The sequence below is a fragment of the Wylensekiella montiformis genome, from assembly GCF_009697385.1.
Classification (GTDB): domain Bacteria; phylum Bacillota; class Negativicutes; order Selenomonadales; family Selenomonadaceae; genus Selenomonas_A; species Selenomonas_A montiformis.
Genome location: NZ_VUNL01000005.1, coordinates 1 through 191339 on the forward strand (window position 1 = coordinate 1; position 191339 = coordinate 191339).

The window sequence follows — 191339 nt, forward strand, 5'->3', positions numbered from 1 at the left end:
ATGAAGTATCTCATAGAGTAATCTAGTAAGACGCCTTGAAGAAGACAAGGTAGATAGGGTAGATGTGGAAGTGCCGCAAGGCATGAAGCTGACTACTACTAATCCGTCGAGGGCTTAACTTAAGCAGGGAACATCGTTTGAAGGAACGTAAGTGACGCGCAAACGATAGTGAGTCGCTTACTCCGAGCGAAACGAAAGTGGAGTGAGGAGTATCCGTTAAAAAGAAAGCGGCTCGGTTATCCTTTAACCATCTAAAATGTTCGAAACAATTTCTTCTGTCTAGTTTTGAGTGTATCTGCACTCAAGAACTGAATATCCGGTGACGATGCCTGAATGGTTCCACCTGTTCCCATACCGAACACAGTAGTTAAGCATTCAGAGGCCGAAAGTACTTGTCTGGAGACGGGCTGGGAGGATAGGAAGTTGCCGGTTTCATCAAGGACATCCATGTTTGTGGATGTCCTTTTTTCTAAAAGAGAAGGAGTTTTTATGCTGAACGAATTCAAGAAATTTATCATGCGGGGAAACGTCCTCGATATGGCTGTGGGTATCATCATTGGCGCTGCCTTCGGCAAAATTGTAACCTCATTTGTCAATGATATTCTTATGCCGCCGATCGGACTTCTTCTGGGACAGGTTGATTTTTCCAATTTATTTTTCAATCTTTCCAGTCAGCCGGCCACATCACTGGCGGAGGCCAAAGCAGCCGGTCTGCCGGTTATCGCTTACGGCTCGTTTCTCAATTCTGTAATCGATTTTTTGATTGTCGCTTTTGCGATCTTCCTGCTCATCAAGCAGGTCAACCGTATCATGCCAAAGAAGGCAGAGGCGAAACCTGCCCGCCTCTGTCCCTACTGCCGCATGGAAATTGCTGAAGATGCGACGAAATGTCCGCACTGCACCTCATCGCTCTGATCCTTTTGTGTTGCACAGAAGAGCCCATGGTAAAATGCTAACCGCATTTGCCATGGGCTCTTTTTGTCAAAGCATTCTATCCGTTTATCTTCCCGCTGGAAGTTATCCACAGGTTTTTGCACGGTTTGCAGAGGGATTTATGTTTTATTCCGTGGTTTACACGGTGCGGCATGGAAGTTATCCACATTATCCACTGTTTATTCTGCAGGGAATGTGGATAAGTCGGGCCGGGGTGCATTGTATTCTGCCGGCTGTTATGATAAGATAAGGCAGGTGGCAAAAGATGACATCACAATGGTGAGTTATACTTTTCTGTCAAAATCGATATGCTGCGGTTGTTACTGCTTAGATCCATGCGGACTGAGACAGGAAGGACATCCGTGCGAATTCCCGGGTGGTTTGTACACTTTTTTCGGGCTTATTAGCGCGCCTTTCAGGTCTTATTCCGAAAGGCGCTTTTTGATTTTGCGGAAGCCTTTGCAGAATGAACTTCTTTTGCCTCGAAAACTTTATCGGTTGAAGGAGGTTTTTCTATTGGAGAAAATCTGTAGGGGCATTGTCCGTTATATGGCTTTGCTCGTCGTCGCAGCCGGTGTGCTCGGCGCGCTCTGTCCCCGGACCCTGACCTGGGTCGGCGGGTATGTGAGCTGGATGCTCGGACTGGTGATGTTCGGCATGGGCATGACGCTTTCGTTCGGTGATTTTCGGCGCGTACTGCAGGAGCCGCGACGTGTCGCAATCGGCGTTTTTGCGCAGTTTATCATCATGCCGCTCGTCGCTTATGCGCTTGTCGCGCTGTTCCGGCTGCCGCCGGAGCTGGCGATCGGTGTGATCCTGCTCGGTGCTTGTCCCGGCGGTACGGCGTCGAATGTGATTTCGTACCTTGCGCGCGGAGATGTGGCGCTCTCTGTTTCGATGACGATGACGACGACGCTGCTCGCGCCTGTTGTGACGCCGGCGCTGACGTATTTCCTTGCGGGGGCGTATATCGAGGTGTCGTTTTCTTCGATGATGCTGTCGATTGCGGAGATGGTGCTGGCGCCGGTGCTTTTGGGACTTCTGGTGCATCATTTTTGCGGACGGGCTGCGGCGCGTCTTGCGCCGGTTCTGCCTCTTTTTTCCGTCGTCTGCATTGTATTGCTTGTCGGCGGGGTGGTCGCGCTTTCGTCGGCGAAACTTTTTGCGGTCGGCCCGTTGATGGCACTGCTCGTTGTGCTGCATAACGGCTTCGGGCTGGCGCTCGGCTATGCGATGGCCCGGTTTTTCCATATGGACAGCCGGCAGGCGCGGACGGTCTCCATCGAGGTTGGCATGCAGAATTCGGGACTGGCGGCAAGTCTGGCGCTTCTTTATTTCAGTCCGGCGGCCGCTATCCCCGGTGCGATTTTTTCCGTTTGGCATAATGTATCCGGCTCGCTTTTCGCCAATTTCTGGGTGCGCCGCGATGAGAAGAATCATAGGAAAGAGGTTGTGTGGGAATGAAGCTTAAGGTGTTTACGAAGGTAAAAGAGATGCAGGAGTTTTGCCGGGCGGCAAAAGGTGCGGGCAAAACGATCGGACTCTGCCCGACGATGGGCGCGCTGCATGAGGGGCATATGACGCTGATGCGCGCGGCAAAAAAGGCGGCGGATGTCGTCGTCGCCTCGGTTTTTGTCAATCCCGTGCAGTTTGCGCCGGGCGAGGATTACGAAAAGTACCCGCGCGCTTTTGCGGCGGACTGTGCGCTGCTGGAACAGGAAGGCGTTGCGGCGGTCTTTCATCCGGCGCCGGAGGAAATGTATCCGGATGAATTCGGCAGTTATGTGAGCGTGGAAAGTCATGTTACGCAGGTTCTTGAAGGCGCCCGACGCCCGACGCATTTCCGCGGCGTAGCGACGGTGCTCACGAAGCTCTTTGCCATTACGGGCGCGGACCGGGCGTTTTTTGGTCAGAAGGATGCCCAGCAGGTCGCCGTGGTGCGTTCCTTTGTGCGTGATCTGAATCTTCCCGTTGAGATCGTTATGGTGCCGATCTGCCGCGAAGCAAGCGGTCTGGCGCGCAGCTCGCGCAATGCGTATCTGAGCGGGGAAGAGCGCACGGCAGCAGCGGTGCTGTCGAGAAGCCTCGGCCGGGCAAAGGAGGCGTTTGCTGCAGGCGAGCGCGATGCGAAGGCACTTAAGGCGGCTGTGACAGAGGAGCTGAAAAAAGAGCCGCTGGCGCGAATCGATTATGTGGCGCTCACTACGTTCCCGGCGCTGATGGAGACAAAAACCGTGACGGAAGAGAGCCTGCTGTCGCTGGCGGTCTTTATCGGCGCGACGCGGCTTATCGACAATGTGATTCTGGAGCCGTGAGGAAGGAGTGAAGCGAAAATGATTCTCAATATGTTAAAGGGAAAGATTCACTGTGCGACGGTGACGGAGGCGAATCTTTCCTATATGGGGAGCATTACGATCGATGCAGACCTCATGGATCAGGCGGGGATTCTGCCGAATGAGCGCGTTCAGGTAGTGGATAACAATAACGGGGCGCGTCTGGAAACCTATACGATACCGGGACCGCGCGGTTCGGGCGTCATATGTCTCAACGGCGCGGCGGCGCGCTGCGCTCAGGTCGGCGATGTCGTGATCATCATGGCCTATGCGCTTTTTTCCGAAGAAGAAGCCAGATCCTACCGGCCGACGGTCGTTTTGGTCGATGAATCGAATCGGGTGAAGGAAATTCGCCGGGTGGAATATCCCGGCCAGATTGCCTGAGTCCGGACAATGTAAAAGAGCTGTCTGCTCATTGGACGATGTGCGCCGATGAGCAGGCAGCTCTTTTTGCTGCACTGGGAGCCGAGATCAGGTTTCACCGCAGGCTTTGTGTAATGCGGCTTTTGCTTTTTGCCGGTGCTGACGCAGCAGCGTTTTGTTTTCCGCGGACAGGCAGAAGAGGGCGAGCAGCAGCGCGGCGGCGTCGGCGGCGGGGACAGCGAGCCATACGCCCGTAAGTCCGAGAAGGCGCGGCAGAACCAGCAGGAAGATGACGACGCCTGCGAGATTGCGTGTGAAGGAAAGCAGGGCGGAGGTCCGTCCGTTGGAAAGCGCGGTGAAGAACCCGATGGCGAAGATGTTGAAGCCGACGAACAGGAAGCTCAGCGAGAAGGGGAGAAAGCCGGCGAGTGTCAGGTGGAATACATCGCCGCCGCCGGGCAGGAAAAGGCGGATGAGCGGTTCGGCCGTCAGGCGGGACAGGGAGAAGGCCAGTACGCCGCCGGCTGCGATTGCCGCCAGACTGAGTTTCAGGAGGCGGATGAGCTCATCCTGACGGCGGGCGCCGTAATGGTAGGAGAATACAGGAGCGACTCCGTTCGTGAAGCCCATGAAAAGGGAAGTCAGCAGCATTTCCGCGTAAAGAATGACGGAGATTGCGGCGACACCGTTTTCACCGGCCCAGACGAAGGTGATGCGGTTGAAAAGCAGCGTCACGATGCCGACGGACAGCTGTGTGACGAGTTCGGATATGCCGTTGCCGCAGGCCTGACGCATGGCGGCGGGCTCGAAATGGAACGGGGAAAAACGCAGCGTGCGGCTGAAACGGGAAAAGTAGAGCAGGCCGATGAGCGCTGCGAGCAGGTCGGCCAGTCCCGTGGCCAGACCGGCGCCGCGGATGCCCATGCCGAGATGAGCAAGGAAAAGGTAGTCGAGCAGGGCATTGGCAAGCCCGCTGGCGACCGAGACGAGAAATCCTTGCATGGGGCGTCCGTCAGCGATATAGAAGGCGTTGAAGAGTGGGAGAAGGGCGGCGGCCGGGAAAAACGGGAGCAAAATGCCGAGATAGTCCAGGCATTGCGGCATCATGGCCGGACTGGCCCCGAGAAACCGCAGGGCAGGTTCCAGAAAGATTCCGAGGAAGAGGGCCAGCAGCAGGCCGCCTGCCGCACCGGCCGCCGTGATCAGTGTGAAGCGGCGTGCCGCGCCTTTTTGTTTTCCTTCTCCGAGGTTTTTGGCGACGAGTGCCGATCCGCCGGATGCCAGCATGATCGACAGGCCGAAAACCAGATTGATGGCCGGATAGACGATATTGGAAGCCGCCAAAGCCTGTGCGCCGGCATAGCGGCCGATAAATATGCCGTCAGTCACTGTGTAGAGCGCGATGACGAGCATCATGCCGATAGAGGGAGCGGCAAAGCGCAGCAGGGAAAACAAGCTGAACCGCTGCGCCAGCGGAGTCATGGTTTCAGATCGTATCATAATAAGCTTTCCTTTCGTGTCTTGTTGCTGTATCCTTATCTTAAAGGATACAGTAACTGTAATGTCAAGGGGGCTATGTCATGAAGCGCAGGCTTTTCTTTCCTATCGGTGAATTTGCAAAAATCGTCGGCGTTAATAAGCGGACGCTCCATTATTATGATGCGCAGGGGATTTTCAGGCCGGATCATGTCGCGCCGAACGGGTATCGGAGTTATTCCTTCCGGCAGTTTTATCCCTTTTACCGGCTGCGCATGATGCGCAGCATGGGTCTGGAACTGGCGGAGATCCGGGACTACATGGAGCACCGCAGTCCTGAGCGGCTGGATCAGCTGCTGGGCCGCCAGCAGGAATGGCTGAAGCGGGAATTGGACGGCATGAAGCGGAGTCTCCGGATCGTGGAAAATCAGCGTCGTCTGCTCGCGCTGTCACGCACCATCGTCTGCGGCCGCGTAGCGGAAAAGGAGCTTCCGGCCGCACGGCTCATCCTGTCGCGCAGTGCGCGGAAGCAGGCCGCCGGCGAGGATTGGCCGACGGTGGAGCAGATCGCGGCGGAGCACGAGCGGTATGCGGCCGAACAGCAGATCAGCGCGGGGCTTGGCGTTGGGGCGATGATCGCCGCGGAGGATTTTCTGCAGCCGGGGCGCGAGGGCATTATCAGTCATTTTTTCACGGTGGTCGATCCGCCATGGCGCGGCGTCCGGCGGGCGTATCGTCACATCCGTCCGGCCGGGCGGTATCTTGTCACCTGTTTCCGGGGCGATTACGACGATACGGCGGAGGCTTATGCCCTGCTGCGCGATTATATCCGCGCACATGGCTGCCGGGTCGGTGATTTTTCGTATGAAGAAAGCATTCTGGAGGATATGAGCACGGCTGACCCGGATGGATTTATCACGCGGATAGCCGTGCCTCTGCGGGAACCTGCGACGGAGCTTCGCTAAAAAGCCTTTGGCACGGCTCCGGGCCGGAAGTCGTAAAGACGGTGGTTTTGTGCTATAATCAGATAGAATCAGGCGCGTTTTACGGGCAGAGAAGCAGCGGGAGGGAAATCGGTTGCGTATCGTAGTGGTTGGTGCCGGCAAGCTGGGGTACAGCATTGCGGAGCTTTTATCAAAGGAACAATTCGATGTGATCGTCATCGATCAGGATGAGAATCAGCTGGAAGCGGCGAAAAATACGCTGGACGTGCTGACGGTAGCGGCCAATGGAGCAAGTCCGATTACCATGAACGATCCGGATATCCGGGATTCGGATATTCTCATTGCGGTGACGGCCAGCGATGAGGTCAACATGGTCTGCTGCATTCTGGCCAAAAAGCACGGCATCCGCCATACGATCGCGCGCATTCGCGATATGCAGTTCATGAGTGAGGCGAAAGATTATCTGAAGGAGAATTTCGATATCGACCTCATGCTGAATCCGGAGCTTATTACGGCGAATGAAATCAACCGGATTCTCATGACGCCGGCGGCGCTTGATGTCGAGGATTTTGCGCATGGCAGGATCCGGCTGTTCGAGACGAAAGTGCAGCGCCACTCGCCGCTGGCGCATGTGCCGCTGCGCGACGTCGAGCTGCCGAAGGGCGTTCTGGCCGGTATGATTTTCCGCGATCACCGCATGATTATCCCGCATGGCGATGACTGTCTGCTGCCGCACGACAATGCGTATTTCATCGGGATTCCTGAGGAGATTGAGAAGTTCAGCCAGAGCTTCGTGCAGAGGGATGCGCGCAAGCTGCACCGCGTGATTATCATCGGCGCGGGACGCGCGGGGCGCGCGCTGGCGTCGATGTTTGACCGGCAGGGCGTCCGGGTTAAGATCATCGACAAGAGCCGCGACCGCTGTCAGCTGGTGGCCGGCCGGCTCACGAAGGGCATGGCGATATGCGGCGACGGTACGGATATCGACCTGCTCATGGAGGAAGGCGTGGCCGAAGCGGATGTTGTCGTCTGCCTGACGGAGGACGATAAGCTGAATCTGATGCTTGCCCTGCTGGCACGCCATCTTTCGGGCAACCGGACAAAGACAGTCGTCCGGGTAGCCCGCAATGAATATGTGGATCTCATGGAGAAGGTCGGCGTGGATATCGTTCTGTCGGCGCGGCTTCTTTCTGCCAGCGAGGTTCTGGCTTTTGCGCGCCGTGGCGGCGTTGTTTCCGTATCGCTGCTGGAGGGGGCCAAGGCGGAGGCCGTGGAGGTCATCGTTCAGGACGGAGCGCCGGTGGCCGGCCGGCGGCTGATGGATGTGAAGCTGCCGCGGGAATGTCTGGTCTGCGCCTATGTGCGCGGCAGCGAAGCTGTCATTCCGAACGGCAACACGATCCTGCAGCCGGGCGATCGGACCATTTTGTTTATCCGGACGAAATTTGCCCAGAAGGTTATCCGTTATTTTAAAGGAAAAGATTGAGAGGACAGGAACATGGAAAAGAGGGACAGACTGGATCTGTTCTGGGTGCTGATGGGCCGGATGGCCGCGGTCATGGGGTTGGCGCTGCTGATTCCCATGACCGCGGCATGGATTTGGTCGGAGCCGGAATACCGCCTTTTTCCTTTGCCTGCCGGCATCGCTCTGCTGCTCGGCAGCTTTATGATGTGGCTGGGACGGGATCATATGCGCCAGCTCACGACCAGAGAGGGCGCGCTGTTCATGGTTCTGGTCTGGCCGCTTATGGGTATAATCGGCTTGCTGCCGTATTATCTGTCCGGGCTGCTTCCGGATCCCGCGTCTGCTTTTTTTGAAAGCATTTCTTCGTTGACGACGACCGGCCTTTCCTGCCTGCCCTTTGAACGGGAAGGGCTGCCGCATGCCCTTCTGCTGTGGCACAGTATCATGAGCTGGCTGGGCGGATTAAATTTCATCGTCATACTGGTCACGGTGCTGCCGCAGGTCAGCGGCTGCTTTGGCCTTACCTTGTCGGCGCGGCAGACCATCTTCTTCAGCCCCGTCTGGAATCGTATGGCGCGCTCCGTCCGGCAGGGTGCCGGTGTCTACGGCGGCCTGACCCTTTTGGCGGCTGTCCTGTTTTTTCTGGCCGGGCTTTCGCCGGCCGATGCCCTGATGCGCGCGATGATGACGCTTTCATCGAGCGGCGGAAGTTCGATGCATTCGTTTCTTTTTTATGATAACGGACTGCTGGAACTTGCGGCCGGCTTTGCGATGCTGTTGTCGGGGCTGAATCTGTTGCTCTGCTGGAAAGCATGGCACAGCCGGTCCCTCTGGTTGCTCTGGCAGGATGCGGAGCTTCGCGCTTTTCTCGCCGTTCTGCTGGCCGCGGGGCTGGCCGTATCGGTTCATCTTTACCTCAGGGGGCTTTATGGGCCGGACGAGAGCCTGCGGTACGGTCTTTTTCAGGCGCTGTCGTTCCTGTCGACCAATGGATTTGCTTCGGCTCCGTTCTGGACTTGGCCGGATTTTGACCGGTATGTGCTGTTTCTGCTGGTCTTTGTCGGCGGCTGTATCGGGTCGGCGGCAGGCGGACTCAAGGTCATGCGCCTGATGGTGCTGCTGCGCATGGCGCGGGCCGAGCTGCACCGGACGCTTCATCCTCATATGGTGGTCAGTGTCCGGCTGGATGGGCTGCCGGTCGGCGCCAAGATCGCGGGACGCATTTTGGCCTTTTTCTTTCTTTATATGCTGATCTTTGTTCTGTTTTCTCTGCTGATTTCCCTGACGGGCATCACGCTGATGCAGGCGATGGGCGTTGCCGCCGGATGTTTGACGAGTACCGGGTCGACGGCGGCTCTGTTTGGGCTGGAAAGCCTGCATTTTCTGCCCGCCTGGGCGAAGCTGGTCTGCAGTATTCTTATGGTGCTGGGCCGTGTGGAAATTTTTTCGTTTCTTATTTTGCTGGATGCCGGGACGCATCTCCTGCGCAGAAGATGGTAAGCTATGAATTTTCGAATCGTTTGTTACATTCTCGGCCGGTTGATTATGGCCGAAGCGATCATATTGCTGATTCCGCTCGTTATGGCATGGTGGGGGCGGGAGCCGAGCCTGACGGCCTTTTTGCTTTCCCTGCTGACTGCGGCTGGGACCGGCGGCTTTTTGCTCTGGAACGGACGCGTGCAGGTCGACCAGCTGACCATGCGCGAGGGCATCGCCGTCACGGGGCTGGGTTGGATTCTTGCTACGGCGCTGGGGATGCTCCCTTATGTCTGCGGCGGCTACCTCGGCGTGCTGGATGCGCTGTTTGAAAGCATTTCGGGCTTTACCGGGACGGGCGCGACGGTCATGGAACAGCTGGCGGACAAGCCGTCGAGCATTCTGTTCTGGCGTATGATGACGCACTGGTTCGGCGGTCTGGGCATCATCGTTATTTTTATCGCGCTTCTGCCGCAGACCGGTCAGAGCACCGTTTATATGTACAATGCGGAAACGACGGGGCCGACCCGCGAGCGCGTGCTGCCGCGGCTGCGGGATATGACAAAAGCATTGTTCAGCATCTATCTTTTGTTTACATTTCTGGCTTTCTGGGTCTATTTGTTCTGCGGCCTGATGCCGATGGATGCGCTGACGCATGCCATGAGCACCATCGGAACCGGCGGATTCTCGACCTATGATGACAATGCGATGCATTTTGACAGCATGCCGCTGGAAGGGTGGATGACCTTCTTTATGATTCTGGCCGGCGGAAATTTCGGCCTGTATTATCGCGTCTGGCGAAAAGGTCCGGGCGTTCTGCGCCGCAATACGGAGTTTAAAGCGTATCTTGCCATGGAATTGCTGGCGATGCTGCTGATCACACTGAACCTGATGTATGGCATGGGGCTTGACCCCGGACAGGCCTTCCGCTATGCGAGCTTTCAGGTCGGCTCGATTTCGACGACGGGCTTTGTATCGGCGGATTTCGATCAGTGGCCGGGGTTTTCCAAGGGGATCCTGCTCGTCCTGATGATCTGCGGCGGCTGCGCCGGCTCCACGGCAGGCGGGATGAAGGTATCCCGCATGGTGCTGCTGGTCCGGAATGCCTGGGCTATCGTCCATCAGAAAATATCGCCGCGCCGCGTTGTCGAGGTACGCATGAATGGCAGCAAGGTGGATGCGGAAGTGCTGCTGCGCGTCGGTCAGTTTTTTTTCCTGTATATCCTGTTTATTGTATTTTGGGCCTTGCTGCTTACAGCTGACGGACTGAGCTGCTTTGATGCGATCAGCATCAGCGTCACGACGATGGGAAGTGTGGGGCCGGCCTTCGGGATTGCCGGAGCAACCTGCACGTATGCGGGCCTTTCCGTATTTGCCAAGAGCATCCTGTGTATTGCGATGCTGCTCGGTCGTTTGGAGATGTTTACGCTGCTGGTCATGCTGTCGCCGGATTTCTGGCAAAAGGGAAGCCGTTGGTGAGAAAGGGAGTTGGGACTGGTGTTAAGTAATTTCTTTGTGGCGGTCGGCGCTGTAGTGCCGTTGTTCTGCCTGATGCTCATGGGTGTATTCGTCAAGCGGTCGAAGCTGATGACGGATGAGGAACTGGTCCATACAAACCGTATGGTCTTTCGCGTGTTCTTTTTCTGCATGATGTTTTTCAATATCTATACGACGGATCTTGCCTCGACGGTGCGGCCAAAGCTCATGCTGTTCGGTGCCGGCGGCGTGCTGGCCGTCGCATTGATCGCGACATTGCTGGTCTGCTTCTTTGAGCCCTCCAACAAGCGCCGCGGCGCCATGATTCAGGCGACGTTCCGCAGCAACTTTGTGCTCATGGGGATTCCGCTGGTAGGCAACATCTTCGGCGACGATCATCTGGCTATCCCGACGATGATGATTGCGATCATCGTGCCGATTTACAATATCGTATCCGTGTTCATATTGGAAACCTTTCGCGGCGGCCGGTTTTATCTGCCGGGCATTTTGCTTGGCGTACTGAAGAATCCGATGATTCTCGGCGCGCTTACGGCCGTGGCGTTTCTGGTGCTGGGCATCCCCGTACCCAAGCCTGTGCTGAAGCCAATCGGTCAGGTTGCGGCGGCCACGACGCCGGTCGCGCTGATCATTCTCGGCGCATCGTTCAAGGGCGGCAGCTTTCATGCGCATCTGCCGCAGCTCGCTGCCTGCGTTCTTGCCCGTCTGCTCATCGTTCCCGGCATCATGCTCGGGCTGGCGGTTTATCTCGGCTTTCGGGATATGGAGCTCATTACGCTGCTGGCCATCTTCGCCTCGCCTTGCGCCGTAGCCGGATTTGCCATGGCACAGCAGATGGGAAGCGATGCGGATCTGGCGGGGAACTGCGTGGTCTATACCAGCGCCTTTTCCTGCCTGACGCTGTTCGGCTGGGTGCTGGCGCTCAAGACGCTCGGCTTGTTCTGAGCGAACAAAACAGGTTTTACGCAAAACACCCCGGCATGGTTGTATATCAACTATGCCGGGGTGTTTTGGTTTGGGGGATGAATTCAATCACGAAGCAGACGGATCAGCTGCGTGACGGTCTGGCGGAGGTTTTGCCGCGCTGTTTTTTCTTCCATGGCCTCTTCCGCACGCATAGGCAGATGGAGAATGGGGAAATAGGCGTCAATACCGTGTTCATTGACCGCTTCGGCATCCGGAAGGGCGCAGCCGCAGACTGCGACCGTGCGGATGCCGGGCCTCAGCTGGTGCGCGAGGGCGGCGATACCGGCCGGTCCCTTGCCCATCGCGGTCTGACGGTCCATGCGGCCTTCGCCGGTGATGAGAAGGTCGGCATCCTTCAGCGCGTCGCGTACACCGATGGCTTCGAGGCAAAGCCGGCTTCCGGGGACCAGCTCGCCGCCAAGGAAAGTATGAAACGCAAACCCGAGTCCGCCGGCTGCACCCGCGCCGGGGTGTTTTATGCCGTGCTTTTTCTGTGCCGCCTCGGCGAGCTCTGCGAAATGACGGATGGACTGATCCATTGCTGCGACGATTTCCGGCGTCGCACCCTTTTGCGGTCCAAATACGGCAGAGCAGCCGTCCGGGCCGCATAACGGGTTGGTCACGTCGCAGGCGATGCGGAACCGGCAGGTTTTCAGCCGGGGGTCTGCGCCGCTTCCGTCGATTGCGGCAATGTCAGCCAGATCCCTGCCGCAGATTCCCGCCGCAGAACCGTCCGCTTTGCGAAAGCGCCAGCCAAGGGCGGTCAGCATGCCGAGTCCGCAGTCGTTGGTGGCGCTGCCGCCGATCCCGATGATAAAATCCCGACAGCCATCGGATATGGCCTGCAGGATGAGCTCACCAAGTCCGTATGTCGTGGTGTTCAGGGGATTTCGCTGCGTTGGCGGAACCATCGTGAGGCCCGCGGCATCTGCCATCTCGATGACGGCGGTATGGGAATCCGGCAGCAGGCCGTAACGGCTTTTTACCGGTTTTTGCAGCGGGCCGGTGACGGTGGTGGGGATGATTTGTCCATGAAGCCCGTCCGTCAGCGCATCAACCGTACCCTCCCCGCCGTCTGCCAACGGGAAAATGTCGATGCGGGCGGAGGGAATCAGCTTCCGGCATGCCTCGGCAGCGGTTTTTCCGGCTTCCATCGAGGAAAGGCTTCCCTTGAAGGAATCTACGGCGATAACGATATGCTTGAGTTTCATGGCGATACCTCCTAACCGAGCAGGAAGAGCGAAGCCACCCAGATGGAGAGAATCGAGACGATACCGACGACCAGCGTCATCATCGTCTGGGTCCGATAGCCGCTTTGCGGCTCCATCCCGCTGAAATTCGTGACTACCCAGAAATAACTGTCATTGGCGTGGGAAACCGTCATGGCGCCGGCGCCGATCGCCATAACAGTCAGCAGCGCAGCCATTTCCGTATTGAGACCGAGCGCGGCCATCATCGAGGAAGGATCCGAGAACATGCCCATGATGCCGGCCGTCGTCGTGATTGCGACGGTCGAAGAACCCTGTGCTGTTTTCAGGATCGAGGAAATGATGAAGGGGAAGAAGATGCCGACAGAAGCGAGGAACGCAGCGTTTTCCTTCATAAATTCGACGAATCCTGCGGCAGTGATGACTTTGCCGAGAACACCGCCGGCAGCTGTGATAAAAAGAATCGGTCCGACGGTTTTCAAGGTAGTCTCCGTCACATCGTAGAACTTATCCATCTTTCCGGTGGCGTACAGGACATAAACCGCGAGCAGGACGCCGACCGACAGTGCGATGATCGGTGTGCCTAGGAAGCGGATGAGCTCCGGAACGGGGCCGGAAAGCTTCATCATGCTGACCACCGAGCCCAGCGCCATGAGCAGGATGGGCATGATGATCGGCGCAAACGAGGCCGCGGCGCTTGGCAGCGTACCGTATTCCGCGACAAGCTCTTCATACGTCTTGGTCATATCCTTCATATCAGCGGAGGCGTCGGTTTCCGATGTCGGTATATTCTTTTTGCCGATATAGAGGGAAAAGAGATAGGCGGCGATCAGGGCGGGGACGGAAGCGATTACGCCGACCAGAATGACGGCGGCCAGATTATCAGCCAGACCGAGGGAGCCGGCGGCAGCGATCGGATCGGGCGTCGGCGGGATGAACACATGCGAGGTGTAAAGACCGGCGGACAGCGCGACGGCCATACCGATCGGCGACGCTGTTTTCAGCTTCTGGCAGAGCGCCCTGCGGATCGGGTTCAGGATGACAAATCCGCTGTCGCAGAAAACAGGGATGGAGACGATCCAGCCCATGAGCATGATCGCCAGCTGAGGATGCTTTTCCCCTACGCAGCGGATGACCACATCAGCCAGCCGGATCGCGGCCCCCGTGCGCTCCAGAATCAGCCCGATGAGCGCGCCGAGGATGATGACGATGCCGATGCTGGCGAATGTGCCGGAAAATCCGGCGCCGATGATGCCGGGGATCTTTCCCAGCGGCAGACCGACTACAATGGCCAGCAGCAGCGAAGTCCCCATGAGGGACAGGAAGGGATGGATGCGGAACTTGGAGATGGCCACGATCATGAGCACGATGGCCAGCGCAAAGACAATGAGCAAAGGAATGCCAGTCATGATAAAACCTCCTTCGAAATCCAATGATGATACCATTTATTCTTTCAATTTACAGAAAAATTTTAACATAGAAAAAACGAGAAATATATGTTTTTGACAACATGTATTTCTCGTTTTTTCTGTTACGTGTACTATTCACAGCGACTGCTGGAGCAGATGAAGATCCTGATAAAAGTAGATGACGAGATAAAACACGGCGCTGTTGCGCAGAGATCGGGGATCATATCCCGTGCGCTGCGCGATCTTGCGCAGGTGAAGCTGGAGCGTATTTTTATGGATGAACAGCGCGGCGGCTGCCCGCTCAATGGAGCCGTCATGCTCAAAAAAGACCTCCAGCGTGTGAATGGCCTCCTGCAGCTCCTGTTCGCTATAGTCGGAAAAGATTTTATGGATGTAGGCGTGCTTGGTCTTGTCGGGAATATCATCGGCAAAGATTTCCATGTTAATCTGATCGTAAAATTTGATAAAGACATTCCCTTTGCGCAGACAGGAAAGCAGCGCCTTCTGTGCTTCCCGCGCGGCCGTGTGAAGCTGGACCGCATCGGCGTGGAAGTTGTCGATGCCGATGCAGACGGGCAGTGCCGGTGCGGTCATCCCGCGAAGCTGCTGTGCAAAGTCCAGCAGGCTGTCCTGCCGCTGGCTGCGGGTCAGAAGGAACAGGGCGGTACGCGTCTGACAGGAAAGAATCGTGTGATCGATCTGCCGCGCCCGCTGCGCGATGGCTGCATAACTCTGCGCGAGGGGGACATCGGGCTGTCCCGGCAGCAGTCCGACCGCGAGAACCCGGCGGGGAATCCGGAGATCGATGCCGAGCGCGGCGGCCTGCTCCACGGTTTCATTGTTGACAAAGGTTTCGCTGCGCATCAGCAGATCGCTCAAAATTTGCTGGCGCTGATGCTCCTGTCTGGCCTGCTGCCAGGTCAGACGCTGATCGCGGACGATGAGCTCCGTCATTTTCCGGATGACCTGAGCCAGCGGCAGAATATCCTCATAAGCTCCGGTGATGCCCAGCACACCGATGGGTTCGCCGTCCACGCGCAGGATGAAATTCGTGCCGGGCCGCGCTCCCGGATATTCCGTGCGGCTGTAAATGCGCAGCTCGTCGAGATTTTCCTGAATGACCCGGGCCGCACCGCCATGAAACGTACCGATCCGTTGCGTATCCGTACTGGCGATAATGATGCCGCGCTTATTGAACAGATTGATTTTCTGCGGCAGGACGCTGTTGATTTCCCGGACGATTTCCCGCGCATTATACTCCTGCAGTTCCATGCCCTTCTCCTTTTGACGCGTATAGATTGACAGCGGGCGCCGGTCCTCTTTTTCCCAAGAGAATCGGCAGGCCACCCGCTGCTTTCATTATAAAAGCTTCGCGCGTCCTTGGCAAAGAGGCAGACGCCATTTCCCGGTATTGCCGTCTATACTTTGCGTTTCATCCCGCTGGGAAATGCAATGAGACCCGCTGGTTCCCTTTTTATTGAGGAGCAGCGGGTCCTTTTTGGCTTAGAATTTCCAGATGTTCAGTCCCGTTTCGGGGCTTTTGCGGCGGTCGATGCTGCCGGAAAGTTTCGTGATGATGATTTCCGCGGTGGCACTGATGACGGCTTCGTTGAGATGCCCGCCGTGGGCCAGACCTTTTTCATCACCGACGGTGATATGGAAGTGGCTGTAGGGGTTCTCTTCCATCGTGTCAATCGTGCCGGTCAGCGAGAGCATTTCAAACGCGCCCTCGAGCGTGTTGGCCTGATAGTGTTGCGCGGGTACGTTGTAGACGCCCATGACGACCTTTTTGACGGCGCCAAGCCCCTGAACCATGGCCAGCTGGATGGTTTCTTCTTTTGCGACCTGCATCAGCGAGGCGACGATTTCATCGCCGGGGTCGAGCCGCACGAGGATGTGCTGCTTGTCGATGTTTTTATATTCCATAGCGATCCCTCCTGCCTGAACCATTCGCCCTTTCCGGATAAAATCCTGCCGGGAAAGGATACGGGCAAGCAGAAAATACCGTATAATACAGACAGGAGTGGCTTATGGAACTTCGCGTACTCAAATATTTTCTGGCCGTTGCCCGCTACCGAAATATCACGCGGGCGGCGGAGGAGCTGCATCTGACGCAGCCGACGATCTCGCGGCAGCTGCAGGAGTCCTTAATAAGCGTCATGTTCTGTCAGGGCGTGTGTCCGGCGCAGCAGAATGTGTGCGAGCAGCAGGCCGAGTACGCCTGTCACGATCTGCGGCCAGCTCATCATGAAGCTGAGCAGCGCGGCAAGCGGTGCAGGCAGGGCGAACAGATTAAGGACGAGCTGCGTCCCGGCGTAGAGCAGCGCCGCCTTGAGAACGGGCGCCGCAAAAACGCCGCGTCCCCGCAGATAGAATACCGCCAGCTGAAAGGCCATATTGCCGAGCGCCACGACAGGCACCATAGGAAGGACAGGCAGCTGCCCCTGCCAAAACGCGCCGACCGGCAAAGCGGCTCCGATCACGAGCGCCCAGCGCGTGCGCGTCGACCGCACCGCCATCGCCATCACGGCATTGAGCAGGCTGCCGATCAAAAACATCTGCACAGGCCCCGGAATCATCGGCAGAAAAAGGCGCAGTCCCTGCAGGATAAGTGCCAGCGCGAGAAAAAACGATAAGCGCAGCCATGCAATCTGCATCCGATTCTCATCCCTTTCTATTTCACACTTCCTCCGGCAATTTGCCGGGGGTACGTTCACGAAAAACACGGTATGATTATAGCATCGTCTCTAAAGCAGGACAAGGCGAAGTGCGGCTGCCATCCGCGTTCATTTAAAAGAAGGCAGGGCAAGCTCCCCAAGCAGCCTGACGGCAACCGTCAGGCTGTTATAAGTTTGTGTCTGCACTCGTCCAGATGAAGGATTCCAGCTCTTCCTGGCTGCTTCTGGTGAACAGGGTTTTGCACCACGCTGCGTCGTTCAATTTCTGGAGCAGCAGGGCCAGAAAGTCAAGATGGTCGTGCTGGTTCTGCGGGGCAAGGCAGATGATGCAGCGGATTTTTTTGCCGCTCTGCATCGTGATGGGGTGCTGGAACAGGGTGAGCGCAGCGGAACTGGCGAGGACGCCGTCTTTTGCCTTGGCATGTGCGAGCAGGAAACCTTTGCCGAGGATCATGTAATCGCCGTAGCGGGACAGCAGTGCGATGATGCGGTCGATGTAGCTCTGGACGATAAAATGGCCTTGCAGGAGCGGCTGGCATGCGTACTGGATGGCATTTTGCCAGACGGGCCTTGCCTGATGCGGCGCGGCAGGAATCTCGCCGCCGCAGTAGGCTGCGTACTTCAGCAGGGAGTCCGACGGACTCTGCCGGCTGTGGATTTTCATCTGGTGATTCTTCCGGTAGAAGTAGTCGTTCAGTCCCTTCAGCAGGCCGTCCATGTCTTCAATCTTTGCATAGTCTGAGATGATGTCGATGAGTTCCCGCACGTTTTCGCGCAAGTTGGCATCGATGGGAAAATCCAATTCGATCAGGCGATGGTGCAGTTCCTTCCATTCCTGCGCCGTAGGCAGCGGCGAGACCTTCAGCACAGGACACGCGATGTCACGAAAGTGCTGCCGTGAGGTCGTCGTGATCACGAGACTGACGTCATCGAGCGGGAACTGCAGGCATTCGGCCGTGCTGAGCGGCCCAGTGAAATGTACCTGCGGATAGCGGCTGCGCAGCTGCAGCAGCAGGAACTGTGACGTGCCGATGCCGCTGGAACAGACGACCAGAATCCGGCGGCGTTCGGTCGCTTTTGTCCGGGCGACCATCGCGCCGCCAAAGTAGGTCGCAATCAGGGCGATTTCGTCATCCGAGAAGTCAGCGTGCCAAAGGTATTCCTGTGATTTGACGGCTGCTTTGGTCAGATAGAACAGGCTTTGGTAATCCTGCCTGATCTTGGAAAGCATCGGATTGTGGTAGCGGATTCCGTTCTGCAGGCGGTGATAGGCCGAAATGAGATGGACCGTCAGTCGGTTCACCAGACCCTTCCGGTCCTGCGTGATGTCCAGACCGGACAGCGAGGCAAAGCGGCTGGCCAGATGGTCGGCAAAGTTATGAAGCTTGTCGTAGAGCGCATCTTTCTGCGAGACGGAGGTCACTGCCTGCTGGCGCATGAGACGGCATAAGTATCGGCATTCTTCCTTGTCGATGATGTCGTGACGGGCGAGGAAGGCTTCTGACCAATCGCGTATCCGGTCTTCTTCGCCGTCCCCTTTTGCCTGCGGCAGGGATACCCTGTCTTTGCTGATCAATCGCTGGTCGTACCATGTGAGGAAGTATATCATGAAATGATGTGCATCGTCGGTCAGGCTGCTGCCCACAAGGTCTTCGTACGACTGCAGCAGGGCAGGAAGATCGGGCGAATAGCTCAGGGTATAATATTTTTCAAGCAGCTGCAGGATGGCATCAAAGTTCTCGCCGACCCATCGCCTTTTTGCCAGTTCACTCCCTTCTATGATGCGTCCGCGTGATGTGACGCAGACCTGGAAGGGAGCTTTTTTGTTGTAGTTTTCCAGCTGGCGCAGCTCATGCAGGATGGTATTCCGCGCGACCTGAAAGATATCCATGAAGCCCTGAAGGGAAATGCCCGGCTCTGTGATCAGCATGTAGTTCAACAGTTTGCTGCGCTCCTCCGGGCGGAGGTCTTTCAACGGGATCCGCATTTGCTGCGGATGCGTCAGGACATTGCAGACGACGGGCTCTGGCTCGTAGCTGCCCAAGGCATGCTTTCCCTGCTCGGTCAGATAATACCCCTGCCCTTTCTTGTTCTGGATGATGGGCAGGCCGTACCCGGACAGGGCCTGATTGACCTTCTTGATCAGATAAAGGACGCTGCGTCTTGAAAGCTGCATCGCGTCTTGAAGTCCTTCGATGGATATGGCGTGGTCATTTTGCCGCAGCAGTGTCAGCAGCTTATCGCCGTTCTTGAACGGGCAAAAGGATAACATGCTTTCATCTCCCGAATATTGATACGATCATAGTAGTTCATTTTTTGCACTTTTGTCAAATCTTTATTGCACTTGTTTTAACGTGCGACAGCGCCTAAAATAAGTGCTGTAATAAGAAATGAGCAGCAACGGAAGGAGGAACGACAATGACGTTATTCGATGACCGATATATTCAATACATCGATCAGGAGAATCCCTCTTGGGAGAATTTGATCCAGCTGGCTGGTCAGCCGCTCCTGAACGATGGTCTGATCGGACAGGAATACATCGATGAGATCGTCGCGACGTGCAGGGAAAAAGGTCCGTATATGAACATCGGGCCGAACATCGTACTGGCGCATGCAAGGCCGCTGCCTTCCACAAGGAAAGCCGTGATGGCGCTGCTGCTCAGCAGGAAGCCGGCAGCTTTGCTGGATGACCCGGCTCATACGGCGCGTCTCTGGATCTTTCTGGCAACGCCGGATGATCAGAGCCATATCGAGTTGATCCAGAAACTGGCTGCATTGTTGATGAATGCCGATCGTGTGCAGCGCGTTTTAGCGGCAAACTCGCAGGAAGAATTGCTAACCAGTCTTTGTGCTGAATAAAGAAAGCCTATATCATATGTCATCCAACGATTAGGAGGGAATGATAATGAAATTCTTATGTATTTGCCAGTCCGGTCTCGGCAGCAGCTTTATGGTTCAGATGAACATCCAGAATCTGCTCAACTCGGAAGGCGTGACGGAGGAGATTTCGGTCGAGCATGCAGATGTCGGCAGTACGACAGCCGACATGGCGGATTACTTCTTCGTTGAAAAAACGCTGGGCGACGCGGTGTCCGGTCTGCCGCGGGATCGCGTTGTCCTGCTCAACAGCCTGATCGATCAGAATGAGATCAAGGGCGCGGTCAATAAGATTCTCGACGACAATAACATCGCACACAACTAATAGGATTCAATCGAAGGGGGGACTTTGGTTATGATACAAAATCTTTTTGTCAGTATCGTCCAGACGCCGGCTTTGCTTGTTGGCTTGTTGGCCGTTCTGGGACTCATCCTGCAGCACAAAAAAGCCACACAGGTCATTCAGGGAGGCATCAAGACGTTTGCAGGCTTCCTGATTCTGACCGGCGGCGCCGGCATCCTTGTCAATTCGCTCGATCCCTTTGCCAAGATGTTTCAGTTCTCGCTCGGCGTACAGGGCGTTGTGCCGAGCAATGAGGCCGTGGTCGCCATCGCTCTGGTCGATTATGGTTCTGTAACGGCCATGATCATGTTCGTCGGCATGCTGGTCAACATCGCGCTGGCCCGCTTTACGAAGTTCAAGTACATCTTCCTGACCGGTCAGGCCATGCTCTATGTCTCGTGCCTGACGGCCGTCATCCTCGTATCCGCTGGTTTCGGCAACGGCCTTTTCACGATCCTGCTCGGCGGCCTGTTTGAAGGCACGTTGCTTACGGTCACGCCGGCGCTCTGCCAGCCGTTTATGCGCGTGATCACCGGCGGCGATACCGTCGCCATGGGCCATACGGGCAACATCGGCTATGCTCTGGCCGGCTGGTGCGGCAAGTGGTTCGGCAACAAGGAGCACAGCACGGAGGACATCAATGTCCCGAAGAGCATGTCGTTCCTGCGTGATTCGACGGTCTCCATCACGATCGTCATGGCTGTCGTCTACGTCATCCTCGCCTTGATGACGGGCCAGCAGTTCGTCGAAGAAAATCTCAGCAAAGGAACGAACTACATTATCTATGCCATCGTACAGGCTGGTACGTTTGCAGCAGGCTTCGCCGTCGTCCTGCAGGGCGTCCGCATGATCTTGGCGGAAATCGTCCCGGCTTTCCAGGGCATTGCCATGAAGCTCGTGCCGAATTCCAAGCCTGCTCTGGATGTTCCGATTATTTTCCCGTATGCACCGAATGCTGTTCTGCTGGGCTTCTTTGTCAGCTTCATCGTCGGTACATTTTCGATGTTCGGTATGGTTGCCCTTGGTACGGTCGTCATCATCCCGGGCGTTGTCGGTCACTTCTTCTGCGGCGCCGCTGCCGCCATCTACGGCAATGCAAAAGGCGGCCGCCGCGGCGCGATCATCGGCGCAGCCGTCAACAGTCTGCTCATCAGCTGGCTCCCGCTGTTCATCCTGCCGGTCCTCGGCAACCTGAGCCTTGCAAGCTCGACCTTTGCGGATACCGATTACCTCATCCCCGGCATCCTTCTCGGCAACATCGGCGCACTCGGCGAAACGGCTCTGATCGTCGGCATCCTCGGCTTCACTGCCGTGGTCTGTCTGGCAAGCAAGCTTATGAAAGCGCCGGAAGAAGCTTAATCTTATATAAAAAAATAGGCCGTAACAAAGCAGCCTATTGCAAAACGTTGATCCTCTATGGGAACCAGCTGCCGGCTCACTGTGTGAGCCGGCAGCTGGTTTTCCAACCTTGCGTTCGAGATTCCGGGCACGGAGACGAGCAGCGAGCGGTGCGGGCTATTTCCGGTCACAGCCAAATACAATGCCTGCGCTTTTTCGCGCCTTTTCCGCCGTTTCTATGACCGCCAGCGATACCTTTAGGCCGGCTTTCATGCCCTCGTAGTCGGCCGTCTGATACATTCTGGCAAACTCCTGAAATTCATGTACCATGCGATGTGAATAGCGGTTGAGCTTGTAACGGGTGACTGTCTCCCCGCCGTGCAGGGACACTTCGAAGGCTTTCAGTTCGTTGGGCGCTCCCAATACGCGCAGCCAGCCCTTTTCCCCCTGAATCGTCACGAAGCCGGGGCTGTCGGAATCTTTGGCGCCCAAAGCCGCGGCCGTAAACTCCGGGTACTTCATGAGCACGGTGCCGGAAGTGTCAATGCCGTTGAAGCCGCGATGCGGATGGTAGCTCACCTCGTCTGGCGCGCCGAACAGGCCGATGATGCAGTTCAGATTGTAAATGTTGATATCATAGAGAGCGCCGCCCGAGCATTCCGGGTCAAAGGCGGGCAAGACCTCTCCTTTCAGATAGCGGTCATAGCGGCTGGAATACTGGGAATAATTGGCGGTGACGGCGCGGATGTTTCCCAGCTTCGGCAACATCTCTTTGATCGCCGCGAAATTCGGCATATGAAGCAGCGTCACCGCCTCAAACAGATACAGGTGTTTGCCGAGCGTCAGGTCAACCAGTTCGCGCACTTCATCGGCCGTTGAGGCGAAGGGCTTTTCCATGATGACGTTTTTCCCCGCGAGGAGCGCCCGTTTGGCGTATTCGTAATGAACGCTGTTGACCAGTCCGACATACACAAAATCCACTTCGGGGCTGCGCAGAAGTTCGTCATAATCCGTATAAACGGCGGGGATGGCATAGCGTTCGGCCAACTGCTCCGCTGTCTCTTTGCTGTGGGGGCGGGAAAAAATAGCCGTTATCTTGATTTCCGGTACATGGGAGAGAGCCGGGAGCGCCCCCTCCTTCACAATAGATCCCGTTCCCAGAATGGCCAGCTTCATATTCTTTCATCCTTTCCGTTTTCTGTTCTTCGCTTATTGCATTGTATATCATCAAGGCAGCGGAGACAAGATGTTACGCGCCGAAAGATCGATGGTATCATTCTTCATCTCGTCCTCGGTCATATTCTGCCCTCTGGCCGCGGCCCCCAAATAGGACAATGTGCGAAGTTCCGTATGCCTTGCTTCTTGATAAGATTGCTAGGTGTTCAAGTTATTCTTGCCATTCAAGGGGCGCGCCGCTTGTTCCTCCGACGGGCAAAAGGATGCTGCCAGCAAGTATTCTTGATCGTACCATATGTTTTATGAATAGCAAATGATTTTCGATAAGCATTTCACATGAAATGCTTCTTTTGCTATGATAAGGAAAAACAAGAAAGTCTAGGGTGCCGCGGCTGGCGGCACGGGATATACGAGAAAGAAGGAATCCTCATGGAAAAACAGACAGCAGGCCGCAAGGCTCTGGGTGATTTCGCACCGCAGTTCGCGGCACTCAACGATGATGTACTCTTTGGCGAGGTATGGGCCAAGGAAAATGAGCTCTCGCCGAAGCTTCGCAGCATCGCGACGGTCTCGGCGCTTGTCGGCAAGGGAACTGCTGGCGAAGCCTTGCGCTACCACCTGCAGACGGCGCGGCAGCACGGCGTCACGAAAGAGGAGATGGCTGCACTGCTCACACATCTGGCCTTCTATGCTGGCTGGCCGAACGCCTGGGCCGCCTTCCCCGTGGCCAAGGAGGTCTACGCCGATGCAGCGGATGCAGAGGGGCGCGGCGGCTTCTTCGGACTCGGCGAGCCCAATGATGCCTATGCCAAGTACTTCACGGGGCGGTCGTATTTGAACGTTTTGTCGAAGCCGGGCGAGCCGCTCACGATCTGCAACGTCACATTCGAGCCGGGCTGCCGCAATTTCTGGCATATCCACCACGCTGCGCAGGGCGGCGGCCAGGTGCTCATCTGTACCGACGGCGAGGGCTGGTATCAGGAAGAAGGCAAGGCACCGCAGAGCCTCGTACCCGGCGACATCGTCGAGATCCCCGCAGGCGTCAAGCACTGGCATGGTGCCAAGCAGCACAGCTGGTTCTCCCATCTCGCCTTCGAGATCCCGGGCACGGAGACAAGCAACGAGTGGTGCGAGCCCGTCAAGGACGCCGAGTATCCGCAGGACTGACACGATAGTTTAGAAGGAGATTGGATTGTATTCTGGAAGGTCAATCCGGAAGGCAAGGCGAATGAGGAGATTGCCGAAGAAGGCCTCAAGGCCATGGAAGATTGGATGAAGGAACTCGGGCTTGCCATGAAGATCTCCGAGCTCGGCGCGACAAAAGATAGGATCGATGGCATCGCCGATGCTACACTCCTACTCGAGGGCGGCTACAAGGTGCTGAGTCGTAAGGAAGTCGTTGAAATTTTGGGGGAAAGTCTCTGATGAAAAAAGGCTCTCGCGGAGAGGGCCTTTTTGATTTTATAGGGTTGCGACGGAAGAGACGTTCCGTTCAGCCACTCGTCTATTTCCTTTCTTTTCTATATTGCGGCTTTGCGTATATAATAGAGGAAGTGTACCAATCATAGAAGATGATGGAGGAGTGGGAGAATGGAGATACGCGTACTGCAGTACTTTATGGCGGTAGCCCGGCATGAGAATATCACCAAGGCGGCGGAGGAACTTCACCTGACGCAGCCGACGCTTTCGCGGCAGCTGTCGGATCTCGAGGACGAACTGGGCGTGCAGCTGCTCGTGCGCGGGAAGCGCAAGACGCAGCTGACGGAAGCCGGACTGATATTCAAGGCGAGAGCGCAGGAGATTCTCAGCCTGACAGAAAAGACGAAGGAGCAGTTTGCCAAGATGGATGAGCTCGTGGCGGGGGACATCTACCTTGGTGCCGGCGAGACGCAGGCGATGGCCTGTGTCGCGAAAGTCCTGGCGCCGCTGCGCCGCTCCTATCCGCACATCCAGTTTCATCTGGTCAGCGGCAATGAAGACCTGATCTACGATTCTCTGCAGAAGGGATTGCTCGACTTCGGGCTCGTCTGCCGGGCGGATGCGCCGCGGACGTATGTGTTCCGCCGCATCCCGCACGATGATGCCTGGGGACTCATGATGCGGGCGGACAACCCTCTGGCGGTCAAAGAGGCCGTACAGCGCGCCGATCTCTTGCAGGAGTCGCTCATTGTATCGGAACAGGCAATGAAGCATCACGAGCTGGATCATTATTTCGGCAGCGCAGCGGAGAAAATCGAGGTGGCCGGCACCTACAACTTGCTCTACAATACAATCTTCTTCATCGAGGCGGGCATGGGCAGTGCGCTTTGCTTCAAGGGCATGGCGGATGCCGTAGGTTCGTCCCGCGGGCTCGTATTCCGTCCTTTGGACCCCGTGATTTACTCGGCGAATTATGTGGTCTGGCGCAGAGATCAGGTCTTCTCCCGCGCCGGTCGTCTCGTCGTGGCGGCCCTGGACGAGGCGTTCTCTCATCATGCCTAAGGTGTATCATAAGTTATTAAAACCAAGTATTTGTAATTATATACCCCTTCCCTTATAATGAACGCATCAAGTAAAACAACTGGGCATGCAGCGGTGAGCTGCAAAGATGCAACAATAAGGAAGGGGTTTTTCCATGAAGACATTCAAGAGCAAGAAAAGAGCCGCTTGGCTGATGGCCGCTGTGATGATGGGGACGTTCACTTTTGGAGGGATGACGATGCATACGACTTATGCAGCCGTGCCGACGAAAACGCTCGTGCACGATTCACAGATGAAGCATGCGACGATCAAGGATCTTGACAACGACACGCGCGTCTTTGCCGTGGACAAGACGATTGAGGCCAAGAAGGTCACGTTCCAGAACCGCTACGGCTTCGATGTGGCGGGCCACCTCTACCTGCCGAAGGATTTCGATGACAAGAAGCAGTACAAGGCTGTCGTCGTGACGGGCCCGTTCGGCGCAGTCAAGGAGCAGTCCTCAGGCCTCTACGCACAGGAGATGGCCAAGAACGGCTTTGTTGCCGTCGCCTTCGATCCGTCGACCACGGGGGAGAGCAGCGGCAAGCGCCGCAATATGGGCTCGCCGGAGATCTTCACGGAGGATTACAGCGCGGCGGTCGATTTCGTCAGCAACCTCAAGTTCGTCAACTCGCAGCAGATCGGTGCCATTGGCATTTGCGGTCTCTCGGGCATGGCCATCACGGCAGCGACGAATGATACGCGCATCAAGGCGGTCGCGACCTCGGCCATGTACGACATGTCGGACAGCATCCGCAACCACTATCAAGGGGATTACTACACGCCGGAGCAGCGCGAGATCGTCAAGCACCACCTGGCCGAGATGCGCGATGAGGAGGCAAAGACAGGCAAGTCCATTCCCGGCTCGCATGAGCTCGCCGTCGATAAGGATGGCAAGGTGATCTCGACGAAGACGATGTTCCCCGACAAGCTGCCGGCGGATGCATCGGATGTCGTGAAGGGCTTCTACGATTATTACGTCAGCCGCGCTTACCATCCGCGCGCCATCAACTCCAACACGCTGGCCTGGGATTCGACGACGCCATACGGCTTCTTCAACTTTTCGCTGATGGAGCACATCAAGGAACTCAGCCCACGCCCGCTGCTGCTCATCACAGGGGACAAGGCGCATTCTAAGTACTTCTCGGATGCGGTCTATGCAGCGGCAGATGGTCCGAAGGAGGAGATTGTCGTTCCGGGTGCTACGCATACGGATCTCTACGACCAGATGGACAAGATCCCCTTCGACCGCCTCGTCGCGTTTTTCAACAAGTACCTCGGTGAATGATTGCTGGAAAGGCGTAACCGGGAGGAGGATGTTTGATGAGCAGATTGTTCTTTTTCTGTTGTGCTCTGATTGCACTTCTCATGCTGGGCTGTGGCGGCCCTGGAGTGGCAGCCACAGCCTTGTCTGGGACGGAGGCAGAGATGCACGAGACAGGAACGGCATCCCTACTGGCGGGCAGCAAAGTGTATGCTCTAAAGTGGGCTGACACGGAGGCTGCTGCCGAGCTGCGGCAGCAGTTGCCGCTGGTCAAGACGTTTACAGAACTCCATGGCAACGAGAAATACTACAAACTGCCGCAGCACCTGACAGCGGCGGACGAGGATGTCCGCGAGATCCATAAGGGAGATGTCATGCTGTTTGACGGCCAGTATGTCGTGGTGTTCTATCAGGATTTTCAGACGACCTACCGCTACACGCGCCTGGGTCACGTCGAAGCAGCCAATGATCTGGACGCTGCTCTGGGGGCAGGTGATGTATTCCTGACCTTGCAACCATGAGATGGGGAGAGCGGTCTGGAGGCGGAAAGGATGAGATGATATGAAACGACAGCAGCTATTGCTCTTGATCCTGGCATTTGGTGTGTTCAGCATCCTCAATACGGAGATGGGCATCATCGGCATCCTGCCGATGGCGGCGGAGATGTACCAGGTGGATATCGTACAGGCGGGGATGCTCGTCAGTCTGTTCGCGCTTGGCGTGGCCATCGCAGGGCCGACGATGCCGTTGCTGTTCTCGCACTTCAATCGCAAGCACGTGATGCTGCTTGTGCTGGGCGTGTTCACGATCTGCAATGCACTGGCCGTCGTTGCGAGCGACTTCCAGCTCCTTTTAGTGCTGCGCGTCGTGCCGGCTTTTTTCCACCCGGTCTACTGTGCACTCGCCTTCAGCGTGGCCGCTGCCTCGGTGGCTCCAGAGGATGCGCCGCGGGCTGTGGCGCGCATCAACATGGGCGTCGCGGCCGGCATGGTCGTCGGCGTGCCCATCAGCAATGTCTTGGCAGCGACGTTTGACTTTTCGATGGCGATGGTCTTCTTTGCAGGCGTGACGGGGCTCATGTTTCTGCTGACACTGGCCTTTGTGCCGGACTTGCCGGTGACGCAGCCAATGCGCTACGGCGCGCAGCTTTCCGTTCTGAAGCGTCCGCCGGTCTGGCTGGCCATCGTGGCGGTCATCTGCCTCAACGGTTCCATCTTCGGCGTCTACAACTACCTCGCTGATTATTTGCAGAAGGTTGCGGCACTGCCGGGAGAGCTCATCGCAGCGCTGCTCCTCGTCTATGGCCTCTTGAACATCTGCGGAAGCTATCTGGGGGGCAATCTCCTCGCCAGGTGTCCCAGCGCGACCGTACGCCTTTTCCCGCTGTGTACCATTGCGCTCTACTGCCTGCTCTTTGTGGGCGGTGGGAAGTTGCTGCCTCTTCTTGCGGCACTGATTGTGGCCTGGGGCATCCTCGGTGGCATCAATGCGAACATCAATCAGTACCTGCTGGCCTGCGTGGCATCGGATGCGCCGGATTTCAGCAACGGCCTGTTCCTGACAGCGGCCAATCTCGGCTGCATGGCGGGAACCATGATCAGCGGCTTTTTCATCCGCAGCCTCGGACTGCCCTTCGTCGTCTGCGGTGGCCTGCTGCTGGCGGCCGCTGCCCTGCTGCTCACAAAGTTCGTACACTGCCGGGCAGATGAGCAACAGGCGACGGATTGTCTTATCGGCTCGTAACAAGTGGCTTTATGGCAGATTTCAATTCGTTTTTGACGCTTCGGCGATGTACTTTATAAGAAAAATATATGACGCAAGATAAGGTATAAGCATTTCATATTGTGATGCAGAGCAGGTAAGATAAAAGTATCAAGAGACGAAGATAAGCACTTGGAAAATTGCAAGTGCAAATTGAACGAGGTGTTTTGTTATGAAAAAGAACAAGCTTTGGCAGGGCATCGCGGCGCTGGCGGTGCTCGGCACGGCGTTCGCGCTCGGTGGCAACGGCCTGACGGCTGAGGCTGCGGCGCAGCAGGCAGCAGGGATGAATGTGGCGAAGAGCGTCACGCAGCAAAAGGAGGCAGAACCATTGCATCTGACACAAGAATGGGACAAGACGTTCCCGGAGAGTAAGGAAGTCAATCATCGGAAAGTTACCTTCCACAACCGCTACGGCATCGAGCTTGCGGCGGACCTTTATGAGCCGAAGAACGCCAAGAAGGGCAGCCTCGCGGCTATCGCCGTCAGCGGTCCGTTCGGCGCGGTCAAAGAGCAGGCCTCGGGACTCTACGCGCAGGAACTCGCGAAGCGCGGTTTCCTGACCATCGCGTTTGACCCTTCGTTCACAGGGGAGAGCGGCGGCGTGAACGGCGTGCGCAATGTCGCGTCGCCTGACATCAATACGGAGGATTTCTGCGCGGCTGTTGACTTCCTTTCGACAGAGTCTGACGTCAATCCGGAGCGTATCGGCATCCTCGGCATCTGCGGGTGGGGAGGCATGGCGCTCAATGCGGCGGCCATCGACACGCGCATCAAGGCGACGGTCACTTCGACGATGTACGACATGAGCCGCGTGATCGCGAACGGCTACTTCGATTATGAGAAAGATGCGGCGACAATCGCCAAGGAGCGCATGGCAAACCGCAAAGCGCTCAACGCACAGCGCACGGAGGACTACCGTACAGGCACGTACCAGCGTGCGGGCGGCGTCGTCGATCCGCTGCCGGCCGATGCTCCTTGGTTCGTCAAGGATTACTACGCCTACTACAAGACGAAGCGCGGCTACCATCTGCGTTCCGTGAACTCCAACGAGGGCTGGAACACGACGAGTGCGCTTTCGTTCATGAACATGCCGCTGCTTTCCTACGCGGATGAGATCGAAAGTCCCGTGCTCGTCATTCATGGCGAGAAAGCCCATTCGCGTTACTTTAGTGAGGACGCGTTCAAGAAGCTCAAGGGCGATAATAAAGAGCTTCTGATCGTCCCGGGCGCGAACCATACCGATCTCTACGACAACATGGAAAAGATTCCCTTTGACAAGATCACGGCGTTCTTCCAGAGATATCTGAAGTGAAGAAAGGAACTCAGCGTTTCAGTTTATCCTTTGAGGATTCACTGTCCACGCGCTGTTTGAGTTCTTCAAGGAAGACACTGCTGGATTTGGAGAGCAGGCGGTATTTTTTCCAGACGATAACGGCGCTGAGCGTGAGGGCGGGATTTAGGGGGATGAACTTTAAGTGGCCGGTGTCGAGCTGCAGCAGCTCGTCGATGCCGATGGCATTCGCGATGCCCGTGCGGATGAAGTGCGAGACGTTGCTGATGAGGTCGAACTTGCCGACGATGTTCATCGTTTCAGCGGATACCTTGCCGCCCGACCATTGACGGTAGTCATAGCGGTTGAGCGACTGGCGTGAGGAGACGAGCAGCGGCATTGCGTTCAGGTCATCGGGCGTGATGCCGCTCTTTTGCGCCCACTTACTGTCATCGCGCGTCACGATGCCGACGCGCATCGTTTCGGGCAGCCGGATGAAGTGATACTGCTCGACGTTGAATGGTTCGATCATCAGCGCGAAGTCGATGAGGCCATGGGCGAGTTTTTCCTCGACGGTGTCGGCATTGCCCGTGAAGAGCTCGACCGTCAGGCGGGGGTAGCGGCTATGCAGCTCGGCAAAGAGATCGGCGAGAATGTGCATGGCATGCGTTTCGCCTGCGCCGATGCGGATACAGCCCGCAAGATCAATCGTGTCATTCTTCATCTCGTCTTCTGTCTGGTTGACGAGCGCGAGGATTTCCTCGGCCCGCTGGCGCAGGTGCATGCCGTCCTCTGTCAGAACGGTGCTGCGGCTCGTGCGCGTGAAGAGCTTCTTGCCGAGTTCGTCTTCGAGGTCGGCAATCTGGCGCGAGAGTGTCGGCTGCGTCACATGCAGCACATTGGCGGCTTCGGTCATATTCTGTTCCCTGGCCACGGCCAGGAAGTACGATAAGGTGCGCAGTTCCATCAAAGATTCCCCTTTAGTCCGTATGCGAAAAAAGTACCTGCTTCTATTTTAGGGAGCAGGTACTTTTTTGACAAGCATTTTATAAGAAAAATGTATGACGCAAGCCAAGATATAAGAATTTCACATTTCAATGTGGTAGGGGGGTGCGTTTGGTTGTACAGCGAAAAAATAAACTCTCGCTATTAGAAATTTGGTATATCCTTCTCGTGCTTAAATCCCCACACCATTATGGCATAGAACACAGGCATTAAATCTCTGCCCATCTCAGAGAAAGAATACTCCACATGGGGCGGGATCTCGTTAAATTGCTCTCTGACGATTAATCCGTCCTTTTCCAAATCTCGCAGGGTGTTTGTCAGCATGGTGTTTGTAATCCCAGGCAGGTCTTTTTTTAATTCACCAAAGCGAATCTTGTCATGAATGCAGAATTCATAGAGCACCTGTGTTTTCCACTTGCCTTGCAGCATAATGAGGAGCGGTGTTACAGGGCAGTTTCCATCATCCGTCAAAATTCCGGTTTTGACCTGTTCGAGATACTCTTCATAAGACATATATTCCTTCATGGGGATGCCTCCGGTATATTTTTTGTACTATGTATGAACTTTTTGCGTACTTGATAAACTTTTTAGGCATTAGTATAATATATATACCTATGAATGTCAAGGAGGAGATTTTCCATGAACATAGAGAAATTTCAGGAAGGCGGTAAAACTGTCACCTTATATCTCTCTGAAAAAGAAAACATACCGCTGATCATCTTAAACACTTATTCCGGAAACGGAGACTCTGTCGTAGAGGAACTTAGGAGACTGGACGCTCCCGACTGCAATCTTCTCGTGGTGGGAGATTTGAAATGGGATCATGATATGACGCCTTGGTTCTGTCCGCCTCTGTCTCCGGAAGATACACCTTGTATGGGCGGAGCAGACGAATATCTGGAGTTGCTGCTGAATGAGATCATTCCGGAGGCAAGAGAACATATAAAGGGAGAACCGGCATATCTGGGTATCGCAGGGTATTCCCTCGCCGGGCTGTTTGCTGTCTATGCCATGTACCGGACGGATGTCTTTGACCGCATTGCGAGCATGTCAGGGTCGCTCTGGTTTCCCGATTTCAAAGAATACTGCATGACGCATGAGATAAAGCGCAAGCCGGATAAGCTGTACATTTCCCTCGGTGACAAGGAATGCAAGACAAAACAGCCACTTCTGAAAACCGTACAGGAGAACACGGAAGCACTCGTTGCCTATTATAAGGAACTTGATATGGATGTGACCTGGGAACTGAATCCGGGGAATCATTTCAAAGATGCGGCCCTTCGCAGTGCAAAGGGCATTATGGCAATCATCTGAAGATGGAGGAAACAGGACATGATAAATACAGTTTATGGGATCTTTGAGGAAATTGTAAAAAAACAGTCAGAGGCTGTGGCTATTATTGAGAATAAAAGGGCAATGACATTTCAGGAGCTATCGGAGATGGTGGATATGATAGCAGACAGCTTTCCCGATGGTACGAAGGCGGTCGGGATTGTCATGCGCCACAGGGCGGAGATGATCGCCTCCATTTTGGCTGTTCTGAAAACCGGAGCCATGTATGTCCCCGCTGAGCCGACCTTTCCCACCGGGCGTATTCATTATATGATGGATGAAGCAAAGGTGGATTTTGTCCTGACGGAGATGCAGTTTACATCCAAATTAGAGGATTACGAGCAGATTTGCTCAGATTGTTCCATTTGTCAGGCGGCACCCGGCAGTGAGACAAGAGTGTATCGACAGGACGAGAATGATCTTGCATATATCCTCTATACATCAGGTACGACGGGCAGACCAAAGGGCGTATCTGTCACGAACCGGAATGTCTGCCACTATGTGAGGGCTTTTGAAAACGAATTTCACCCGAAGCCGGGTGATGTGATGCTCTAATACTCGGTCTGCTCCTTTGATATTTTTGTGGAGGAAGTCTTTACAAGTCTTCTGAACGGAGCTGCCATTGCTATTCCGTCCGATGATGATAAAAAGGATATCAAGAGCCTTATGGCTTTTGTGGAGCGGCACGGTGTCACCATGCTTTCCGGATTTCCGTATCTGCTGGCAGAGATGAACCATTTGGATTCCATTCCGAGGTCCCTCCGTCTGCTCATCAGCGGTGGCGATGTGCTGCGCGGGCATCATGTAGACAACCTGATTGATAAGGCGGAGGTCTATAATACTTACGGACCAAGTGAGACGACCGTCTGTGCAAGCTATTACCGCTGCCGCGACGGAAAGCCGCTCGATGACGGTACATACCCTATCGGCAAGGCTGTACTCGGTGCAGAGATCAAAATACTCGACAACGAAGGAAATGAAGTGCCAAAGGGCGAAACAGGCGAAGTCTGTATTTTCGGCGGCGGCGTGTCAAACGGGTACATCGGAGATTATGACGAGGAAAACAAGGCTTTCGTGAAGCTGCCCGACGGCGGCAGAATGTACCGCAGCGGCGATCTCGGCTATATCTTGCCGGACGGGAATATTGCGTTCCTGCACCGAAAGGACACGCAGATAATGATCTACGGCAAGCGCGTGGAGATCATGGAGGTGGAGTCAAAGCTCTATCAATGCAGCGGAGTGGAACAGGCAATTGTGCGTCCGTTTGCCGATGAAGAAGGGCTGTCCTATATGATCGCCTATATCGTCCCGAAGAAAAACGATCTGAAGGTATCGCAGGTGCGGCGTGAACTTGCAGAAAATCTGATGCCGTTCATGATCCCGGAATTTATTGTAAAGATGCCGCAGATTCCACTGAACAGCAACGGCAAGCCGGATATGACAAGAATGCCGGTAGTGATGAAGGAGGGAAAAAACTATGAAGCTATCGATTAAAAGGGCATCCCTTGATGAGCTTGACATGCTCATGGAGTGGCGCATGCGAGTTCTTGCCGAGGTGTTTTCTGATTCAGAGCAGCCGGATTGGGAAGCGATAAGAAAGAACAATGAAGATTACTATAAAGAGACACTTTCCGATGGAACGCATACCGCCTGCTTTGCCGTGAATGAGGATGACGGAAAGATCATCGGATGCGGCGGGATTTGTTATCAAAAGGAAATGCCGTCTCCCGACAATCTGACGGGAACGAACGGCTATCTGATGAACATTTACACACTTCCCGAATACCGGGGACATGGCGTAGGAAGAAGAATTGTTGAATTTCTGATTGACGACGCCAAAAAGCGGGGGACTGAAAAAATTTACCTGGAAAGCGCAAAGGATGCAAAGCATCTCTATGAAGAAATCGGCTTTTCGGATATGCAGGACTATATGAAGATATAGAAGGGGATAACAGATTATGCAGATAAACGAAATCGAAGTAAAAAATGTGATGACGAAATCCAATCTGCCGGTATCGGATTTTTCCGTCAATCCTTATGTCGGGTGTTCTCATGCCTGCAAGTACTGCTATGCCTCCTTCATGAAGCGGTTTACTAACCACCCGGAGCCGTGGGGCGAGTTTGTAGATGTGAAATACTGGCCGGAGATAAAGAATCCGCAGAAGTACGCAGGAAAAGAGGCGTTCTTCGGTTCCGTCACCGATTGCTATCAGCCCTGTGAGACGAAATACAAAAGAACAAGAGCCTTGCTGGAGCAGCTTTCCGGCAGTGGGGTCAGTATCAGCATCGCTACAAAATCCGACCTTGTTTTAAGGGATCTGGATTTGATCAAGACCTTTCCAAACGCAAGGGTGTCATTCTCCATCAATACGCTGGATGAGGATTTCAGAAAGGAAATGGACAGGGGCGTGAGCATTGAACGACGGCTTGCGGCGATGAAAGCATGCTATGATGCCGGGGTGCAGGCTACCTGTTTTATCTCCCCGATCTTCCCGGGGATCACAGATCCGGTGGAAATCATCGAAGCGGCAAAAGACAGATGCAACCTTGTATGGCTGGAAAATCTGAACCTGCGCGGTGATTACGGTGCTCGGATCAAGGAGTGGATTCACGAAAAGCACCCGGAGCTGGACAAACTGTATTATGAAATCTACAGCAAAAAGAGCCGGGATTATTGGACGGCATTGGATCAGAGAATGCGTGAATACACCGCAAAGGAAGGTATGCCCTACCTGCGGGATGACGATCAGCACCGTTCCGCGTTCGGCGATCCTCCGGTCGTGGTGAATTACTTTTATCACGAGGAAGTGAAGAAATCGGCGAAGAGAAAGCAAGACTGATCATGAGGGAAAAGATATTCGAATATGTAAAAAAGAAATATGGCACAGAGCCGGATTATCCATTTAGATCGGGAAGAACACCGATTACATATCCCGTTCTCCGGCACGAAGATAATCGAAAGATTTTTGTGCTTTTCATGGATGCACCAATGGATAAGCTGGGGCTGGACGGTACGGAGCGTGTCGATATCATCAATGTAAAAATGGGTGATCCACTTCTTGCCGATATGTTGTTAAATGCAAGGTCACGAAAACAGATAGTCCTTGTGGTATGCGAGATACATCTGCACGGTACAGATGGGCAGGCGGCTTTTAGCGGGAATGAGCCATAAGCTGAATGTCTTATGTGACCATTACGGTATCTGCCTTGACCATCACAAGGCGGACAGCGACAGCCGTGCCTGTGCAGCAATACTGCTGCGATATTTGGTGGACGGAGCAGATATACGGCAGTTCATCAGAACCTGTTCGTTTCTTCTTGACCTGCCGTTCAAGCATAAGGGAATCATGTGCGCACCATTCATCGGTTCCGTCAGTATTGGAAAATACCTGCCATCGGGACAGATAGAGCAGGTGCTCTGTGACGGGGAGAATTACGGTGGTGCAAGACCTTGTTATTATGAATGGGTAAAATCTCTTCGAGACGAATGTGTGGAATACAATGTAACTTTTGTTTTTTGCGGCACCGGACGAAGACTTGTGAAAGACGGCAAACTTTATAAACTGGAGGGCGGCGTTCAGACAGAACAGGCATATAAGTCCGGATTAAGTTATCAGGGGAAATCAATTGATTTTAAGCTCACGGATGCCTGGGGATATCCCATAGCGGCGGACGATCTGTATGTACCCTATTTCGGAGAACGCTGCCAAAGCTGCGGAATGAGAATGATCTGCAATGGTTGCAGCAGATGCGGTAAGTGTTTATAGGAGGAGAATATTATGCGGCACGAATGCAAAATAACAGTTCTGGAAACAAAATGCTTCACGGAGCTACAGGAAAAATATCTGGCTGATCCGAAATCCGGACCGTGTCCGTTTTTCAAACTCGGCGATACATTCCTTCTTAAGCGTACACCGAAACAAGATGACTTCTACCATCTGATGGACGGTAAGTTCTGCGGAGAAGCATGGGATGCTGTCAGCAGATATGTTTACACCGCTTTGCAGGGCGGCTCTATCATGAAAGGCTGGACAAATGACAACCGAATGATGATAGCCTGCTGCAACGATGGGACACGGCCTGTGATTTTCAAGATCGAACGGATTGACATACCTGAGAATGATAAGGAACAGGGGTGGCTGGCGAAGCAGAATTTTAGAAACACGGCAAAGAATGCCTATACTGGCTGATATATTTTTATTTATTGTTGAATCGAACATCTCCGTAGAAGAGATGCTCTTTTTTTTTGTTATGGGTAATTATAACTACAATATTCAAAATGACAAGATTTTCTAATCTGAGAATTGGGGGGGTTATGTAGTCTTGCCTGCGGCAAGGTTACATTTTTGAACCCGTCCATCCTATTTTGAACCCGTCAGAGTGTAAAAATAAAATTGTATCAATGAAGTGGTAAACTAAAATTGGACACGGAGGGGGTAATTTTTGGACATACGGTGTATACTGTACGGATAGTACGAAATTAATTATCGGACAGAAATTCTCCCTCACAGGACAGGAGGTTTGCCGTGAAGTACACAAAAGAACAGAGATTGGACATTGGCCGCCGCATTTACGACGGCGAAATCAGCCGGTATGAAGCTGCAGAGGAATACGGTATCAATGAGCAGACGGCACGGAATTACATGAGAATGTACCGGGATGCCAACCAGTTGCCGCCCAAGCAGGGACGAAGAAGCATCTGTGCGCCCTCGTTCAAGAAAGCTCCGGCAGAGCTGGATGAACTGAAGGCGATGACAAAGGAAGAACTTATCCAGGAACTAATCAAGGCCAAGATAACCGAGGCACGGCTAAAAAAAGGCTACGAGGTGAAGAGGGATGGTACTGTAATTCTGTACGGCAACAAGATTATCAAGTAATCATGGAACTATCCGGAGAAATTCCGGTGAAGCTTCTTTGCAAGACAATGGGCATCCAGAGGAGCAGTTTCTACGCTTGGGAAAAACATCTTTCTCAGCCGTCGGGCAAAGAAAAGCGCCTTTTGAGCAACGTCCTGCTGTTCCAGGAGTACCATTGGAAGTATCCATCGCACGGCTATCGCTGGCTGAACGTCAAGATACGGTTGGACAAAGAGATTGTCCTGTCCGATCCCTATGCCCACAAATGCTGTAGGATTGCGGGAATTAAGAGCAAATCCAAGCACTACAGGTACAAGAAGGCTGGCGATCCAGCGCGGATATTTCCCAACCTGCTCATGTCTGAAATGCAGATCGATGGGCCAATGCAGTGCATCGTGAGTGATATGACCGCTTTTTATGTGAAAGGCATCTACCATGAACTGACTCTTTATATGGATCTATGGAACAATGAGATTGTCAGTCATTCCCTCTCTGCAAAACGCGGTGATCGCATGACTTACATCAGCGGACTGGAAAATCTGATTGAGTGGCAAAAACGGCATCCGGAGCACCAAATGGTTCTCCATTCTGACCAGGGATCGGTCTACGCCTCCAAAGCCTACAACGAGCTGTTGCCCATGTACGGCATCACCCGATCCATGTCACGTGCCGGGACCCCCACAGACAATGCCGCTATGGAGTCCATCAATGGATGGATCAAGGCGGAGCTGTTCATGGACTTGCATGTGACCGGCGAGAAACCGGTCAAGGAAGAGGTGGATGACTACATTCTTTTCTTCAATGAACAGAGGCCAGCCTATTCCTTAGGCTACCTGACGCCGAAGCAGTATCGGGAACGTCACACGCCCATCTGCTGATCTCGTCTGCATTATCGATGGCATGGTTTGTCTAACAAGCTTGAAGGATGTCAGAAAAGTTGATGAATCTTGTACAACGATTCGTTTTTTATGCCTGATTTTTTTAGTTTGTGTCCAATTTTTGTTGACAAGTGCAGGCTGATGTAAAACAGAAGATTGCATGAAAAAAAGCCGGTATGGGGCATCGGGAGGGATGTTCTGTACCGGCTTTTTATGTATCATGTAAGGGAAAACCATAAACCTTGAATTAATGAAGAAAACATGATAATATATCATTATGTCGTGATTTTAGAAATGCGTTGAGAATGAATTTAATACGCGGGGTTGCTATGACTGTTAGTTACAATAAATTATGGAAAATTCTTATTGACCGCAATATCAATAAGACACAGATGAGACTTATGGCTGGAATAAGTACAAATGTTTTAGCAAAGATGGGGAGAAATGAAACGATATCAATGGATTCTCTTTGTAAGATTGCAGAAGCTTTGCATTGTGGCTTAGATGATATTGTTGAAATTTCGTCCACCAAAAAATAATTTTTATGAGAGGTCATTCATGTTAAAGAATAAAGAACTCACTTATATAAGCTTATTTAGTTCAGCCGGGGTTGGTTGCTATGGCTTTCAAGAAGAAAACTACCATTGTATTGCAACAAATGAAATAATAGAAAGACGATTGCAAGTACAAAAATTTAATCATAAATGCGAGTTTGATTCTGGTTATATTGCAGGAGATTTAACAAAACTAGACATAAAAGAGAAAATTTACGAAGAAATGAACAAATGGAAAAAAAGGGGAAATGACAGGGTGGATGTTATTATTGCAACACCACCATGCCAGGGGATTTCTCTTATCAACCATAAAAAAAATGATAAAGATCTAAACCGAAACAGCTTAGTTATTGAATCGATAGAAATTATAAAAAAAATAAAACCTCGAGTTTTTGTCTTTGAAAACGTAAAGGGGTTTCAAGAAACTTTTTGCATAACAAAAGATGATAAGGCATTTCGTATCGGTGATTATATAAGAAAAATATTAGGTAAAGATTATATTATAACTGGTAGAGTATTAAATTTCATGAATTATGGAGCCAATTCTTCTCGGACAAGAACTTTGGTAGTGGGTATTGATAGAGAATATCGCAATATTTTTACGCCTTATGATGTTTTTCCAAAATTTCAACCAGAAAAAAACCTGAGAATGGTTATAGGCGATTTTCCACCATTATCCTGGGGAGAAATTTGCCCTAATGATTTTTATCATGCATTTAGAGTCTATGATGAAAGAATGAGACCTTGGATACATGATTTAAAAGAAGGAGAATGTGCTTTCAATAATGAAGATCCTTTAAAAAGGCCACATAGGATTATCAATGGGAAATTTGTGGAGAATGTACAAAAAAGCCGTGATAAATATACTAGGCAAAGATGGGATAGGTTTGTTCAATGTGTACATACGCGGAACGACCAGCTTGCTGCACAAAATACCGTTCATCCTGTTGAAGATAGAGTTTTCTCGATTAGAGAACTAATGGAAATGATGAATGTACCGAAAATTTTTAAATGGGTTGATAAATCATTAGAAGAATTAAATAATCTTTCGTTAAAGGATAAGCGAGCCGTATACAAAGCAAACGAAATGAACATTCGTCAATGTTTAGGGGAAGCTGTGCCTACAGTAATTATGCAGCAAATAGCGGCAAATATATCTAAAGAACTTGAACACAGAAAAGTAGGAAGTGTAGCCATTAATAAGTTCATTAGTAAATATTCTTTAAATTCAAAAGAAATGTTAGAAAATTTCATTACGGAGAATCCTGAACATCTAGCGCTTCCTGAGTTACAAAGAATTGTTGAATTGTGCAATGCTAAGCGGGATGAAAACGCGGCTTATTATACCAATAAGTTTATCGTAAATGAAATCATGGATATTTTGCCTGACTTTAAGAAAGATACTATTCATGTAATTGAACCATCAGTGGGAGCAGGGAATTTCATTCCTTTTTTGATTAAGCGATATGAGGATAAGACCAGTGTTATTATAGATGTGGTTGATATAGATGGATTCAGTATCAATACGTTAAATCTCTTGCTTAAATATATTAATATTCCTGATAACTTTAAAATAAATATAATTAACGATGACTTTCTAACAATGAGAACGCCGAAGTGTTATGATTTGGCGATAGGGAATCCACCATATTCAAAAATAAAACAACCATCCCATGAACTGAAAGCTGTGTTAATGAAAAATATAAATAAAGTAACTAAAAATCTTTCAGAAATTTTTCTAGAAAAATGCCTTCGTATTGCAGATTGTACAGCATTGGTTTTAAATAAAACATTACTTTCATCTTCTGAGTTTGATTCGACAAGAAACTTATTACGTAAAATGAGAATATCTAACATTATCGATTTTGGAAGATACGGGTTTACAGGGCTTTCAATAGAGACAATGTGCATTATGATATGGCCTAAATTAAGACCCAAAGATACGCTTGTATATAACATGAAATATAATTTCAGAATGAGACAACAACAAGCAAAAATTACGGATGAAAAATTCCCCTATTTCTTAATTTACCGGAATGATGATTTCGATAAAGTTGCTAATGAGCTTCAGTTTGGGGTTTTTAATGTAGTACGAGACCGTCAAATAACGAAGAAAAACACGACTCAAATTCCTAAGCCTGGATTTATAAGAGTTATAAAGGCTCGCAACATAAAGGATGACGGAACAATTGAAAATATTCAAGGTTATGATACATACATAGCACCTGATATATGCGAAAAACTATCCATAAGTCGGTATTTGAATGACGTGTCAATATACCTAACACCTAATATGACATACAACCCACGTGTAATCCGCAATGTACCCAATACAATTCCAGATGGGTCAGTGGCGGTCCTTATACCGAAAGAAAAAATACATCTATCGCAAGAGCAATTAAATTTTTTTTCAAGCGATGAATACAGGAAATTCTATAAGATCGCACGCAATCTTTCAACACAATCAATAAATGTTGATGCAAACAGCGTTTTTTTCTATGGGGTGAAAAAATGACAAACGGATTGATAGAAGAATTTTTAAATCAAAGTGATTATGATATCCGAAAGAGTAAGAATGGTAGATGGATTGACCAGAAGTGCGCATTTGATGCAGTTTGCTTTGTTGCTGACTGTGTTGTAGATTACCTACATAATGGGGGGACTCAACCTTTTGAGTCTCCAGAAATATGGCATAGTCAATACTCTATTGAAAATGTAATGAAACTTTTTGGGAAGCCAAATCCAACTACAAAATCAACACTTGATGAATATAATAAATTTTTTAGGCAGCCATTAAAAATGTTGGCGGCTGCTAAAGTCTTAAATGAAGAAAAGAAAGGGATAACGATTCAATTCAGTGTTGCCAATATGGATATACTTGAATATATTGCTTTACGAGAACGAAACGCATTTGATTTCATATGTTTATATATAGAAAAAACTTTAAAGGATAGTGGACTATGGGATAGTTTTGCATCTTTTTTTGATGAGCAAAACAGAGATTGGTATGATAAGGTAAAAGATGATTTCACCAGATTTTGTAAACAGTATACACCAATTAATACGACCGTTGAGTCCGGTCGGATATTTAATAAAGTATTGAATCAGCTTGCTTGTAAATACCGAAAAAAAGGAACTGAAAGAGGTCGCCTTTCCAAAAATATTATAACTTTTGATAAAATTGTGTATAATAAAACAAATTGGTATGACGATTTAACAGGTAAAGATAAAAATGTTGCACGAGGAGATTATAACGGAACAAAAGTTGTAGAAACTCCTGATTATGATTATAAAGTCAATCGAGCCATGAAAAATCTGCGGTATTTCATTAACACGTATTTTAATGGCGAACCAGAATTTTTGGATCGTTTTTCAATTGGACAAAAAGCTTCGGCAATTCATCATATATTCCCTAAAAGTGAATATCCAGAAATTGCAACCTATTTAGAAAACCTGATAGCACTTTCGAGTGCCCAACATATGCAAGAAGCTCACCCTAATGGTAACACACGGGCTATAAACAAAAACTTTCAATATCTATTGCTTATCACAAAAACTGACAAAATTAGAAAAAATATTTTAAGAGAAGATGGGGCCCCGTTAATGTACCATTTTAAAGATTTTATGTTTGTCCTTGATCGGGGGCTTTCAACAGAATATTTTGAAGGACTTCCTGAGGGGGACTATGATGCTGTAATAAAGGGGATAGAAATAAATTATGAATAATAGTTCTAGGTAGCTTTAATAATAAATCAAATAACATTTCATTAACGGATGCTCATCACGGGCATCCGTTTTTTGTCTTTGAAGTACTTAACGATAGCTGTTCTGTCCTATTACTCCTGAAAGCTAAATTTTCAGGAGGTGTCCATCATGACGGACGAACAGAAACAACAGATCATTGCCCTACGCCGGGATGGGGCTGGGTATGGCAGTATTGCGGCGCGGCTCCAGATTTCCATCAATACGGTGAAGTCGTTCTGCCGACGGCACAGCCTGGCTGCCAGTACAGCGGGGGCAGTCTGTGAGCAGTGCGGAAAGCCGATTGAACAGAATCCGGGACGGAAGCGGAAAAGGTTCTGCTGCGATGCCTGCCGGAATAAGTGGTGGAATGCACATCTGGCGCTGGTGAAGCGGAAGGCAGTCTACAACTATACCTGTCCGGCTTGCGGGAAGGAATTCACCGTCTATGGCAACAGCCATCGGAAGTCCTGCTCCCACGCATGCTATATTGCATACCGGTTCGGAGGTGTCCGCCATGGATAAGAGGTCGTTTCAAAATGAAACAGCTTTCCAGATGGCGATGTATCTGGCAAGGCGGATGCTGGCCGAAAAGCTCATCACCGGGAAGGAGTACCGGGACTTCGAGCAGGAGATGCTTCGCCGCTATAAGCCTTTTTCCGGGGACTTATACACTTGATAATTGTATCAAACAGAGTGATATATAGTGTCGAAAGGAGCTGATTCTATGCGGGCTATCCGTAAGATTGAACGAAGCATACCAAATTTGAAGCAGCGAAAGAAAGTCGCAGCCTATGCCCGCGTATCCATGGAATCGGAGCAGATGCACCATTCCCTTTCGGCGCAGGTCGGTTATTACAGCAGCCTCATCCAGAAGAACCCGGACTGGGAATACGCCGGGGTCTATGCGGACTATGGCATCTCCGGGACGGGGATGAAGAAGCGGCAGGAATTCCTGCGGATGCTGGAAGATGCCGAAGCCGGGAAGATAGACATCATCCTGACCAAGTCCATCCAGCCCTTCGCACGCAACACCGTGGACCTTCTGCGTACCGTCCGGCATCTGAAAGAGCTGGGCATCGAAGTCTAGTTTGAAAAAGAGAATATCCATACCATGAGCGGTGATGGCGAGCTGATGATGACCATCCTGGCCTCCTTTGCCCAGGAAGAGAGCCGTTCCATCAGCGAAAATGTCAGATGGAGAGTGAAGAAACGATTTGAAAAAGGCATCCCAAACGGTCGGTTCCGTATTTATGGATACCGCTGGAAGGGAAACCAGCTTGTTGTTAAGCCGGAAGAGGCGGCTGTCGTAAGATTCATTTATGCTAATTTTTTGAAAGGTGTTTCAGCGGAAACGACGGAAAAGCAGCTGGAAGAACAGGGAGTGAAGTCCTTCAATGGCAAACATTTCGGCAACTCGTCTATTCGAATGATATTACAGAATATCACTTACACTGGCAATATGCTGTTCCCAAAAGAATACATTGCGGATCCTATCACCGGAAAGTCGAAGATTAACCGTGGAGAGCTTCCGCAATATTTTGTGGAAAACACCCATGAAGCCATCATCCCTATGGAAATCTATAAAAAGGTGCAGGATGAACGGGAACGGCGCAAGAAACTGGGAGCTTTAGCGAATGGGTCCATCAATACTTGCTGCTTCACTAGTAAAATAAAATGCGGTATTTGTGGGAAAAGTTTTGTGCATACCGTCCGTAAGAAGCTGAACAGCGAAGAAGATTACTGGAGCTGTTGTTCTCATAAAAAGAAAGGCCGGACCTGCTGTTCGAAAGGCGGTATCCCGCATCAGGTTCTTGTTCGGGAATGTACAAAGGTTCTGGGGCTTGCCGAATTCGATGAAAAAATCTTTTTGAGCCGGGTGGATAAAATTGTGATTCCAGAGCAGCATGTGATGGTGTTCCATAGGGAAAGCGGAGAGCAGATTACCAGACAGACGATGGGTTTCCACGGCACGGAAGGATTGTTGGACTCGTGAGCGCAGGAAAGCATGGGGCGAACGGCATAAACTAAAAAGTACGAACCCCAACCGGAACATGTTCCATGAGTTCACTGGTTTCATCAAATGCGGGAAGTGCGGAGAAAATTACAGGAGCGAGCAAACTACCTATGCCGATGGAGAAAAAGAACGTTATTGGCGTTGTGCCGGTAAATGTGGCAATGAATCTATCAAAGGTAGCACTATGAAGAAGCTGACAGCCTCTGTACTGGGTTTGGATTTCTTTGATGAAGGGGAAATGGATGAGCTTCTGGAAAAAGCTGTTATTCAGAATGGGACAGTAACGTTTTATTTTAAGGATGGACATACGGAAATCAGGACGTATCAAGAAAGAAAACGGGGGTATCATCACAGCAAAGCTTATCGGGCATATATGCGTGAACTTATGCAATTTGCTAAAAATGGTGATCCAGAGTCGAAAGCAAAGGCGATGGAATTAAAAAAAGAATGGAAGAGAGATGACAACCGATGGCAAAGACAGTAAGAGCCATCCCAGCCACCATCAGCCGTTATACGGCGGCCCCGATTAACAGCCGGAAGAAGCGGAGAGTAGCTGGTTATGCCCGGGTTTCCACGGATCATGATGACCAGGTTACCAGCTATGCCGCACAGGTGGACTATTACACGAATTACATCAAGGAAAGGAATGACTGGGCATTCGTCGGCATCTACACCGATGAAGGCATCTCGGCTACCAACACACGTCACCGCGATGGCTTCAAGCGGATGGTCAGGGATGCCATGGATGGGAAAATTGACCTCATCGTCACAAAATCAGTCAGCCGCTTCGCCAGAAATACCGTAGACAGCCTGACAACGGTACGCAAGCTCAAGGATAAGGGCATCGAGATATATTTCGAGAAGGAAAATATCTGGACGCTCGATGCCAAGGGCGAACTCCTCATCACCATCATGAGCAGCCTGGCACAGGAAGAAAGCCGGAGCATTTCGGAAAACGTGACCTGGGGTCATCGGAAGCGGTTCGCTGATGGCAAGGTGAGTGTTCCCTACAGGCATTTTCTGGGCTATGACAAAGGGCCGGATGGGAATTTGGCCGCCAATCAGCGTTGTAGATTCCTTTTGTTCCAGTATACCATGACGGCGCAGATTTGTAAGGAAAAGGGTGAACCTGCCTATGCACACGGGGGTGTTTAGAATCCCTGCTATCGTTCGATTGTATCAAATACAGACACCTTTGAGATCCGTGCTGCGGATGGTGAAGAGCTGCTCATCCATATCGGCATCGATACGGTGAAGTTGAACGGGAAATTCTTCAAGTCATGCGTGAAGCAGGAACAACCGGTGAAGAAGGGCAATCTTATAGAGAAAATGTATGACGAAAGCTAAGATATAAGCATTTCACATTTCAATGTAGAGCAGGTAAGATAAGAGTATCAAGAGACGAAGATAAGAACTTGGAGGAAAATAGAAATGAAGAGAAATATTGGCAAAGCCTTGGCATTGTATCCAGCACCGCTCATCGTTGTCGGCAGCATGGTCGATGGCAAGCCGAATTGGACGCTCGTCGCGCATGCAGGCATCATGGCACACAGCCACCTGATGCTTTCGATGGTCGAGAGCCATTATACGAATCGAGGAATCCTGGCGACGAAGAACGTATCGGTCAATATCGTGGATGAGAGCTGGCTCAAAGAAGCGGACTATATGGGCGTAGTTTCCGGGAACAAGACCGATAAGTCTGGGACGTTTGCCTATACGCTCGGAGAGCAGGGGACACCGCTCATCGACAAGGCCAAAATCTCGATTGAGTGCTCTGTCATCGATGACTACAAGCTGGATGGATTCGATAATTTCATCTGCCGCATCGATAACACCTATGCGAGCGAGTCCGTCCTCAACGAAGCAGGCAAGATTGATTACCACGTGTTCAAGCCTGTCCTGTTCGAATTCCCGACGTATGAGTACTTCGTCACGGGGGAGAAGGTCGGTGACTGCGCACGCATGAATCGCAACGGTCAGTGACGGTATGAGGAAAGCGTATGGATGTGAAATCAATGGAGCGAGGATGTCATCAAGGAATCAGCGAGGCAGATGCCTGCCGGAGCGAGCTGGTATCGTTGCCGGATGATGCCGCGCGCATCTGCTTTCTTAGGCGTCACCGGCGCAAGCTCATGGCAGCCTTGCATGAGGCACAGGAAAAGCTCTCCTGCATCGACTACATGATTTATGAAATTGAGCGGAAGCAGAAAGGGGGCGGCTCTGATGAATCGTAGGGAATTCTTGAAACTGAGCGGTATGGGAGCCATGACGGTATTCTTCAGCGGCTGTGGCCTTTCGGCACTGACGGGACAGGAAAAGGATGCTTCAGGTATGGCAGCGCATGAGAAAGGTGAGATTTCGGGAGGGAAAGCAATGAAGATTGTCGTGATCACAAGCAGTCCGCATCCGCATGATGAGTCGACTTCTATCTATCTGGCTGACCGCTTCACAAAAGGAGCAACACAGGCCGGCCATGAGGTGTTCACTTTTGATGCGGCTAACAGTGAGACGCATCCGTGCCGCGGCTGCGACCAGTGCCATATGGATGGCCCGTGCATCTGGAAGGACGACATCGAGAACAGCTTGATGCCGAAGATGCTGGAGGCAGATCTGCTCGTACTGACGACGCCGCTTTATTACTTCGGCATGTCGGCACAGCTCAAGACCATCATCGACCGTTTCTACTCGCGGACTGGAAGGCTCCACGGCAAGAAGTCCATCCTGATGGCGACGGCTTACAACCGTGACGATTGGACAATGGCGGCACTCGTCGATCACTACGATACACTGGTCCGCTACATGGAATGGCAGGATGTTGGCAAAGTCCTCGGCATCGGCTGCGGTTCGCGCTCGCTCGTTGAGCACTCGAAGTTCGGCGACATGGCAGAGCAGATGGGGGCGAATCTTTGAGTAATAGGGTGAATGAAGGAGTAGCAATATGGAATACACGAGATTGGGCAAGACGGATATTGAGGTTTCGCGCGTATGCCTGGGCTGCATGAGCTTTGGCAAGCCGACGATGCATGCGTGGACGCTCGATGAAGCGGCGAGCGAGCAGGTGATCTGCCACGCGCTGGCCCTTGGCATCAATTTCTTTGACACGGCAAACTGCTACAGCAGCGGGACGTCGGAGGAGTACCTTGGTCGGGCGCTGCAACGCAATCATATTCCCCGGGATAAAGTTGTGTTGGCCTCGAAGGTCTACTTTAATGAAGGCCGTCTCTCAAAGAATGCCATCCAGAGGGAAATCGAGGGCAGCCTGAAACGCCTCGGCACGGATTACCTGGACCTTTACATCATCCATCGTTTCGATTATGACACACCGATGGAAGAGACGATGGAAGCCCTGGATGGGCTTGTCCGGGTCGGCAAGGTACGGGCCATCGGAGCTTCCGCGATGTATGGGTACCAGTTCATGAACATGCAGCATATCGCTGAACAGCACGGTTGGACGCCGTTCTCTGTCATGGAGAACCACTACAACTTGCTCTACCGCGAAGATGAGCGGGAACTCATCCCCATCTGTAAGCAGATGCAGGTTTCATTGATGCCGTACAGTTCGCTAGCAGCCGGTCATCTGGCGCGCAGGACCTGGCGTTCCGATTCCCTGCGTGGCAAGACCGACCGCGTGGCCATGGGGAAATATGACCGAAGCGAACAGGAGGACATGAAGATTGTCGAGCGTGTCTATGAACTGTCGGAGCGCTATGGTATCAAGATGCAACAGATTGCTCTGGCCTGGGAATGGGCGAAAGGTGTTGCCACCCCGATTGTCGGCGCGACAAAGACGAAGTATCTCGATGATGCAGTTGGCGCACTCGCCGTCTCGCTGACCGAAGAGGACATTGCCTATCTGGAGGAGCCTTACATTCCACACCGGGTTGTCGGGGCCATCCTTGAGAATCCGCCGCAGGGCGTTGTTCTGCTCGATGAAAAGACCGAATAAGAAAAGCATATATGAATCCATGAGGAAAGGAAACTGGGGGGATGATGATATGATGTTGCAGAAGGAAAGATCGGATTGGAAAGGGGGGCTGGCCAGCGTATTCATCCTCTTTGGGTTCGTCTATGCGTGGCTCTGCTTCACGTGCGTCTTGCGGCAGGGCCATGTCTCGGAGGACGACTACGTGCGCATGACGCAGGAAATCGTCGAGCAGAGCTTGTCGAAGGAGGCTGTGCCGGCTGGTTGGGAGTGTTCGGTAAGGGAGACGAGAGAGGTGCAGCCATGAGATACGGTCTGGATATTTTGATGCTCGTCCTGCTGGTCGGAGAGATGATGTTCTTCTATCTGCCGCCTCTGGTACATGAAGCTGTAGGGGTGGCCTTCTTGTTGCCGATTGCCTGGCATATCGCACTCAACCGCCGCTATGTCTCATCGCTTGGAAGCGGGCGGTGGAATGAGCCGCGGGCTCTTCGGTGCCTGCTGAACATCCTGCTCGCTGGTGCCTGCTTTTTGACGGTCATCAGCGGCTGCCTGACGTCGAGCGAGCTCTTTGCAGATGTCGTGCCGTTCTCGCTGCGCAGCAATCCTTTGCTCTATCAGCTGCACAGCACGGCGGCTCGTTACTTCCTCGTGCTGGCGGGACTCCATCTCGGTCTGCACTTGAAGGCTTGGTGGCAGAAATGGCTGCACGCTGCAGGCATCACCGCGCGACCACTGCCCGCAAGAATGCTCCTGCTGGGACTCTGTATCCTGCTAGGAGCAGCTGGTATATATGCAGCCCATCAGGATCGGCTCGTCGAGCACCTGCTGGGCGCGCATATCTTCATGACGCCGGCACTTTCCTATAATGGTGCGGGCTATGCGCTGACGCAGGCAGGCATCTTCCTGTTGTTTGCCGAGAGTGGCTGGTTTTTATCCGATGCTAAGGGGCGCTGGATAAGTTCGACTAAACTCAGCGGGGAGTAAAAACTCCCGCTGAATAAGTCTCACTATATCGCTTTGGAAAGGAGTGCGATTGAAATGAATCGCAGAGAGTTTTTGAGAATTGGTGGCATGAGCATGATGGCTATGGTGCTTGGCGGATGCGGCCTGTCCTCGCTGACGGGGGAGTCATCGGGCGGACAGGCTGGCAGCAGCGCGGCCGCCGGCACGGCATCGTCCTCCTCGTCGGGTACGGCAGGGGTGGCAGGCGGCAAGACGCTTGTCGTCTATTATTCAGCCACAGGACGCACGGAGCGTGTGGCTGAGGTCATTGCCAGAGAGCGCGGGGCAGACATCATGAAGCTCGTCCCCTCGCCGGATTACACAGAGGCAGATCTCGACTACAATGACACGAGCAGCCGCGTGAGCCGCGAGCACGACGACGCTTCGTTGCGCGAGAAGATTCGTCTCCAGAAGGCCGTGCCCGACAACTGGGCCTCGTACGACACGGTCTTCATCGGCTATCCGATCTGGTGGGGCATCGCGGCCTGGCCGGTCGATGCCTTTGTCAAGGCCAACGATTTCACGGGCAAGCATGTCGTGACGTTCGCGACGGCCGCAAGCTCTCCGCTCGGAAACAGCGGCAAACTCCTCGCCGAGATGGCCGGAGGCAAGGGCAGCTGGCAGGACGGCATGTGCTTTACCGGCAGCCTCAGCGATGCCAAGGTTACGGACTGGGTGAAGTCGCTGAAGCTTGGGAATTGATGGTTTTTCGGCTTGAATGTCTTTTGGTATGAACGGCAGTAAGGGGGGCAGATCTTGAAGAAATACGATAAAGAGGACTGGGTGCTTCGTTTATGTGTGGCCGGACTTGTTGTTGTTTTTGGGGGACTTGCTGCCGGATGGCTTTTCTTGTGGCAGATTGCCGTGCAGGAAGATATTTCCCGTGAGGAATATGTGCGTCTCTCGCAGGAAATCGTGGAGCAAAGCAGGACACAGCCCGCTTGTATGGCGCCTGATGAACCGTGAGCTGAGTATCTGCGAAGGTGTTTGGATCTATAAAGAGGGGGAAATGGCTTGAAGAAGATTACGAGGCGGCAGTTTTTAGGGCTTTGCGCCGGGACGGCGCTGCTCGGGGGAGGTGGCTGGGCCTTTGCCCGCGGGCTGCTGCTGCCGCAGGTGAAGGAGAAGGCCGCCGTGCTGCTGGGCGGCGACAAGGTTTGGGCGCTGCGCCAGATTGTGGCCGGAGACAATAAGGCGTCCCGCACCGTCATGTGGCAGTCGCCGGTGCGGCTGACCTCGCCGGCGGTGGAGCTGGCAGGCGGCGAGGGCGGCGGAACTGTTTTCCCCGCGCAGGAGGAAGTGTTCAGCGATGATGGAGTGACAAATTATCTTTACACGGCGGCGCTGACCGGCCTTTCCGCCGGCACGCCGTATGGTTATCGCGTTACAGCGGACGGCGAGGCCGGCGCGTGGAATTCTTTGACGACGGAGGATGGCGGCGCGTTTACGGCGCTCATTTTCCCTGATTCGCAGTCCAATGACTACTCGGGCTGGAAGCAGCTTGCACAGGACGCCGCCGCGCGGACGCCCGAGGCATCGTTTTTCGTCAATATGGGCGATCTCGTGGACAATGGCGAGGATCATACGCAGTGGGCGGCCTGGTTCGATGCGGTTGAGGGGATCATCAACCGCATTCCCGCAGCGCCGCTCATGGGGAACCATGAAACGTACAATCAGCAGTGGAAGGTGCGCGAGCCTGCCGCGTATCTCCGCTTGTTTGCCGTGCCCGGCAACGGTGTCGCCGAGGACGACCGCCGCTATTATTCTTTTGACTATGGGCCGGTGCATTTTGCGGTGCTCGATACGCAGCAGGATGAGGAACAGGAGTGGCATCCGCAGATTCTCCAGCGCCAGCAGGAATGGTTCCGGGAGGATATGCGGCGCACGGACAAGCCATGGAAAGTCGTGCTCATGCACAAGGATCCGCTGCAGTACCGCATCCATAACCGCCCGGAGCGCGCCGAGGGTTTTTCTGATGAAGGCCGGGCATGGATGCCGCTCTTTGACGCGGCGGGGATCGATCTCGTGCTGTCGGCGCATCTTCATACCTACCGCAACCGCGGGCATATCAAGAATTTTCGGCGCGATGCGGCCGGGCCGCTTTATATTCTTACCGGCGTAGCCGGCAACGTGCGTTATCCCGGACTCTGGGTGGATCATGCGCTGGATGAATTTGTCGCGCCGCAGCCGGAGACGGACAACTATCTCACGCTGGATGTCAGCGGGGACAGCCTGACCATCCGCTGCTTTCTGCCGGACGGCACGAAGATCGACGAAGCGGTTTTGAAGAAATGAGATGGATTTGGCGGGAAAAAGCATACAGGAACAGCGGCTGGCTGTCCGGTTCAGAGGAGGAGCTCCTTCACAGGCGGGAGACCTTCCTTTGAACCTTTTTTTATGGCTGGTTCTTCTTTTGGAACGTCCTTGTCAGGCGGATGGCCGCGAGAGTATAATTAGTTATAGGAATTGTTTGTGAATTTGCCGTGCAGGGGCGGTGCAGCAGAGAGCCGGCTCTGACGGGAACGGGAGCGAGGGGAAGGAGGATGCGCGTTGGAATCGGAGTATTGTAACGCTGATCTGAGCCGGTTTCACGGCATGATCGAGAATCTGCCCTGTGGTTTTTTCATTGCACAGGCGCAGGAGCCATATCGGCTGCTTTATGCCAATGATGAAATGCTGCGGTTGTTTGACTGCCGCGATTTTGGGGAGTTTTGCCGCCATATTGAGCAGGATGTGCGCAATATTATTTCCGTGAACGACCGGACGCGTGTCGAGCGGGAGATCGATCATGAGATTCAGGCAAAGAACGATCGGTTCGAGCATGTCCGGAGTCATCTTTTTACGCGGGAAAGCCGCATTCGCTACGCGGATATTTCGGGGCATCTGGTCGGGACGGAGGAGTTCGGCCCCGTCTTTTACTGTACCCTGCAGGAAATCGATATCCCGCAGCCGGGGCAGATGGTAGATCGCGATATCCGCGACTATGTGGTCGGCCATCTGGATGAGGCCGTGGCAAATCGGTGGATTCAGGTTTATTATCAGCCCGTTATCCGCACGCTGACGGGAGAGCTTTGCGGCATGGAGGCGCTGGCCCGCTGGGTCGATCCGCATGTCGGCTTCCTCTCGCCGGCGGCTTTTATTCCTGTTTTGGAGCAGGTGCGCCTGATTTATCGTCTGGATTCGTTTGTCCTTGAGGAGGCCTGCCGCATGATGCGGCAGCGGTTTGATGAGGGCTTGTCCGTCACGCCGGTTTCAGTCAATTTGTCGCGCTGCGATTTTGATCTGATGGATGTCTGTCAGGTCATTGAGCAGATACGGCAGAGATACAGCCTGCCTCGTGATTTTTTGCATGTGGAGATTACGGAAAGCACACTTGGACAGGATTCGGCTGCGGTGCATCAGACGATTGACCGCCTGCGGGAAAAGGGGTATGAAGTATGGCTGGATGATTTCGGCAGCGGGTATTCCTCGCTGAATATCCTGAAGGATTACAACATCGATCTCATCAAGCTGGATATGGGTTTTTTGCGCAGCTTTACCGTGGAGTCGCGCAGCATTGTCACGGCAGTGATTGCCATGGCCAAGGAGCTTGGGATCAAGACCTTGGCGGAAGGTGTGGAGACCAAAGAACATGCCGATTTTCTTGCTTCGATCGGCTGCGGACGCCAGCAGGGGTATTTTTATGGCAAGCCGCAGCCGATCGGCGGAACCCTGACGCATATCGAGTCGGAGGGACGCGGCGTTGAGCCGCGCAAGTGGTGCCATTATTATGATGTCGCGAGCATGTTCATCCGTCAGACCGACAGAGCCTATGCTTTGTTTGACCGCAGTGAGGATGGTCATGTTCATTGCCTGTATGCCAATAAAACCTATGGGGAGCAGATTCATGAGCTGGGTTATCAGCTTCAGGATATTGAGAAAAATCTGAAGCGCCAGGAAAAAGAAGGGATTGTGCGTACCTTTTGGGCGTATGTCGATCGTTCACGCAAGAGCGGTCAGATGGAGACGTACTTTTACGTCGATGGCGGCGACTATGTTAATATAGCGCTGCAGGTAGTCTGTGAAATGAATCAGCACCTGTTGATTTATGTGGAAATACAGAATCTCTCGCAAAGCGATGCGGGACGCCGTCAGAGCAAACTCGATGAGAATCTGCGCTATCTTTATGCGATGTTTGAGGATGTTTATCTGATACATATCCGGCAGGACAGGATGGAGCGTCTTTACGCGCACACCAGCTTCAGTCTGCCGTCGCTTAAGGAAAAGACGCAGGGCTTTCGTCAGACCGTGCGGTATATCGCGCAGAACTACGTTTACGAAGACGATCGGGAGCGGTATCTTGCGTTCTTCGATGTTGATACGATTGTCGGGCGCATCCGGCAGAGCGCCTCGGCCCGCATCTCATGCCGCTTCCGCATACGCGACCGGCATGGCAATTACAACTGGCGGGAGTGCGCCGTGGTGCTGCTCTCCAATGGGCAGGATCCCGCTGTGATGATGGCAGCCAGAATGGTGGAGCAGCGGGCGGCTTTGCCGGAAACGCAGCATACGGCCGGAAGCGGGCTGCCGGAACTCCTCTGGCGGAATTTCTGCCGGAATACTCCGTTCTGCTATTTCTGGAAGGATCGCCAGCGCCGTTTTCTGGGGGCGACGAAGGCCTTTTTGAAGCACTATGGCTTCGAGTCGGAACAGGTTATCATCGGCAAGACGGATGAGGATTTGAACTGGCATGTGGATAACGACTTGTATCGTCTGGATGAGATTGATGTCCTGCGCACGGGACGGGTGGTCGAAAATGTGCCGGGGGAATGCGTCGTCAAGGGGGGTCTGCATCATATCACCTGTTATAAGTGGCCCCTGTATCAGGGTGGGCAGATCATCGGCCTGCTCGGCGTATTCTTTGATGCCGATGATATGTACCGGGGGTTCGGCCAAGACCGCCCGTCGCCCTATGAGGATCCTGTGACGAGACTGCGGAACCGGCAGGGATTCCTCGGTGCGCTGCTCAGCTATCATGAAGCGTATACTGTGCAGCATCAGCCGTTCAGCCTGATTCTCCTTGAGAGCCGCTCGGACGACTTGCTGAAGGAGTCTTACGAACCCATGCTCCTGCGGGCGCTGGTTTGTGAAGAAGCCCGCTGTCTGCGGGAGATTGCCGGCAAAGATTCCGTCATAGCGCGGATCAAGGAGTTTGATTTTGCGATTCTGCGCCGCGAAAACCAGCCGCAGGAGTCGGAGCGCATGGCCCGCCGCATTCAGGAGAAGCTGCAGGGCATCCATCAGGTCGGCGGCACACCGGTCACCATCACCTTCCGTTACAGCGTCGTTCATGCGGACGATCCGGATATACGCAAGGCGGTGCGGCGCAATGCCACGCATCTCTATCGTCTGGCCATGCGGCGCCTTCACAGCGGCGGCCCGGGGACAAAAGAAACAAACGGAAAATGATCCAGACGGATGCAACTGAGCCGGGATGCCATATTGTTACAGGAGAAAAGAGGCGGATTTGTGGAAAAGCATACTGCGCATACGGCGTATACTCTGCTGGCCGGCGTGCCGGTGGAGCTGACGCGCAAAAACATCCGGCGGATCCATCTGCGCGTCCGCGGCGAAGACGGTCAGGTGACGCTTTCTGCGCCGCCGGGCGTACCGCGCTCTGTGCTGGAGCGTTTTGTCGGCGACAACGCGGATTGGATCGGGCAAAAGCGGCGCGAGCTGCAGGCTCTGCCGAAGCGGCAGCCGCACCGCTATCGGACGGGGGAGACGATCTGGCTCTGGGGGGAGCGGCGGATTCTGGTGGAAAGCGCGGAGCGCATGGAAGGATTTCGCCTGCAGGACGGCCGGGCGTTCCTCTGGCTGCCGCCGGGCGCGGCGGAGGCGCGGCGCGTCCATCTCGCGCATGAGGCGTATCGCCGGGAACTTGCCCGCGCAATCGGGGAGGTCCTGCCGGGACTGAGCGCGCAGACCGGACTCGCTGCGGAAGAGTGGCGGATCAAAAACATGAAAACGCGCTGGGGAACCTGCAACATCCGGGCGCGGCGCATCTGGCTCAACCTGCAGCTTGCCGCGAAACCGCGCCGCTGTCTGGAGTACGTGCTGCTCCACGAGCTGCTGCATCTCGTCGAACGGTATCATAACCGCCGCTTTTATGCGCTGCTGGATCGCTATATGCCGTCATGGCGGGAGACGCGCGCCCTGCTGAACCGGAGTCAGGGGAATCTTTGAACCGATAGATAAAGGAACGCGCGAAAAAGGGATCTGTGCAAGAGCTGTTCTTGCCAGATCCCTTTCCTTGTTTTTATCTGATGCTTATGGGGCCGGATTTATCCCGTGTCTCAGGATGCGGAGACGGCAGGCTCTTTGTCGAGCTGGTCTTTGAGGTCGTGATCGGTCATGGCGCAGACCGAAGCATCCGACCAGACGTTTTCTGCCGTTTCGATCATATCGATGATGGTATAGATCGGCAGAATGACGCCCATGAGACCGATCGGCGCGCCGATTGAGCTCATAAGGGAGAGCGTCAGGAAATAGCAGCCCATCGGTACGCCGGCATTGCCGATCGCGGCGAGGACGGCGATGAAGAGCCAGGCGATCATCGTTCCGAGGGTCAGTTCAAAGCCCGCATTCTGCATGACGAACAGCGAAGTGACCAGAATAAACGCCGCGCAGCCGTTCATGTTGATCGTGGTGCAGATCGGCAGGACGAAGCGGGAGACCTTCGGATTGACTTTCAGGTTGACTTCCGCCGAAGCCAGCGTGACCGGAAGCGTGCCGGCGGAGCTTTTGGTGAACAGCGCAACGGCGATGGCCGGCGACATTTTCTTAAAGACGGCCAGCGGGTTCAGACCACGGGCCAGCAGGAAAAGCGGCAGGACGATGAAGAACTGGATGGTGTTGCCGCCGAGAACGACCGCGACATATTTGCCCAGCGCGCCGACGATGACGCCGGCCTGCACCTGAGCGGCCAGCTGTCCGGAAAAAGCGAGGATGCCGACCGGCAGCGCCCAGAGGATGGCCTTGATCAGGGTGAACAGAAGCTCCTGAATCCCGTAGAGTCCCTTGAGCAGTACGGCGCGGTTTTCCGTCTTGGGCATAAAGGCCAGCGCCAGACCGACGGAAGCGGCGATAATCATGACGGACAGGACATTCCCGGCCAGAAACGGCTGCAGGATGTTATTCGGGATCACCGTCAGGAAGTGGTCGTAATAGGAAAGACTGCCCACCTTGTCCGTCGGGACAGCGGCGGCGCCGGCACCGACGACTTCCGCCGGCAGATTGCCCGGCGCGATCCAGAGATACAGGACGAGCCCGACGGCGGCCGCGGAGATGGTCGTGAGCAGCGTATAGGTCACGGCATGCGCAAAGATGCGTTTTGTCTCGCGTTTGCCGCCCAGAGAGGCAAGCGTCGTGATGACCGCCAGCGCGATGGTCGGCACAGCGATGAACTGGAAGAGCCGCGTAAAGACGGTCGCGATGAAATTAAAGAGATCATTGAGAGGTTTGATGCCGAGCCAGCCGAGGATGGCGCCGAGGACCAGTGCGCCGAGCCAGAGCACGAGCTGTTTCCGGCTGGCGCCCGGGTTGTGTTTGCGCAGGGCGGCGTCCTTTGCCCGGCGGACGCTGTCGTTGTTTTGTTCTGCCATAGGAAAACCTTCTTTCTAAAAATGAATCATTCCATAAAATAAAGCATACATGTTTAATATGCTATACATTATAACGGTATGGAAAACCGATGTCAAGAGAATTTTTGGGATGGACGGCTGGCGGCTCCCATATCGGAGGCAAAGACAGCAAAAGGGCGGATGCTCCCGTCCGCGGGGGCATCCGCCCTTTTGCTGCGCGTTAATCATAGTATCGGCGGAGCATGGATTCGATCTGCGCCGTCAGCGCTTCGACGGTGTGGCGGCGGCTGCGGGCGCAGTCCTGCGCCTGACGGCCGCAGAGCAGGCAGCGGCGCGGCTGCGGGCGGGAAAGCTTCTGCCCGTCCGCGGTGAGGACGTCCAGATCGAAGAGCCGTCCGAGCGGATGGGTTTCTTCCACCCGGAGCATGATCTGCTTGACTTTGGCGGCTTCCCCGTCGAGAGCGAGCAGGGCTTCGTCGCCGGTCGTTTCGTGGCGCTCCCGGAGCTCGCGGACCGCGATGCCCTGCTCGGAGAGAATCTTTTGGATCCGCTGCAGCGTGTCGCGGAAAAGGCGCCGGAGCAGCGGCGTCGTTTTGACGGGGCCGGGGATATTCAGGCAAAAGGAAAGCAGGGGAAGATTCCATGCCTGACGCAGGGCAAGCTGCTGCCGGGCGCGTTCTTCGCGGGCGGCGAGCATGTCGGTCAGGTTTACCGGATGGCCTTGCAACATAGCAAATCCCTCCTTGTTCTCAGTGATGGCGGACGTCCTGCTGTGCGGCGATCCGCTGCAGGACCGGCGCCGCCTCAGGGCTGCGGAGCCAGCGCAATGTGGACTCGGGCACCAGCCCTGAAAGTTCGTCGGAAGGGCCGCGATCTTTTAGAATCTGGCGGACGGCCGAAGCGCTGACCGGCGTTTGGCCGCGGCACAGACGCGGCAGGATGGTACACTGTACGCCGGCCTTGGGCAGCTCCTTCCGCATGACCTGATTGTACAGGTTCGTGACGGCGCTGAACGGCTCCTCTCCGGCGTAGCGCCGGCTGATTCCGAGAGCGGCGGCGATATGCCGGAAGATCGTGATGTCCAGCAGGGCGTGGCCGCGGCTGACCGCTTCGTCATCTTTTTGGAAATAGCTGGGGAAGGTGGCCTGACTGATGATATACGGGCCGCTGTCATGCAAAATGACATGCGGCAGATGAGAGATTCCTTCCTGAACAAGCCGGCGGCGCACCGCAAAGGGGAACAGGCTGACATCTTCGCTGACGAGAAAGAGATGCAGAACGGATTCCCTGGCGGCGGCCTGTTCGATGAGATACTTATGGCCGCAGGTGAATGGATTGGCATTCATGACGATGGCGGCAGACGGACGGGACGGGACCGGCGGGCCGGCCCACTGCCGCATGGCCTGGTCGGTTTCATCCTGCAGGCGGCGGAGACAGCGGGAAAATCCGTCCGGCTGATTTTCCATGAACACGAGCGTATCGCCGGCCCGGGCGATCTCATAGAAGCCGAGATCGCAGAAATAGCGGGCGGCATCCGGCTTGGTATAGAGAAAGAGTCCGGTGTTCCCGCGCTCCTGCTGCAGATCGATCAGATGCGTGAGCAGGGGAGGGAGAAGCCCTTCGCCCTGATGCTCCGGATCGATGGCAAAGCAGCGCAGGGTATTGCCATAGCAGCCGCCGACGGCGATAAGCGCCTCGCTGTCCTCGTAGATTCCGCAGAGATAATCGAGGTGCGGATCCCGTCGGATGCCAGCTTTTTTCATCAGCTGATCGGCGGCCGAAAGAGCTGTCCGGTCAGACAAAAAGATACGGCGAAGATTCGCCATGGGACATTCCTCCTTAAACGTCTGCCGTTTCCCGGCGGGCATGGCTGCGGATCAGGTCGATGAATACACGGACCTGCGGCAGTTCGAGGGCCTGCGGGGCAAACATGATGTAGGTGGACCGGATCAGCGGTTCGTTGTTTGAAAAATAGAGCGGCCGGATCGATCCGTGGAACTCATCCAGACAAATGCGGGGAACGATGCCCCAGCCCAGCCCCCGCTCAACCATTTTGATGCAGGTGGCCGTGCTGTCCACTTCGATGCGGTTCTGGGAAGAGGAGATGCGGTTCTCGTGCATCCACTGCGTGATTTCACGCTCCATATCGATATCGGCCTGCCGGTGGATCTGCGGAAGACCGGCAAGCGGTTTATCCGCGTCCCGCTGGCTGGTGATGGCACAGATTGGCTCCCGGTCAAGCAGGATGCGCTGGCCGCGCCATTCGGCATGTTCGCCGCGCAGGATGCCGACGTCGATCTGATTGGCCAGCAGCATGGAGTAGACGGTCTGGCTTTGCGTGGTGATGATCCGGGTGCTGACATGCGGATAGCGCTGGTTGTATTCCGCGAGCTGGTCGGGCAGGCGGTACATGGCATAGTTGATGGAGACGCCGGCGCGAAGCGTTCCGGCGATCGTTCCGCTTGCGGCGGCGAGATCCTGCCGGATGGCATTGAGTTCCCGCAGTATGGCCTGTGTGTGCTGCAGGACGATCTCACCGGCCGGCGTGAACTGGATGCCCTGCCGCGAACGCAGCAGAAGCGTGCTGCCCAACTCGCGTTCCAGCAGGCGGATTCGTTTGGAGACCGAGGACTGCGTGATGTAAAGTTCATCCGCAGCATGGGTGATATTGTGTGTGCGGTCCAGAACCTGCAGCAACTGAAAATCCTGTTCGTCCAAGAAAGTCACTTCCTTTCCATTCCTGTTTGTCTTTATTTTTTATTATATCCATTCTTTTTGGCTGTGGCAAATCGGAAATCACGATAGAATATGCGCAGTTTTTCACAAGATCATTCCCATCAGGAATTGTATGACAGGAAAAATAGAACTTTTACAAATCGTCAGAATTAATATTAAATAAAAGAGAAAAGAAATCCGATCCATCGGGCGCCGCGAGGGCGGCAGGAGGAAGAAAAGGAGTGACAGAGATGGAGATACGGAAAACGGCTCTGGCCGGGACGCTGGAATCCAGCGACGCACAGGTCACGGTTTCTCCGGGGGACAGCGGCATTGAGCTGACGCTTGAAAGCAGCGTCATGAATCAGTACGGCCGTCAGATCCGGGCGACGGTGCTGGATGTGCTGGCCCGGCTGGGGGTGAGGGACTGCCGGATCAAGGTCGTTGATAAAGGCGCGCTGGACTGTACGCTGAAAGCACGGGTTGAATGTGCGGTGTTCCGCAGCAACGGAATTTCCGCCGGGAAGGTTCCCTGGGGAGGTGACATACGATGATTCCACGTCCGAAGCCGGAACGGTTCCGCCTGCGCCGCACGATGCTGTTCATGAACGCGCAGAAGCCGGGCCTCATCAAGGATGCGTATATTTACGGTGTGGACAGCATCATGCTGGATCTGGAGGATGCCGTGGCGGAAAATCAGAAGGATGCGGCCCGGTTTTCCCTGTACCATGCTCTGACCGCGATTGATTACGGACAGACGGAGGTGATCGTCCGCATTAACGGACTCGATACGCCGCACTGGCAGGAAGATATCCGCTGCGCCGTGGCGGGCGGCGTAGACGGCGTCCGCATTCCGACCTGCGAGAGCGCGCAGGATGTCCGTCTCGTCGAAGAGCATGTGCTGGCTGCAGAGCGGGAATTTGGTGTCGGGGAAGGACGCACCCTCATTATGGCGGCGCTGGAAAGCCCGAAAGGCGTACTGAATGCGCCGGAAATCGCCGCTGCGTCCGACCGTCTTTTCGGCATCGCTCTGTCGGCGGGGGATTTCCACCGCAGCATGCACACGCATTATGTCCCCGGCGGGATCGAGCTCAACACCGCGCGGAGCTTGATCGTCATGGCGGCGCGTGCGGCCGGCGTTCAGTGCTTTGATACGGTATTTACCAATCTCGATGATGAAGAGGGGTTTGAAGCGGAAGTCCGCATGATTCACGATATGGGCTTTGACGGCAAGAGCCTGATCAATCCGCGTCAGATCGCCTATGTGCATCAGACGCTGGCGCCGACGCCGAAGGAAATCGAAACGGCCGAGCTTTATGTCCGCACCTATCGGGAGCAGTCGCAGCGCGGAGTCGGCGTCTATACCGTCAATGGCAAGATGGTTGATATCGCGTTTATCAAAGACGCGGACCGCGTTCTTGCCCTGGCAAAGGCATGCGGCGTCTATCACGGCGATTTATAAGGGGGATGAGACCATTGATCAATGCAGTAGGCAGGGAGATACCGGATGAACTTCTGACGGACGGGCGGGAAGTCTATCAGGGGAAATATCATATGGACGGAAAGTCGTTCCGGAAAGCCGGACCGATGGCTGTCCGCCGTGAAAAACCGCAGGAAAGCAAAGTGCTTGGCTCCATTCGCGAGGCCTGCGAGCGGTGCGGCGCGCATGACGGCATGACGGTTTCCTTTCATCATGCGTTCCGCAACGGCGATTACGTCACGAGTATGGTCATGAAGGTACTCGTCGAGGAGATGGGCCTCAAAGATCTGACGGTCGCGACAACCTCGCTGGGATCGGCTCAGGATCGTCTGGCCGACTACATCGAGCAGGGCAAAATCATCGGGATTCAGTCCTCTGGCGTGCGCGGACGCATCGGCGAGGTCATTTCTGCCGGCAAGCTCCGGACGCCGGCGGTCATCCGCAGCCACGGCGGACGTCCCCGGGCGATTGAAACGGGAGAACTTCACATTGATATTTCCTTTATCGCCGCTTCGACTTCTGACGATTACGGCAATGCAAAAGGGACCGGCGGCAAACATGACTGCGGCGCGATGGGATATGCCGTCGCGGACTCGCACTATGCGGATCACGTCGTCGTCATTACGGACACGCTGGTGCCGTTCCCCAATATGCCCGCGCCGATCCGGTCCATCGATGTCGATGCCGTCGTCGTGGTTTCTGCGGTCGGCGATCCGGCGAAAATCGGCACGAAGGAAGCGCGCATCACCAAGGATCCGCGCAATCTCATGATGGCGGAGAACTGCGCCCGGGTCATCGCCTCGACGCCTTACTTTAAGGAAGGATTTTCCTTCCAGACCGGAGTGGGCGGCCCGTCGCTGGCGGTCAACCGCTTTCTGGAACAATATATGGTCGACAAAGGGATCCGGATGGGCTTTGCGCTCGGCGGCATGGGCGGAAACATCTGCGACCTCATGGATAAAGGTCTGGTCGGCAAGCTGCTCGATACGCAGGATTTCGATATGAAGGCCATCCGGCATCTGCAGGATCATCCGGACCGGCATCTGGAAATTTCGACGAGCGAATATGCCAATGCGGCGAACAAGGGAGCCTATGTCAACAAATTGGATTTTGTCGTGCTCGCCGCGCTGGAAATCGATACGGATTTCAATGTCAATGTCCTGACCGGCTCCGACGGTGTGCTGCGCGGCGCGCCGGGCGGTCATCCGGATACCGCGGAGGGGAGCAAGTGCTGCATCATCGTCACGCCGCTGGTGCGCGGCCGGATGGCGACCGTCTGCAAACGGGTTGTCACGGTCACGACGCCGGGAGACTGCGTCGATGTTCTGGTGACGGATTATGGCATTGCCGTAAACCCGAAGCGTCCCGATCTCATCGAATGCCTTGACCGGGCTTCGATACCGCATGTCACCATTCAGGAGCTTCAGGAAAAAGCATATCGTCTGGTCGGCACGCCGGATGATTTGGAATGGGAAGACCGGGTCGTAGCGGTCCTTGAGGCACGGGATGGAACGATTCTCGATGTGATCCGCAAGATCAAGCCGCTGAAGCTTTGACTCCGGCATCCTGCAAGCCCGATCGGTGCAGGATGTGCAGACTGGACAGAAAGGAAGAGAAAAATGACTCGCCGTTTCTTTTCCCGGATTGGCGCGGCGGCTGTCGAAGCCGTGCTGTACGAGGTATCGGCCACCCCGAAGCCGGGCCTCGTAGACCGGGCCAATTCCGGGGCGCATAACGATATGGATTTCTTTACCTTTCTGTCGTCTGCGGCAGCCCTTCGCCATTGCTTTGACGAATGTGCGGCGGAAGGGATTCGCCATACCGAAGAGCCGATACAGGCGCTGCTGCCCTACCTGCAGGCGGTCGGCGCGGCCGCCGAGCGGAACATGTTCGCGATGACGCGGGGCGTGAACACGCATAAAGGCATGATTTTCAGTCTGGGCCTCCTGTCCGGCGCGGCGGGATGGGCGGCCGGACGGCAGCTCCCGCTCGGCTCAGAGCTGCTTTGCGGGTTGGCCGCCCGCATGTGCGAAGGACTCTGCGCGGCGGCCTTTAGCGGGCTGTCCCTGAAGCCTGAGTCCGAACTTACCCGGGGGGAGCTCATGTACCTGCGTTTTGGCGCGGCCGGCGTGCGCGGTGAAGCGCAGAGCGGATTTCAATCGGTGCGGAAGTGGTCCCTGCCGGTCTATCGCCGGGAGCGTCTGGCCGGATGCAGCATCAACGATGCGCTGGTGGATGCGCTGCTGGCCTTGATGGCCGGGACGGCGGACACCAATATTCTGGGCCGCCACGACCGGGACGCACTTCACTATGTGCAGGAGTCTGCGGCGGAAGCCATCCGGCTGGGCGGCATGCAGACGGAGACCGGCCGGGCCGCCGTCCGAGAAATGGATCAGATCTTTATCCGCAAATGGATCAGCCCGGGCGGATCGGCAGACCTCACTGCGGTGACGCATTTCCTGTATGAACTGGAGGCCGCGGAAGGACGAGCGCAGGAAAGAGAATGTCCGGCGGAGACAGGCTGCCCTGCTGTCATGCAGAAATAAAAAAATAAGGAAGAAAGAACGGAACTGTCCGTGATTAGAAGGGGGAGTTTTTTGATGTTATTAGCAATAACAGGCTTTATTATGATCTTTTTGATCATCTATCTCCTATTGCAGACCAAAGCAAATCCAACGGCGATTTTCGTGATTGTGCCGATTGTCTGTGCGGTAGTCTGTGGATTTGACTTCGCGCAGATTTCGGCATTCATGAAAAAAGGCGTAACCACGACCATGCCGGTTGCGGTCCTGTTCATTTTTTCTATCGTATATTTCTCGATCATGTCCGAAGTGGGGCTGTTTGATCCGCTGGTCAATTTTCTGGTCCGGCGGGCAGGCTCGAACGTCGTGCTGGTCACCGTGGCCACCGGCTGCATTGCGACGATCGCGCATCTGGACGGCGCTCTTGCCGCGACGCTTCTCGTCACAATTCCCGCGATGCTGCCCCTTTACAAAAAGCTTCATATCCGCCCCGTTGTTCTGTGCGTCATCATCGGCGCGGCGATGAGTATCATGAACCTGCTGCCGTGGGGCGGCCCGGTCGCCCGCGTCGGCGTGGTCCTGAACGCGGATGTGAACGCGCTCTGGCATACGCTGATTCCGCTGCAGATCGCCGGTGTATTTATGGTTCTTGGTTTCTCGGCCTTCATGGGCGTTCTGGAAAAACGCCGCGGCGCTGGTCTGCATCCGACGGGCAAGGCGGCCATGCTTGACGAGGATGCCTCTTCGGCCCGGCAGGAGACGGATGAGGAAGCCGAGTCGCTGAAACGCCATGGCTGGTACTGGTGGTTTAACCTGCTTCTGACCGCGGCGGTCATCGGCATGCTCTGCTTTACCCATATCCAGCTGTACGCCGCCTTCATGATCGGCCTGTCTCTCGCGCTGGTCGTGAACTTTCCGGATCCCAAAATGCAGGCGAAGCGAATCAAAGCGCATGCCGGTGCGGCGCTCGGCGTGCCGATGATCCTGCTGGCCTCCGGCGTATTCCTCGGCGTGCTGACCGGGACAAAGATGATGGACGCCATGGCGCATACGCTTGTCGCGATCATCCCCGGATTCCTCGGACCCTACTTCCATATCATCATGGGAATCTTCGCCGTTCCGATCGGCATGATGCTGGGCACCAGCCCCTACTTCTTCGGGCTTTTGCCGCTGGCGATCGGCGTAGGACAGCAGTACGGCATCTCGCCGGAAAACATGTCGCATGCGATGCTGGTCGGCAAGAACTTCGCCGTTCTGGTCACGCCGCATGCCGCGACGACCTTCCTCTGCTGCGGTCTGGCCGGCGTATCCATCAAGCAGCTGATCAAGTTCTGTACGCCATGGCTGTGGGCGCTGTCCATCATCTCGCTCATTCTGGCACTGATTCTCGGCATTGTCACCATCTGAAACTCCTTTGGGGCTTAGTACTCTTCATTGTTGGTTTCCCATATAAAATCCCTACATAAAATCCCGTTATGGCGCGGGCCGGAGTAGAAAATCTATTCCGGCCCGCGCCATTTGTCTGCCTTTATCTGGTATTCTTTATTTGTTTGTATTAAATACACATCTTTTAAAATCTGTAATTTGCATTTTTAATATGATATAATAAATACACTGGATATTTTAACGCAAAAAGATAACGGCAGGAGACGTTTTATGATATATCATGATAAAAATGGGCATGACAGTGGTCGTAAACTGAATTATTTTATGGTTCCGGTTGTTCTGGTTGCAGCGGATCTTTTGGTCGTTTACGGTACGATGATCGGCTCGGTGTTTTTGGCCGAAAAGGTACTGGGAGAACCGCTCTGCCTTCCTGCAACATGGTCGGTGCTGCTTCCTGTTTTGTACATGTCGAATCTGCTGTTTGCCGATCTTTATCGCACGCGGCGTGTTCTGACGGATTATGCGCGTAAAATATTCCGGGCTTCAGCGGCGGCGGTGCTTACGATTATCGTGTTTGATTTTTTGATGCACCTCGGTTATATGCCGCTTTCCCGTGTGTTTTTGCTGTTTTTCTGGTTTTTCAGCTTTTGGGGACTTTACGTGGAACGCTGTCTGCTGAAGTGTTTTTTTGACCGGCTGGGCGTTTGGCGGCGTCAGGTTATTGTGGTTGGCGCGGGAAGAACGGCAGAGCGTTTTGTAAAAGCATTTGGTTCGAATTTTGATATTATCGGGTTTATTGAGGATGATGCTTCGAAACCGTTGCTGCAGGCTTATCCGCGACTCGGTGGTTTTGCGGATGTTGAGCAGGTTTTGCGTAGACATCCTGTTTATGATGTGGTGCTGGCCATACCGGGATTGTCCAAGGGCGAAATTGTCAATTTGTTTTATCGCGTTCAGCCTTTTGTCAAGCAGGTGTCGCTGATTCCCGATTTGTTTGGCATACCCGTAGGGAATCTCAAGGTATTGCGCAGTTTTGACGATCAGCTTTTGGTGCTGCAGACGCGAAATAACCTGAATCGCTTGTCTAACCGGCTGTTGAAGCGATTGTTTGATCTGATTGTGGGCAGTATGATTGCCGTGGTCATTATGCCGATTCTTTTCGCCGTGTATGTCATGATTAAACTTGACTCCGATGGGCCTGCGTTTTACAATGCTGAGCGCATTGGCAAAGATGGCAAGTTGTTCCGCTGTTACAAATTTCGGTCCATGTACGTTGATGCGGACCGCATTTTGCTGGATTTTTTGGATCAGCATCCGGCGGCAAAAGAGGAATGGCGGGCGTTTCAGAAACTGCGGGGCGAGGATCCGCGCGTTACAAAAGTCGGGAGGTTTATCCGCAAATACAGCATGGATGAATTGCCGCAGATCTTTAATGTGCTGCAGGGCAATATGAGTCTGGTGGGGCCTCGTCCGTATTTGCCGCGGGAAAAAGAAACGATGGGGGAGTATCTGCCGGTTATCGCGATGACGATGCCGGGGATGACCGGGCTGTGGCAGGTCAGCGGGCGAAGCAATGTGACATTCAGCGGGAGGTTAAAGCTTGATTCCTGGTATGTCCGGAACTGGAATCTGTGGCAGGATATCGTCATTCTGTTCAAGACGGTCAAGGTGGTTCTCGGACGTGATGCTTATTAATTTTCTTCCTTGCAGAATTTCCCGACACGATCCTTGCCGGGTATGTTACAATAGAATATAGTATTGTTAAACATAGCAGAAAAGTAAGGATTGGTGAATAACATGACCGGAATCATGCAGGAGAAGCTGGGACGTCTCAAGGCTTGTCTGGAGGAAATCGGCAGTGCCGCGGTGGCTTTTTCCGGCGGGGTGGATTCCACCTTTTTGCTGAAGGTGGCTCATGATGTGCTCGGGGAGCGCGTCATGGCCTTTACCGCCGGATCGTCGTTTGTGCCGGAGCGCGATATCGCGGAGGCGCGGGCGTTCTGTGAGCGGGAGGGCATCCGTCATATCGTGAAGCGTTTTGATGTTTTGTCCATCGATGGGATTCGGCAAAATCCGCAGGACCGGTGCTACCGCTGCAAATACGCGTTGTTTCATCAGTTTCGGAGCATGGCGGAGGAGCATCATCTGGCCGCGGTCGTTGACGGCACCAATCTCGACGATGACGGCGATTACCGCCCGGGCAGGAAAGCCTTGAAGGAGCTGGGCATCCGCAGTCCGCTGCACGAGGCCGGACTCGGCAAGCAGGAGATTCGCGGGCTGTCCCGGGAACTGGGACTTCCGACATGGGATAAGCCTTCCTTTGCGTGTCTGGCCTCCCGTTTTGTCTATGGGGAAGAACTGACTGGGGAGAAGCTGCGGCAGGTGAATGATGCGGAAGAAGTCCTGCTGCGACGGGGATTCCGTCAGTTCCGGGTTCGCCGTCATGGCGATCTGGCCCGTATCGAACTGCTGCCGGAGGACATTTCCCGGTTCCTGTCCGAAGACCTTCGGGCGGAAGTGACGGAGCGATTCCGCCGGATTGGGTTTTCTTATGTGACGCTGGACCTTTTGGGTTATCGCAGCGGCAGCATGAATGAAACCATGGAAGAAAAAGCATGAAAGCGGGGATCGGTTTGGCGAAGAGCAATCAGACCACGCTTTGTTATATCGAGCGAGACGGTCAGTATCTGATGATGCACCGGATACGAAAAAAACAGGATATTAATCAGGATAAATGGGTCGGCATCGGCGGGCATTTTGAAAAGGATGAGAGTCCGGAAGAATGTCTGCTGCGTGAAGTCCGCGAGGAAACGGGGCTTATTCTGACGGACTACCGGCTGCGGGGCGTGATTACCTTCATCTCGGACCGCTGGCAGACGGAGTATATGTTTCTCTACACGGCCACGGCTTATGAGGGGACGGTCGGGGACTGCGACGAAGGCGTGCTGGAGTGGATTGACAAGCGCAAAGTCGCAGATCTGCCGATATGGGCTGGCGACCGGATCTTTTTTCATCTGCTGGAAGTACGGCAGACATTCTTTTCCCTGAAACTTCGCTATGAAGGGGAAACCTTGGCCGAGGCCGCCCTCGACGGGCATCCGCTCCCCGTCGCTCTTGCCCGGTAACTTCCCCGCGGAAGTCCATGCCTTCCCCTCTGGGGGAAGAATCCTTTCAGCTATGGCGCGGGCGGGACAGCCCGTGCCTTTCCCCTATGGTGGGCGTATCTCCGTCTTTTTTTCTTTTTGTTCCATGGCGGATCCATGCCTTCCCCCCTAGGGGGAGGTGGGTGAGCGCAGCGAGCCCGGATGAGGGGAGGTTTGCCCCTGCATCATCGCGGCGGAGCAGGATGCAGACAAAAAAGGCGCCGCATGAAATCCTCAAAGATTCATGCGACGCCTTTTCTTTATGTCCGGCGGCATTTCTGCCCGCTTCTATTCATATGGTGGAGACGAAGGGGATTGAACCCTCGACCCCCAGATTGCGAACCTGGTGCTCTCCCAGCTGAGCTACGTCCCCGTTGATGCTGCCTCTTTTGTATGAAGCACAACAACAAGATATAGTATAGACCCTTTGACGATATTTTTCAAGGGGAAATTTTTGATTTTTTTGCGGGAAATCCGTCCGGTTTGGCAGGAAAACGAGAAAGAACCGGCGAAAAATGGAAAGTGAAGGCTCTCGGCAGGGCATTATTTAAATTTATCGATGAAGGTCAAGATAATAGATATGGATTTTTGCCATTATTCAGCGTATAATAAGAGAAGTTACAAATAAATTACCATAGGCCTGCCGGTAATGAGCCATCGGTATGAGGCGTCCTGTCGTAGTATCCGCAAGGGTAAAATGAGGAGGTAAAAAAGTGGACAAACGGGAGAGTATGTGGGATCTGTATCTCAAAAAAGGCATGAGCCGCCGCAGCTTTGTCAAAGGCTGTGTGGCGCTGACGTCCCTGATGGGGCTCGGCATGGACCAGGTGTCCAGGGTTGTGGAGGCTGCAGAGAAAAAGCCTCTGCCGGTAGTGGTTTGGATTCACGGCCATGAATGCACGGGCTGTGACGAGTCGTTTATCCGTTCCGGAGCGCCGCTGGCGTCGGATCTGGTGCTGAGCCAGATCGCGCTGGAGTACGATCATCTGCTCAGCGCGGCCAGCGGCGAGCCGTTCGAGGCGCATCTGGAGGAGACGATTCAGAAGTACAAGGGTCAGTACATCCTCTGCGTAGAGGGCGCTGCTTGCACGAAGGACAACGGCGTGTACTGCATGTCCGGCGGCCATACGTTTACGCATACGCTGCGCCATGCGGCGGAAAACGCGGCGGCTGTCATCGCTTACGGTACCTGCGCGGTTTCCGGCGGAATTCAGGCGGCGAAGCCGAATCCGACCGGTTCCTCGGGCATTGCTCATTTCGCCGGCAAGACGCCGGTTGTCCATGTGCCGGGCTGCCCGCCGATTCCGGAAGTCATGACGGGCGTGGTTATGCATGTGGCGCTGTTCGGCACGGTTCCGCCGCTTGACGGCGAAGGCCGTCCGAAGCAGTTCTACGGCAACCGGATTCACGATACCTGCTATCGCCGTCCGTTCTTTGACGCGGGCATGTTTGCCGAAAGCTATGACGATGCGGGCTCCAAGGCGGGCTGGTGCCTTTACAAGCTGGGCTGCCGCGGGCCGGAGACGTACAACTCCTGCGGCAATCTGCGCTGGTTCCAGGGGATGAGCTATCCGATTCAGTCCGGCGCTCCGTGCATTGGGTGCTCCAATGCGCATTTCTGGGATGAAGGCGCGATGAGCGAGCGTCTGCCGAAGTTCGCTCCGCCGATCGGCGATGTCGATAAGATCGGCGCCGGTCTGGCTGCTGTCACGGCGGTCGGTGTGGCTGCTCATGCGGCCGCCAGTGTCGTTCAGAAGAAAAAACGTATCGCTGATGAGAAGAAGAATGAGGGAGCAGGTGAATAAATGAAACACGTAGTAGTAGATCCGATAACCCGCATTGAGGGACATCTCCGTGTGGAAGTTCAGGTGGACGAAGGTTCGGGAAAGGTGACGGACGCGCTTTCTTCCGGTACGGCATGGCGCGGTCTGGAACTGGTCATGAAGGACCGCGATCCGCGTGACGCGTGGGCGTATATCCAGCGTATCTGCGGCGTCTGCACGACGGCGCATGCGCTGGGGTCCGTTCGTGCGGTGGAAGACGCGCTGGGGATTACGATTCCGAAAAACGCCAACTACATCCGCAATATCATGGCGGCAACGCTGACGGTACAGGATCATCTGGTTCATTTCTATCATCTGCATGCGCTGGACTGGGTAAGCCCGGTCGAGGCTTTGGCTGCGGATCCGATCGCGACGGCCAATCTGCAGAATACGGCGCTTAACGCATACAAGCTGCCGTTCCGCGCGCCGGGCGCTTCGGTGACCGAGGCGTTTGAGCACGACTTCCCCGCTGCGACGCCGCAGTATTTCGAGCAGATCAAGAATAAGGTCAAGGCTATCGTCGAGAGCGGCCAGCTGGGCATTTTCTCGGCGAACTGGTGGGATCATCCGGACTACAAGCTGCTGCCGCCGGAGGTTCATCTCATGGCGATCGCGCATTATCTGGAAATGCTGGACAAGCAGCGCGAGCTGGTGACGCCGCATGTCATTTTCGGCGGCAAAAACCCGCATCCGCATTATGTGGTTGGCGGCATGCCCTGCGCGATTTCCATGGACGACGGCAACGCGCCGATCAATACGGCCCGTCTCGATATCGTCGACCGTGCCATCAACATGGGCCGTTCGCTCGTCAATAACTATTATCTGCCGGATCTCCTCGCTGTCGGCGCAGCCTATGTCAAGGCGGGCCGCGTAGATGGCGGCGGCATGGCGAAGGAGCGCGTGCTCGGCTATGGCGCGTATCCGATCGAGCCGGCTGCCGGGACGACAAACGGCGCGTTCTTTAAGAATCTGCTTGTTCGCTGCAACGGCGTAGTCGAAGATTTCGGCAAGGGTCTCGGCGCGGCCAAGGTCTATGAGATCGATGCCGAGGACGTGCAGGATCCGAAGGTATTCACCGAGGGCGTGGAACATTCCTGGTACGAGTATCCGGAAAAGGGCGAACAGGATCGCAATCCGTGGGACGGCATCACGGCTCCGAAATATACGGGTCCGAAGGAAGGCTCGGCGACGGAGTGGAAGGCACTCAACGAAAACGGCAAATACTCCTGGCTCAAGACGCCGAAATGGCGCGGCAAGCTCTGCGAAGTCGGTCCGCTGGCCCGCTACATCATCATCTATACGAAGGCCAAGAAGGGTATGCTCGGCGATCTGACCTGGGCGGAGCAGATGATGATGGATCAGATCGGCGCCGTATCCAAGGTGCTGAATCTGGCGCCGGAGGTCTGGCTGCCGACGATGGTCGGCCGCACGGCTGCCCGTGCGCTGGACTGCCAGCTGGCTGCCGAGATCAACAAGTTCTTCTTCGACAAGCTCGTCGCCAACATCAAGTCCGGCGATACGAAAGTGGCCAGCAGCGAAAAATGGGACCCGTCCACCTGGCCGAAAGAGTGCAAGGGCGTCGGCCTTTACGAGGCTCCGCGCGGCGCGCTTTCGCATTATATCACGATCAAGGACGGCAAGACGGACAATTATCAGTGCATTGTCCCGACGACCTGGAACGCCTGCCCGCGTGACGACAAGGCCGGACACGGCGCTTATGAGATGGCCATGATGGACACGGCTGTAAAGATTCCGGACAAGCCGCTGGAAATTGTCAAGGTCATTCGTTCCTTCGACCCGTGCATGGCCTGCGCTACGCACATGTTCAATGCCAAGGGCGAGAAGATCAATGTGATCACTACGGATCCGTATTCCGGCACGCATGTTGAGAAGTAAGCCAGTGTATTGGATGGAAAGGAAGGGAACAGTAGAATGAAAGAAGAAAAACGCAAAGTCTACTACCTGTTCAGTCCGTTTTTGCGGATTTTCCATTGGATTATGGTGCTGGCTATCGTCGTTTTGTTCATCACGGGCCTGCTGATCACGAAGCCGGTCACGGTGCTGGGCATTGAGCCGACCTACACCTCCATGTCCATGGACTGGGTAAGAAACATTCACTTTATCGCGGCTTTTACCTTTTGCGCGGCGTTTATCCTGCGCATTTACGGGTTTATTGTCAATAAAGGCGACCGGCTTTTCCCGCGGGTCTGGGAGGGGCATTTTTACAGTGAGACGATCGATGTCGCGATGCACTATATGCTGCTGAAGCCGTCGCATGCCCCGTTCCTGCGCAATCCGCTGGCGCGCATGTCCTATGCCGGGCTTTACGTCATGGTGCTGGTCGAGATCCTCACCGGGTTTGCCATGTACTACATGACGGAGCCGTCCAATATCGGCGGCGTGCTGTTCGGCTGGGTCAATGTGGTCCTGGGCGGAGAGATGGTGACGCACTGGGTGCATCATATCGTTGCCTGGCTGATCATTCTCTTTGCCATCGGCCATGTCTACATGGTTCTTCGCGCTGACCTCATGGAGGCCGAGGGCGAGGCATCGTCGATGTTCTCCGGGGTGAAGTTCCTGGAGCATGTTCCGAAGGATGCCAATGAGGTCGAGCCGGCAAAGGATGCCAAATAATCAGTGGCCGGAAGGAGATTGGTACGATGTGTAAAGAATGTGGCTGCGGCGAAACGAACGGCAATACGCGCCTTCAGTTCACCGTGACGGGATATACGGAAGAGAGCGCCAAGGAGGTCGAAAAGACCCTGCTCGGACTGCCGGGCGTGCTGTTTGTCCATATCCATGCGCATGACGGCGAAACCACGGTGGATTACAGCCCGTCCAAGACAAAGCTCATGGACATTCTGGGCGTGTTCAACGCACGCGGTCTGGAAGCCGCTTTATAAGCGGGTAAGAATCTGAGGGAGTTGTCGCTGGAGCCTTCCTCTCAGGGAAGGTGGCTCCGGAGCGGGATGAGGTTCAGGCAATACGGCTGGGCCTGTCCCTTTCCGGCACCTTCTCCGGGAGGAGAGGCACAGCGGCAGGTCCCTTTTATCATGCGCGAAAGGGCCGCGGGAGGCCGGATGGCGCAGGGAGAAAAAATTATGCATGAAATGGCGTTGGCCGAAGGGATTCTCGATATCGCACTGGATTATGCGAAACAGAACAAGGCAAAAAAGATCCGTGAGGTCGGTCTGCGGATCGGCGAAATGTCCGGCGTGGAAACGGAGTCGCTGGAATTTTCGTTCCGCATGCTGGTCAAGGGTACGATTGCCGAGGACGCACAGCTTCATATCGAACATATCCCGCTTGTCGGGCAGTGTGCGAAGTGCGGCAAAACATTTCATATCGAGCATTACGATTTCTGGTGCCCGGAATGTAAGGACGGCGTTCTGAAAACCGTATCGGGCCGGGAAATGCAGGTATCCTATCTGGAGGTGGACTGAATGGCAGAAATTCAGGTAATGAAGAATATTCTGGGCGAAAACGACCGGATTGCGGCGGAGAATCAGGCGATGTTCCGCGAAAAGGGCGTCTATGTCATCAATCTCATGGGCTCGCCGGGAGCTGGCAAGACCTCGGTGCTGGAAAAGACGATGGAGCGTCTCAAGGACGAACTGAATATGGCCGTAATCGAAGGCGATCTTTTCACAAGCAAGGATGCGGACCGCATCGAGAAGCACGGCGTGCCGGTCATTCAGATCAATACGGCCGGCGGCTGCCACCTCGACGCACCGATGGTGCAGAAGGTCGCAAGCCAGATGAATCTTGAGCAGCTGGATCTGCTCATCGTCGAGAATGTCGGCAATCTGGTCTGCCCGGCAGAATTTGCCGTTGGCGAGGATGACAAGGGCGTTGTGCTCTCCATTACCGAGGGCGACGACAAGCCGATGAAATATCCGCTGATTTTCAAGGAATCGGCGATTGCACTGCTCAATAAGATCGATATTCTGCCGTACTGCAATTTTGATCTGGCTGCGGCGCGCGAGGACATCACGACGCTTCATCCGGGGATGGAGATTCTTGAGGTGTCCTGCGCGACCGGACAGGGAATCGACGCGTGGTGCGCATGGCTGAAGGAAAAAGCGGCGGCGAAGCGAAAAGCAAAATGAACGGGCGGTCTTAGCGAGACAGGGCTTCAAAGGGGGAAAACCAATATGGCAGATGTATTCGGCAACGGGGCGGATGCGGGGACGCCTATCGATCATGTCCTCCATCCGGCCGAGGTGACGATTCTCGGCGTCGGCAACGTGATTCTGCGCGATGAGGGCTTCGGGGTCCGCACCGCGGAGTATCTGGACGCGCACTACGATTTTCCGGAAGGCGTTCAGATCGTCGACGGCGGCACGTTGGGCATCGAGCTGACGCAGTACGTCACGGGGACGGATAAGCTGCTGATCATCGACTCCATCAACGGCGGTGCGGAGCCCGGAACCTTGTTCCGGTTTCACAACGATGCAGTCATGGAGCATTTTCAGGAAAAAATCAGCGCCCATGAGGTCGGGATTCAGGATGTGCTTGCTCTGCTGACCGTCACGGGACATAAGATACCGGAGGTTGTGGTCATCGGGGCACAGCCGTATGATCTGTCAGCCGGCGTCGGTCTGTCCGACGGAATGGCGCAGCTGCTGCCGCACATGGCGGAGCAGGCGCTGGCCGAGCTGCGCTCGTGGGGGATTGTACCGAAGGAAAAGGACGCTGCGGAACCGCTCGATTTCCATGTCGTGGCGGAAGAAGCAGTGAGAGAGGGAAGATAACGGGAGGTAGGAGATATGTGTTTAGCGGTTCCTGCTAAAGTGCTGGCGATAGAAAATGCAATGGGCCGGGTGGAACTTTCCGGAGTGACGCGCGAGGTTTCCCTGATGCTGCTGCCGGAGACGAAGGTCGGAGACTATGTTCTGGTTCATGCCGGCTTCGCGATGCAAAAGGTCGATCAGAAGGACGCAGAGGAGACGAACGCCCTGATCGCTGAGATGAACGGAGCGCCGCGCACGGTCGGCGATCTGGAGGAGTCGGCGGCCAATGGATAAGAAAACGGAACGGGAGCTGGCCGCGCGCCTTGTCGCGGAGATTCAGCGCATGGCGGAACGCGCGGATCATAAGCTGCGTTTTATGGAAGTGTGCGGCACGCATACGGTGGCGATTTTCCGCTCCGGGATCCGTCAGATGCTGCCGGAATCCGTGGAGCTCGTATCCGGCCCCGGCTGTCCGGTCTGCGTGACGCCGGATGATTACATGGATAAGGCGATCGCGTATGCGCGGCGTCCGGATGTCATCATCACGACGTTCGGCGATATGCTGAAGGTGCCCGGCTCCCGGTCGAGTCTGGGCGAAGCAAAGACGGACGGCGCGGATATCCGCATTGTCTATTCGCCGATGGACAGCATCCGGATCGCGCAGGAAAATCCGGAAAAGCGCGTCGTATTCCTTGCCGTCGGCTTTGAGACGACGGCGCCGACGGCGGCGGCTACCGTTCTGGCCGCGGAGCAGCAGGGGCTGGACAATCTGTTCCTGCTTTCCGCGCAGAAACTCGTGCCGCCGGTCATGGAGGCGCTGCTGCAGGATGAGGAGGTTCATGTGGACGGCTTCATTCTGCCGGGCCATGTCTCGGTCGTTACCGGGACGGGCATTTACAAACCGGTGGTGGAGAAATACCATGTTCCGGGCGTGATCACGGGATTTGAGCCGATTCAGATCCTGCGCGCGCTTTATCGGCTTGTCCGGCAGGCTGTGAATCACGAAGCAAGGGTGGAAAACGAATACGAGGATGTCGTGCGTACCGAGGGCAATCCGGTATCGCGCCGCATCACGGACACGGTATACGAGCCGGTGGATACGAACTGGCGCGGCATGGGCGTGGTGCCGCTTTCCGGGCTGCGCATGCGGGAATCGTATGCCCGTTTCGACATCGAGCGGGTCATGCCGCTGCCGGCCGGCGCGCTTCCCGCGCCGAAAAAAACAGCCTGCCGCTGCGGCGATGTACTGCGCGGCGTGGTGACGCCGCCGGCATGTCCGCTGTTTGGTACGGCCTGCGTGCCGACGCATGCGGTCGGGCCGTGCATGGTTTCCGTCGAGGGCGTCTGCGCGGCGTGGTTTAAATATGGCCGGGGGAGGTTCATCTATGGCAAATGAAAAAGTAACGCTGGCGCACGGCGCCGGCGGCAAACTGAGCCGGGAGCTCATGGACGAGGTGATTCTGCCGGCTTACGGCAATCCGGTCCTCAATGAGCTTCATGACGGCGCGGCGGTCAATATGAGCGGACGCGTGGCGTTCACGACGGATTCCTACGTCGTTCAGCCGCTGTTTTTCGCGGGCGGCAACATCGGCAAGCTGGCCGTCTGCGGCACGGTCAACGACCTGTCGATGACCGGCGCCGTTCCGCGCTATATCTCGGCCGGGCTGATTATCGAGGAAGGCTTTCCGATCGCTGACCTCCGGAAGATCGTCGAAACGATGCGCCGGATGGCCGATGAAGCCGGCGTCTATATCGTCACCGGCGATACCAAGGTGGTCGAGCGCGGCAAAGCGGACGGCATTTTCATCAATACGGCCGGGATCGGGGATATCATCCCGGGGACGGATATTTCGCCGAAGCATGTCAAACCGGGCATGAAGGTTATCCTGTCGGGGTATATCGGCGATCATGCGGCCGCGATTCTGGCCGGGCGGCACGGCCTGCAGCTGCCGGACTCCGTGCGGACGGACTGCGCGCCGCTGGCCGGTCTTACGCAGGCCATGCTTGCCGCCGCCCCGGACATCGCCGTGCTGCGCGACCCGACGCGCGGCGGCGTCGCCGCGGTGCTCAACGAGATCGCCGAGGCCTCGGGCTGCGGCATCCTGATCGATGAGGATGCGATTCCGGTTCATCCGGAGGTTCAGGGCGTTTGCGATATTCTCGGCTTTGATCCGCTGTATCTGGCCAACGAGGGGAAATGCGTGGCGTTTGTCCCCGCCGATAAAGCGCAGGCGGTGCTTGAGGCCATGCAGGCCAATCCGTATGGCCGGGACGCCCGCGTCATCGGCGAGGTTACGGAAGGCGCTCCCGGCCAGGTCGGCTTGCGCACGTCGATCGGCGGGATCCGCGTCGTGGACATGCCGCTGGGCAATCTGGTCCCCCGCATCTGCTGACGGACTCCCCCTGCGGCTCAGGCAATCTTAATCCCGGCATTGCTTGACGTATTCCCATCCTGTTCGCTATAATAGAAGCGTTTGTTGCAGGTTTACACAGTTTTTGAAAAAGGAAGCGGAATAACGAATGAGTCTCAGACGGATAACGATGCTGGTTCTGGCTCTGCTGCTGGTTATGAGTCCGTTTTGTCTGGCCGGGGAAAACATACAGTTTGTGGACGCGAATGGCGCGACCGGTTATTATGTGGATGTGAATACGATTTCCTATGAAACCGAGACGGAAGGCGAGCATTCCAGCGAGGTGGTCAGCGCCCGCGTGCTTGTCGTCAAGGCCCGCCAGAATCGGCGGTTTATTTACGACATCCGGTTCAATCGGGAAAAATCGACGTATCAGATCTTATCCTCTGTCGTGCAGACGTACGATACGAAGGAGGTCGTGGAGTCTCATTCCGGCATGGCGCCGCCGGCGCCGTACAGCCTGACTTCGCCAATGCATACAATTGTGGATTTCATTTATGAACAGCCCCGGAAGCAGTAACTCTGCCGGGGCGCTTTTTGTAGGGATGCGGCGCACTGTCGTCTGGCATTCGAGGGGGGATCGGTTATGACGGAGCATGCTGCGCTCAAGCAGCGGACAGCATATCTGTCCATTTTTTCCAATACGACGCTGGTCGTGCTGAAGCTGGCCGTAGGTCTGTATGTCGGGGCTGTCAGCCTCGTGTCGGAGGCGCTCCATTCCGGGGTGGATCTGGTCGCGGCGCTGATCGCGTTCTGGGCGGTCAGAAAGTCGATTGTACCGCCGGATCAGGAGCACGATTACGGGCATGGGAAATACGAAAACCTGTCGGCGGCGGTAGAGGCGCTGCTCATCGTCGGGGCAGCGGTTGGCATCTTGTATGAATCGGTGCAAAAATTTCAGGAGGCCCGCCTGCCGGAGTTCTTGGAATACGGCATCCTGATTATGGGGATATCGATCGTCGTGAATATTCTGGTGTCCCGCCGTCTGATTCATGTCGCGGCCGTCACGGGCTCGCAGGCGCTGGAAGCGGACGGCCTGCATCTGCAGTCGGATGTCTGGACCTCCGTCGGCGTCATGACCGGACTGGTGCTGATGCAGCTGACCGGCTGGGCGTGGCTGGATTCGCTCATCGCGATTTTCGTGGCCGGTATCATCTTCCGGGCTGGCTGGCGCATGGTGGTCGAGTCGGCCATGGAGCTGACGGATGCCAGTCTGCCGGAGGATCAGGAGAACCGGATCCGCGAGATCATCGAAAGCGTTCCCGAGGTCCGGAGCTGCCACTGCCTGCGCACGCGGAAATCCGGTTCGTACAAGCTTCTCGATGTTCATGTCCTGTTTGACGGCAGCATGCATCTCTCGCAGGTTCATGCCGTCTGCGATGAACTGGAAGAAAAGATCCGGCAGGAACTCGGCACGTTCGATATCCTGATTCACCCGGAGCCGGCGGACTATCATAAGCCGGAAACGAACACCAGCCACTATGAAGCGTCGCAGCGTGCGCCGGAACCGGTGGAGCGAAGCGGGAGATTCAGTAAAAAATAAGGATTCCTTCATGAGAAATTCAAGCAGAATCCGGTCGGATATGGTAAAATGATAGGCAGATTCAGAATGGAAACGGAGGAAGACGATGATGAATTTCCGTAAATTATGCAGTGCGCTGCTCAGCGCAGCCCTCGTTGTCTCATCCATGGGGATGGCGGGCGCAGCCGTACCGACGACGGTGCAGGACAAACTGGCCGTTATCGAGAAGGACACCTATGGCACGGAGCAGACCGGAGCCCTCACGGAGCGCATCGATAAGCTGGAAAAAGACTATGACGGCACGCATCGCAGCGGCAGCATGATGGCCCGCGTCGACGCGATCTACAATGAAGTTTACACGAACAGCACGAAGCCGTCCGTGCTGGCGGATCTCAACGCCATCGAGTGGAACATCGATCATGAAGTCAGCATGAATTCGGTGGAAAAGCGCGTGGCGGATATGGAAATGACCATCAGCGGCAAGACGGAAGAGGGAACTTATAAACAGCGCATCCGCAAGCTGTCCCGTCTCTCCTTCGGCTCGGAGGCGCTGCCGATCGAGCGGACGTCGGTCCCCGCCAACACGCTCATCAAGGTGGCGCTGGTGGATCCCGTCAATGCGAAGCATCTCAAGGCGGGCGACATCGTCCGCTTCAAGGTGTCCAGCGATGTGATCGTAAACGGACGGCTGGTTTTTGCCAAGGGCGCGCCGGGCGAAGGAACGGTGAAATCGGTCAAGCAGGCAAAGAATTTCGGGCGGAACGCCAAGGTGGATATCGATTTCAATAAGGCGAAGTCGATCGACGGGACGTATGTCGATACCTTTGTGGGCGAGGAAGCGCAGAAAGAGATGAAGAATATGGCGATGGCCGCCGGAGCCAGTCTGGCCGGCATTGCGATACTCGGACCGATCGGCATCATCGGCGGAGCCTTCGTGAACGGCAAAAACATCGACCTGCCGGCCGGCACGGAATTCTACATCCAGACCAAGTCCGCCAATACGCTCTATGGCGTGGCTACGACACTGGCACAGTAAATAGGGTTCGTCCGGCGTCCGGCATGGAAGTCTGCCGGACGCGGCAGCAGGAAAACAGGCACAGATCGGCAGGCTCCTTTGGGGAAGCATCCGCTGGGCCTGTTTTTCTTTTGCTTTCTGCGGCTCCATTGCGTTACATCGGGGAATGTTATATGATAAAGTGAGACTTATGTGGAAAACTCTAGTTGGAGGAGATTTCTTGATGAATAGAAACAGGAAGATCCTGACCGGACTGGCAACGGCGGCTCTCGTATATCCGGCGCTGACCGGTTCGGTTCAGGCGGCGTATCACGCGGATTCGGATACCGGCATCGATGCGCTGGACTATATCGAGCAGGAGCACCGCACGGCCCGCGAGCGCTGGCTGACGCCGGAGCAGGAGAAGCTCCTGCAGGATGCGGCGCAGATGGAGAAGAACCTGCGCCGGCCGCTGGATCCCGCAAAACCCGCGCCCGTGGCCTTTGAAGGCGACGATCTGACCTATGATGAGCGCGACGGGAGCTTTATCGCCAAAGGAAAGGTCGATATCCTGCAGATGGATGCGCATCGCTTTCAGGGCGAGGAAATCACCGGCAACGTGCAGAGGCAGGAAATCCATATCCCCGATAAGGCTCATGTTCTTCAGCTGACGCCGGGGCAGGTTCGCGTTACTTTGGACGGGTACCGGGCGAACTATAACTACGGCGCAAAGACCGGTACGATGGAGGACGTCCGGGGCAAAGCGGATGCGCATTATATCACGGCCCGCCGGTTTGAATTTTATCCGGATCACATCGTAGCCTATGACGGAACGGAGACGAAATGCGGGGCGAAAAAACCGGATTACCACCTGAGCGCGAAAAAGATCATCCTCTATCCCAACCAGAAAATCATCATGGAACACGTGAAGTTCTGGCTGAAAGGGACGGTTCTGTTTTCGCGGAAACACTATGAATCCAACCTTTCCGGCGCGGACGGGCATGAGACGAACTATCCGCGCGTCGGCTACAACACCGACGACGGCGCCTATCTCAAATGGCACCTGACCTTTCCCGTCCGGGGAAAGCTGGATACGCATGCCAATATTCTGATCAATACGAAGGACGGCTGGCGCAGCAACTATGACCTGACCTGGTCCGGGCGGAATATGTCGACAGGCCTGACGTACGGCTACTTTGAGGACGGCGACGATAAATGGATCAAAAAAGAGCCGTCGTATTTCTGGCGGTACGGCAGCCACATCGGGCGGACGCATCTGACGTATTCGCTGGATGCCGAGTACGGACGCTGGTATGGAAACGGCGTGCACAGCAATCACGGCAGCTACGGGGTCGGATTGGGCTATGACCCGATCCGCTTCCACCGCAATACCTTGTACCTGCATACCGGCTATGACATCACGCGCGAATCCTATGATGATTCCCGCGTCGCAGGCATGAGTGCGGATATCGTACTCACCCGGGATTTCGACGACCGCTGGGCGGCGTATGCCGGGTATCATTACAGCAAGAAAAACGAGGAAAACTCCCTGTTCTCCTTTGATACGGATGATTACTCCAAAAAGGCCGAGGGCGGATTCAGCTATCGCATCGACGCGATCAACCGGGTCGCGGTCGGCACGCGGTATGATCTGGACCACAGCAAATGGAGGAATATCGATTATTACTGGTACCATGATCTGCATTGCTCGCAGATCATCCTGCGGTACAAATCGAAGGAAAATCACGTCAGTCTGCGCTGGCAGTTCACGCCGTGGTAAACGGCGGCAGGGAGGACATGGGAATGAAAAAGGAATTGGAACCGATCATCGGCCAGCTTCGGGGGCAGCGCATTCTGGTCATAGGCGATATGGTCGCAGACATCTATCTGGACGGCCGCATCTCGCGCATTTCGCGTGAAGCGCCGGTACTCGTGCTGGAACAGGCCGGAGAAAAGATCGTGGCCGGCGGCGCGGCCAATGTCGTCAACAATATCGCGACGCTCGGCGGCGACGTTTTTGCCGTGGGCCTTTTGGGTCTCGATCATGCGGCAAAGGGGCTGAAAGCGGCGCTGGAGAAAAATGGCGCGCATACCGGCGGACTGTTCTGCGATGAAAAACGGCCGACGATCTCCAAGACGCGCGTCATTGCGGGCGGCCGGGCGACGGTCAGCCAGCAGATCGTGCGCATTGACAAGGAAAGCAAAGAACCGATGGCTCCGGCTTTCGAGTCGGAAATCCTGCAGTACATCGATGGGCTGCTGCCGGACATCGGCGGCGTCGTCCTCAGCGACTATGGCTCCGGCACCGTGACGCCGGCCCTCCGGGAGCATCTCATCCGCTGGTGCCGCCGCCATGATGTGCCGAGTCTTGTCGACTCGCGTTACGATGTCCGCGCGTTCCGGGGAATCTGCTATGTCAAGCAGAATGACGCCGAGCTGGCGGCGGCAGTCGGCCGGGAGCTTTTGACCGAGGAAGATATCTTCGAGGCCGGACAGGAGCTTTTGGATGAGCTTCAGGCCGACGGCGTTCTGGTGACGCGCGGCGAGTACGGCATGGTTCTGCTGGAAAAGGACGGCGCCATTCACAATATCCCCGTTTCGGATAAGAGCGAGGTCTTTGACGTATCCGGCGCGGGCGATACCTGCGTGGCGACGATGATTCTCGCGCTGGCTGCCGGTACGGAGCCGGCCAGAGCGGCCGAACTCAGCAACATCGCAAGCGGCATTGCTGTGAGAAAACTCGGCACCAGCACGGTCAGTGCAGCGGAGCTTCAAAGCGCGCTGAACCGGTGAGAAAAAGATTCGGATTTCATCTGCCCATTCGGAGGACTTTATATGTTAATCGATCAGTCGGATATTGCTGCCTTTTGCGAGATCCTTCGCAAGGGCGGAAAGAAAATCGTATTTACCAATGGATGCTTCGACATCCTGCATGCGGGGCATGTCACGTATCTGGAAAAGGCCCGTTCTTTCGGCGACTGCCTCGTACTCGGGCTGAATACGGATGCTTCGGTCCGGAGCATCAAAGGACCGTCGCGGCCGATCAATCATGAGCTTGACCGCGCAAAAGTCGTCGGCGCACTCAAAGCGGTGGACTATGTCGTGCTGTTCGGCGAGCCGACCGCCGAAGCTCTGATCGCCAAAGTGAAACCTGACGTTTATGTCAAGGGCGGCGATTATACGCTCGATACGCTGCCGGAGGCAAAGATCGTCCAAAGCTACGGCGGAACGGTGGAATTCGTCCGCATGGTCGAGGGGAGATCCACGACCGGCATTATCGAAAAAATACGGGCGGAAGGAGCAGACACATGAAAAATATTTTAGTGGTCAAGCTCAGCGCTATCGGCGACGTGATTCATGCGCTGCCCGTCTCTTATGCCATCAAGGAAACTTATCCTGACGCGCATCTGACCTGGGTCGTGGAGCCGCCTGCCTACGAGCTGCTGACCATGAACCCCTGTATCGACGAAATCATCCGCTTTGAAAAGAAAGAATTCAAATCCATCGGCGGATTCCTTTCTCATTATGGGCCGCTGCGCCGCCGGATCCGGCAGCGCAGCTATGACGCCGTGCTGGATCTGCAGGGACTCTTTAAATCCGCCGCCATCGCCCGTCTGGCCAAGGCGCCGGTCAAGCTCGGCATGTGCAATATGCGCGAATTCAGCGACCGCATCTCAAAGCCGGTCATCGGTCCGAACGCGGGCGGTCATATCGTCGAGCGTTATCTCGATGTGGCGCGGGCGATCGGCTGCCGCGTGGAAAACGTGGTGTTTCCGCTTACGGTACCTGAGTGCGAGGAAGATCTGACGCGCCGCATTTTCAGTCAGGCCGGGGCCGATATGGGCAACCCCTACGTGGTCTTTGCGGTCGGCGCAAACTGGCCGAACAAGCGCTGGCCGACCGAATCGTTTGCCGCGCTTGGCGACTGGCTTTACGAACATCGTCTGATTCCCGTGCTCGTGGGCGGCGGCCCGGTGGATGAACAGCGGGCCGCGGAGATCTGTGCGCAGACGGAAATCCCGCCGATCAATCTCGTGGGGCGCACGAACTTCAAGCAGCTCACCTGCGTTCTGCAGAACGCCCGCATCGTTGTGGGTGGCGACACGGGCCCGGTGCATCTCGCGGCCGGCGTCGGCGCGCCGACCATCATGCTCATGGGCCCGACCGATGCCAACCGCAACGGTCCCTACGGTCAGCTGGAGCATGCCATCGAGGCGGACCGCCCCTGCAGGCACTGCTGGAAGCGCGCCTGCCCGAAAGGACTGGACTGTCTGGCCGCGATATCGGTGCAGCAGGCAGAACAAAAAATCTCAGCTCTGTTGTCGGAAAAAAGTACCTGGCAATAGAAAAAGAAAGAGGTAAAAAGTGGTTATCCATTTCAAGCAGCCTTCGCGGCTCAAAACGTTTTGGGAAGACATTCAGCAGGATCTTAAGCTGTTTGGCTTCATTCTGGTGCTGGTCTGCCTCTATCGCGCGATCTTCATGGCGGTGATGCATTCGTATATCAATCCGGCGACCCCGGGGGATGAAATCCTGTTGGCCAATTGGATGGGCCTGCGGCTTTCTTTAAAGACCGCCGGCGGCGCGGCGCTGGTCACCTTCCTTTTCGCGACGGTTGCGGCATTGCTCGTTCCGCGCCTTTCCGGCGCAGCCCGCACCCTCCGTTTGATCTGGGGCACGCTGGCCAGCTTTGTATTCAACGTTCTTTTCGTCGCACGATTCCCGTTTTATAATCAGTTTCATACGACGTACAATTCGCAGCAGGTCATGGCCGGAACGAATGAAAAGCTCGGTTCCGTCCTCATGATGATGATACAGGATTATGGGCTCATCTGGCGCATGGCCGTTGCGATTGCCCTGACGGTCGTCTGCTTCCTGCTTTTGCGGCGCCTGTTCCGTCTCAGGCCGCTGCCCCTGCCGGGATTTTTTTCGGGCCGTCCTCTGTTCTTTTCCGCGGTATTCCTCGTCGTCTTTGCGGCTGTTTTCCTGTTCGTGCGCTTCGGCGGCTCCTTTACCTTTGCTCATGGCATTAACTGGGAAAGCTCCGGCGTTACGAGCGATGATTTTCTCAATGAATGTGTGCTGGACGATGCACAGGCCATGTACCGCGTGCATGCACTGAACCAGCGCATGAAGGCAGGCACAGCGGCGACCTTCGTCGATAAGGCGAAGATTCGCGACTATGCAAGGTTTGCCGCCGGCCATACGGAGGAAAACGGCGACGATCTCACGCCCTATCTGGCGCGCACGGCAAAGGGGCCGCGCATGGACAAGCCGCGGCATATCTTCATTATCCTTGAGGAAAGCGGCGCTTCCTGGCCGCTGCTCGATCAATACGCGGATCTCCATGTTACCGACGGCATGAAGAGCCTGATGAATGCGCCGCACGGCTATGGAACGCTGGCCTTCATGCCGAACGGCGAATACACCTCGGTGGCCTTTGACGGCATCATTTCGGGGTTGTCCGAGATGCGCGTGGCGGTCAACTATCAGCCGCGCAGCATCCGCGAACCCTATCCGACGGCGCTGGCCGTGCAGCTCAAGAAGCTGGGCTATCAGGTCGACTTCTGGTATGGCGGGAACCCGGCATGGGCCAGCATGAAGCCCTTTTCGCTGGCGCAGGGCTTTGATCATTTCTATGGTTACACCGATATGAACGCGCCGAAGGTCAATACCTTCGGTACGGCTGACGAATATATCTTTGACAAACTGTCTGAGCATCTGGCCGGCGAGCCGCCGACGGTTCACGTCATCATGACCGTTTCCAATCATCCGCCCTATAATATCGATATCGAGCGCAAAGGCTTTGATCTCGAGCGTGAAGAAGCCTTCACGCGGGCTATGCCGGACGTAGAAAATCCGGATCAGCTGGCTAAGGAACTGGGGCATTACTGGTATACGGATCAGGTCGTGACGGAGTTTATCAAGAAAACGGAGGAAATCTATCCGGACAGCCTGTTCTTTGTGACCGGCGATCATGCCGTGCGCACGGATCCCAGCCGCCATCCCACTCTGTTTGAACATCAGGCGGTGCCTCTGCTGATTTACGGCGGCGGTGTTACGAAGGATATCCTGCCGGCCAATGCAGTCGGCGGCCTTACCAGCATCCTGCCGACTATCATGGAATTTATTGCGCCGAAGGGATTCACCTATTATTCCATCGTTCCGAGCATGACCGAGCAGCAGGACGGAATGCAGGCCGGCTTTAATACGAGCTGCTTCCTGACGCAGAACGCCATGGGCGCGGTGGACAAGGACACGATGGAGCCGGCGCCATGGAATGCGGAGCGCGGATATGATGCGGAGGCCGAACGGGCCAAAGCCATGAAATGGCTGCCGGCGGCGCGCACGCTTTCCTGGTGGCTGGCCGTACATGGCACAGATCTGAATGCGGAATAAGGGAGGCAATATGGCTCAATCGATTTTGGTCATCAATATGATGCACATCGGCGATCTGCTCCTTGTGACGCCGGTCCTGCATGCGCTCCGCCATGCCTGTCCGGCGGCAAAGATCACACTGCTGACGGACCGGTCCCTGCGGGATCTTGTCGCGGAAAACAAAAATCTGGATGAACTGATGCTCATCGACAAGCACGGCGCAGACCGCAGCCTGACGGCGTTGCTTCGCTTCATCCGGCGCGTGCGGGAAAAGCATTTTGATCTCGTGATCAACCTGCACCGCAACGAACGCGCCTCGGCCATCGCCGCGTTTTCCGGGGCGAAACGCATCGTCGGCTACAGCAAGCCGGGCTTTTCGCTGCTCTTTGACAAGGTCATGCAGAACCCGTCGGTTGCACACCATATCGGCTGGGGGCCGCTGAATCTCTTCCCGCCGTACCGCTATGTACCGGGCTGGAAACATCAGGTTCATGCGCACCTTGAGGTGCTGCGCGAAGCGGCCGGCATCGAGGATATCGATGACGGCGGGCTTGAGATCTGGCTGCCCGAATCGGCCGAGCGGGAGGCGGCCGGACTGTGGCAGCAGAAGTTTGCTCCCGAAGATCAGGTCATTGCGTTCAATATCGGCGCGAGCTGGCGGACGAAACGCTGGATTGACAAGTATTTTGCGGAAACCGCAGACCGGCTGATCGCGCGCGGCTATCATATCGCCTTCTTCGGCGGGCCGATGGATTTGGACATGGTGCGCGCCTGCGTCGGCCAGATGAAAACCGGCAGCCGCGATCATCTGCATATATTCACCGGCAAGCTGAACCTTGCCGTACTGGCCGGCATGCTGCGGCGCTGCTGCCTGATGCTGACCACCGATTCCGGGCCGATGCATGTGGGCGTCGCGATGAACGTCCCGATTGTCACGATGTTCGGCGCCTCGCCGGTTCCAGGCTTTTATCCCTATGACGCAAAAGACGTGCTCATCAAAGCGCCGGTGCCCTGTCATCCCTGCGGACTTCATGAATGTCCGCACAAAGGGGAGGAAAATCTGGCCTGCATGAAGAAAATTTCGGTAGATACCGTCATGAAATACATCGATGAACTGCTGGACGCCTTCCATGGGCAGCCGGCTTATCGGCTTCCAGCTCATCCGGGCGCTTACGCCTGCCGGGTAGAAGAAGCCTGAACGTGTCGTTTCTGGAAAGAAAGGGAGTCGGGATGGAAAAACAAGCATTATATGACTTTGTGGCCGGCCGCACGGCGGACTGCCGCATCCTTGTCGTCGGCGATGTGATGCTCGACAAATACTATTACGGCGAGGTCACCCGGATCTCGCCGGAAGCGCCGGTGCCGATCACGCATGTGACCAGCGCAAAGGAAACGCTGGGCGGCGCGGCCAACGTCGCGCATAACCTCGCCCGGCTCGGCTGTCAGATCGCGATTGCCGGCTTTGTCGGCGATGATTTTCACTGCCAGAGCCTGCTCGATCAATTCACTGCGCGCGGCATTGACTACAAGGGGCTGATTCATACCGACCGGCCGACCACCACCAAACTGCGCGTCATCGGCGGGCATCAGCAGATGATGCGGCTGGACTTCGAGGAAGCCGAGCCGATAGAAGGCCCCTTTGCCGAGCGGCTGCTCAACGTCGTGCGCCAAAAGCTCGGCGAGGGGATCGATGCCGTCATTCTCTCGGACTATGGCAAAGGCGCCTGCACCCCGGCAACCTGCCAACGGATCATCGAACTCTGCCGCGGACAGAACGTCCCCGTCGTCATCGACCCGAAGGGATCGGACTGGGAGAAATACGCCGGCGCGGACTGCATCACGCCGAACCTCAAGGAACTCAATGAGATTTTGCCCGCGCCGATCAAAAACGAGGATGAAGCCGTCGAAAAAGCGGCGCGCTATGCGATGCGCAAATATCGAATCCGGACCATGGCGGCGACCCGCTCGGAAAAGGGCCTTTCCTTTGTGCAGGACAAAGAGGCCGAGCACATCCCGACCCGGGCGCAGGAAGTCTTTGACGTGTCCGGCGCCGGAGATACGGTCATTGCCGTGTTGGCCCTCGGGCTGGCCGGCGGCATCGACGCGGTGGCCAGCGCCTACATGGCCAATCTCGCCGCCAGTGTAGTCGTTGCCAAACTCGGCACCTACGCCATCAGCAGGGAAGAACTGCTGGACGTTTTGAAATAAACTGTTTTCTGCATGAACGCTCCCGCAAAGGAGAAGGGATAAGGAGGAATCCGTTTTATGATTATCGTAACCGGAGGCGCCGGATTCATCGGCAGCAACATCGTCAAGGAACTCAACCGTCGCGGCCGCACGGACATCCTGATCGTCGACGATCTCAAGGATGGACAGAACTACAAAAACCTGCGCGGTCTGCACTTTATCGACTATCAGTACAAAGATGATTTTCTGCAGAGCATCGAAAATGACGACTTCGATGGCACGGACATCGACGCCGTCTTTCACGAGGGCGCCTGCTCCGACACCATGGAGTACGATGTCAATTTCATGATGCGCGTCAACTACGAGTATTCCAAATCGCTGCTGCATTTCTGCCTGCAGCACCGCATACCGTTCCTGTATGCTTCATCGGCATCCACCTATGGCAGCGGGAAAAACGGCTTCCGCGAGGGCGATGAATGTGAGGATGCGCTGAACCCGTATGCCTTCTCCAAGCTGGCCTTTGACCGCTATGTTCGTCAGGTCATGCCCGAGGCGCACAGCCAGATCGTCGGACTCAAATACTTCAACGTCTACGGCCCGCAGGAACACCACAAGGGAAAGATGGCCTCCATCTTTTACCAGCTCTACAATCAGATCAACGAATCGGGCAAGGTCCGCCTCTTCAAGGGCTGGGGCGATATTCAGGGCAAGCCGGTCCGGGACGGTGAGCAGCGCCGCGACTTCGTCTACGTCAAGGACGTCGTAAACGTCAACCTCTGGTTCTGGGAGAACAAGGGGGAAAGCGGCATTTACAACTGCGGCACCGGACATGCTCACAGCTACAATGAAGTGGCGCAGGCCGTCATTGATGCGATGGGCAAAGGCGAAATCACCTATCGCGAATTCCCGGAAGTCCTCAAGGGCAAATACCAGAACTACACGGAAGCTGATCCGGCGAACCTGCTGGCCGCCGGCTACGACCAGGGCTTCACCGATATGGAAGCGGCCGTAAAGGAATACGTCGACTTCCTCGATCAGGGCGGTTATTTTGAGTATGGCAAATAAAAAGCCTTCCCTGCTGACAGTGTCTTCGGCGCGTAAAGCCTTCCCCTTTGGGGAAGGTGGCAGCCGCAGGCTGACGGATGAGGCCCCCCGAAAGGCGGTCTTTTTCGACCGCGACGGTACCCTGAACGTAGACATTCACTATCTCCACCGCCCCGAGGACTTCATCTGGATCCCCGGCGCGAAAGAAGCCATAAAATACGTCAATGACAAGGGCTGCCTTGCCATCCTCGTGACGAACCAGTCCGGCGTAGCCCGCGGCTACTATCCGGAAGAAGACGTAAAGACCGTCTACGACTGGATGAACGCGGAACTTGCCGGAATCGGAGCGCATCTCGATGCGCTCTACTACTGTCCGCATCACCCAGAGGCAAAGCTCCCCGCGTACCGCAAGGTCTGCAGCTGCCGCAAGCCCGCCACCGGCATGATAGACCGCGCCTGTGCGAAGTACCAAATTGACCGGTCGAAATCGTATTTCGTCGGCGACAGCGATGGCGACATGGAATGTGCCGCAAGAGCAGGCCTGACAGGTATTCGCTATCGCTCCGGCAGCCTGCTCGCCTGCGTAAAAGGCAGGCTGTGAAGATGTGCTTCGATTATGCAGCAACGGGACTTTTAAACAGCATAGTATGGCATGGAAGACAGGAAAAGGCTCCTGTCTGGTTATAGATAGAAAATGCTCTATCCTGTAGGATAGGGTATTTTTTATTGGCTTATAACTTGTAAGCAGCTAAAATAGAAGCGGTAAGTTATATGCTTTGGGTTATAAGCTTGGGGGGGGAACAGAACGCTTTATCGATAATCAGCGGATTGTGGGGGCAATTCCCGATATGATGGATGAAGCGGTGGATTTTGGGAAGTTTTTTTGGGGGGCATATGGTATAATAATATGTTGGAGATTCAATTGGTATAAAGGAGTTCGTTTATGCCTGAATTAGCTGTATTGATTTTAACGAAAAACGAAGAGGCAAACATTGAAGGATGCATCAAGAGCGTCGCATTTGCGGATGAGATTGTTGTGATAGATTCCGGCAGTACGGATGCAACACAGGCCAAAGCAGAAGCGTTAGGCGCTCGCTTTGTGGTTCATCCCATGGGAGAAACTGGATTTGCGGGGCAGCGCAATTTCGCGCTTACTCAGACCAAGGCAGAATGGGTGTTGTTTTTGGATGCAGACGAGCGAATCGTTCCGAGTGCTGTGGAAACGATTGGCCGCATTGTGTCAGAAAATATTCCTATGGCTTACCGGATGCAGCGGAAAAATGTGGTCATGGGAAAGATGATGCATCATGGTGGACACCGGCCTGATTATGTAGCACGGTTTTATCCGCGTACGGGGATAAAGTGGCATGGCCGCGTTCATGAGGGGATAGATACAGATTTGGCGATAAAGGATTTGCCAAACTGCATTTATCATTACACCTATACGACTTGGCAGCAATATTTTGCGAAAACCAATCATTATACTTCACTGTCTGCGCAGAGCATGTTTGCGCGACGTAAAAAAATCAGCAGCATAAGTGTGTTATCGCATGCTTTTTTTGCCTTCATAAAATCGTATATCTTGAAACAAGGATTCCGTGATGGCTATTTAGGGTTGGTTATGTCAATCTTGGCGGCTGTGGCAGCAATGATGAAATATCTGAAGCTGCAAAATCTATATCGGTTAGAAAACGAAACGAATTGATGGAGGAAATATTTTGCGTTTGATACAGATTGCCCATGCACTTACGTTGCACGATGGCGCGAGTAAGTTTGTTCAAAAATTGGATGGAATGTTTCAAAAGTTGGGGTATGATACGGAAATATTCGCGCATAAGCTGGATGAACGGATACAGAATGACCATATCCAGACAATGGACAAATTTGATGGGACGGCAGAGGATATCGTCATTTACCATATGACGACGGGGACGTCGTTCAATAAATGGGTGGCAAACTATCCGCATCGCATCGTCCTATACTATCACAACATTACGCCAGCCAAATTCTTTTTTGGCAATGCCTGGGGGTCATGGTTGAAATGTATCCAAGGACGGCGACAGCTCAAGTCGATTGTGAAGAATACCTTCTATGCGTGGGGGGCTTCGGAATATTCCTGTGAAGAACTGCGTGCTTTAGGGATTCGTGAGGCAAAACCATTGGCGGCCATCGTTGAACCGGAAAAGTTCCTAGAGCGTCCCCTGGTGCAGGCTATCTACGATAAATACCATGATGGAAAATTGAATCTGTTGATTGTAGGGCGCGGAGTTCCGCATAAGAAACAGGATGAAGCAATCGAGATCGTAAGATATTACAAAGAACATATCAATCCTAAGGTTCGCCTGATTATTGTGGGGAATATGAAACCATCCTTTGCCAAGAAACTTCATCGGATGGTAGAGCAATATAAGATGCAAAATGACGTCGTATTTGCGGGCAGTGTATCCAATGATGAACTTTGTACTTGGTATCGGGTAGCTGATGCACTGTTATGCCTGAGTGAGCATGAGGGATTCTGTGTGCCGCTGGTAGAGGCAATGGTGTTTGATAAACCGGTATTTGCCTATGCAGCAGCGGCAGTGCCGGAGACAGTAGGCAGGGCTGGCGTTATATTGTCGGATAAAGATCCGGAGAAAACAGCCCGGATCATTCATGCCACCTTGGAAGACGAAGCCGTCATGAAACAGTTAGCAGAAGAGCGGTGCTGCAGATTGAAAGAGCTATCCTATGAGAATATCTTTGCGCAGGTTAAACAGGACATTGCTCATATCGTATCTCGTTGGGGAGAGAATAACAAATAAAGCGGAGGAATCAGCGTTGGAAAGTTATATTACGATTGGTAAGAGAATCTATCGGACAGAAGTTTTGCGCGAGGCAAGGCGGTTAGTTATTTTTGTGGGGAGATGTCTCTTCAATCGGAAGCGGATGAAAAAACTGGATGCTTTTTTTCATCGGAATGAACTCACGGAGAAATTTATTGAAGAATACCCCTATGCTTATGAGCAGCCAACGCGTGCATTCTTTTATAATAAATCGAATTTTAATGAGAGAGCAGAACTCTTGGAGAACCATATTGATTTCCTGCAGAAAATATTCCGGCCGGAAGTATTCCTGAAATTCTATCGGTATGAAGACCAGAATATCTGGGAAAATACGGGAGAAGGAGAGCCCCTTCATTTGGCACTCTATTTTGAGCCAGGGCAGCGAAAAGAAGGCTTGCTGTCGATCGTTCTTCGCCGTGAGAATGAGCGGCCGCTTTACCAGATGATTTTTTGGATTGCTCCGAATAAAGATGGCGAATGGTCCCTTTGGATTGGGGCTATGCAGGGGCCGAATTTAGAGAATGCAAAAGAGGTAATCAAAAAAATCACGAAGCAGTGTCATGCATACCGGACAAAGAATCTCATCCTTCATGCAACCCAGGAGGCTGCCCGTGCAATGGGATTGAAGCATATTTATGCTGTGACGAATCATGGCTATTATGCCAATAACCATGTACGCCGTGACCGCAAACTCAAGACAGATTTCAGCAAGTTTTGGGAAGAATCGGGCGGGACACTGTGCAAGGATGAACGATTCTATGAGTTGCCAATGGTGGAATACCGCAAAACAATGGAAGAAGTGCCGACCCGTAAACGGGCTGTATATCGTCGCCGCTTTGCCTTGATGGATGAGATTGATGATGCTATCTTGAAAAATATCAAGGCAATGATGAAGGAGCAGGATCATGTATAAGTTCGAGGAGTATCTTAAAAATCATCGCGTCTTGATTTTAGATGGTTCGAAGCGAATGGCAAAATATCCGAATGTTACCTTGGACCGCATCTATCGTCCTTTGAAGAATAAATGGGATCGTGACTGGCGCAAGGTTTATGAGCATGTCAGCTTCTTAAAAAATCGTAAGCAATGGTATGGCGAGTGGTCAAAAAACGCGGAAGGGTACGATATGGGGATATTCATCAACGGCATTCGTGGCCGAGATGTGATTGAGTATTTTCGTGAGAAAAATCCCAATGCGCGTATCATCATGTATTACGAAACACCGGTGGAGAAACGAAACAAACCGAAGGATTATCAAGGATTAGGGGTTGAGTTCGTTTCCTTTGACCGCGATAATTGTGAAGAATGGGGAATGAAGTACTCGCATTTCTATTATGATTACTATGATGGGACAATTGAGGATATCCGTGAAGAACAAAAAGACTTTGAAGTCGTCAACGACATCTATTTCTGTGGATACGATAAGCATAGATTGGAATACTTGATTGAACTCCAGAATCGTTTTAATAAATTAGGACTCAGCAATGAGATGGTGGTAGTACGGACCCCGCACAAGCGATATGCCAAGAAGTTTGAAAAATACTTGTCACCGGGGCGGTTCCCCTATCGTGTATTGGCGGAGGGAATCTATAAGTCGAAGGCAATCCTTGATATTGTAGAACCTGGCCAACGAGGAATTACGTTGCGTCCGATGGAGTCGATATTCTTCCGCAAGAAACTTATTACGAATAACCCGGATGTTGTCAACTATGACTTCTATCGTAAAAATAATATCTTTATCATTGGACAGCAGCCGTTAGAGGAAATAAGAGAGTTCTTGGATGTACCGTATGAAGATGTGCCTATTGAAATTGTTCGAAATTATACGGTGGAAGCTTGGATGGAACGTTTTTTTGAATAGATAAGGTGTTTTTATGAATATAATGAAATGGATATTTCATAAAAGTTATCGTCGTCAAATGGAATGGCGAAAACGGAATAAACATAATTATACAACATTGGTTAATCCGAGTGCATTAAATAATGTTCATGTTGGAAAGATGACGTATGGACCAATTAATGCGCAATGTTTCGGGAAAAATGATGGTCAATTACATATCGGCCATTTTTGCTCGATTGCTCAAGAGGTGACCTTTTTGTTATCAGGGAACCATAGGATGGACACTGTGTCTACCTACCCGTTTGAAGCATACTGTTTTAATGAAGAGGGTGCATCTTTATCCAAAGGTGATATTGTTGTAGGTGATGACGTGTGGATTGGCTATCGATCAACAATATTGTCAGGGGTTAAGATTGGGCAGGGAGCAGTGATAGCTGCAGGCTCATTGGTTTTGAAAGATGTTCCTCCTTATGCCATTGTTGGAGGCGTCCCCGCAAAAGTTATAAAATATAGATTCGATTCTGAGTTAAGAACTTGTATGGAAAAAATAGATTACAATAATATCGATGATAATATTGTTAAAGATAATGAAGAATTGTTTCGGAGCCCTATAACAAAAGAAATGCTCATTCGATTGATAGAAAGGTGTATGTAGAATGATTATAACGCGGACACCATTTCGCATGTCGTTTTTTGGCGGTGGTACAGATTTGGCGTCGTTTTATGAGGAATATGGTGGAGCCGTATTGTCAACGACCTTCGATAAATATTGTTATGTAAATGTTCGTCATTTACCGCCTTTTTTTGATTATCGTACGCATTTGACTTATTCGCAGAAGGAAACGGTAAATTCAATTGATGAGATTGAGCATCCATTAATTCGTGAAGCTATGCGTTTTTTGGATATCCGCCAGATTCGCCTGCTTTATGATGCGGATTTGCCAGCCCGTACAGGCTTAGGCACCAGCAGTTCATTTGCGGTCGGTATGCTCAATGCGTTTTATGCCTTGAAAGGTAAGCAGGTGGATAAGAAGCGCTTGGCTGATGAGGCAATTTATCTGGAGCGTGAGATGTGCAAGGAAGCGGGCGGGATTCAAGATCAGATTGCCGCAGCGTATGGCGGGTTGAATCGTATCGATATGGATCGCTATGGGTATACGGTAAAACCGATTGTGATTTCGAATCAGCGTAAACGCGAGCTCAATGACCGATTGATGTTATTCTTTACAGGTTTTACACGTTTTTCAGCGGAGGTACAGAAAAAGACGAGTCAGAGCATGCCGGAGAAAATCAAGCAGCTCCTTCACATGAAGGAAATGGTCAATGAGGCGGAAAAAATCCTCATTTCGCGTGGCAGCTTAGATGATTTTGGGCGTTTGCTGCATGAGTCGTGGCAGTTAAAGCGTGGCCTTTCCGCAGGAATTTCGACGAATGCCATCGATGAGGTATATCAAAAGGCGATGCAGGCTGGTGCTTTAGGTGGCAAGTTACTCGGTGCAGGTGGCGGTGGATTCTTGCTCTTTTATGTGGAGCCGGAAAAACAGCCTGCGGTACGAGCCGCGCTCAAGGGACTGCTTCATGTTCCGTTCTTGTTCGAGAGTAGCGGAACGTCTATTGTCCACTACACGGCTGAAGATTATGAGCTGGAGGAAAACAGGTGAAGAAATCGATAGGAGAGGCTATTATACTAGCCGGTGGTTTTGGAACTCGTTTGCGTAAGGTAGTTTCAGATGTTCCAAAGCCGATGGCACCAATGGATGATGAGGGTACTCCATTTTTAGCGTTTGTACTAGATAAGTTGGTTTCGCAAGGTATTACGCAGGTGGTTTTATCTGTGGGATATTTAGCCTCTGTGGTTCAAGAGTATTTTGGAGATACCTATGAGGGAATAAAGATTTCTTACGTGAGGGAAGATGAGCCCTTGGGGACTGGTGGTGCTGTAAAAAAAGCATTGCGGATTTGTCGAGATGATGATGTGTTTGTGCTAAATGGAGACACTTATTTCGATGTTGATCTTGTTGCGATGAAAGAAGAGCATCAACGGTGTAATGCTGATTTTACTTTGGCTGCTCGTGAAATGCGTGATTTTGATCGGTATGGAGCACTGGAAATCGACGAAAATGGGTGTGTACATCATTTCGGTGAGAAAAAATATTGTGTAGCGGGGTTTATCAATGGGGGCGTATATTGTTTAAGGCGTACTTTATTGGATAATATACAGCAGGATGTTTTTTCTTTGGAGAAAGATTTTTTGGAAAAACAGGTTGAATGTATGCATGTTCAAGCATTTAAATCCGTTGGATATTTTATCGATATTGGAGTTCCTGAAGATTATGCAGCGGCAAGGGAATATATTGTGAAAAATAAATATAGGATAAAAGAATAACAGGAGGCTTTACAACATGAAAGTTGTATTATTAGCCGGTGGCTTTGGTACGCGTATCAGTGAAGAATCTCAGTTTAAACCGAAACCGATGATTGAGATTGGCGGGCAGCCGATTCTTTGGCATATTATGAAAGAATATGCATATTTTGGATTTTCAGAGTTCGTGATTTGCGCAGGATATATGCAACAATATATTAAAGAATATTTTTCGAATTACGCACTGCATAAAAGTGACATTACTTTTGATTTTTCTAGCGAAAATAAAGTAGAGGTACATAACAATTTTGCTGAACCATGGAAAGTAACTATTGTTGATACTGGCTATGCAACATTAACTGGGGCGCGAATTAAAAAGGTTCAAAAATATATTGGCGATGAGACTTTTTTAATGACATACGGTGATGGTGTATGTGATGTAGATATTATAGAATTGGTAAAGTTCCACAAATCGCATGGGAAAATATGTACTTTGACAGCTGTAAAACCGGAAGGTCGTTTTGGTATTTTGGATTTGGAAGGGGACAAGGTTCAGTCGTTTCGTGAGAAAAGCCGAGACGATGTTGGGTATATCAATGGGGGATATATGGTCTTGGAACCGGAAATATTCGATTACATACATGGTGATGTGATGTTGGAACGTGAACCTATGGAAAAGGTGGCTGATGATGGCCAATTGATGGCATTTAAACATAATGGTTTCTGGCAGTGCATGGATACGATGCGTGATCGCCAAAAACTTGAGAAGCTTTGGGCTTTAGGGAATGCGCCTTGGAAAGTGTGGAAGAAATGAAATTAAATCCTGATTTTTATCGAGGGAAAAAAATCTTTGTAACTGGTCATACAGGCTTTAAAGGAACTTGGATTTGCAAGATACTGGAATCTTTTGGAGCTGTGGTTACAGGCTATTCTCTGACATCGCCTACCGATGAAGGCAGAAGAGTGTTTGAGCGTTCAGGGGTAGCACTTGGAATGCATTCGGTAATTGGTGATATTTGTGATTTTGATAGATTACAAAAGGCTTTTGATGAGGCACAACCAGAGATCGTTATTCATTTGGCAGCACAGCCTATTGTAATTGAAAGTTATCGCAATCCGGTGGGGACGTATGCCACAAATGTGATGGGAACCGTTAATCTTTTGGAATGTGTTCGCCAGTCGGATTGTGTTAAGTCATTTTTAAATGTGACGACGGATAAAGTGTACCAGAATAATGAATGGGCATGGGGATACCGTGAAAACGATCCTTTAGATGGATATGACCCATATTCAAATAGCAAAAGCTGTTCAGAACTTGTGACGCACAGCTATCAGAAAAGTTTTTTCAAAGATGGAAGTGTGGCTGTTTCGACGGCTCGTGCCGGTAATGTTATAGGAGGTGGCGATTTCTCGCCTAATCGAATCGTACCCGATAGTATTCGTGCTGCATATCATGGTGAACAAATTGAAGTGCGGAATCCATATTCGATTCGGCCTTATCAGCATGTATTAGAGCCATTGTATGCATACTTATTGATCGCACAGGCACAGTATGAGGCTCAACGATATGCAGGTTGGTATAATGTGGGCCCGGATGATTGTGATTGTGTGACTACAGGCGAGCTTACTGACATATTTTGCCGTATCTGGGGTGAAGGAATACAATGGAAAAATGTGAGTGTGGAGGGGCCACATGAAGCAAAATTCCTAAAACTTGATTGTTCCAAGATGAAATCTGTATTTAATTGGCAGCCACATTGGCATATCGATATAGCGATAGCAAAGACTATTGAATGGGCGAAGGCTTGGAGAAATGATGAAGATATCGCGAGTTTGATGGAAAAACAGATAAGAGAATTCATGAAATGAGGCAGGAGTAATGAAACACGCAATTGTTACAGGTGCTAATGGGTTCGTTGGGAGTGCAGTCGTTCGTGAATTGGTGGCTAATGGAGTTAGGGTAACAGCTATCTGTCATAACGGGAATAAAACGAATATTATTGATGATCCATTAGTAAAGGTATATTCGGCAGAGCTTGATAATATCGCAGCCTTAAAAGGCATCCTGCCCGATTCGGATTATGATGTTTTCTTTCATTTTGCATGGAATGGTTCTGCAGGTGCCGCTCGCGCAGATACGACTTTGCAGTTGAAAAATGCAGAATGGACGGTTGATGCATTGCGGGTAGCCAAGGTCTTAGGCTGTAAACGTTTCGTTGGTTCGGGAAGTATTATGGAACATGAAACGATGGCGGCAGCTTTTACGCAGGGAAATCAGCCGGGTTTGGGGTATATCTATGGCGCGGGTAAGCTCGTTTCACATATTATGTGTATGTCGATGGCGGCAAAACTCGGTATTGAATTAGTATGGCCTGAGATAACAAATGCTTATGGTGTTGGTGAAGTTAGCCCTCGCATGGTGAATACGACGATAAGAAAGTGCATAAATGGAGAAAATCCACAGTTTACAGCAGGAACGCAGAACTATGATTTTGTGTATATCGATGATGTTGCACGAGCATTTTATCTAATTGCGGAAAATGGTAAATCTTTCCATGAATACTTGATTGGAAGTTCGACGGCACGACCGTTAAAAGAATTTTTAATAGAAATGAAAAATGCAATTGCACCGCAGCTTGAATTTATTTTTGGCGATGTTCCGTTTACCGGGATTGATATGCCATTATCTAAGTTCGATTGCTCAGAAACAGAAAGGGATACAGGATTCCGGGCACAAATTTCTTTTGCGGAAGGAACAAGAAAAACGATGGAATGGTTAAAAAGTAGGGAGAACTGATAATGAATACGAAGTTTAGTTTCGAAAAAACAGCTATTGATGGCTTGATAAAGATAACTCCTTTTAATGCAGAAGATGTTCGCGGTTGTTTTACGAAAGATTATTCCAAGGAAGTTTTTGAAGCGAATGGAATTAAGCATGACTTAATGGAAGTTTTTTATACAACTTCGCATAAAGGCGTTATTCGAGCACTGCATTTTCAGCGAGAGAAACAGCAACCGAAGCTGGTTCGCTGTATTTACGGGCATGTGTATGATGTCGTGGTTGATATGCGGAAGGATAGCCCGACCTATAAGAAATGGCTTGGGTTTGACCTCATTGGTGAGGAACATAATGAGATTCTAGTTCCTGCAGGTTGTGCGCATGGATATCTGGTATTAGAAGATTCTATTGTTTCATATAAATGTTCTGAAAAATTTTATGGTGAATTTGATGGCGGAATCAAGTGGAATGATTCGGACATAGCAGTGGATTGGCCGTTAGATAAAATCGGCGGAGAAGAAAATTTGATTTTAGCGGATAAGGATAAAAATCTGCCTACGTTTAAAGAGTTCGTTGATGAATATGGTGCATTTTGATTTTCAAATGGAGTAACTATGAATTTTCGAGAATTAGTATTAAAAAAAGAGGGCTTCTGTTTAGAGCGTGCCCAAGAAGGGGATTTTCACATCGGTGTGGGAGTCGGCCCGGATTTGATTGCTACGCTTGGAATTATGTTGACTTCAATAGCGAGAAATAATACAAAACGTGGTGTGCACATGTATTTTCTTGCTACTGCAATTGAGAAAAAGGATTTGGATCGCTTGCAGAAGATGGTGGAAGAACATAAGAATATTTGTCTGGAAATTCTTTATATTGATGCTGAGGCTGTTAAGAGAATTATCGGTGAGGGAATGCCAGTGGCAACATTCTATCGACTGTTATTGCCACGGGTGTTAGACCCATCAGTTAAGAAAGCCGTTTTTTTTGATGTAGATGCACTCTGCCTGGGGTCGTTAGATGAATTCGAGAAATATTCTTTTGATGGAAAAGCCTTTATGGCGGTTCATGACACTTTATCTGGCAATACGATAAAACAGCATCGAAAAGACATTGGGATTCCTGCAGATAGTAAGTATTTCAATGCAGGATGCCTATATATTGATATTGACCGATGGAACGAGCTTGAACTAACGGAAAAAGCTTTTCAAACGGCTTATGAGTGGCAGCAACAGGGAAAGTTTTTGTGGTTCTTTGATCAGGATGCATTGAATATTGTCGCTCATGATCAATGGAAAGAATTGCCATATAAGTTCAACTTGATGATTCCAGTCCTGCGTGAGGAATTACATGGAAAACTGCCGGAAGACACCGTTATTATTCATTTCGCAGCATGCTATAAGCCATGGAGTCTCTGGACGCCAGAAGGCGATGACTTCAGTAAATATTGTGTAGAGCTCGATATATATAATGATTATCGTAGTAAATCTCTTTGGGCAGATTTCAAAGGGAAGCCAATGAACACTATGGGGAAACGTCTTTTCTCTAAATGGATGTTAATGCAAGGAAATGTATGGCTGGCCATCAAGTGGCAATGGAAGTATCTCAAGGATAAGTTGAGTTCTAAATGTAATTGTTGAATGGAGTAAGGAATGTTTTCTTTCTATTTTATGGGGATACAGCAGGATTTAAAGCTGGCGATTCTGGCACCTGTAATTTGTGCGATATTTCGCTTAGTATTTATTTTGGTGTATAGACCTAAGAAAAATCCGTTAGGTGAATGGCGAAAATGGATAGAATGTTTCCGCTATGGTTTTTGGTGGGGAATGGATTTCAACGCATATGTTTTTTTGTTTTCAATGGTGTTGGTTTCAATTCCCGCAGCATTCATACCGGCCTATTATGCTATAGGTGATACTGTTAGGTTGGCTGGCTTGATGGTATATATGGTGGTAATATATACTGCTTTCATGGGAAAGATGATTTTCTATTTTCATTTCCATGATACCTTTAACACGACAATGAAACTCGGTCGTAATGCAGATAAAAAAAATCTAGCGGATATATTTTTCAATCAGAACCATGGCGGTTGGATTCTCTTAGGATATATCCCCTATGTATGCTTATGCTGGCTGATGGGAAGTGCATTACTGAATTTGCCAAGTATCAATTATGTAGAGTGTGGGGCTCTTTGGTCTCAATACTTGTTGAATACATTGATCTTTTTAGGCGCGATTATATTCTTCTATTGGGTTCGTTATGGCGGAACATTGAATCACCGTAATAAACCAGAGTGGGATGAGGTTCCGACCTTGGTGAAAGCTGATATCTTCATGGGGAAGGCAACTATCGATGATTTGGTGGCCTTCGAACTGGCATGTAAACGTGAGGTATGTGATTCGTTGAGACATGATGACAGCGAAGCAGCCGCTATTATGGAACCAATACTATCGGAGAAGTTGGCTTCGGGGGCGTCTCCTTTGGAAATGTTTAAACATAGAGCTAAAGGTGCAAGGATACAAAAGCCTAAGCATATATTTTTCCTTTTGGGGGAAAGTCATGGGCAGTCTCCTTTTGATGAGCCTTTTCATTATCTGCACTTGATGGATGCAAGCATGCGTTTTCGCAAAGAAACAAATGCGGTAGTTATGGATAATTTTTTGCCAGCGGGGTTGATTTCACAACCATCATTGGTGAGTCTGTTAGCGGGGATCTATGATGCAGATTTAGAGCTTAATGAAAATAAAGACTTTTGGTATGGAACGGTACCGACCTCAATGCCGTTGCAGTTAAAAAAACTTGGGTATCGTACGGAGTTTTGGTATGGAGGGGGACTGAACTGGGGCAGTTTGGAACACTTCGCGCCGGCAGTTGGGTTTGATAGATGTCACGGCGGTCCTGATTTTTGTCCTCCAGATTCACCAAAGACTTGGCTGGGCGTATATGACCATATATTTTTGGAAGAAGCAGCGAGGTTGATTCAGAAAGCAGATGATGATCAACCGGTGTTTCATTTCATATATACAACGTCGAATCATGGTCCTTATAATATGTCTTATGAAAAATATGGTTTTGATGTTGAGAAAGTTATGCCAAAGGCACCGGAAAAACTAAAACAAAATCATAAGGTCATGAGGCAAATGGCTGGAATTTGGTATGCTGATCAAGCATTGATTCATTTTGCCGAACAAATGCGAGAAGTATATCCGGACAGCTTGTTTATTGTGACTGGTGATCATACAATAAATATGATTCCGTATAAGTGTGATGTCATTGAGCGCCATGAGCCAAACCAACGCGAAATATTGTTGACTTCGTTTGCGATGATTCATCCAGAATTGACAAAAGAGATTTTGAATGGTAATACTATTGGTGGTCATATGAATATTATGCCGGCAATTATAGAATTAATTGCTCCCAAGGGATACGAATATTATTCGATTGCTAAGCCGCTAACAGAAGCGATAGACCATGTGGTTACTCCATATTGTTGGATGACAAAGGATACACTGGGAGATTACCGCTATAGTTGGGCACAGGATCTTCGTGTATCGGAAAAACTGTTGCCAGTTGAACAGGAGCGGGTAATGTTTGCCGAGGAGCGCAATGCTTGGTGTGAGCTTACTGGATGGATGGTACGTCATCCAGAATTGCTTGGTGATGCTGGTGTCGGAAATAAGATTTAAAAGCTTATAGCGGAGAGAGTTATGAAAGAAAAAGTTGAAAAATGTCTAAAAGATATATGCCAACAGGCGCAGAAGGCAATTGCTAATAACAACATAGAGAAGGCATATACAGCGATTTATACATCTGCGGATATTCAATATCAGTGGAATCAGACATATACGGATGATGCTCTGGAATCTTGTATAAAACAACTGGTTAGTAAGAAGAGACATCTTGTAACAGATTACGAACCACAAGAGAATGTTATACTTTTTTATGATGGTTTTGGTTTAGATACTAGAGGCTTGGCACTTATATATCTTAAAGCTCTTTGTGATTTGAATTATTCGGTGGTTTACGTGGCAAAGGAAAAGGTTCGTAATCGACAGCCGGAGCTTCACAAGGTTACTGCAAATAAAAGAATTGCATTTCATTATTTGCGTCAAAAAAAAGGAGATGCTTTGACGACTGAACTTTTGCAGGCGTTTTGTAAACATCAGCCACAAGTAGCTTTTTTCTATACTGAGCCATCGGATGTTGAGGCTTGTGTGGCGTTTGGCGTTATGACTGGTAAGGTTAGGCGATACCAAATAAACCTTACAGATCATGCTTTTTGGCTGGGGCGGAACGCTTTCGATTATTGTGTAGAATTTCGTGAGTATGGCGCCTGTGTTTCGCATAAATATCGGCATATTCCAGAAGATAAAATCAGATTATTATCTTATTACCCTTATTTTGATAAGAATGTTCCATTCGATGGTTTTCCGTTTGATGTAGGGAATCGGCAAATATTGTTTAGTGGCGGGTCGTTGTATAAAACATTTGATGATAAAAGAACCTATTATCATATGGTAGAAGATATCATGCAACAGCATAATGATTTGTTGTTTCTTTATGCTGGGACTGGTGATAAGTCTGGTTTGATAGATTTGCAGAACAAATTTCCTGATCGTGTATTTGTTATCGATGAACGGAAAGATTTATATGCTGTTATGCAGCATATAACGTTGTATCTGAATACTTATCCAATGATAGGTGGCTTGATGACACAATATGCAGCTGTTGCTGGAAAGTTGCCTTTAACGTTGGTAAGTAATATGGATAATAGTTTAGATGGTTTGTTGCTAAATCATAAAGATTTGGCAGTGGAATTCCAAGATAAAGAAGCAGTGGTTGCTGAGGCGAATAGATTATTGTCCGATGAAGACTATAAGCGGGGAAAGGAAGAAAAAATAGTTAAAAGTGTGATAGATGAGAATAGATTTCGCGAAGAATTAGGAAGACTCATTGAAGACGGAAATACAGATTTTATATTCCATTTACATGATATCGATACTTCAGCTTTTCGCGAATCATATATGTATAGATTTTCGATAGATGATTTGCTACGTTTGGTTGTTAACAAATATACTGTATTGTTGTGGTGCGATTATCCAAAACTTGTGTTTTATCGATTAATAAGAAAGGTTATAAGATTATTTCATAAATAAAATAATTATGACAATTACGAGGTGAATAATTTGCAGGTTGTAAAATATGTTTTTCAGCCTCATGGTGATGAACGAGGACAGTTGATTGCCTTAGAGGAATTCAAAGATATTCCATTTAAAATTAAACGCGTCTATTATATGTATGACACAGCAGAAGGTGTAGTGCGTGGGCATCATGCACACAAAAAATTGGAGCAGATTTTGGTTTGCATTCATGGCAGTTGCAAGATTCGGCTTGATAATGGTAAAGAAAAGAAAGTTGTGCCACTGGAAAAACCATACGAGGGATTATATGTTGCCAATAATATGTGGCGAGAGATGTTTGACTTTTCTAATGATGCAGTGCTATTAGTATTTGCATCTGAACTATATGATGAGAGTGATTATATTCGTAACTATGATGAATTTCTGAAATTTATTGACAATGACTCTAGTGCAGAATAAATTGTGGGAAATGGTATAAATGAAATCTAAATATTTTTTGCGCGAATTAAAAGAAAAAGATGCACCGTTTATGTTGGAATGGATGCATGATGAAGATGTAATACATGATTTACAAAATAATTTTGCAAAAAAAACAATAGAAGATTGTCTATTATTTATAAAAAAAGCAAAAGGAAATCGCGAAGATTTACATTTGGCTATTGTTGATATGAATGATGAATATATGGGAACTACGAGTTTGAAACATATATCTGATAAGACTGCTGAATTTGCGATCACAATTCGGGAAAAAGCTATGGGGACTGGATGCTCACGCTTTGCAATGAAAGAAATAATAGAGTTAGCTTTTCGTGAGCTGGATTTGGTGGAAGTGTATTGGTGCGTATCGCCTAAAAATCAAAGAGCTGTGCGTTTTTATGAAAAAAATGAGTATGAACGCATACCAATATCAGAGATGATAGTTACAAAGGCGAAGTGTATGCAATCTTATAGTGAAAAGCAGATGGATGAGTATATTTGGTATCATGTTGTGAGGTAATCATGGAAGAGAAAATAGGGAATTGCCATTTGTAAATTTCTGTTTTATGTGTGAGGGGATACATTATGAGTTGTGTTTTGACTATATGAAAGTTATGGATACCAGATGGTTTATTCAATGAATTTATTTAGCAGCGTTTGGAAAGTAGTTCGTTGATCATATGGGGAAAAGTTAAGAAGGTGAATGAGCGAATGTGGATAAAATCATTGCAGTTGAATAACTTCCGTTGCTTTGAAAAGTTGAAAATAAATTTTGAACGTACTTACACTGTATTGATAGGTATAAATGGTGCGGGAAAATCGTCTATTTTAGATGCGATGTCGATTGCTTTGGGAAGCTTTTTAGCTGGATTGGATGGTGTTTCATCAAACGCACTTCATCAGGATGATGTACATTATCGAATGTATGAAGAAGGCAGTGTGCCAAATCGTGAAAAGCAATTTCCTACAAGTATTTCGATGGATGCGGAAGTCAATGGTGGTATTGCGATACAGTGGCAGAGGCGACTGAATAATGAAAATGGGCGAACCACGGTAAAAGAAGCTCGCAGTATCATGGAATATGCATCAAGCTTACAGGAACGGGTTAGAAAAGGTGACAAGGATGTTATCCTGCCATTGATTGCATATTATGGAACGGGGCGTTTATGGGCAAGAAAACAGAACCGCCTGAAAAACAATCAATCCAAGCTCAATAGTGCACGTTCTCGGCTTAGAGGCTATAAGGATTGTTTGGACGTAAATACGAATGAAAGTATCATGTTGCGATGGTTTTCTAAAATGACCTATACGCGTCTACAGGAGGAACGAGCTATTCCAGAACTGGAAGCTGTAGAACAAGCTGTAGCGGATTGTTATTGTGGAATGGATGATAAAGCGAAGGATGTTAAATTCCGATTTAGCGTTAAAAGTGATGAACTGGAGCTGGTAATACACTATAAAGATGGTGATGTATCTTACTTGCCAGTAAGGTTGTTGAGTGATGGAATCAGAACAATCCTTAACATGGTAGCAGATATAGCGTATCGTATGGCTGTCTTGAATCCGCATTTATTGGGGAATATCGTCAGAGACACAGATGGAATTGTGATGATAGATGAATTAGATATGCATTTGCATCCGTCTTGGCAACAGCGCATCATGCAGGATTTGACACGAATTTTTCCGAAGTTGCAGTTCGTGGTAACTACACATGCGCCTAGTATTTTAGCGAATGTACATAAAGAGAATATTCGTATTATCAAAGATAATGAAGTGTTTCCTGCACATAGTAATTCGTATGGTCGGAATTTGACAGCAATCATGCATGAATTGATGGAAACAGAAATTCGTCCACAAGAGATATTGGCATTGCTTAAGATGTTCAATGATAATTTGGATGAAGGCGATGCAGCGGAAGCTAAAAAAATACTGGAAACATTGGAAAAAACATTGGGTAGCAATGATCAGGATGTAGTGGATGCTAAAATTGCATTGACACTTGATTCCATATGAGGAATAACTATGTTGTATATAAAAAAGCAGAATCAACCAGATAAGTTTACCCAATATGCTGGCAGTGTTAATGCGCATTTTGATGATATGCCTTCAGAAGTAAAATCAGTGTTGAGAAAATCGTTGTTAGAAGAGCAAGGCTACTTGTGCGCATATTGTATGCAACGTATAGCAGTTGATGATGTGAAGATTGAACATTATGTTCCTCGTAATTTGCAAAATGAGCTTCGTTATAGTAATTTGTTAGCAGTTTGTAAGGGTGGCGAGGGGAGAGCCAAGATACATCAAACCTGTGATACACACAAGGGAAATACTGAACTACACATAGATCCGCAGCTTGTAGGAGATATCGAGACGATATATTACACGAGTAATGGTTATATAAAATCATCAGTGGCAGATTATCAGGAAGATTTAGATACCGTGCTGAATTTGAATGATGAGGATGGGTACTTGGTATATAATAGGCGTGAAGTATTAAAGAGTTTTCAGCATCAATTATTTAAACGTGCAGGCAATGTCAGGATAAATAAAGAATATTTTATCAAGTGTTTGAAGAGATATAGCAGCCTAAATGATTCTGGAGAATATGTTCCATATGTTGGAATAATATTATGGTATTTAAAAAAGAAAATCAATTCACTGTAAAGGGGAATATCATTAAGGTGCTGATATATTGATCCTTTTAAATAAATTTGAATAGGAAAGAGGAGAATTTTTATGGAGATTCCATTTGCAGATTTGCGTCCGATGCATGATGAACTTCGCAATGAATTGGATGCGGCATATAAGAAGGTTATGGATAACAGCTGGTTTATTCAGGGTAAGGAATTAGAGGCTTTTGAGAAAGAATTTGCCGCTTATGTTGGTGTCAAGCACTGCATCGGGGTAGCTACTGGGCTGGATGCTTTGTATCTGGTTTTGAAGGCTTATGGTATTGGGAGGGGGGACGAGGTAATCGTTCCATCCAATACCTTTATTGCTACGGCGTTGGCTGTTTCGTATGCGGGGGCAACGCCGGTGTTTGTAGAGCCGGTATTGGAAACATTTAACATTGATGCGTCCAGAATTGAAGCGGCGATTACGTCGAAAACTAAGGCCATTATGACTGTGCAGTTGCAGGGGCGTTGCTGCGATATGGATGAGATTAATCGCATTGCGAAAAAATATGAGCTAAAGGTTATTGAGGATGCAGCACAAGCACATGGTGCTAAATATAAAGGAAATAAAGCTGGTTCGTTGGGGGATGCCGCAGGGTTTAGCTTTTATCCAGGAAAAAACCTTGGTGCTTTAGGTGATGGTGGCTGTGTTACTACGAATGACGATGAGTTAGCGGCGAAAGTTCGTGCGCTTGGAAACTATGGTTCGGATTATAAGTATCATCATATCTATAAAGGGACGAATAGCCGTCTGGATGAAATGCAGGCGGCTTTCCTGCGTGTGAAACTCCCGCACTTGGAAAAATGGAATGAAGCTCGTCGTCAGGTGGCTGCCAGATACTTGTCAGAAATTAAAAATCCGCTGATTAAGCTGCCCTTGCCAACTTCTGAAGAATATGAACATATCTATCACGTGTTTGTTATTCGTTGCGATAAGCGGGATGAATTGGAAAAATATCTGTTGGATAATGGAATCCATACGGTGAAGCATTATCCCATACCGATGCATATGCAGGGGGCTTATGCGGATTTGCATATTGCGGAAGGTGCATTGCCCATTGCAGAAGAAATCAGTCAGACGGTATTGAGTATACCGATGTATTATGGAATGCGTGATGATCAAGTCGATTATGTAATCGATAAATTAAATGAATTTGCATAAAATACTAGAGGGATGCCTATGTTACACAATATGTGAGGAGAATTTAGGTGTTATTTAATTCGTATGAGTTTATTTTGCTCTTTTTACCCCTTACCTTTGTGGCTTTTTGCATTAGGGCATGGTGGACAGAAACGTGCGGCTACGCTTGGGCTGGTACTGGCGTCGTTTTTCTTTTATGGATATTGGGATGTTCGCTATGTGCCGTTGCTTTTTGCTTCGATCAGCTTTAACTATCTTGTGGGGAGGCAGTTAGAGCGTTGCAATGGCAATCGGGTATGGCTGACTTTTGGTATTGTTGTGAATGTCCTATTGTTAGGGTATTTCAAGTATACAGATTTTTTCCTAGGTACGGTGAATGCTTTGGCGGGGGCAGATATGTTTGATTTGCCACATATAGTCCTGCTACTTGGTATTTCGTTTTTTACCTTTACGCAGACTGCGTATTTGGTGGATGCGTATCGGGGAGAAGCACGGAACGAATCTTTCCTGACATATCTGGAATTTGTTACGATTTTCCCGCATCTGATTGCTGGCCAATCATCAATCAAAAAATTACTATTATTATGAACCAAGTCATTATCGGCCAATTGTCGGCGATATGATTGTGGATCGGATATTCCATAATGGTCAAAAGAATTTCGGCGTGCTAGTGACGAAGGATAATGTCACGGAGCATTTGCAAAAGCTGGAAGAAGAGCTGGATATTAAGGGGAGTATAGAATAATATCCGGATTATTTGCAGTAGAAATAAAAATAGATAGTTTCAGATGTACGAAAACCGGGATGAAGGAAAGCAATACAATAGCAAGGGATGATATTTAATTCGCAGTTAGGGGGATCAATATGGGTTCAGCCTTTTGGTTCGGGTGGCAGCAGGATTTGAAATTAATGGTTGTAGCACCTATTGTCTGTGGTATTTTTCGCTTGGTATTTATTATGCGTTATGGCCCCAAGAAGAGTCCTGTTGGGGAATGGAAGAAATGGATAGAATGTTTCCGCTATGGTTTTTGGTAGGGAATGGATTTTAACGCATACGTTTTTCTGTTTTCTTTGGTGTTGGTCACGATACCGGCAACTTTTATTCCTTCGTATTATGCTATCGGTGATCGTGTAAGACTGTTTGGTCTTATGCTGTATCTGCTCGTGCTTTATACAGCTTTTTTCGGGAAGATGATTTTCTACTATCATTTTCGGGATACGTTCAATGTGACAATCAAACCGGGGTGTAATGCAGATAAAAAAATCTTATCGATATTTTCTTCAATCAGAATCATGGCGGCTGGATTTTGTTGGGATATATTCCCTATGGCTGTCTTTGTTGGATTTTAGGGAATGGGATACTGCACCTTCCCAGCATTGGATATGTGGAACTTTCTTCTAATGTCATGCAGTATGTTCTGAATGCGATAGTGTTCGTCTGTGCTATTGTGCTTTTTTATTGGTTTCGCTATGGGGGAACTTTGAATCACCGCCAGAAGCCGGAGTGGGATGAAGTACCGCCCATTGTCAAGAATGATATGTTTATGGGGAAGGCTGCGATAGACGATCTGGTTGCATTTGAGCTGGCCTGTAAGCGTGAGGTTAGTGATGCCCTTAAACATACGGATGATGAAGCGCTGGAAGTATTGCGGCCAGTTCTTCCTTCAGAAAAGTTGTTTCGTGAGAATTTGTGGGCGCCGTTTCAGCATTCGGCCAGAGGGGCCAGAATCAGCAAGCCGCGGCATATTTTTTTCCTTTTAGCTGAGAGTCATGGACAGGCTCCGTTTGATGCTCCGTATGAATATTTAAATCTGATGGCCGCCAGCCGCCGATACCGCAGTCAGGCGCATACGCTGGCTATGGATAATTTTTTGCCAGCGGGTATGATTTCTCAGCCGTCATTAGTTAGTTTGCTGGCGGGGATTTATGACGCGGATATGGAACTTAATGAGAACACCATGTTCTGGCATGGTAACATTCCTATATCCTTGCCTCTGCAGTTAAAAAGACTGGGTTATCGCGCAGAGTTTTGGTATGGCGGCGGACTGAACTGGGGGAGTCTGGAGCATTTTGTGCCAGCGATTGGCTTTGACGCCTGGCATGGCGGCCCTGATTTCTGTCCTCAAGGCTCACCGAAGACTTGGCTCGGTGTTTACGATCATATTTTCCTTGAGCAGGCGGCCAGGCTTATTAAACAGGATGATGATGAGCAGCCGGTGTTTCATTTCCTTTATACGACGTCGAATCATGGACCATATAATATGCCTTATAAGGAGTATGGATTTGCGGCGGAGAAAGTTATGCCTGATGCACCGAAAACTTTGTTAAAAAATCATAAAATGATGAAACAAATGGCGGGCATCTGGTATGCGGATCAGGCGCTTATTCAGTTTGTGGAAGATATGCAGACGGTATATCCGGATAGTTTGTTTGTGGTAACTGGTGATCATACCACAGGGCTTATTCCGTTCCAGTGCGGTGTAGTCGACCGTACGGAGCCAAATCTGCGGGAGCAGGTATTGACCTCTTTTTCGATGTCGCATCCGGAACTTACGGCAGATATGCTGTCGGGCAATACGATCGGTGGACACATGAATATCATGCCGACGCTGATTGAGCTTATTGCTCCGGCGGGCTTTGATTATTATTCGATCGCTGAACCGCTTACAGAGCCTGTCGATCATGTTGTTACGCCGTATTGCTGGATGATTGAGGACTGGATTGGAGATTATCGTGATGGGCTGTCGCAGCAATTAGCCGTTTCAGAAGAATTGCTGCCGTTTGAGCGCGGTAAAGAGCGGTTCCGTGATGAGCGCGATGCCTGGTGTGAGCTTACGGGGTGGCTGGTGCGCCATCCGGAGCTGCTCGATGATGCCGGGCGCGAAAAATCGATCGGCCGCCTTTAGAGAGTTTTTTTTGAATGAGTACGTGAAGAATGTAAAAGAGACGGTCTGTTCACTCGGAGGATTGGGAAAGGGATGCTATAGGATGGAGAAGGAAAGGCTTTGGACGCCGGGATTTTTGGGAATGGGCGGAAGCAATTTATTTTTGTTTATGTCGCAGTATATTATGGTGGCGGCCTTGCCGATTTTTATTATGGATACGTTGTCCGGCGGCGATATGGAGGCCGGGATGGCGATGACGGCGTTTCAGATCGGGGCGGTGGTATGCCGTCCGTTTGCCGGCCGGCTGATCGATGCGGTGGATAAGCAGCGGCTGATGCGTGCGGCGACGATTGGGTTTTTCTTTGTGATGCTGGCATTTTTCTGGTTCCATTCGCTGCAGGCGATTTTTGCGCTCCGGCTTTTGCATGGCTGTATTTTCGCCGTGGCAACGACGGCGGCTGCGGCTATGGCGGCGCTGATTCTGCCTGCGTCCCGCAAGGGGGAGGGCATTGGTTATTTTGCGCTGTCGACGAATCTGGCGATGGTGGTCGGTCCGCTGGTGGGATTGCTGCTGATCGGGCATCTTGGCAGTCAGGCGCTGTTCCTTTTCGTGGCGGGACTGGGCGTGGCTACGGTGGCTGCGGCGAATTTTTACCGTATGCCGGCTGCGGTTCGTGCGCCGGCCCGTCGTGAGCGGCGCGGCGCGTCTTTGGCTGATTTTGTCGAGGTGCGTTCGCTGGCGCCTTCTTTGCTGGGCGGACTGGTATTTTTCGCTTATGGCGGCATTCTGACTTTTATTCCGCTTTATGCCAAGAGTTTGGGGCTGCAGGCGGAGACGAGCTTGTTCTTTTTGGTGTTTGCGCTGGTCATTATTCTGACACGGCCGGTCATCGGCCGCCTTTTTGATGTGAAAGGGCCGGACTGGACGGTTTATCCGGGGTTTGCGTTTTTTGCTGCCGGGATGGTCTGGTTCAGTCAGGCGGCATCGCTTTCGGGACTTTTGGTTTCTGCGGCGGTGCTGGGCGTCGGTTTTGGCGCGCTGTCTCCGGCGTTTCAGACGCTGGCGGTGCAGAGTGCTCCGCCGGCCCGGGCCGGTGTGGCTACGGCAACGTATTTTTGGTCGCTGGATATCAGTGTGGGTCTGGCGGCAATGGTGCTTAGTGTGGTGGCTGCGCATTTTGGGTATGCCTTTATGTATGGCGTTGCCGGTACGCTGATTATTCTGGCGGCCGCAGCCGGTTATTTTTTCTGGCGGCGTTTTTCGCATAGAAAAAGGATGTAACTGGAAGGCAGGAAAAGCCCTGCGCTGTCAGAGATGGTCTGATGGCGCAGGGCTTTTTGTGCGTGGGTTTTAGAAAAGCGGTGGTTGTCAAACGCTGCGTCAGCTGAGCTGACGGCCGGCGCCCGGGCCGTCGCCGGCTACAGCGACGCGGGCTTCGGCGAAGGTGCGCATGTCGTTGAGCATGTGCAGGGAGGCATCGACGAGCCCGAAGCCAAGGCAGGCGATGATGCCGCCGGGCAGGCTGGCCTTGGTCTGCAGCAGGGCAGGCTGGATGTGCAGGAGATAGGGACGCACGTCCGGGCAGAGCTGTTCGGTGTAGCGGGCGATGATTTCTGTGGCTTCGTCGTCCAGCAGGATGAAGCTGCTGTTGTGGGCGGCGGCGATGATGGCGCCGATTGCCGCGCTGATGGCCGGCTGCCAGACTTCCGGCGCATGGCGCAGAAAGGTGTCGGCGGGATAGCGAAGGGTTCCGTCCGGATTCAGCAGGGCGCGGCGCAGCTGTTTGGCGGATGTGCCGAAGGGAAGATCCGGGTCGGGTTCGGTCAGGGCAAGGCCGAGAAGCGGGCAGGTGAGCGAGAGGTATTCGGCCTGTTCGCGGCCGAAGTCGAAGGCCGCGGACGGAGGCAGCCCTTCGCGCAGGTGCGCCATGGTGACTTCTGCGTCGGCATGGGCGGCGAAGGCAGCGGCAATCTGCGCGGACAGAGGGCTGGCGTGACGTCCGGTGAAGCAGAGCAGGGCGCGGTCCATGCCGTATTCCGGCTGTTCGTCGCCGATGATGCCTGCCAGCTCGACGGCGATCTGCTCCAGATAGCCGAGGCTGTATATGGGCTTGGAGAGGTTGTCGATGCGATGCTGGCAGCGCTCCATCGCCGGGTGGTCGAGGTCCTGCATGGTATGCAGATAGAAGTCGAAGGTTTTGTTGGTGATTTTGGCCGGGGTCTGGCTCATGTATTCCTGATGAAAGGGGGCTTCGACCGGGTCGCGGGGCAGGCGGTCGAGTACGTCCCAGGCGGTGAGCATGGCTTCGAGCATGGGCGCGAGCAGTGAGGAACCGCAGGCTTCGCCGAGGCGCAGGTCCAGATTCATGAGCGGCTGGAGGCCCAGCTTGCGGAGGGTGTAGCGGTGGGATTTTTCCGTCCCCTGATGCGAGGCGATCAGATAGCCGGTGCTGTAGGGGGACAGGGCCTGCGCGATCAGGGCGGCGGACCCGGTATTGGCGCCGTCGAGGATCACCGTGCAGCGGCGGGCGGCGGCGCCGAGGATCAGTCCGGTGATCGCGCCGAGTTCAAAGCCGCCTACTTTGGCCAGCACATCAAGGCCATCATGGGGATCCGGCTGATTGACGGTCAGGGCCTGCCGGACGATGCCGATTTTCTTTTTCAGGCGTTCGTCGGATATGTTTGTGCCGCGGCCGGTGACTTCTTCCGGGGAAAGGCCGCAGAATACCGCGGCGATACAGGCGCTGGAGCTGGTGTTGGCGATACCCATTTCGCCGGGGAGGATGCAGTCAAAGCCTTTTTCTATGGCCTGTGCGGCCAGTTCGATGCCGGTTTCGACCGCCTGACGGGCCTGCTCTCTGGTCATGGCGGGGCCGCGGGCGATATTTTTTGTTCCCGCGGCGATCCGGCGCCGGATGAGATCGGGGACGTCGCTGGTATCAGCGGCTACGCCCATATCGACGACCATGAGCTCGGAGCCGCAGTAGTTGGAGAGGGCGTTGGCCGCGGCTCCGCGGCTGATGAGGTAGTTGCGCGTCATTTGTACGGTGGTTTCCGGCGGGTAGGCGCTGACGCCTTCGGCGGCTACGCCGTGATCGCCGCAGCAGATGATGGTGCATTTTTCCGGAGGAGCCGGGTGGCGGCGTCCGGTGATGGCGATGTAGCGGAGCAGCAGACTGCGCAGGCGACCCAGTGTGTCCGCGTCGCCTTCCATGACGGAGTTCAGGCGGGCGCTGACCTCTTCAGCCGGTTCTTGCCGAACTGGTTCGATGGCTGCAATGGTTTGTTCGAGAAGCTTCATCCGATTTGCGCCTCCTTCGGGAGCTGTTTGAGGGAAAGGCCGATGCGGCCGCGCTGTTCGTCGACGCTGATGACCATGACGTTCAGGATATCGCCGACGGAGAGGACATCCAGCGGATGCTTGACGCGCTTCTGGCTGAGCTCGGAGATGTGGATGAGGCCGGCTGTTTTGATGCCGATGTCGACAAAGGCGCCGAAATCGGTGATGTTGCGCACGGTGCCGCGCAGGATGGTGCCGGGCCGGATATCGGAGAGTTTGACAATGGCCTGACGGGTCAGCGGGGCGGGCAGGTCTTCGCGCGGGTCGCGGCCCGGTCGGATCAGTGCGTCGAGAATGTCGCGAATGGTCGGTTCGCCTGCGTTCATTTCCTGAGCGAGCCGGGCCGTGTCCACGAGCCGGCATTTTGCAGCGAGCAGGGTCAGCTGTTCTTTGTCGTTGAGGTCACTGGGCGTGAAGCCGAGGCGGCTGAGGATTTTTTCGGCCAGCTCATAGGATTCCGGATGGACGGAGGTGTTGTCGAGCGGCGTCTTTCCGCCGTGGATGCGCAGGAATCCGGCGCACTGTGTATAGGCGGCGGGCCCGAGGCGCGGGACCTTTAGCAGCTGGCGGCGGCTGGTGAATATGCCGTTTTCGTTGCGGTAAGCGACGATGTTTTTGGCGATGGCCGCGTTGATGCCTGCGATGTGGCGCAGCAGTGCGCCGGAGGCCGTGTTGAGGTCGATGCCGACATGGTTGACGGCGCTTTCTACGGTGGCGTCGAGGGTATGCGTCAGTTCCTTTTGGTTGACATCATGCTGGTATTGCCCGACGCCGATGGCCTGCGGGTCGATTTTCACGAGTTCGGCCAAAGGATCCTGAACGCGGCGGGCGATGGAGACGGCACCGCGTATGGTGACATCGTAGTCAGGCAGTTCTTCTTTCGCCAGCGCGGAGGCGGAGTAGACGGAGGCTCCGGCTTCGTTTGTGATCAGGTAGTGAACCTGTTCCAGATGGTTTTGCCGGATGAGATTGGCGGCGAACTGCTCGGTCTCATAGGAAGCGGTGCCATTGCCGATGGAGAGCAGGGTGACGTGGTGCTTTCGGATGAGCGAGAGGACTTTCCGGGCGGATTCTTCGCGTTCGGCGTCGCTCTTTGTGAGCTGCAGGACACCGTGGTCGATGACGTGTCCCGTCGCGTCGACGACGGCCATCTTGCAGCCGGTCCGGTAGCCCGGATCCAGTCCCATGACAGTCTGGCCGGCCAGCGGGGCCTGCAGAAGGAGCTGGCGCAGGTTGGCGCCGAAGACGCGGATGGCCTGCGCTTCGGCCTCCTCGGTGAGTCTGGCGCGAATCTCACGCTCCAGCGCCGGGAAGAGCAGACGCTTGTAGCCGTCGGCGACGGCGTCGCGCAGAAGGCTTTCCCAGATGGAACTGCCGCGGCGGATGTGACGGAGGATGCGCTCGCAGTTGTCCTCGTGATCCGCGGTGAGACGGACCTTGAGACAGCCTTTTTTTTCGCCGCGGTTGATGGCGAGGATGCGGTGGGACGGCAGGGTGTGAACCAGCTCTTCGTAGCCGTCATACATTTCAAAGGTTTGCGCGTTCTCAGCGTCCCGGCAGAGTTCGGTGCAGAGGTGTCCGTTGTTCCAGATGCGGCGGCGCATCTGCTGGCGCAGAGCGGCATCCTCCATGACGGTTTCAGCGACGATGTCCATCGCACCGGCAAGCGCATCTTCCGCGGTATGAATTTCCTTTTCAGGGCAGATAAAGCGCTGCGCGGCGTCTTCCGGGGAGCCGGTTTTCTGCTGCTGAAGCAGCATGGCATTGGCCAGCGGTTCGAGCCCGCGTTCCCGGGCGATTTGGGCGCGGGTGCGTTTTTTCTGCTTATAGGGAAGGTAAAGATCTTCCAGATCCTGCAGGCGGGCGGCCTTTTCGATCGAGGTGCGCAGTGTGTCGGTCAGTTTGCCCTGTTCTTCGATTTTTGCAAGGATTTCTTCCTGCCGTTTGACGAGACTGCGCAAATAGGTCAGCCGTTCTTCCAGCAGGCGGAGCTGTTCGTCTTCGAGCGAGCCGGTCGCTTCTTTGCGGTAACGGGCGATGAAGGGAACGGTATTGCCTGTGTCCAAGAGTTCGATGGCAGCTTCGGCCTGTTTCGGGCGGATGTGCAGTTCTTTGGCGAGTGCGGCGGGAATTTCTTTCGTGAGCATATGGTATACCAGCTTTCTTCGTATTTTGTTTTCCATTATAGCATATGAAAAGAGGATATGCCTGTCCGGGAAGGGTTTTGCCAGACAGATGTCGAAATCATACGCCATGAGAATCCGAAAAGGGGTGGAGCAATGAAAGGCATCAAGAGCATCGCGGTGGCTGTGTGCATGGCCCTGCTGGGATGGTTTGCGTTTTCGGCCGGCAGCGTATCGGCTGCCGCAAAGGGAAAGCTGCTGTTTATTCCGCATGATAACCGGCCGATCTCAGGGGAGGAGAGCGCCGATGTTGTCCGGGCGATGGGGTATGAGGTAATTATGCCGCCGCAGGAGCTGTTAAGTGGCGGCACGGAAAAGCCGGGGCGGCCGGATGCGCTGTGGGCATGGGCGCGGGAGCATGTCCGCGGAGCGCAGGCGGCGGTGATTTCGTCCGATGCGATGATCTATGGAGGACTGGTTCCGTCCCGCAAGCATGAGATACCGGAGCAGGTTTTGAGCGGCCGTGCCGCTCAGTTTGCCCGGCTGCGGCAGGAAAATCCGGGAATGAGGCTGTATGCGTTCGGGTCGCTGATGCGGACGCCGGTCAACGGGGCGGCTGCCGGACAGGAGGAGCCGCCGTACTATCAGGAATACGGGGCCGATCTTTTCCGCGTTTCTGCGCTGGAGGACAAGGCGGAAACGGTGGGACTGGATGCGGAAGAAAAACAGGAGCTGGCGCGGCGCAGGCAGGCTGTACCGGCGGACGTCCGGCAGGATTGGCTGGCGCGGCGCGATAAGAATCTGTCGGTCAGCCGCCGGATGATCGATCTCACGCGGCAGGGAGTGTTCAGCTATTTCGTCATCGGCAAGGACGACAATGCTCCGTTGTCGCAGACGCATCGCGAGGGGCGCATGTTGGAGCAGTATGCAGCCGGCCTGCCTGAGACAAAGTTTCAGCTGCAGACGGGGATCGATGAATTCGGCGTTCTGCTGCTGAGTCGGGCGGTTAATGATATCGAGCGCCAGATTCCGTTCCTGTATGTCCGGTATAACGAAGGCACGGGGGCCGATACGGTGCCGAGCTATTCGGACAGCCGCATTGGCGCATCGGTCCGGGCTGCCGTGCTGGCTGCCGGAGGGATGCTGGTGCGCAGCCCGGAGCGGGCGGATCTGGTGATGCTGGTCAATACGAACAAGGATGGCCGGACGGGAGAGGCCAATGTGATTTCTCCTTCCGAGGGAACACTGCTCAACGATGGCCAGGACCGGGCGGCGACGCGCGCTTTTGTCCGCATGGTGAAACGCTATGCGGAGGCTGGCCGGCCTGTCGGCATTGCGGATATTGCGTTTGCCAACGGGGCGGACAATGCGCTCATGCGCCATCTGCGCGATGAGGGGCTGCTTTATCGCATTCGGTCTTATGCCGGATGGAATACGGCGACGAACAGCACCGGTTTTGCGATCGGCATGGGCCTTTTGAGTACCCGCATGAGCGATGAGGCCTGCGACCGCCTGCTGACGCGGCGCTATCTGGAAGATTGGGGCTATCAGGCCAACGTCCGGACCGGATTGGCCGCCGATCTGGCCCAGTTCCGCCGGCCGGATGTTTATGCCAATCCCGGGTCGTACGAGACGGGCATCACTGCGCGCATCACCAGCCGGATGAGACAGTTCGCCGCGCGCAATCTTCCTCCGTATTCCGGACTGGACACGCTGCGGGCTGTCCTGCCCTGGCATCGTTTGTTTGAGGTAGATTTTCACTGAGAAATTCCGGTGCGAAAAATACGCTGCCCCCGGATAGAGCCACGATCGTTTTTGGCTTTATCCGGGGGCAGCGTTTTGTTTAGCGCAGGCATTCTAAGATTTTGTAGAGCTGTGCTTTCATGGTGTCGATTTCTTCCTGAGAAAACAGGACGCCTTCCTTCGCGAGGTGGCAGCCCATCTGTTCCGGCACGGCTTTTGCCCGTTCCTTGAGCGCCAGTCCGGCATCCGTAAGGATCGCATGGACGACGCGCTCGTCTTCCGCGCTGCGCTGGCGCTTAATGTATCCGAGATGTTCGAGCTTTTTGAGAACCGGGGTCAGCGTACCGGAGTCGAGGTAGAGACGTTGTCCGAGGTCGCGGACGGACAGCTCTTTCTTTTCCCAAAGAACCATCATGGTCACATATTGCGTATAGGTCAGGCCGATGGCCTTGAGAAACGGATGATAAGCCGCCACGATCTTCCGGGCGCAGGCGTAAATGGGAAAGCAAAGCTGCTTATCGAGCAGCAGCAAATCGTCTTCGTTTGTCATAGCAGGATTCCTTCCTTTTTTATTGTGCGGATACTGTTCTGATTCGTATCCTGCGTATGATTCTATTGTATCAGATTTTTCTCATCATGCAAATATAATTTTTAAAAATTCAATTTAACAAAATACAATGACTCAGCTCTTCGCCGTGAATAAGAAAGCAGCAGAGATGGGGCTTCATCTTCATACGGAGATGAAATGCTCGCAAATCCGCATCCAGACGAAAAAACAGCCACCCGTGCGGGTGGCTGTTTTGTTTGAGGCGTTGCTTCCGGATCAGAATGCCGGAACGACGGCGCCTTTGTATTTTTCCGTAATGAAATCTTTGATTTCCTGACTTTTGAGCGCTTTGATGAGCGCCTGAATTTCCGGACGGTTTTCGTCGCCGGCGCGTACGGCGATGATGTTGACGTACGGGCTGGTGCTGTCTTCGATGAACAGCGCGTCTTTGGTCGGGTCAAGGTTTACCTGCATGGCGAAATTGGAGTTGATGATCGCCGCATCGACGTCGTCCAGCGTGCGCGGAACCTGAGCGGCTTCGACTTCCTGGAATTTGAAGTTGTGCGGATTTTCCGTGACGTCCTGAATGGTCGCTTTTTCCGCTACGCCGTCTTTGAGCGTCAGCAGGCCGGCTTTCTGCAGCAGGAGCAGAGCGCGTCCGCCGTTCGTCGGGTCATTCGGGATGGCGATGGATGCGCCGTCCTTGAGTTCCTTGAGGTCCTTGACCTTCCGGGAGTAGATGCCCATCGGTTCGATGTGGATGCCGGCGGCATTGACCAGTTTTACTTCCTTGTGTTCGTCGATGAAGTTTTTGAGATACGGCTCATGCTGAAAATAGTTGGCGTCGAGTTCCTTGTCGTTGAGGGCAAGGTTCGGCTGGACGTAGTCGTTGAATTCTACGATGTCCAGCTTGATGCCTTCTTTTTCGAGCAGCGGTTTGGCCGCTTCGAGAATCTCCGCGTGCGGCACCGAGGTCGCGCCCACTTTCAGCGTTTTCATGCCGGATGCGTTCTGGGCCACGGCGCTTGTACCCGAGGACTGGGACTGGGTGCCGCCGCAGCCGGCCAGCGCGAGGCAGGCGACGGACAGGGCGGCGATGAGAGCAGATACTTTTTTCATAGAGAAAAACCTCCTTTTAATAGCTGCGCTTTCCTGTTCGGAAGAGCGGTTATTTGCGGTCCAGTTTTCGTGCCAGCATGTTGCCGATAAATTGGACGGCTTGTACGAGAATGATCAGGATAATGACGGTGGCCAGCATGACGTCCGGACGGAACCGCTGGTAACCGTAGCGGATGGCCAGATCGCCGAGGCCGCCGCCGCCGATGGCTCCGGCCATTGCGGATTCGCCGACAAGGCTGATGATGACCGTGGTGAGCTGGGCGACGATCCCGGACAGGGCTTCGGGCAGAAGCACGCGGCGGATGATCTGCAGCGGCGTGGCGCCCATGGCGAGCGCCGCTTCGACCAGACCGTAGGGGACTTCCTTCAGCGAGGTTTCGACCTGACGGCCGATGAACGGGATGGAAGCGAGGATCAGCGGCACCATGGCCGCGGTCGTCCCGATCGCGCTGCCGACGATGGCGCGCGTCAGCGGGATGATGGCGACCATGAGGATGATGAACGGGATGGAACGGATCGCGTTGACGACGGCGCCGAGAATCCGGTTCCAGACCGGGGCCTCGAGAATCTGCCCGCGTCCTGTGGTGTGCAGCAGGACGCCGAGCGGGATGCCGATGGCCGAGGCGATGACCATGGAGACGGCGACCATATAGACGGTTTCGCCGAGCGCTTTAGACAGCAGTGGAATCATGTCGCTTGACATAGCCGATCACCTCCTCTTTGAGATCCTGACTTTTCAGGTAGTCCAGTGCGCGGTCGATTTCGCTCTGCGGGCCCGTGAGCCCGATAATCATGCGGCCGAACGGCGTGGCCTTGATCTGGTCGAGACTGCCGAACAGCAGGGTGGTTTCGACCTGCGGAAACCGGCGGATCATTCCGGCAATGACCGGATTGTCTGCCGATTCGCCGATGAAGGTCAGCCGGAGCAGCAGGCAGGCGCCGGGCACCGGATCCGCGGAGATTTTCTCGCCGCGGAAGGCCGCCGGAAGTTCATTGGACAGCAGGACGCTGATGAATTCTTTGGTGATCGGCTGCTGCGGATTGGTGAATACCTCAAGTACCGGCCCCTGTTCGGCGATAACGCCTTTGTCGATGACGGCGACTTTGTCGCAGATTTCCTTGATGACCTGCATTTCGTGTGTGATGACGACGACGGTCAGGCGGAGCTTCTGGTTGATGTCCCGTATCAGGTCTAAAATGGCCTTTGTCGTCTGCGGATCCAGCGCGCTGGTGGCTTCATCGCAGAGCAGGACCTTCGGTTCGCTGGCCAGTGCGCGGGCGATGCCTACGCGCTGTTTCTGGCCGCCGGACAGCTGGGACGGGTATTGATGCGCCTTGGCTTCCAGTCCGACAAGCTTCAAAAGCGGCTCCACCCGTTGGCGGATGTCCCCGGCGGACATTCCCGCGAGTTTCAGCGGAAAAGCGACATTGTCATAGACGGTCGCGGAAGAAAGAAGATTGAAGTGCTGGAATATCATGCCGATAGACTTGCGGGCTTCGCGCAGCTCGGCAGGAGTCAGGGCAGTCATTTCCCGGCCGTCTACGAAGACTTGTCCGGCCGTCGGCCGCTCAAGCATATTGATGCAGCGGACCAATGTGGATTTTCCGGCACCGCTGAGGCCGATGATGCCGTAGATTTCGCCGCGCCCGATGGTGAGATCGATGCCCCGCAGAGCTTTTACCGGGCCGGATGGACTGTCGTATGTCTTCTCGATGTGAGAGAGCTTGATCATGAACGCGCACCCTCCTATTCCTAGTAGTATTATATGTTTTGCATAATATCATACCGATGCGTTCTTGTCAACAAAAACGAGCGGCACAAAGAAGCTGTGCCGAAACGCGTTTTATATTCATTATAGCATCAAAAAAGCGGGCTTCCTATAAATAATGCGGAAAATCCTATAAATTTTCTCTTGTTGGCGGGCTGGCGCCGAATCTATAATGAAAGCAGAATATGGCAGGCCGTTCCTGCCGGAATGAGAGGGGTTAACGTCATGAAAGATACGAATTGTTCCTATTGTATGCGCAATGAGCTGTTGGATGCTTTCGGGCTGTTTGTCTGCGAGCTGCCGTCCAGCATACTGGTTCTTTTCCGCGAGCAGAGTCATCCGGGACGCTGCATCGTGGCGGCGAAAGACCATGTCAGCGAGATCACGGACATGACCGAGGAGCAGATGGATGCGTTTTACCGGGATGTCCGCCATGTCGCCGCGGCGCTGCATCAGGCATTTCATCCGGATAAGGTGAATTATGGCGCTTATGGAGATACCTGCGGCCACTGCCATGTCCACCTTGTGCCCAAATACCGGGATGCGTTTGAATGGGGCGGCACGTTTGCGATGAATCCGCAGAAAAAGTTCCTGACCGAGGAAGAGTATCAGGCGATGATCGAAAAGCTGAAAGCTGCGCTTTGAGCCGGTTGGCACAGAGGCAGCTCAAAGCGCGCAAGGTCCGTCGGCATAGAATCCGGCGGATCTTATTTTTTTCTTGCCATTGAGAAACATTCGCGATATAATGAAAGAATAAAAGAGAATGATTATCAATGAAGGACTGAGGTGATGCGCGTTGGGCCGTGAGGGGTTCGAATATTTGCTGGGATTTCATGCCGCGCCCATGTTTCGCGGTTTGAAGGGAGGCAGCCTTCTCTCGTTTCGCAAGAGCCGGTTCCGGGATTTTGATCGGCTGCTGGCTTCGTACGGGCCTTGTTTCCGCTGCAAGGGGATTTCGGTGTTCCGGGTGACGGAAGGAGAGGAGTATGTGCTGCTGCTGTTTTATCGGAGACATGTTCTGGAGCGGAATCTGAAACGCGGTCTGGCGCGGAAGATTTTGCAGCAGTGCGGTTATCGGGAAGAGGATACGCTGGATCAGATGCTCGCCCGGCTGCAGGCGCGCATGCGGCTGCAAAAGACATTCCCGCATGAGATCGGACTGTTTCTCGATTATCCGCCGGAGGATGTGGAAGGCTTCATTGCGCATCGCGGGAGAAAGTTCTGCTGCAGCGGTTACTGGAAGGTGTATGCCAATGAGGCGCAGACCCGGAAGCTCTTTGAGCAGTATACCGACTGTACGCAGGAGTTTTGTCAGCAGTTGGAGCGCGGTGCGAGTTTTCAGGAACTGATTCTGGCGGTATGAGGCGGAAGTTTTTCGAGGAGGTTTGAGCATGGCAAAGATTGCGATCATTTACTGGACGGGGACCGGGAATACCAGAGAGATGGCCGAGGCGGCGGCCCGCGGCGTTAGGGCTGCGGGCTGTGAAGTAAGGCTGGCTGAGGTAGAGGAGATTCGCGCGGAAGAGGCTCTGGGCTATGACGGGTTGATGTTCGGCTGCCCCGCCATGGGAGATGAGGTGCTGGAAGAGAGCGCGTATGAACCGTTCTTTGCGGAGGTCGAAGGGCAGCTGCGGGACAAGCCGGTCGCGCTGTTTGGCTCCTATGGATGGGGCGGCGGCGCATGGATGCGGGACTGGGCGGAGCGCACGCGAAAGGCCGGCGCCAGACTCTGCGGCGAGGGCCTTGCGGTCGAGAACGCGCCGGACGATGCGGCTTTGGCAGCCTGTGAAAAGCTCGGCCGGGATCTTGCGGCTATGGCCGGCTGACGAAAGAATCGACAAAAGCGGAAGACTCGGCAAAATCGACGCAAAAAAAGCCCCGGGCAATTCCGGGGCTTTTTTGCGTCGATTCTTTACAGGCTGTAGGTCAGGACGATGTCCTGGCCGGTCGTGACCTGCCTGCCGGCAGGCAGGGGCGTCAGATTGCGCACCTGTTCATAGTTTACGATAATGACAGGAGAGACCAGATTGATTTTGCGCTTTTTGAGCAGCGGCAGATCCAGCTTGAGGATCGGGGCGCCGGCATGAACGTATTCTCCGCAGCGGTGCAGGGCCGTGATCCCCTCTCCGTTCATCAGAACGGTATCGAGTCCGATATGGACGAGGATCTGGATGCCGCTGTCCGTGGTGATGGCGAAGGCGTGGCGCGTGTCAAAAAACAGGGTGATTCTGCCGTCACAGGGGGCGATGACGGTATCGTCCTCCGCCTGAATGGCCAGACCGTCGCCGGTCATTTTTTCAGCGAATACCGGATCGTGTACGGTGGTAATATCGATGGTTTTTCCGGATATAGGCGCCAGAACGCGGCCGCATGGTTTTGTCTGTGTCATGGTATCTACCTGCTTTCCTGTCATGAGTAGAAGTGGTCGTGCTGTAAGATCAGGGAAGATTGGGGATGTTTCTGCTGATTGCCGTATGGCGTATGATGTCCTGAATTCGAAGGTCGATAGCCAGCTCCTGTTTGTGCAGTGTTTCCGCCGTGGCGAATTCGGACTGGCGGTTTTCGCGCAGGCCCTTTAAAAAGTGCTGCCAGGCCTTGATGGTGGTCTCCGTGGACTGCTGGCGCTGACGGGCCAGATACTGAGCGCCGGGCGGGACTTCTGTTTCGTCGAGGCGCTGCTGGCGTTTTTTGAGGGACGGAATGACTTCGTCCGCGATCAGGGTGGCCAGCGTTTTGCGCTGTGCCGCTGAAAGCTCGCCGGTACTGGTCTTTGCCAGCTGGCTGAAGCGCTGCTGATAGGCGGAAAAATCGCTGTTGTAGCGGTCGATGATGTCCTGCGTCGCATCGATGTAGCTGGCGATGTCGCCATTTTGCAGCGGAGCGATGGTGTCGAGATACTGGCGGTAGTTTTTGATACAGGACACCTGCCAGCGGCCGTCGTCGGCCTGTTCCAGCCCGACCTGTAGGGTGAACGGCGTCTGGGTGTAGTCTTCGACGATTTCGATATCGGCGGTGGCCGAAGTCCCCTCGTGATGTATGGCGCCGATCCGTATCCATGTCGTGTTGCGCAGCTGGCTCCGCTCGATGAACCGCTCGAAATCGATGCCGAGCTGGCGCCCTTTCAGAATGTCGGTGCCATCCGGCAGGCCCCATACGCCCGTTTCCACACGGTTTAGCGCGGCCTGCTCCAGTCCGCCGGCAAGCTGCGGCTTGATGGTGATATAGAATTTTTCAAACATGACCCGGGTCGCCGGTGTCAGCGTCGAATCATAGGCGAAAAGATCCACGGTCAGGTCATCGTAGATTTGAGAGGACAAAACGTCCAGATTGACATAGCGGCGGACGGCGTCGGCGTCGCGCTGCTCCACGGCGATGGTCAGCTGTTTCAGCGTATATTCCGGGGTGCGGACATAAAAGAAGAAATACCAGACTGTTGCGGCGATGAGGGCAGACAGCAGCAGGAAAAACAGACCAAAACGGCGCCGCTGGCGTATCCGCCGCTGCTGTAGTTTCCGTTTCCAGGTGTAGTCGTCCATATCACTCCTCCTTGCGAATCTTTTTCTATTATACTATAAGATGCGTCTGCGCGGCAAAAAAGATGCGGCGGGAAATATGGCCAATAACGAACATATATGCTAAAATAAAAGAAGAATAACTGTTCGTTCCTGAGGTGTCGCTATGAAATGGGTTAATCATGAAATCGTAACAGGGGTCATCGTCTATGCCGCTGCGGGCGAACTCCTGCCGGCGCTCTACAGCATGGCCGGGGCTGTTCTGCCGGACAAGCTGGAAGGCAATCCGCGCAGCGGCGATTATTGGAGCTGGCGCAGCCGTCACCGCGGCTGGTCGCACTGGCCGATGCTTTATCTTCTTTTGCTCGGCCTGCAGCAGCGGATCATGGCGCCGGAAAGTCCTTCCTTTGATACCATCGGCGTGATCGGCAGCTACTTCTGCATTGGGGCGCTGCTCCATATTGCCGAAGACGCGCTCTGCGGCAAAGTGCCACTTTTCACGCCCTGGCAGAAAGTCGGATTCCGGCTGTTTACCGTCGGCTCGATCGCCGAGTATCTGGTTTCTCTTGTCCTTGTCCTGCTGGCATATATCTTTCATCTCGTATTTGTGGTAAAATAATAAAAAAACGCGCTAAACGATAAGAAGCAAAGACAAATGAGGTGGTCGTCATGCGGAGAAGTCCCTGTCGGAAGGGGCGTCCCACGAAGGTGCTGCGTCTCCTGGCGGAGAAATATCCCACGAAGGAATCGGTTTATGAAAAGCTCATCTATCTTCAGTCCCAGCTGTCCCTGCCCAAGGGCGTAGAGCATTTCATGAGCGATCTTCATGGAGAATACGATTCGTTCTTCCATATTCTGAACAACTGCTCCGGTGTTATCCGCGAGAAAGTGGATTATGTGTTCGGCGAGCGCCTGAGCCCTGAGGAAAAAGCGGAATTCTGTACGCTGATTTATTATCCGAAGGAAAAAATCGAGCAAATGACGGACGCGCACAAGAATACGCCGGAATGGTACCGGCGCAATTTATCGCAGCTGCTGGAGCTGTCCAAGCTCATGAGCTATAAATATCCGGCTTCCAAGGTGAACGGGTTTATTCCGAAGCGGTTTGAATCCGTCATCGTCGAGCTGATGAATACGCGGCCGGAGGCGGATCATGCGCAGTTTCTGTACCACAAGCGTCTGCTCAGTACGATCGTTCAAATCGACAGCGGAGCGGATTTCATTCAGGCGTTTACGGTGCTGATCAAACGACTGGCCGTCGACCGGCTCCATATCGTCGGGGACTTCTTTGACCGGGGCAATCGCCCGGACGCGATACTGAACCGTCTGATGAAGCATCCGTCCGTCGACATCCAATGGGGCAATCACGATGTGCTCTGGATGGGGGCGGCGCTGGGCAGCGAAACCTGTATTGCTGCCGTCGTCCGCAATTCCCTGCGCTATGACAATACGGATGTGCTGGAACGCGGCTACGGGATCAGCCTGCGGCCATTGTCTGCCTTCGCGGCGCGAATCTACCCGGACGAGCGGCCGATCCGGGCGGCGGAGCGGGCCGTCACGATGATGATGTTCAAGCTGGAAGGCCAGCTGATCCGGCGGAATCCGGACTTTCAGATGGACAGCCGCCTGCTGCTGGACCGGATCGACTTTCGCTCCTCCTGCGCGGTGCTGGGGGACGGACGGCGCTATGAGCTGGAAAACGCCTACTTTCCAACCATCGATTCGGCCGCCGGCGATCCGTATCAGCTGACGGCCGAGGAGCAGGAGATCCTTGAGGACCTTCGGTCGTATTTCGTGGAAAGCGCGGTTCTGCAGCGTCATGTGGATTACCTTTATCAAAAAGGCAGCCTGTATACGCGCTGTAACGGCAATCTGCTCTTTCACGGCTGCGTGCCGCTTGAGGAGGACGGAAGCCTGCGGACCATCTGCTACGGCGGCCGGGCATACCGGGGGCGGCAGTGGTTCGATTTTTGCGAGGATATGGCGCGTGAGGCATGGCTGCATGGCGGCGGTCATGCGCTGGATTTCATGTATTTCCTCTGGTGCGGACGCCTTTCCCCGCTGTCCGGACGTGAGTTCAAGACGTTTGAACGGGCGCTGATCGCCGACGAGAGCACCTGGAAGGAGCCGTCGGATCCGTATTATCGGTACATCGATCAGGTGGAGACCTGTGAGATGGTGCTGCGGGAATTCGGGCTGGACCCGAAGCGGGGGCATATCATCAACGGGCATGTGCCGGTAAAGGTCCGGAAGGGGGAAAGCCCCGTCAAAGCGGGGGGCCGGGCGATCATCATCGACGGCGGCTTCTGCAAGGCCTATCACAAAAAGACCGGTATATCCGGCTATACCCTGATTTCCAATTCACGCGGGCTGCGGCTGCTGGAGCATCAGCACATCGCCAATGTGCGCGAAGCCCTGCGGGAAAATCATGATATCGAATCCGTCTCCGAAACCGTGGAGCTGCAGTCCTGCCGGACGACGGTGGGCGACACGGACGAGGGCAGGCTCATTCAGGATGAAATCACCGATCTGTATAATCTCCTGCTGGCCTATCAGAACGGCCTGCTGAAACCAAGCGAATAGGGAAAGCGTATATTGCTGCAAAAAAAGCAGGATCACGTACTCGTCTGAGCCGGTGATCCTGCTTTTTGCGTATGCTGTTTTTTCTTCTCCCGTTTGCTTTACCGGAGCGGGATGAAGGTTATTCCAGTTCGACGGTGTCGTCGATTTTCCATACGGCGACGTCCTCAGTCGTATACAGACTGGCTTGACTGTCTGTCACGGAAATGGTGAAGGGAACGGGGTCTTTTCCGATGTCGACGGAAAGATCTTCGCTGTCAAACGCGCCGATCAGCAGCGGATAAGCATCGATATCCGACAGGCGGTACTTTATATGAAGGCCCAGTACGCGCTGGTAATTGTCGCTTTTGTTGACGAAGTTTCCCTGAAAGGTGATGGTATTTCCTTTCAGCGTGACCTGATTTACCTCATAGGATACCTTGTCGGCTGCCTCCGCCGATGGGATCAGGAGCCCGAGACAGGCGGCCAGCGCCGCCAGCAGACAGAAGCTCTGCAGCAAGTGTTTCATCGTGATTCCCCCTCATAGTATGGTTTCTTTTGTCTTCTATTATAATGGTCTGCACTGGTTTCGTAAACTCAGAATCTTTAGCGGAATCCGTGATATCTTTAGATTTTACCGGGAATTCCTTTATTTGCCCCGGTCCGGGCTTGGTGTTTTGTCGCATTTTATCGGAATAACTGACGAGGATATGGCAATAAATAAATAACAATAGGAATAAATTAATATATTGCAGGAAAATATAAAGATATTGACTGTCAAGAATTGTCGAAATAATTTATACTATCAGGTGTAGAGGAGAAGTGGAGGTGCATAGGCAACGACGGAATGGATTTAGAGAACCGGTAAACCTTCGCGGGGAAACTCCGTATTCTGGAAAACGAGATGAAAAGTTTACCGGTTCCGGCCGAAACGATGAAGTCGCCGGCGGCGGGCCTGGACGTGAAAGACCGCAGGCTGCAGTACAAGGTGCGCGTCATCAGGGAAGTGCAGATCTTTTTAAGGAGTCGAGCGTTTATGAAAAAGAAACAGATTATGCTGGGGCTGGCCTGCTTTGCCGCCCTCAATGCGGGCAATTATGCCCTGGCAAGTGACAACCCGTTCGCAACGGTACCGCAGAGCACCGGCTACTACGAGGATGTAGCCTCGCTGGTGCATGACGGGCTGATTGACGGCTATACTGATGCGGACTTCAATAGCAAGCGGCCGCTGACCCGCTATGAGATGGCCGTGTTTACGGCCAAGGCCATGTCGAAATCCGGGAGCGCAGGAGCCGCAGATACGCAGCGCATCCAGAAGCTCATGAAGGAGTTCCAGAGCGAGCTTACCGATATGCACGTAAAGATTCCGGGCGTCAAGGCAAAGAAAGCGGACAAAAAGGCCAGCGGGCCGAAGCTCAATGTCAAACATCTGCCGGATGGCTGGGATTTCTCCGGCATGATCCGCTATCGTCTGGACGGCGGCACGAAGAAGTATCCGGACGGAACGAAGAAATCCGGCGCGGATGGCTTTGGCGGCACGAAGAACCATCAGGTACTCTATCAGCTCAACAACAAGTTCAAGATGGGCGGCGGCTGGACGGCCGAGATCGATACGATCGGCGCATATGACGGCGATGGCGATTACCGAACGACGGGCGAGAATACGGCAGGCTGGATGTCGGCCAATAAGGTCTTTGCGCAGGGCCCGCTGTTCGGCGGCAAGATGCGTATCGGCCGCACGAAGGGCAGCTTCATCGGCATCAAGAAATCGCTGATCATGGGCCAGTATTATACCGGCGGCGATTACATGATCAACGCGGGCAATAAATGGAAGGTCGGCGCTGCCTGGGGTAATGTCGACTACAACAAGAACAGCTGGAGCGGCGACAGCCATCGCATCAACTCCTCCGATTCGGCAACGCTGATTAAGGAAGGGAAGACGGCCAAGGTCGACGCATCGACGCTGTCTGCTTCGCAGCTTGCCAATCTGAATTCGTTAAAGAGTTCGGGGCTGGTATCGTTCAGCTCGGGAGACTCCATTACCAGCACCAGCGGGAAGGTTACGATCACGAATGAAAGCGGCGATGATCTTACGATTCCGGTTTATTACAGCAAGCCGGACCGAGGCGTATCGGGCTCGGATATGAACCCGGATGGCCTCGGCGTCAGCATGACGCAGCTGCAGGCGCAGTATCAGGCCGCCTCCAATCTGCAGTTTAATTTCAGCTACTGGCATCTGCATTCCAGCGGCGACCACACGTATCTGAATGCGAAGAAGGCAGCCCAGAATGCGGCGGCGGAAGCCTATGGCATTTCCAATCTGAACAAGCCGACGAAGTATACGGATCCGGATATCGGCGAGATCAGCGCCGTCTGGAATCCGACGAAGGATCTCAAGGTACAGGCGTTCTATGCGCAGTCCAATTATCAGGATCCGACGTACGGCGGCCAGAACAAGGCCTATGCGCTGACCTTCAATCTCGGCGAAGCCAAGGCAGCGATTCCGCACTCCCGCATGTGGGAGCTCGACCTCATCCATCAGGAGCGGTATACCGGCATCAAGTCGGCCTATGACCTCAAGAACAAAGAGGGCGAGGGCCAGCATGGTCTGATTCTCGAGTACCGCTATGTCCCGGTCAAGAACGTCATGTTCGATTGGCGCTGGATGCACTATAAAGCCATCAACTGCAAGGCGGCCAGCCAGTATACCGGCAACCAGTACCGCTTCCAGCTCTACTATTACTTCTAAGAACAATCCTACAGGAACTTTTACGGCAGGAGCGGCTGGGCCGCTCCTGTTGTTGGATAAACGATGCATGACATGAGATAAAGATAAGGGAGGATGTACAATGCAGTTTACGAGCATGAAGAAGAGCCTGGCTCTGGCCAGCCTGATCGCCCTGGCTGTCAGCGGCAGCGTCTTTGCGGCCCCGGCCGCGCCGACCGGCCTGCAGGTTCCGTCGCTTTCCACCACGACGGACGGCACGACCCTGATTTGGGAGCGTCCGGCCAAGACCAAGGACATCATTGCTTATAACGTCTATATGGACGGCAAGCTGATCCAGCGCACCGACGAGGATTTTTCTTCGCTGGCCAAGCGCGAGATTCAGGACTTTTACGCGAAAACACCCAAGGCGCAGCGCATTACGAACCATATTTACCGTGTCCGCGGCCTGCAGCCGGGCTCGAAGCATACGTTTGTCGTCCGCGCACTCGATAAGAATGGCGACGAGTCGGCGGATTCCAATGCTTTGTCGGTGACGACGCAGAAGCAGAGCGGCGCGGTCGTCAACATCACGAAGTACGGCGCGGTCGACGACGGCAAGACGCTCAATACGGCGGCGATCCAGCGCGCGATCCGCGCCTGCCCGGAAGGCGGCACGGTCGTTGTTCCGGCCGGTGTATATAAGACCGGCTCCATCTGGCTCAAGAGCAATATGACGCTGGAAATCCAAAAGGGCGCGACCCTGCTCGGCTCGGAGGACGCGGCTTCCTATCCTTACCATTACAAGCTGTATCCGTATCTTTCCGATGAACGCTACTATGCGCTCATCAACGCCAAGCCGGGACCGGATGGGAAACGCCTGCAGAATATCCGCATCGTCGGCGAAGGTACGATTGACGGCAACGGCTGGAAGAAGGGGCCGGATGGCAATTATCTCTACCGTGCAAAGGGAAAGAACAAGGACGGCACGCTCAAGAAAAACCATGTGCTGAATATCGGTATTCTGGCGGCCAATCAGGTGCGTTCGCTCGAAGAGAATGAGAAGCTCGATGAAAACAAGGCATATCCGCGCCGCTCGAGCCTGATTCTGCTGCAGGGCGTGGACAAGGTCTATGTCACGGGCGTCACGATGCGCAATCCGGCCAACCATGGCTTCATCGCGCAGCACTGCAACGATGTCGTCATTGAAAACGCCCAGTTCCGCACCTATAACTGCAACAACGGCGACGGCATTGAGTTCGGCCACGGCAGCGGCCTCAAGGTCATGGACAATGTTTTTGACACGGGCGACGACTGCGTGAATTTCGCAGCCGGACAGGGTGCGCTCGGTGCAAAAGATCATCCGACGGAGAACATCTGGATCTTTAACAACTCCTTCCATCACGGCCATGGCGCGGTGGTCATGGGCAGCCATACGGCGGCGTATATTCAGAAGCTGCTGGCTGAGGACAACGTCATGGACGGCACGGACATCGGCCTGCGCATGAAGACGAATCCGGTCAACGGCGGCGGCGCCAGGGATATTCATTTCCGCAATAATGCCATGAAGAATATGCAGGCGCAGTTCTTTATCGCTACGACGGCCTACAGCGACCCGAATGCGGCGGCTGCGTTCCCGAAAGCGGAAAAGACGGGCAGCTTCTACAATATTTTGGTCGAGGACTGCACGGTATTCGGTACGAAAAAACCGGCGATTGAGATCGTCGGCCAGCCGGATGCCATGCACCACGATATTACGTTTAAAAATGTGACGATTCAGGACGGCCAGCCCTGGAAGATCACGAATGCGAAGTCGATCAACTTTATCAATGTCAAGCAGTCCGGTTCCAAGGACAGCAAGGCATCCAAGGCGAAGTCCGGTTCGACGGCAAAGAAAAGCGCCAAAGCGAAATAACGGCGGCGGAGCAGCCTGCCGCAGCGGAAAACGATGTCAGCAGGAGGGGGCTGCCGCATGACGCGGCGGCCCTCTTTTCGCCGATACAGCGGAAAAGCGGACGGCAGGATGTGCGCTGCGTGAAGAAAGGAAGGGGCTTATGAATACAGGAAAATGGACCGCTGCGGTGATGGCCGGGCTGATGCTCGGCCCAGCGATGTGTCTGACGCCGGCGATGCCCGGCGAAGTGCCGGCTTTGTCCGCCGCTCAGGCCGCTGAGCGGCAGGTGACGGCAGTCGTTGACAGCCGGGTGAAGAAAGTGGTCAAAAAACGTCATGTCACGACGTATCCTTCGATCCGGCAGGCTTTGGCCGGAATGGCCGGGCAGAAGGCGGATTCGTATCTGCTGCAGCTGAAGCCGGGGACGTACCGGGAGAAAGTCACGGTCGCACTGCCGAATCTGACGATGATCGGCGAGGATGCTGCGACGACCTGCATCGTCTGGAATGACGCCGAGGGGACGCCGCTGCGCCCCGGCGATACGCATCCGTCCGGCAAGGCGACGTATACGATGGAATGTGCCACGGTAAAGATCACGTCGGCGGCCAAGAATTTTCAGGCGGTCAATCTCACGTTTGCCAATGACTTTCCGACGGAAGCGCGCCGTGCGGATAAGACGATGAAGGCCGTTCAGGCCTTTGCCGTCACGGACGAAGCGGATCGCAGCAGCTTTTATCAGTGCCGGTTCCTGGGGCGTCAGGACACCTTGTACGCGAATGCGGGCCGCCAGTATTATCGGGACTGCTATATCGAAGGCGATGTGGACTTCATCTTCGGGCAGGCTTCGGCGGCGGTGTTTGAGTCCTGCGAGATCCGCTCGCTGGCGCGGGCCGTCAAGCAGGATGGGAAGGCGTACAGCATGGGTTATGTGACGGCGCCGAGTACGCTGGCTCAGGATAAAGGCTATTTGTTCTATCGCTGCCATCTGACCAGCGACATTCCCGCGCCGCATTACGCGATGCTCGGCCGTCCATGGCATCCGTCCTCCGAGCAGCGCGAGGTCAGCTCGGCCGCCGCGTTCCGGGAATGTCAGATCGATACGCCGATAAAGGAAAAGGCATGGAACAGCATGAAGAATAAATACGGGGTATTCCAGCCGGAGGACAACCGGCTCTATGAATACCGGAACACCGGCCGGGGCGCGCTGACTGGCGGAAACCGCCGTCAGCTCACCGACGCCGAGGCGGAGCAGTTTACGCCGGCCGCTTTCCTCGGCGACTGGAAGCCGGCCCGTCGGGCGTAAAAAAGGGGGCCGTTTAGGCCGCCTGCTATAATTAAGATATGAGATATGAGCTATGAGGTGAAGCATATGTGGAATCAGAAGAAAATTGCCGCGCTGACGGGCGCGATCTGTCTGTCGCTGTCTGCCAGTGTTTTTGCCGCGCAGGCTCCGACCGGCCTGCAGTCGCCGACCTTGTCGACGGATCAGGACAGCACCTGGCTTTGCTGGGACCGCCCGGCTAAAGGCGATGACGCGGTTTACTACAACATTTATCAGAACGGCACGAAGATCGGCACGACGCAGACGCCGGCGCAGACCGTCGGAACCAAAGCCATGCAGGAGTTCCAGCAGAAGAATCCGGAGCTTTGCGGGGATCTGCTCATTTATCACAGCTATGAGGCGTCGGGGCTGGCGCCCTCGACGGATTATACGTTTACGGTGCGCGCCGTCGGCAAGGACGGCAAGGAGTCGGCGGACAGCAAGCCGGTGAAGGTCCGCACGACCGCTGTTCCCAAGACGGTCCGTCTCACGGATTTCGGTGCGGTCGGCGACGGCAAAACCATGAATACGGCGGCGCTGCAGAGGGCCATCGACGCGACGCCGAAGGGCGGCGTGCTTGAGGTGCCGGCCGGGACGTTCGTGTCCGGTGCGGTGCAGCTCAAGAGCGATATGACGCTGCAGCTGGATGAGGGGGCGACGCTTCTCGGCACTGAGGAGGTAGGCGGCTATGAGATGCAGCCGAACGGGCGCTATAACGGGCTGCTCAACGGCAGCAATCTGCGCAATCTCCGCATCGTCGGACAGGGGACGATTGACGGCAATGGCTGGCAGAAGGATGCCAAGGGCTATTATCGCAAAGCGGCAAACTTGAAGCGCGAGGACGGGAAGAAATCCCGTGAGCCCGATGTCCGCAACTACGGTATTCTGGCGAAAAATCAGACGGTCTGGCTCATGGACAATGAGGACCGCAATTTCAAGGAAGGATATAACGGCCGCGGGTCGACGGTCATGCTGAGCCATATCGATAATCTGTATATCGAAGGTGTGCGCATGCAGAACCCGTCCATGCACATGGTGGTCATCAATTTCGGCAACGATGTGACGGTCAACAATGTCGCGTTTCATACCTATGACGCGAACAACGGCGATGTCATCGATTATACGGGCAGCAAATACAAGGTCATGAACTGCTACATGGACAGCGGCGACGACGCGGTAAATTTCAATGCCGGTATGGGTGCGGACGCGGCGGGCCGCCCGCCGGTCGGCAATGCCTGGATTTTCAACAACTATGTGCGCCATGCGCATGGCGGCATCACGCTCGGCAGCCATACAGCTTCGTGGATCGAGAAGGTCCTCGGGGAAGACAACGTCTTTGAACTGACGGAAGTCGGCTTCCGCTGCAAGACGTCCGACAACATGGGCGGCGGCGGACGCAATTCGGTGTTCCGCCACAATGTGCTCAAGGATATAAAGAATAATGCGTTCCTGTTCACGACCAATTATAAAGATGAGAATGCCGTCGGCAAATACGCGGGGGCGAATGCGGGCGTATTCAAGGATATGCTGATCGAGGACTGCAATGTGCTGAATACGAAGAAAGCGGCCTTTGAGATCGAGGGCATGCCGGGCGGCGAGCATCACGACATCACTCTGCGCAATGTCCGCATCATCAACGGCGGCGCGCAGAAGCTGCAGCATGCGCAGAATATCCGTCAGGAAAACGTCGTCTATGAGCAGGACGAGTCCAAGGCTGCAAAGGCCAAATCATCCGGGAAGAAAGCAGTGAAAAAATAAATGAAATCCATTTGGAAAACCATTGCCGTCGCCGGGCTGCTGCTGTCAGCGCTCGGTGCGGCGGGTGCCGTTCAGGCATCTCCGCTGCAGGACGGCGGACAGATGAATCTTTGGCCGGGCAAAGCGCCGGGCAGCGAACATGTCGCGTTTCATAACACCGTTACGGAGCGCAGCGAGGATCCGGCGCATCATGACCGCATCATGACGGATATCGACGTGCCGACTCTTATCGCGCATGTGCCGGAACATCCGAACGGCACGGCGCTCATCGTGGGGCCGGGCGGCGGCTATGCGCGCGTCGTCATGGACAAGGAATCCGATGAAGTGGCGGACTGGCTGAATCCGAAAGGCGTGACGGTGTTCATCCTGCGCTATCGGCTGCCGGGCAACGCGCACAACAAGAACCGCGAGGATGTTTCGCTGGAGGATGGGCAGCGGGCGGTCCGCATCGTGCGCGCTCATGCGAAGGAATGGAATATCGATCCGGAAAAGATCGGCATTATGGGCTTTTCGGCCGGCGGCCATATGGCTGCCAGCGTGAGCACCTGCTACGCGCGCAAGGTGTACGAGCCCGTCGATGAACAGGATAAGGTCAGCGCGCGTCCGGATTTCACCATTCTCGGCTATCCGGTGATCAGCATGCTGCCGGAGTATGCCCATGAAGGGACGAAAAAGCGCCTGCTGGGCCTGTCGCCGGGCAGGAAGGCTATGGAGACCTATTCGGCGGAACTTCATGTGACCGCCGAAACGCCGCCGGCCTTTGTATTTTGCGCTGCCGACGATAATGTGGTGCCGCCGGTCAACAGCGTCCGCTATGTTTCGGCATTGCGCCGCTATGCGATCCCCGCGGAGCTTCACATCTACCGCACCGGCGGGCATGGCTTCGGCCTCGGCCGCTCCCTGCAGAGCAGCACGCGGTACTGGCCGTCAGCCTGTGAAAACTGGCTGCGGGATCTCGGGCTGATCTGAATTCAGACGCCGCATCGTTTTTCTCCGATTCCGGAAAAAGCGATGCGGCGTTTTTGTGTCTGGCTTTATTTTATCCGATGCTGGCGGGCGCGTCGCCGAAGGCAAGGCGCGCCGGTGTGATGTCATGCAGGCGCAGGAACTGCCGCAGGGGATGAAGCGGGAAAGGATATGACCCGATCCGGGCGACGGGCCGCAGGCCGCAAAGCGAATTGGTCAGAAAGCAGCCGTCAAAGCGGGAAAGATCGTCCTCTTTAAGCAGGACTTCCCGGACGGCAAACTGGCGCAGAAGATGGCCTCGGATGATTCCCGGCAGAAGGCCCGCCGTTTCGGGCGGGGTAAACAGCTGGCCGTCTTTCAGGAAGAACAGATTGGATACGGCCTCCTCGGCGATTTCCCCACGGCTGTTGAGAAAGACACAGCCGTCCCATCCGTCCTGAACCGCCCGGCGCTTTTCCAGAATGGAATCGCCGTAGTTCCATGTTTTGCGGTAGGTCAGCGGCGATGTTTCATTGCGCCGCACCGGGCTGATGCACAGCCTGATTCCTGTAAACCGCCGCGATCCCGGATACGGGTTGGGCCGGATGGTCACCGCGATGTTGCGGTCGGAGACCATGAGCTTTAACGCGTGGTGCGGGAGCTTCTGGCAGTGCAGCTCGTCCTGTATTCGTTTTTGCAGCATGGTGTGGTCGCAGGCGATCCGCAGGAAATGCAGCGCTTCTTCAAGACGCTGCAGATGTTCGGCCAGAAAGCATGGCCGGCCGTTTTCCACGGCGATGGTTTCAAAGGCGCCCAGTCCGAAGGCGCAGCCGTCATCGAGACACAGCATGGTTTCCATAAAGCAATTCCTCCCAGTCTGGCGAAGACGCGCCGCACAGGGGGCCCAGTACGGAGGACGCCTTGTGCAGCATTTCGCGGTATTCGGCTTCCGGATCGGATTCGGCGGTGACGCCGCCGCCCGCGCCGATGTGATAGCAGCCCTGATGACGGACGGCTGTGCGGATCACGATGTTGAAGGCTGCGTTCCCTGCGGAAGAAAGATAACCGATGGCGCCGGTATAGAGTCCGCGCGGAGCGGCTTCCAGTCCGTCGAGTATCTCCATGGCCCGGTATTTCGGCGCACCGGTAATCGACCCGCCGGGAAAAGCGGCCCGCAGCAGATCCGCGCAGTCCCTTCTCTTTGCCAGCGTGCCGGTGATGGTGGAAATCATCTGGTGCACGCTGGCGTAGCTTTCGATGGAAAACTGCGTCGAGGCGTGAACGCTGCCGGTCTGACAGACCCGGTTCAGATCATTGCGCTCGAGGTCGGTGACCATGACCAGCTCGCTGCGGTCCTTGACCGAGTGAAGCAGCTCCTGCCGCATGGCCCGGTCTGTTTTTGGCGTATGGCCGCGCGGGCGCGTTCCCTTTATCGGGCGCGTGATGACTCGCCCTTCCCGGAGCGTCAGAAATTCCTCCATAGACGCGCAGAGAATCTGCCAGCTTCCGCCGTTCCAGTAGCAGCCGTAGGGGACGGGGTTCTGCCGGCGCAGCTGCAGGTAAGCGGGCCATGGCGGCTGTGCGGAGCGGATATGGAGCTGCTGCGTCAGATTGGCGACGTAAAGATCGCCGGCCCGGGCATGATCGATGACGGACTGCACAGCGCTAAGATAGGCGCCTTTCGTGCAGTCGGCCGAAGCCCAAAGAGCAGGAAAGCGAAGCAGCGGCGGAGCGGGAGCCTCTCCTTTTTCCAGATCGCGTTCCATCTGATCGAGCAGCGCTTCGGCCGGCTGCGTTTTTCCGTTGGCGATCAGGTAAAGCCTGCCGGTCTGATGATCCTGTACGGCGAACCCGTCGAAAAAGAGAAAGCAGGCTTCCGGCAGCCACGGGACGGCGGAGACGGGGAGTCCCATCAGGCGGCGCCCGTATTCATAGGTCAGAAAGCCGATGGCGCCGGATTCGATCGGAAGCTCCGGCATGATGGGATCATCTTGCCGGAGCGTTGCAGAAAGCTCCGGCAGCAGCGAGCCGCGGGACGGCTTCCCCCTGCGGTATAAAACACCGGCGCGGCTTTCCAGCAGGCAAAAAGGCGCTGTCCCCATGATGCTGTAACGTCCGTGCGGCCCGTACTGCGATGAGTCGAGCAGCACGGCGTGCCGCTTGGCGGCGCAGCGGGAAAAAAGGGAAAGCAGCGACGCGTTTTGCAGGATGCGCAGCCGCTTCCGGCCGGCTTTCTGATCCATGAATCATCCCTCCAGAATATACAAAAAACGGGATAACGGCGGTCAATACTATGACAGTCGTTATCCCGTTTCCGGTCCGTAACCTGTATGGATTTATCATACCGCAGAGCGGCGGTATCGTCAAGGCGGCGGTCAGGCCTCCAGCCCGAAGTGCTGTGCTTTGCGGTAGTCGTAGATGACGCCGTACTGCAGCCAGGAATCAATGGACTCGATGAGGATGTTCATGATATTGTGCGCGCTCAGCGCCAGATTGCTGATCTCGCAGATCGTGACGGTCTCGCCGGTGCGGATGTGGCGGAACTCCACCGTGATCGCATAGGTCCCGAGCGTCAGCAGATAATGATTTCCCGTCCGTTTCTCCGTGAGGACCATGTGATGGAGATCGTCCTCCGCCTGCGGTTTGAAGCCGAACTGCTGGAACCGCTCAATCAGCTGCGGCTCCGTTTCGCGGTGAAAGCGGCTGTTTGTCTCGTCGCGTTTGGCTTCAAGTTCAGAAAAAATAGGAAAACTAATCATGATACATGCTCCTCTCTAAGTGATGTATAAATGGAAAGAAATGTCAAGGATAATCCGTGTAGAAAAGTCATGGATTCATTATAGCATAATCCGGGCGGCAGGCCAATACCTTTTCGGTCAGCATGGCGGCTGCGTGTCCCCGGATGCCAGTTCGCGGAGGGCCCGGCTCAGGACCGTGCAGGCCGCTGTGATGTCGCGGATATCCGCGTATTCTGCGGGGTTGTGGCTGATTCCGTCGCGGCAGGGGAGGAAGATCATGCCGGTCGGCGTATAGTCTGCCCAGTGCATACTGTCATGTCCGGCTCCGCTTGGCAGGCAGCGATGGGAAAAGCCAAGCTGCTTAGCGGTGCGGGTTAGCAGGCGGACCAGTCCGGGATCCATAACGGCCGGATCTTCCCGGCTGATGCGTTCGATATTGACCGGAATGCCGCGCTGGCTGCTGATCCGGCGAATCTCGGCGCAGATGTTTTCCACGGCCTGATCCCGGGCGTCTTTTGCGGTACTGCGCACATCGATGCCGATCTGGACTTCACCGGGGATGACATTCATGACGCCGGGCGATACGTTTATGACACCGACGGTGCCGACCACCGGGGGCGTGCACTGCGCCGCGATCTGCTCGACGGCCAGAATGATCTTTGCCGCGGCGCACAGCCCGTCCTGACGCAGATTCATCGGGGTGGCGCCGCTGTGGTCGGCGCGGCCGTGCAGGCGGCAGCGCAGCCTGTAGGGAGCCGCTATGCCCGTTACGATGCCGATCTGGCAGCGGTTGTGTTCCAGTACGCGCCCCTGCTCGATATGCACTTCGAGAAAGGCTTTGAGCGGCTTTTCATAACGGGCGGAAGCGATGTGCTCCGGGTCCAGTCCGCGATCTTTCAATACCTGATGCAGCGTTTTTCCCGCCGCATCGTGAAGCCGGAGGAGGTCGGCGGCCGGAAGCCTGCCGCGCATGGCCCGGCTGCCGAGCGTGGCTGCGGAAAACCGGCTGGACTCTTCACACATAAACAAGACAACCTCGATGGGGTGAATTGGGCGAAAGCCGTCTTCCTGCATGCTTCGTATGGCCTCTATGGCAGACAGGACGCCGACGATGCCGTCGTAATTCCCCCCTTCCGGTACGCTGTCGCCATGTGAGCCGGTCATGACGGCCGGAAGATCATTCCGCTGTCCGGCGAGGCGGCCGATGACATTGCCGAATGCGTCTGTGCGGACAGAAAGGCCGGCTTCTTTCATCTGCGTGATGAGGTAGCGGCGGCACTGCCAGTCGCTGTCGGTAAAGGCGAGGCGGTTGATTCCCCGCCCGGGAGCAGAGAATTTTTTTATCGTTTGAAGCTGTTTGTTCAGGCGCTCGGCAGAAATCATATTCAAAACACCCCTTCTTGGTAGGTCGGATCGGACGGCATGAAGCAAAAGCATCAGCACGCCGGCGGAAATCGTGCATAACAAGTATACAGTATAATATTCTATCAGCGTATTTTCTGCGTTGACAATCGGTTGACCGGTTAATATAATAATCGTATATTGACAGGGAAAAGTCAATATAGTCTTTTTTATATGCACTTATATATGTAGAGAAAGGATGTAAAATATGGTGACCATGATGTTTCTGGCAGGAGGAATCATCACCTGTGCCGTCGTCGCCGCTTTGATCAAGGGATATGACGCGCGGGTGGTCCTGATCGGTTCCGGTTTGCTTATGGCCTGTATTGGCGGCGCGCCGATGGCTCCGCTGGATGCCTTTGCGAAGAGCATGACAAACAGCGGCCTGATTCAGGCGGTCTGCTCGGTCATGGGTTTTGCGATGGCGGTGCGGTTTACGGAATGTGACAAGCACTTGATTAATGCGATGGCCTCGGTGATCTCCAAGGTTCGGTTTTTCCTGATACCGGGTGTTGTCATTGGAACGTATCTTGTCAATATCGCCCTGCCGAGCGCAGCCGGTACGGCCGCCGCTGCCGGTGCGATTTTTATTCCTCTGCTGATGGCTGCCGGCGTGGGGCCGGCGATGGCGGCTGCGGCGGTCAAATGCGGCACCTATGGGAGCATGCTCAATCCGGGGCTGGCGCACAATCCTTTTGTGGCCAAGATCGCCGGGGTGGATGTCATGGATGTTATCGGCTTTCATTATAAAGCGAATCTGGCTTCCCTGCTGGTGGCTACGATCTGCATCACCGTGCTGGCTCATATTCTCAGGGAGGATAAGGGCCATATACCGGAGCACCTGCAGGTGGAAGCGGATTTCAAGGTGAATTATCTGTATGCTCTGATGCCGGTCGTTCCGATTCTCATTCTGCTGCTCGGCTCGACGCAGCTTGTGCCGATCTTTAAAATGGGGGTCCCTCAGGCGATGATTATCGGAGCCCTGCTGACGCTAGTCGTCACCCGGACCAGCCCGAAGGCTATCGGCGATGCGTTCTTCGACGGCATGGGGCAGGCTTACGGAAAGATCATCGGCATCATCATTTCGGCCGGGGTCTTTGTTTCCGGCCTGACGACGATCGGTCTGGTTCGCCTGTTCATCGAGGCGATGCTGAATAATCCGGCCATCGTCAAGATTTGCGCGGCTTTCGGTCCGTTCCTGCTCGGTCTGCTGACGGGCTCGGGAGACGCTGCGACCTTTGCGTTCAACGAAGCGATTACGCCGCATGCGGCAGACTTCGGCATGTCGCCGGTGCAGATGGGCAGCATGGCGACGCTGGGCGGTACGCTGGGACGCACGATGTCGCCGATCGCCGGAGCGACGATCATCTGCGCGGGAATCGCGGGGATCAATCCGATGGAGATCACCAAGCGGAATGCGATTCCGATGCTCTGCGCCCTGACGGTCGGCATGATGATCCTGTTGTTCTGAATGTGAAGAGTGCCGCGGGAGCGGCGCTCTTTTCTTTTGAGGCGAAGCGGTCCGGGCCAAGGTCCCGGCGGAGTCGCCCGGTTAGCAAACAGAGGAAGACGGAGGAATTTATGATGGATTGGAACGAAAAAATTATGGAAGCCGCGGATGGACTGCAGGAGGAGATGACGGCGTGCCGCCGGGATCTGCATCGTTATCCGGAGCCGGGCTGGACGGAGTTCCGCACGGCGGCGAAGGCCGCCGCGTTTCTGACGTCGCTGGGTTATACGGTAAAGACCGGGGCGGACGCGGTGAAGCAGGACTGCATGATGGGCGTTCCTTCGCCAGAGCAGTTGGCGGCGGATCAGCAGCGGGCCGTTCAGGAAGGCGCGGACCCGCAATGGGTTCATCGGATGGACGGCGGCCGGACCGGACTGGTGGCCGAGTGGAAATTCCGCGAAGGCGGCCCGGTCGTCGCCATTCGTTTCGATATGGACTGCAATGAAGTGACGGAAACGGACGATCCGGCGCATAAACCCAATCAGGAGTCGTTTGCCTCGCATCATCCCGGCGCGATGCATGCCTGCGGGCATGACGGGCATACGACGGTCGGGCTGGCGCTCGCCAGGGTGCTGGCTTCGCTGCAGGAGGAGCTGCGCGGTACGGTCCGCCTGATTTTCCAGCCGGCGGAGGAGGGCGTGCGCGGCGCTCATGCGATGGTGGAATCGGGCATTGTCGATGATGTGGATTATCTGCTCGGTGCGCATTTCGGGTTCAAGATGCGGCGGACGGGCAGCGTTGCCTGCAATGTCACGGGTTTTTTGGCGACCAGCAAATACGATGCCCGGTTCTTTGGCGTTCCGGCTCATGCGGGAGCTGCACCGGAACAGGGGAAAAATGCCCTGCTGGCGGCGGCCTGTGCGGCGCTGAATCTTCATGCGATCGCCCGCCATTCCGGCGGTGCGTCCCGTATCAATGTCGGCCGTCTGGAGGCCGGAAGCGGACGGAATGTCATCGGGGATAAGGCGCTGCTTTGTCTGGAGACGCGCGGCGCGACCAGCGAAATCAATCGGTATATGGAAGCGGAAGCGCTTCGCATCCTGAAAGCGGCGGCTCTGATGTATGATGTCCGTCTGGAAGTGGAAAAGACCGGTGGTGCGGCCGGCGGGAGCAATTCTGAGGAGCTGGCCGCGTTTCTGGAGCAGGAGGCCAGGGCGACAGGGCTCTTTGATGAGGTCGTCGGAGCCTGTGATTTCGGAGCCAGCGAGGACTTTTCCTATTTCATGGAGCGCGTTCAGTCGCATGGCGGGCAGGCCGCGTATATGATGATCGGAGCAAACCTCGCGGCCGGGCATCATGATTCGCGGTTTGACTTCGATGAAAGGGCCATGGGTTATTCCCTGAAGCTGCTGGCCTGCAGCGTCTGCCGCCTGCTTCGCGAAGGATGATGCAGAGGCGCAGCCGTTTGTGCAGACGGCTGCGCCTTTGCGCTATGGATGTATACATGCTGAAAGGGTTTACAAGATATAAAATTATGATATAATGTATTTTGTGATTGTGCGCGGGGGGTGTACAATTGCTGAATCAATTTTTAATGTGAGGAGTAACAGCTATGAAAAACGAAGACAATGAGTTCATGCGGCACGAACTGAGGCTGCCGGAGCTCACGGTCCGCGGTATGCTGCTCGGCGCTGTTCTGACCGTGATCTTTACGGCGTCCAATGTGTATCTGGGACTCAAGGTCGGTCTTACCTTTTCTTCGGCAATTCCGGCGGCAGTCATTTCTATGGCCATTTTGAAGATGGCAAAGGATTCCAATATCCTGGAAAATAATATGGTGCAGACACAAGCGTCGGCCGCGGGGACACTGTCGGCGATTATCTTCATCATTCCGGGCATGCTGATGATCGGCTACTGGCAGGGGTTCGAATTCTGGCAGACGCTGCTGGTATCTGCCTGCGGCGGCTGTCTGGGCGTGCTTTTTACGATTCCGCTGCGCCGGGCTATGGTCGTGCACAGCGATCTGGCTTATCCGGAAGGTGTGGCTGCTGCTGAGATCCTGAAAGTAGGAAGCAGCAGTCAGGGAAGCGGCTTGAAGGAGATCCTGTCCGGCAGTGCGGTTGCCGGCATCGTGGCGCTTCTTTCCAGCGGTTTCCATGTTCTCTCGAGCGGTTTTTCCATGTGGTTCCGTGTGGGACGCGGCATGACGCAGTTCCCGATCGGCTATTCGACGGCGCTGGTCGGCGCCGGCTATCTGATCGGCATCGCGTCAGGACTGGCTATGCTGGTCGGCATTCTGATCGCCTGGGCGGGATTTGTACCGTACTTTACGATTACGGGCGTTCTGCCCGACGGCATGACGATGCAGAAGTTTGCCGGGGCGGTGTATCAGGAGCGCGTCCGTCTGATCGGCGCAGGCGCCATGGGCGTGGCTGCTGTTTGGACGCTGATCACGCTGGCGCGTCCGGTTATCGATGGCGTCAAGGAATCCATCGCTGCCGTCGGTATGCCTGACGCGGACAAAGGAAAGCACCGCATGGATATCGACATGTCGATCAAGAGCATCGGTCTGGTCTTTGCGGTGACGGTCATCGGTCTTCTCGGTATTTTTTATGCGTTTGTCAGTCCGGAGGGGCTGCCGGCCGGCCAGAGCATCATCTTTACGGTGGTCGGCGTCGGCGTCGCCGTGCTCATGGGTTTCTTTGTGGCGGCAGCCTGCGCCTACATGGCCGGCCTAGTCGGCACGTCGTCGAGCCCGATTTCGGGCATCGGCATTCTGGGCATCATCGTGGCATCGCTGGTGATGTACGCGCTGTGCTCTTCGTTCGGTATTTTCAGCCTGCCGGGCGGCGAGAAGTTCGCGACGGCTACGGCTATTTTCACGACATCCATTATTATGGCGATCGCCTGCATTTCCAACGATAATATGCAGGATCTCAAGACGGGTTATCTCGTCGGCGCTACGCCGTGGCGCCAGCAGGTCGCGCTGCTGCTGGGCTGCGTAGTCGGCGCGCTCGTCATCGCGCCGGTGCTCAACCTTCTTTATGAAGCGTATGGTTTCCCCGGAGCGCTTCCGCGTCCTGACATGGATCCGAGTCAGGCTTTGGCCGCTCCGCAGGCCGCTCTGATGACGACGATCGCACAGGGCATTTTCTCGAGCAAGCTGGCCTGGGAGTATATTTACATCGGCATGGGACTCGGTGTTCTGCTGGTTCTCATCGATCTTTTCCTCAAGCGCAGCACACGCAGTCTCTGTCTGCCGCCGCTTGCTGTCGGCATGGGCATCTATCTGCCGCCTTCCGTGCAGACGCCGCTCGTCATCGGCGCTGTGCTCGGCTATTTCCTGAACAAGAAGCTGCGCGCGGATAAGGGCGAAGAAGGACTGGCCGCCGGCAAGCGCCGCGGTACGCTGTTTGCGTCGGGTCTGATCGTCGGGGAGTCGATCATCGGCGTTCTGCTGGCCGGCATCATTGTCGTTTCCGTTTCCGGCGGCGGCAGTGACAGTCCGCTGGCTCTGGTCGGCAAGGACTTCGCCGATGCGGCGGAAAATATCGGTCTGGTGGTCTTTCTGATCACGCTCTGCATCTTTTCTAAAGTGGTGCTGGGCCGCAAGGCAGAATAACGGGGTTAGGTTATCCTGCAAACATAAAATGAAACAGAACGAGGGACGTATGCCTGCAGGCATACGTCCCTCGCTGCATATAAAGTTCGATCCTTAGCGTCGGATAAAATGAAAACGGCCGGGGCCTTTCAAGGCCCCGGCCGCAGCAATTTACTGAACGTTCATCGAGAGTTCGATGAATTTATTGGCCAGTTTGGCTTTTTGCAGGACTTCTTCGGTGATGTCCTGTCCGGCTTCGACAATGACGATGCCGTTATCCATCTTGATGGTGCGGGCGGCTTTCTTCCCGAGCAGGAAGCGGCGGTGGCGTTCTTCCGTCGCCTTGTCTGCCGCGGCCTGCTTGTCTGCGTCAGATGGCGTGGCCTTCGGCGCTTCTTTCTTCGGTTCCGGTTTGGCAGCCGGTGCGGGTGTGGCGGCTTTTGGCGCTTCCGGCTTTACGGCAGCCGGTTCCGGAGCTTTTTGCGCTTCGGCTTTTGGCGCCGAAGGAGCTGCGGGAGCCGCGGGAGCGGGGGCCGCTTTCGCAGCCGAAGGAGCCGGCTCCGATTTCGGTGCGGTTACCGGGTTATTTTTTTTTTCGCCGGTCGGATCGATGACCGTCACTTCTTTGCCGAAGATCGAAATCTGATCGCTGGCAATGTCGGAGGTCGTTCCGTCCGGAGCCGTGATTTCACATGTTTCGATTTTGCCGTCCTCGCCGATATAGAGCTCGGAGATCTTGCCCTGAATCGTACCGGTCTTGGTGATGGCTTTTGTGCCGATGACGCGGATATTTTCATCGAGCAGGGTTTCATAGTCGCTCGCGTCGTCGAGTTTCAGGATGTTTTCGCTGTTGGTGACCGTTACGGCATCATCACCGATGGCAATGACGGATTCATATGGGATGAGCTTGACGCCGCGGTACCAGTCCTCATCTTCGATGGTGATGGCCGCTACGGTTCCCTTTTTGGCATCGATGAGAAGAGTCTTGCTCATGCCCAGCTCGCGGCCCTCGGTGATGCTGATGATGGGAAGGCCCAGGATTTCTACGCTTTTCTTCATGAAAATTCCTCCATTGTGTTATTTGCTCTGCGAACCCGAATGCAGAAACTCCGTTTCGATTTCCTGCATGATGGCTCCGGGAATATCCCGGAACGGGGTCTGGAGCGCATGGTGTTTGGATAATATATTCTGGACGATGCCGAGATAGCGGATATTTTTGGCAAATTCCTGCCGGATCGCATCGTTCGCGGCAATGATCGGCAAGGACAGGGCATGCTGGTAGGCGTCGATCGCATCCTGATAAGCGGCCTGTTCCTTGTAAATGTTCCCGAGCTCGATGATGAGAAACGGGGTGTAGCTGTCCTCCGGGAACCGGGCGATGGCCTGCTGGTAGGCGCAGATCGCGGCAGCCGGCTCATGTGCGGCCTGCTCATAGGCAAAATCGAGCAGGGCGTCGAGCGTGTCGAGTGATTCGACCTGAGGACGGAAGGCGGCGACGGCAGCTTCCTGCTGTTTCTTCCGCTGCCTTTGGGCTTCGGCTTCCTGCTGTTTCTTCCGCTGCCTTTGGGCTTCGGCTTCCCGCTGGCGCTGCTCTGCCTCGCGCCGCTGCTTTGCCGCCTCGGCTTTTTGCCGGGCTTCTTCTTCCTGACGGCGCTGCAGCGTCTCGGCGGCCTGCTGCCGGGCTTTTTCCCGGGCGTCCCGCAATGCCTTTGCCCGATGGACGGCGTCGGCTTTGGCGCGCGCCGCCTCTTCGGCACGGCGCTCTTCTTCTGCGGATGGCTTTTGTTCCCGGACGGCCGCGCCGGCTTCTGCGCGGTCCGGCATTGCCTTTTCGGCAGCGGGTAAAGCGGCAGCCGGTTCCGGCTGTGCTGCCTGATCCGGGGGCAATGCCGCGGCATCGGTTTCGGCGGGAATCGGAGACTCCTGCTCCTTTTTTCGTTCTTCGCGGCGCAGCAGATGTTCGTTGACCAGCGTCACCAGAGCGGCGGCCAAAACGACGAGGACGCCGAGGCGGAAGTAATGCGTGCGGTCCAAAAAGGCGCTCATCGAGATGGCCAGAGCATTGACAATAAAGGCCAGCACAGCGCACAGCACCAGCGAAATCCATTTCATTTCGATGCCGGCCAGCCGGCACAGCCGGTAGATCAGGAAGATGCTGATTGCCATAATGGAGCCGGTCAACAAGATAAATGTCATGCTGCTCACCTCTTCCTTGGAATGGGATAATAATCCCATTATAAAAAGTCATTCGACAAAGTCGGCTGAAATCCTGCCGCCCGGACAGATTTCTTTCCTGATTATAGCATATTCCCGCGGCTCCGGCATGCCTGCGGGAAAACTTTGCGGGGATTTTTTATTTCTATCCGTTTTTGGCAGATTTTGACGGACTTTTATAGTATAATAGTAGCTAACAGAAAGGAACGATTGCAATATGATGTATGAACAGGAGGCTGTCATTCGTCATGAGAGCGGGATCCATGCCCGCATCGCGGCGATGATCGTGCAGCGGGCCAAGGAGCTGGGACGCAAATATGGAACGCGTCTCTATCTGAGGAGCGAGCGCAGCGAGCGCTGCGAGATGCACAGCCTGATGAAGCTGGTCGCTCTGAAGATCTCATGCGGTGATTCGGTCTTCGTCGCTGCCGAGGGGGACGAGGGGCGTCAGGCGGTCTATGAGATGGTGAAGTTCCTGGAGGGCGATTTCGAGATGAATGAACCCGGGGAGATCCATGAGATGGACCTGCTGCTGCATGAAAATGCACTGATGCAGGAACGCCTGCAGATGATTTTGGAAGCGGTTCAAGATGGGATCTGCGTCGTGGACCGGACGGGCGAGATCACCTATGTCAATCCATCCTATCTGCGTATTGTGCATAAGACGCCGGAAATGGTCGTCGGTCAGAACGTATTCAAAACCGCGCCGGACGGCAACCGGTGCGGCGTGCTGCGGTCGGGTGTGGCCCGCATCGGCAGCATCAGCCATAAAAAAGATGGCACGACGGTGGTAGCCAATGTCAATCCGATCTTTGTGGATGGGGAAATCGCCGGCGTCGTATCGGTCATCAAGGACATCACGGAGCTGCAGAATCTCATGGCCCGTCTTTCGCAGGTTTCCGCACGGGCCGAGTATCTGGAGCAGGAATTGCTGCGCACGAAGAAAACGGCGCAGGCGTTCAAAAATTATATCGGCAAGAGCGGAAAGGTCGTGGATGTGCTGGCGCTGGCCTCCAAGGCCGCCGGTTCTTCGGCGACGGTGCTCGTCCGCGGCGAGAGCGGTACGGGCAAGGAGGTCATCGCGGAAGGGATCCACTATGCCAGCGAACGGCGGCGCGGCCCGTTTATCCGCGTCAACTGCGGCGCGATACCCGGGACTCTGCTGGAGTCGGAGCTGTTCGGACATGAAAAGGGCGCCTTTACGGGGGCGGTCCGCCGCAAGCTGGGCAAATTTGAACTGGCGGATCATGGGACGATTTTCCTCGACGAGATCGGCGAGATGGACAAGAACATGCAGGTCAAGCTGCTGCGCGTGCTGCAGCAAAAGGAGTTTGACCGTGTGGGCGGCGAGGAAACCGTGCATGTCGATGTGCGCATCATTGCGGCGACCAATCGCGATTTGGAGCAGATGGTCAAGGACGGCACCTTCCGGGATGATCTGTACTATCGGCTGAATGTCATTCCGATCAGTCTGCCGCCGCTCCGGGACCGCGTCGACGACATCCCGCTGCTCGTCGAGCATTTTATCGCGAAGATCAGCGCGGAGAACGGCAAGCCGGTTCGCGGCATCACGCCGGAGGCCATGCAGGTCATGATGCGCTATCAGTGGCCGGGCAACGTTCGTGAGCTGGAAAACGTCATTGAGCGGGTCATCACGCTTATGGACAGCGAGACGATTACCATCACCTCGCTCCCTTCCTATATAAAAGGCGAGATGGCGGGGCGCGAGGTGCGTCACTTTGCGGCGGATACCGCCGTGCTGCCCTGGGAGGAGTACGAAAAGCAGATCATTGCCAATGCGCTTCGCCAGTGCGGCAGCTTTAACGCCGCGGCCAAAATGCTGAAAATCACGCATAAAACCGTGGCGGCGAAAGCCAGAAAATACGATTTGGTATAATTTACCAATGATTGGTCTTTTTTACCAATCTTCTATTCAAATTTGATATTTTTTACCAAAACAATTAACAAAGTTTATGCACATTTATGAAAACATAAGCCAAGACTTTTTCTGAACCCTTATCGTTCAAGGATTCAGCGAAAGATATAGAAATTTTTCCCAACCGCGTAAAAGTTGGCACGCGTTTTGCATCATTTACTAAGCAGTTCGACGAGATTCGTGCTGATTCCTGCGGGGCAGGAAACGAAGAGTGTTTCAAACAGATAGGAGAGATTCAAATGACTCAGGAAACGATCACCATCGAAAACAAGACCGGCATCCATGCCCGCCCGGCGTCCATCTTTGTTCAGACGGCTACGAAGTTCAAATCCAAGGTGCAGATTCAGGCCAAGGGCAAGACGGTAGATGCCAAGAGCATTCTCATGATTATGAGCATGGGTCTGGTCAAGGGGACGGAGATCACGATTGTTGCCGATGGCCCGGATGAGGCAGAGGCAGTCAAGGCACTGAAAGATCTGGTTGCTTCCAAGTTCGGCGAGGAGTAATTTCCCGGGCTTGCGGTACTCGGAATGGAAAGCCTTCCCGCCGGGGCTCCGGGGGAGGGCTTTTCTTGCGGATGCTTTCATCGGGAAAGGCTGTGAAACAGCAGGACGGTATGGACCGGTCCGATTGTATGATACGGGGATTGTTTTTTTCAGGGGGGAAAGAAATGGCAGAAACGATTCGTGGCAAAGGTGTGATTTCCGGTATTGCCATGGGAAAAATCATGCTGGCAGGACAGAATCTGGACGGGTATCTGGTCAATTATCAGCCGGATGATAAAGAAACGGAAAGAGGCAAGGCGGAAGCTGCCCTGACTGCGGTGGCCGAGGTGCTGCGCGAGAGCATCGAGCGTCTGAAGAAGCAGGATCTGGCGGAACAGGCGGCGATCATGGAAGCGCACCGCATGATGGTGCAGGATCCGATGATGGCGCAGAAGATCGAGGAGAAGCTCGAAGAGATCCCGAACGCGCCGCGGGCGGTGCTGAAGGCGGCGGAAGAGCAGGCCCAGATGTTCGAGCAGATGAACGATGAATATTTCTCTGCCCGTGCGGTGGATCTGCGCGATGTCGGCAAGCGCATTGCCAAATACATCCTTGGCGTTAAGGAGCCGGAGATCGGCGAAGAAAAGGTCGTCCTCTGCGGCCGTGAGATCGAGCCGTCCGTCATTGCCGGTATGCCGACGGATAAAATCGCCGGCGTTCTGCTCGGTTCGGGCAGTACGACAGCGCATGCCGTTATTATCGCCAAAGCCCGCGCAATCCCGACGATCGTTGGCCTGAATAAGGAGGACCGCATCGATAAGATCGCGGACGGGGATCACGTCATCATCGACGGTGAGGTGGGACGGATCGTCATCAATCCGGATCAGGATGAAGTGGAGAGCTACAGGGAAAAGCTCAAGAAGCAGCAGGAGATGGCGGCGCATTATGCGGCGCTCAAGGATCTGCCGGCTGTGACGACGGACGGGGTAAAGGTCGAACTCATGGCCAATATCGGCACGCATATGGATGTCGATAACGCGCTGAACTACGGTGCCGAGGGCGTCGGCCTGTTCCGGTCGGAGTTCGTCTTTATGGGACGTCAGGATATTCCGAATGAGGAAGATCAGTTCAAGGCCTATAAAGAAGCCGTCGAAAAATGCAACGGCAATCTCTGTGTCATTCGCACGATGGACATCGGCGGCGACAAGCCGCTGCCGTATCTCAATATCCCGCATGAGGACAACCCGTTCCTCGGGTATCGCGCCGTCCGCATCAGCCTGCAGCGCCGCGATCTTTTCCTGCCGCAGCTCAAGGCGATCCTGCGCGCCGGAAAGTTCGGCAAGGTCGGCATTATGATTCCGATGATTATCAATGTTTCGGAATTCAAGAAGGTCAAGGAATTCATCGAGGAGGCAAAGGTCGAGCTGACGCATGAAGGCAAGGCTTTTGCCGATGATGTTCAGGTCGGCATCATGGTTGAGACGCCGGCTGCGGCAGTCATGACGCCGGTTCTGGCCAAGTATGTGGATTTCTTCTCCATCGGCACGAACGATCTGGTCCAGTATACGCTGGCCTGCGACCGCGGCAATATCAATATCTCTTATCTGTACAATCATTTCAATCCGGCGGTGCTCCGCCTGATTCAGCGCACGATTACCAGCGCGCGCGAAAATGGCATCTGGGCCGGCATGTGCGGCGAGATGGCCAGCGATCCCAATGCGGCTGTTCTGCTGATGGCGATGGGTATTCATGAGCTTTCTATGAGCGCGCCGTCCATTCCGCGCGTCAAGGAAAAGATTCGCAATATCAGCTCGACAAAGGCCAAGGAGATTCTGGCGGATGTCATGAAGATGGAAGACGGCGACGAGATCAAGGCGTATCTGGCCAAGATTCTGTAACCCGGAATAAAAACAATAACCCCTGTCTGCAGGGAAAAGAAAAAGATCTGCGCATGAGCTCATCGCTTGTGCGCAGATCTTTTTTTCCGGCGGGGTCTTTTCCGCGGAGGCGGCCGTTTAGCCGAGGGTTTAGTCTCACTTTATCCGTCCGATATCCATACTGATGTCGAGAGCCCGTACGCTGTGCGTCAGGGCGCCGACCGAGATGATGTCGACGCCGCTTCGGGCGGCGGCCAAGGTAGACTCATCGATGTCTTCCATACATGTTTCTCCTCATTTTAATAATAAGTCTACTGTCATGATAACAGTCAACAACATTATAATAAAAAGCAGACGGGATGCAAGCACTCCGTCTGCTTTCTGTTCGTGTGAAGAGGATAGGTACCGGGACTCTGTCCGGAAAGGGGGCGGTTTTTTCCGCCGTTCAGCACCGGATGGCGGCGAGATGTTTTTTGGATCTTGCTCCGGCTGCTTCGATGGCTTCTTCGGCCAGAACTTCGGTCGCATCGATGAAACGGCCTTCCAGATGGTACATGCTGACCGCTACCGGAATTTCCGTGCAGCCGAGCAGGAATGCTTCGGCCCCCGCTGCCTCCATTTCGCTGAGCACCCGGCGGACGGCTGTCGTATCATAGGCGCTGCAGCCGGCTTTGACGCCGTGGTAAATCATATCATGGACGGCGATTTCCTGCCGTTCATCGGGCTGGATGATGCGGATGCCGGCATGCTGCAGGGCACGCTGATAAACTCCGGCATGGCAGGTTCCGGCCGAGGCCAGCAGGCCGATTTTCCGGTAGCCCTGCCGCTGGCAGAAACGGGCGGCGGCGTCGATCATGCTGATGACGGGGATCTTCAGATACGGCATCATGAGCGGCAGGAAGTAATGGGCGGTATTGCAGCCCATGATGAGAAAATCCGCTCCTGCGCGGGTCAGACGGTCCGCGGAGCGGAGCAGCTCGGGAACCGGACTGGGTCCCTGACCGAGAATGGCTGCCGTCCGGTCCGGGATGGCCGTATTGTTGTCGATCAGCATGGGGATATGATCCTGATCCTCCCGGGCGTCGGTGTCCAGAATGATTTTCTGCATCAGGTCCGCCGTTGCCATGGGGCCCATGCCGCCGATAATACCGATGGTTTTCATAGCGTATTCCTCCTTGCTGTTGCCGCTTTCGCCGAGATTTCATCGCGTCTTCTTGCTTTCAGCATAACATGGGGGTATGATATAATCAAATACATATAATAATATAAAAACAATAAAAATTTTTGATGGAAAATAAGGAGAATATTCATGCTTTCAGGAATAGATTATGTTTATGCGGTGTGGAAAGCGCGCAGCTTTTCTGCAGCCGCCCGGCGCTTGTTTATTTCCCAGCCCGCGCTGTCGGCCGCGGTGAAGAAAGCGGAAAAGGAACTCGGACTGCCGATCTTTGACCGCAGCCATACGCCGCTGCAGCTGACGGATGCCGGGCGGGCGTATATCGAGGCGGCAGGCCGGATCTTCCGTATCCGGCACGATCTGCAGCGGTACTGTGATGATCTGGCCGGCTGCGGAAGCGGGACGTTGTCTCTCGGCGGAACAAATTTTTTCGCTTCCTGTTTTCTTCCGCCTATGATCGAGGCATTCAGCAAAAAATATCCGCAGATCCGGCTTTCGGTAACGGAGTCGGATTCTGCGGATCTTTATCATAAATTATCGGCGGGAGAACTGGATATTATCGTAGACAGCGGCATTTACGATTCGTCGCTGTACGACATCATGCCCTTTTATGTGGATCATCTGCTATTGGCTGTTCCGGCGGATTTTGCGGTCAATGCACGCTTTTCCGAGGCGCAGCTCCGGCGTGCGGACGTGCTGGCCGGACGCCATCTGGCGGCGGAGGTTCCGGCTGTGCCTTTGTCCGCCTTTGCGCAGACGGATTTTCTGCTGCTGGGGCGCGGCAATGATATGTACCGTCGCGCGCGCGGCTTGTTTCAGGCCGCAGGGATGGAGCCGACGGTCAGGCTGTATCTGAACCAGCTCATGACAGCCTTTCATATGGCCCGGCAGGGCATTGGCGCGACGTTTCTGACCGATACGCTCGTCAGCCTGTCCGTGCCGGATGAGCGGCTGATCTATTACCGGCTGGAAGGTGCGCTCGCTACGCGCGAGACGTTTCTGGCCGTACAGCACAAGGGCTACCGGACGCGGGCGATGGAACGCTTCATCCAGAGCGCGCTGGCGCTTTATCCGATGCTAAGGGGCGCTGAGACTCCCGTCTGTGAGGAGGGAGACAAGCGCCCCTAAAGCCTTGGATAAGTCTCCATTTATGGCTGGCAGGCTCCTTCTACGAATGGGCCTGATCGTACAGTGCCGAGATGAATTTCCGCAGGTTGATATGAATGCGGGCGGGGTCGGGCTTTTCCTCCTGCTCGATCTGACGCATGGTGCTGCGGATGCCCGTGTAGTCAAAAAAGCGCGGGGCGTAGTCTTCAAAGCGCGGGTTGGTGCAGTCGACTGCGCCCATGGCCGCCAGACTGATATGGCCTTGACACAGAGCCCGGCGCAGACGCTGTTCCATGGCCTTTGCCTCACGGCCGGCATCGCTTGTGGCCGGGCGGCTCGCTGCGACGGCGGTGAACAGGGCTTTCAGCGAGGGGATGCTTCCGGAATGGGCTTCCAGCCAGTCGATGATGTCCAGCAGATCCTGCGCGCCCGGGGCAGTGCCGATGCCGATTTCCTGCAGGATGGTCTGTGCGCGCTGCCGTGCGCAGGGTGCCGGGGCTTTTGGAGCGGCGTCCTGCGGCGCGAGGCTGTCCAGCGAATGTTTCAGCTTGTGTGCGAAGGATTCCAGACGGAGGTGTTCGCTGACGTTGCGGAGGACGCGGACAATTTCATTGCGGTTGAGCGGCTTGGTGATATAGTAATCGATGCCGTGCTCGTAGGCTTTGCCGACGAGGTCTTTGCTTTCCACCTGAGAGAGCATGATGACTTTGCCGGCAAAGCCTTTTCGTATGGTATCGACGGCCCGGATCCCATCGAGATCGGGCATGAGCATGTCGATGATCAGGATATCGGCGGAAAGGCGGGCCAGCATATGGTTGTCCATTCCGATGGCGGAGGGCAGGGATGCGGCGATCCTGCCGAGCTGGTAATCTTCGATGATGTCCTGCAGCATCATGCGCACGGCTTCATCATCGTCTATGAGTAAGATATTCATGGATTTTTCCTTTCTGTATCGGAGATTGCGGGTTGGCGGAGCTTATGGCAGGGCAGGGCGATGGTGCAGGACACCCGGTTTTTCCCGTCGGAGTCGATGGCGATCGTGCCGCCAAGCGACTGGGTCTGCTGCCGGACATAGGTCAGGCCGACGCCGCTGGAGGCCTTGCCGCTGCTGTCGAATTTTGTGGTATATCCGGGCCGGAAAATCTGAGGAAGGCGGCGCGGCGGGATAAAACTGCCGGTATTGTCGAGATGCAGGATCAGCCGGTCTTCGGCGCGTAGTTCCTCGATGCGCAGGGAGATGGTTCCTTTCTGCCCGATCGCCTCGACGGCGTTGGCCGCCAGATTGTTCAGCATGGAAAGAAGAAGAAAGACATGCAGCGGCGGAAGATCGGGCGAGACATCGCTGCGGAAGGCGATGTCTTTGCCGAGCGAGCGGGCGTATTTCTGCTGGACGTGAATCAGGAGGCGGGCGATCCGGTCCGGAGGGAGGTAATCGTCGACGTGGCGGTTGCTGGTAAGCCCCTGCAGGCCCGCGAGGATGCGCTGGTGATTTTTCTTGATCTCATGACATTCTCCGGCGATGCGCAGAACTTCCATGGCCGTGACTTCCTCTTCGGGGCTTTTGGCGCGCGACCGCAGCGTTTCGTAAACCGCATAGCAGTCGCGGGTAACGGTTTCCGCACTCTGCAGGGCACAGCGCAGCGTGAAAACTTCCTCGTATAATCCGGAGATGAGCAGGGAAAGGCGGTTCTTCTCCTTGGTTTTGCGCCGCAGCTGCACTTCCGTATTATAAAGCTGGAACAGAAAGAAGAAGGAGAGGATAAAGAAGCAGCGGAGAATCGCGATGCCGAGCAGGCGGAGCAGCATGGGAATCGTCAGGCGGTAATGCTCCCGGAAAGCCAGCGCCTGCATCGCCGCCAGCTCGGCGACGCTGGCCAGAACCTCGGCAAAGACCGCCCATCCGGCGATGGCCAGCGCCTGTGTGTAGATGGTCTGGCGGGACAGGCTGGGCCGGGCAAAGAACAGGGCGTAGGCAAAGTAATAGAAAAAGTTCGGGATGTGAATAAAAAGAGCGTCCGGCAGCGGAAGCCCTCCGGCAGCGTCGAGCCCGGCCCGGAACAGCATGACGCCGATGCCCGCCGAACAGCCCAGCATCATCCGCGGGAAATGCTGGAGCCACAGCAGAAACAGCAGGAAAACCGGGGAGCCGAAACTCACGCGGAAGGCTGAGAAATCGCCGCTGAACGGATGGAACTTCGGCTCCCCGGCCAGCGGAACCAGAATGAGCATAAACGCAAAGACCATCCAGTCGTGGCGGTCCGGATTCTTTTCCATGAGAAGGCTCCTTTTTATGTATACAGGAATACGCGTATTATTTTAATGACAAATAAAAATTATCAAAAAATTTTTGTCGCAAGGATATCGGATTTCGTAGTTTCGCGTAGGAAGCATATTATATTAATACCATCAATAGAACCATAAGTCAAATCTGAGGGAGTCCATGACTGGATTCAAGGAGGTTAAACATGTCAGAGAAAAAGAATGGGCAGGGGATGGGGCCCCTGCTTCGCGGTATCCTCTGTGTGGCCATCGGAGCGGCCATCTGGTTTATCCCGGCTCCGGACGGAGTCGGGCCGCAGGCCTGGGGGCTGCTGGCAGTTTTCATTGCGACCATCGCGGGCTTTATCCTGCAGCCGATGCCGATCGGCGCAATCGCCATTATCGCCTGCACGTTGCTGCCGCTGCTCGGGATCATGAAGGCGGGCGAAGCGCTGGCCGGCTTTTCCAACACGACGATCTGGCTCATCGTTTCCGCCTTCATGTTTGCGGAAGGCTTCATCAAGACCGGACTGGGCAAGCGGATCTCTTATCTGCTGCTGTCGCGGTTCGGCAAGAGCTCGCTGCGCGTTGCCTATGTCATGAGCGCGGCGGACTTTATCATTGCCCCGTTCACTCCGTCTAATACGGCGCGCGGCGGCGGGATCATTTATCCGATCATTCGCAGCGTTACGGCGGCAATCGGCGCGGATGCCGAGTCAGGGAAGAACCGGCGCACCGGCGCTTTCCTTATGTTCAGCGCGTATGCTGCGGTCATCACTTCGGCCTGCATCTTCCTGACCGGCGCCTCGAACAACGTGCTTTGCAATACGCTGGCGCAGGAAATCTTCGGAACTTCGATTGGCTGGGGGGCGTGGTTTGCGGCCTGCATCATCCCGGGACTGATTCTTTCCATCGCGACGCCGTATCTGCTTTACAAGCTCATCGATCCCGAGCTGAAGGAGACGCCGGAAACCATGCAGCTGGCCCGGGAAGAGCTGAGCCGCATGGGCGCGATGACCGGGAAGGAGAAGATCCTCTGTGTGATTTTCGCTTCGGCGCTGGTCCTCTGGGCGACTGGCTCCATCCATCATATTGATTCGGCCTTCGTTGCTCTGCTCGGCCTTTCGGCGATGCTGCTGACGCGCATCCTTGACTGGTCGGATATCACGAAACAGCATGGCGCCTGGGATGTTCTGGTCTGGATGGGCGTGCTGGTGAATATGGCGGCATATCTGTCGAAATTCGGCCTGATGAAATGGTTCGCCGGCGCGATGTCCGCTCAGTTTGCGGGGATGCCGTGGATGACGATGCTGATCGTCCTGTGCCTCGTCTATACCTTTGCGCATTATCTGCTGGCCAGCAACAGCGCGCATATCATGGCCCTGTTTGCCGCCTTTGCGACGATTCTGGTATCGGCCGGAGCGCCTGTGCTCGGCGTGCTGATTCTTCTGGGCGCGCTCTGCAACAGCGCCTCCTTCCTCACGCACTATGGATGCGGCGTGACGCCGATCTTCTTTGGCGCGGGCTTCATGGGACAGGGACAATGGTGGAAAATCGGATTCATCGTTACGGTCCTTCATATCGTGGTCTGGATGGGCGTCGGACTGCCGGTCATGAAGGTTTTGGGTATGCTGTAATAAATTTTCACAATTGCATGATAATAATGTGCAATTATAGAGGACTATTTTTGCAAAATGTACTTGCATGTATTTTGTATACATGATACAATATAGACAGAAAGAGAAAAACAGCATTGCGTTTGCCGTGCGTTTCCATGTGTCGGCAGGGACTGCGATGAGGCTTGATCCGTTGGATGAAATAAGGATTTTGGATTGCCGCCGAAAGCGGCAGAGAGAAAGGAACGTGAAGATCATGAGAAAAGAACACGATTTTCTGGGAGAACTTCAGGTACCGGACGAGGTATACTACGGCGTGCAGACGATGCGTGCCATCGACAACTTCAAGATCACCGGACAAGTCATTGACTCGGACTTTGTTCAGTCTTTTGCCAAGGTAAAGAAAGCTGCGGCATTGGCCAATATGGCAACGGGACGGCTGGACAAGAAGATCGGCGAAGCGCTGGTGGCAGCTGCCGACGAGATCATCGCGGGCAAGATGCTGGATCAGTTCCCGGTGGATCCCATTCAGGGCGGCGCGGGAACGTCGGTCAATATGAACGTCAATGAAGTGCTCTGCAACCGGGCGCTGGAACTCATCGGCAAGCCAAAGGGAAGCTATGATATCATCTCGCCGAACAACCATGCCAACATGGCGCAGTCGACGAACGACGCATTCCCGACGGCCATCAAGGTCTGCCTGAGCCATAAGGCCAAAAAGCTTACGGCTTCGCTGGCCCGGCTGGCTGATGAGCTGGACAAAAAATCCGAGGAATACAAGGATATTCTCAAAATGGGGCGCACGCATCTGCAGGATGCGGTTCCCATTACGCTCGGGCAGGAAATGGGCTCGTATGCGTCGGCCGTCCGCCGCGGGATTCGCCGCATCGATCATGCCATCGAGGAAATCCATATCATCAACATGGGCGGTACGGCCGTCGGTACGGGACTCAATGCGGAGCCGGAATACATCCGCAAGGTGGCGGAAACCATGACGGAGGTAACGGGCGAGACGTATCGCACGGCGGACAACATCATCGACGCGACGAACAATACGGACGGCTTCTCGGATGTGTCGAGTGCCATGAAGACGACGGCGCTTGTCCTCATTAAAATGGCCAACGATTTCCGCCTGATGGCTTCCGGCCCGCGCTGCGGACTCAATGAGCTGAAACTGCCGAAGCGTCAGCCGGGCTCTTCCATCATGCCGGGCAAGGTTAATCCGGTTATCGCGGAGGTCCTCGATCAGGCCTGCTATCAGGTTATTGCGAACGATCTGGCGGTTTCTCTGGGCGTGGAAAACGGTCAGTTTGAACTCAATGTCATGGAGCCGGTCATCAGCTTCAACATGTTCAACTCCATGAAATATATGACGAACGCAGTCGATACCTTTGTCGACAAGCTTCTCATCGATCTTGAGCCGAACCGTGAGCAGTGCCAGGAATGGCTCGACAAGAGCGTCGGTGTGGTCACGGCCATGCTGCCGCATATCGGCTATGAAAATTCGGCCATGATCGCGAAGGAAGCATACAATACCGGCAAGCCGGTTCGTCAGGTCATTCTGGAGAAAGGCCTGATTTCCAAGGAAAAGATGGAAAAGATTCTTTCTCCCAAGCAGATGACGACGCCGGGCATCGCCGGCTGAGCTCAGCGTTTCTGAACTCTATTTCCATACACAAAACGAGCGGCGGATATCCGTTACGGGTATCCGCCGTTCGTTTCTTTCTTTTTTGTAACGATTATCACAGAAACCGCGCATGGGGACGAATACAATGAAGGGGAAGAGACCGGTAAACGATAGTAAGGATAAATAAAGGAGTGGTTTTGTCATGAAAGGATATGTCGATCAGGATCTGTGCGTCGGGTGCGGTATGTGCGCCGGTTCTTGTCCGGAGGGCTTCCGCATGGCCGAAAACGGGCTGGCCGAAGGCTGGCAGGAGCTTCCGCCGGACTGCGTGGACGACGCGAAACAGGCGGCCGAGGATTGCCCGGTCGGTGCGATCACGGTGAAATGAATCCGGACAAAATGAAACACCTCCCTTCACAGGGAGGTGTTTCTAGTATATCATATAAAGTGAAACTTATCCGATGCTTTAGGGGCGCTTATCTCCCGCCCGAAGAGGCGGGAGATTTTTAGCGCCCCTTAGCATCGGATAAAGGAAGGGCGTCAGGCCCTGAAACCTATACTGAGAGGACAGGTGACATGAGCGAAACGAATGAAAAGGCAGTCCGGGCGATGCGCGATTTTCTGGAGGCTGTCGGGGTGGATCTCGAAGCCCGGGGAATGGAAAAGACGCCGGAACGGGTGGCGAAGATGTACCAGTTCTTATTCAACGGGATCGGTCTGGATACCGCGCCGATCTGGGGGGAGACGTTTGATGCCGGTTCAGATGGGATGGTGGCGGTGCGCCATATTCCGTTTTATTCGATGTGCGAGCATCATCTGGTGCCGTTTTTCGGCGAAGTGAATCTCGTCTACCTGCCGGAGGCCGGCAAGGTGGCCGGATTCAGCAAGTTTTCCCGGCTCGTGGAAATCCTGTCTCATCAGCCGCAGCTGCAGGAGCGGCTGACGGCGCAGATCGCTGCCGCCGTGCGGCATGACCTTGGCGCAAAGGGCGTGCTGGTCACGGTTGAGGCCCAACAGCTCTGTATGACCATGCGAGGCGACCTCGCGCATGGCACGCGGACCGTCACATCGGAATGCAACGGCGTGTTCCGGGCGGATTCCGCGCTCTATCATCAGGCATGGATGATACTGGGAGGAGAAAAATCGTAATGACAAGCCGCACTTATACGCTTAAACATGGCAAACAGCTGGTACTCGGAAAGCGCACGCTGGTGATGGGGATCCTCAATGTAACGCCGGATTCCTTTTCCGACGGCGGCCGTTGGAATACCGTGGACCGTGCGCTGAAGCACATGGAGGAAATGGTCCGGGTCGGCGCTGACATCATTGACATCGGCGCGGAGTCCAGCCGTCCGGGGTTTGTGACGATGCCGGCCGCGCAGGAAATCGAACGCCTGATGCCGTTTTTGGACGCATTGGTCCGCGAGTGTCCGGTCCCGATTTCTGTGGACACGTTCAAAGCGGAAACGGCAAGGGAAGCGGCCGCCGCGGGGGCGGATATGCTTAATGACATCTGGGGCATGCAGTATGCGGAAGAACCGGGCCGGATGGCGGAAGTGGCCGCTTCATCGGGGCTGCCGATCGTAGTCATGCACAATCAGGATGGCAAGGAGTATCCGGGCGATATCATCGCGTCGATGAAAGACTTTTTCCGCCGTTCGCTGGCCATCGGCGAACGGGCCGGCGTGCCGCGCGAAAACATTATCCTCGATCCGGGGATCGGCTTTGGCAAGACGCCGGAGGGGAATCTTGAGGTGCTGCGCCGCCAGCAGGAGCTTTTGGAGATCGACGGAGTCCGGTATCCGCTGCTGCTCGGCACCAGCCGCAAGAGCTTTATCGGCGCGGCGCTCGGCCTGCCGGTAGAAGAGCGGATGGAGGCGACCGGGGCGACTTGTGTTCTGGGAATCGCCAAGGGAGCGGATATCGTGCGCGTTCATGATGTGAAACCCATCGTGCGCATGTGCCGCATGGCCGATGCGGTTTTGAACGGCTGATCGGTTTTGTCGGAAAGGAAGCAAAGCGGATATGGATCAGATTACCCTGACCGGTATGGATTTTTATGGATACCATGGCTGTCTGCCGGAGGAACGGGAAAAAGGACAGCATTTTTTCATTGACCTTACAATATATGCCGAACTGCAGAAAGCCGGCGAAACGGATGATTTATCGGCGACGATCAACTATGCGTCGGTTTATGAGACGGTCCGCGCTGTCGTGGAGGGGGAACCGGTCCGCCTGATTGAGACGGTGGCGGAGCGGATTGCCGCGGCGATCCTTCGCGAAGAGCTGGGGGTTCAGCGTCTGGACGTGACGGTGCATAAGCCGTCCGCACCGCTTGGCGGCCCGTTCCGCGATGCGGCGGTTCATATTGCGAGGTCGCGTTCATGAATGATGTGCAGCGCCGGATATGGCTGAGTCTTGGCGCAAATCTCGGCGATCGGGGAGAAACCATCCGCGAAGCATTGCGCCGTATTGCCGCGCTGCCGGAAACCGATCTGCTTCAAACGGCGCCGTTTTATGAAACAGCGCCGTGGGGAAAGACGGATCAGCCGGGCTTTATCAATACGGCTGCAGAAGTTCGCACCGGGCTGGCGCCGCTCGAACTGCTGCACAGGCTGCAGCGGATTGAACGGGAGCTCGGCAGGGTCCGCCATGAGCATTGGGGCGCGCGCACGATCGATATCGATATGCTGGCTGCGGAGGGAACCGTGTGCCGTACCGGGGAGCTGAACCTGCCGCATCCTTATCTTACGGAGCGGGCCTTTGTGCTCATCCCGCTTCGCGACATCGCGCCGCAGCTGATCGTGCAGGGTAGAAGCATCGCGGCGTGGTGCCGCCGCGATGAGATTGCCGGGCAGGCAGTCGTTCCGGCGCCGGAGCTTGACGAGCCTTATCCGCTGAAGCTGATCGTCGCGGTGGATGAAGCGCGCGGGATGGGCCGGAACGGGCAGCTGCTCATGAAGCTGGACGAGGATATGGCCCGGTTTCGGGCGCAAACGATGGGGCAGACGATCATCATGGGCCGCAGGACGATGGAAAGCCTGCCCGGCGGCCGGCCGCTTCCGGGCAGGATCAATGTGGTTTTGTCCTCCGGGGCAGATGTCCCGCAGGGATTTCAGGTCTGCCGGAACGAGAAGCAGCTTTGGCAGCTTCTCGGCCGGCTCCGGCGCGATGAGCCGGGACGCGGGAACTGGTGCATCGGCGGCGCACAGACCTGCCGGACTCTTTGGCCGTATATCGGCGAGATTCGTCTGACCCGTCTGCCCGGTGAGCATGGCGCGGACTGCTTTCTGCCGGATCTTCAGGGGTTTCGGCTGCAGCAGGAAGAAAGAGGCAGGGCCTGTACGTTCCAATGCTGGCAGAGAGCATGACGGAGAAAGGAAGCGTGGGCATGGAAATCTTTCATAATGATTGGGCGCAGTACTTGAACGAGGAGCTGAAAAAGCCGTATTATCAGGAGCTGCGTCAGTTCCTGATCAGCGAATACCGTACGCACCGGATCTATCCGGACATGTTTGCGATATTCAATGCACTGCATTATACGAGCTACGCGGATACCAAGGTAGTCATTCTCGGGCAGGATCCCTATCATGGGCCGGGGCAGGCGCATGGCCTGTCCTTTTCGGTCATGCCGGGCGTTCAGCCGCCGCCTTCATTGATCAATATTTTTAAGGAACTGCAGGATGATCTCGGCTGCCGCGTGCCGAATAACGGCTGTCTCCGTCCCTGGGCCGATCAGGGCGTGCTGCTGCTCAATACCGTGCTGACCGTCCGTGAGCATCAGGCCAACTCGCATCATGGGAAGGGTTGGGAGATTTTCACGGATAAAATCATCTCCCTGCTGAACGAACGGGAAAAGCCGATGGCGTTTATCCTTTGGGGAACTCCGGCGCGGCGCAAGAAGGCGATGATTACCAATCCCAGACATTATATCGTTGAATCCCCGCATCCCAGCCCGCTTTCGGCCAGCCGCGGCTTTTTCGGCAGCCATCCCTTCTCGCGGGTCAACGACTTTCTCAAGAGCACCGGACAGCAGCCGATTGACTGGCAGCTTCCGGATCTTTAACGTGACTGATTCAGCGCCCGTTTTTGTGCGGGACGTTTCGGTGTTTCACCTTGATTTCTCCTTGCCTTTTCCGAAAAAATCGCCTAAGATAATACCAAAGATACGTGCCGCTGCCGCGTCTTGGACGTCAGTGGCGCAGATCATGAGACAGGGGTAGGAATATGGAGCAGAAGAAGACAATCAAGGATGTAGCGGAGCTTGCAGGCGTGTCAAAAAGTACGGTTTCCCGCTATTTGAATCATGGCTATATCAGTCTGGAGAAGCAGGAACGGGTACGCAGGGCGATCGAGAAGACCGGATTTCAGTCCAATTTCTTTGCCAGACGCCTCAAAACCAAAGAGAGCAAGCTGATCGGTATCGTGCTGCCCCGGATGGATTCGGTCACGGTCGGGAAGCTGCTGGCCGGTATCGGCCGGGTGCTGGAGCCGGCCGGTTATCAGGGTATTCTGCTGGTGAGCCAGCTTTCGGTCAGCAAGGAGCTGGAGAATATCCGCAACCTGCAGCAGCAGGGCGTAGACGGCATCCTTGTCGATTCGGTGGGGATCACGCGGGAACATATCCGTCTGGGCAGGGAATCAGCGCTGCCCATCCTCTATACCGGACAAAAGCACGAGGGAGTTCATTACGTCAAGCTGGATGACCGGGCGGCCGGGCGTATGATGGGCGCGTACCTGCGCCAGATGGGGCATTGCCGCGCGGTTTTTGCCGGGGTCAGCGAACGGGATACCGCCGTCGGCATCGACCGGAAGCAGGGGTTCATTGAGGCATTTACCGAGGGACGCCGCAATGCGAGGGTGGACTTTGTGGAAACCGGATTTGATTTTCTGTCGGCCTACAATCAGGCGGAGGAAGTCCGCCGCTGTCAGGCTACCGTTGTCGTCGGCGCGACGGACAACATCAGTCTGGGCATCCTGCGTTATTTTCATGAACGCGGCATAAAAGTCCCCGAGGAGATTTCCGTCGCCGGCTTTGGCGGCTATGAAGTCGGAGCCGTCGTATACCCGGCTTTGACCACCGTTGCCTTCGACTACGAGCTGGTGGGGATGAAGGCGGCCAGATATATGTTGGATCTGCTGCAGAACAAGCCGGTGGAAGAGTGCATGGACGTTCCGCTGTTTTTTGTGGAGCGCGAAAGCGTCCGCAATCTGACGAAGGCCTGTGAGCCGGAACAGCCCGCTTCCATGAACGGGATGACCTGAACCATAAAGAAGAGACTGGTTTTGAATCAAGGATTCAGCATGCTGGAAATCGTAAGAAATTCCAGTTGAAGAAGAAGGAGGGACTACGCTATGGACGGGCGAAGAAGGGCGACTTCCTGAACGCGTTCAACTGTTTCAACGTCGATAAAAACCTTTTCATGGATGACGTCTATATGGCGTATGATGACTATGATTACGGAGATTTTCCCATCAAGACAAAGGAGAATTACGCTGATGGCTATCAGACACCGCGGCCTTTCTGGCTTAAACATCATCCGGCAAAGGCATGAAGTGCTGAACGAAAGTCCGGCATGCAGGGAAAAATAGTTATTATGGAATGAGAAAGGAAGGGTTTTTATGAGGTGGATCAATGACATCAGGGTATCGTTCAAGATTCTGATCCTTGCGGTCATTGCGGCGGTTGCGCTGCTCTTTGTCGGTTATACGGGATATAGTATGCTTGATCAGGCAAACTATCGCATGAGCAAGATGTATAATCAGAAGCTTAAGAATCTGCAGTCGGTTGATGAGATGAAGTATCTCATGCGCGACATGCAGACGCATGAGTTGAACCTCGCGGACAGCAAAGACGCGGCGGTGCAGCAGAAGAACATCAAGACCATCGAGAGCATCAACAGCCGTTTCCACGACACGATGGACGCCTATATGGATAATGTAAAGGGGATCGATGGCGTGTCAGAGCGCATCGACGCAGCGAGCAAGGCATGGGACGGCCTTTACAAGACGGGCAAGCAGATCGAGTCGCTCGTCAAGGAGGGTAAGAACGACGAGGCACGCGAGCTCTATTTTAAGGATGGGCAGGCGAATAGTTCGGCCGCCGGCAAGCCAATCAAGGAACTCCAGAAGATGACCATCGACAACGCAGAGGAGGTCTACCAGCGCAACCTCACGAAGGCGGGCGAGGCGACGCGCAACATGATCCTCGAGGGGATTCTGGCGCTTGTTGTGCTTGTGGGGACGGCACTCTGGATCTCGCGCGAGATCACGCGCCCGCTCCACGAGATGCAGAAGACGTGCGAGAATCTCAAGAATGGTGATTTCCGCCTCGTCGAACATACGGTGACGCGCGGCGATGAGTTCGGCGATATGGCGGCGACCATCGCTGAGATGCAGGTAAGTCTCAACCGGCTCATGCACAATACGAACGACTCCGCAAGTCAGATCGCGGCGGCGAGTGAGGAACTTTCCGCAAGCTCTGAGCAGTCAGCGCAGGCTTCGGCGCAGGTTGCGGAGTCCGTACAGCGTGCGGCAGATGCCGTACAGGCACAGGAAGGCGAGGTCGAAAAGGGTACACAGGCAGTGACGGAGGCGAATGATTCCGTCGGCAAGATGCACCATCAGGCCGAGCGTGTCGCCGCGCATGCCCAGGAGGCGTATGAGCGCGCCGACAAGGGCAGCGAGGCCGTTGCTGGCTCAGTCGCGCGCATCAAGAGCGTCGAAACGACCGTGCAGCAGTCCGCACAGATTGTCGACAAGCTCGGTAAGAGTTCGCAGGAGATTGGCACCATCGTCGAGACCATCGGCTCCATCGCCGAGCAGACGAACCTTCTTGCACTCAATGCGGCCATCGAGGCGGCGCGTGCGGGCGAACACGGCCGCGGCTTCTCTGTTGTCGCGGACGAGGTACGCAAGCTCGCCGAGGAATCGGCGCAGGCCGCGCAGAAGATCGCTGACCTCATCACCGCAATCCAGAAAGATACGGCTGCGGCGGTCTCCTCCATGCAGGACGGCAGTCAGGCTGTCGCCGATGGAGCTGCTTCCGTGGAGAGCCTCAGACAGTCGTTCGAGGAGATTCGCGTCTTTGTCGACGGCGTCTCAAAGGAAGCGAATGCGATGGCGGCGGAAATCAAGAAGGTAAACGACGGGACGAACAATATTTCCAACCAGATGCAGGAGATCGATGCACAGGGTACGACGGTATCGAGCGAGATGGAGAACGTTTCCGCAGCGACGGAGGAACAGTCCGCCTCTGCCGGCGAGATCGCCACGGCGAGCGAGAGCCTTTCGAAGCTCGCGCAGGAGCTTACGGAATCGCTGCAGAAATTCCAGTATTGATACAGGTGGCGAAAGGGGCTGCTGCACATAATACACGGCCCCATCAAAAGGCCATTAGAACATAGTTGTGACATGAAAACTCCCCCTATGATGACCGTTTTATTTTTAACGATCACTCATAGGGGGAGTATATTCCTCGTGCAGCAGCACCGTTTTACCTGTGTGTTATTTTTTCGTAAAGGTGATATGGGCGCCGTTGCTCAGAGTCGGCAGAGCCGGGCCTTTGACGATGATCTGGCCGGGCATCGATCCCTCGGCATTGAAGACCAGCGTGCAGTGTCCTTCCTCGCGGATCGTATCATTGGCGGCGTCTCCGACCTTTTCAACCGTGAACTTGATTCCGCCCATCAGCAGTTTGTCACCCTTCTTGATGTCCTCCTTGAGTTCGCCGGGCGTATGTTCAATGACCATGTCGGCGAGATTCGGGCGGACGTCCTCATCCAGCAGAATGGCGCTGTTGTTGTTTTCCAAAAACGTCCGGGCCAGATTGCCGATAGCTGTAATCGATACATCATACTTGATATCCATACCGTTCATTCCTCCAGAGTGTATAGAGATAGTACACAATTTCCCCTATTTTGCATCCCGCTTCATTATATCATATTTTTATCCGGAAAAGCGGGGACATTTGCCCGATTTTTTGCTTGGTTTGCCGAAAATTCCCGAAATCGGATAAAAAAGAGTTGACAGGCAGGGATCTTTTGCGTATAATATTTTATGTTGACAGCAGAAATGCTTGTTTTACAGGGGTATCGCCAAGTTGGTAAGGCACGGGTCTCTGAATCCCGCATGCGTTGGTTCGAGTCCAGCTACCCCTGCCATGGAATGATGAAGCACCGCGGAGGCGGTGCTTTTTTTGTATGTGCGGGACATGAGGTTCTTATTGATTCTTAGTATCTCTTTATGATAAAATGTAAATGGTTACACCAATAACATTCAATCGCAATAAATAAGGAGGAACGGAATGGAACGCAGGACATTTATTCGTACAATGGGAGCCGGAGCAGCGGCTTTGGTGCTGAGCAGCCTTACGGCGCCGGAACGGACGTCAGCCGGTGCTGCCTCCGATTATGTGGTAAGCTGCTTTGGCGATTCGACGACCTGGGGAGCCAACGGAGAAGCGTCCGGAGGCGGCATGGACATCGCCTGGCCGGGCAGGCTCAAGGAAAAAATGGGGTTCCGTGAGGTCTATAATTTTGGCAAGAAGGGGTCGCGGCTGGCAGTGACGGCAGAGCGGAAGGACAGCTTTGTAGAACGTCTGGATCAGGTGCTGGCAAAACCGGCGGATCTTTTTCTGGTCCTGGGCGGGGTGAATGACTTTCAGCATGATGTGCCGCTCGGCAGCGCCGGGGAGGAAGATACGCATACGGTATGCGGCGCGGTCCGCCATATCATCGAAGGCATTCTCACGCGGTATCCGGATCGGAAGCTGATCTTTCTGACGCCGATGAAAAATAACTTTCAGCATCCGACCAAGCATTATCCGGGGTCTTTTGATAAGAACGCGCAGGGTCTGATTCAGGCGGATTATGCGGCGGCGATTCGGAAGATCTGTGATTATTACAGCGTACCGGTTATCGACCTCTATGCGGAAAGCGGCATTTCGCCGTTCCTGCCCGCCCAGCAGAAGCGGTACATGCCGGATGGGCTGCATTACAGCGAGGCCGGCTATGAGCGGCTCGCGGAGCGCATCGGCGGAGAACTGCGGCGGTTCCTGGGCTGAGGGATTCGGCGATCGTGCGGGTGAAACGATGGAGCTGCTGCGCAGGATGGTCGGGACGGGAAACTCAATAATCACCAATAAAAAAGAATACGCGTCATTTCCCGAAAATCTGAGATGGGAAGGATGGATGACAGGCAGGTATTTAACCAAAATGCTTCATGCGATATAATAGAAAACGAGAGAAAAGACATGCTGTCTGCATGGGATGTTTTTAGGAAGGGGATGGATGTTATGGATCATGTTTTAGGGAAATTGGGGATCAAGCAGAAGATCATGGCCTGCGTGACGCTGGTTTTTGTCGCGGCGATGCTGATCCTTGCGCTGATCATGAATCAGCTCGTCGTCAGCAATGAGCGTTCGGATTTTTCGGAGAGCGCGGGACGCGAGGCAGAGCAGGTCGATATGATGGTGGCGACCTTTATCGACGGACTCAGGGGCGGTCTTGTCAATCTCGCGAACGATCCGCTGCTCCGTCAGGGCGGCACGATCACGCGCTATATGGACGAGTCGGCCGGCGCGCCGGGAGCGGACGGCATGATCGCGATGGATCCGGATGCCAAAGGCGGCTTTGAAGCATCGGCGTATCATCTCTTTGAGCGCTACGGTCAGGCGAACAAGGACTCCGTTTCCGTCGTCAGCTACGGTACGACGGACGGCGGATTTCTCCAATATCCTGCCGTCAAGCGCAAAAAAGGCTACGACTCCCGTCAGCGCGACTGGTTTACAAACAACATAGGCGGCAGCGGCGTGAGCGTTACCAAGCCGTTTAAGACTTCGAAGGGAACGCCGACGATTGGTCTTTTCACCGTCGTCAGGAGCATGAACGGCGAGGCGCTCGGCGTTTTGGGACTCAATGTCGACCTGCCGGTGATAACGGACCGGATAGGCGGCATCAAAATCGGTGAGACAGGCTATATCATGATGCTGGATCCGGACGGCGTCATCATTGCGGACCCGAAGCATGAGGACAAGGCGTTTACCAAGCTCAGCGAGGCGGATCTCGGCGGTCTGTCAAAGGTCGATCTTTCCAGCCGGGAGCCGCAGGAAGTCGCGCTCGACGGTGCGGATAAATACGTCGTTGCGTACCAGTCGGAGAAAACGGGCTATCAGTATCTTGTCGTTGTCGACCGCGCGCAGGTCCTGGCCAATGCCGTACATTTGCGCTGGGTGATCGCGGCGGTATTCCTTGTGACGCTGCTGCTTATCTTCTTCGCGGCAAACGGTCTGTCCAGTGCGATCGTGCGGCCGATCCGCGAACTGGAGCAGGCGGCGGAGCGCATCGCGGGCGGAGATCTGCGCGATACGGAAATCCGCGTGCAGACGAAGGATGAAATCGGCCGTCTGGCGCAGTCCTTCCATGCGATGGCCGGCCAGCTCGGTGCGTTGCTCGGTCAGGTGAAGGGCAGTGCGGATGATGTCACAACGGCCTCGCAGCAGATGTCGGAAGGGGTCGAACAGGTAGCGGAGACGATCACGCACGTTGCGGAGCAGGTGTCCGATATTGCCGCGTCCGCGGCGAAGCAGAAAGAGACGATCGATGAGGTGGTCACCAGCATCCGCACGATGACCGACAAGGTCACCGGCATAGCCCGGACTTCGGCGCGCATCAGCGACGCATCCGGGCAGGCAGGCGAAGCGGCCGGCGAGGGTGGCAAATCCATTGACGGCGCCGTCCAGCAGATGGAAAAGATCCGCATGACGGTCGAAGGCTCGGCTCACGCGGTAGCGGAACTCGACAAGAGCTCCGAACACATCGGCGAGATCGTCAATACGATTCAGGAAATTGCCGAGCAGACGAATCTCCTCGCGCTTAACGCCTCCATCGAAGCGGCGCGCGCAGGGGAGCATGGACGCGGCTTCGCTGTCGTTGCCGGCGAGGTCGGCAAGCTTGCCGCGCAGTCCGGCGAGGCTGCCGAGGAAATTGCCAAAACCATCAGCGAGGTGCAGCGGGTCACGCAGCGCGCCGTTCAGGCGATGAATACCGGCACGGAGGAAGTCCGCGTAGGAAGCGATGTCGTGAGTTCAGCGGGCAGCCAGTTCCGGCAGATTGCGGAGCATGTCGCCGAGGTCGATCGTCTCGTCAAAGAATCGGCGCAGAACGCCGCCGCTGTGGCGGAGGCGAGCCGCGAAGTATTGAAAGGCTCCGAGGACGTTGACACGGCGACGGGAAATGTGACGGAAAACATCTCGTCCATCTCCGCTGCGACGGAAGAACAGTCCGCTACGATGGAGGAAATCGCCGCTTCAAGCCAGAATCTGGCCAATATGGCGGAACATCTTCAGAAGGAAGCGGGAAAATTCAAGTTCTGAGCGAAATGCGGAATCGGCGGATCTTTTCCGTATCGTCATATCGGTAAAACGAAGAGGGTATGCTTTCCCGGCAGGACCAGAAAACAAATGGTCCTGCCGGGGGCATACCCTCTTTTCCTGCAGCAGCGTTTTGACGGAGGAAAGGCTCAGTGGTTGGCCTTCTGGTAGATCGCGATGGCTGCCGCCCGATCGATGGGATGGAAGCTGCCGATCGTTTTCGTGCCGCCGGCGGTGCAGCTGTCGGCGAGCGCCGCGATCGCATCGTCGGAAAGAACGCCGATGCCGAGCTCGCTGAAGCAGACCGGCATACCGAGAGAGCGGAAATAATCGACGGTTTTCTGAATGCCGGCATGGGCTTTTTCTTCGGCGCTGCCGGAACGAATCTCCCAGACGCGCTCAGCGAATTTTGCGAAACGGGCCGGATCGTCCGGACAGACATAGTCGGCCCATGCGCCCCAGAGACTCGTCAGCGAAGCGCCGTGTGTGACGTCAAATGCGCCGCTGAGTTCATGCCCGAGCTTATGACAGGAGAAGTCTTTGCCGCGGCCAAGTTCGGTGAAATTGGAATGGGAGACGCTGCCGCACCACATGATTTCGCTCATGGCGTCATAATTGGTTGGATCGGCGACGGCGATTTTCGACTGGGCAATGACGTTTCGGAGCAGGGCCTCAGCGACGAGATCGGTGAACTCATTGGACTCCTTGACGCTGGTGAAATATCGTTCCATCGTGTGCATGAGAATATCGGAGATGCCGCAGACAAGCTGCCGGTGCGGGACCGTGAAGGTAAGCTCGGGATTCATGAACGCAAGAGCCGGACGGTTGAACGGGCTGTTCAGCCCTACTTTCTTATGGGTATCTTCGTTGGTGAGAACCGCAGAATCGCTGGTTTCACTGCCCGCCGCCGCCAGTGTCAGGATGGATCCTATCGGCATGGACTTCGTGAGGTGGGCGCGTCCGGTCCAGAAATCCCATACATCGGTGCCGGGGTTCGCCGTACCATGGGCGATGGCCTTGGCCGAATCGATCACGCTGCCTCCGCCGATGGCCAGAATGAAATCGGCATGGAAGCTCAGAGCCTCGCGTATGCCCTCGCGGACCAGAGAAAGATGCGGATTGGGCTGGACGCCGCCGAGTACGCGGAACGCCAGCCCGGCCGAGGTCAGAATACATTCAATGCGGGCCAGCAGTCCGCTGCGGATGACACTGCCGCCGCCGTAGACGATAAAGATGCGGCTTGCTCCGCGCTCGCGCAGCTTCTCTGCGACCTTTTCCTCTGCGCCGCGGCCAAAAAGGATTTCGGTAGGACATTGAAACTGAAAACTTTGCATGAAAAGTACCTCCCCGAACGTAGTACCGATGATAAAAACAATATACTATTGATGTTCGCGCCGACAAAAGGGATTTCCTGCCGGAAAGGGAAAAACCCTTTGTCCGTTTTGACAAAAACAGACCAATCCGCAGGCTGTAACCCTGTTACCTGAAATTTTTTCAAGGTGTAGTCAGGCGAAAGAAAATTTGTTACAATGTACTCTCGATGAACACATGGACAAGCAGGGAGCTCCGGACGAATGACGGGGCAGCAGAAAGGGAGCTGGTGAGAATGAATACGAAACGCGCGGAGATGTTGATGCTCTTTGTGACGTTTTGCTGGGGATCGTCGTATCTGTTTATGAAGACGGGACTGGAGTCAGTCGGTCCGTTTACCCTGATCGCTTACCGCTTCGGGATTGCCTTTGCGGCAGCAGCGCTGCTGCCGGGGCGGGCCTGGCGCTCGCTGACGAGGCCGGTGATAATGGCCGGCGTGATTACGGGGGCTTTGGTTTTTATCAGTTTTTCCTGTCTGGTCATCGGGGTGGAGTATACGACGACGTCCAATGCGGGATTTATCACGAGCCTCATGGTCGTATTCATCCCGTTTGTGGAGAAATACGGCTATGGGCGGCCGGTCCGGGCCGGCATCCTTTTCCCGTCTGCCTTGTCGGCGGCCGGCGTCGGTTTTCTGACGCTTCACCGGGGCCTCAGTCTCAATCCCGGCGATCTGCTTTGTCTCTGCGGTGCGATGCTCAATGCTGTACAGGTCTGTTATGCCAGCCGCCTGCTGGTCCGCATGGACGCGCTGATGCTCAGCGTCCTGCAGTTTGGCGTTACCGGCCTTCTGGGAGTGGCTGCGGCATTTTTGTTGGAATCGCCCGCTTTGCCGACCGGTTTTTCGGGCTGGTTTTCCGTCGGCTACCTCGGCCTGATCTGTTCGGCGTTCGGCTTTATCGCTCAGTTGACCGCACAGAAATACACTTCGGCAGAGCGCATCGGCATTTTGTTTTGTCTGGAGCCGGTCTTTGCCGCGATGATCGGCGTGATCGTTCTGCATGAACCCTTCGGGACGGGCAGCCTGATCGGCGCGGCACTGGTTCTGACCGGTGTGATTTTGTCCGGCCGGAGCAGCCGGACGGACAGACGGCGTGAAGCAGAAGTCTGAAATTTTGTCTTTTCCTTGCGCACAAAAAAGGGATTCGTCTATCAAATGGCGAATCCTTTTTTTGCAGCTGGATATATCGGACAATTCATAGAAATCAGAAAAACACATGGGGAGGAGGGATGTTTCGTTCAAATACATAATAAATTTACAAAAAGCTGGATTTTTATTAACATATCTGCTATGATGTAAAAGTGTATTGCATAAAAGACATACTTTCTATGTATTTGTGGCATAATATCGGCCCTTTTGTGGCAGAAAAAGTATTGTTGACTGGGAGGGACCTCGATGAAGTCTGAAATCACCATCAAGATGGCGAGATGCAAAGGCTGTGGAATCTGCGTGGCGTTCTGCCCGAAACAGGTGCTGGCCTTGGATGAGCTGGGAAAGGTACATGTGGCTAACGGCGATGCCTGTATCGCCTGCGGACAGTGTGAGCTGCGCTGCCCGGATTATGCGATTTTTGTTGATAAGGGGGCGGAAGCATGAGCAAGGCAAGATTAATGCAGGGAAATGAAGCCTGCGCTGAGGGCGCGATTGCCGCGGGAGTCCGCTTCTTTGCAGGCTATCCGATTACGCCGTCCACCGAAGTGGCGGAGACGATGGCCAAGCTGTTGCCGCGCGTCGGCGGCAAGTTCGTGCAGATGGAGGATGAGATCGCCAGCATGGGCGCAATCCTCGGAGCCTCGCTGGCCGGCATGAAGGCGATGGATGCGACCTCCGGCCCGGGCTTTTCCCTGAAACAGGAACTCATCGGCTATGCGGCCTGTGCGGAAATCCCGTGCGTCCTCGTCAACGTACAGCGCGTCGGCCCGTCGACCGGTCAGCCGACGGCGCCGTCTCAGGCGGACGTGATGCAGGCCCGCTGGGGGACGCATGGCGACCATCCCATCATTGCGCTTGCGCCGTGGAGCGTCCGTGAGACGTACGATACGACGGTCATGGCCGTGAATTACGCCGAGCGCTTCCGCACACCGGTCATCCTGCTCATGGACGAGATCGTCGGCCACCTGCGTGAAAACGTCGTACTGCCCGAACCGGAGGAACTCCGGCTCTATCCGCGCCGCGTGCCGAAAAAGACGCGGGCTGAGGGATACGAACCCTTTGAACCGGATGAAGACCTCGTACCGAACGTCGCGGATTTTGGAACGGGCTATCGTATTCATGTTACAGGACTGATTCATGATGATACAGGGTTCCCGGTCGGCAGTCCGAAGGTCACGGAAGAATCCATCCGCCGCTTGCATGAAAAAATCGCCCGCGCGGGTGAGGAGATCATTCATACGGAAGAATATTTCATGGATGATGCCGAATATGCCGTGGTAGCATTTGGCGGCACAGCCCGCACGGCCTATGAGGCGGTGGCCAATGCCCGCCGGAGAGGGCAGAAGGTCGGTCTGCTCCGTCTCATGACGATCTGGCCGTTTGCCGACAAGGCCATTGAGCGGCTGGCTGCCCGCGTCAAGGGCATTACCGTGGCCGAGCTGAACTACGGCCAGATTGTGAACGAAGTACGCCGCGCCGCTGCTGGAAAATGCCGGGTAGAGCTTTGCGGCAAATACAATATGAAGGCGTTTGAACCGGCGGAAATCGAAGCCGGTATCGATGCGCTCTGCGGGGAGGGGAATAAGTAATGGAAAGAAGCTATGAAAAATATTTCCGTCAGAACCGGCTCCCGCACCTTTGGTGCCCCGGCTGCGGCAATGGCATTGCGATGAAGGCAATCGTGGAAGCCATTGAGAAAAAAGGTCTGTCTCAGGACAACACGGTCATTGTATCCGGTATCGGCTGTTCGTCGCGGGCCTCCGGTTATATGGATTTCGATACGCTCCATACGGCGCATGGCCGGGCTATTCCGTTTGCAACCGGCATTAAGCTGGCCAATCCGGATCTTCATGTCATCGTGATTACGGGCGACGGAGACTGCACGGCTATCGGCGGCAATCATTTCATCCACGGATGCCGCCGCAACGTAGACCTCACCGTTGTGCTGTTCAACAACAACATTTACGGCATGACCGGCGGACAGGCTTCCCCGATGACACCGCTCGGCAAAAAAGCGACGACGGCGCCGTATGGATCGGTGGATCGTCCCTTTGACGCCTGCCATCTGGCTGAAGCGGCCGGCGCTACCTATGTGGCGCGCTCCACAGCCTATCATGAAAAGCATCTCGTCGATATGATTGCGGGCGGGCTGGACAATAAGGGATTTTCCTTTATCGAGGCCATGGTTCAGTGTCCGACCGCCTATGGGCGCAAGAACAAGATGGGGAGCCCGGCGAATATGCTCATGTGGATGCGCGATAACGCCGTCATGAAGGCGGCCTGGGACAAACTGCCGGACGATAAAAAAGCCGGTGAGAAATTCCCCATTGGCCTGTTTTATCAGGCTGAGGCCATGGATTATGATACGGCGTATGATCAGGTCATTGAGCGGGCAGGGGGTGCGGCAAAATGAGAAAACAGCTGAGATTATCCGGTTCCGGCGGACAGGGCGTCATTACGGCGGCCATTATCCTTGCAGAAGCCGCCGTGGCCGAGGGAAAAGAAGCCGTCCAGTCCCAGTCCTATGGACCGGAAGCGCGCGGTGGCGCGTCAAAGTCCGAAGTCATCATTGACGACGGCCCGATCTATCATCCGCATGTGCTTGTGCCGGATCTCGTGCTGGCCATGACACAGAAGGCCGCGGATAAATATTACAGCGATCTGAATCCGGACGGTCTGCTCGTACTGGACGACAGCCTCGTACCGGAGACGCCGGACTTTCCGCATGTCGTGCGCATCCCGATCACCAGACTGGCCGTGGAAGAGGTCGGCAGGCCGCTGTTCGCCAATATCGTGGCATTGGGCGCGCTGGTCCGCCTTACCGGTCTGGTGAAGTTCGAGACGATCAGGCAATCCGTAGCGCATCGCGTCCCGCCGCATACGGTGGAACAAAACATGAAAGCCCTTCAGGTCGGCTGGGATGCCGCCGGGGACGCGAAAAAATAAAACAACCGTCCGACGCATGGAAGCCGGCGGCAGGAAACGCAAAAGGCAGGAAACTCGTGCTTGAGTCTCCTGCCTTTTTTGTCGGCGCCTGATTCAGAGCCAGATATGGCGGATGCAAAGGGCGATGAAACAGACGATGGCGATACAGAAGGTAAAATATTCGACGCACCGTACCGGATAGGCATAATGCAGCGGGATATCCATGACGCGCGGCACATTGCTGGCAAGCAGAGAAAGAGCGATGGAGACATAGAGCAGGACATTGACCAGCGGGATGATCAGATAGGTCGAAAACGCGCGGATCAGGAGATAGACGGCAAAAGCAATGAAAAAATAGGCGATCTTATCGGCTTGCTTGCGGGCATTCATGGTATCACATCCTTTTTCATTCGTATGTATACTATTTTCGCGCATCGGACAGAAAATCCTGCCGCCGCCGCGAATTTCGCCTGCCGCGATTCTTGACAGAGGCGGGTTCCCTTTTGTACAATCACGTTGTAAATCCGTCGGCGGCAGAGCGCAATCCGTTTGCACCGGATAAGCGGCCGCCTGCGCTGGCGGGAGTATGTGTCAATGGCAGGTTCTGCCTGAGATCCCGGAACTTGCCATAGAGAAGGAAGGTATCAGTTTGAAAGCGAAGCGGATTTTTCTGGCAGGAGTCGTGTTGATGCTGCTGATTTTGCTGTCCGGCTGCGGGCGGCAGCAGGTGCAGCGCCATGAAATGCTCATGGACACGGTCGCCACGCTCAGTGCGGAGGGGCCGCAGGCCCGGGAGGCTGTCGATGAAGGAATGGAGCGGCTTCGGGAGCTGGATGCCATGGCATCGCCGGCCGGCGTGGACAGCGACCTGCAGAAGCTGGCAGAATCTGCGGGCAGCGGGCAGTGGGTGCCGCTCCACGCCGAAGTATATCACATGCTGGAAGTCTCTCAGGAATATTCCCGCCGGACGGACGGGGCCTGGGACGTGACGACGGGGCCGCTTGTCGCGCTGTGGGGAATCGGCACGGAACATGCGCACGTCCCTTCGGCGGAAGAAATCGCACAGGCCCGTGCGCGCGTCGGCTGGCAGAAACTCGAACTGCAGCCCGAAACGCAGAGCGCCCGGCTGACCGAAAGCGGCATGAGTCTGGATCTCGGCGGCATTGCCAAGGGCATGGCATTGGACGAAGTGCGGAAAATCTATGACAAACACGGCATCCGGAACGGACTGATCAATCTGGGCGCCAGCTCTCTTTTCGCGCTGGGGAACAATGACAAAGGCGCATCCTGGCGGATCGGCATCCGCCATCCGCGCAGCAGCGATCCCGATACCATGCTGGCGGTCATCCCGCTTTCCGGGCAGGCCCTGTCCACATCCGGCGACTACGAACGATTTTTTGAACGTGACGGCATCCGCTATCACCATATCCTCGACCCGCGGACCGGCGCGCCTTCCCGCAGCGGCGCCATGAGCGACACCATCGTTGTCGACGGCAGTCTGCCGGACGCCGGCATGCTGTCCGACCTGCTGACGACCGCCGTATTCGTCCTCGGCCCGGAACAGGGGCAGGACTTCCTTCGCCGTCTGCCTCCGGAAATCCACGGCATGATCTGCAGTCAGGATCAAATCCTCTGGCCGGCGCATGGCCTGAACGACATCATTCAGCAAGTCCATCCGGATTTCACATGGCATATCCAGACCGAACCTGCCGACGTGCCGTGAGGCGCATGGCAGACCAGACGTGTTCCTTTTTGATTCTGCAGGTGCAGTTTAGCAGATAGGAAAAACCTACAAGCAAATCGTCAGCGAAAAAAATTTTATTGACAAAGTACAGAATAGGGGATATAATGACTACGCATTATGATGATGCGTGCTGATTTAGCTCAGTTGGTAGAGCAGCTCATTCGTAATGAGCAGGTCGTAGGTTCAAGTCCTATAATCAGCTCCATAAGCAATCAAGGCTTCCGGTTTACCGGGGGCCTTTTCTTATGAGCGGGGATGCGCGGTCCGTTGGAAAATAGATTGCGTTTTCGCCTGCGGGAAAAGAGGAGGAGCGGCGAGGGTGAAGCATTACGGTTTTCGATCTGTCTGGCGGCGTGCGGCCGCTTCCTGGCGGTGGTCTACCGCCTTTTTTGCTGTGCTTTGCGTGACCAATATACCGACATTGGTGCAGCTGTCGCTTTTCGAGGGGGCATCGCTTGCGCCTTTTCCGCGGTTTGTCCTGATGGTGGAAGGCATGTTCCGGGTCATGGGCTGTGCGCTTGTGCTGACGGCTGCCGCCGGGTTCCTGCCGCGGGCGGTGCGGACGGGGCTGGCAGGACTCAGCATCCTGCTCTTCGGCGTGGATGCCTTCACCCTGCGTCAGTATCACAGTGTGCTCGATGCCGGACTGCTGGAAGTGGTCGCTGCGACGAATCCGGCGGAGGCAACGGAATATGCCGTCAGTCAGGCGGGCGCGATCGCACCGGTTGCCGCATGGACCTTGCTGGCTTTCGGTCTGGCTATGCTGTGCTGGAAACGGGGGAACGTGCCTGCGTCCGTGCGCTGCTGCTTCATGAGGCTGCGGTATGTCCGCTTTGCGCTGGCGGGGTTGATTCTGCTGTTTTTCACGGCGGGGCTGGTTCATGCGCGGTATGATCCGGAGCAGCAGGTGCGCCATATCCCGCAGTCCCTGTCGCTTTGGCGGCTGGCGGTGAATGTACAGCAGGCAAAGGAGGAGATCGGCTCGACCGCATATGTAGACTATACGCTGGCGCAGCATCCGGTTACGATCCTTTCGGACGCGCATGATATTCCGTATGTGATCGTTATCCTTGGAGAATCGACGAGCCGCCATCATATGTCGCTGTATGGCTATGGCCTGCCGACGACGCCGCACCTCGATGCCCGCGGCGCGGCGGGCGAGCTGGCGGTATTCCGCGAGGTGACCAGTCCGCATGCGGGGACGATGGCCGTGCTGCGCACCTTGTTCAGCTTTTATGACAACGCATCAGAAGGCCTGTGGTATGAATACGGGAATCTTTTCGATATCCTGCGGCATTCGGGGGTGCGTACGGCCTGGCTGTCGAATCAGGAGTCGTCCGGTTTCTACGGGAGCATTGGGCGGACGCTTGGCGGGCGCTGCGATACGATGAAATTTACGAGCTGTCTGTCCCATACGATTGATTTGTCCGAGCGATATGATGAAGAGCTTTTGCCGCTGCTGGATGAGACGTTGGCGGAAGAAAGCGATGCGGAGTCTCATTTTCTCGTATTGCACCTCATGGGGGCGCATGAGGATTTCCAGCGGCGTTATCCCGCCGCCTATGCGCAGTTTACCGCGGAGGATGAACGCGGTCGGGGTCTGGCCTCCGGGGAAAAAGAACGCGCTGTGCGCGCGGCATACGATAACGCCGTACTCTATGATGATGCCATTGTCGATGCGATCCTTCGGCGGTTCGAGGGAAAAGACGCCGTCGTTGTATTCCTGTCGGATCACGGAGAAGAAGTTTACGATGTGCGCGATCTTGCGGGACACGGGGACGAAGCGAGCCCATGGCAGCGCGATATTCCTTGCGTCGTCTGGATGTCGCGGGCATTTCAAACCAATCATCCGGCGGCCGTCAGAAGAAAAAGGCGCCGGCCTTGTGGAACAAAAACTCCGCGCAGCCAAAGAGCGACGTTGCGTAGAGCAGCACAAAAATCGCCTGCCGCAGCCAGCCCTTTGGTACAAAGCGGTAAAGCAGATCGCCGAGCAGGAGCCCCGTCAGCAGACCGGGGACGAGATACAAAAACCCCGCAAACGATGAGTCAATGCCATATCCGCCGAGTCCGTGCGTGACGAGTGACGTGATGTTGCAAAGAAAAAAGAACAGAAAACATGTGGCGCGCAGCATCCCGGGCGCCATTTTCGTGTGCGCAATATAAATGAGAAACGGCGGCCCGCCCATGCCCGTCGTGACAGAGGTAATGCCCGCTAGCACGCCCGTCCTCACCGAGTTGCCGTTCGTCTCGCGGAAGCGCGCCCGCGTCGCCTGCATGACGAGCAGGGAGATCAGCACCATGAGGTTGATGAGCAGCTTCAATGTCTCACTGGCTGCCATATCGAAAATCTGAAAGCCGATGGGCTGCCCGATGAGAACGCCGAGATACAGAAACGCCACCAGCCGCAGGTTCACCTCGCGCAGATGCAGGATGCTCTGGACAAAATTGCCGCAGAGACAGAGCAGCAGCACGACGGATACCACCGCTTTTGCATCGTAAAACAACATCAAAAGCGGTGCCATAACAATCGCCAGCCCGAAGCCCGTAAGCGACTGCAGGAACGCCGCAGCCGCGACGCAGCTGAGCGGCAGCGCATGTGCGGCGAGTCCCGAAAGATAAGATTCCATTCCAACGACCTCCTGAGATTTGTTTTTCCTTTCTATTATACAATGAACCACAGTCAGGCGGGAGTTTTGCATCCATTACCATCGGATAAAAGCTGGGGAGAGGCATTGTCAGTCCCTTGATGTTGATTCTTTCATGTGTGAAGGAAAAAAATACCGATCAGGCAAAGGGCGATGCCCAGAAACTGTCTGGGGAGAAGGATATCTTTGTAACACAGCACGCCGACCGCTGTCAGCAGGAGAGCTATGGTGACATTGACTACGAGCGAAGCGGTGCTGATTTTCCAGCCGGCCCGGTACATCAGGATATAGCCGAGTTCAACGCCAACAAGCGTCACGCCCCAGACGGCGCAAGTCCCATTGAGAGAAAAGAGATCCTGACGCAGAGAATGACTCGTGATCAGATACGCGGCGGCGCACAGCAGAAAACTGACCAGATAGGCCACGCTGAGCGCGAGAAACGGAGGAACGCCCGACGGGGTTGCCTTCGCAGCCAGATGATAGCCCATATTGCCGATCACGCCGATAAAAAAGGGAACGAGGAAAGCCAGGTTCATGTGTCTCAGCACCTCCTAAACAAAAAAGAGGTGTCGGGAGATTGTCTTGCCGCATGCGGTCATGCCGTAAAACAATCTCCCGACACCTCGGTATTTTCTGTCCGGCGACAGAAAATACATATCGATGAGATTACTGCCATTCTATCATATCTGTTTTGCCGCGTCAACGTGAAGTGAAGGAGGCCGGGCTTGCTGCTCTTTGCATCAGTGAACTCTCTTGCCAATGATATTCCCGTCAGCGTATAATTGAGTTAGAAAGGAGTGTTGCCCATGGAAGAAATGACGAGGAGCGAGGTCAACAAGATCTGGGAAAACCTGACCATCGCGGACAATTTCATCTTTCAGAAAGTCATGCGCAAGAAACGTCTCTGTAAGCGGTTCATCGAGAAGATTCTGCACATCAGGATTCGGAAGATTATGTTCCCGGAAACGGAAAAAGGTATCAATGTTCGCCGTGACAGCAAGAGTGTCAGATTAGACGTCTACGTCGAGGACGACAAGGGTACGCTCTACGACATCGAGATGCAGACGACTGACTACGCCGACCCCGCGGAACTACCGAAGCGTACGCGCTATTATCAGGCCATGATGGACATGGATGTGCTTAACAAGGGCGAGTTCTACACGAAGTTGCGGAAGACTTATATCATCTTTATTTGCACGTTTGATCCCTTTGACCGCAATCTCAGCCAGTACACTTTCCGTGAGACCTGCGCAGAGGATGCGACGTTGGAGATGGGCGACGAGACGACGAAGATTTTTCTGAACAGCAAAGGAAAACGAGAAGGCATCGACAGCGATCTCGCGGCTTTCCTCGACTACATCGAGGGCAAGGCGCCGAAGGGAAAATTTACGGAAACCATTGCCAATGAGGTGGAAGTAGCAAAAGAAAACAAGGAAATGAAGGTGGAGTATATGACCTACTACATGGAACTGCGGAGAAGCGAAGAACGCGGTATGGAAAAAGGTATGGAAAAAGGTATGGAAAAAGGCCGTTTGGAAACGTTGAAGTCACTCGTTGTGGCAAAGCTCCTGAGCCTGAAAGACGCTGCGGATGTGGCGGGTATGTCAGAGGAAAAATTCAAGAAGATCGCAGAGCTCTGAGGAGGTTTGTTGGTGTTTCGGATTCTTTTTGTCTGCTACGGCACTACAGAAGCATCCGGCGCGGCGGGCTTTCTCTGCAGCGGTGTCAATCTCGGTAAAAGACTTTCAAAAAAGTGCAGCGAGACTGCAATATGTTATTGATTTCACACGCTCGGCGTCGTATAATCGTATTTGCGATATAGATATAATAGATGAGACGCATTGTTTTTATGGGAGGATCCTATTAATGAAAAAATTCCAAGTCGTCGTGAAGTGTTCACTCGGTATCCATGCGCGTCCCGCAGCGCAGATCGCGCAGTCATGCAGCAGCCTGCGGGCGGCGGTGACGCTCGAAACCGACCATGAAACTGCCCAGGGCAACAATGTGCTGGAGATCCTGAACCTCCATGCCGCGAAAGGCGCGAAGGTCAATGTCACGGTGGACGGCCCCGACGAGGAGGAGGCCGCGCAGAAGATCCAGGAGGTCTTTGAGGCCATGGGCCCGAAGGAGAAAGAGGTCCCCGTCCTCAAGGTCGCGTTCTTTGGCACGAAGGATTATGACCGCCTCTATTTCAGCGAACTCGCAAAGGACAAGGGCGAGGGTACGTACAACGTCGAGCTCAAATATTTCACGAGCCGCCTGACGAACGAGACGGCGCATCTCGCCAATGGCTATGACGCCGTGTGCATTTTCGTCAATGACGAGGCGCCGCGCCCTGTCATCGAGCAGCTGCACGATGGCGGCGTCCGACTGATCCTCTTGCGCTGCGCTGGCTTCAACAATGTCGATAAAAAGGCTGCTGCCGAGTACGGCATCGCGGTTCTGCGCGTACCGGCCTATTCCCCGTACGCGGTGGCGGAGCATGCGATGGCGACGCTGCAGGCCGCGAACCGCCGCCTGCACAAGGCGTACAACAAGGTGCGCGACAACAACTTCGACCTCACGGGCCTGCTCGGCGTCGATCTCCACAACAAGGTCGCCGGCATCCTCGGCACGGGGCGCATCGGCCAATGCATGGCGCGCATCTGCAAGGGCTACGGCATGACGGTCATCGGCTGGGATGCGTACCCGAACAAGAAGCTCGAGGAAGAGGGGCTGCTCACTTATGCCTCGAAGGAGGAGGTTCTGAAGCGCTCCGACCTCATCTCCATTCATGCACCGCTCATCATGGGCGAAGGCGGCACGTATCATCTCATCGATGAGAAGGCCATCTCCCTCATGAAGGACGATGTCATGCTCACGAATGCCGCGCGCGGCGGCCTCATCGATACGGAGGCGCTCATCGCTGCACTCAAGAAGGGCAAGTTCCATGCGGTCGCGCTCGACGTCTACGAGGGCGAGGATGACAATGTCTACACGGATCACAGCTTCGACGTCCTGACGGAGGATGTCACGGGCCGCCTGCTCATGTTCCCGCAGGTCATCCTCACGAGCCATCAGGCATTCTTCACGCGCGAGGCGCTGCAGGCCATCGCGGCGGTGACGATGGAGAACGCCCGCAATTTCAACGAGGGCTGCCCGCTCGGCGCTGCTGAGGTGAAATAAGCACCATTACGGTTTCTAATATCCCAAGACGCGGCAATATCTCATGGAGCACAGCATCATAAAGTTTTCCCGTGAAGCGTGAGAAAAAACGAAGAACGGCAGCCTGGCATATTTGCCTGGCTGCCGTTTTCTTTATTTCTTCCTGTATCCTGCAGGGAAGCATAGATGCTAGAATAAGTCAGAATGGGTACCTGTACGGAACAAGAAAAGTTCCAATGCATCTAAATCTTGGCGGTAAACAAGAAGCCAGTCTGGTTCTGGAGGCGCATGCTACTGTCAGACAGTATTGATATTGCACGCAATGGCAGCTCTTGGTACCAATAGATTCTCTTGCCAGCAGCGTTCCCGTCAGCGTATAATTGAATAAGAAAGGAGTGTTGCCCATGGAGGAAATGACGAGGAGCGAGGTCAACAAGATCTGGGAAAACCTGACCATCGCGGACAATTTCATCTTTCAGAAAGTCATGCGCAAGAAACGTCTCTGCAAGCGGTTCATTGAGAAAATCTTGCACATCAAGATCCGCAAGATCATGTTCCCGGAAACGGAAAAAGGGATCAACGTCCGCCGCGACAGCAAGAGCGTCAGATTAGACGTCTACGTCGAGGACGACAAGGGCACGCTCTACGATATCGAGATGCAGACAACCGACTACGCCGACCCCGCGGAACTACCGAAGCGTACGCGCTATTATCAGGCCATGATGGACATGGACGTGCTTAACAAGGGCGAGTTCTACACGAAGTTGCGGAAGACTTATATCATCTTTATCTGCACGTTTGATCCCTTTGACCGCAATCTCAGCCAGTACACTTTCCGTGAGACCTGCGCAGAGGATGCGACGCTAGAGATGGGCGACGAGACGACGAAGATTTTCCTGAACAGCAAAGGAAAGCGAGAAGGCATCGACAGCGATCTCGCGGCTTTCCTCGACTACATCGAGGGCAAGGCGCCGAAGGGAAAATTTACGGAAACCATTGCCAATGAGGTGGAAGTAGCAAAAGAAAACAAGGAAATGAAGGTGGAGTATATGACCTACTACATGGAACTGCGGAGAAGCGAAGAACGCGGTATGGAAAAAGGTATGGAAAAAGGTATGGAAAAAGGTATGGAAAAAGGTATGGAAAAAGGCCGTCAGGAAGGCCGTTGGACCACACTTGCGGAGTTGGTCCGTGAGGGCGTGCTCACGCTCAAGGAAGCCGCGAAGAAAGCAGGTATGTCCGAAGAAAACTTCCGGAAACTCGTGGTGCACTGAGAACCCTTGTACACCTTCCACGATGCCTGTACGGAGGATGCTGGCCTATACCCCGTTTGATGGACACTATAAACGAATGGTAAAATAAGACCATGAGGTGATGAGATAGTGTCCACGAAACAAAAGACCTATAGCAATGAATTAAGGAAGAAGCAGTCAAGCGTGTAATGAGTGGCATTCCTGCCAGTCAAGTAGCTCGTGAGCTGGATATAAATGTAAATTCGTTTTATACCTGGAAGCAGCGGTACATGAAGCATCCAGAGCAGCCTTTTGTCGGCAGCGGGAAACTCCATAAAGAAGACGAAGAGAAACGTCAGTTGCGTCAACGCATCAAAGAACTTGAGCGGGAGAATGAATTCTTAAAAAAAGCGAGTGCCTTCTTCGCCAAGAGCCTAAAGTGATCAGATATTTGTACATAGAGGCTAATCGCGGCAAATATTCGATTGCGAAGATGGCAAAATGGGTCAATGTGTCCAAGAGCGGTTATTACGCTTGGCATCGGCGACGGCCCAGTCAACGCGACATTGCCAATGACGAGCTACTGAGAAAGATTCGCGAATTGCATAAGATAACACACGAATCTTATGGTCCTAAGCGCATGGCAGCACAGATAAGCAAAGACACGGGCAATTAAGATTTAAAGAGCTTCCTTTCGTTTAAAGAGTCTAATCGTCGGGGGGCAGGCCACGAATGACGAGAGAAATCTTCGGAGTCTGTGCGTCAGCTGTCACGAGAAAATTCATCGGCGCAAAAAAAAAGACGGCTAATGATAAGCCGTCAAAATAAATCGGAATGCGTCCCCGTGCGGGAGGCGATAAGTATGATTTTTTCTTTGTCTACTGCATAAACAAGTAGCCAGTCTGGTTCAACATGACACTCGCGGAAGCCTTTATAATCTCCGGTCAGATCATGGTCACGATTCTTTTCCAGTAAAGGCTTTTCAGCACGAAGTTTCTGAAGGATATCGTCCAGCTTCGACAAATCATAACCCCGCTTGCGTATGCGTTTTAAGTCTTTTCTAAACTGTGTAGTGGTTACTAAGTCAATTATGGGCATCCTTCGCATCCATGTCCGCTAAAATGTCATTCAAGGAACTGTAGCGTTTTGCCTTGACTTTTCCGGCCATGATGTCCCGTGCTTCCTGCATGGCCATCACAGTTTCACGATTGTATCGTGGCTGTTTGGGCTGAAACGGAAAACCGCCTTCCATGATGGATGCATGAAGAAAGACATTGATAGCATCGGTGACCGAGATGCCAAGGCTGGAGAATACGGCCTCGGCTTGGGCTTTGATATCCGGCTCGATGCGAAGGTTGATGTTGGCTGTCTTAGGCATGACAATCCCTCCTTTTGAAGTATTGTAACGCAAAAGTGAAACAAATGCAATACCAAAAGCAAGCCAATCTGCTGTGGTACGAGATTTTTGAAATCGTCAAGCAAAACTGCACCACCACATTCGAGGGACTGCCCCAAGTGGACAAGATGGAACAACTGCTCCGCTCCAGGAAGGGCGGATGACATGATGTTGGAACGAAATCGGATCTATGGTGGCGAAGATGGCTCGGCTTGCCAGACGGGATTTTATCGGATTTGAAATATCGCCGGAATACTGCGCCATAGCGGAGGAACGATTAACAGCAATAACGACAGATAATGCAAGAGAGGGATATGTCACATGGACATATCCCTCTGTAGGTTTGTCAATGATGTGAGGATATTGTGATTCGCTATTTCCCATGCTATGATAAAGAAAATGTTCATTTGCCGTCGACATTTTCAGGGGCTTGCGGGAGTAGTACCCCCCATTCCTACTACGTTTTTACTATGTAAATCCCCAAGAGCGCAAGCCGCAGGCGCAGCGCGATTGGCAGGATTTACTGTAAGGACGGGCGCACAATGTCCACAAAGTGGACGTTTGTGCGTTAAGTTTACTACTTATGAGGGACTTAATATGCCCTGATTTGCCCTATTATGCCACTGCTACACTTTTTGACAATTCTGGTGTACTCTCAGCAAAGTCGGCACAAACGGGCATTTCACGGCGTATCACGTCATATCTGGAAGGAGATTTGTGATGAAGAAGATACTTTTTGTTTGCCACGGCAATATTTGCCGGTCGCCGATGGCGGAGTTTGTGATGCGGGAGCTGGTGCGGCGGGCAGGGCTTGCTGAGGAGATTGCGGTGGAGTCGAAGGCTTGCCGGACGGATGAGATCGGCAGTGATACGCATCCGGGGACGCAGCGTGTGCTGCGGGCCAATGGGATTCCTTTTTCGCGGCGGGAGGCTGGCCAGATTACCGGGGCGGATTACGGGGCATATGATGTCATCGTTGCCATGGATTCGGAGAATATGCGTGATTTGATGCGGCTGACCGGCAATGATCCGCAGAAAACGTGCCATTTGCTCATGAGCTTTGCGGGAGAGCGGCGCGATGTGGCGGACCCCTGGTATACGGGGGATTTCGATGCGACGTACCGCGACGTGCTGCGCGGCTGCCGTGCGCTGCTGGACAAGATCCGATCGATGCGGTAAGATAAATAAAACTTCATCAGAGGCCGTTTGAAGTGACGGCCTGTATTTTCGCAGAAGGGGTGTTTTTTTGGAGTCAAGGGGAAGTTTTTCGACACGTCTGGGATTTATTCTGGTGTCGGCGGGATGTGCGATCGGGCTGGGCAATGTCTGGCGGTTTCCTTATATCACCGGGCAATATGGCGGCGCGGCTTTTGTGCTGATTTATCTGGCCTTTCTGCTGCTGCTCGGCTTGCCGATCATGGTGGCGGAGTTTGCTGTCGGCCGTGCGAGTGTCCGCAGCGCGGCCAAATCGTTTGATGTGCTGGAGCCGGCGGGGACGAAATGGCACTGGTATAAATACGGAGCGATTGCGGGCAATCTGCTGCTCATGATGTTTTATACGACGGTTTCCGGCTGGATGTTGTATTATCTGTACAAGATGGCGTCCGGGGGGCTTGATGGGCTGGATGCGGCCGGCGTCGGCGCCGCATTCGGCGCGCTGCTGCAGGATCCTGTGACGATGGGCGGATATATGGCGCTGGTCGTGCTGCTTTGCGGCGGCGTCTGCTATCTTGGCGTGCAGGCTGGCGTGGAGCGCATTACGAAGTGGATGATGACCTGCCTGCTTCTGCTGATGGTTGCGTTGGCGGTCAACAGCGTCCTGCTGCCGGGAGGCGGCGAGGGACTGCGCTATTACCTGTATCCGGATTTTGGCAGGCTGCAGGCATACGGCTGGAAAGAGGTGGTCTTTGCCGCGATGGGGCAGGCGTTCTTTACGCTTTCCATCGGCATTGGCGCACTGGCGATCTTCGGCAGCTATATCGGCAAGTCCAAGCGTCTGACCGGCGAAGCGATCTGGGTGGTGCTTCTGGATACGTTTGTCGCGATCATGGCAGGGCTGATTATCTTCCCCGCCTGTTTCAGCTATGGTGTGGATCCGGCGAGCGGCCCGAATCTGCTGTTTGTCGCGCTGCCCAATGTATTCCTTGCGATGCCGCTCGGCCGGCTCTGGGGCGCTCTGTTTTTTCTGTTCATGTCCTTTGCTTCGATGTCTACGGTCATTGCCGTATTCGAAAATCTGATTGTCTGCTTTTTCGAGCTTCTTCGCCGGGATCGGCGGACGATCATTCGCTGGGGCATACCGGCCATCATTCTTTTGTCCCTGCCCTGCGTGCTCGGCTTTAATGTCTGGAGCGGCTTCCAGCCGTTCGGACCGGGGTCCTGCGTGCTGGACCTTGAGGATTTCTTTGTCAGCAACAATCTCCTGCCGCTTGGTTCGCTGGTTTATCTGGCCTTTTGTACGAGCCGTCTGGGCTGGGGCTGGGATTCCTTTATTCGGGAGGCGAATACGGGACGGGGCGTCCGGTTCCCGGATGGCGTGCGCTTTTATGTGACATGGATTCTGCCTCTGATTGTGCTGCTGATTTTTATCAACGGCTATTATGCGCTGTTTTTCAGCAAATGACCGGATGGAGGGAGAAATAAATGGAGAAACGGATTCCGCCGGCAGGGAATCCGCTTTTTTTGCAGAAAATTATTATATGTAAATCAAACAGTGCGTAATGAATGGTTACGAAGTCTGTTGTAAGGGGGAATCGCAATGGCAGTTTCCATATTGGAGGCATTTCAGGCAGTGACGCCGCTGCTGCCGCGGCTTATGACGCAGCGGGTGGGGATGGTCGTTTCAGACCGGGAAAAATGGATCGCATCCAACTCGATTCAGGAGATCGCTTCGCAGGTCGTGGTCGGCGAAGCGGTCAAGCCGGGAGCGGCGGTGGCCGTGGCTATGAACGAGAAGCGCCGCGTGGTGGTGCAGGTGAAAAAAGAAGTATACGGCGTGCCTTATGTGGCGGTCAGCATCCCATTGGAGGAAAACGGGCAGATCGTCGGGGCGGTGGCCGTTCATCAGTCGCTGGAACATCAGCGGGCCATGCACGAAACGGCAGAGCAGTTGTCGCAGGCTACGGAGACATTGTCCACGTCGCTTCGCATGATTTCAGAAAAAGCCGTATCGCTGGCAGACAGCGGCAAGAGTCTCAAGCAGCTTACCGCCAAAGCAGCCGACGAAGTCACGGAAACGGATAAGGTGATTGAATTCATCAAGGGCGTTGCGACGCAGACGAATATGCTGGGCCTCAACGCGGCCATCGAAGCGGCCCGCGCCGGCGAGCAGGGACGCGGCTTTGCCGTCGTCGCCGAAGAGGTCCGCAAGCTGGCGGAGAACAGTGCGGATTCGGCGCAGCAGATCACGGATATTCTGACCAAGATTCGCAATTCGATTCATTCGCTGAACGAGGAGATCGCCCAGCTCACGGAGGTCAACGTCGAGCAGGCCGATCTGATTCAGCAGATTTCGAAGGAAAGCAATGCGCTGCGGAAGACCTCGGAAGCGGTGGAAAAGATGGCTGGCGAGGTTTGACGGAGGAGCTTCTGCGGGCTTTGGCATACAAAAAACGGGAATCCGGCAAAAGATTGTCGGATTCCCGTTTTTTTGCGCCGATGGCCGGGCGGGTCAGCGGCTGACGTTTGAATCGGTGTTGCTGACTACGATGTTGCCGCCGTCGTTGACTTCCATGCGGACGTTCGTGATCTCCTGGCTGGCCTTGTTGACGGTCAGCTTATAGGTGATGTCCATACCGGCGTCTTCCCGGCTGAACGTCGCCACATAGTCGCTGCCCTCGTCGGCGACGCCGTTTAATACGCTGTCTCTCGGCACATAGCGCTGCGCGTAGCCGGCGGCTGTGACATCGTCGAGCACAGCCGGACGGGAGAACGACACGACGGTCAGGCCAAGCAGCAGGCTGAACATCAGGGCAATCATGGCAATCGGGCGAAGTACCTCATTCTTCTTCATAGTTATCAAACTCCTTTACATCTATAAATCGTTGTTATCCCTTTTCTGGCTCATAGTATACCGTTTTCTAAAACGAATGTAAAGGCTTTCATTTAAGAAAATAAAAGAAAGTGTTTTGCTAAAGCACGGAATAATCAGACAAAAGCGGAAACGCCTGCTGCGGCGCGGCGGAAGATGGGGATATCCGGCGGAATGAATCGGTTGACAGGAGAATGTTTTTTTACTAAAATATAAACAAATAGATAATTATTATTGGTTACAAAAGCCGGGCATTTCGGCTGAATGGAAAGGGGGATTTTATGAAGACGATGATGAAGCCGAAAGAAGTGACCGCCCTGTTAAGGGAGCAGGGGTTTAAGGTTACGCCGCAGCGGCTGGCCGTATACAACGCGCTTTCGCATACGACGGCGCATCCGAACGCGGAGATGCTGTACCGGGAGTTGCAGCCATATTATCCGACCATGAGTTTGGCTACGATTTACAAGACGCTGTCCATTCTCTGCGAGGTGGGACTGGCGCAGGAGCTGAATGTGGGCGAAGAAGCATTCCGCTATGATGCCAATACCAGTCATCATCCGCATATCCGCTGCATAAAGTGCGGGCGCGTGGACGATGTCATGACGGAGCTGCCTAGCCGGGATATGGAGCAGGCGGCGGCGCAGGAAACCGGCTATGTCCTGACGGATCATCAGTATTATTTTTTTGGAATCTGTCCGGTTTGCCAGACGGCAAAGAATGGCGGATTGTATAATTAAGTTGAACACTTAAAAATCCATAGCGAACCTTTGTGGTAAAATGTAGTTGCACAAAAACACAACCACAAAGGAGAATCGCTATGGATCAAAATCATTTTACCACGGATAC

General features: G+C 54.1%; 188 protein-coding genes, 3 tRNA genes, 2 rRNA genes and 7 pseudogenes. 157 read left to right on the forward strand and 43 right to left on the reverse strand.

What is annotated here, in order from left to right; translation table 11 throughout:
- The 6 genes from FYJ78_RS05335 to panD all read left to right on the forward strand — a co-directional run.
- Nucleotides 1-122: ribosomal RNA gene (locus FYJ78_RS05335) — 23S ribosomal RNA — on the forward strand; the annotation flags it as partial.
- A gap of 193 nt (nt 123-315) precedes the next feature.
- Nucleotides 316-432: ribosomal RNA gene (rrf, locus tag FYJ78_RS05340) — 5S ribosomal RNA — on the forward strand.
- Nucleotides 433-489: 57 nt separating this feature from the next.
- On the forward strand, nt 490-915 hold the full coding sequence (gene mscL, locus FYJ78_RS05345) for a large conductance mechanosensitive channel protein MscL (protein WP_235899875.1): 426 nt from the start codon (nt 490-492) through the stop codon (nt 913-915).
- 567 nt (nt 916-1482) lie between these two features.
- On the forward strand, nt 1483-2397 hold the full coding sequence (locus FYJ78_RS05350) for a bile acid:sodium symporter family protein (protein ID WP_195847889.1): 915 nt from the start codon (nt 1483-1485) through the stop codon (nt 2395-2397).
- The gene (panC, locus tag FYJ78_RS05355; protein ID WP_154620390.1) at nt 2394-3248 is read left to right on the forward strand and encodes a pantoate--beta-alanine ligase; all 855 of its coding nucleotides are present in this window, start codon (nt 2394-2396) and stop codon (nt 3246-3248) included. Before FYJ78_RS05350 ends, panC begins: the two co-directional genes overlap by 4 nt.
- Nucleotides 3249-3266: 18 nt before the next feature.
- Nucleotides 3267-3650, forward strand: a complete 384-nt coding sequence (gene panD, locus FYJ78_RS05360) for an aspartate 1-decarboxylase (RefSeq protein ID WP_154620391.1) — start codon at nt 3267-3269, stop codon at nt 3648-3650.
- An 87-nt stretch (nt 3651-3737) separates the two neighbouring features.
- On the opposite strand, the gene FYJ78_RS05365 is transcribed toward panD, so the two are convergent.
- Nucleotides 3738-5129 (reverse strand): MATE family efflux transporter, encoded by a 1392-nt coding sequence (locus tag FYJ78_RS05365; protein WP_235899877.1) that lies wholly within the window; start codon nt 5127-5129, stop codon nt 3738-3740.
- 80 nt (nt 5130-5209) lie between these two features.
- On the opposite strand from FYJ78_RS05365, the gene FYJ78_RS05370 reads away from it, so the two are divergent.
- From FYJ78_RS05370 to FYJ78_RS05390, 5 genes are all read left to right on the forward strand, one after another.
- Nucleotides 5210-6070 carry a MerR family transcriptional regulator gene (locus FYJ78_RS05370; protein WP_154620392.1) on the forward strand — a complete coding sequence of 287 codons (861 nt, stop codon included), beginning with the start codon at nt 5210-5212 and terminating at the stop codon, nt 6068-6070.
- Nucleotides 6071-6182: 112 nt separating this feature from the next.
- Nucleotides 6183-7535 carry a Trk system potassium transporter TrkA gene (gene trkA, locus FYJ78_RS05375; RefSeq protein ID WP_154620393.1) on the forward strand — a complete coding sequence of 451 codons (1353 nt, stop codon included), beginning with the start codon at nt 6183-6185 and terminating at the stop codon, nt 7533-7535.
- 12 nt (nt 7536-7547) lie between these two features.
- On the forward strand, nt 7548-9014 hold the full coding sequence (locus FYJ78_RS05380) for a TrkH family potassium uptake protein (RefSeq protein ID WP_154620394.1): 1467 nt from the start codon (nt 7548-7550) through the stop codon (nt 9012-9014).
- A 3-nt stretch (nt 9015-9017) separates the two neighbouring features.
- Nucleotides 9018-10469: a TrkH family potassium uptake protein gene (locus FYJ78_RS05385; RefSeq protein ID WP_154620395.1), complete on the forward strand. Its 1452-nt coding sequence runs from the start codon at nt 9018-9020 to the stop codon at nt 10467-10469.
- A gap of 18 nt (nt 10470-10487) precedes the next feature.
- A complete protein-coding gene (locus tag FYJ78_RS05390; RefSeq protein WP_328597646.1) occupies nt 10488-11429 on the forward strand; it encodes an AEC family transporter in 942 nt (313 codons plus the stop codon).
- 83 nt (nt 11430-11512) lie between these two features.
- Here the strand turns inward: FYJ78_RS05390 and FYJ78_RS05395 are convergent, their stop codons facing one another.
- From FYJ78_RS05395 to FYJ78_RS05410, 4 genes are all read right to left on the reverse strand, one after another.
- Nucleotides 11513-12661, reverse strand: a complete 1149-nt coding sequence (locus FYJ78_RS05395) for a glycerate kinase (RefSeq protein ID WP_154620396.1) — start codon at nt 12659-12661, stop codon at nt 11513-11515.
- Between the two features lie 11 nt (nt 12662-12672).
- Nucleotides 12673-14067 (reverse strand): GntP family permease, encoded by a 1395-nt coding sequence (locus tag FYJ78_RS05400; RefSeq protein ID WP_154620397.1) that lies wholly within the window; start codon nt 14065-14067, stop codon nt 12673-12675.
- 135 nt (nt 14068-14202) lie between these two features.
- Nucleotides 14203-15339, reverse strand: a complete 1137-nt coding sequence (locus FYJ78_RS05405; RefSeq protein WP_154620398.1) for a CdaR family transcriptional regulator — start codon at nt 15337-15339, stop codon at nt 14203-14205.
- Nucleotides 15340-15570: 231 nt separating this feature from the next.
- Nucleotides 15571-16017: a PPC domain-containing DNA-binding protein gene (locus FYJ78_RS05410; protein ID WP_154620399.1), complete on the reverse strand. Its 447-nt coding sequence runs from the start codon at nt 16015-16017 to the stop codon at nt 15571-15573.
- An 80-nt stretch (nt 16018-16097) separates the two neighbouring features.
- On the opposite strand from FYJ78_RS05410, the pseudogene FYJ78_RS05415 reads away from it, so the two are divergent.
- Nucleotides 16098-16199: pseudogene (locus FYJ78_RS05415) on the forward strand (LysR family transcriptional regulator); the annotation flags it as partial.
- A 15-nt stretch (nt 16200-16214) separates the two neighbouring features.
- Here the strand turns inward: FYJ78_RS05415 and FYJ78_RS12740 are convergent.
- Entirely contained in the window at nt 16215-16724 is a 510-nt protein-coding gene (locus FYJ78_RS12740; protein ID WP_195847892.1) for a hypothetical protein, read from the reverse strand.
- 187 nt (nt 16725-16911) lie between these two features.
- Nucleotides 16912-19017: a BglG family transcription antiterminator gene (locus FYJ78_RS05420; protein WP_154620400.1), complete on the reverse strand. Its 2106-nt coding sequence runs from the start codon at nt 19015-19017 to the stop codon at nt 16912-16914.
- A gap of 146 nt (nt 19018-19163) precedes the next feature.
- Here FYJ78_RS05420 and FYJ78_RS05425 point away from each other — a divergent pair, with 146 nt between their 5' ends.
- The 3 genes from FYJ78_RS05425 to ulaA are packed head-to-tail and all read left to right on the forward strand — an operon-like array spanning nt 19164 to nt 21324.
- Complete coding sequence (locus tag FYJ78_RS05425) at nt 19164-19604, forward strand: PTS sugar transporter subunit IIA (RefSeq protein ID WP_154620401.1); 441 nt, start codon at nt 19164-19166, stop codon at nt 19602-19604.
- 46 nt (nt 19605-19650) lie between these two features.
- On the forward strand, nt 19651-19947 hold the full coding sequence (locus tag FYJ78_RS05430) for a PTS sugar transporter subunit IIB (RefSeq protein ID WP_154620402.1): 297 nt from the start codon (nt 19651-19653) through the stop codon (nt 19945-19947).
- Nucleotides 19948-19977: 30 nt separating this feature from the next.
- Nucleotides 19978-21324 (forward strand): PTS ascorbate transporter subunit IIC, encoded by a 1347-nt coding sequence (ulaA, locus tag FYJ78_RS05435; RefSeq protein WP_235899879.1) that lies wholly within the window; start codon nt 19978-19980, stop codon nt 21322-21324.
- 156 nt (nt 21325-21480) lie between these two features.
- On the opposite strand, the gene FYJ78_RS05440 is transcribed toward ulaA, so the two are convergent.
- Nucleotides 21481-22479, reverse strand: coding sequence for a Gfo/Idh/MocA family protein (locus FYJ78_RS05440; RefSeq protein WP_154620404.1), 999 nt, complete (start codon nt 22477-22479; stop codon nt 21481-21483).
- Between the two features lie 429 nt (nt 22480-22908).
- Here FYJ78_RS05440 and FYJ78_RS05445 point away from each other — a divergent pair, with 429 nt between their 5' ends.
- The 7 genes from FYJ78_RS05445 (at nt 22909) to FYJ78_RS05475 (ending at nt 29318) form a co-directional block, all read left to right on the forward strand.
- Entirely contained in the window at nt 22909-23646 is a 738-nt protein-coding gene (locus tag FYJ78_RS05445) for a carboxymuconolactone decarboxylase family protein (RefSeq protein ID WP_154620405.1), read from the forward strand.
- A 24-nt stretch (nt 23647-23670) separates the two neighbouring features.
- Nucleotides 23671-23904, forward strand: a complete 234-nt coding sequence (locus FYJ78_RS05450; protein WP_456242917.1) for a hypothetical protein — start codon at nt 23671-23673, stop codon at nt 23902-23904.
- A 165-nt stretch (nt 23905-24069) separates the two neighbouring features.
- Nucleotides 24070-24960 (forward strand): LysR family transcriptional regulator, encoded by an 891-nt coding sequence (locus FYJ78_RS05455; RefSeq protein WP_154620406.1) that lies wholly within the window; start codon nt 24070-24072, stop codon nt 24958-24960.
- A gap of 133 nt (nt 24961-25093) precedes the next feature.
- Nucleotides 25094-26266, forward strand: coding sequence for an alpha/beta hydrolase (locus FYJ78_RS05460; RefSeq protein ID WP_206671374.1), 1173 nt, complete (start codon nt 25094-25096; stop codon nt 26264-26266).
- A gap of 35 nt (nt 26267-26301) precedes the next feature.
- On the forward strand, nt 26302-26763 hold the full coding sequence (locus FYJ78_RS05465; protein WP_154620407.1) for a cyclophilin-like fold protein: 462 nt from the start codon (nt 26302-26304) through the stop codon (nt 26761-26763).
- 40 nt (nt 26764-26803) lie between these two features.
- Entirely contained in the window at nt 26804-27985 is a 1182-nt protein-coding gene (locus FYJ78_RS05470; protein ID WP_154620408.1) for an MFS transporter, read from the forward strand.
- Nucleotides 27986-28175: 190 nt separating this feature from the next.
- Nucleotides 28176-29318 carry an alpha/beta hydrolase gene (locus FYJ78_RS05475; protein WP_154620409.1) on the forward strand — a complete coding sequence of 381 codons (1143 nt, stop codon included), beginning with the start codon at nt 28176-28178 and terminating at the stop codon, nt 29316-29318.
- A gap of 10 nt (nt 29319-29328) precedes the next feature.
- Here FYJ78_RS05475 and FYJ78_RS05480 read toward each other — a convergent pair whose 3' ends face one another.
- Together FYJ78_RS05480 and FYJ78_RS05485 are read right to left on the reverse strand one after the other, a co-directional pair.
- Nucleotides 29329-30243 (reverse strand): LysR family transcriptional regulator, encoded by a 915-nt coding sequence (locus FYJ78_RS05480; RefSeq protein ID WP_154620410.1) that lies wholly within the window; start codon nt 30241-30243, stop codon nt 29329-29331.
- 182 nt (nt 30244-30425) lie between these two features.
- On the reverse strand, nt 30426-30806 hold the full coding sequence (locus FYJ78_RS05485) for a winged helix-turn-helix transcriptional regulator (protein ID WP_154620411.1): 381 nt from the start codon (nt 30804-30806) through the stop codon (nt 30426-30428).
- Between the two features lie 114 nt (nt 30807-30920).
- On the opposite strand from FYJ78_RS05485, the gene FYJ78_RS05490 reads away from it, so the two are divergent.
- The 32 genes and pseudogenes from FYJ78_RS05490 (at nt 30921) to FYJ78_RS05625 (ending at nt 54811) form a co-directional block, all read left to right on the forward strand.
- Complete coding sequence (locus FYJ78_RS05490; protein ID WP_154620412.1) at nt 30921-31595, forward strand: alpha/beta hydrolase; 675 nt, start codon at nt 30921-30923, stop codon at nt 31593-31595.
- Between the two features lie 18 nt (nt 31596-31613).
- Nucleotides 31614-32642 (forward strand): annotated as a pseudogene (locus tag FYJ78_RS12915) (AMP-binding protein); the annotation flags it as partial.
- 174 nt (nt 32643-32816) lie between these two features.
- Nucleotides 32817-33107 (forward strand): AMP-binding enzyme, encoded by a 291-nt coding sequence (locus FYJ78_RS12920; protein ID WP_235899890.1) that lies wholly within the window; start codon nt 32817-32819, stop codon nt 33105-33107.
- Nucleotides 33091-33555, forward strand: coding sequence for a GNAT family N-acetyltransferase (locus FYJ78_RS05500; RefSeq protein WP_154620413.1), 465 nt, complete (start codon nt 33091-33093; stop codon nt 33553-33555). The genes FYJ78_RS12920 and FYJ78_RS05500 overlap by 17 nt, the downstream gene beginning before the upstream one ends.
- A gap of 16 nt (nt 33556-33571) precedes the next feature.
- Nucleotides 33572-34453 carry a radical SAM mobile pair protein B gene (locus FYJ78_RS05505; RefSeq protein ID WP_154620414.1) on the forward strand — a complete coding sequence of 294 codons (882 nt, stop codon included), beginning with the start codon at nt 33572-33574 and terminating at the stop codon, nt 34451-34453.
- A 2-nt stretch (nt 34454-34455) separates the two neighbouring features.
- The gene (locus FYJ78_RS05510) at nt 34456-34785 is read left to right on the forward strand and encodes a hypothetical protein (protein WP_154620415.1); all 330 of its coding nucleotides are present in this window, start codon (nt 34456-34458) and stop codon (nt 34783-34785) included.
- On the forward strand, nt 34775-35380 hold the full coding sequence (locus tag FYJ78_RS05520) for a DUF5131 family protein (RefSeq protein ID WP_206671377.1): 606 nt from the start codon (nt 34775-34777) through the stop codon (nt 35378-35380). Before FYJ78_RS05510 ends, FYJ78_RS05520 begins: the two co-directional genes overlap by 11 nt.
- Nucleotides 35381-35392: 12 nt before the next feature.
- Nucleotides 35393-35803 carry a TIGR04076 family protein gene (locus FYJ78_RS05525; protein WP_154620416.1) on the forward strand — a complete coding sequence of 137 codons (411 nt, stop codon included), beginning with the start codon at nt 35393-35395 and terminating at the stop codon, nt 35801-35803.
- 336 nt (nt 35804-36139) lie between these two features.
- On the forward strand, nt 36140-36490 hold the full coding sequence (locus tag FYJ78_RS05530) for a transposase (RefSeq protein ID WP_328597647.1): 351 nt from the start codon (nt 36140-36142) through the stop codon (nt 36488-36490).
- A gap of 26 nt (nt 36491-36516) precedes the next feature.
- A complete protein-coding gene (locus FYJ78_RS05535; RefSeq protein ID WP_328597648.1) occupies nt 36517-37347 on the forward strand; it encodes an IS3 family transposase in 831 nt (276 codons plus the stop codon).
- Nucleotides 37348-37652: 305 nt separating this feature from the next.
- Nucleotides 37653-37886, forward strand: a complete 234-nt coding sequence (locus tag FYJ78_RS05540) for a helix-turn-helix domain-containing protein (protein WP_235899881.1) — start codon at nt 37653-37655, stop codon at nt 37884-37886.
- Between the two features lie 19 nt (nt 37887-37905).
- Entirely contained in the window at nt 37906-40416 is a 2511-nt protein-coding gene (locus tag FYJ78_RS05545) for a DNA cytosine methyltransferase (RefSeq protein WP_154620418.1), read from the forward strand.
- Nucleotides 40413-41627: a restriction endonuclease gene (locus FYJ78_RS05550; protein WP_154620419.1), complete on the forward strand. Its 1215-nt coding sequence runs from the start codon at nt 40413-40415 to the stop codon at nt 41625-41627. The genes FYJ78_RS05545 and FYJ78_RS05550 overlap by 4 nt, the downstream gene beginning before the upstream one ends.
- A gap of 147 nt (nt 41628-41774) precedes the next feature.
- Nucleotides 41775-42167: an RNA polymerase subunit sigma-70 gene (locus FYJ78_RS05555; RefSeq protein WP_154620420.1), complete on the forward strand. Its 393-nt coding sequence runs from the start codon at nt 41775-41777 to the stop codon at nt 42165-42167.
- Nucleotides 42160-42321 (forward strand): SHOCT domain-containing protein, encoded by a 162-nt coding sequence (locus FYJ78_RS12745; protein ID WP_195847880.1) that lies wholly within the window; start codon nt 42160-42162, stop codon nt 42319-42321. The genes FYJ78_RS05555 and FYJ78_RS12745 overlap by 8 nt, the downstream gene beginning before the upstream one ends.
- An 87-nt stretch (nt 42322-42408) precedes the next feature.
- A complete protein-coding gene (locus FYJ78_RS12925; protein ID WP_235899882.1) occupies nt 42409-42732 on the forward strand; it encodes a recombinase family protein in 324 nt (107 codons plus the stop codon).
- A 24-nt stretch (nt 42733-42756) separates the two neighbouring features.
- Complete coding sequence (locus FYJ78_RS12930) at nt 42757-43638, forward strand: recombinase family protein (protein WP_235899883.1); 882 nt, start codon at nt 42757-42759, stop codon at nt 43636-43638.
- 58 nt (nt 43639-43696) lie between these two features.
- Nucleotides 43697-43840: pseudogene (locus FYJ78_RS12935) on the forward strand (recombinase zinc ribbon domain-containing protein); the annotation flags it as partial.
- 3 nt (nt 43841-43843) lie between these two features.
- Complete coding sequence (locus tag FYJ78_RS12940; RefSeq protein WP_235899903.1) at nt 43844-44143, forward strand: hypothetical protein; 300 nt, start codon at nt 43844-43846, stop codon at nt 44141-44143.
- Nucleotides 44128-44694: pseudogene (locus tag FYJ78_RS05565) on the forward strand (recombinase family protein); the annotation flags it as partial. The gene FYJ78_RS12940 and the pseudogene FYJ78_RS05565, both read left to right, overlap by 16 nt.
- A gap of 138 nt (nt 44695-44832) precedes the next feature.
- Nucleotides 44833-45006, forward strand: a complete 174-nt coding sequence (locus FYJ78_RS05570) for a PTS glucose transporter subunit IIA (RefSeq protein WP_328597653.1) — start codon at nt 44833-44835, stop codon at nt 45004-45006.
- 84 nt (nt 45007-45090) lie between these two features.
- Complete coding sequence (locus FYJ78_RS05575; protein ID WP_154620421.1) at nt 45091-45642, forward strand: flavin reductase family protein; 552 nt, start codon at nt 45091-45093, stop codon at nt 45640-45642.
- Nucleotides 45643-45659: 17 nt separating this feature from the next.
- Entirely contained in the window at nt 45660-45893 is a 234-nt protein-coding gene (locus tag FYJ78_RS05580; protein ID WP_154620422.1) for a hypothetical protein, read from the forward strand.
- Entirely contained in the window at nt 45883-46569 is a 687-nt protein-coding gene (locus FYJ78_RS05585; RefSeq protein WP_154620423.1) for a flavodoxin family protein, read from the forward strand. The genes FYJ78_RS05580 and FYJ78_RS05585 overlap by 11 nt, the downstream gene beginning before the upstream one ends.
- A gap of 28 nt (nt 46570-46597) precedes the next feature.
- A complete protein-coding gene (locus tag FYJ78_RS05590) occupies nt 46598-47605 on the forward strand; it encodes an aldo/keto reductase (protein ID WP_154620424.1) in 1008 nt (335 codons plus the stop codon).
- A 49-nt stretch (nt 47606-47654) separates the two neighbouring features.
- Complete coding sequence (locus FYJ78_RS05595; protein WP_154620425.1) at nt 47655-47888, forward strand: hypothetical protein; 234 nt, start codon at nt 47655-47657, stop codon at nt 47886-47888.
- Nucleotides 47885-48568, forward strand: a complete 684-nt coding sequence (locus FYJ78_RS05600) for a hypothetical protein (protein WP_154620426.1) — start codon at nt 47885-47887, stop codon at nt 48566-48568. The genes FYJ78_RS05595 and FYJ78_RS05600 overlap by 4 nt, the downstream gene beginning before the upstream one ends.
- A gap of 54 nt (nt 48569-48622) precedes the next feature.
- Entirely contained in the window at nt 48623-49288 is a 666-nt protein-coding gene (locus tag FYJ78_RS05605; RefSeq protein ID WP_154620427.1) for a flavodoxin, read from the forward strand.
- 54 nt (nt 49289-49342) lie between these two features.
- On the forward strand, nt 49343-49552 hold the full coding sequence (locus FYJ78_RS05610) for a hypothetical protein (protein ID WP_154620428.1): 210 nt from the start codon (nt 49343-49345) through the stop codon (nt 49550-49552).
- A 48-nt stretch (nt 49553-49600) separates the two neighbouring features.
- Nucleotides 49601-50881 (forward strand): purple acid phosphatase family protein, encoded by a 1281-nt coding sequence (locus FYJ78_RS05615; protein WP_154620429.1) that lies wholly within the window; start codon nt 49601-49603, stop codon nt 50879-50881.
- A gap of 255 nt (nt 50882-51136) precedes the next feature.
- The gene (locus tag FYJ78_RS05620; protein WP_235899884.1) at nt 51137-54034 is read left to right on the forward strand and encodes an EAL domain-containing protein; all 2898 of its coding nucleotides are present in this window, start codon (nt 51137-51139) and stop codon (nt 54032-54034) included.
- A 60-nt stretch (nt 54035-54094) separates the two neighbouring features.
- Nucleotides 54095-54811, forward strand: coding sequence for a M48 family metallopeptidase (locus tag FYJ78_RS05625; protein ID WP_195847881.1), 717 nt, complete (start codon nt 54095-54097; stop codon nt 54809-54811).
- Nucleotides 54812-54921: 110 nt separating this feature from the next.
- Here the strand turns inward: FYJ78_RS05625 and FYJ78_RS05630 are convergent, their stop codons facing one another.
- The 4 genes from FYJ78_RS05630 to FYJ78_RS05645 form a co-directional block, all read right to left on the reverse strand.
- Nucleotides 54922-56229 carry a dicarboxylate/amino acid:cation symporter gene (locus tag FYJ78_RS05630; RefSeq protein ID WP_154620431.1) on the reverse strand — a complete coding sequence of 436 codons (1308 nt, stop codon included), beginning with the start codon at nt 56227-56229 and terminating at the stop codon, nt 54922-54924.
- Nucleotides 56230-56428: 199 nt separating this feature from the next.
- A complete protein-coding gene (citX, locus tag FYJ78_RS05635) occupies nt 56429-56938 on the reverse strand; it encodes a citrate lyase holo-[acyl-carrier protein] synthase (protein ID WP_154620432.1) in 510 nt (169 codons plus the stop codon).
- 19 nt (nt 56939-56957) lie between these two features.
- The gene (gene citC, locus FYJ78_RS05640; RefSeq protein WP_154620433.1) at nt 56958-58034 is read right to left on the reverse strand and encodes a [citrate (pro-3S)-lyase] ligase; all 1077 of its coding nucleotides are present in this window, start codon (nt 58032-58034) and stop codon (nt 56958-56960) included.
- Between the two features lie 13 nt (nt 58035-58047).
- Complete coding sequence (locus tag FYJ78_RS05645; RefSeq protein ID WP_154620434.1) at nt 58048-58926, reverse strand: LysR family transcriptional regulator; 879 nt, start codon at nt 58924-58926, stop codon at nt 58048-58050.
- A 248-nt stretch (nt 58927-59174) separates the two neighbouring features.
- On the opposite strand from FYJ78_RS05645, the gene citD reads away from it, so the two are divergent.
- From citD to FYJ78_RS05685, 8 genes are all read left to right on the forward strand, one after another.
- The gene (gene citD / locus FYJ78_RS05650; protein ID WP_154620435.1) at nt 59175-59477 is read left to right on the forward strand and encodes a citrate lyase acyl carrier protein; all 303 of its coding nucleotides are present in this window, start codon (nt 59175-59177) and stop codon (nt 59475-59477) included.
- Entirely contained in the window at nt 59474-60385 is a 912-nt protein-coding gene (locus tag FYJ78_RS05655) for an aldolase/citrate lyase family protein (protein ID WP_154620436.1), read from the forward strand. The genes citD and FYJ78_RS05655 overlap by 4 nt, the downstream gene beginning before the upstream one ends.
- A 14-nt stretch (nt 60386-60399) precedes the next feature.
- Nucleotides 60400-61959: a citrate lyase subunit alpha gene (gene citF / locus FYJ78_RS05660; protein WP_154620437.1), complete on the forward strand. Its 1560-nt coding sequence runs from the start codon at nt 60400-60402 to the stop codon at nt 61957-61959.
- 63 nt (nt 61960-62022) lie between these two features.
- Nucleotides 62023-62949, forward strand: coding sequence for a triphosphoribosyl-dephospho-CoA synthase CitG (gene citG, locus FYJ78_RS05665; RefSeq protein ID WP_154620438.1), 927 nt, complete (start codon nt 62023-62025; stop codon nt 62947-62949).
- A gap of 54 nt (nt 62950-63003) precedes the next feature.
- Nucleotides 63004-64332: a CitMHS family transporter gene (locus FYJ78_RS05670; RefSeq protein WP_154620439.1), complete on the forward strand. Its 1329-nt coding sequence runs from the start codon at nt 63004-63006 to the stop codon at nt 64330-64332.
- Between the two features lie 249 nt (nt 64333-64581).
- The gene (gene wbaP / locus FYJ78_RS05675; protein ID WP_154620440.1) at nt 64582-66006 is read left to right on the forward strand and encodes an undecaprenyl-phosphate galactose phosphotransferase WbaP; all 1425 of its coding nucleotides are present in this window, start codon (nt 64582-64584) and stop codon (nt 66004-66006) included.
- Between the two features lie 102 nt (nt 66007-66108).
- Nucleotides 66109-66930, forward strand: coding sequence for an ATP-dependent sacrificial sulfur transferase LarE (gene larE, locus FYJ78_RS05680; protein ID WP_154620441.1), 822 nt, complete (start codon nt 66109-66111; stop codon nt 66928-66930).
- A complete protein-coding gene (locus FYJ78_RS05685; RefSeq protein WP_154620442.1) occupies nt 66927-67436 on the forward strand; it encodes an NUDIX hydrolase in 510 nt (169 codons plus the stop codon). Before larE ends, FYJ78_RS05685 begins: the two co-directional genes overlap by 4 nt.
- A gap of 315 nt (nt 67437-67751) precedes the next feature.
- On the opposite strand, the gene FYJ78_RS05690 is transcribed toward FYJ78_RS05685, so the two are convergent.
- Nucleotides 67752-67827 (reverse strand) — tRNA-Ala (locus FYJ78_RS05690).
- Between the two features lie 340 nt (nt 67828-68167).
- On the opposite strand from FYJ78_RS05690, the gene FYJ78_RS05695 reads away from it, so the two are divergent.
- The 45 genes from FYJ78_RS05695 (at nt 68168) to FYJ78_RS05910 (ending at nt 111942) form a co-directional block, all read left to right on the forward strand.
- Entirely contained in the window at nt 68168-69259 is a 1092-nt protein-coding gene (locus tag FYJ78_RS05695; RefSeq protein ID WP_328597649.1) for a hydrogenase small subunit, read from the forward strand.
- Complete coding sequence (locus FYJ78_RS05700; protein WP_154620443.1) at nt 69260-71173, forward strand: nickel-dependent hydrogenase large subunit; 1914 nt, start codon at nt 69260-69262, stop codon at nt 71171-71173. It begins immediately after the preceding gene.
- Between the two features lie 36 nt (nt 71174-71209).
- Nucleotides 71210-71911: a Ni/Fe-hydrogenase, b-type cytochrome subunit gene (cybH, locus tag FYJ78_RS05705; protein ID WP_154620444.1), complete on the forward strand. Its 702-nt coding sequence runs from the start codon at nt 71210-71212 to the stop codon at nt 71909-71911.
- Nucleotides 71912-71937: 26 nt separating this feature from the next.
- On the forward strand, nt 71938-72180 hold the full coding sequence (locus FYJ78_RS05710) for a hypothetical protein (RefSeq protein ID WP_154620445.1): 243 nt from the start codon (nt 71938-71940) through the stop codon (nt 72178-72180).
- A 198-nt stretch (nt 72181-72378) separates the two neighbouring features.
- Complete coding sequence (gene hypA / locus FYJ78_RS05715; protein ID WP_154620548.1) at nt 72379-72720, forward strand: hydrogenase maturation nickel metallochaperone HypA; 342 nt, start codon at nt 72379-72381, stop codon at nt 72718-72720.
- Nucleotides 72721-73386 (forward strand): hydrogenase nickel incorporation protein HypB, encoded by a 666-nt coding sequence (gene hypB / locus FYJ78_RS05720; protein WP_154620446.1) that lies wholly within the window; start codon nt 72721-72723, stop codon nt 73384-73386. It begins immediately after the preceding gene.
- A gap of 45 nt (nt 73387-73431) precedes the next feature.
- Nucleotides 73432-74031: a HyaD/HybD family hydrogenase maturation endopeptidase gene (locus tag FYJ78_RS05725; protein ID WP_154620447.1), complete on the forward strand. Its 600-nt coding sequence runs from the start codon at nt 73432-73434 to the stop codon at nt 74029-74031.
- Between the two features lie 15 nt (nt 74032-74046).
- A complete protein-coding gene (locus FYJ78_RS05730; protein WP_154620448.1) occupies nt 74047-74304 on the forward strand; it encodes a HypC/HybG/HupF family hydrogenase formation chaperone in 258 nt (85 codons plus the stop codon).
- On the forward strand, nt 74297-75406 hold the full coding sequence (hypD, locus tag FYJ78_RS05735) for a hydrogenase formation protein HypD (RefSeq protein ID WP_154620449.1): 1110 nt from the start codon (nt 74297-74299) through the stop codon (nt 75404-75406). Before FYJ78_RS05730 ends, hypD begins: the two co-directional genes overlap by 8 nt.
- Nucleotides 75396-76403 carry a hydrogenase expression/formation protein HypE gene (hypE, locus tag FYJ78_RS05740; protein WP_154620450.1) on the forward strand — a complete coding sequence of 336 codons (1008 nt, stop codon included), beginning with the start codon at nt 75396-75398 and terminating at the stop codon, nt 76401-76403. Before hypD ends, hypE begins: the two co-directional genes overlap by 11 nt.
- A gap of 127 nt (nt 76404-76530) precedes the next feature.
- Nucleotides 76531-76941, forward strand: a complete 411-nt coding sequence (locus FYJ78_RS05745; protein WP_154620451.1) for a hypothetical protein — start codon at nt 76531-76533, stop codon at nt 76939-76941.
- A gap of 66 nt (nt 76942-77007) precedes the next feature.
- Entirely contained in the window at nt 77008-77964 is a 957-nt protein-coding gene (locus FYJ78_RS05750) for a cation diffusion facilitator family transporter (protein ID WP_154620452.1), read from the forward strand.
- Between the two features lie 88 nt (nt 77965-78052).
- The gene (locus FYJ78_RS05755) at nt 78053-78979 is read left to right on the forward strand and encodes a hypothetical protein (protein WP_154620549.1); all 927 of its coding nucleotides are present in this window, start codon (nt 78053-78055) and stop codon (nt 78977-78979) included.
- 202 nt (nt 78980-79181) lie between these two features.
- A complete protein-coding gene (locus tag FYJ78_RS05760; RefSeq protein ID WP_154620453.1) occupies nt 79182-80717 on the forward strand; it encodes an LPS-assembly protein LptD in 1536 nt (511 codons plus the stop codon).
- A gap of 23 nt (nt 80718-80740) precedes the next feature.
- Nucleotides 80741-81730, forward strand: a complete 990-nt coding sequence (locus tag FYJ78_RS05765; protein WP_154620454.1) for a bifunctional heptose 7-phosphate kinase/heptose 1-phosphate adenyltransferase — start codon at nt 80741-80743, stop codon at nt 81728-81730.
- 42 nt (nt 81731-81772) lie between these two features.
- Entirely contained in the window at nt 81773-82249 is a 477-nt protein-coding gene (rfaE2, locus tag FYJ78_RS05770) for a D-glycero-beta-D-manno-heptose 1-phosphate adenylyltransferase (protein WP_154620455.1), read from the forward strand.
- Nucleotides 82246-83283, forward strand: coding sequence for a glycosyltransferase family 9 protein (locus FYJ78_RS05775; protein ID WP_154620456.1), 1038 nt, complete (start codon nt 82246-82248; stop codon nt 83281-83283). The genes rfaE2 and FYJ78_RS05775 overlap by 4 nt, the downstream gene beginning before the upstream one ends.
- A gap of 19 nt (nt 83284-83302) precedes the next feature.
- Nucleotides 83303-85336, forward strand: a complete 2034-nt coding sequence (locus tag FYJ78_RS13120; protein WP_154620457.1) for an LTA synthase family protein — start codon at nt 83303-83305, stop codon at nt 85334-85336.
- A 10-nt stretch (nt 85337-85346) separates the two neighbouring features.
- Nucleotides 85347-86513: a glycosyltransferase family 9 protein gene (locus FYJ78_RS05785; protein ID WP_195847882.1), complete on the forward strand. Its 1167-nt coding sequence runs from the start codon at nt 85347-85349 to the stop codon at nt 86511-86513.
- Nucleotides 86514-86545: 32 nt separating this feature from the next.
- On the forward strand, nt 86546-87523 hold the full coding sequence (gene rfaE1, locus FYJ78_RS05790) for a D-glycero-beta-D-manno-heptose-7-phosphate kinase (RefSeq protein WP_154620459.1): 978 nt from the start codon (nt 86546-86548) through the stop codon (nt 87521-87523).
- Between the two features lie 57 nt (nt 87524-87580).
- The gene (gene rfaD, locus FYJ78_RS05795) at nt 87581-88567 is read left to right on the forward strand and encodes an ADP-glyceromanno-heptose 6-epimerase (protein ID WP_154620460.1); all 987 of its coding nucleotides are present in this window, start codon (nt 87581-87583) and stop codon (nt 88565-88567) included.
- The gene (locus FYJ78_RS05800; protein ID WP_154620461.1) at nt 88557-89147 is read left to right on the forward strand and encodes a D-glycero-alpha-D-manno-heptose-1,7-bisphosphate 7-phosphatase; all 591 of its coding nucleotides are present in this window, start codon (nt 88557-88559) and stop codon (nt 89145-89147) included. The genes rfaD and FYJ78_RS05800 overlap by 11 nt, the downstream gene beginning before the upstream one ends.
- A 342-nt stretch (nt 89148-89489) precedes the next feature.
- Entirely contained in the window at nt 89490-90251 is a 762-nt protein-coding gene (locus FYJ78_RS05805; protein ID WP_154620462.1) for a glycosyltransferase family 2 protein, read from the forward strand.
- Nucleotides 90252-90264: 13 nt separating this feature from the next.
- Complete coding sequence (locus tag FYJ78_RS05810) at nt 90265-91347, forward strand: glycosyltransferase (RefSeq protein ID WP_154620463.1); 1083 nt, start codon at nt 90265-90267, stop codon at nt 91345-91347.
- 64 nt (nt 91348-91411) lie between these two features.
- On the forward strand, nt 91412-92281 hold the full coding sequence (locus tag FYJ78_RS05815) for a VirK/YbjX family protein (protein ID WP_328597654.1): 870 nt from the start codon (nt 91412-91414) through the stop codon (nt 92279-92281).
- A complete protein-coding gene (locus tag FYJ78_RS05820; RefSeq protein ID WP_154620465.1) occupies nt 92274-93227 on the forward strand; it encodes a WaaS/CpsH family glycosyltransferase in 954 nt (317 codons plus the stop codon). The genes FYJ78_RS05815 and FYJ78_RS05820 overlap by 8 nt, the downstream gene beginning before the upstream one ends.
- A gap of 58 nt (nt 93228-93285) precedes the next feature.
- Nucleotides 93286-93861 carry a CatB-related O-acetyltransferase gene (locus FYJ78_RS05825; protein WP_206671378.1) on the forward strand — a complete coding sequence of 192 codons (576 nt, stop codon included), beginning with the start codon at nt 93286-93288 and terminating at the stop codon, nt 93859-93861.
- Nucleotide 93862: 1 nt separating this feature from the next.
- Nucleotides 93863-94867: a GHMP family kinase ATP-binding protein gene (locus FYJ78_RS05830; RefSeq protein ID WP_074513894.1), complete on the forward strand. Its 1005-nt coding sequence runs from the start codon at nt 93863-93865 to the stop codon at nt 94865-94867.
- The gene (locus tag FYJ78_RS05835; RefSeq protein ID WP_328597650.1) at nt 94864-95592 is read left to right on the forward strand and encodes a nucleotidyltransferase family protein; all 729 of its coding nucleotides are present in this window, start codon (nt 94864-94866) and stop codon (nt 95590-95592) included. Before FYJ78_RS05830 ends, FYJ78_RS05835 begins: the two co-directional genes overlap by 4 nt.
- A gap of 16 nt (nt 95593-95608) precedes the next feature.
- Nucleotides 95609-96382 carry a glucose-1-phosphate cytidylyltransferase gene (gene rfbF, locus FYJ78_RS05840; protein WP_074513893.1) on the forward strand — a complete coding sequence of 258 codons (774 nt, stop codon included), beginning with the start codon at nt 95609-95611 and terminating at the stop codon, nt 96380-96382.
- The gene (gene rfbG, locus FYJ78_RS05845) at nt 96379-97437 is read left to right on the forward strand and encodes a CDP-glucose 4,6-dehydratase (protein ID WP_154620551.1); all 1059 of its coding nucleotides are present in this window, start codon (nt 96379-96381) and stop codon (nt 97435-97437) included. The genes rfbF and rfbG overlap by 4 nt, the downstream gene beginning before the upstream one ends.
- A gap of 10 nt (nt 97438-97447) precedes the next feature.
- Nucleotides 97448-98365, forward strand: a complete 918-nt coding sequence (locus FYJ78_RS05850; protein WP_074513891.1) for an NAD-dependent epimerase/dehydratase family protein — start codon at nt 97448-97450, stop codon at nt 98363-98365.
- A 2-nt stretch (nt 98366-98367) separates the two neighbouring features.
- On the forward strand, nt 98368-98943 hold the full coding sequence (rfbC, locus tag FYJ78_RS05855) for a dTDP-4-dehydrorhamnose 3,5-epimerase (protein WP_074513890.1): 576 nt from the start codon (nt 98368-98370) through the stop codon (nt 98941-98943).
- Nucleotides 98944-98961: 18 nt separating this feature from the next.
- Nucleotides 98962-99984, forward strand: coding sequence for a glycosyltransferase family 8 protein (locus tag FYJ78_RS05860; protein WP_154620467.1), 1023 nt, complete (start codon nt 98962-98964; stop codon nt 99982-99984).
- 12 nt (nt 99985-99996) lie between these two features.
- Nucleotides 99997-102030: an LTA synthase family protein gene (locus FYJ78_RS05865; RefSeq protein WP_154620468.1), complete on the forward strand. Its 2034-nt coding sequence runs from the start codon at nt 99997-99999 to the stop codon at nt 102028-102030.
- A 21-nt stretch (nt 102031-102051) separates the two neighbouring features.
- Nucleotides 102052-103500, forward strand: coding sequence for a hypothetical protein (locus tag FYJ78_RS05870; RefSeq protein ID WP_154620469.1), 1449 nt, complete (start codon nt 102052-102054; stop codon nt 103498-103500).
- Nucleotides 103501-103530: 30 nt separating this feature from the next.
- Entirely contained in the window at nt 103531-103944 is a 414-nt protein-coding gene (locus FYJ78_RS05875; RefSeq protein WP_154620470.1) for a sugar 3,4-ketoisomerase, read from the forward strand.
- 19 nt (nt 103945-103963) lie between these two features.
- The gene (locus FYJ78_RS05880; protein ID WP_154620471.1) at nt 103964-104482 is read left to right on the forward strand and encodes a GNAT family N-acetyltransferase; all 519 of its coding nucleotides are present in this window, start codon (nt 103964-103966) and stop codon (nt 104480-104482) included.
- Nucleotides 104483-104661: 179 nt separating this feature from the next.
- Nucleotides 104662-105975: an AAA family ATPase gene (locus FYJ78_RS05885; RefSeq protein ID WP_195847883.1), complete on the forward strand. Its 1314-nt coding sequence runs from the start codon at nt 104662-104664 to the stop codon at nt 105973-105975.
- Between the two features lie 9 nt (nt 105976-105984).
- Complete coding sequence (locus FYJ78_RS05890) at nt 105985-106623, forward strand: HNH endonuclease family protein (protein ID WP_154620473.1); 639 nt, start codon at nt 105985-105987, stop codon at nt 106621-106623.
- 72 nt (nt 106624-106695) lie between these two features.
- Nucleotides 106696-107796, forward strand: a complete 1101-nt coding sequence (locus FYJ78_RS05895) for a DegT/DnrJ/EryC1/StrS family aminotransferase (protein ID WP_154620474.1) — start codon at nt 106696-106698, stop codon at nt 107794-107796.
- A 63-nt stretch (nt 107797-107859) separates the two neighbouring features.
- Nucleotides 107860-108363, forward strand: a complete 504-nt coding sequence (locus FYJ78_RS05900; RefSeq protein WP_154620475.1) for an MBOAT family O-acyltransferase — start codon at nt 107860-107862, stop codon at nt 108361-108363.
- A 31-nt stretch (nt 108364-108394) separates the two neighbouring features.
- Nucleotides 108395-108520, forward strand: a complete 126-nt coding sequence (locus tag FYJ78_RS13070; RefSeq protein WP_268878421.1) for a hypothetical protein — start codon at nt 108395-108397, stop codon at nt 108518-108520.
- A gap of 640 nt (nt 108521-109160) precedes the next feature.
- A complete protein-coding gene (locus FYJ78_RS05905) occupies nt 109161-110681 on the forward strand; it encodes an LTA synthase family protein (protein ID WP_328597651.1) in 1521 nt (506 codons plus the stop codon).
- Nucleotides 110682-110763: 82 nt separating this feature from the next.
- Nucleotides 110764-111942 (forward strand): MFS transporter, encoded by a 1179-nt coding sequence (locus tag FYJ78_RS05910; protein ID WP_154620476.1) that lies wholly within the window; start codon nt 110764-110766, stop codon nt 111940-111942.
- A gap of 99 nt (nt 111943-112041) precedes the next feature.
- On the opposite strand, the gene cobT is transcribed toward FYJ78_RS05910, so the two are convergent.
- The gene (cobT, locus tag FYJ78_RS05915; RefSeq protein ID WP_154620477.1) at nt 112042-113961 is read right to left on the reverse strand and encodes a nicotinate-nucleotide--dimethylbenzimidazole phosphoribosyltransferase; all 1920 of its coding nucleotides are present in this window, start codon (nt 113959-113961) and stop codon (nt 112042-112044) included.
- Nucleotides 113958-116147 (reverse strand): Tex family protein, encoded by a 2190-nt coding sequence (locus FYJ78_RS05920; RefSeq protein WP_154620478.1) that lies wholly within the window; start codon nt 116145-116147, stop codon nt 113958-113960. Before FYJ78_RS05920 ends, cobT begins: the two co-directional genes overlap by 4 nt.
- Before the next feature lie 132 nt (nt 116148-116279).
- Between FYJ78_RS05920 and FYJ78_RS05925 the strand changes: the two genes are divergently transcribed.
- Complete coding sequence (locus tag FYJ78_RS05925; protein WP_154620479.1) at nt 116280-117887, forward strand: DUF4127 family protein; 1608 nt, start codon at nt 116280-116282, stop codon at nt 117885-117887.
- A gap of 79 nt (nt 117888-117966) precedes the next feature.
- Here FYJ78_RS05925 and FYJ78_RS05930 read toward each other — a convergent pair whose 3' ends face one another.
- The 4 genes from FYJ78_RS05930 to FYJ78_RS05945 all read right to left on the reverse strand — a co-directional run bounded on the left by FYJ78_RS05930 (nt 117967) and on the right by FYJ78_RS05945 (nt 121265).
- Nucleotides 117967-118416, reverse strand: a complete 450-nt coding sequence (locus FYJ78_RS05930; RefSeq protein ID WP_154620480.1) for a MarR family winged helix-turn-helix transcriptional regulator — start codon at nt 118414-118416, stop codon at nt 117967-117969.
- Nucleotides 118417-118689: 273 nt separating this feature from the next.
- Complete coding sequence (locus FYJ78_RS05935; RefSeq protein WP_154620481.1) at nt 118690-119532, reverse strand: MetQ/NlpA family ABC transporter substrate-binding protein; 843 nt, start codon at nt 119530-119532, stop codon at nt 118690-118692.
- Between the two features lie 49 nt (nt 119533-119581).
- Nucleotides 119582-120235 carry a methionine ABC transporter permease gene (locus FYJ78_RS05940; RefSeq protein WP_154620482.1) on the reverse strand — a complete coding sequence of 218 codons (654 nt, stop codon included), beginning with the start codon at nt 120233-120235 and terminating at the stop codon, nt 119582-119584.
- Nucleotides 120204-121265, reverse strand: a complete 1062-nt coding sequence (locus FYJ78_RS05945; protein ID WP_154620483.1) for a methionine ABC transporter ATP-binding protein — start codon at nt 121263-121265, stop codon at nt 120204-120206. Before FYJ78_RS05945 ends, FYJ78_RS05940 begins: the two co-directional genes overlap by 32 nt.
- Nucleotides 121266-121508: 243 nt before the next feature.
- Here FYJ78_RS05945 and FYJ78_RS05950 point away from each other — a divergent pair, with 243 nt between their 5' ends.
- The 3 genes from FYJ78_RS05950 (at nt 121509) to FYJ78_RS05960 (ending at nt 123127) form a co-directional block, all read left to right on the forward strand.
- Nucleotides 121509-121946, forward strand: a complete 438-nt coding sequence (locus FYJ78_RS05950) for an HIT family protein (protein ID WP_206671379.1) — start codon at nt 121509-121511, stop codon at nt 121944-121946.
- 178 nt (nt 121947-122124) lie between these two features.
- Nucleotides 122125-122664, forward strand: a complete 540-nt coding sequence (locus tag FYJ78_RS05955) for a DUF3793 family protein (RefSeq protein WP_268878425.1) — start codon at nt 122125-122127, stop codon at nt 122662-122664.
- 28 nt (nt 122665-122692) lie between these two features.
- On the forward strand, nt 122693-123127 hold the full coding sequence (locus tag FYJ78_RS05960; RefSeq protein ID WP_154620485.1) for a flavodoxin: 435 nt from the start codon (nt 122693-122695) through the stop codon (nt 123125-123127).
- A gap of 86 nt (nt 123128-123213) precedes the next feature.
- Here FYJ78_RS05960 and FYJ78_RS05965 read toward each other — a convergent pair whose 3' ends face one another.
- Nucleotides 123214-123690, reverse strand: coding sequence for a PTS sugar transporter subunit IIA (locus tag FYJ78_RS05965; RefSeq protein WP_154620486.1), 477 nt, complete (start codon nt 123688-123690; stop codon nt 123214-123216).
- Between the two features lie 49 nt (nt 123691-123739).
- Nucleotides 123740-124837, reverse strand: coding sequence for a hypothetical protein (locus tag FYJ78_RS05970; RefSeq protein ID WP_154620487.1), 1098 nt, complete (start codon nt 124835-124837; stop codon nt 123740-123742).
- 142 nt (nt 124838-124979) lie between these two features.
- Here FYJ78_RS05970 and FYJ78_RS05975 point away from each other — a divergent pair, with 142 nt between their 5' ends.
- Both FYJ78_RS05975 and FYJ78_RS05980 read left to right on the forward strand, forming a co-directional pair.
- Nucleotides 124980-125432 carry a metal-dependent hydrolase gene (locus FYJ78_RS05975; protein ID WP_154620488.1) on the forward strand — a complete coding sequence of 151 codons (453 nt, stop codon included), beginning with the start codon at nt 124980-124982 and terminating at the stop codon, nt 125430-125432.
- 50 nt (nt 125433-125482) lie between these two features.
- Nucleotides 125483-127396, forward strand: coding sequence for a fructose-1,6-bisphosphatase (locus tag FYJ78_RS05980; protein WP_154620489.1), 1914 nt, complete (start codon nt 125483-125485; stop codon nt 127394-127396).
- Between the two features lie 118 nt (nt 127397-127514).
- On the opposite strand, the gene FYJ78_RS05985 is transcribed toward FYJ78_RS05980, so the two are convergent.
- Nucleotides 127515-127901: a hypothetical protein gene (locus tag FYJ78_RS05985; protein ID WP_154620490.1), complete on the reverse strand. Its 387-nt coding sequence runs from the start codon at nt 127899-127901 to the stop codon at nt 127515-127517.
- A 507-nt stretch (nt 127902-128408) separates the two neighbouring features.
- Between FYJ78_RS05985 and FYJ78_RS05990 the strand changes: the two genes are divergently transcribed.
- The 5 genes from FYJ78_RS05990 (at nt 128409) to FYJ78_RS06010 (ending at nt 136018) form a co-directional block, all read left to right on the forward strand.
- Nucleotides 128409-130121: an S-layer homology domain-containing protein gene (locus tag FYJ78_RS05990; RefSeq protein WP_154620491.1), complete on the forward strand. Its 1713-nt coding sequence runs from the start codon at nt 128409-128411 to the stop codon at nt 130119-130121.
- 100 nt (nt 130122-130221) lie between these two features.
- Entirely contained in the window at nt 130222-131991 is a 1770-nt protein-coding gene (locus tag FYJ78_RS05995; RefSeq protein WP_154620492.1) for a glycoside hydrolase family 28 protein, read from the forward strand.
- A gap of 139 nt (nt 131992-132130) precedes the next feature.
- A complete protein-coding gene (locus FYJ78_RS06000) occupies nt 132131-133273 on the forward strand; it encodes a pectinesterase family protein (RefSeq protein ID WP_154620493.1) in 1143 nt (380 codons plus the stop codon).
- Between the two features lie 66 nt (nt 133274-133339).
- Nucleotides 133340-135049: a glycoside hydrolase family 28 protein gene (locus FYJ78_RS06005; RefSeq protein WP_195847884.1), complete on the forward strand. Its 1710-nt coding sequence runs from the start codon at nt 133340-133342 to the stop codon at nt 135047-135049.
- The gene (locus FYJ78_RS06010; protein ID WP_154620495.1) at nt 135050-136018 is read left to right on the forward strand and encodes an alpha/beta hydrolase; all 969 of its coding nucleotides are present in this window, start codon (nt 135050-135052) and stop codon (nt 136016-136018) included.
- 70 nt (nt 136019-136088) lie between these two features.
- Here FYJ78_RS06010 and FYJ78_RS06015 read toward each other — a convergent pair whose 3' ends face one another.
- From FYJ78_RS06015 to FYJ78_RS06030, 4 genes are all read right to left on the reverse strand, one after another.
- Entirely contained in the window at nt 136089-136853 is a 765-nt protein-coding gene (locus tag FYJ78_RS06015; RefSeq protein ID WP_154620496.1) for an aminotransferase class IV, read from the reverse strand.
- Complete coding sequence (pabB, locus tag FYJ78_RS06020; protein ID WP_154620497.1) at nt 136828-138237, reverse strand: aminodeoxychorismate synthase component I; 1410 nt, start codon at nt 138235-138237, stop codon at nt 136828-136830. Before pabB ends, FYJ78_RS06015 begins: the two co-directional genes overlap by 26 nt.
- A 132-nt stretch (nt 138238-138369) precedes the next feature.
- Nucleotides 138370-138753: an addiction module toxin RelE gene (locus tag FYJ78_RS06025; RefSeq protein ID WP_154620498.1), complete on the reverse strand. Its 384-nt coding sequence runs from the start codon at nt 138751-138753 to the stop codon at nt 138370-138372.
- A 117-nt stretch (nt 138754-138870) separates the two neighbouring features.
- Nucleotides 138871-140115 (reverse strand): M20 family metallo-hydrolase, encoded by a 1245-nt coding sequence (locus tag FYJ78_RS06030; RefSeq protein ID WP_154620553.1) that lies wholly within the window; start codon nt 140113-140115, stop codon nt 138871-138873.
- Nucleotides 140116-140350: 235 nt separating this feature from the next.
- Here FYJ78_RS06030 and dcuC point away from each other — a divergent pair, with 235 nt between their 5' ends.
- From dcuC to FYJ78_RS06045, 3 genes are all read left to right on the forward strand, one after another.
- The gene (gene dcuC, locus FYJ78_RS06035; RefSeq protein WP_154620554.1) at nt 140351-141604 is read left to right on the forward strand and encodes a C4-dicarboxylate transporter DcuC; all 1254 of its coding nucleotides are present in this window, start codon (nt 140351-140353) and stop codon (nt 141602-141604) included.
- A 113-nt stretch (nt 141605-141717) separates the two neighbouring features.
- On the forward strand, nt 141718-143031 hold the full coding sequence (locus FYJ78_RS06040; RefSeq protein WP_154620555.1) for an amidohydrolase: 1314 nt from the start codon (nt 141718-141720) through the stop codon (nt 143029-143031).
- A gap of 164 nt (nt 143032-143195) precedes the next feature.
- Complete coding sequence (locus FYJ78_RS06045; RefSeq protein ID WP_154620499.1) at nt 143196-145205, forward strand: OPT family oligopeptide transporter; 2010 nt, start codon at nt 143196-143198, stop codon at nt 145203-145205.
- A 150-nt stretch (nt 145206-145355) separates the two neighbouring features.
- Here the strand turns inward: FYJ78_RS06045 and FYJ78_RS06050 are convergent, their stop codons facing one another.
- Nucleotides 145356-146243: a PRC-barrel domain-containing protein gene (locus tag FYJ78_RS06050; protein WP_154620500.1), complete on the reverse strand. Its 888-nt coding sequence runs from the start codon at nt 146241-146243 to the stop codon at nt 145356-145358.
- An 18-nt stretch (nt 146244-146261) separates the two neighbouring features.
- Nucleotides 146262-147380 carry a hypothetical protein gene (locus FYJ78_RS06055; RefSeq protein WP_154620501.1) on the reverse strand — a complete coding sequence of 373 codons (1119 nt, stop codon included), beginning with the start codon at nt 147378-147380 and terminating at the stop codon, nt 146262-146264.
- Between the two features lie 235 nt (nt 147381-147615).
- Between FYJ78_RS06055 and FYJ78_RS06060 the strand changes: the two genes are divergently transcribed.
- The 3 genes from FYJ78_RS06060 (at nt 147616) to ptsP (ending at nt 151717) form a co-directional block, all read left to right on the forward strand.
- Complete coding sequence (locus tag FYJ78_RS06060; protein ID WP_154620502.1) at nt 147616-149295, forward strand: sigma 54-interacting transcriptional regulator; 1680 nt, start codon at nt 147616-147618, stop codon at nt 149293-149295.
- Nucleotides 149296-149573: 278 nt separating this feature from the next.
- A complete protein-coding gene (locus FYJ78_RS06065) occupies nt 149574-149840 on the forward strand; it encodes an HPr family phosphocarrier protein (RefSeq protein ID WP_154620503.1) in 267 nt (88 codons plus the stop codon).
- Between the two features lie 164 nt (nt 149841-150004).
- Nucleotides 150005-151717 carry a phosphoenolpyruvate--protein phosphotransferase gene (gene ptsP, locus FYJ78_RS06070; protein ID WP_154620504.1) on the forward strand — a complete coding sequence of 571 codons (1713 nt, stop codon included), beginning with the start codon at nt 150005-150007 and terminating at the stop codon, nt 151715-151717.
- A gap of 135 nt (nt 151718-151852) precedes the next feature.
- On the opposite strand, the gene FYJ78_RS13075 is transcribed toward ptsP, so the two are convergent.
- Complete coding sequence (locus FYJ78_RS13075) at nt 151853-151978, reverse strand: hypothetical protein (protein ID WP_268878422.1); 126 nt, start codon at nt 151976-151978, stop codon at nt 151853-151855.
- 163 nt (nt 151979-152141) lie between these two features.
- Nucleotides 152142-152858, reverse strand: a complete 717-nt coding sequence (gene cuyB / locus FYJ78_RS06080; RefSeq protein ID WP_154620505.1) for a cysteate racemase — start codon at nt 152856-152858, stop codon at nt 152142-152144.
- 147 nt (nt 152859-153005) lie between these two features.
- Between cuyB and FYJ78_RS06085 the strand changes: the two genes are divergently transcribed.
- Nucleotides 153006-154001: a LysR family transcriptional regulator gene (locus FYJ78_RS06085; RefSeq protein WP_154620506.1), complete on the forward strand. Its 996-nt coding sequence runs from the start codon at nt 153006-153008 to the stop codon at nt 153999-154001.
- A gap of 40 nt (nt 154002-154041) precedes the next feature.
- Here FYJ78_RS06085 and FYJ78_RS06090 read toward each other — a convergent pair whose 3' ends face one another.
- Both FYJ78_RS06090 and FYJ78_RS06095 read right to left on the reverse strand, forming a co-directional pair.
- The gene (locus FYJ78_RS06090) at nt 154042-154914 is read right to left on the reverse strand and encodes a response regulator (protein ID WP_154620507.1); all 873 of its coding nucleotides are present in this window, start codon (nt 154912-154914) and stop codon (nt 154042-154044) included.
- Nucleotides 154911-156254, reverse strand: coding sequence for a sensor histidine kinase (locus tag FYJ78_RS06095; protein WP_154620508.1), 1344 nt, complete (start codon nt 156252-156254; stop codon nt 154911-154913). Before FYJ78_RS06095 ends, FYJ78_RS06090 begins: the two co-directional genes overlap by 4 nt.
- A 191-nt stretch (nt 156255-156445) precedes the next feature.
- Here FYJ78_RS06095 and FYJ78_RS06100 point away from each other — a divergent pair, with 191 nt between their 5' ends.
- The 11 genes from FYJ78_RS06100 to FYJ78_RS06150 all read left to right on the forward strand — a co-directional run bounded on the left by FYJ78_RS06100 (nt 156446) and on the right by FYJ78_RS06150 (nt 166823).
- The gene (locus FYJ78_RS06100) at nt 156446-157876 is read left to right on the forward strand and encodes a DASS family sodium-coupled anion symporter (RefSeq protein ID WP_154620509.1); all 1431 of its coding nucleotides are present in this window, start codon (nt 156446-156448) and stop codon (nt 157874-157876) included.
- 235 nt (nt 157877-158111) lie between these two features.
- Nucleotides 158112-159500 carry an aspartate ammonia-lyase gene (locus tag FYJ78_RS06105; protein WP_154620556.1) on the forward strand — a complete coding sequence of 463 codons (1389 nt, stop codon included), beginning with the start codon at nt 158112-158114 and terminating at the stop codon, nt 159498-159500.
- 184 nt (nt 159501-159684) lie between these two features.
- Entirely contained in the window at nt 159685-159870 is a 186-nt protein-coding gene (locus FYJ78_RS06110; protein ID WP_154620510.1) for a ferredoxin, read from the forward strand.
- Between the two features lie 188 nt (nt 159871-160058).
- Nucleotides 160059-160631 (forward strand): GTP cyclohydrolase I, encoded by a 573-nt coding sequence (gene folE, locus FYJ78_RS06115; protein ID WP_154620511.1) that lies wholly within the window; start codon nt 160059-160061, stop codon nt 160629-160631.
- Nucleotides 160631-161476: a dihydropteroate synthase gene (folP, locus tag FYJ78_RS06120; RefSeq protein ID WP_154620512.1), complete on the forward strand. Its 846-nt coding sequence runs from the start codon at nt 160631-160633 to the stop codon at nt 161474-161476. The genes folE and folP overlap by 1 nt, the downstream gene beginning before the upstream one ends.
- 31 nt (nt 161477-161507) lie before the next feature.
- Complete coding sequence (gene folB, locus FYJ78_RS06125; RefSeq protein WP_154620513.1) at nt 161508-161870, forward strand: dihydroneopterin aldolase; 363 nt, start codon at nt 161508-161510, stop codon at nt 161868-161870.
- The gene (folK, locus tag FYJ78_RS06130; protein ID WP_154620514.1) at nt 161867-162853 is read left to right on the forward strand and encodes a 2-amino-4-hydroxy-6-hydroxymethyldihydropteridine diphosphokinase; all 987 of its coding nucleotides are present in this window, start codon (nt 161867-161869) and stop codon (nt 162851-162853) included. The genes folB and folK overlap by 4 nt, the downstream gene beginning before the upstream one ends.
- 20 nt (nt 162854-162873) lie before the next feature.
- Nucleotides 162874-163548, forward strand: coding sequence for a uracil-DNA glycosylase (locus tag FYJ78_RS06135; protein ID WP_154620515.1), 675 nt, complete (start codon nt 162874-162876; stop codon nt 163546-163548).
- 161 nt (nt 163549-163709) lie between these two features.
- Nucleotides 163710-164747, forward strand: a complete 1038-nt coding sequence (locus FYJ78_RS06140; protein WP_154620516.1) for a LacI family DNA-binding transcriptional regulator — start codon at nt 163710-163712, stop codon at nt 164745-164747.
- A gap of 65 nt (nt 164748-164812) precedes the next feature.
- A complete protein-coding gene (locus tag FYJ78_RS06145) occupies nt 164813-165037 on the forward strand; it encodes a hypothetical protein (protein WP_154620517.1) in 225 nt (74 codons plus the stop codon).
- Between the two features lie 67 nt (nt 165038-165104).
- Complete coding sequence (locus FYJ78_RS06150; protein ID WP_154620518.1) at nt 165105-166823, forward strand: methyl-accepting chemotaxis protein; 1719 nt, start codon at nt 165105-165107, stop codon at nt 166821-166823.
- 165 nt (nt 166824-166988) lie between these two features.
- On the opposite strand, the gene FYJ78_RS06155 is transcribed toward FYJ78_RS06150, so the two are convergent.
- The gene (locus FYJ78_RS06155) at nt 166989-167351 is read right to left on the reverse strand and encodes a PTS glucitol/sorbitol transporter subunit IIA (protein WP_154620519.1); all 363 of its coding nucleotides are present in this window, start codon (nt 167349-167351) and stop codon (nt 166989-166991) included.
- 217 nt (nt 167352-167568) lie between these two features.
- Between FYJ78_RS06155 and FYJ78_RS06160 the strand changes: the two genes are divergently transcribed.
- From FYJ78_RS06160 to FYJ78_RS06170, 3 genes are all read left to right on the forward strand, one after another.
- Nucleotides 167569-167644: transfer RNA gene (locus FYJ78_RS06160), tRNA-Gln, on the forward strand.
- Between the two features lie 143 nt (nt 167645-167787).
- On the forward strand, nt 167788-168546 hold the full coding sequence (locus tag FYJ78_RS06165) for an SGNH/GDSL hydrolase family protein (protein WP_206671380.1): 759 nt from the start codon (nt 167788-167790) through the stop codon (nt 168544-168546).
- Between the two features lie 231 nt (nt 168547-168777).
- Nucleotides 168778-170856: a methyl-accepting chemotaxis protein gene (locus FYJ78_RS06170; protein ID WP_195847885.1), complete on the forward strand. Its 2079-nt coding sequence runs from the start codon at nt 168778-168780 to the stop codon at nt 170854-170856.
- Nucleotides 170857-171002: 146 nt separating this feature from the next.
- Here FYJ78_RS06170 and FYJ78_RS06175 read toward each other — a convergent pair whose 3' ends face one another.
- On the reverse strand, nt 171003-172187 hold the full coding sequence (locus tag FYJ78_RS06175) for an iron-containing alcohol dehydrogenase (protein ID WP_154620521.1): 1185 nt from the start codon (nt 172185-172187) through the stop codon (nt 171003-171005).
- Nucleotides 172188-172459: 272 nt separating this feature from the next.
- Between FYJ78_RS06175 and FYJ78_RS06180 the strand changes: the two genes are divergently transcribed.
- From FYJ78_RS06180 to FYJ78_RS06200, 5 genes are all read left to right on the forward strand, one after another.
- The gene (locus FYJ78_RS06180; protein ID WP_195847886.1) at nt 172460-173335 is read left to right on the forward strand and encodes a DMT family transporter; all 876 of its coding nucleotides are present in this window, start codon (nt 172460-172462) and stop codon (nt 173333-173335) included.
- 285 nt (nt 173336-173620) lie between these two features.
- Complete coding sequence (locus tag FYJ78_RS06185) at nt 173621-173821, forward strand: 4Fe-4S binding protein (protein WP_154620523.1); 201 nt, start codon at nt 173621-173623, stop codon at nt 173819-173821.
- The gene (locus FYJ78_RS06190) at nt 173818-174966 is read left to right on the forward strand and encodes a 2-oxoacid:acceptor oxidoreductase subunit alpha (RefSeq protein ID WP_154620524.1); all 1149 of its coding nucleotides are present in this window, start codon (nt 173818-173820) and stop codon (nt 174964-174966) included. The genes FYJ78_RS06185 and FYJ78_RS06190 overlap by 4 nt, the downstream gene beginning before the upstream one ends.
- Nucleotides 174966-175790, forward strand: a complete 825-nt coding sequence (locus FYJ78_RS06195) for a 2-oxoacid:ferredoxin oxidoreductase subunit beta (RefSeq protein ID WP_154620525.1) — start codon at nt 174966-174968, stop codon at nt 175788-175790. Before FYJ78_RS06190 ends, FYJ78_RS06195 begins: the two co-directional genes overlap by 1 nt.
- Nucleotides 175787-176323, forward strand: coding sequence for a 2-oxoacid:acceptor oxidoreductase family protein (locus tag FYJ78_RS06200; RefSeq protein WP_154620526.1), 537 nt, complete (start codon nt 175787-175789; stop codon nt 176321-176323). Before FYJ78_RS06195 ends, FYJ78_RS06200 begins: the two co-directional genes overlap by 4 nt.
- A 93-nt stretch (nt 176324-176416) precedes the next feature.
- On the opposite strand, the gene FYJ78_RS06205 is transcribed toward FYJ78_RS06200, so the two are convergent.
- Entirely contained in the window at nt 176417-176737 is a 321-nt protein-coding gene (locus tag FYJ78_RS06205; protein WP_235899887.1) for a hypothetical protein, read from the reverse strand.
- Nucleotides 176738-176951: 214 nt separating this feature from the next.
- Between FYJ78_RS06205 and FYJ78_RS06210 the strand changes: the two genes are divergently transcribed.
- From FYJ78_RS06210 to FYJ78_RS12950, 3 genes and pseudogenes are all read left to right on the forward strand, one after another.
- Complete coding sequence (locus tag FYJ78_RS06210; RefSeq protein ID WP_195847887.1) at nt 176952-178025, forward strand: FAD:protein FMN transferase; 1074 nt, start codon at nt 176952-176954, stop codon at nt 178023-178025.
- A gap of 150 nt (nt 178026-178175) precedes the next feature.
- Nucleotides 178176-178251, forward strand: a tRNA-Thr gene (locus FYJ78_RS06215).
- Between the two features lie 606 nt (nt 178252-178857).
- A pseudogene (locus tag FYJ78_RS12950) lies at nt 178858-179877 on the forward strand (phosphoethanolamine transferase); the annotation flags it as partial.
- A 28-nt stretch (nt 179878-179905) separates the two neighbouring features.
- On the opposite strand, the gene FYJ78_RS06225 reads toward FYJ78_RS12950, so the two are convergent.
- Both FYJ78_RS06225 and FYJ78_RS06230 read right to left on the reverse strand, forming a co-directional pair.
- Entirely contained in the window at nt 179906-180673 is a 768-nt protein-coding gene (locus tag FYJ78_RS06225; protein ID WP_154620529.1) for a sulfite exporter TauE/SafE family protein, read from the reverse strand.
- Between the two features lie 131 nt (nt 180674-180804).
- The gene (locus tag FYJ78_RS06230) at nt 180805-181227 is read right to left on the reverse strand and encodes an EamA family transporter (RefSeq protein ID WP_154620530.1); all 423 of its coding nucleotides are present in this window, start codon (nt 181225-181227) and stop codon (nt 180805-180807) included.
- Nucleotides 181228-181497: 270 nt separating this feature from the next.
- On the opposite strand from FYJ78_RS06230, the gene FYJ78_RS06235 reads away from it, so the two are divergent.
- Together FYJ78_RS06235 and FYJ78_RS06240 are read left to right on the forward strand one after the other, a co-directional pair.
- Nucleotides 181498-182331 (forward strand): Rpn family recombination-promoting nuclease/putative transposase, encoded by an 834-nt coding sequence (locus FYJ78_RS06235; RefSeq protein ID WP_154620531.1) that lies wholly within the window; start codon nt 181498-181500, stop codon nt 182329-182331.
- 82 nt (nt 182332-182413) lie between these two features.
- On the forward strand, nt 182414-183856 hold the full coding sequence (locus tag FYJ78_RS06240; RefSeq protein ID WP_328597652.1) for a fused HPr family phosphocarrier protein/2-hydroxyacid dehydrogenase: 1443 nt from the start codon (nt 182414-182416) through the stop codon (nt 183854-183856).
- Between the two features lie 168 nt (nt 183857-184024).
- Here FYJ78_RS06240 and FYJ78_RS06245 read toward each other — a convergent pair.
- A pseudogene (locus tag FYJ78_RS06245) lies at nt 184025-184102 on the reverse strand (type II toxin-antitoxin system YafQ family toxin); the annotation flags it as partial.
- A 137-nt stretch (nt 184103-184239) separates the two neighbouring features.
- Between FYJ78_RS06245 and FYJ78_RS06250 the strand changes: the two are divergent.
- The 3 genes from FYJ78_RS06250 to FYJ78_RS12955 all read left to right on the forward strand — a co-directional run bounded on the left by FYJ78_RS06250 (nt 184240) and on the right by FYJ78_RS12955 (nt 185876).
- Nucleotides 184240-185109, forward strand: a complete 870-nt coding sequence (locus FYJ78_RS06250) for an Rpn family recombination-promoting nuclease/putative transposase (RefSeq protein ID WP_154620532.1) — start codon at nt 184240-184242, stop codon at nt 185107-185109.
- Nucleotides 185110-185249: 140 nt separating this feature from the next.
- Nucleotides 185250-185510: a transposase gene (locus FYJ78_RS06255; protein ID WP_328597655.1), complete on the forward strand. Its 261-nt coding sequence runs from the start codon at nt 185250-185252 to the stop codon at nt 185508-185510.
- Between the two features lie 267 nt (nt 185511-185777).
- Nucleotides 185778-185876 carry an HNH endonuclease gene (locus tag FYJ78_RS12955; RefSeq protein WP_328597656.1) on the forward strand — a complete coding sequence of 33 codons (99 nt, stop codon included), beginning with the start codon at nt 185778-185780 and terminating at the stop codon, nt 185874-185876.
- A 10-nt stretch (nt 185877-185886) separates the two neighbouring features.
- Here the strand turns inward: FYJ78_RS12955 and FYJ78_RS06265 are convergent, their stop codons facing one another.
- Together FYJ78_RS06265 and FYJ78_RS06270 are read right to left on the reverse strand one after the other, a co-directional pair.
- Nucleotides 185887-186159: a type II toxin-antitoxin system RelE/ParE family toxin gene (locus FYJ78_RS06265; protein ID WP_328597657.1), complete on the reverse strand. Its 273-nt coding sequence runs from the start codon at nt 186157-186159 to the stop codon at nt 185887-185889.
- On the reverse strand, nt 186152-186445 hold the full coding sequence (locus tag FYJ78_RS06270; RefSeq protein ID WP_154620535.1) for a type II toxin-antitoxin system RelB/DinJ family antitoxin: 294 nt from the start codon (nt 186443-186445) through the stop codon (nt 186152-186154). Before FYJ78_RS06270 ends, FYJ78_RS06265 begins: the two co-directional genes overlap by 8 nt.
- A 50-nt stretch (nt 186446-186495) precedes the next feature.
- Between FYJ78_RS06270 and FYJ78_RS12960 the strand changes: the two are divergent.
- From FYJ78_RS12960 to FYJ78_RS13155, 4 genes and pseudogenes are all read left to right on the forward strand, one after another.
- A pseudogene (locus tag FYJ78_RS12960) lies at nt 186496-186627 on the forward strand (terminase); the annotation flags it as partial.
- Nucleotides 186628-187183: 556 nt separating this feature from the next.
- Complete coding sequence (locus FYJ78_RS06280; protein ID WP_154620536.1) at nt 187184-187642, forward strand: low molecular weight protein-tyrosine-phosphatase; 459 nt, start codon at nt 187184-187186, stop codon at nt 187640-187642.
- Between the two features lie 67 nt (nt 187643-187709).
- Nucleotides 187710-189086: a sodium-dependent transporter gene (locus FYJ78_RS06285; protein WP_154620537.1), complete on the forward strand. Its 1377-nt coding sequence runs from the start codon at nt 187710-187712 to the stop codon at nt 189084-189086.
- Between the two features lie 525 nt (nt 189087-189611).
- Nucleotides 189612-190040: a methyl-accepting chemotaxis protein gene (locus FYJ78_RS13155; RefSeq protein WP_235899900.1), complete on the forward strand. Its 429-nt coding sequence runs from the start codon at nt 189612-189614 to the stop codon at nt 190038-190040.
- A 93-nt stretch (nt 190041-190133) separates the two neighbouring features.
- Here FYJ78_RS13155 and FYJ78_RS06295 read toward each other — a convergent pair whose 3' ends face one another.
- Nucleotides 190134-190475 carry a hypothetical protein gene (locus FYJ78_RS06295; RefSeq protein WP_154620539.1) on the reverse strand — a complete coding sequence of 114 codons (342 nt, stop codon included), beginning with the start codon at nt 190473-190475 and terminating at the stop codon, nt 190134-190136.
- A 308-nt stretch (nt 190476-190783) separates the two neighbouring features.
- On the opposite strand from FYJ78_RS06295, the gene perR reads away from it, so the two are divergent.
- Nucleotides 190784-191230, forward strand: a complete 447-nt coding sequence (gene perR / locus FYJ78_RS06300; protein WP_195847891.1) for a transcriptional regulator PerR — start codon at nt 190784-190786, stop codon at nt 191228-191230.
- The last annotated feature ends 109 nt before the right edge of the window (nt 191231-191339 follow it).

What these genes read in the sequence shown, in the direction of transcription:
- FYJ78_RS06005 (WP_195847884.1), top strand. Translation starts at nt 133,340, where the DNA reads ATGTGGAATCAGAAGAAAATTGCCGCGCTGACGGGCGCGATCTGTCTG.
- FYJ78_RS05440 (WP_154620404.1), bottom strand. Translation starts at nt 22,479, where the DNA reads ATGAAGCTGGCCATTCTGGGAACGGGATCTATTGTGAAGGAGGGGGCG.
- folP (WP_154620512.1), top strand. Translation starts at nt 160,631, where the DNA reads ATGACAAGCCGCACTTATACGCTTAAACATGGCAAACAGCTGGTACTC.
- FYJ78_RS05605 (WP_154620427.1), top strand. Translation starts at nt 48,623, where the DNA reads ATGAATCGCAGAGAGTTTTTGAGAATTGGTGGCATGAGCATGATGGCT.
- FYJ78_RS12940 (WP_235899903.1), top strand. Translation starts at nt 43,844, where the DNA reads ATGAAGAAGCTGACAGCCTCTGTACTGGGTTTGGATTTCTTTGATGAA.
- FYJ78_RS05430 (WP_154620402.1), top strand. Translation starts at nt 19,651, where the DNA reads ATGAAATTCTTATGTATTTGCCAGTCCGGTCTCGGCAGCAGCTTTATG.
- rfaE1 (WP_154620459.1), top strand. Translation starts at nt 86,546, where the DNA reads ATGGAAAAACAAGCATTATATGACTTTGTGGCCGGCCGCACGGCGGAC.
- FYJ78_RS05630 (WP_154620431.1), bottom strand. Translation starts at nt 56,229, where the DNA reads ATGGCAGAACAAAACAACGACAGCGTCCGCCGGGCAAAGGACGCCGCC.
- FYJ78_RS12740 (WP_195847892.1), bottom strand. Translation starts at nt 16,724, where the DNA reads ATGCAGATTGCATGGCTGCGCTTATCGTTTTTTCTCGCGCTGGCACTT.
- FYJ78_RS05825 (WP_206671378.1), top strand. Translation starts at nt 93,286, where the DNA reads ATGGAATGGCGAAAACGGAATAAACATAATTATACAACATTGGTTAAT.
- ulaA (WP_235899879.1), top strand. Translation starts at nt 19,978, where the DNA reads ATGATACAAAATCTTTTTGTCAGTATCGTCCAGACGCCGGCTTTGCTT.
- FYJ78_RS06155 (WP_154620519.1), bottom strand. Translation starts at nt 167,351, where the DNA reads ATGGATATCAAGTATGATGTATCGATTACAGCTATCGGCAATCTGGCC.
- FYJ78_RS05900 (WP_154620475.1), top strand. Translation starts at nt 107,860, where the DNA reads ATGAGTTTATTTTGCTCTTTTTACCCCTTACCTTTGTGGCTTTTTGCA.
- rfbF (WP_074513893.1), top strand. Translation starts at nt 95,609, where the DNA reads ATGAAAGTTGTATTATTAGCCGGTGGCTTTGGTACGCGTATCAGTGAA.
- FYJ78_RS05960 (WP_154620485.1), top strand. Translation starts at nt 122,693, where the DNA reads ATGGCAAAGATTGCGATCATTTACTGGACGGGGACCGGGAATACCAGA.
- FYJ78_RS13075 (WP_268878422.1), bottom strand. Translation starts at nt 151,978, where the DNA reads ATGGAAGACATCGATGAGTCTACCTTGGCCGCCGCCCGAAGCGGCGTC.
- FYJ78_RS05420 (WP_154620400.1), bottom strand. Translation starts at nt 19,017, where the DNA reads ATGTTATCCTTTTGCCCGTTCAAGAACGGCGATAAGCTGCTGACACTG.
- citD (WP_154620435.1), top strand. Translation starts at nt 59,175, where the DNA reads ATGGAGATACGGAAAACGGCTCTGGCCGGGACGCTGGAATCCAGCGAC.
- FYJ78_RS05805 (WP_154620462.1), top strand. Translation starts at nt 89,490, where the DNA reads ATGCCTGAATTAGCTGTATTGATTTTAACGAAAAACGAAGAGGCAAAC.
- FYJ78_RS05585 (WP_154620423.1), top strand. Translation starts at nt 45,883, where the DNA reads ATGAATCGTAGGGAATTCTTGAAACTGAGCGGTATGGGAGCCATGACG.
- FYJ78_RS05750 (WP_154620452.1), top strand. Translation starts at nt 77,008, where the DNA reads ATGACGGAGCATGCTGCGCTCAAGCAGCGGACAGCATATCTGTCCATT.
- FYJ78_RS06140 (WP_154620516.1), top strand. Translation starts at nt 163,710, where the DNA reads ATGGAGCAGAAGAAGACAATCAAGGATGTAGCGGAGCTTGCAGGCGTG.
- FYJ78_RS05655 (WP_154620436.1), top strand. Translation starts at nt 59,474, where the DNA reads ATGATTCCACGTCCGAAGCCGGAACGGTTCCGCCTGCGCCGCACGATG.
- FYJ78_RS05870 (WP_154620469.1), top strand. Translation starts at nt 102,052, where the DNA reads ATGAAAGAAAAAGTTGAAAAATGTCTAAAAGATATATGCCAACAGGCG.
- FYJ78_RS06135 (WP_154620515.1), top strand. Translation starts at nt 162,874, where the DNA reads ATGGAAATCTTTCATAATGATTGGGCGCAGTACTTGAACGAGGAGCTG.
- ptsP (WP_154620504.1), top strand. Translation starts at nt 150,005, where the DNA reads ATGGCAGAAACGATTCGTGGCAAAGGTGTGATTTCCGGTATTGCCATG.
- rfbC (WP_074513890.1), top strand. Translation starts at nt 98,368, where the DNA reads ATGAATACGAAGTTTAGTTTCGAAAAAACAGCTATTGATGGCTTGATA.
- FYJ78_RS05990 (WP_154620491.1), top strand. Translation starts at nt 128,409, where the DNA reads ATGAAAAAGAAACAGATTATGCTGGGGCTGGCCTGCTTTGCCGCCCTC.
- FYJ78_RS05965 (WP_154620486.1), bottom strand. Translation starts at nt 123,690, where the DNA reads ATGACACAGACAAAACCATGCGGCCGCGTTCTGGCGCCTATATCCGGA.
- FYJ78_RS06225 (WP_154620529.1), bottom strand. Translation starts at nt 180,673, where the DNA reads ATGGAATCTTATCTTTCGGGACTCGCCGCACATGCGCTGCCGCTCAGC.
- cuyB (WP_154620505.1), bottom strand. Translation starts at nt 152,858, where the DNA reads ATGAAAACCATCGGTATTATCGGCGGCATGGGCCCCATGGCAACGGCG.
- FYJ78_RS06150 (WP_154620518.1), top strand. Translation starts at nt 165,105, where the DNA reads ATGAGGTGGATCAATGACATCAGGGTATCGTTCAAGATTCTGATCCTT.
- FYJ78_RS05490 (WP_154620412.1), top strand. Translation starts at nt 30,921, where the DNA reads ATGAACATAGAGAAATTTCAGGAAGGCGGTAAAACTGTCACCTTATAT.
- FYJ78_RS06040 (WP_154620555.1), top strand. Translation starts at nt 141,718, where the DNA reads ATGGATTGGAACGAAAAAATTATGGAAGCCGCGGATGGACTGCAGGAG.
- citX (WP_154620432.1), bottom strand. Translation starts at nt 56,938, where the DNA reads ATGTTGCAAGGCCATCCGGTAAACCTGACCGACATGCTCGCCGCCCGC.
- FYJ78_RS06295 (WP_154620539.1), bottom strand. Translation starts at nt 190,475, where the DNA reads ATGAAGAAGAATGAGGTACTTCGCCCGATTGCCATGATTGCCCTGATG.
- FYJ78_RS05475 (WP_154620409.1), top strand. Translation starts at nt 28,176, where the DNA reads ATGAAAAAGAACAAGCTTTGGCAGGGCATCGCGGCGCTGGCGGTGCTC.
- FYJ78_RS05365 (WP_235899877.1), bottom strand. Translation starts at nt 5,129, where the DNA reads ATGATACGATCTGAAACCATGACTCCGCTGGCGCAGCGGTTCAGCTTG.
- FYJ78_RS05470 (WP_154620408.1), top strand. Translation starts at nt 26,804, where the DNA reads ATGAAACGACAGCAGCTATTGCTCTTGATCCTGGCATTTGGTGTGTTC.
- FYJ78_RS12930 (WP_235899883.1), top strand. Translation starts at nt 42,757, where the DNA reads ATGAGCGGTGATGGCGAGCTGATGATGACCATCCTGGCCTCCTTTGCC.
- FYJ78_RS05935 (WP_154620481.1), bottom strand. Translation starts at nt 119,532, where the DNA reads ATGAAAAAAGTATCTGCTCTCATCGCCGCCCTGTCCGTCGCCTGCCTC.
- FYJ78_RS05595 (WP_154620425.1), top strand. Translation starts at nt 47,655, where the DNA reads ATGATGTTGCAGAAGGAAAGATCGGATTGGAAAGGGGGGCTGGCCAGC.
- FYJ78_RS05925 (WP_154620479.1), top strand. Translation starts at nt 116,280, where the DNA reads ATGAAAGGCATCAAGAGCATCGCGGTGGCTGTGTGCATGGCCCTGCTG.
- citC (WP_154620433.1), bottom strand. Translation starts at nt 58,034, where the DNA reads ATGGCGAATCTTCGCCGTATCTTTTTGTCTGACCGGACAGCTCTTTCG.
- FYJ78_RS05895 (WP_154620474.1), top strand. Translation starts at nt 106,696, where the DNA reads ATGGAGATTCCATTTGCAGATTTGCGTCCGATGCATGATGAACTTCGC.
- FYJ78_RS06235 (WP_154620531.1), top strand. Translation starts at nt 181,498, where the DNA reads ATGGAAGAAATGACGAGGAGCGAGGTCAACAAGATCTGGGAAAACCTG.
- FYJ78_RS05800 (WP_154620461.1), top strand. Translation starts at nt 88,557, where the DNA reads ATGGCAAATAAAAAGCCTTCCCTGCTGACAGTGTCTTCGGCGCGTAAA.
- FYJ78_RS06105 (WP_154620556.1), top strand. Translation starts at nt 158,112, where the DNA reads ATGAGAAAAGAACACGATTTTCTGGGAGAACTTCAGGTACCGGACGAG.
- cybH (WP_154620444.1), top strand. Translation starts at nt 71,210, where the DNA reads ATGAAAGAAGAAAAACGCAAAGTCTACTACCTGTTCAGTCCGTTTTTG.
- FYJ78_RS05975 (WP_154620488.1), top strand. Translation starts at nt 124,980, where the DNA reads ATGAAATGGGTTAATCATGAAATCGTAACAGGGGTCATCGTCTATGCC.
- FYJ78_RS06250 (WP_154620532.1), top strand. Translation starts at nt 184,240, where the DNA reads ATGGAGGAAATGACGAGGAGCGAGGTCAACAAGATCTGGGAAAACCTG.
- FYJ78_RS05755 (WP_154620549.1), top strand. Translation starts at nt 78,053, where the DNA reads ATGAATTTCCGTAAATTATGCAGTGCGCTGCTCAGCGCAGCCCTCGTT.
- rfbG (WP_154620551.1), top strand. Translation starts at nt 96,379, where the DNA reads ATGAAATTAAATCCTGATTTTTATCGAGGGAAAAAAATCTTTGTAACT.
- FYJ78_RS05480 (WP_154620410.1), bottom strand. Translation starts at nt 30,243, where the DNA reads ATGGAACTGCGCACCTTATCGTACTTCCTGGCCGTGGCCAGGGAACAG.
- FYJ78_RS05460 (WP_206671374.1), top strand. Translation starts at nt 25,094, where the DNA reads ATGAAGACATTCAAGAGCAAGAAAAGAGCCGCTTGGCTGATGGCCGCT.
- larE (WP_154620441.1), top strand. Translation starts at nt 66,109, where the DNA reads ATGACCGGAATCATGCAGGAGAAGCTGGGACGTCTCAAGGCTTGTCTG.
- FYJ78_RS06090 (WP_154620507.1), bottom strand. Translation starts at nt 154,914, where the DNA reads ATGAATATCTTACTCATAGACGATGATGAAGCCGTGCGCATGATGCTG.
- hypD (WP_154620449.1), top strand. Translation starts at nt 74,297, where the DNA reads ATGGATAAGAAAACGGAACGGGAGCTGGCCGCGCGCCTTGTCGCGGAG.
- hypA (WP_154620548.1), top strand. Translation starts at nt 72,379, where the DNA reads ATGCATGAAATGGCGTTGGCCGAAGGGATTCTCGATATCGCACTGGAT.
- FYJ78_RS06180 (WP_195847886.1), top strand. Translation starts at nt 172,460, where the DNA reads ATGAATACGAAACGCGCGGAGATGTTGATGCTCTTTGTGACGTTTTGC.
- FYJ78_RS06055 (WP_154620501.1), bottom strand. Translation starts at nt 147,380, where the DNA reads ATGACATTTATCTTGTTGACCGGCTCCATTATGGCAATCAGCATCTTC.
- FYJ78_RS05545 (WP_154620418.1), top strand. Translation starts at nt 37,906, where the DNA reads ATGTTAAAGAATAAAGAACTCACTTATATAAGCTTATTTAGTTCAGCC.
- folB (WP_154620513.1), top strand. Translation starts at nt 161,508, where the DNA reads ATGGATCAGATTACCCTGACCGGTATGGATTTTTATGGATACCATGGC.
- FYJ78_RS05370 (WP_154620392.1), top strand. Translation starts at nt 5,210, where the DNA reads ATGAAGCGCAGGCTTTTCTTTCCTATCGGTGAATTTGCAAAAATCGTC.
- FYJ78_RS06015 (WP_154620496.1), bottom strand. Translation starts at nt 136,853, where the DNA reads ATGGAAACCATGCTGTGTCTCGATGACGGCTGCGCCTTCGGACTGGGC.
- FYJ78_RS06025 (WP_154620498.1), bottom strand. Translation starts at nt 138,753, where the DNA reads ATGATTAGTTTTCCTATTTTTTCTGAACTTGAAGCCAAACGCGACGAG.
- FYJ78_RS06205 (WP_235899887.1), bottom strand. Translation starts at nt 176,737, where the DNA reads ATGCGCGAAAATAGTATACATACGAATGAAAAAGGATGTGATACCATG.
- FYJ78_RS05510 (WP_154620415.1), top strand. Translation starts at nt 34,456, where the DNA reads ATGAGGGAAAAGATATTCGAATATGTAAAAAAGAAATATGGCACAGAG.
- FYJ78_RS06085 (WP_154620506.1), top strand. Translation starts at nt 153,006, where the DNA reads ATGCTTTCAGGAATAGATTATGTTTATGCGGTGTGGAAAGCGCGCAGC.
- FYJ78_RS05940 (WP_154620482.1), bottom strand. Translation starts at nt 120,235, where the DNA reads ATGTCAAGCGACATGATTCCACTGCTGTCTAAAGCGCTCGGCGAAACC.
- folK (WP_154620514.1), top strand. Translation starts at nt 161,867, where the DNA reads ATGAATGATGTGCAGCGCCGGATATGGCTGAGTCTTGGCGCAAATCTC.
- FYJ78_RS05505 (WP_154620414.1), top strand. Translation starts at nt 33,572, where the DNA reads ATGCAGATAAACGAAATCGAAGTAAAAAATGTGATGACGAAATCCAAT.
- FYJ78_RS05995 (WP_154620492.1), top strand. Translation starts at nt 130,222, where the DNA reads ATGCAGTTTACGAGCATGAAGAAGAGCCTGGCTCTGGCCAGCCTGATC.
- FYJ78_RS05765 (WP_154620454.1), top strand. Translation starts at nt 80,741, where the DNA reads ATGAAAAAGGAATTGGAACCGATCATCGGCCAGCTTCGGGGGCAGCGC.
- FYJ78_RS06170 (WP_195847885.1), top strand. Translation starts at nt 168,778, where the DNA reads ATGGATCATGTTTTAGGGAAATTGGGGATCAAGCAGAAGATCATGGCC.
- FYJ78_RS05670 (WP_154620439.1), top strand. Translation starts at nt 63,004, where the DNA reads ATGTTATTAGCAATAACAGGCTTTATTATGATCTTTTTGATCATCTAT.
- FYJ78_RS05520 (WP_206671377.1), top strand. Translation starts at nt 34,775, where the DNA reads ATGAGCCATAAGCTGAATGTCTTATGTGACCATTACGGTATCTGCCTT.
- FYJ78_RS05590 (WP_154620424.1), top strand. Translation starts at nt 46,598, where the DNA reads ATGGAATACACGAGATTGGGCAAGACGGATATTGAGGTTTCGCGCGTA.
- FYJ78_RS05830 (WP_074513894.1), top strand. Translation starts at nt 93,863, where the DNA reads ATGATTATAACGCGGACACCATTTCGCATGTCGTTTTTTGGCGGTGGT.
- FYJ78_RS06045 (WP_154620499.1), top strand. Translation starts at nt 143,196, where the DNA reads ATGAAAAACGAAGACAATGAGTTCATGCGGCACGAACTGAGGCTGCCG.
- FYJ78_RS06195 (WP_154620525.1), top strand. Translation starts at nt 174,966, where the DNA reads ATGGAAAGAAGCTATGAAAAATATTTCCGTCAGAACCGGCTCCCGCAC.
- FYJ78_RS05820 (WP_154620465.1), top strand. Translation starts at nt 92,274, where the DNA reads ATGTATAAGTTCGAGGAGTATCTTAAAAATCATCGCGTCTTGATTTTA.
- FYJ78_RS05910 (WP_154620476.1), top strand. Translation starts at nt 110,764, where the DNA reads ATGGAGAAGGAAAGGCTTTGGACGCCGGGATTTTTGGGAATGGGCGGA.
- wbaP (WP_154620440.1), top strand. Translation starts at nt 64,582, where the DNA reads ATGATATATCATGATAAAAATGGGCATGACAGTGGTCGTAAACTGAAT.
- FYJ78_RS06065 (WP_154620503.1), top strand. Translation starts at nt 149,574, where the DNA reads ATGACTCAGGAAACGATCACCATCGAAAACAAGACCGGCATCCATGCC.
- FYJ78_RS06095 (WP_154620508.1), bottom strand. Translation starts at nt 156,254, where the DNA reads ATGGAAAAGAATCCGGACCGCCACGACTGGATGGTCTTTGCGTTTATG.
- FYJ78_RS05880 (WP_154620471.1), top strand. Translation starts at nt 103,964, where the DNA reads ATGAAATCTAAATATTTTTTGCGCGAATTAAAAGAAAAAGATGCACCG.
- FYJ78_RS06000 (WP_154620493.1), top strand. Translation starts at nt 132,131, where the DNA reads ATGAATACAGGAAAATGGACCGCTGCGGTGATGGCCGGGCTGATGCTC.
- FYJ78_RS05525 (WP_154620416.1), top strand. Translation starts at nt 35,393, where the DNA reads ATGCGGCACGAATGCAAAATAACAGTTCTGGAAACAAAATGCTTCACG.
- FYJ78_RS05710 (WP_154620445.1), top strand. Translation starts at nt 71,938, where the DNA reads ATGTGTAAAGAATGTGGCTGCGGCGAAACGAACGGCAATACGCGCCTT.
- FYJ78_RS05385 (WP_154620395.1), top strand. Translation starts at nt 9,018, where the DNA reads ATGAATTTTCGAATCGTTTGTTACATTCTCGGCCGGTTGATTATGGCC.
- FYJ78_RS06100 (WP_154620509.1), top strand. Translation starts at nt 156,446, where the DNA reads ATGTCAGAGAAAAAGAATGGGCAGGGGATGGGGCCCCTGCTTCGCGGT.
- FYJ78_RS12745 (WP_195847880.1), top strand. Translation starts at nt 42,160, where the DNA reads ATGGATAAGAGGTCGTTTCAAAATGAAACAGCTTTCCAGATGGCGATG.
- dcuC (WP_154620554.1), top strand. Translation starts at nt 140,351, where the DNA reads ATGATGTTTCTGGCAGGAGGAATCATCACCTGTGCCGTCGTCGCCGCT.
- FYJ78_RS06050 (WP_154620500.1), bottom strand. Translation starts at nt 146,243, where the DNA reads ATGAAGAAAAGCGTAGAAATCCTGGGCCTTCCCATCATCAGCATCACC.
- FYJ78_RS05775 (WP_154620456.1), top strand. Translation starts at nt 82,246, where the DNA reads ATGAAAAATATTTTAGTGGTCAAGCTCAGCGCTATCGGCGACGTGATT.
- FYJ78_RS05865 (WP_154620468.1), top strand. Translation starts at nt 99,997, where the DNA reads ATGTTTTCTTTCTATTTTATGGGGATACAGCAGGATTTAAAGCTGGCG.
- FYJ78_RS06190 (WP_154620524.1), top strand. Translation starts at nt 173,818, where the DNA reads ATGAGCAAGGCAAGATTAATGCAGGGAAATGAAGCCTGCGCTGAGGGC.
- FYJ78_RS05405 (WP_154620398.1), bottom strand. Translation starts at nt 15,339, where the DNA reads ATGGAACTGCAGGAGTATAATGCGCGGGAAATCGTCCGGGAAATCAAC.
- FYJ78_RS05950 (WP_206671379.1), top strand. Translation starts at nt 121,509, where the DNA reads ATGAGAGGGGTTAACGTCATGAAAGATACGAATTGTTCCTATTGTATG.
- FYJ78_RS05500 (WP_154620413.1), top strand. Translation starts at nt 33,091, where the DNA reads ATGAAGCTATCGATTAAAAGGGCATCCCTTGATGAGCTTGACATGCTC.
- FYJ78_RS06200 (WP_154620526.1), top strand. Translation starts at nt 175,787, where the DNA reads ATGAGAAAACAGCTGAGATTATCCGGTTCCGGCGGACAGGGCGTCATT.
- FYJ78_RS05700 (WP_154620443.1), top strand. Translation starts at nt 69,260, where the DNA reads ATGAAACACGTAGTAGTAGATCCGATAACCCGCATTGAGGGACATCTC.
- FYJ78_RS06175 (WP_154620521.1), bottom strand. Translation starts at nt 172,187, where the DNA reads ATGCAAAGTTTTCAGTTTCAATGTCCTACCGAAATCCTTTTTGGCCGC.
- FYJ78_RS05600 (WP_154620426.1), top strand. Translation starts at nt 47,885, where the DNA reads ATGAGATACGGTCTGGATATTTTGATGCTCGTCCTGCTGGTCGGAGAG.
- FYJ78_RS05395 (WP_154620396.1), bottom strand. Translation starts at nt 12,661, where the DNA reads ATGAAACTCAAGCATATCGTTATCGCCGTAGATTCCTTCAAGGGAAGC.
- FYJ78_RS05410 (WP_154620399.1), bottom strand. Translation starts at nt 16,017, where the DNA reads ATGGTTCAGGCAGGAGGGATCGCTATGGAATATAAAAACATCGACAAG.
- FYJ78_RS05785 (WP_195847882.1), top strand. Translation starts at nt 85,347, where the DNA reads ATGGCTCAATCGATTTTGGTCATCAATATGATGCACATCGGCGATCTG.
- FYJ78_RS05465 (WP_154620407.1), top strand. Translation starts at nt 26,302, where the DNA reads ATGAGCAGATTGTTCTTTTTCTGTTGTGCTCTGATTGCACTTCTCATG.
- FYJ78_RS05685 (WP_154620442.1), top strand. Translation starts at nt 66,927, where the DNA reads ATGAAAGCGGGGATCGGTTTGGCGAAGAGCAATCAGACCACGCTTTGT.
- perR (WP_195847891.1), top strand. Translation starts at nt 190,784, where the DNA reads ATGATGAAGCCGAAAGAAGTGACCGCCCTGTTAAGGGAGCAGGGGTTT.
- FYJ78_RS05350 (WP_195847889.1), top strand. Translation starts at nt 1,483, where the DNA reads ATGGCTTTGCTCGTCGTCGCAGCCGGTGTGCTCGGCGCGCTCTGTCCC.
- FYJ78_RS05380 (WP_154620394.1), top strand. Translation starts at nt 7,548, where the DNA reads ATGGAAAAGAGGGACAGACTGGATCTGTTCTGGGTGCTGATGGGCCGG.
- FYJ78_RS05760 (WP_154620453.1), top strand. Translation starts at nt 79,182, where the DNA reads ATGAATAGAAACAGGAAGATCCTGACCGGACTGGCAACGGCGGCTCTC.
- FYJ78_RS05425 (WP_154620401.1), top strand. Translation starts at nt 19,164, where the DNA reads ATGACGTTATTCGATGACCGATATATTCAATACATCGATCAGGAGAAT.
- FYJ78_RS05555 (WP_154620420.1), top strand. Translation starts at nt 41,775, where the DNA reads ATGACGGACGAACAGAAACAACAGATCATTGCCCTACGCCGGGATGGG.
- citG (WP_154620438.1), top strand. Translation starts at nt 62,023, where the DNA reads ATGACTCGCCGTTTCTTTTCCCGGATTGGCGCGGCGGCTGTCGAAGCC.
- folE (WP_154620511.1), top strand. Translation starts at nt 160,059, where the DNA reads ATGAGCGAAACGAATGAAAAGGCAGTCCGGGCGATGCGCGATTTTCTG.
- FYJ78_RS05485 (WP_154620411.1), bottom strand. Translation starts at nt 30,806, where the DNA reads ATGAAGGAATATATGTCTTATGAAGAGTATCTCGAACAGGTCAAAACC.
- panD (WP_154620391.1), top strand. Translation starts at nt 3,267, where the DNA reads ATGATTCTCAATATGTTAAAGGGAAAGATTCACTGTGCGACGGTGACG.
- FYJ78_RS05445 (WP_154620405.1), top strand. Translation starts at nt 22,909, where the DNA reads ATGGAAAAACAGACAGCAGGCCGCAAGGCTCTGGGTGATTTCGCACCG.
- FYJ78_RS05945 (WP_154620483.1), bottom strand. Translation starts at nt 121,265, where the DNA reads ATGATCAAGCTCTCTCACATCGAGAAGACATACGACAGTCCATCCGGC.
- mscL (WP_235899875.1), top strand. Translation starts at nt 490, where the DNA reads ATGCTGAACGAATTCAAGAAATTTATCATGCGGGGAAACGTCCTCGAT.
- FYJ78_RS05920 (WP_154620478.1), bottom strand. Translation starts at nt 116,147, where the DNA reads ATGCTCACGAAAGAAATTCCCGCCGCACTCGCCAAAGAACTGCACATC.
- FYJ78_RS05580 (WP_154620422.1), top strand. Translation starts at nt 45,660, where the DNA reads ATGGATGTGAAATCAATGGAGCGAGGATGTCATCAAGGAATCAGCGAG.
- FYJ78_RS05850 (WP_074513891.1), top strand. Translation starts at nt 97,448, where the DNA reads ATGAAACACGCAATTGTTACAGGTGCTAATGGGTTCGTTGGGAGTGCA.
- FYJ78_RS05455 (WP_154620406.1), top strand. Translation starts at nt 24,070, where the DNA reads ATGGAGATACGCGTACTGCAGTACTTTATGGCGGTAGCCCGGCATGAG.
- rfaD (WP_154620460.1), top strand. Translation starts at nt 87,581, where the DNA reads ATGATTATCGTAACCGGAGGCGCCGGATTCATCGGCAGCAACATCGTC.
- FYJ78_RS05400 (WP_154620397.1), bottom strand. Translation starts at nt 14,067, where the DNA reads ATGACTGGCATTCCTTTGCTCATTGTCTTTGCGCTGGCCATCGTGCTC.
- FYJ78_RS12920 (WP_235899890.1), top strand. Translation starts at nt 32,817, where the DNA reads ATGGAGGTGGAGTCAAAGCTCTATCAATGCAGCGGAGTGGAACAGGCA.
- FYJ78_RS05725 (WP_154620447.1), top strand. Translation starts at nt 73,432, where the DNA reads ATGGCAGATGTATTCGGCAACGGGGCGGATGCGGGGACGCCTATCGAT.
- panC (WP_154620390.1), top strand. Translation starts at nt 2,394, where the DNA reads ATGAAGCTTAAGGTGTTTACGAAGGTAAAAGAGATGCAGGAGTTTTGC.
- FYJ78_RS13155 (WP_235899900.1), top strand. Translation starts at nt 189,612, where the DNA reads ATGATTTCAGAAAAAGCCGTATCGCTGGCAGACAGCGGCAAGAGTCTC.
- FYJ78_RS06230 (WP_154620530.1), bottom strand. Translation starts at nt 181,227, where the DNA reads ATGAACCTGGCTTTCCTCGTTCCCTTTTTTATCGGCGTGATCGGCAAT.
- FYJ78_RS05730 (WP_154620448.1), top strand. Translation starts at nt 74,047, where the DNA reads ATGTGTTTAGCGGTTCCTGCTAAAGTGCTGGCGATAGAAAATGCAATG.
- FYJ78_RS05550 (WP_154620419.1), top strand. Translation starts at nt 40,413, where the DNA reads ATGACAAACGGATTGATAGAAGAATTTTTAAATCAAAGTGATTATGAT.
- FYJ78_RS06270 (WP_154620535.1), bottom strand. Translation starts at nt 186,445, where the DNA reads ATGCCTAAGACAGCCAACATCAACCTTCGCATCGAGCCGGATATCAAA.
- FYJ78_RS05970 (WP_154620487.1), bottom strand. Translation starts at nt 124,837, where the DNA reads ATGGACGACTACACCTGGAAACGGAAACTACAGCAGCGGCGGATACGC.
- FYJ78_RS05745 (WP_154620451.1), top strand. Translation starts at nt 76,531, where the DNA reads ATGAGTCTCAGACGGATAACGATGCTGGTTCTGGCTCTGCTGCTGGTT.
- hypB (WP_154620446.1), top strand. Translation starts at nt 72,721, where the DNA reads ATGGCAGAAATTCAGGTAATGAAGAATATTCTGGGCGAAAACGACCGG.
- FYJ78_RS05980 (WP_154620489.1), top strand. Translation starts at nt 125,483, where the DNA reads ATGCGGAGAAGTCCCTGTCGGAAGGGGCGTCCCACGAAGGTGCTGCGT.
- FYJ78_RS06110 (WP_154620510.1), top strand. Translation starts at nt 159,685, where the DNA reads ATGAAAGGATATGTCGATCAGGATCTGTGCGTCGGGTGCGGTATGTGC.
- FYJ78_RS05540 (WP_235899881.1), top strand. Translation starts at nt 37,653, where the DNA reads ATGAATTTAATACGCGGGGTTGCTATGACTGTTAGTTACAATAAATTA.
- FYJ78_RS06280 (WP_154620536.1), top strand. Translation starts at nt 187,184, where the DNA reads ATGAAGAAGATACTTTTTGTTTGCCACGGCAATATTTGCCGGTCGCCG.
- pabB (WP_154620497.1), bottom strand. Translation starts at nt 138,237, where the DNA reads ATGGATCAGAAAGCCGGCCGGAAGCGGCTGCGCATCCTGCAAAACGCG.
- FYJ78_RS06010 (WP_154620495.1), top strand. Translation starts at nt 135,050, where the DNA reads ATGAAATCCATTTGGAAAACCATTGCCGTCGCCGGGCTGCTGCTGTCA.
- FYJ78_RS05890 (WP_154620473.1), top strand. Translation starts at nt 105,985, where the DNA reads ATGTTGTATATAAAAAAGCAGAATCAACCAGATAAGTTTACCCAATAT.
- FYJ78_RS05860 (WP_154620467.1), top strand. Translation starts at nt 98,962, where the DNA reads ATGAATTTTCGAGAATTAGTATTAAAAAAAGAGGGCTTCTGTTTAGAG.
- FYJ78_RS06185 (WP_154620523.1), top strand. Translation starts at nt 173,621, where the DNA reads ATGAAGTCTGAAATCACCATCAAGATGGCGAGATGCAAAGGCTGTGGA.
- rfaE2 (WP_154620455.1), top strand. Translation starts at nt 81,773, where the DNA reads ATGTTAATCGATCAGTCGGATATTGCTGCCTTTTGCGAGATCCTTCGC.
- hypE (WP_154620450.1), top strand. Translation starts at nt 75,396, where the DNA reads ATGGCAAATGAAAAAGTAACGCTGGCGCACGGCGCCGGCGGCAAACTG.
- FYJ78_RS06165 (WP_206671380.1), top strand. Translation starts at nt 167,788, where the DNA reads ATGGAACGCAGGACATTTATTCGTACAATGGGAGCCGGAGCAGCGGCT.
- FYJ78_RS05985 (WP_154620490.1), bottom strand. Translation starts at nt 127,901, where the DNA reads ATGAAACACTTGCTGCAGAGCTTCTGTCTGCTGGCGGCGCTGGCCGCC.
- FYJ78_RS13070 (WP_268878421.1), top strand. Translation starts at nt 108,395, where the DNA reads ATGATTGTGGATCGGATATTCCATAATGGTCAAAAGAATTTCGGCGTG.
- FYJ78_RS06030 (WP_154620553.1), bottom strand. Translation starts at nt 140,115, where the DNA reads ATGATTTCTGCCGAGCGCCTGAACAAACAGCTTCAAACGATAAAAAAA.
- FYJ78_RS06060 (WP_154620502.1), top strand. Translation starts at nt 147,616, where the DNA reads ATGATGTATGAACAGGAGGCTGTCATTCGTCATGAGAGCGGGATCCAT.
- FYJ78_RS05575 (WP_154620421.1), top strand. Translation starts at nt 45,091, where the DNA reads ATGAAGAGAAATATTGGCAAAGCCTTGGCATTGTATCCAGCACCGCTC.
- FYJ78_RS05930 (WP_154620480.1), bottom strand. Translation starts at nt 118,416, where the DNA reads ATGACAAACGAAGACGATTTGCTGCTGCTCGATAAGCAGCTTTGCTTT.
- cobT (WP_154620477.1), bottom strand. Translation starts at nt 113,961, where the DNA reads ATGAAGCTTCTCGAACAAACCATTGCAGCCATCGAACCAGTTCGGCAA.